Raw genomic sequence first — 230,686 nt, 5'->3', positions numbered from 1 at the left:
TTCTTCTGCATCCTTACGGTCGGTTTCCCTGATCAGAACCACGGACTGATAATCCATCGGGAAAACAATATCATTCTTTTCCACCGGCGCGATCTGGGAAAGCAGCGTATACAGGTCCTTGCCAGAAGTGCCGGATCCACGGAAAACAACAACGCTTCTCTTTTGTTTGTCTTTCACCCGGCATGCCTTGTACAGCTCAGCATCAGGCGTAAATTGCGCGTCCGTCAGCATTCTTTGAAACAATCCGGAAGCGCTGGCAGGTCTGTCCAGTACCTTACTGCCGTTGATCAGGGAAGACAGCAGCGCGTCAGTATCCGGATTGTCCGGAAACACGGCGGTTTTCTCTCCCATGGACAGATAGGTGTAACCATCCAGCCTCACAATGTGATCGGGTGAAAGGGATAATTCATACCGAAGATCACCGGGCAGTTTTTCAGCGGGAATGATTTCGGCTGTCAACTGTTTTTGATTCATCCCGGATCACCTCCTTCACATTATTTTATTATATCACAATCATTGCGGTAAGCAAATCGCTTCAGGGTTTATGCCAGCTTGAAACATGGAAAACTTGTCGATATAATATTCATCATGAAAGATGACGGAAAGGATGGATGTTTTCATGAAAAGAAACCTGAAAACGGTCTTTGCTCTTGTCATCTTTATCGTTTTTCTGCCTGCCGCATCCGGCCTTGCTGACTTTGAGTTTTCAGACGATCGTTTCAGGGATGATTTTTCTACCGCGAATCTGGATCGTATTATTGAGGAATATGAATTATACGATGGCTGGTACTGGACCACGGAGGCTGATATTCCTCAGACTTTTCACGGTCATCCGGAGTGCCCGGGCTGGACAACCGCTGTGGAGGATATTCAGCTCACGGCTTACCGGAAGGGTTGGTACGGCTGCCGCTGGCCTATTGATCATGTTCGCAGCGCCGCGCCCCAGTACGGCGGTTATGCCGAGTGTTTTGCCTTTGCTCAGTTTATAGGCTATCTGCTCTCCGGGGATATCAACCCGCAGCACCATTGGGATTTCTATTACAATTTTGAGGCGTCAGAGGGCCTGCGCGTCGGCGATATTGTCAGTGTAGGATATACGAAAAACAAGCATGAATATCATCACAGCGCGGTAGTGTACGCCATTTACGGCGATGAAATACTTTTCCTGCAGGTTTCCGGTTCTTCCTATAACAAAATATATGTAGGATATGGATTTTCTGACGGAAATGTTTTTAACGCAAGGAGCCTGGAAGAGCTGTCCGGTATACCGGGGATCAAGATATCTAGATATTTACCATCTGAAGAAAAAGAATAATAAAACACCCCGGATCATGATGATCCGGGGTGCTGTTTTCAGGAAACGAAATTATTTGTTCAGGATGGTCTTTTCGGTTTCCTTGTCGAAGAAGTGCAGATGGTTGGTGTCCAGAGCGATCTTGATCTTCTGGCCGGCCTTGCTGGAAGTGCGGGGATCAACGCGGGCGATGATGTTGCCTTCCTTACCGGTAGTGCTCAGGTACAGATAGGTTTCAGAACCCATCAGTTCTGTCACTTCAACGTCAACGTCGATGGTGGCGCTGGCATACTCAGCGAGCTTGGCTTCGTCGTCATGGATGTTTTCAGGACGGATGCCCATGATAACTTCCTTGCCGATGTAGCTTTCATCGATGAACTTGGACACTTTCTTCTCGGGAACAACGATCTTGTTATCGCCGAAGGTGGCAACAACATCCTGTCCTTCACGATCCAGTTTCACGTTGAAGAAGTTCATCTGGGGGCTGCCGATGAAGCCGGCGACGAACTCGTTGGCCGGATAGTCGTACAGGTTCTGGGGGGTATCTACCTGCTGGATGACGCCGTCCTTCATAACAACGATACGGCTGGCCATGGTCATAGCTTCGGTCTGGTCATGGGTAACGTAGATGAAGGTTGTCTGCAGTCTCTGATGCAGCTTGGTGATTTCGGTACGCATGGCAACGCGCAGTTTCGCGTCCAGGTTGGACAGCGGTTCGTCGAACAGGAAGACCTTGGGTTCACGAACGATAGCACGTCCCAGAGCAACACGCTGGCGCTGGCCGCCGGACAGAGCCTTGGGCTTACGGGTAAGCAGGTGGGCGATGTCCAGGATCTTGGCAGCTTCTTCAACGCGGCGCTTAATCTCATCTTTCGGGGTCTTGCGCAGCTTCAGACCGAAAGCCATGTTGTCAAACACGGTCATATGGGGATACAGAGCGTAGTTCTGGAAAACCATGGCGATGTCGCGATCCTTGGGGGCGACGTCGTTTACCAGTTTATCTCCGATATACAGTTCGCCGTCGGAAATTTCCTCAAGACCGGCGACCATACGCAGGGTGGTGGATTTACCGCAGCCGGAAGGTCCGACCAGAACGATGAACTCTTTGTCTTCGATGTCCAGGCAGAAATCGCTGACAGCGGTGACGTTGCCGGTATAAACCTTGTAGATGTGCTGAAGGGATACACTTGCCATTACATTATCCTCCTTAAATTATGGGAACACTTCCCTGTGTTGTCTGTATTATAAAAAAGAATCATCAAAAAAGGAATTGCCTGTTTTCACAAGAATTCCTTTTTGTTTTGTGCAATTATGACAAAAGGGAAAGGTTTACCGGTGATTGCGGATTTCATTCCGCTCGAGCCGGATATTGTTGATCAGCTCGCTGAGCTTCCGGTCTGTTTCCGCAAGCAGGGAATCGATATAATCCAGTGTGTTTTTATGCAGCTCGGAAGCTTCCTGGCGGGCGCTTTCCCGGAGTTCGTCGCATTCAACCCTGGCACGTCTGACGATATTTTCTTCTTCAACCAGCTGTCTTGCCTTGTTTTCAGCGTCTTCAAGCATCCGTTTTGCCTCATTGGAAGCAGCTTCCATTCTGGCAGTTGCTTCCTTCGCGGCCCGGTCCATCAGCGCGTTGGCTTCCCTGTTGGCCTGTTCCATCATCTGCTGCGCGTTCTGCGTGGCTTCATTCACCATGTTCTGGGCCTGCTGTGTGGCATTGTCGAGGATTTCATGCTTTTTCTGCTCTGTTTCGGTTCGGATCGCTTCTTCTTTTTCGACAATGGTAGCGGCTTTCTTGACCGTATCAGGAAGGTTTTCCTGCAGGTATTCCAGCTGAGCCTGCATCAGGTTGCGGTTTACAATGCAGCCTTCACTGCTGATCAGGCTTCTTTTTGCGTTTTTCAGTTCGTCAAGCAGTATGCCGACTGCCTTCAGGCACTCCCCGGAACTTTTAATGTCAGCCATAAAAAACGAGTCTCCTTTTCAATAAGTCTCCATTAATGATTGTTTTTCGACAGGCAGGACCGGATTTCCTCCGCAACAACGTTGGGAACAAAGGAACGGATATCCCCTCCGAATGCGGCAATCTCCCGCACTGCGGAAGATGAAATCCCGTTCAGTGCGGGATCGCACGGCAGGAAGATGGTTTCTGCCTGTTTATTCAGCAGCTTATTGGCTGAAAATGACACAAACTCATGGTCAAATTCGGCACTGCTGCGTAACCCGCGGATAATAATCTTCTCGCCTTTCTGCTCCATATAATCGGCCAGTAGGCCTTCCCATCTGTCCACACATACATTGGGATACGGTTCGCAGACTTTCTTCAGCATGGAAACTCTTTGATCCGGAGGGATACTTCCCTTTTTGCTGATGTTTATCATCACTGTAACGGTAACCCGGTCAAAAAGGGATGCAGCTCTTGTGATCAGATCCAGGTGCCCTTTTGTCACAGGATCAAACGAACCGGGAAAAACACAGGAAACCATCTGTCATTCTCCTTCCGCATTCAGCCTGTAAACAGTTACCGCGCAAAATCCCCAGGAACGGTCTTTGATAATCTCAAACTCAGATGGAACAGAAACGCTCTTCCCCGCCTCATGCTCCAGCACAATCATGGATTCTTTTTCCATCAGCGGAATCAGGGCAGTGAAAACAGTTCGTAAATCGGTCATGGCATAGGGTGGATCCAGAAAAATGATGTCAAATTTCTGCCCTGCCTCCTGCAGTGAACGAACCGCCCTGGTCCAGTCACAGCAATACATCCGGGTCCGGTTATCAAAGCGGAGGGATTCGGCATTCTGTTTCTGGATCATGCTGGCCTTCCGGTCGGAATCCACCAGCACTGCTGAGGCGGCGCCCCGGCTGATGGCTTCCAGGCTCAGTGCGCCGCTTCCGGCGAACAGGTCAAGTATACGGCTTTCCGGAATATCCGCCTGCAGGATATTAAACATGTTTTCACGGATCCGGTCAAGGGTGGGCCTTGTATTCCTCCCTGCCGGCGCTTCTATTCTTCTTCCCCGTGCTTCACCGGCTATGATTCTCATAAATATGTTGTCTCCTGCTGGTTAATTCAGCTGTTCCGGCTCGCGTCTGCGCACGGTACGGTTCTGCTTACTACGTTTGTTGTCCCGGCGGATGCGCTTTTTCTCATTTTCGGAGATGGTGGTGTGGATCCTGGTCCGCACTGATTTGCCGGAAATATATCCGGTACCGTACGCTGCTGCGGGAAGAAGCAGGATCAGCGGGCTGATCCTCTCCAGCGTCAGCATGGCGGCATTATTGCTGTGTCCGATAAGATTCACGTAAGGAATAATGCAGATCCGGACGAACGCGCGGATATAATCAACAAAGCCCATCCCTTCAGGATTGCTGTAGTTCATCAGCGCGCTGCTGATATCCCCTCTGCGCATATAAGCATTCATCCATCCGGGGAGTGTGCCGGAATCTGTGGTCTGTATCTGGGCTTTGAAGGCCAGAATCACTGCGGGAATCAGGATCAGCAGCGATCCGATCAGCCCGATTACATATCCCTTTGCCGGATGGAAACACAGCTTCTTTTCACTTTCACTGAAAGGACGTCCCTTTTCTTTTCGCTGCCACAGGATTTCGCCGTGGGATACTGCTTCAGCGCCGTGATTTGAGCCGAAATTATACATCAGCATCAGGATGACGATAATAACGGCACTGTTCAGTCCGATGCGGAGGATATCGCTTCCAAATGCGGCAGAGGAACAGGCGATAAAAGCGACAAAAATTATCATGATCAGCAGTCCCAGGAATTTCACACTGCTTTTGAATGTGTTTTCATCTGTGATGCTGCCTGTCAGGAAGGGCTTTTTGACTTCCGTGATCTTTTTTTGAGCCGCCTGTTTTTTGATGTCCATGATCATTTGCTCCGTTCTGTAATGCTTTCGGTATAAACGCGTTCAACTCTTCCGGCGGAACTGCACAGGATTTCGTAACTGATTGTCCCCGCCCATCCTGCCAGGTCTTCAGCGGTAATGCATTCATTCCCGCTTTTCCCCATCAGTACTGCTTCCTCTCCCGGCCGGACGTTTTCAATCCCGCTGATATCGGCAACAAGCTGGTCCATGCAGACTCTTCCAAGGATTTTTGCCTTCTGGCCGTGAATCAGCACATATCCTTTTTCCCAGCATGCCCTGTGATATCCATCCGCGTAACCGCAGGTCACAGTGGCCGTCCTGATGGGCTTTTCGCTTCTGTACTTCCGGCCGTAGCTGACGCAGGCGTCGGCGTCCAGTTCCTTGACGTAGCTGACGGCTGCTGTCCATGCCATACAAGGCGTAAGTCCTAAGGTGTCAGGCACCGGAGGATAGCCGTAGAGGCTGATTCCTGCCCGCACCATATCCAGCGCCATCTCCGGAAATCTGTGAATGGCGGCGGAGTTGCAGCAGTGGCGGATAATTCCTTTCGGAAGCGGTTCGATCATCCGGAGAAAACGTTCATACTGTTCATGGGTATATCGGATTCCGTCCTCATCGCCGTCTGCGTCTGAGAAATGGGTGAATACTCCTGTCAGATGAACATGAGGACAGGAACGCAGGGTTTCCAGGATCCGGTCCCTTTCGTATTCATGCCGTACGCCGATTCTGCCCATACCGGTGTCTATTTTTAAATGGACTTCGGTCTGTTTGTTTTGTCCGGCGGCTGCTTTCTCACAGAGTTCCGCCATCTCAGGAGAACATACAGTCTGTGTTAGATTGTATCGGACACCGTCGGCGACGTCATAGGCAGTTACTGCGCCAAGGACGAGGATCGGCAGGATTATGCCGGCTTCCCGAAGTTCGGCGCCCTCGCTCACAGCGGCAACTGCAAGCATATCGGCTCCTCCCGCAATCGCAGCCCGGGCGGTCTGTACGGCACCGTGTCCGTATCCGTCCGCTTTGACCACTGCCAGTACTTTTACAGGCTTCGGAACAGCATTCCTGATCAGCCTCATATTATGTTCAATGGCGGAAAGATCAACAATCCTCCTGTTTCTCGGAATCATGACGCTTTCCCTTTCCCTGCTCCTCCAGATAATGACGGTGGATCTGGTCATTCAGCAGATTGATATCTCCGCAGCCCATGGTGAGTACGAGATCTCCGGGCTTCCAGTGGGCTTTCAGGTAGGTCTCCGTGTCGTCAAAGGAAGGCGTCCATACGGCGTCTATTCCGTTCCGGCGCATGCCGTCCACAAGCATGCCGCTGTTCAGGTCGCCCGGATCCGGTTCCCGCGCCGCGCAGATATCGGTTACAAGCGTATAATCTGCTGTTTTTGTACACGTCAGGTACTGGTCGAACAGCGTGCGTACCCGGCTGAAGGTATGCGGCTGCATCACGGCCCAGAGTCTGCCCCTGCAGTTTTTCCTGGCAATGGACAGGGCGTTTTTCATCTCAGTGGGATTATGGCCGTAATCATGATAGATATCCACATCGTCAATCCTGTCCGTGAGCTCAAACCTTCTGTGTGCGCCGACAAAACGCGTCAGGGTCTCTGCAGCTTTGTCCGCTTCCAGCCCAAGATAAACCGACGTTGCGATCGCGGCCATACCGTTCATGACATTGAAGGCTCCGGGGACACCCATCCTGACAAAAGCGGCATGATTTCCTTTGTAAAACAGTTCAAAAGAAGCGTAACCGTGCTCATCCTCAGTCAAGTTTTCCGGATACCAGTCATTGTTTTTGCCGAATCCGAAGGTGATTGTCCTGCATTTCAGTACGCTGAACAGCCTTCTGATCCTCTCATCATCGCCGTTGCCGATGGCAACGCCGTTTTCGGGCACAAGGGCCAGATATTTCCCGAAAGTTTCTTCAATTTCGTCTATATCGCGGTAACAGTCCAGGTGGTCAGCGTCGATATTCAGCACCACGGCCACCGTAGGTGACAGATGAAGGAAGCTTCTGTTGTATTCGCAGGCTTCAGCAACAAAGATGCCGTTATGGCCGATACGTGTGCTTCCGCCCACAGCGTCCAGCCTGCCGCCGATGGCGATGCTGGGGTCCATATGGTTTTCAAGCAGGATCTGGCTCAGCATGGACGTCACGGTAGTCTTACCGTGTGCCCCGCAGATTCCGACAGAATACGGGTATCCTTCCATCAGCTGTCCCAGCAGTTCAGCGCGCTCAATGCAGGGGATCCCGAGCCTCTCTGCTTCTTTTCTTTCAGGGTTGTCTGCGGGGATGGCGGCGGTGTATACAACGAGATCAGCACCATGCACATTTTCAGCTTTGTGACCGATATGGACTTCCGCGTTTTTTTCCCTGACGTAATGAACCAGATAGGTTTCATCCCTGTCGCTGCCGGTCACCTGATAATGCTGGTCAATAAGCATTTCAGCCAGGCCGCTCATGCTGCTCCCGCCGATTCCGATCATATGGATGCGGCCGCCCGGGTATTCCCTGATATGCGCTGCTTTCATCCTGAACGCTCCCTGTATTATTCGATCGTAATTCTGGGATTTTCCCTGCTCGGACGGTACATCACAAACCTGCGTCCGATAAACTGGATGGGCTCGGCACCTGTTTTTTCACACAGGATCGTCAGGGCTGTCTTTGCGTCCAGGGGCGCACCCTGCTGAACACAACCCTTGATCAGCTCACGGGCTTCCAGCGCGTCATAGGTTTCCTTGACCACGCTGTCTGTAACGCCTTCTTTTCCAATATACAGGATCGTATCAAGCCCGTTGGCCATTTTTCTCAGTGCGGCTCTCTGCTTTCCGGTCATCTTTTTCGCCTCCGTATAGATTCTTATTCAATAAAGTCAAATTCCATATCCGCAATCTGGACGGTTGAGCCTTCTTTTGCTCCGGCTTCTTTCAGCGCGTCGATCACGCCGAGCCGCCGCAGCGTTCTGTGGAACCAGTTCAGGCTTTCCTGGTCCTCAAAATTCACGCTTTGGATCAGGCGGTCCATTCCGGGTCCGGAAACAATATAGATTCCTTTTTCTTCCGTAACCTCGAAGGCGTCCGGATCTTCCTTCTCTTCAGGAATCTCTTCCTCATGATAATGAAGAACCGGCGGCAGGGATTCAAGCTGCCGGGCGGTTTCATCCAGCAGTTCATCAAATCCCTGGTGGGTAGCCGCGCTGACTGCGAAAACCGGTACACCCATTCCTTCAGCCAGTACGCGGATTCGTTTCAGGTTTTCTTCCGCTCCGGGCAGGTCTGTCTTGTTGCACACAATAATCTGGGGTTTTTCGGAAAGATTGCCGTACCGGTCCAGTTCCGAGTTGATCTGATCGAGATCATCCACCGGATCACGTCCTTCGCTGCCGGAAACGTCCACAACGTGGAGAAGCAGCCGTGTTCTTTCCACATGCCGCAGGAAATCATGTCCCAGTCCGGCACCTTCCGCAGCGCCTTCAATCAGTCCGGGAATATCGGCAAGGACAATATCCTTTCCGAAACGGCGCACAATCCCCAGGTTCGGAGTCAGGGTTGTAAAGTGATAGTTGCCGACCTTGGGCCTGGCGCTGGTAACAACGCTCAGAATGGAGCTTTTTCCGACGTTCGGGTATCCGATCAGGCCAACGTCCGCAATGGTTTTCAGCTCCAGCCGAAGTGTACGTACCTCGGTCCTGACGCCCGGTTTGGCAAAATTGGGAGCCTGGCGGGTCGGCGTCGCGAAATGCTGGTTTCCCCATCCGCCTTTGCCGCCCTTGAGCAGGAGCCGTGTTTCACCGGGCTGGTCCATGTCCGCCATGACCCGGTCCGTCGCGTCGTCATAGATCACCGTGCCTACCGGCACTTTGATCAGCAGATCATCTCCGCGTTTTCCTGTACATCTGTTGGCCTTGCCGTCTTCACCGTTTTCAGCGGTATACTTGCTCTTAAACCGGAAATCCAGCAGCGTATGCATATTGACGTCGGCGTAGATCAGGATATCTCCGCCGCTGCCGCCGTCTCCACCGTCCGGCCCGCCGTTGATAACGAACTTTTCCCGGTGGAAGGAGGCAGATCCATTGCCGCCGTTTCCGGCTTTGGCTGTGATTTTTACGCGGTCAACAAAATTGCTCATGGCTTTCCTTTCTGTCAGGTCAGTTTCTCATGGAGTGTAAGGGGGCGGGAATTCTTCCTCCCCTTGCGATAAAGGCTTCATTGCCGAATTCATTAACCCGGATTACCGGTGCGTGTCCAAGCAGTCCGCCGAATTCCACCGTATCGCCGGCCTTTTTACCGACAGCCGGAATGACGCGGACCGCTGTTGTCTTATTGTTGATCATGCCGATAGCTGCTTCATCCGCAATGATACCGCTGATTGTTTCCGCGGAAGTGTCTCCGGGAATGGCGATCATATCAAGACCGACGGAGCAGACGCAGGTCATGGCTTCCAGTTTTTCGAGGGAAAGTGCGCCGGCAGAAACAGCTTCAATCATGCCGATATCTTCGCTGACGGGGATAAAGGCACCGCTCAGGCCGCCCACATGGTTGCTGGCCATGATGCCGCCCTTTTTCACTGCGTCATTCAGCAGCGCCAGTGCGGCCGTCGTACCGGGAGCTCCGGCATATTCAAGTCCCATCTCGGTCAGGATATGTGCTACGGAATCTCCGCGTGCCGGTGTGGGGGCAAGGCTCAGGTCCACAATGCCGAACGGGATATTCAGCCGCCTGCTGGCCTCCTTGGCCACTAGCTGTCCGACGCGGGTGATCTTGAAAGCGGTACGCTTAATAGTCTCAGCCACGACGTCAAAAGGCTCATTCCGTACGCTTTCCAGCGCGACTTTCACAACGCCGGGACCGGATACGCCGACGTTGATGGCACATTCAGGTTCACCTGTTCCGCAGAACGCGCCTGCCATGAACGGGTTGTCTTCCACGGCGTTGGCAAAGACGACCAGCTTGGCGCAGCCAAGTCCGTCTGAATCGGAGGTCAGTTCCGCAGTCTTCTTGATAATGGTTCCCATTTCACGGACAGCGTTCATATTGATGCCCGCCCGTGTGGAAGCGACGTTGACGCTGGAGCAGAGCAGATTGGTTTCGCTCAGTACTTCCGGAATGGAGGCCAGCACTCTTTCATCCGCAGCGGTGGCGCCTTTATGCATCAGGGCAGAATAGCCGCCAAGGAAATTGACGCCCACTTCGCTTGCCGCTTTATCAAGTGCCCTGGCGATTGGTCTCGGGTCTCCCTGGGCAATCATGCTGACGGGAGTTACGCTGATCCGCTTATTGACAATCGGAATTCCCAGTTCAGTCTCGATTTCCTGTCCGGTGTGCACCAGGTCCTTGGCCACCCGGCAGATTTTGTCATACACCCGGTCCGCGCATTTTTTCGGATCGGAATCAGAACAATCCAGGAGATTGATGCCCAGCGTAATCGTGCGGATATCAAAATTCTCCTCCTGGATCATGCGCATTGTCTGAAGAATCTCGCCTGTTTCTATCATGTTATATCAGGCCTCCTCAGATACGGTGCATGGCGTCGAATATGTCCATCCGCTGCATGTGGATGGTCATCTTCAGTTCGTCACGGACAGGCTGGAGTTCACGGTCGATTTCTTCAAAACGTAAATGAGCACCGTCCAGATCAACAACCATCATCATGGTAAAGTAACCGCCGAGAATGGTCTGGGTTATGTCGAGAATATTGATGTTCATCTCGCTGAGTTTGGTGGCAACGCGGGCGATAATACCAGTGGAATCAAGGCCTGTAACGGAAATCAGTGCTTTAGTCATGAAGAACTTTCGCCTCCGGAATAATTTATCACTACATTATATAAACCAGCCTGCGCGTTTGTCAATTTCACTTTTATTTCATTCACGGGTATGATATAATACGATGGTTTAATGTTTATTATGGAAGGAGTACCCATTTGGAAAACCTCGTGCTCGCGTCGCGGTCTCCGCGCCGCTGCGAATTACTGAACCGGATCGGTCTTTCGTTCGAAACTGACGCTCCTGACGTGGATGAAACCTGTCCCCTTCCCGCGGGTGAAGCTGTGAAAATTCTCTCCATCCGGAAGGCGAAGGCCGCGGCGGAATCACACCCCGGATCCTTCATTCTTGCCGCGGATACCCTTGTTTCTTTCCGGGAGGAAGCTCTGGGCAAGCCCGTGGATCCTCCGGACGCTGTCAGAATGCTCCGTATGCTTTCCGGGCGGACCCATCAGGTCTATACCGGTGTTACGGTGATTGCCCCGGACGGCCGTGTTTTTACCGATTCAGACCGGACTGACGTGACCTTTGCTTCCGTTGATGATACGGAAATTGCGGATTATGTCCGCTCCGGGGAACCGATGGACAAAGCCGGTGCCTATGCATTGCAGGGGCGTGCAGGCATGTGGGTTACCCATCTGGATGGTTCTGACACCTCCGTTATCGGACTTCCTCTTTATCTTGTCCGTTCTCTCCTGCTTCAGGCGGGATATCCGCTGCTCGCGGCGGACGGAACCCCATCACATTGATTGAAGGATGATTGATTATGCCTTTTCTGGCACCTGATATCGGTATCGATCTTGGCACGGAGAATATCAACGTCTATGTCCGCGGACGCGGCATAGTCATCTCTGAGCCTACCCTCGTTGTTCTGGACAGGGAAAACAAGCACACCGTGAAAGCAGTCGGCGACGAAGCCCGTTTTCTGTACGGCAGGTCGCCGGATCAGCTGATCGCAGTCCCGCCCATCCGGAACGGACAGGTTGCGGATTTTGATATTGCTGAACTGATGTTCCGCTATTTTATCCGCAAAGCCGTCGGCGTTTCCTATCTGGGAAAACCCAGGATTATTATTTCCATCCCCTGCGGTATGGATGATGTAAACCGCAAGGCCCTGATGGAAGCCATCCGCATGGCCGGAGCCAGGCGCGTTTTCCTCATTGAGAAACCCTTTGCTTCCGCCATCGGTACCGGCCTGCCTGTCTATGATCCGATCGGCAGCCTTGTGGTTGATATCGGCGCCGGTACGACTGACGTCGCGGTTATTTCCCTCGGCGGCCTGGTCGTTTCCCAGAGCATCCAGGTCGGCGGCAATAAGTTTAATGAAGCGATTACCGAGTATCTCCGCAAGGAGTGCAATATTCTCATCGGAAACCAGACCGCGGAAAACATCAAAAAAGATCTCGCGGCCGCCCTTCCCCTGGACGAACCGCGCACGATTCACGTCCGCGGTGTCAATCAGCTGAACACCTCTGCCGGTACGGTCCAGTTTACGTCCGAGCAGGCTTATGAAGCTGTGAAAAATCCCTGCAAAGCCATTGTTAAAGCCATTCGCTGGGTCCTGGAAAGAACGCCTCCCGAGCTGGCTGCTGATATTATGAAGGGCGGTATCCATTTAACCGGGGACGGTGCAAGACTTTTTGGTTTGGATCGTTTTATATCTGAGAGCCTCGGTATGCCTGTGCTGCTCGCGCGTGATCCGGGCGACTGCTGTATTCTCGGCATCGGTTACCTGACCGAAAACATCCAGCTGGTCACACCCCAGGATAAGCGCTCCAGGCCATCCATGAAATAATTCTGTTCTATTGTAAGGAGGTGAGCTCCGGCCTATGGCAGGCAGAAGACGTCTTGAACGTAAAACGGACGATCGTCGTCCTGTTGTTACAGATGATTTTATTTATGATGATCCCCGGCAGTCTTTTGCGGACAGTGAATCCGATCCGGTTTCTTCCGACACGCCGGAAGAAGCCGTCCGTAAGCTGAGAAAGCGGACTGCCCGGAATGATATGGAACCAGAGGATAAAGACTCCCGTTCCGGTTCCGATTCCGAAGAGGAAGCCGCGCCTGAACGCGGAACGGTATATTCCTCCGGCATAAAGCTGGATGAAAACCTGCAGCCCGTCTATGAATCCGGCAAGAAACCCCGCAAACCTCATCCGGTTCTTCGGGGCCTGGTTCTCGGTCTGGTCACCTTTTCCCTGCTTGTAGCTGTCGCCGCGTTTATTTTCCATCGTATCTATGAAAAAACGCCTTATCTGGATATCCCTGAAAACGCCATATCCGCTGTTGTTTCGCCTGTCCAGTCCTTTTTCTCTGGCCTGACCGAAACGGTTTTCGGCTATTTCAGGAGCATGAAGCTGCGGGCGAATATCGAAGAAGAATATAAAAAAGTTCTCGCGGAAAACGAGGAACTTGTCTATAAAGCCATGCAGGTGGACCAGTTAAAGCAGATGCTCAGCGAGTATGAGGATCTGACGGAAGAAGTGGCCGCAAACAGGGATATGATGCCGCTGGTCGCCCGTGTTACCGGCAAATCAGACTCCAATTACTTCTCCACCATGACCATCGACAAGGGATCGGATGACGGCGTGCAGGAATATATGGCTGTCACTTATCAGTATTCCATGATCGGTTATGTGGAAACTGTTGATAAAAACAAATCCACCGTTCGCACGATCATTGATTCCGACGCTCATGTGGCGGCGCTGATTGAGTCCACCCGTGACCAGGGCGTTGTCCGCGGCACACTCGGCATAACCGGCAAGCCGCAGTGTTGGATGAATTATCTGCCGGATGAAACGCTTCCCCGCCCCGGCGACCTGGTGGTTACCTCCGGTATCGGTATGCCCTTTCCCAAGGGAATCCCGATCGGAACCGTTGAAGAAAGTACCCGCGGCATGGATGCCAACAAACAGTATATCGTCCTGAATCCGTCTGCCGATTTCCAGCATCTGGAGCGCGTAATCGTACTTCTGTATCAGCCGAAGGCCGGGCAGGTTGAAGCTCGCGAAGAAAACAGACAAACGGATGTATATACGCCTATGGATACAGCCCGCCCTGTTCCGCCGATCCAGGAAATTGCTTCTGATTTCCTGTCTGACCGGAAAGACGATGAGGAGAATTATGATGAGGATGAGGAAAACGGTGAGGATTCCGAAAATCCTGCTGAAACCGTTGAACCTACGCCTGATCCGACAGAGACGCCTTCGCCCACGCCTGTCCCGACGCCTTCTCCCGATCCGACACCCTATGAAACGCCTCTTGAGTATAACGTGAAGAGCATCCGCGGAGAGCCGACGCCCTCTCCCACACCCACGTTTGCCCCCACGGCCACGCCTTATTTTACTCCCGATCCGGAAGATATGACGTTTGAGGAGGAATAAGGAATGCAGAAGGTATCCACCAGAAGATACCAGACCGGTTTTGTCCGCCGTTATGCTGCTTTTGCATTGATTACGGTCTTCGGTTATCTCTGTGAAGTCTGTATTATGCCCTATATCCGTCCCTTCGGCATCTCCCCGAACCTGCTTTTTGTTGTCATCGGGATTGTGACTGTCGCTTACGGTAAACTGAGGGCATTCTGGGTCGGCGTGATTTACGGCCTGCTGATGGAGATTATGCTGCCCTCCGTAACGTTTGTGAATCTGGCCATGTATCCTGTCTCTACCCTTTTCTGTTCCTTTGCTTTTGCGGATAAACCGCTGAAAACACTGGAATATGAACGGGCAACCAACAAAAAGAAAAAGGAAATGCCCGCCTGGCAGCGTACGGTTCTCTGCACCGCGCTGAACACCCTGGTTTATGAAGTGATCAATCTGACCTACATCTATATCGGCGGTAACGCGCTGACTTTTATGCATATCCTGAAAAGCGTCGGCAATGTGCTGCTGACTTCCCTGCTCTGCCTTATCCTGCTGGTACCTCTCCGCCGCCTGATCCTCGGCAAAAAATCCAGCACTCTCGTTCTGAAAAGCGCACCGGTCGTCTTCAGTAAAAACTGACCGGTAATCTAATTGTGAAAGGAGCGTAATGAATGGAAAAGAAAAAGAAAACTCCTGAATTCTGGCGTTATGCTGCTTTTCTGGTTGTTATTTTCGGTATTTTTACCTGGCTTGTTTCAGGTCTTGTAAGGCTTCAGCTGGATCAGACTGATGAACTGCTTGAAAAAGCCCAGGATACCAGGACAAAAACCATCGCCCTTCGCGGCAAACGCGGCAACATTACCACCTCTGATTCCGTGCTCATGGCTGCGGATGAGAACATATATAATGTGACCTTTCAGAAGGATGCTTCCGCCAATTCCAAGGCGCTGTACCAAAAATATACAGCCTCTATTCTCGAAACAATAAAAATAGTGGAGAAAAACGGCGGAACCATTGACGTTTCCTTTGTCATCCGGCGTAAGCCGGAACTGAAGGAAACCCCGGTAAAAGACGAGAATGGCGCTATTGTCAAAGACAAGGACGGGAATGTGGTCACAGAGATCATTGATCCCAATCCGGAAGTTCCTGTCGGAGAGTGGGAATTCCATTTTGGCAGCGGTGTCTCCGAGTCTGTCCTGGATACTCGTCAGCGCCAGTGGCGTTCCAATAACTACCTGACTAATAAAACCAAGTACGGCACACCGCAGCAGTGTATTGAAGCGCTGAAAAAGCGGTATCAGTTGGATGGCGATGTCAGGGAATTATATAATCTGGAAGAAGACATTTCCGAGGAAACCATGCTCAAGGTCATGGCCATATATTCGGAAATGCAGATGAATATCTTCAACTCCCAGCCCATTGTCATTGCCAAGGACGTTAAATACGAAACCGTTATTGAAATTGAAACCCGTGCCATGATGCTGCCGGGTATGAGTATTGAAATCGGTACCAAGCGTGTTTATCCCCGTCACACGCTGGCCTGCCAGATCATCGGTTATACCGGGGCTATTCCTTCCCGGGCCACCTGGCTGAACCTTCAGGCCAAAGGTTATTCCTATAACGATACCATCGGCCGTGACGGCATCGAATACTCCATGGAGGACTGGCTGACGCAGAATTCCTCTGTGCGCAAGGGCCAGCGCGTCGTGGAGCGGGACCAGATGTCCCGGATCGTCCGTGAATTTGAAGAGCTGAAAGTAGACCCCCAGGACGGCAACAACGTTAAGCTTACCCTCAATGCCGCCTATCAGGCTGAGGCTGAAAGATGTATCAGGAACAACGTCAATAAGGTCCGTGATCTTCAGGAAAAGAAGCTTGAAACCGAAAAATGGAAGGAAGATAACAAAAAAGATATCCATAAGCGGGACTGGAACAAGTATCCCCTGGCCTTGGCTGAACACGGCTGCCTCATCGTGCTGGATATGCAGTGCCGTGTCCTGGCCCTGGCCAATTATCCCACCTATGACCTGAATGCCCTGGTTGCCGGCGGTGATGAGGCCATGGAAATCCTGGGGGATGAACGAAACGTCCTCCTGAATTACGGGATCCATGCCCGCGGAACGCCCGGATCCATTTTCAAGATGGTGACAGCCATGGGCGCTCTGTCCGAAGGAAAATTGGCTGAAGATGAAATGATCACGGATGAAGGTTATTTCACCAAGTACAATAAGGACCTTTCCACCGCGCCGAAATGCTGGATCAGCAAAAACGCCCGGTGGCAGCATGCCAACCAGACGATTCAGGACGGACTGGAGCACTCCTGCAATTATTTCTTCTATGAATTATCTGACCGTATTGGTGAAGAACAGTTGTACCGTTACGCCAACCTGTTCGGCCTCACCAGCCGGACCGGCATCGACCTGCCCGGTGAAGTCCGCTCCGTCGTCGGAAGCCAGAGAACCCTTTATGACCCGGATCGTCCCGTCAATGAGGCAAACCAGGATACGTCCCTGCCCATCATCGTTTTCAACTCCATCAAGAAGCACCTGCGCAACTGCGGCGGTTTCCGGGATATCTATTATGATGATGAGCGTCTGTCAGTATGCGCGAAAAAGCTCATGGACATGGCTGTCAGGACCAATGAAAGCGACTGGCTGGACAGCATGCGTACCATCCTCATGGAAGAACTGAACATGAGCAAGGAAATGGTTTATCTTCAGTCCGTCATCGGTGATACCTACAATTACATGAACGACATCAAGTGGGGCGGCGGCCAGACCATCCTGACCGGTATCGGCCAGTCCGTTACCGTGCTTACCCCCATTGCCGTTGCCCGTTACGTGGCCACTGTAGCCAACGGCGGTAAACTGTACAACGTCTCCCTGATTGACAACATTACCTCCCCGGACGGTGAAATCCTGTCCCAGCGTGAACCTTCCCTGATCAATACCATTCCAAACGCGGACAAATATATGCACCTTATCCATGAAGGCATGCAGGGCGTTGCTGACGAATCCGGTACGGCAGGTAAATATTTCAGGAACTGGCCTTATCAGAAGCAGATTGCCGCGAAAACAGGAACCGCCCAGGTTACCTCCATCGACCTGGAGAACAACTCCTGGTTCGTGTGCTTCGTACCCTATGAAAATCCTGAAATAGCCATCGCCTGCTTTATCCCCAACGGTTATTCCGGTTCAGAATCCTGTCACGCCCCGAAAGAGTTTATCGAATGGTATATGAACCAGAAGGATCTGCGTGAAGTTGAAATCACACTGCCTTACGGCAATATGCTGTCGCCGTAACCGGTAAACGGAGGAAGATATGTCTCATTGTTATGCTGTTGCTTCCGGAAAAGGCGGCGTCGGCAAGTCTACCGTCACCGCAAACCTCGCTGCAGCCCTTGCCCATGCCGGAAACCGGGTTGTAATTGTGGACGCCGATATCGGCCTGCGCTCACAGGACGCGCTGCTCGGCATGGAAAACCGGATTGTTTATGATCTCATCGATCTGGCCAACGGGGACTGCAGTGCAGATCAGGCCGTCCTTGAAAGCGAAGCTGTTCCTTCCCTCTATCTTCTTCCGGCAGCGCAGTTTGCGCGTGCAAAAAACCTGGATCCTAAAAAACTCACAAAGATCATCAGTGCCCTTCGTTCAGCCTATGATTATGTGTTTATAGACTGTCCGGCCGGGATCGAACGCGGACTGCGCAATGTCCTCAATGCCGGCGTGGATGAAGTACTGCTCATTGTCACGCCGGATGATATTTCTGTCAGGAGCGGAGAAAGGGCTGTCCAGGTCATGGAAGCCAAAAAGCTCAGCAGGCCCTGCCTGATTGTCAACCGGCTGGATGCTGATCTGGTTCGTTCCCGTGAAATGATGTCTGCCCGTACGGTCGCTGAAGTAATGGATCTGTCCCTGCTTGGAGAGATTCCGGAAGATCCTGTGGTCAGCCGTGCGATGCTGCGTCATTCCCTTTTTATTGCTTACGACTGTGAAGCCCGGAATGCAATCCTTCGGATCGCATCCCGCCTTCGGGGCGGTGCTCCGTCTTTTCCCATGTACGGCTGCAAAAAACAATCTTTCCTGCAGCGTATTTTCTCCCGTTCTGTCAAGGAGGTGATTCCGCTTGACGATCACTGAAAACCGTCATGCCCGTGCACATGTGGACGGTGTTCTGATCGCGCTTGTTTTTGCCATGGCTCTTTTCGGAATCGTTGCTGTCTGTGTTGCTACCTATTCTCCCAATTCCGCTGAAGACGCATCGTTCCTGAATCATGTTATTGAGTCTTCCTACGCGATGAAGCAGTGCCTTTTCGTCCTGATGGCTCCCCTTGTCATCGGCGTAATTATGGCCTTCCCTTACGATATCCTCAGACGCCGTGCGGAATGGTTCTACTGGGCGGCTTTTATCCTGCTGTCTGTCACTACGATTTTTAACCGGGCCCAGGGCGTTAAAGCCTGGCTTGATACCTTGTGGGGCTACACCATTCAGCCTTCGGAATTCATGAAGCTGGCTATGATCCTGGTGCTTGCCAAAAACTTCTCCAGGCAGGACAGTCCCATGTCCGATTCCAAGTCCTTTATTCATATCTTCATGATCGTCATCATTCCCGGCGTTGTGATCCTGCTTCAGGGTGAAACAGGCTCCCTGCTCGTTATTATCTTCATGTTTGCCGTGATGATGTATTTCGCGAATGTTTCCCTGAAGACGCTTTCGATTCTCGCTGCCCTTGCCATCCTGGGGGTTCTGGCGATCTACGGATATATGACCCTTACCCATTCAACAGACTATCGTCTTGCCCGGATTGCCGGCTGGCTGAATCCTGAAGTGTATTCTTCTTCCGATGCTTACCAGCAAACCATGTCCAAAATGACCATCGGATCCGGCGGGCTGACAGGAAACGGCATGTTCGTTACCGGCGCCATTTCCCAGCTGAACTACGTGCCGGCGGACTGGACGGATTTCATTTATTCCACCATCGGTGAAACCTGGGGCTTTGTAGGCTGTGTGGCGGTTCTTGTCGGATATGTGCTGATCCTGCTCCGTATGCTTTACCTGGCCTGGTTTACCCGGGATAAATTCGGCCGGATGATCATTATCGGTGTTCTGGGCATGCTTCTTTTCCATGTGCTCGAAAATATTGCCATGACCCTGGGTCTCATGCCGATTACCGGTATTCCGCTGCCTTTCCTGTCCTATGGCGGATCCAATATGATGACAAATATGGGCGGTGTAGGCCTGGTGCTGAATGCGACCCGGAATCGTTCCCTGAACGTTTCTGTCAGCACTCCCCAGACATTCTATAATCCTTATCGTATCCACAAACGCTTTAAGACAAAATCCTACTGATGAAATTTCAGTCACAGACAGGAGGCGGTCACATGGCGGGCGATTTCAACGAGGAATATCTTGTTCAGGCCGGTTCATCCTACAGCCGGGTCATAAACGGAACCGTCCTGCCCTGGCTTGAGTCCAGGGGCAGTGTTTCTGTCGTTCCCGGCTTTGAAAACCGGCCCCTGTACTGCGTTTCTTACCAGGCGGAGCATCCTGTCGGCACGGTTTTCATTGTCCATGGTTTTACTGAAAACGCGCTGAAATATTCTGAATTGATCTTTTCCCTGCTGCATCAGGGCTTTTCTGTCGTGGCTTATGACCAGCGCGGTCATGGTCGTTCCTGGAGGGCGGACGGGATTCCGGATATTTCTGTAACCCATGTGGATCATTTTTCGGAATATGTGGAAGATCTGCAGATCATATATGATACATACAGGAAGAGTATGCCTTCTCCCTGTTTCCTGTTTGCGCATTCTATGGGCGGCGCCGTTGCGTCTCTCTTCCTGGAGCGTGGAAATCATGACGTCGCAGGCGCTGTTTTTTCATCTCCGATGATTGCGCCATATATCCGCTCCGTTCCTGTTCCGGTGGCTTCCGCGCTTTCCTCCATAGCTTCTTTTATGGGCCGCGGCAAACACTGTCCTTTCTTCATGAAACCTTATTCCGGGCCGGAGGACTTCAGCACTTCCTGCGCCACTGATCCGGACCGTTTCTCCTGGTATGATGATGTCAAAGCTGCCCGCACTGAATTCAGGAACAGCGTCCCGTCCTATCGCTGGTCCTATGAAGCCATTCATGTTACGGAACAGATCCTGGCTCCGGGGGCGCCTGAACGCATTGCCTGTCCGGTCATCCTTTTCTCTGCGGAAACAGACTTCAGCGTGGAGCGTGAACCTCAGCAGGCCTTTATCGGCAGGGTCAGAAACGGACAGTTTGTATCTGTTCCAGGCTCCCGCCATGAAATCTACCGTTCTGTCAATGACGTCCTGTTCCCCTGGTGGAATCAGGTTATCACATTCCTGAAGGCAAACTGTCATCACTCTTAAATATCGGAGGGTAAGTGCCATGAACCGACGGAAATCTGTTTTCCCTGTTCTCTTTGTACTCGTCATGCTTTTGTGTGTCCTGTTTATTGCCTGGTATCTTCCCACCGTCAGCAGCATGCGTTTCAGACTGCAGGACGCGAATGTCAGCCTGGAAACAAGCCAGGGACGTGAACGAAAACAGCAGCATGAGTATGATGAGACTGTGGAAGCCCTGGCAGCTGCACAGGAGGAACTGTCCCGCGTCCAGCCCCTGGCAGACCAGGCAGCTGAAGAAAAAAAGGCGCTGAAGGAAGAACGCAAGCAGCTCCGCCAGGAGAAAAAGGAACTGGAGGAAAAACTCGGTTCAGGATCGGAGGGTCAGGAACAATGAATAAGCAGCTGAAAATCATCCTGAGTATAGCGCTGATCATGTCCGTTATGCTGATGGTGGTCTGCGGGCTCAATCTTTTCAGCCTTCGGTCTCAGCTGAAGGATGTTGAACTCCGTCTTGAGGAAAGCCGGAATACCTGGGAAGCCATCGACGCTGATAAACGGGCGCTTCAGGACGACCTGAAACTCGTCAACAATAACCTGAAGGAGGCCAGCCAGTCTCTTTCAGAATGGGCCGAACAGTCCGTTTCCATGCAGCAGGAAGTTGAAGAGCTTCGTACTCAGGTTGAATCCCTGAAGAACGGCGCAAAGTAATTCCTTTTCCCGTTCATCTCTCTCTTTTATCAGGCTTTTTTCGCAGGCAGATGATCAAAAAACTATTGACATCGCCTGATACGCGTGATATAGTAATCGACGTTGTCGGAACAAACGGGACGGCAATGTGGATTATCTGGGTGTGGCGCAGTTTGGTAGCGTGCTTGAATGGGGTTCAAGAGGCCGGAGGTTCGAATCCTCTCACCCAGACTTTTACTTCCTGATGAAAATCAGGAAGTTTTTTTATACCTTTATGTCCGTACGGTACCTTCCCTGTTTCTCGCTTGTCATGTCCCTGTGAATGATGTAAAATATCTGTGTTTTTATATTCAGGAAAGGAAGCATCAGAAAATGACGAAACTCGAAGCATCCCTCCTTGATATTCTTAAGGAAGACTGCCGTATTCCCCTTGAAAAGATGGCCATTATGACCGGAGCCTCCCTGGAAGAGGTTGCATCTGCAATAGAAGATCTCGAAAACCGGAAGATTATTCTTCGTTACAGCCCCATGATCAACTGGGACCGTACTGATCGTGAACGTGTGGAAGCTATGATCGAAGTGCGTGTCACGCCCCAGCGAGACATGGGTTTTGACGCGATCGCCCGCCGGATTTATCGCTTTGATGAGGTCAAAAGCGTGTACCTGATGTCCGGTTCCTACGATCTTCTCGTTCTTGTGGAAGCCCGTACACTGAAGGAGCTGGCGGCCTTTGTCGCTTCCAAGCTTTCCCCGCTTGAAACGGTCACCGGCACGGCGACCAGCTTTGTGCTGAAAAGATATAAAGAAGAAGGCGTCGTTTTCGAAACCGATGATGCCGATCACAGGCTGGTGATCTCACCGTGAACTACGACCAGTATCTGAACAGCAGGATTGCTGCTGTACCGCCCAGCGGTATCCGGCGTTTTTTTGATCTCGCCGCTTCCCGGAAGGATGCCATCTCCCTGGGTGTCGGTGAACCCGATTTTAAAACCCCGTATCTGTTCCGTGACGCTGCGATCAACTCCCTGCTTGACGGTGAAACCCAGTACACCGGGAACCGCGGCCTGATTGAGCTTCGCAATGAAATTTCCCTTTATCTGTCCGGCAGGTACAATATTTCCTATCATCCTGAAACTGAAATACTGGTCACCATCGGTGCTTCTGAAGCAATCGATGTGGCTTTGCGCGCCCTGATTACAGAAGGAGACGAAGTCCTGGTTCCCGATCCCAGCTATGTTTCCTATGCGCCCGGCGTTATTTTTGCCGGCGGCGTTCCCGTTCCGGTTGAAACCCGTCAGGAAGATGATTTCCGTCTGAAGGCTGAAGCGCTGGAGAAAAAAATCACCCCAAAGTCCAAGCTGCTGATCCTGCCTTATCCAAACAACCCGACCGGCGCCATCATGGAAAAGGAAGACCTGGAAGCTGTTGCCCGGGTTATCCGTGATCATGATCTGCTGGTCATTTCGGATGAAATCTATTCTGAGCTTGTTTACGACGGGCATACCCATACTGCCTTCGCTTCTGTGCCGGGCATGATGGAGCGGACGATTACAATCAACGGCTTCAGCAAATCCTTTGCCATGACGGGATGGCGGGTCGGCTATGCCTGCGGTCCGGAAGAGATCATCACGGTCATGAACAAGATTCATCAGTATGCCATCATGTGCGCGCCACGTCAGGGCCAGGTGGCTGCCACCGCCGCTCTCCGGATCGGCCGGGAAAACAATTATGAGTCCGTAACTGCCATGAGGGAAAGCTATGACCGCCGCCGCAGGCTGATGGTCACTGCTTTCAGGGAAATGGGGCTGGAATGCTTTGAGCCTTACGGTGCTTTCTATGTCTTCCCCTCTATCCAGCGCACCGGCCTGACCAGTGAGGAATTCTGTTCCGAGCTTCTGAAGGAAAAGAACGTCGCCGCTGTTCCCGGCAACGCTTTCGGTATTTCCGGAGAAGGCCATATTCGCTGCTGTTACGCGACAGCCGTTGATAAGATCAACGTTGCCCTGGAGCGGATTGCGGATTTTGTCGCTTCCCGTTCCTGAATAACCTGGAGGATTATCAAATGTTCAGAAAAATAGCCGCGCTGTTTCTGTCCGTATTGCTGCTTCTGCCTGCCTGTGTCCGGGCTGAGGATGAACTGGATATTGAAGAAGTCATCGATCTTACCGAGGAGGAAAGCTCCACCTATCAGCTGGACAGCAACGGCAATACGATTATCACCGTTACCTGCACCGGGGATTTTACCATCGGCGGGGATAATTATCACAAAAAGGGCAAAAAGTTTTATTCCGAACTGGAGAAAAACGATAACAATATCAACTTCACCATGGCCAATGTCCGGGATATCTTTAAAAACGATACCATGACCCTGGTCAATTTTGAGGGTACCTTTACTGAAACGAAATACGTACCGGATAACAAAAAGGGAAACAGTTTCCTGTTCAACATTGCCCCTTCCTATGTGAATGTGCTGACAGATAATTCCGTTGAGGCGGTCAGCCTGGAAAACAACCATGTCATGGATCATGGCCAGGAAGGATACGAGGACACCAAGGATACACTCCGGAACGCCGGAGTTGTATACTCTAATTCAGAAGAAATCGGTGTCTTCTATGTCAACGGTATCCAGATCGCAATGCTGAGCTACCTTTGCATAGATCGTTACGATAAACCACAGGCTGGCGGATATGACAATCTGTATGACAAGGTGGCTGCAGACATAAAGTCAACCAAGGAAAAGTATCCCATCGTGATCGTATCGTTCCACTGGGGCCGTGAAAAGGACTACAGTCCCACCCAGAACCAGATCAAAATGGGCCGGCTTGCCGTAGACAGCGGCGCTGATCTCGTCATCGGCCATCATTCCCACCGCATCAATCCCATTGAGCTGTATAACGGCGTATATATCTGTTATTCCCTGGGCAATTTCTGTTTCTCCGGCAACGACAAGCCGGATGATATGAACTCTTATATTTTCCAGACCCGCTTCCTTGTGGATAAGAACACCCAGGAAGCCTCCAACCTCGGCTTCCGGATCATTCCGATCCGTATTACGTCCATTAAGGACCGGAACAACTACACGCCCACACCGATTACCGATGATATGAAGAAGGAAGGAATCATCAATACCCTGAAGGATAACGGCAGGAAATACCTGGATTATGCTGTTTCCGACTATCCTCTCGACTGGAAGGATTGAGTGGCTTCTATGCATGTTTCTGTTCTTCTGGATGCCTGTCAGAAAGCCTGTATTGATTTCTTTACCGGCGTGCCGGATTCACTCCTGAAAGCACTTTGCAATGAGCTTTATGCCCGTTACGGCACAGACAGTGACAGTCATGTTGTCGCCCATAATGAGGGCGGAGCAATTGCTTTATGCGCCGGGCATTACCTGGCTTCCGGCCGTCCCGGTCTCTGTTATATGCAGAACAGCGGACTCGGCAATGCGGTTAATCCCCTGGCCTCCCTGATGGATCCTGAGGTTTATGCCCTTCCCTGCCTGCTGGTTGTGGGCTGGCGGGGGGAACCTGGTGTCAAGGATGAACCGCAGCATAAAAAGCAGGGCGTTGTGACCCTGGAACAACTGGACATCCTGGGCATTCCTTACAGGATTCTTTCTACCGATACTTCAGATGAAGCTTTCCTTTGCGGTTTCAATGAACTCCTTGCAGAGATGAGCCGCGGAAAAACCGCCGCCATTGTGGTCAGGAAAGGGGCGCTACAGTCCGACTGCAAACCGGAATACGGCAATCAATACCGGATGTCGCGGGAAACGGCAGCCGGAATCATTCTTTCTGCTTCCGGTCCTGATGACGTGTTTGTGTCCACAACGGGCAAACTTTCCCGTGAAATCTTTGAACTGCGTGAATCAAGGGGAGAAGATCATTCCCGTGATTTCCTGACCGTCGGTTCCATGGGGCATGCCGCGATGATTGCCTTGCGGATTGCTGTGGAAAAACCGGGGAGAAAAGTCTGGTGCCTGGATGGCGACGGTGCCAGCCTCATGCACCTGGGTGCCCTCCCGGTCATCGGAAAACGCCTTCCGTCCAATCTGGTTCACGTTATTATCAATAACGGCGCCCACGAGACCGTGGGAGGCATGCCTGTCTGCGGCAGCAGCATGAATATTCCTGCGCTGGCGTCGGCGGCCGGTTATCCATCAGTTTTTTCTGCGGATTCAGAAGAGGCCCTGCAGTCCATTCTGAAAGAGTCTCTACCCGGTGCGGCCGGACCTGTCCTCATTGAAGTCAGGTGTGCCTGCGGCTCTCGTTCGGATCTGGGACGTCCCACGACGACGCCTGTGGAGAACCGGGATGCTTTCATGAGCTTTCTGCAGAAATAGTCCAAAATATTACAAAAAATTCACAAATTTGACTACAACATGTAGTGGAAACTTATTGACCTGAATCATATATTTAGATATTATAAAGTATAAAGTGATGATTCAGGAGGTGTATGCGGAATGATTGCCGGTTACGGCAGCAAACCTGTCTTTCAGTACAAATTCCGTCCCCTCCTGCAGGATCAGCGCGCCATGGACGGCGGTTTCTGCGTCATCCTTTATGAAAACCGTATTCTCTCCTTCAGCACCTACCGGGTGGACGGTTCTTTTATTGATGAGCTGTGTTTTTCCCTCCCGGTTCGTGTGATCCAGTGCTTTTACGGTCTTCTCCGCAATGCCGGCAGCTGGCTTGGTGATACCCCCTGTGATCTCCGGGGCGCCAGTATTACCCCTTACGCTTCTTCCTTCGCCTTTGACGGCTATGATCCGATCCGCGTCTGGGGCATCAATGACCTGCTGTGTCAGCCCGCCGGTTCCCAGGCCGGTTTCTTCGCCCGTCATCTCTATGTGCTCTTTGAGGATGTGGCCAACCTGCTCGCGGAAAACGGGATCCGTATGACCCTCGACGGTTTTACCTGGGATACGGAAAAGATCCATCCTTTCCGTAAAGGACAGCTCTATTCTTCCGGAAGACAAGGCGTAATCTGATATTCCACGCGTACCGGATGGTACGCTTTTTTATTTTGATTGAAGGGAAGCAACATTATGACACTGATGGAAAAGTATGAATCCTGGATGAACTGTTCCGCGATGACGGAAGAGCTGCTGTCTGAGCTCAGGTCCATGGATCAGGATCAGATCAATGACAGTTTTTACAGGGATCTTGCCTTTGGCACCGGCGGCCTGCGGGGCGTGCTTGGCGCGGGTACAAACCGGATGAATCTCTTTACGGTCATGAAGGCCACACGCGGCCTTGCCCGTTACCTGCTGGATACCTTCAGCAATCCTTCCTGTGCTGTCAGCTGCGACAGCCGGATCCATTCCCGTGATTTTGCGGAGCTGACAGCCGCTGTTCTTGCCGAATGCGGCGTCAAAGTCTGGCTCTATCCCCGGCTTCAGCCAACGCCTATGCTCAGCTTTGCGGTACGCCATCTCTCCGCGTCCGCCGGCGTAATGGTCACTGCCTCTCATAATCCTGCCAAATTCAACGGATATAAGGTTTACGGAGCCGACGGCTGCCAGATTACGCTGGAGGCCGCTGATCTGATCCAGAAGAAGATCAGTGAACAGCCCGATCTTTCTGACAGCCTTCCCTCCTTTGAGAAGCATCTGGCAGCAGGTACAATCCGGTATATTAACGATGAGACCATAGAAGCCTATTATCAGGCTGTTCTCAGCCTGCGGGCCCGTCCGGCCTCCGAACATCTTCACGTGGTTTATTCACCCCTTAACGGCGCCGGAAATGTGCCTGTACGTGAAATATTGAAGCGTCTCGGCAATATCCGTGTCGATATCGTAACCGAGCAGGAACTGCCTGACGGACACTTCCCCACCTGCCCTTATCCGAATCCGGAAATCCGTGAGGCGATGAACCTCGCCATTCAGAAGACCGTTGAAACCGGGGCGGATCTGTGCTTCGCCACAGATCCGGACTGTGACCGTATGGGCGCAGGCGTCCGCGTTGGCAATGATGTCAGGCTGATCAGCGGCAATGATATGGGGATTCTCATGCTGGATTATCTCTGCCGCAACCGTCTTCCCGTTCAGGGCAGCCTTCCCCCTGTTGTGGTCAAAACCATTGTCACCACGGAAATGGCCCGTGCCCTGTGTGATAAATACGGCCTGGAACTGCGGAATGTGCTGACCGGTTTCAAATATATTGGCGAACAGATCGGCCTGCTGGAAGCGGAGGGCCAGGCGGATCGCTTCCTCTTCGGATTTGAGGAAAGCTACGGCTATCTTTCCGGTACGGATGTCCGGGACAAGGATGCCGTTAACGCGGTCCTGCTTCTCTGCGATATGGCCGCCGGGCTCAAGGAGCAGGGACTTACGCTCCTGGATCGTCTGCAAGAGCTGCGCGCGGAATTCGGCCTCTATGTCCAGCGCCTGCTGACCTATGAATATGAAGGCGAAAACGGCTCCAGGAAGATGAACAGCATCATGTCCGCGCTTCGTGCGCCCCTTTCGCACTTTTCAGATGTCCGTCTGAACAGCTGTACACGGATTGATTATCTGAATGATGACACAGGTCTTCCGAAGAGCGATGTCCTCTCCTTCGCGCTTTCGTCTGATGAACAGTTTATTGTCCGTCCCTCCGGTACGGAACCCAAGCTCAAGGCATACCTTTTTACAAGGGCAGCCTCTGAAGCGGAAGCGGAAGCAAACCTGGACCGCCTCCAGGAGCTTGTGGACGGTCTGTGTAAATAAAGTATAAAAAGAAAGGACTGCCTGATGGCAGTCCTTTTTGTTTCTGATGAATCAGAACCGGTTCTGACGCTGTGCTTCGAAGCAGTCACGGCAGTACACGGGACGATCTCCGCGGGGCTGGAAGGGAACCTGGGTTTCGCAGCCGCAGCCGTCGCAGATCACGGTGAACATCTGCCGGGGAGCACCGCCATTGCCGTTCTGGGCCCGACGGGCAGCGCGGCAGGCAGGGCAGCGGGTGGGCTCATTCTGGAAGCCCTTCTGGGCAAAGAATTCCTGCTCACTGGCAGAGAAAACGAATTCGTTGCCGCAGTCACGACAGGTCAGAGTCTTGTCTTCGTACATGGATCATATCCTCCTAAAAATGTTGTTTACCCGCGCCATTGGTGAAGATTCGTGCCCCGTTCCAGACAATGGTTATGAGTAACAACCATAGAGGAAATGAACCGCGTAGTTACTACCAGGGGTTGGGTTTACTGTCAGAGTATATCATGACGCTTTTATTTTGTACAGAGTTTTTTTATATAAATGCAAACGTTAACATGTATACATTTCAAAACATCGGGGGAAAATGAAAATACCGGAGTACAACTCCGGTATTCTGTGAGGTGCCATCCGGATTCGAACCGGAGAATAAAGGTTTTGCAGACCTTCGCCTTACCGCTTGGCTATGGCACCATAAAAATGGAGCGGTAGACGGGACTCGGACCCGCGACATCCACCTTGGCAAGGTGGCACTCTACCAACTGAGCTACTACCGCATAAAATGTGCCTTGGGGCGGAATCGAACCACCGACACTGTGATTTTCAGTCACATGCTCTACCGACTGAGCTACCAAGGCAAATATGGCGACCCGGAAGGGGCTCGAACCCTCGACCTCCAGCGTGACAGGCTGGCGCTCTAACCAACTGAGCTACCGGGCCATATGTTTGGTGGGAACAACAGGGCTCGAACCTGTGACCCTTTGCTTGTAAGGCAAATGCTCTCCCAGCTGAGCTATGCTCCCGTTGCCTTTGACTCTTGCGTTCCTGACCCGGTTTCCGCAAGCGGCTTTTGTATATTATCTTATTCAAATATGTTTGTCAAGCTCTTTTTTTCTGCTTTTGCTTACTAATTTTATTTATGCTTTTGTCATACTTATGAAATGGAATACCACAAGATCTTGTGGTATATTATGTCCGGTGGGTCTTTAAGACGGTACGGGATACCGACAAGATACGGCCGCATATAGTCAGTAAGGATCGTAGCTTGCCAGTTTTCATGCCGGCAGGCTTTTTCTTTACAAGACCCTCCGAAAAATAATAAGGAGGTCTCCCCTATGAATCTGGTCTACAAGGTCAATGACAAACCCAAGTTCGGTCAGCTGATCGTCTTCGCGCTCCAGCAGCTGCTTGCGATCCTGGCTGCGACCATCGCCGTCCCCAGCATTGTTGGCAACGGCATGAGCCAGAGCGCCGCCCTTTTCGGCGCCGGCGTCGGTACGATTGTCTACCTGCTCTTCACCAAGTTCAAGAGCCCTGTGTTCCTTGGTTCCAGTTTTGCATTCCTCGGTTCCATGTTTGCCGCTTTCGGCGGCGCTGCCTCCACCGCGGTTGGCTATGCCGGCCTGGTGATCGGTGCCGTTTTCGCCGGTCTGGTTTATGTGATCATCGCCATCATCGTCAAGTATGCCGGTGTTGCCTGGGTCCGTAAGCTCATGCCCGCTGTCGTTATCGGCCCTACCGTTGCCATCATCGGATTGTCCCTGGCCGGCAACGCCATCGGCGATGCCCTGAAGGGTGCTGTGCTGGATAACGGCACTTATATCATGAATACCCAGGGCTGGGTCAGCCTGATCTGCGCCCTTGTCACCCTGCTGACGGTTGTCTTCTGCTCCGTCAAGGGAAAGAAAATGATGAAGCTGATTCCCTTCATTATCGGTATTGTTGCCGGCTACATTGTTGCCCTCATCTTCACCCTGATCGGCAACGCTTCCGGCAATGACGCACTGAAAGTGCTCGATTTCACCGCTTTCAGCTCCATGAAATGGGTTCCTGAATTCACCTTCATCAAGGCCTTCGAAGGTTTCCAGACCATCACGGCCAAGTATATCCTCTCCATCGCGGTTGCCTATGTTCCCGTAGCCTTCGTGGTTTTCGCCGAGCATATTGCAGACCATAAGAACCTGTCCACCATCATCGATCAGGATCTGCTCGAGGAGCCCGGCCTCCATCGCACCCTGCTGGGCGACGGTATCGGCTCCATGGCCGGTGCCTTCTTCGGCGGCTGCCCCAACACCACTTACGGTGAGTCCGTCGGCTGCGTGGCCATCACCGGCAATGCTTCCGTCATCACGATCCTGTGCACCGCGATCATTGCCATCGCTGCCAGCTTCTTTGCTCCCTTCGTAACCTTCCTGAGCACGATTCCCAGCTGCGTCATGGGCGGCGTCTGCATCACCCTGTACGGCTTCATCGCTGTTTCCGGTCTGAAGATGCTCCAGCCTGTTGACCTGAACGACAACCGCAACCTGTTCACCGCTTCCGTGATCCTGATTGCCGGTATCGGCGGCATGACGCTGAAGATCGGTTCTGTCACGATTACCGAAATCGCCTGCGCTCTGATCCTCGGTATCATCGTGAACCTGCTTTTCAACCGCCCCGCGAAAAACGATCAGTAATTCGTTAAATACGTTGAAAGGTTCGGCGGGGTACTGAACTGTACCCCGCCCTTTTAAACTTTATGGAACTGAAATCTGAAATCATGGATGAAGCTGCTGTGCTTCGAAGCATGAAGCGCATCACCCACGAAATTATTGAAAAAAACAACGGCACAGCCGATATTATCCTGCTGGGGATTCATCGCAGGGGGATGCCGCTTGCCGCCATCCTGCGGGATAATATCCGCAGCTTTGAGGGGACGGATGTTCCCCTGGGCAGCATCGATATTTCACTCTACCGGGACGACTTGACCGAAGTCAGTGATCTTCCCGAAACCGGCGCCACTTCCATTCCCTGCGATATCAACGGCAAAAAGGTTATTCTCGTGGATGACGTGATCTATACGGGACGTACGGTGCGTGCGGCGATTGAAGCCGTCTTCCATTACGGCCGTCCGGATTCCATCCAGCTGGCGGTGCTCATAGACCGCGGCCATCGGGAACTGCCGATCCGTCCTGATTATGTGGGTAAAAATATCCCCACCAGTCACAGTGAAGTTGTATCAGTTATGGTGAATGAATTTGACGGAAAAACCGGCGTTGCCTTGTACCAGTTATAATGTCATGACGCCGGATTTGTTGAAAAAGTTCACTTTTTTCCGCTTTGGCAGTTTACAAATCGTTCTATTTTTGTTATTATATACGTCGTTCGTGTATGAACCGTCTGCTCAGACTATCGAGTCTCCAACGATACTCCGGGTTCACGGCAATTGGCGGACATGAAATACCGGCCCGTCCGGTCATTAAAGGAGGAATTTTCCCATGAACAAATCCGAGATTATTGCCGCTTATGCACAGCATGAAGGCGACACCGGCTCCCCCGAAGTTCAGATCGCTCTCCTCACAGAGAGAATCAATCACCTGAACGAGCACCTGAAGAGCAACAAGAACGACCATCATTCCAATCGTGGTCTGCTGCTGATGGTTGGCCGCCGCCGCAACATGCTCGAGTACCTCAAGAAAACGGATATTGAGCGCTACCGTTCCCTGATTTCCAAGCTGAACCTGCGTAAATAATAACCGTTTCCCGGTACCAAGTCGCTTTTTAAAGCCGCCGGAAGATAAACTCTCCGGCGGCTTTAAAAGATATCCCGGAACGCGGAGTTTCGTATGTTATCCCTTGAAAATCCCCGGTATAAATCCCGGCGGGGTTTTCATATGATAGCATACGGCGCTCCGGAGACAATTTTTTAGAAGGAGTGAAACGTATGGAATCCAAAAAGTACACAATGGATTTTGCCGGCCGTCCCCTGACGCTGGAGTTCGGCAGGTACTGTGAGCAGGCCAACGGTTCTGTCTGGGTCCACCTGGGCGATACCGTCGTTATGGTCAATGCCACCATGGCTCCCGCTCCCCGCGAAGGCGTGGATTTCTTCCCTCTCGCAGTTGATGTGGAAGAGAAGCAGTATTCCGTTGGCAAAATCCCCGGCGGTTTCATCAAGCGTGAAGGCCGTCCCTCTGAAAAGGCTACCCTGACCTGCCGCCTGATCGACCGTCCTCTCCGCCCCCTGTTCGAAAAGGGAATGCGGAACGATGTCCAGGTTGTTGTCACCATCCTCAGCGTGGAACAGGATGTTCCTCCGGAAATCCCGGCCATGATCGGTTCTTCCGTTGCCCTGGCTGTCAGCGATATTCCGTGGAACGGACCGACCGGCGCTGTGCTGGTGGGCCGTGTCAACGGTCAGTTTGTCATCTGCCCCGATGAAGCCCAGCGTGCTGAAAGCGATCTGAGCCTCTATGTGGCCGGTACGGAAGAGGCCATCATGATGGTTGAAGCCGGTGCCAAGGAACTGTCCGAAGAAACCATGCTCGACGCCATCCTCTTTGGTCACGAAGAGATCAAAAAGCTGGTTGCCTTCCAGAAGCAGATCGTTGCCGAAATCGGCAAGGAAAAGCAGGTTGTGCCGCTGATCACCACCGGTGATGACATCAAGGCCGCTGTTCGTGAATTTGCCTATGACAAGTGCGTCTGGACCTTCGATACTTTCGATCGTTCTGAACGCCAGCAGCGTGAAGCGCAGACCAAGCAGGAGACCCTGGCTGCCCTGGCTGAAAAGTTCGAAGGCCGCGAAAGCGAAATTGAGGATGCGCTGTACTACCTCAATAAAGAAGTCATGCGCGCGAAGATCCTGAATGAGGGTATTCGTCCTGACGGCCGCAAGGTTACCGAAATCCGCCCCATCTGGTGCGATGTCGGCGTCCTTCCGCGGACCCACGGCAGCGCTATCTTCACCCGCGGCCAGACCCAGGCCCTGACTGTGACCACCCTGGGCACTGTCAGCGAAGGTCAGACCCTGGACGGCCTGAGCAGTGAAGATTTCAAGCGCTACATCCATCACTACAATATGCCGCCGTATGCCACCGGTGAAGCCGGCCGTCTGAAGAGCCCCGGCCGCCGCGAAATCGGTCACGGCGCTCTGGCTGAACGGGCCCTGCTGCCCGTCATCCCCTCTGAGGAAGAATTCCCCTACGCCCTGCGTCTGGTCAGTGAAATCCTGTCCTCCAACGGTTCTTCTTCCATGGCTTCCGTCTGCGGCTCCACACTGAGCCTGATGGACGCCGGCGTTCCGATTCATGCCCCCGTTGCCGGTGTGGCCATGGGTCTGATCACCGATAAGGAAAGCGGCAAGCTGGCTGTCCTGACTGACATCCAGGGCCTGGAAGACTTCCTTGGCGACATGGACTTCAAAGTTGCCGGTTCCATGAATGGTATCACTGCCCTGCAGATGGACATCAAGATTGCGGGTATCAACCGTGCCATCCTGCAGCAGGCGCTGCGTCAGGCACTGGAAGGCCGCCTGCATATCCTGAAGATCATGCTGGATACCCTCGGACAGCCCAGGGCTGAACTGAGCCCCTACGCTCCGAAGATTATCCGCTTCACCATCAATCCCGAGAAGATCCGCGAAGTCATCGGACCCGGCGGAAAGATGATCAACAAGATCATTGCTGAAACCGGTGTGAAGATTGATATCGAGGATGACGGCAGCGTCTTTATCTCCACGCCTGATCAGCAGGCTGCCGATAAGGCTCGCCACATCATCGAGGGCATTGCCAAGGATATCGAAGTCGGCGATGTGTATACCGGAAAGGTTGTCCGCATCATGAACTTCGGTGCCTTTGTGGAACTGGCTCCCGGCAAGGACGGTATGATCCACATTTCCAAGCTGGACAACAAGCGGGTTGAAAAGGTGGAAGATGTTGTCAATATCGGTGACGAGCTGGAAGTCAAGGTCAACGAGATTGACGCCCAGGGCCGGATTAATCTGATCAGGAACGACATTGAATATGCTTCCGGAACGGATTTCTCCCGTCATGATGGAAACCGTCGTCCTCCCCGCCGCAACAGCAACCACGACTGATAGAACGCTGCCTCCGGAACAGCCTGCTGTATCTCCGGAGGCACGCTTTTTTCCAAGAAGTATGAACGAACGAATTGTCTGCCTGGATATCGGTGACGTCCGGATCGGTGTGGCTGTTTCAGATCCCACCGGAACCATCGCCTCTCCCGTGGAGGTGATCCAGCGGGTTGGCTGGGGGCCGGATACGCGCCGGATTGTTTCCATTTGTGAACGCTATGAGACCAACCGTATTCTTTCCGGCCTGCCGCTGAATATGGACGGTTCCGAGGGCTTTCAGGCGCAGAAGGTCCGCCAGTTCTGCGATCAGCTGGTCAAAGCAGGTCTGCAGGTTGTTTTCCAGGATGAACGCTTGTCCACGGTCTCTGCGGAGGATGCGCTGATTGAGGGCGGAGTTTCCCGCGCCGGGCGGAAGCAGAAGGTGGATATGATTGCCGCTTCGGTAATACTCCGGCAGTGGCTGGAAGAAAATAAAAACAAGGAGGGTTAATATCATGAGCGATGAAATCAAAAACAATGAGGATTCCTTTGAACAGGATGATGTGAACGCCCTGACCGAAGGCGATATCATCGAAATGATCGGTGATGACGGTGAAACCGTATCCTTCATTTTCGTTGATGCGCTGGAATACGAGGGAGATGTTTATCTCGCCCTGGCTGAGCCGGAAGAGGATGACGCTGTTTTCTTCCTGAAGATTGAACAGGATGAAGAAGGCAACGATGTTTACAACGCTCCCGATGAAGAGCTGGAAGACATCCTTTTCAAACGCTTTACCGAAATGCGCGGAAGCGAGGAATAATTCCGGTTTCCGGATTCAAAAAGGCTGAAACACTGAACGGTTTCAGCCTTTTTCATTGTTTATCTTCAGGTCTTCTTTCCTTCGTCCGAATTTACGGCTGTTCTTTTCCTCATACATCCGCCTGTCAGCCATCGTCATATACTGGTCAAGGGTATCCTCTTTCCCCGGAATTTCCGCGTAAATACCGAAACTGGCGCTGATATCACAAATCCAGGGATCCCTTGCATTCAGGTCGCTGATCGCTTCCCTGGCGCAGTCCTTGAGTTTCTCCGCCTCTTCCGTACTGTCGAGGATGCCGTAGGCCAGGAATTCATCTCCGCTGATATGAACGGGAACAAAGGAGAATTCTCCCAGGCTTTCCATTGCCTTTCCCATCCTGCAGATGGCGATGTCGCCGGACTGATGGCCGAATTCATCGTTGATATGCTTCATATGGTTCATATCAGCGCTGAGAATGGCAAACACCTTGTTATCTTTTCTGGCTTTTTCCATCACCGCCGGGGCTTTTTCCAGGAATCCCCTCCGGTTCAGCAATCCGGTCATGATATCCCTGATAGCCATCTGCTCTATAGTGCTCGTGTATCTTTTGATATTGGTCTGGAGGTAGAGGCTCATCAGGGCCCCGTTCAGGAGCATCAGGAAGGGATACAGGGCCGCTCCGCTGGTCAGGCTGCCCGGATTCAGCCCCACGTACCCGAAACTTCTGTTCCGGTAATACAGCGGGCAGAAGATCAGGCACAGCGTTGTTTTCCTTTCCTCATCAAATGCCGGAACCAGGTTATGGATGGAATAAAGGACCGGCTGATAGGTTTTCCCGTCCGTCATGCCGTATAACAGCAGCATTTCGTCCGGATAGGATCTGTTTCCTGTCTCTTCCCTGTCCGTTTCCCTGCAGACCGACGGATCGACGCAAAGGAAAAAGTCGCGGATATCCCAGTACCGTATGAATTCCTGGATTCTGTGATGAGCCTCCTGTTCGTCACCGACCCCGGCCATGCTTCCCGCGTACATACTGATGCAGGTAAGGGTTGTTTCCATGTTCCATTTTTCCGTTCCCAGGTTTCGCAGCATTTCATTCAGGTGCTCCTGGTTCTTCAGGCATCCGCAGCTGTCTCCGTATACCGGGATGGTATTCATATGGATCACTTTTTCCGCCGGTTTTGCTCCGTCAATCCATTTATTCAGGATTTCAATGGCTTTCTGAGCCGTCCTGTCAATCGGCCTGCGGATCGTTGTCACACCCCGCATCACCGCCTCCCGGGAGGCGTCAAATCCGGTGACAGCCACATCCCTGGGTACGCGGATTCCGTGTTCGCTCAGGTATTCTATCACGCCCAGGGCCATATCGTCATTGCCGCACAGAATAGCGTCCGGCAGTGCTTCATGCATGGCGAGCATCTTCTCTGCCGCCTGCCTCCCGCCCGTACGCGTCCATTGTCCGTCAAAAAGAAGTTTTTCGTCCAGTTCAATGCCGTAACGGCGCATCATGTTCCTGCAGGCATCCAGCCGTTCCATGGCAACTTCTGAATGCATCGGACCGCAGACATACATGATGCGTTTTGCGCCATGACGGCTGATCATATGTTCTGTCAGCTCTTCCACGCTGTTTTTATCGTTGAACTGGATGGTCACCGCGTTTTCCTGGATAACGTCTATGGAAATATGCGGCTTTCCTTTCAGGGGCGTAATAACTTCAAATATTTTCCGGAGCGTGGCTTCGCTTCCCATGGTAGCAGGCATGGAGATAATCCCGTCAAATGTCTCCAGGTCCGGCAGGTCATAGATCATGCTTTCTTCAGTCTCACTGGTGGACAGCGAAACATCCATATATCCCATACTGTTGAATATGCAGATATCAATCCCGTATCCGGCGCTGGCTTCAGCCAGGCCGGATGCGAAATGCTGCTGGTATTCTCGCTCAATACTGGCCATCAGTACGGCAATTCTCTTGCGGCGCATGATCGTCTTTTCCTCCCGGGGAGAATGATTGGACGGGATCAATGTTCGGGTGTTTTCTGTTTCACATTCTATCATGTGAAATGTTCGGAAACAAGTAAAATATGTCTGTACCTGCAGTAAAAAAGGACTGATTCTCTCAGTCCTTTTTTATTATTCAAGTCAGTTGTTGAGGATCCTTTTCAGGAAGTCCTTCGTCTTTGGACTCTCGGGATTGGAGAAGATCTTTTCAGGGTCCCCTTCTTCCTCGATCACGCCGTCAGCCATATAAACCACATGGCTGCTGACGTCCCGGGCAAAAGACATCTCATGGGTCACAACCAGCATGGTCATGTTATCCTTCGTTGCCAGGGATTTCATGACGTCCAGCACCTCTCCCACCATTTCAGGGTCCAGTGCGGAGGTAGGTTCGTCAAAAAGCAGGATCTCCGGTTCCATGGCCAGGGCACGGGCAATTGCCACGCGCTGTTTCTGTCCGCCGGAAATCTGGTCCGGCCTGGCATTGATGTATGGCGCCATCCCTACTTTGTTCAGATAATACAGGGCCCGTTTCCGAGCTTCATCATGTCCGGTCTTCAGCACCTTCTGCTGGCCGATCATGCAGTTTGCCAGAACGGTCAGGTTGTTGAACAGGTTAAAGCTCTGGAATACCATACCGACCTTGGCCCGGTATGCGGAGGAATTGACGCCGCGTCCTGTGATATCCTTCCCGTGAAACAGGATTTCACCGGTAGTCAGTGTTTCCAGCAGGTTGATGCATCGCAGCAGCGTTGATTTTCCGCTTCCGCTGGCGCCGATGATGGTGGTCACGTCCCCCTTATCCACCGTAAAGTCAATATCCTTCAGCACGGCGTGCGTTCCGAAGGCTTTGGAGAGGTGGCGGATTTCAAGAATGTGTTCGCTCATTGTCCCTCTCCTTTCACTCTTTGTCGGTATCGCCGAAGGGCGATGCTTCCTGGTGGTCCGGATAGTTGTATGTTCCGGCTGTCATGACAAGCTGGTCTGTGGTCACCAGTTCATAATTGGATTTCCCGGCCAGTTTCTTTTCCAGCTTCCGCAGCAGGAAGGAAGCCAGCAGCGTCATGCACAGGTATCCGCCCATCTCGATAAAAGCGGAAGGAAAATACTTGAATACGGCGCCGGCCACCATCTTATGCGCGGCAAAGAAATCGGAGAACCCGATGATGAACATCACAGACGTATCCTTGACGTTGATGATGTAGTTGTTGCCGATCTGGGGCATGATATTCCGCAGCGTCTGGGGCAGGATGATATAGAGCATCGTCTGCCAGTGGTTCATGCCGATGGCTTTTGCGCCTTCAAACTGACCGGGATCGATACTCATGATTCCGCCGCGTACGGACTCTGCCATGTACGCGCCTGTGTTGATCGATACAACAAGGATACTGACCGTCCATATGCTGGAGAAATTGACATTAAAGAAATACGGAAGACCGTAGAAGATAAAGACGGCCTGCAGGATCATGGGCGTACCGCGGAAAAGCTCTACGTAGGCGCGGATGATAATGCGGACAATACGAAGCAGGACCCGCTTGATCACCGGGTCTTTCTTTCCGCAGGGAATCGTCTGCAGGATACCGCACAGGAATCCGATCACACATCCGATCAGCGTTGCCGTAACGGCAAGGATCAGGGTATTGCCTATCCCCTGCAGGTATGTCGTACCGTATTTGGCCCATAATCCGCTGATATCAGACAGGAGCTTGCCAAACATAAATTATTTTCTTCCTTATCCTGTTTGTCTCTTATTCTTCATCGCCCAGGGGCTGGATCTTGATCGCTTCAGCCATCAATGCGTTGAAATCATCCGCGGTTTTGCCTTCCAGTACGCTGTTGATTTTGTCAACCAGCGCGGTATTGCCTTTTTTGACGGATACGCCGATGTTGATTTCTTCATCGGATACTTCAAAGTCGTCTCCGCTGCCGGCAAAGTCAAGCAGCACCAGTTCCGGATAGGCAATCAGGGCAGCCTGGGCTGTGGGCATATCGGTGCAGACAAAGTCCACCATGCCGGAAGCAACCGCCATAAGCATTGCCGGAGCGGATTCAGCCGCCATCTGGATTTTGGCTTCGGGAATCTGGGGCAGGCATACGTCGTACCAGATGGTTCCGGTCTGGCTGGTGCAGGTACCGCCCTTCAGTTCGGAAATGCCCTTCGCGCCTGCGAAAGCGCTGTCATTCCTGGTCAGGCATACGATGGTGGCATACAGATAGGGTCCGGCAAAATCGACGGCTTCCATACGCTCACTGGTCATGCTCTGGCCTGCGATAACCGCGTCGCATACGCCGGACTGCACGGCGGGTACCAGGGAATCCCAGTCCAGCTGTTTGATTTCAAGATCCCAGCCGTTTGCTTCACAGATGGCTTTGGCAGTCATCACGTCATAGCCGTTGGCGTACAGTGTGGAACCCGCGATCGGCACAGCGCCGTTGGAATCATCCGGCTGGGCCCAGTTGTAGGGAGCATAGGCGCATTCCATGGCCACGGTCAGCACGCCGTCTTCCAGGCCTTCGATGGTGCCTTCAGCAAAGGAAACAGAAACAAATACCATCGTCAGAATTGTGAGAACCAAAAGAAACCTTTTCATCAGGAACCCCTCCATTGTCTGTTCTCATTCAGTTGTCTTTTCCATTCATGAAAAAAGATAACTTTATAGACAGATTTTATCTGGAATCACTGTCCGTTACAAGTTTTTTTTTCGTGTATATGAAAAGAGCCGCCCTCAGGCGGCTTTGGATGCGTTTTTGCGTTTCCGGGCTTCCCTGCGCAGGATAATCTTCTCCAGGATAATGGTGAATACGCCCACGATCAGGTACAGGTAGAAAGTGAAGAACCTCCAGATCAACAGGGCGAGACCGATAGTACCGTCCTTGAAGATATCCCTGAAATAGAGCAGGAATCCGCCTTCCTGTGCGCCGCTGGCGCCGGGAAGGGGCGTATAGCTGGCGCTGACAAACAGCAGGCTGCTGATGGTCAGGATCTGGTACCAGGGCGTTCCGGTAAGGCCGAAAGCATAATAGACGAATACGGTTGTGCCGAACAGCGCCAGCAGCCCCATGGTGGAACAGGCAAACTGCAGCAGAATCTGCCCGGGAGAATGCATCAGGTCAAGCAGCGCGGTATGGTAGGTATCCAGCACCTCTGTCACCTTGGAGATCGCCGCTTCCTTATTGCGGACTATATGCATCTTATCCAGCCTGTTGATCAGCATCTCCGCAAACTTCTGGACCCAGTTCCGCTTGAACGCGGCCAGCAGAACCAGCGGAACCGCGGCAAAATTGATCAGCCAGCCGATCCGTACAATCCAGATGGCGCCGGCCAGCTGCTGATGGACAAAATCGTGATTCAGGATATAAAGCACCAGTGCGATCAGGGACGTCATCGTCTGGTTGGTAATAAACCGGATGGTTACTGCCATGGTACCGTATCCGACCGGGATCCCGGCCTTGCGCATGGAATTGACCTGCATGGGCTGTCCGCCGGCGGAGCTGGGCGTAATATTGCAGTAATAAAATCCGATCAGCGCCACATTTACAGCACGTCCGATACTGAATTTGAATCCCTGTCCCCTGAGATAGAACCAGTAATTGAGGCCGTCGCAGACCGTATAGATCAGCCAGCAGCCCAAAATGCAGGCCAGCCAGGTCAGGTTCATCTGTCTGATCGCGTCAAAAGCGTTCGACAGGTCTTCATTGCTGAACGCAATAAAAAAGACAACTGTGATGGAAAGCGCAATGAACAGAAAACTCAGGAGTTTCTTGAGTCCGGAACTCATGTGCCTCTCCTTTCACAGTAAAATTCCATAATGGTTAACTAATTTATTTTACCTTATTCTTTCAAGTCTGTCCAGCTGCCGGTCTGTAAAACCGGAAACTGTGGAAATCAAATGCGCTTCCGGGCAGGAAAACAAAGGAGACTGTACAGGCTCCTTCCGGCACCCGGACGGAGAAGCATTGTTTTGTTCCGCCTTTCCCGCTGAAGCCTGCCGCCGTATCGTATTCTTTTCCTTCTTTATTCACAATCCGGATGCTGATCGTGTTGAGATCCAGCGGCGTCTCCCCTTCGATCTCCAGTGTCACGTCTTTTTCTCCGCCGAAATCCATATCGTTCCAGGCCAGTGTGACGTTGTTTCCGATATGGGTCACGGTGTTTCCGGTTTGTTCGAAACTGTCGCCGTAAAGCTGATCCGCGCTTCCCGCCGGATGGCGGATATAGGCGTTCATCTGTTTTTCAAAGACAAATCCCTTCATGTGGACCTTGTCCTTCATCCTGAATTTCAGTGTCTGAAGTCCGGTCAGTCTTTCCGGAAGCTTCCATGTTTCCGGCTGGTAAACATTCCAGATGCTTTTCTTTTCATAATGAAGCACGGCTGTCAGGTGTTCTGTGCCGTTTGTCCCGCAGGTCCACAGTTCCATATCATAGGGATCATCGTTCAGCGCGAAAATGTCCGCTGTGACTGTATCAGATCCTGTCTTACCGAAGTCAACGCGGCTGAATCCGATCATGCTTTCCCCGTACCGGTCAAAAGCTATCCCCTTTTCATTTCCCGTACCGATATTTCCTTTGTGAAGGTCGTACAGTCCGGCGGAAACATAGGAGAAAGGATCCAGGGCGGGATTACCGGTACCTTCCGCAATGAATTCCATCTGGCTGATGAATTCACATCCGCCGTCCTGACTTCCGCACAGTCCCCGCAGGTAATATTGCCCGTCCCCTTCTGCGCGTACAGTTATCCTGTGATTTTTCCCGGTGATTTTTACATAAGGGGATGCAATTCCCGCCGCGTTGGTCACTTCCCAGGTAACGGGCATGTCGCCTGCATCCGCAGGCAGGATGCGGTATTCAAAGGAACATTCAGGATTCTGCTCTGTCAGCCTGGTACTGCCGATGGCCCGGATTTCCAGCCTGCGTGCCGGAACACTGCCTGTGAGAGGCTTTTCAGCAGCTTTTTGAATGCATGAAATGCCTTTTTTCATTTCTGCTTTCTCCACAGGTATTGTCATCTCTGCACAGATTCCATTGCTGCTCCGGATGCATACAGATACGTCTTCATGTTTTCCGTTTGATCGGATGATCAGCAGCAGCTTTCCGGAGAACAACCTCCTGCAGTCGCATTGATAGCTGTCCGGATCGGTGGAATCTCCGTTGTCTGTACCGATCAGCTGTCCCCCGCCGCTGACTGCGATTTTGATCCTGTCCTGTGCGTTTCTGACTGGATTTCCTTCCTTGTCTTCCGCGCTCACCGTCACAAAGGCCAGGTCCCACCCGTCATTTTTCAGTTTTTCTTCTTCACGGGTCAGGGAAAACTGAGCTGTTTCTCCCGGTGTCCTGATGCTTTCTTCACAGAGTATTTGCCCCTGTTCATCATATCCTCTGGCAGTCAGCGTACCCGGGCGGAACGGCAGCTGCCAGACCGGCAGGCACTTTCCCATGCTGCTGTAATCCGGTTTCTGCTTTCCGCAGGATTTTCCGTTCAGGAAAAGTTCTGTTTCATAGCAGTTTGTCATTACCGGAATATCAATCAACTGTCCGGGATTCCAGTCCCAGTTCACGCCGATATGGATCATTTTTTCCGGATTCCAGAAGCTTTTGAAAAGATAATAGGAATCCTTGGGAAAACAGGCTGTGTCCGCCTGGCCGAAATAGCAGGACCGTGTATGGTACGGCGTAGGTTCGCCGATATAGTCGATGCCGCTCCAGATGAACTGTCCCAGGCTGAAGGAGTGATGCAGGTCTTCTGTAATAAGCCGCTTCAGGCTGTCCGCGCCCCAGCTGGTATTGCTGTTTCCCAGGGCGGAACACTGCTGATCCGCGTCGCTCATGATGCTCTGGCTCATCGGAAAATGATAGATTCCCCTGCTGGACAGGATGCTGCCGGTTTCGCTTCCGCAGATAATCCATTTCGGGTGGGCAGCATGATGCGCTTCATATAACTTTTCCCCGTAGTTGTATCCAACGATATCCACTCTTTCAGCGCAGCGCTGTCCGCCTTCCCATTGCATATAATTGCAGCCGAAGGTAACATAGGCGTGTTTTTCCGGATCATGCTTCCGTACTTCATCTGCCAGAAGCTGTGTAACGGCTGTTCCTCGCTCATCCGCGTGCATATCATAAATTTCGTTGCCGATGGACCACATGATTACGCAGGCATGGCACCGGTCCCTGCGGATCCAGCTGGCAACGTCCTTCTGATACCATTCGGGGAAAAACCGTGCATAGTCATATGTTGTTTTCGGCCTTTCCCACATATCAAAGGCTTCGTCAACCACCAGCATTCCCATCTCATCGCACAGATCCAGCCATTTTTCCGCAGGGGGATTATGACTCGTCCGGACAGCGTTCACGCCCATGTCCTTCATGAGTTTCAACTGCCTGCGGGCCGCTTTTTCATGAAAAGCTGCGCCCAGCGCACCAAGGTCATGATGCAGGCACACGCCTTTCAGCCTGGTTTTCCTGCCGTTCAGGAAGAGTCCCTGATCCGGATCAGCGAAAACAGACCTTAGTCCGATCTTTTTGACTTCGGTCTGTTTTCCGTATTTGATGGTCAGTGTATAAAGATAGGGATCCTCCGGAGACCAGGGTCTGCCTTCTTTGATGGGAATCAAAGCCCGGATGAATCCTTCTGCCGACGTACCGGCTGTTCTGCCGACGGATTCACCTCTCATATCCTGCAAGACGCATTCAAAAGATTGTGGTTCTCCTGCGGTTTCCGCTTTGATTTGCACGCTCCATCCCAGTTCTTCTGTATAGTTTTCCTTAACAGAAATCCCATCGGGAATCAGATGGTTTTCAGGCAGGGTTACCAGGTATACGTCCCGGTATATGCCGCTTCCTGAATACCACCGGCTGTTGGGACTTTGATGCCGGATATGGACCGTCACTACGTTTTTGCCGCTCTTCAGTTTCCTGCCCAGCGGCACGTCAAACGCTGTATATCCGTAGGGATGGCTGCAGAGGATTTCTCCGTTCAGCAGCACGTCGCAATCCATATATACGCCGTCAAACCGGAGCATTACCACCGGTTCATGATCTTCAGGAAGTTCAATCGTCCGCCTGTACCAGGCGTCTGCCGTTTCGTACAAATCTTTCTCTTCCCGGATCAGCCAGTCGTGCGGCAGATCCACAGGCATAAAAGTTGCTGTCTCCGCGTCTTTCAGCGTGGATCCTGCGGAAAGCTTGGCAAAGGACCATTGATCGTTGATCAGCGTACGCATTATAACTCCCTGCTGTCTTTATTCGGTTTTCAGGCTTCTGTTCATCAGTTCCTTTACCACGTCTGAAGGCCTGGCGTTTTCGTTCACAATCAGTCTGACAGCGTTGATCAGCGGCATATCCATGCCGTATTTTTCGCACAGGGTCACCGCGGCCGGCAGGGCGTTCATTCCCTCCACCACCATGCCGATTTCCCGTACTGCTTCTTCCACGGATTTGCCCTGGCCGATCAGGTATCCGGCCCGGTTGTTCCTGGAATGCTGGCTGGTTGCTGTTACAATCAGGTCGCCGATGCCTGCAAGGCCGAAGAAGGTCTTTTCACGGCATCCCATAGCCAGGCCCAGGCGGCGGATTTCCTCCATGCCCCGGGTGATCATGGCGGCGCAGGTGTTGTCTCCGTATCCGAGTCCCCTGGCAATACCGACAGCCAGTGCCTCAACGTTTTTCAGTGCGCCGCAGATCTGCACCCCTTTTTCGTCCGGATTGATATAGGGTCTGATACAGGTTCCGTCAAATAGCTGCTGCACTCCCGCGGCGCAGTCCATGTCCTCGCAGGCACATACAATCAGGGTGGGCAGATCCTTGGCCACTTCTTCCGCGTGTGTCGGTCCGCTTAAAGCAACTGCCTGGTTCTTTTTCCCTGCCTTTTCCAGTTCATCCCGCAGTACTTCTGTCAGCGTCATCAGCGTATCTTTTTCAATACCCTTTGCCGCGCTGATCAGCACCGTTTTTTCCTCAATATAAGGGGCAAAATCACGAATTGTTTCCCGGGTATATACGGAAGGAACCACCATCAGGAGATAATCTGCCCCGGCTGCGGCTTCTCCGATATCAGAGGTGAAAACAATTTCTTCCGGTATTATGACTCCCGGAAGGTTCGGATGTTTTCTTTCTGTGGAAAGCTTGTCGGTTTCTTCCTGAAAGCGGCTCCAGATACGGATTTCATATCCTTTTTGTGAAAGTGCTCTTCCAAGCGCGGCACCCCAGGTACCTGCTCCGGCTACAGTTATAATCATCCTGTTCTGCCCTCTTATTACTGCTTATTCCTGTTCTGATCTGTATTCAAGGTGAAGTTCGTTGGTTGAGGTATAATTTCCCTGGATATTCAGCTGGTATTTCAGGTGGATGTTTCCTTCGGAGCTGCCGAACCGGCAGGCGGCTTCCTTGGTGAACACAGCCATATCCATTTCGCCGTAGGGCGTATGGTATACGCCTTCAAAACGCTGTCCTTTGGCAAATACCATCGTATTGGAAAAATCCCCTTTCCGCTCCATGGTAATCCGGCCGTTCTTCAGCGTAAGGGAAATATCGGATTTCAGGATGGCGCCCGTTTCTTCATCCTGCTGCGTTTCTTCATACTGCAGCAGGGCTTCCTCCGGATTGGTATAGTTCAGTTTGCCCACAGTCATAAACTGAATGGGATAATCCGGCATATGATCATACCTGGCTATTGTCAGCAGATTGATAAATACAGGTTTACGGCTGTCCACCTTGTCACAGCTCCTTTCTGGTGATACAGTAAGTGTACATCCTAAACCTTCGGTTTGCAAGTCAGGAGAAGGCGCCGGATGTCTGTGTATATGTATTGGTATTTGATAATAGAATGGATGAATTGTATTTGTTCCGGAGGGGCTTATGATCCTGAAAGCCTATGCCAAAATCAACTGGTCGCTGGATATTACGGGTCAGCGTGAAGACGGATATCATATAATGGATATGCTGATGCAGCCCGTTTCCCTGGCGGATGAAATTTCCCTGTCTCCAGCCGCGTCTCTTTCGATCACAACCGGCGGCTGGCCCCGTTCCCGCGCGGATGAAAGCAATCTGGCCTATCGTGCTGCCCTCGCGCTGAAAAATGAAACCGGATATCCCCGGGGCGCCCGGATCCATGTGGATAAACGGATCCCGATCGGTGCCGGTATGGGCGGCGGCAGTTCGGATGCAGCCGCTGTGCTGACCGGTCTCAATCGTCTCTGGAACACTGGCCTCTCCGGCACGGATCTGGAACGGATCGGACTTACCATTGGCGCGGATGTTCCTTTCATGATCCGCGGCGGCCTTACCCGCACCCGCGGCATCGGCGAGGATATGGAAGATCATGATTGCTGTTACAGCTACTGGCTGATTGTCATCCAGCCCTGTCCCGGGCTCAGTACCGCTCAGGTATTCAGCCTCTGGCACGAATCTGCCCCTGCTGATCGTCCTGATACGGACAAGGCGCTGCAGGCGCTGGAAACTGGCGATCTGAATCTCCTTTGTTCTTCTATCGGCAATGTGCTTCAGCCTGTATCGGAAAAGCTTCGTCCCGAGATTGGAGAAGCCTGCAACGTGCTGATCTCAGAAGGTGCTCAGGCAGCCCGGATGACCGGCAGCGGAAGCGCCGTTTTCGGAGTGTTCCGTTCTCCCGCTGTCGCGGAGAAAGCATATAAGCGGATTGCCGCACGCTATAAAACTGTTTTTCTCTGTCATACCCAGCATGACAGCGTACGGATTATGGAGGAGTAGGATTTATTCATGAAGAAAACACTTGGCTGTATTCGCAAGGCGGATCATGATTTTAATCTTATTGAATCCGGTGATCGTGTGGCTGTCGGTATTTCCGGCGGAAAGGATTCCCTCCTGCTTCTGCATGCACTCAGCCTCTACCGTCAGTTCTCCCACAAGGATTTTTCGCTTTATGCCATTACCGTTACCCTGGGGCTGGAACCTTTCGACCTTTCCCGAATCCGTGCCCTTTGTGATCAGCTTGGCATTGAATATATTGTGCAGGAAACTGAAATAGGCAAAATCATTTTTGATTATCGGCAGGAAAAGAATCCCTGTGCGCTCTGCGCCAAAATGCGCCGCGCGGTCCTTGCCAACACCTGTGTGGAATACAATATCAATAAGCTTGCCCTGGGACATCATCGGGAGGACGCCATTGAAACCCTGCTCATGTCTCTTTTTAATGAAGGGCGGTTTAAAACCTTCCACCCGAAAACCCGTATGAGCAGGACCGGCATCACCGTGATCCGTCCCCTGATTTACCTGCCTGAGAGCCATGTAAAACATATGGCAAAAGTGCTGGACCTGCCTGTCGTCAAATCTCCCTGTCCGGCAGACGGCAATACAGACCGGCAGAAAATGAAGGATCTTATGCGGGAACTCCGCAAGGTATTTCCTGACGCGAACGAGCGATTCCTCCATGCCCTCCAGCAGGATCATTATGATCTCTGGCAGAAGGATGATTCCTCTTCCGGCAACGGATGATTTCTAAGCATATTTTAATCGTTTTTTCTTTCATTTATAAAATTGGTGTGATATAATTCTTCTGATATTTAGGCAAGGAGTTATGAACGTGAGCAAGAAGAACCCCAACAGCAATAAAAAGTCCGGCGGAGCCGGTTTTATTATAACTCTGCTTATTCTTTCCTCCCTCAGCGGCTTTTCCTTCGGTGGAATTATTGCCGGTGTGCTTCTGGGGCTTGGTATTGGCAAAATCACCAGTATCATGGGAAGCGGCCTGGATACCACCACCCATAACCGTCGTGACCGGGAGCGCCAGGCCCGTGAAGAGGCCGCCGCCCGCCAGCAGGCTGAAATCCGCAGCCGTCAGCTCGCCGCCGAAGCCGAGGAGAAGAAAAAGGCAGACGCGAACCGTATTCCCCTTACCGGCGACAAAATCGCTGACGCGGTGATTACCACCGGCCAGGATATGCTGAATACAATTAAAAAAGAAAACGCTGCCATTCCCGATCAGGAACTGACCGAGCAGATGAATAACCTTTACGTCAAGTGTGAGCAGATTTTCAGAACCGTATCCGAAACGCCCTCCAAAGCGCCCCAGGTCCGGAAGTTTATGAATTACTACCTGCCCACCACCCTGAAAATGCTGGCCAATTACCGTACCATGCAGCAGCGCGGCGTTTCCTACGGTGAAATGAAAGAAGCCCGTGAGACCACCGTTCACGGCATGAACCTGATCCTTACCGCCTGCCAGAAGCAGATTGACAACCTCCATCGGGAGAACATGCTTGATATTTCCACCGATATTGAGGTACTCGAGCAGATGCTCAAGCGGGACGGCTTCATGGAAAACGAAATCGTTGAATCTGCCCGTACCGCCGCCGAAGCGCAGATGCGTTATTCATCCGCTCCCGTGATGAATTTCCCTTCCGCTTCCGATGATCATGAGATCCCGTCCGGTATTCAGGCCGGTATTCAGCAGGAATAATCCTTTACCTTCACTGACACATTAAGGAGGAACGTAAAAATGTCTGAAACCAATCCTATGCCTCAGCTTTCCCTGGCTCCTTCTGCTCCCGAACCCGAACTGGCCGGAGCCCCTGTTGAAAGCATTCAGCAGACCGCTGCTCCCGCGGTGGAAGAACAGGCTCCCGGCCTTGATGAAAGCCAGCTGACTGAAGCTGAAAAGAAAGCCATCGAAGATTTCATCAGCAAAGTCGATGTGACCAATCCGGATCACGTCCTGCTCTTTGGTGCGGATGCCCAGAAGCGCATCGCAGATTTCTCCCAGACCGCCCTGGACGCCGTCAAAACCCAGGATACCGGCGCCGTCGGCAATATGCTGGTCAATCTTGTGGCAGAGCTGAAAGGCTTCAAAAAGGATACGGAAGAGCCCAAGGGCCTTTCCCGTCTCTTCAGCAAGGCGGAGGACAAGATCGTCCGCATGCAGGCCCGCTACAACAAAGTCTCAGTCAACGTTGAGAACATTGCCTCTTCCCTGGAAGGTTATCAGGCTCAGCTGCTCAAGGACGTTGCCATGTTTGACCGTCTCTATGACCAGAACAGCGATTATTTCCATCAGCTGACCCTTTATATCATTGCCGGTGACAAGAAGCTCCGCCAGATCCGGGAAACCGAACTGAAAGAGCTGATGGACAAGGCTGCCGCCAGCGGCGATGCCATGGACGCCCAGAAGGCCAATGACCTGGCTGCCCAGTGCGACCGTTTCGAAAAGAAACTTTATGACCTGAAGCTGACCCGTCAGGTTGCCATCCAGATGGCGCCCCAGATCCGCCTGCTTCAGAATAACGACAGCCTCCTGGTTGAAAAGATTCAGTCCACCCTCTCCAACACCCTTCCCCTGTGGAAGAGCCAGATGGTGCTTGCCCTCGGTATGCATCATTCCCAGGAGGCCCTGAAAGCCCAGACCGCCGTTACGGATATGACCAATGAACTGCTCAAGCAGAACGCCCAGGCGCTGAAGATCGGCACCATCCAGACCGCAAAGGAAGCTGAGCGCGGCATCATAGACATTGAGACGCTGATCCAGACCAATCAGGATCTTATTGACACCATCAACGATGTGATGGATATTCAGGCCCAGGGTCACGCCAAGCGCATTGAAGCGGAGAAGACCCTCTACTCCATGGAAGCTGAACTCAAGAAAAAGCTTCTCTCCACCAGGATCTGATATTTCTTCCCCAACGGCACGGCATGTGATTGCATGGCCGTGCCTGTTTTAAATCCAGGAAAGGAAAACGAATCGAATGCGTCTGATCGGAATCACCGGAAGTATAGCCTGCGGAAAATCCACTGTCAGCCGTGAATTGTTCCGCCGGGGCTATCCTGTTATCGACGGGGATGTTCTCGCCCGTGAGCTTACAGGTGCCGGTGGTGCTGCCATGGCCGAAATCGGTTCTGTTTTCGGGGATCAGTATATTGCTCCCGACGGTTCCCTGAACCGTCGTTTGATGGGGCAGCTCGTCTTTTCTGATCCCACTGCCAGGGCCCGGCTGGATCAGCTGATGGCTCCGTATCTTCAGAACCTGACCATGGAAAGGATCAGTCAGGCCCGCGCTTCCGGTGCAAGCCTTTGTTTCCTGGATATGCCCCTTCTTTTTGAAAAGGGATATGACCGGTACTGCGACGCCGTCTGGTGTGTCTGGCTTCCGGAAGAGACGCAGCTGGAACGGCTCATTGCCCGTGACAGATTTACCCGCGAGGAAGCCCTCAGCCGGATGCGCGCTGTCATGTCATCCGATCAGAAGGCGGATCTTTCCTCCGTTGTGATTGATAATTCCGGTTCGGTCGAAAATACACTCAGGCAGGTAAATGAACAGCTCCAGGTAGAGCAGCGTCGTTCCGAATCCGCTGCCAGGCGCAGGCGGCAGCCGGAATCCTCTCCATCACTCCCGCAGCAGCAGCGGTATAGAGAAGCACCCTCCCTGCCTCCGGATATGGACATGATCGAACGTCCGGAATCCTCACGCAGGAAGCCGTCTGACCGGAAGGCCGAATGGCCCATGCCCCGCTGGACCAAAATTGCGCTGATCTGCGCTCTGTTTGTTCTTCTTTCCGCTTTCACTGCCCAGATGCTGATGGGCGGATATCTTTCCGGTCGTCAGAAAAAACATGAGTCGGAACAGCAAGCAATTGATGATAATTATCCGTTATATTATACGGAGGCAATCCGGAAAAACGCTGCCGAGTTTCATCTCGCCCCGGCGCTGGTTGCTGCTGTCATCCGGAACGAGAGTTCTTTCCGGCCCACAGTTGAATCCTCAGTCGGAGCCCGCGGCCTCATGCAGCTCATGCCGGATACGGCTGAATGGATCGCCCATAAGCTGAAAGTGGATAATTACTCTTTTGAAATGATGAAAGAACCGGAGTACAATATCCGCTTTGGCTGCTGGTACCTGAGTTACCTCAGCAGCCTCTTCAACAGTGACCCCTGGTGCGTTGTCTGTGCTTATCACGCGGGCCAGGGAGAGGTTTCCTCCTGGCTGTCCAATCCGCTTTACAGCAATGACCGGAAGACGCTGATCCGGAGCAACCTGCCGGAGGGTCCTACAAAACAGTATGCAGGGAGAGTAACAAGAGATTATGGAATTTATCAGGCGAAATACTTTGATCAGGGTGCTTCTGTCAGTCCTTCTGCTGATAACGCTGCTGCCGATTAATCCCGTATCGGCTGATGGTATCGAGAAGCATTTTTCGATCGGTATCCAGAGCACCAAAACCCTTGCCATCCGTCCCTTTGAAGCTGTGGAACGGGATATGCTTTCTGTTTACAATGCCGTCTATGAGAGTCTGATTCTCATTGATGATGTCTATATGCCCCAGGGCTCCCTGGCTGAAAGCTGGGAGGAAAGCAACAACGGCAAAACCTGGACCTTCACCCTTCGGGATGATATCCGTTTTTCCGACGGCACACCCATCACCGCATACGACGTGGTTGCTTCCGCCCAGTATATCCTGGATAAGGCCAATGATGAAAACATTGCGGATCATGGTTTTTACTACAACCTTGCCTATTTTGTGAAATCCATTTCCGCCAAGGACGATAAAATCGTGATCGTCAAGACTAAGCGGCCCTATTTCGGCATTCTTTATGAGATGACTTTTCCCGTCGTTCCCGCGGCCCAGGTTGCTTATGATGCTCCTATCGGCAGCGGTCCCTATGTGATCACCAGTTTTAATCCAGGCGTCAGCCTCATGCTGGAAACGAACAAGAACTGGTGGAAGGCGAAGGAACCCTGGGTGGAGCAGATCATTTTTTCCTTTACCGATACGCCGCGTTCTGTGATCGAAAACTATGAATACAGCCGTACACAGGCGGTTTTCACCCGGTCCATCGCCAGCACGCAGTATAAAACGACCATGCATTCTGTCACCATGAGTTACAGGACCAATCAGCTGGACGTTCTGTTTATGAACAATACCGTATCCGAGCTGACTCCTGAGGTGCGCAAAGCCATCCGGTATGTGGTGGACAAGCAGAAAATCATCGATAACATCTATTCTGGCTTGGCAAAATCCACCAATTTCCCCTTTTATCCCGGCACCTGGATGTACAATGAAAACCTTGATCCCACTTTCTCTTTGAATCTGGATGAAGCCAGGAGGCTCCTTGCTGCGGCCGGCTGGGAGGATTCTGATGAAAACGGAATCCTGGACCGCACGGATGCCGAAGGAAAGGTGACCAACCTGCATCTCCGTTTTTATGTCTATGAAGAGCCGGATAACGACGTGCGGGTGGAAGCCGCCAACATGATTGCGGATATGCTGGCCCAGGTGGGAATCAGCACCAAGGTGGAAGCCATGACCCTGGCCAACGCGAAAGAGAAGCTGAAGGCCGGTTCCTTTGACCTGGTGCTTGGCTCCTTTGCCATGGATGTCTGTCCGGATCCCGGTTTCATCCTGATGCGTGGTAACGCCGGCAATTACTGCCGTTATAAGAGCAGCCGGATGACGGAGCTTTGCGAACAGCTCCGGAAAGAATATTCCTACCAGGGATTCCGCCAACGGCTGATGGAAATCCAGTCCCTCTTTGCGGAAGACTGTCCCTTTATCTGCATGTATTACAGAATGGGCAATGTTCTCTCCCGCGCCATGTACACATCCTGCCGCGATGTCCGGGAATATGAACTCCTGCGCGGCATCGAAAGCTACGAACCCAAGGACAATTGATAAAGGAGTATTTATGGATTACGCTGAGCTGATTGTGCATACGACTACTGCCGGTTCTGATGCTGTTTCCGACGTCCTGATGGAAGCCGGAGCCTCCGGTACCATGATTGAGGACAAGGCGGATATTCCGGATCCCTCCAAACCTCATGGCGTATGGGAAATCATCGATCCGAAACTGCTGGACAGCATGCCGGAGGATGTGCTGGTTCATGCCTGGTTTGAGGAGAATCCTTCCCTTCCGTCCCTGATTGAAAACATCACCGGACGCCTGTCCACGCTGCATGATACGGTGTCTGACGCCGGTTCCCTGCGCGTTGAAACCCGGTCTGTCAATGATAAATCCTGGGCAGACGTATGGAAGAAATACTTCAAACCCTTCTATGCCGGCCGGCACCTGGTCGTAAAGCCCACCTGGGAACCCTTTGATCCGAAGCCTGATGACAAGGTCATTGAGATCGATCCAGGCATGGCTTTCGGCAGCGGCACCCACGAAACCACCGGCATGTGCCTTTCCATTCTTGAGGAGAATATCCATGGCGGCGAGGAAATCATAGATGTGGGTACCGGCAGCGGTATCCTGGCCATCGGTGCGGCCCTGCTTGGCGCCGGTCATGTACTGGCGGTCGATATCGATCCGGATGCTGTCAAAGTTGCCGCTGAAAATGTGGTAAATAATCACGTCAATGAGATCGTCACAGTCCAGCAGGGCAACCTGCTGGAGAAAGTGGACGCTGTCTGCGATATCTGTGTGGCCAATATTATCTCCGATGTCATTATCTCCTTCGCCGCGCCGCTCATGAGCCACATCCGTCCCGGCGGTCTGTTCATCTGCAGCGGTATTGTTTCGATGCGCGGGGATGAAGTAGCGCAAGCGCTCCTGGATGCCGGCTATGAAATCCTGCAGAAATATACCCGCGGTGAATGGACTGCTTTCCTGAGCAGGAGGAATGCCTGATGCACAGGTTCTATGCCGATCCGGAAAACTGCATGGATAATGTCGTTTCCCTGCCGGAAGAGGATGCCCGTCATGCCTGTACGGTTCTTCGCATGAAGTCCGGGCAGCAGGCGGAAATCATTATGAACGGCAGCCGCTGGTGTGCGGAAATGGTCTCCGTTTCACCGAAGAATGTACGCCTGAAGCTGCTCTCCGCGCTTCCCTCCACGGAACCATCTCTTTCTGTCACGCTCTACCAGGGATTGCCCAAATCCGATAAAATGGATCTGATCATGCAGAAAGCAGTGGAGCTTGGCGTCTCCCGCATCGTCCCGGTACTGATGGATCGCTGTGTTTCCAGGCCGGATCCCAAGGATTCTGCCCGTAAGCTGGAACGCTGGAGGAAAATTGTCCGTGAAGCCGGAAAGCAAAGCGGGCGCTGCCTCATTCCCGAGGTTTCGGATATTCTCACCCTGAAACAGGTATTGATTGATCCTGCCCGTCCGGAGATCAACATTGTTCCCTGGGAAAATGCGGAGGGTAACGGCCCGCTTTCTTTCAGTAAATCTCATCCTGCCCTGTCTTCCGTTGGAATTATGATCGGCCCGGAAGGCGGAATCGATGCGGAAGAAATTGAGCTGCTTCAGGCTTCCGGATTTATCCCTGTGACCCTCGGAAAGCGGATTCTTCGTACGGAAACTGCCGGACTGGCCGCTGTATCTGCCATCATGTGTTTATACGGAGAAATGGAATAATCATGAAAACCATCGCTTCCCATACCCTTGGCTGTAAAGTCAATCAGTATGATACCCAGGCCATGCTGGAACTCTTCCAGGCGGATGGCTATGAGATTGTTCCCATGGATCAGCCTGCGGATGTCTACCTTGTCAATACCTGCACCGTTACCGGAACCGGAGACAAGAAATCCCTGCAGCTGATCCGTAAAATCCGCAGGGAGCAGCCTTCCGCCGGCCTGATTGTCTGCGGATGCATGGCGCAGCAGCGTGGAGAGGACCTGTTGTCCCTTGGTGCGGATCTTGTCATCGGCACACAGCGCCGGGGCGATGTGGTCAGTCTGTATCATGAATCCCGGCGGACCGGCCATCCCATCTGCGCCGTCGAACCCCTGCAGTCCGGCCAGCCCTTTGAGTGCCTGTCCATAACCACCCAGAACGAGCATACCCGCGCCGTCCTGAAAATACAGGAAGGCTGCGGAAACCGCTGCTCCTATTGTATTATTCCTGCTGTCCGCGGTCCGATTCGCTCCAGGCCGCTGGAAGATATTCGTGCTGAAGTTGCCCGCCTGTCCGCGGCCGGCTTCCGCGAGATCGTACTGACCGGAATCCATCTCTGTTCCTACGGAAAAGATATGGATCCTTCCCTTTCCCTGCTGGATGCCATTGAAGCAGTTCAGCAGACAGAAGGAATCCAGCGGATCAGGCTTGGTTCCCTGGAACCTACTGTCGCCACCCCTGAATTTGCTTCCAGGCTGCGTCAGGCGGATAAAATCTGTCCTCAGTTCCATCTGGCGCTTCAGTCCGGCAGCGATACGGTTCTGGCCAGGATGCGGCGCCGCTACAATACCGCCCAGTATCTGCGAGGCGTTGAAAACCTGCGGCGTGAATTTCCGCATGCCGCCTTTACAACAGATATCCTGACCGGTTTTCCGGGAGAAACGGAATCCGAGTTTGAAGAAACAAAGGATATGATCAGGAAAGTCGGATTTGCCCGTATTCATGTCTTTCCTTATTCTCCCCGTCCGCAGACGCCTGCTGCGGAGCTTCCCGGTCAGCTTACTTCTGCTGAAAAGGATCGCCGTGCCCGTGAACTGATCGCCCTAGGACGTCAGGTAGCCCGGGAGTATCTCCGCACCTGGACCGGCCTGGAAACCGATCTTGTTCCGGAGGAAATGGTGAACGGCTGCTGGGAGGGATATACGCCCGAGTATATCAGGGTTCGCCTGGATCAGGAAGATGTCTGTCAGTCCGGTGTGCCTGTCCGGATTCGTCTCCTCGGTGAAAATGCCGGCGGCATGCTGGGAAAACTGATAGGATAAATTGATTCTGAAAGAAAAGGATGATGATCAAAGATGGAAAACTGTCTCTTCTGCAAAATTATGAATGGTGAGATCCCTTCTCAGAAAGTGTATGAAAACGAATTTGTCTATGCTTTCCGGGATATCAATCCTCAGGCCCCCGTCCATGTGCTGGTCATCCCGAAAAAGCATATCGCTTCCCTGGATGAGGCGGATGCGGCTTCCGACCGGGAGCTGGCCGAATGTCTCCGCGCCATCCGTGTGATTGCCGCCCGGGAGAATCTGACCGGCGGCTATCGCGTTGTTTCCAACTGCGGCCCCGATGCCTGCCAGTCTGTGCATCACCTTCATTTCCATATTCTCGGCGGTCGTCAGATGGAAGACAAAATGGCCTGACAAAACGTTTTCCGGAAAAAAAGTTGACTACACCGGGTAATGGCTGTATAATAAAACACGGTTTTCGGTTTGTATGATCCGCAGGCCATTGTATTGAGCGAGGGGAGGGATAACAGTGTCCGAGGTTCGTATCCGCGAAAATGAGTCCCTGGAAAGTGCGCTCAAACGGTTTAAGCGGCAGTGCGCCCGCAGCGGCGTTCTCCAGGAAGTGCGTAAGCGCGAGCATTACGAAAAGCCCAGCGTTAAGCGCAAGAAAAAGGCTGAAGCCGCCCGTAAGCGCAAGTGGTGATTTTGGCAAAACGCCCTTCCTTCACAGGAAGGGCTTTTTTTCCGCCATTTTTAATTCTTAAGTTTTCAGTTATTGAGCAGTTGTCCAAATCTCTGATTTGGGCGAAGATACGATGACCGCCAGTGGCGGAAATTTCATCGGATCTGAGGTCAATCGAAAGGGAGTAAGCTCCACTGTGTGGAGTTACGACCATTAAGATTGCGGAATACAACTGCCATGCTACAGCCGTCCATTTCTGCGAGTCTATGACGATGCAGAAATGGAATACGGCGATCGCAAAGTTTTTAATAAAAACAGTTTCCTTAGGAAACTGTTTTATTCATTTCCGTAAGGAAATGTCCCTCTATGCCTTGTCACGCAAGACCTTTTCTGATATACTGATGACAGTATCTGAAGAAAAGAGGATGTAATTGGTCTATTCGTTTGAGCTGATCAAACATGCAAATATACGCTATCGTGACAGTCTTGTTGTGTTATCCCGTTGTGAACTTTTTGCCATGCTTTTCCGCCTGGGGATCTCCGCCGAGATCAGGGAGGAGTCCATGGGCGGCTCACGTTTTCTGACAATTGAGTGCCGTGAACTGAGTGAATCAGAAATTGCTTTTCTTTCCGGTCACAGTTCCTTTGTCTTCATGGCAGAAAAAACAAACGGGTTACTTCGTCCCCTTCCCGTTCCGGAATCCGGGTATCTGCCGGAGGATCTTCCCGAGGTACTCAAGTATAAAGGGAAGACCAGTGCCTCCTTTACCCGCATGATGATCAATACGGCGGCTTCGCTTTCCGCCTTCCGGCACAGTGAAACACCCCTCACCTTCTTTGATCCTGTCTGCGGAAAAGGTACAGGATGCTTCTGCGCCGCTGAGGCCGGGATGAACGCTGTTGGCCTGGACCTGGATAAAAAAGATATCCTCGAGGCGTCTGATTATTTCTCACGTTATCTCAAGCTTCATAAGCTTAAACATGAGCAGCATGACCGGTCTGAAACGGCGCCCCGTCATTCCCTGCCCCTTACTGAGTTTATCTATGCCGACACGAAGGAGCACTTCCGTTCCGGAGACACCCGTTTCCTCCGTTTTGCATGCGGGGATACCAAGGAATCGCCTATTCTTTTCCGGAAAGGAAAAGCCCATATCATCGCCGCCGATCTTCCTTACGGCGTGCAGCACGCTCCCCATGCCGGAAGCCGTCCCGATTCCCTGCAGCATTTCCTTTCCCGGGTGCTTCCCGTATGGAAAAGCGTCCTTGCTCCCGGCGGTGTCATCGCCCTGAGCTTCAATACCTTAACCCTTCCTTCAGCGGATGTCAGGGAAGCGCTTACCCGCGCCGGGTTTAAACTTCCCGTTAATGATATTTTTTCAGGCCTGAAGCATGATGTTGAGCAGGCCGTTGTACGTGATCTGATCTTTTCTTTCAATTCAGAGGAGGAATCTGTTATATGACTCTCAGCGAACTCAATGGGATGACAGTCCTGCAGCTTCGGAAACTGGCTCGTGAAAATTCTGTCGTGCTCGGTGCCGGCATCGATAAGGCAGGCATTATTGAAAAACTGCTGCCCGTCCTTTCAGACGAATCGGAACAGGCCCCTGCGCAGCCGGCCGAAGCGTCCGCTCCTGTCGAAGCCGAACCGAAATACCAGGCCGCCTGGCACAATACAGACACGCCTCGCTATAACGCGCGCCCTGCCTATCAGGCCCCCGGTTCCGCTGCCCGCCCCGCATGGCAGAGCACCTCTCCTTCCGGACAGCACCTTCCCCATGATCAGCAGCATGTACAGCCTATGCGTCCCGGCAGCTTCACTCCCCGCTTCGGGCCCGCTGCGTCTGTTCAGCCTGCGGCGCCTGCGTCCCAGCCTGCTGAACCGGCTGAGCAGCCCCATCCTCCCGTCGTGTCCCCGCTTCCGGAAAAGCGAATCAGCATCGGATCTGAAACAGGCTTCGGACCCCGTTCCTTTGGCCCCAATGCTGTGCCTCATACCCCTGCCCGCACGTCTGAACCTTTTATGCCTCCTTTCCAGGCGCAGGATACCGGTATTCAGGCCCCTTCGCTGGAGGAGCTGCTCGCGTCCGGAGATTATGAAGAAGGCGGCGGCATCCTGGAACTGCATCCCGACGGATACGGCTTCCTGCGCAATACCACTTTCCAGCCCTCCACCAAGGATATCTATGTGTCCATGGCTCAGATCCGCCGTTTCGGTCTCCGTACCGGCGATATGATCAAAGGTAAAATCAGGCCCCAGCGTGAAGGTGATAAGTACGCCGCCCTGCTTTATATATCCAGCGTCAATGACGTTCCTGAAGAAGAAGCCTTCAATCGTCCTGCCTTTGACGAACTGACCCCTGTCTATCCAAGCCGCCGGATTTCCCTGGAGTGTAAAGACGGCAAGTCTTTCCCGGATATGCGGCTGATTGACCTGATTGCCCCCCTCGGTTTTGGCCAGAGGGGTCTGATGCTTTGCCCGCCCCAGACCGGCAAAGCTGAAATCATGCAGCATTTTGCGAAGGTAGTCTGCGAGAATTATCCGGATGTCCAGGTGCTCATGCTTCTGATTGACGTCACTCCGGAAGACGCCACCATGGTACGTGAAACCGTACCCTGTACCGTGCTTGCCTCCACCTTTGACCAGACGCCTGAAGCCCATCTTCGTCTCTCTGAAATCGTCCTGGAACGCGCCATGCGTCTTGTGGAGCAGAAAAAGGACGTTGTTCTGATCGTGGACAGCCTCACCCGCCTGGCAAAGATTTACACCACTGCCGCGGCCCAGCAGGGACGCAGCCTCCCCGGCATGGTGAATCCCTCCAGCCTTTTCCGTGCCAAGCGTCTTTTCGGCGCAGCCCGTTCCTGCAAGGAAGGCGGCAGCCTGACCGTGCTTGCAGCCATGGATATTTCCACCGGCTCCAAGGTGGATGATTCTGTGGTGGAAGAATTCAAAGGCACCGCCAATATGGAGCTGACCCTGGACCAGAGTGTGGCAAGGGCCGGTGTGACCCCCTCCCTGAACCTGCAGCAAAGCTTAACCAAGAACGCTGATATCCTGCTGGACAATAAACAGAAGGAAGGCCTCTCCCTGATCAGGACGCTGCTTGGCAGCACCTCTTCCGCTGTGGCCATTCCCCAGCTGGAATCCATGATGGATAAAACCGATACCAATGAAGCGCTCCTGCTGAAGATGAAAGACTGGTTTGCCCTGATGAACCGCTGACCGGAGGTGTCCTATGGACTCTGTATATGTTGTCGGCCATAAAAACCCGGATACGGATTCCATCGTATCCGCCATGGCTTACGCCGCGCTTCAGAACGCCCTCGGAGGAGAGCAGTATATTCCTGCCCGCTGCGGCCACCTGAATACGGAAACCTCCTTTCTTCTCGAAAGATTCGGCTTCCAGCCGCCCATTTACCTGCGCACGGTTCGTACGCAGGTCGCCGATATTGATTATGACACCCCGCCCATGGTTGGTGCGGGGGTTCCTGTTTCTCATGCCTGGAAAGTGCTGCACAAGGAAGATAACAGTGTTTCCGCCCTTCCCATCATTGAGGAGGACGGGCGTCTCTTCGGCCTGATCACCGCGGGCGGCATGGCGGAAAACGATATGGATTCCGTCAACAATCCTTTTGTTTCTTCCATACCTGTGTTCAATCTCCTCAGTGCTTTGGAAGGCCATATCATCAACGCTGCGGAAGATACCTTTGATGAGATTTCCGGAGAGGTGATCGTAGCCCTGCCCGGTTTTTCTTCCCGCATCGGACCCGGATCCGTTGTCCTCTGCGGTGACCAGAAGGATATGGCGGATCTTGCCATTGAGAAAAAAGCTTCCTGCCTTATTTTCTGCGGCACGTCCCTGGGAGAGCAGTATCGCGGCTTGTCCTCTTCCACCTGTCTGATTGTCTGTCCCTTTGATGCTTACCGGGCTTCCCGGCTCATATTCCAGGCCATTCCGGTGGGCCGGATTGCCTGCTCCACCAATCTCCATTTCTTCCACCTGAATGATTACCTGGATGACGTCCGCGAGATTGTCATTCAGAGCCGTTTCCGTACTTATCCGGTCCTGGATGATGAGGACAAGGTCATTGGTACCCTGTCCCGCTATCATTTGATCAGGCCCCGCCGGAAAAAGATTGTCCTCGTGGACCATAATGAAGTCAGCCAGGCTGTATCCGGCCTGGATCAGGCGGAAATCGTCGGCATCATCGATCACCACCGGCTGGCGGATGTGCAGACCGGCAATCCTGTCTTTATGCGGAATGAGCCCGTAGGTTCCACAACCTCCATCATCGCGACCATGTACCAGGAGCATGGGCTCATGCCATCGCAGAAGATGGCGGGGCTGATGGCTTCCGCTATTATTTCGGACACCGTTATGTTCAAGAGTCCTACCTGTACGCCCCATGACAAAGTCCTCGCGGAGCGTCTGGCCCGTCATGCGGGCATTGACTGCGAGGAGCTTGGCAAGGCGATGTTCTCCCGTGGTGTATCACCTGATATGCCGGCGGAGGAGCTTGTCCGTTACGATATGAAGGATTTCCATCTGGGCGTGCACTCTCTGACCATTTCCCAGATTACGACTGTAGAGTCGGATCCTTTCCTTGCGAAGACAGAGGATTTTGTTCGTTCGCTGGAAAAGATCCGTAAGGATAAACAGTATGATCTGTCTCTTCTGATGATTACCAACGTCCTGAAGGAAGGTACGGAGCTTCTTTACGCCGGAGACGCGGAGGTGATCCGAAGTGCCTTCTCCGTGGATGACCTGAAGGGAAATCATGTTTTCCTCCCGCAGGTTCTTTCCAGGAAGAAACAGATTGTTCCGGCCCTGTCTCAGCTGTGGGGATAAAAATGAGCATAAGAAAGAAGGAGGTCATTCGACCTCCTTCTTATTATTTGTTCAATATGCTTCCAGGTCTGTGACGTCAATCACCGCGCCGGTATTGTAATCCAGTTTGACGGTCTTCCCGCTCTCATAGTTCACCTGGATGTCATAGGGATTCAGCAGGATCTCATAGGGACCGTAGATGTCCGGATCTTCGATTTCAGACTGCCACAGCACATATCCGTCGCAGTTGACTGCGATAGGTGCCGGACCGTCAGTCCCTGCAATATACATGTTTCCCGAATCCGTATCCACTGTATGAATCGCTGCGTCTCCGAAGGAGCATACGTTTTCCATCAGTGTCCACATCTCAATGCCGTCCATCAGGTCCAGCATAATCAGCCCATATTGTGCGTCATAGACGTAAACCTGCGGCTCGTCTTCCGTTCCGCCCATAAAAGCGCGGAGATTCCGGAACTGGCCGGTCTGTTTTACACCTTCAGTATAGCCCCAGATCGGCTGGTCATCGATAAAGCATCCGACCCTGAGGTATTCCCAGCTGTCTTTGCCTTCGGGCATAACCTCGTAGGCCGCCAGTACGGCAACATTGAATTCTTTCCAGTCCAGGGCGATGGATCCGTTGCCGATGATTTCCTCACGGCTCATGATGCTGTTGAAAGCCTTCGTTTCAGCGGGCTCAGCTTCAGGAGCCGGTTTGAGGTATTGCTTCAGGATATAACCTTCCATCCCGTCATATTCACAGCGGATGAACAGCTTTGCCTGTTTTTTGTAATTGCTCGGAGCATATTTTGCCACGTTGTTGTTGCAGTACAGCACAATGGAATCAAGCGGTACTTTGGCAAGTACGGTGGCTGTCTTGTACGGAGCTTCCCGCAGGGAAACATAGTCCTTGCACTTCACAACGCGCATGGCGCCCAGATAATACTTGTCCTTTACCACTGTTTTCCGCTCGGCTGTACCTGTACAGCAGCATAAACAAAGGATCAGGAATAGCAGAATGAAGGAAAGGGATTTCTTCATTGCTGTTCCTCCTTATAATCATAAATTTATTGAACAAAAGCTTTTTTGAATCCTCCGGATGCCCTGCGGATCCTGATTATAATCGGACAAAGTTATCGATAAATCGCTATTGCTTTACCCGGATATATATAGGATTTGCCGGCTGTACAGGGGGATATGGAATAATTACTGTATTATTTTACTCCTAATCCCCTCAATCCACAAGCAAGAACATGAAAAATACTGTATATCCCTTATGTTATGGGTATAATAATATCCAGTATACAGTATGCGGCCGTCAGATTGTCGCAGGAAAGTGGTGTTGTTATGAATACGGAACTGGTTGTCTTCATTGTCTATCTCTGCTTCATGCTCGGGATCGGCGTCTACTTCTTCGTGAAGGGCCGTGGCAGCGGTGAAAAGGAATACTTCCTTGGCGGCCGTAAAATGGGTCCCTGGGTTTCCGCTCTTTCCGCCGGTGCCTCCGATATGAGCGCCTGGGTGCTGATGGGTCTTCCCGCCTCCATTTATGCCGCCGGTATCGGCAAGGCCTGGATCGCGATCGGCCTGGCCATCGGTTATGCACTCAGCTGGATTTTCCAGGCTCCCCGTCTCCGTCGTTTTTCCATCGCGGCAAATGACTCCATCACTCTTCCCCAGTACCTGACCAACCGGTTCAAATCCTCCAGCAAGATTCTGCAGATCCTCTGTGCCGTGATCTTCCTGATTGCCTATACCATCTATGCCGCTTCCAGCGTCAAGGCCTGCGGCACCCTGTTCAACACCGTCATCGGTATTGATGCCACACTGGCCATGTATATCGCCGCAGCGATCATCATCGGCTACACCTTCATGGGCGGTTTCAGCGCTGTCTGCTGGACAGACTTCTTCCAGGGTCTGCTGATGCTCGGCGCCCTGCTGATTGCACCCATCTTTGCACTGGGTCTTATCAGCGGCGGCCAGGGCCAGATGACCATGGAAAGCCTGAGCGCTGCCAATCCTGATTACTGGAACCTCTTCCCTGACTGGAAGACCATTGCTTCCGGCCTCGGCTGGGGTCTCGGATACTTCGGTATGCCCCATATCATCATTCGCTTCATGTCTGTCCGCAGCGACAAGGACCTGCGCAAGAGCGCGAAGATCGGTATCTCCTGGAATGTGCTGATCATCATCTTCTCTGTGGCTGCCGGCTGCATCGGTCATCTGTTCCTGGGAGAAGTCGGAGATTCCTCCACCGTGTTCATCCAGATGGTACGCTCTATTTTCCCCGCGATTATTTCCGGCATCCTGCTCTCCGCAATCCTGGCCGCTTCCATGTCCACCGCGGATTCCCAGCTGCTGTGCGCCTCTTCCGCCTTTGCGTCTGACGTGTACAAGCCCGTTATCCGTAAGAACAAGACCTCCGATAAGGAAATGTTCTGGGCCGGCCGGATCGTCGTGCTGATCATCGCGGTTGTTGCGGTTATCATCGCCTCTGATCCCGGAAGCAAGAGCATCATGGATCTGGTGGAGAATGCCTGGGGTATCTTCGGCGCTGCCTTCGGCCCGGCCATCCTGCTGAGTCTCTTCTGGAAGCGCTTCACCTTTAAGGGCGCTGTTGCCGGTATCGCCGCCGGCGCTGTTGTGGACATTACCTGGCTCGTGATCAACACCCGCCTGTCCGCCGCCACTGCCGGATACAACGGCATCTTTACCCTCTATGAAATCATCCCCGGCTTCATCGTCGGTTTCATCGTCGCGGTGGTTGTCGCCCTGCTCGATAAGGAACCCAAAAAGGAAGTCCTCGATCTCTATGATTATGCGACCTCCGATGCCATCGAGTAAAACATCTGGTTTTATACAGTACCGGTCCGGCAGTCATGCCGGACCGGTTTTTTGTCTGGAGACAAAGGAAAAGAGCACGCTGTTTCAGCGTGCTCCCAGGAAACTCATTCAATATTGAAGCGCTTCTTGAAGCGGTCAACACGTCCGCCCGTGTCTACCAGCTTCTGCTTGCCGGTGTAGAAAGGATGGCACTTGGAACAAATATCCACCTTCATCTCTTTCTTGGTAGATCCGGTTTCAAAAGTTTCACCGCATACGCAGCGAACCACGCACTTACCATACTGGGGATGAATATTTTCCTTCATTGCTGTTTCACCTCTTTCGCGTATGCAATGGCGGTTAAACCGCAAAAAGTATATTAACATAATCGTGTTTCGTTTGCAAGCTTTTTTTGTGAGATTATGCTATAATTCCTCTGTCTTTTACAGGAGGTGATATGTGAATGGCTTTCAGACTTCCCTCTTTTTCTCCGGAGGAAAAAGCCGTATATTCCATGATCTCCGTTAATGACGGCCTGTTGGCCAGGGAAATTGCTTCCGGCCTTTCCATGGAGCGGAAGCAGGTCAATCACCTCCTCTTTTCTTCTCCCCTCATGCATGAGCTCTGTTTCCAGGATGCTTCCTTTCGCTGGCATGCCCTGATCCGCCAGGCTCCGGTTCATGAAGGATTATATGAATTTTCCGGCTGGTATGGCACAGTCAGGGAATTCCTTGATACGCCTGAGGATGAATGGCTTGCCTCCCTGCAGGAAGGCTGTGTGAGAATCGGCCGCAATCTCAATGATCAGCGTGGGTTGATTCATTCCTTCCTGGACTGCCGCAGCGTCATGCATTCCCTTTTTCATGACTTGTCAGGCATGATGGATTCCTCTTACCTGGACTGGGAAATTGTCTTTGAACTGCGGCTGAATCGTGCGCGCATGATCCGTATCTATGCGGATGTGCTTGTGATTACTCCCGGTTATGTATTCAGCCTGGAATTCAAAATGAAGAATAAACCTGATCCGGATGAAGTCCTCCAGGCCGCGAAATACATCCCGTACCTGGAGCTGATTTTCGGCCCTTCCTATGAGGCTGTTCCCGCGCTGGTGCTGACATCAGCCTCCGATCTCTTTGAGTTCGAACCCATCGGAAACACGGACATGGTGCTTCCTGCCGCGTCAGGCGATATGCTCTTTAATGTCTTCAATGAGTATATGGGTTTTCTTTCCTGAAGACGGGATGTCGCCGATGTGAAAATTGCGTGAAGCAAAGGAAATAAAAGGCTTTGCGTCGAACACATACAACGTTGATTTTTTATGAAAGGACTCTTGTTTCTTACTATGAATACAGAACAGGAAAAGAAATTCGATGTTGGCGGACAGGCTGTTATGGAAGGCGTGATGATGCGTTCTCCTACGGCCACTGCCGTGACTGTCCGCCGTCCTGACGGCTCTATGGTTACCAAGCTGACGCCTTTCGTTCCGCTGAAGGATAAGCATCCCTGGATGGGCAAACCCTTCATCCGCGGCATCATTAATATGGGTACCATGCTTTATTACGGTATGAACACCCTGGAAGACTCCACCAAAATGCTCGGTATGCTGGATGAGGAGCCTACAAAGTTCGAAAAGTGGCTCGCCCGTAAGCTTGGCAAGGGCGTCGACAAAATCGTCATGGCCTTTGCCATCATTCTGGCAGTCATTCTTTCCATCGCTCTCTTCATTGCTCTGCCTGCCGGTGTGGAAAGCCTGCTCCGCAGTACCGGAATGCCTACCGTCGGCTACACGCTCATCGGCGGCTTCGTTAAAATTCTCATCCTGATCGGCTATATGATCTTCTGCAGCTTTGTGCCGGAAGTCAGGAGAACCTTCCAGTATCACGGAGCGGAACATAAGTCCGTCCACTGCCATGAATCCGGTCTTTCCCTGACACCTGCGAATGCGCAGACCTTTTCCCGTCTACATCCCCGCTGCGGTACCGCATTCCTGCTGATCGTCTTTGCCATCAGCATCCTGCTTTTCCTGGTGCTGAATGTGCTTGTCCCTATCAGTAATTTCTTTATTCGTTTCCTCTTCCACCTGGCCATGCTTCCCATTGTTGCCGGAGTCAGCTATGAGGTCCTGATGGGCCTTGCCCATTCAAGCAGCAAAGCCGCATGTATCCTGCGGTGGCCCGGCCTGCAGATGCAGCGTCTCACCACCCGTGAGCCGGATGAGTCCATGCTGGAATGCGCCATTGTTTCCGTAAACGTCGTCCTGAACGGCTTCCCGGAACATGTTAAGAAAACGCCTGAAGGCTGGGGGATCTTTTCCAGTTATCTCGAATCTGAACCCGGATACATCCCGCCCGAACCTGAAGAAAGCGAGCCTGAGAACGAAACCGAAACATCCGATGATGCCGAGGTGTAATGTATGACGTGCCGAGATTTGATCCGCCGCACAGCAGAGCAGTTCAGCGCAGCTGGTGTGCCCGACCCGGTGAATGACGCCGCTTTGCTGCTCTCTCACCTTACGGGTTTTTCACCGCTTTCCCTGCGCCTGGATGAAGATACTGTCCTCGATTACAGGGTATCTGAAGCCTATCAGCTTCTGGTTGAGCAGCGAATCTCCCGGATTCCCCTTCAGTATATTCTTGGGGAAGCGCCTTTTTACGGCCGTCTTTTCCGCGTGGATTCCCGAGTGTTGATTCCCCGTCCGGAAACTGAACTGCTGTGTGACTGGGCGCTGGAAATTCTCCGGGATCATCCGCTTTCCCGTGTCCTGGATCTGTGCTGCGGCAGCGGATGTATCGGCATTACCCTTAAGGCTGAAAAACCGGATGCTTTTGTCACCTGCTCGGATCTTTCCCCGGAAGCCCTTGCTCTTGCCGCTGAGAATGCTGAACAGCTCGGTGTGGACGTGGCATTCTGCCGGAATGATCTTCTGGATGGCTTTTCCGCTTCCGGTTTTGACCTGATTATCAGCAATCCGCCCTATATTCCTTCTGAAGTCTGCAATACCCTGCAGGAAGAAGTCCTTCAGGAGCCTCGTCTGGCACTGGACGGCGGTCCGGACGGTCTTTCGGTATACCGCAGGATCATTCCGGACGCATACAGGTCCCTGGTATCCGGCGGAGCCCTGATGATGGAACTCGGTGAAGGCGAAGATGCTGAAGTCGAAAAACTGCTTCTTGATCATTCTTTTGTCTCTGTGGAAATCCGGGAGGATCTGTCCGGAATCCGCAGGATGATTCTTGCAAGAAAACCCTGACGGAGGATTCATGTTTACGAAACTGGAGAGCCTTTCAGACCGCTATCGTGAGCTGTCCGAAGCGATTGCCCAGCCGGAAGTCATACAGGATTTCCCGCGCTATCAGGCCTGTCTGAAGGAACGCTCTTCCCTGGAACCCGTTGTGGACAAATACGAAGCTTTCCGTCGTGTGGAACAGCAGATTCAGGACAACCGGGAACTTCTTTCCGATCCGCTTTTTGTTTCTGAGGCGGAAAAGGAGCTCGCTGACCTGGATATGCAGCGTGAAAAACTTATTGCTGATCTCAAGCTTCTGCTTGTTCCTCCGGATCCTTTGGATGACCGGAATGTGATCATGGAAATACGTGCCGGCGTAGGTGGAGAAGAAGCCGCCCTTTTTGCCGGCGACCTGATGCGGATGTATCTGCGTTATGCCGACCGGAACCAGCTGCAGGCTTCTCTGCTTTCTGTCAGCGATACGGATCTGGGCGGTGTCAATGAAGCCTTGCTGATGTTTTCCGGTCCGGAAGCCTTCGGCCGCCTGAAATTCGAAAGCGGTGTACACTGTGTCAAACGCGTTCCTGTCACTGAAAGCAGCGGCAGGATTCATACTTCCACTGTTACGGTTGCCGTTTTCCCGGAAGCACAGGAAGTGGAGTTAACCCTCGATCCCGCGGATCTTCGGATTGACGTCTTCCATGCTTCCGGCCACGGCGGACAGGGAGTCAATACCACCGACAGTGCCGTCCGTATGACGCACCTGCCAACCGGTCTGGTTGTCACCTGCCAGGATGAACGCAGCCAGCTGGAAAACAAAGCCAAAGCGCTTCGTGTACTCCGTTCTCGCCTGTATGACAGGCTTAAAGAGGAACAGGCTGCGGCTCATGCGGAAGACCGCAGGAACCAGATCGGATGGGGTGAACGCAGTGACCGTATCCGCACTTACTACTTTAATCATGATTATGTTGTCGACCACCGCCTGAATCTGACGGTTAACCGTACGGCCAATGTCATGAACGGCGATCTGGCACCTTTTATTGATGCGCTTCGCCTGGCGGAAAAAACAGAAAAAATGAATCTCCTGAACCGGAAGTGATTGCTTTGAAAACAGATCTCCTTTTACCGTCAGCGGAAACTTATGCCCTGGCGTCTGAAATCCTGAAAAACGGCGGACTGGTAGCCTTCCCGACCGAAACAGTTTACGGCCTGGGCGCCAACGCCCTGGACAGTGACGCGGTTCTCTCCGTTTTTGCTGCCAAGGGCCGTCCTGCGGACAATCCCCTCATTGTCCATATTCATGATCAGGCACAGCTGGAACCGCTCTGCGATCTTCCGGACGGTGCTCAGCTGCTGATGGATCAATTCTGGCCCGGCCCGCTGACCATCCTTTGCCCGAAAAAGCCCGCCATTCCGGATACTGTCACGGCTGGTCTTCCAACGGTTGCGGTTCGTATGCCCTCCCATCCGGTTGCCCGTGCGCTTCTCCAGGCCTGCAACCTTCCTGTTGCCGCCCCTTCAGCCAACAGTTCCGGACGTCCCAGTCCCACAACAGCCGCCCATGTCATGGAGGATATGAACACAAAGATCCCCCTGATCATTGACGGTGGTATGTGTGATGTCGGCGTGGAATCCACCGTGCTGGATCTTTGCCATGGCGAGCCTGTGGTTCTTCGTCCCGGCGGAATTACGCCCGGCATGATCAGCAGTGTTCTTGGCTGCGAGGTACAGGTGGCAGGAAGTGTCCTGCGTCCCCTGCGGGAAAATGAAACAGCCCTGTCTCCGGGAATGCGTTATAAGCATTATGCACCCCATGCTGTTGTTACGCTTGTGGAGGGGCCGGAGGAACGTGTCGTTCCCCTGCTCCGCAGGCTTTATGCGCAGCAGGAGGCGGAAGGGGTAAAATCCTGCGTTTTGTGTTTCTCAGAGCATGTGAAGGATCTGGAAGGCTGTCATCCCCATGATATCGGTTCTTCCTCGGATCCTTCTGAGATTGCCCACAGGCTCTTTGATATCCTGCGTAAACTGGATGAAGAAAATATGGAAGCCGTATTCAGTGAGGTTATTCCTCCCGAAGGCGTTGGCCTGGCGGTGATGAACCGCCTCGGCCGTGCGGCCGCTTTCCGGACCATTCAGGCATAAAGAAACGAGGTTCCTGTTTCAGGAACCTCGTTTTTCTGTGCGTTTGTCAGATGCCCAGCAGTTCGCTGAATGCCTTCAGCGCTCCGTCTGTCTCATGGGCGAGAACGCGCTTGGCCAGGATCTTGCCCAGCTGTACGCCTTCCTGATCAAAGCTGTTCAGGTTCCACAGGAAGCCCTGGAACATGACCTTGTTTTCAAAGTGGGACAGCAGTGCACCCAGTGCTTCAGGGGTCAGCTGCTTACCGATGATAATGCTGGAAGGCCGGTTGCCGGCAAAATGCTTGTTGCGGTTTTCATCCTGTTTGCCGCAGGCAAAGGCCATAATCTGTGCGGCAACGTTGGCGCTCAGCTTCTGCTGGCTGGTGCTGCCCTGGATGGTAACGTCCATGCCGGCCTGGTTTTCATTGAAACCGATAAACTGCAGCGGAATAATATCCGTTCCCTGGTGCAGCAGCTGATAGAAGGAGTGCTGTCCGTTTGTGCCGGGTTCGCCGAAGATGATGGGCCCGGTGGGATAATCCACTGCTTCTCCCCTTCTGTTCACGCTCTTGCCGTTGGATTCCATATCCATCTGCTGCAGGTGTGCCGGGAAGCGGCTCAGTGCCTGGGAATAAGGCAGCACGGCTGTAGCCGGATATCCGAGCACGTTCCGCTCGTAAACGCCGATCAGCGCGTCCAGCATCGCGGCGTTGGTCATCGGATCTTTGCCGGCGGCCAGCTTGTCTTCTTCAGCAGCGCCCTGCAGGAAACGGTCAAATACTTCCGGTCCGAAGGCCAGGGAAAGCACCGCTCCGCCCACGGAAGAAGTGGAGGAGAAACGTCCGCCGATAAAGTCATCCATGAAGAAGGCGTCCAGGTAATCGCTGTTGCCCGCCAGCGGAGAAGTCTCGCTCGTTACGGCAATCATATGCTTTGAAGCGTCCAGTCCGGCGTTTTTCAGTGCTTCCTTCACAAAGGATTCGTTGGTCAGGGTTTCCAGCGTTGTACCGGATTTGGAAACCAGGATAAAGATCGTCCTGGAAGGATCGATTGTGCCCAGTACGCCTGCGGCGTCGTCCGGATCCACATTGCTGATGAACTTCGCTTCCATTTTGAAGCAGCCGTTCTTCTTGGCCCAGTTTTCCAGGGCCAGGTACATTGCGCGGGGGCCGAGGTCGCTGCCGCCGATACCGATCTGCACCACGGTGGTAAAGGCTTCGCCCTTTTCGTTCACAATCTCGCCGTCATGGACCTTTTTGGCAAAAGCGGCAATTTTGCGCTGCTGTTCCGTATAGAAAGCGCGCTTGTCTGTACCGTCGGCATTCACTGCGCCGCCCAGCTGGCCGCGGGTCAGGTGATGAAGCACCAGGCGCTTTTCTCCGGTGTTGATGACAGCGCCGTTATACAGCTCCTCAAACTTGGAAGCCAGCTGCGCTTCTTCCGCCAGTGCGCACAAATCCTTCAGGATAGCGTCGTCCACCTGCTTTGCCGCATAGTAATAGGTCATGCCGGCTGCCATTGGGGCATTATACTTCTTGACTCTTGCTGTTCCTTCTTCACCGGCCATGGCGCGGGTAAGGTCTACCCTTCCGTTCTGGCCCAGGTGCTGATAGGATGTCAGTTCATTCAGATTCTTCCACTGATTCATTCCGGAACCTCCGTAACAATTTGTATTGCATGCATATTATAACTTTCAAGGCGGATGCTTTCAAGCTTTCGCCATCAAAAAATCCCCGTACCATCCGGTACAGGGATTTTGTAAAGCAGTCGTATAATCAGCGCTTGCTGAACTGCGGAGCACGACGGGCTGCCTTCAGACCGTACTTCTTGCGCTCCTTCATACGAGGATCGCGGGTCAGCAGGCCGGCCTTCTTCAGGGCACCGCGCAGTTCCGGATCAGCCTTGCAAAGGGCACGGCTGATACCGTGACGGATTGCACCGGCCTGACCGGTCAGACCGCCGCCGTTGACGTTCACCAGCACATCGAAGCTGCCGGTGTTTGTCAGGGTCAGGGGCTGACGAACAGTCATCTTCAGGGTTTCCAGACCGAAATACTGATCAATATCACGCTTGTTGATCGTGATCTTTCCATCGCCGGCAACCAGACGGACGCGGGCAACGGCTTTCTTACGGCGACCAACCGCATTGAATTCTACCTTAGCCATTCTCTTTTACTCCTTTCCGCGTCACTTCAGATCCAGCACTTCAGGCTTCTGAGCAGCCTGCTCATGCTCGGCTCCGGCATAAACCTTAAGCTTCCGGGCCATCTGGCGTCCCAGGGGTCCCTTGGGCAGCATGCCCACGACAGCGCGGCGAACGGCAAACTCGGGCTTTTCGGCCATCAGCTTGCGATACTTGGTCTCTTTCAGACCGCCGGCATAACCGCTGTGATGATAGTAGATCTTCTGATCCAGCTTCTTGCCGGTCAGGATAGCCTTGGAAGCGTTGATGATGATAACATAATCACCGGTATCCATATTGGGGGTATAAATCGGCTTGTTCTTGCCGCGAAGGATGTTGGCAACCTGGCTGGCCAGCCGGCCCAGAACCATCCCGTCCGCGTCGACAACGTACCATTTGCGGTCGATGTCAGCAGCCTTAGGAATAAATGTCTTCAAAGTACTTCCTCCTTGGGTTGATGGTTGAAGTGTTTCCTCACATGATGGTCGCATGTTCGGATTGAGTCAATGGCTACCGGGGCTAGCGGAGCTATTGATTGCCAAACGCTATTTTACGTCAAACAGCAAATGAAGTCAAGCATTTTCTTTGCCTGACTTCATTTATTTTCGGGGTTTTCAGGGATATTGTCAGATCCGGATGCCGGACTCCCTCATTTTCTGCTCCAGTTCATCCGCTTCCCCGTGGAAAACGATCCCTTTCCAGCCGCATGCAATGGCTGCGGCCACGTTGGCTGAAGAGTCGTCCGTAAACAGGCATTCTTCCGGCTTCAGAGAAAACTTTTCTGTGAAAAGCCTGTATATTTCCGGATTGGGCTTGACCGTTTTCACATCCCAGGAGATCATTTTCCCGTCAAAATATCCGCTCACCGGATACTTCGGCCAGTATTCATGCTGTGCGGAACTCGCGTTGCTCAGGAGGTAGATCCGGTATCCGGCCTCTTTCAGTCGTTTGATAAGGTCTTCCATACCGGGAATCATATCCCTCGGATAGGACCAGTTATAAAGAAGGTTCCTTACTTTTCCCCTCAGCCTCTCTGGAAATCTGGGAAGGATCAGCGGTTCAGCGGTTTCTTCCGTCAGCGTTCCCGCGTCCATCTGCGCCCATTCCACAGAGAGGAAAAGTTCATTCATAACAATTTTTCTGTCTTCAGGATCCAGGATGCCTTCCCTGTCTATAAAACTTTTCGGGTCAAACTGGATCACTACGTTTCCCATGTCAAAAACGATATTACGGATCATGCTGCAGTTTCTTGTTCCTCTTTCGGCATTCCTTCTGCTGCCGCGTGTGCGATGCCGAGCTTTCCTTTTATTTTCTCTATGCGCTTCCTGCGCTTTTCCCGGATGGCAAGGCGTTCGCCCAGGTCCCGTGCCCCGACGCCGTACACCAGGTATAGGATCAGACCGGAAATAATCATGATGAATACGGTGGATGCGCACCGCCGTCCGGACGCGTTCATGTTGACGTTGTTCCTGCCTTCATCCTCACACATGCTCTGGATGACCATGGCGTAGGTCGTACCTTCTGCTTTCTTGAAGGTTGCTCCCATGTCATATTCGGAGAACAGTGCGTTAAAATTCAACGCGAATACAGCCAGGACGCTTGGCAGCACAATCGGCAGCTTAACCCTCAGGAATGTGACCACCTGGCTTGCGCCCAGGTTCCTGGCTGCGTCCTCCAGTTCGTCGTCTATCGCGTAGAAAGCCGCCTTGATCATTCTCACGGCAAATGGCAGCTTAACCACCATATAGGCCAGAACAATCAGGATCCTGACATTCTCTTTCATATACAGGTTCTGGCCGAACACATAGAACACGTTTCCGTTGAAAAAAGTCCGGAAGGAGTAGCAGATCAGGATAGTCGGAAGGAGCCACGGGAAAAGCAGGCAGGCCTCAACCAGCTTGCCCCGTTTTTTCTTCTTATGCTTGAAGATATAGTTTACAGCAATCACAACGATGACGCAGGCCAGTGCCGCCGCGATGGCGGACATGATGAAGCTCAGCCGGATACCGCCCAGGGTCTTTTCGTTGCCGAACACGCCGGAAATGGCGCCTTTGCTCACCATTTCCTTTCCTTTCCAGTTCTGGTAAATGTAATCCTGGTTGCCGAAGTAGTTGGACAAAGTCCAGGAGGAAGCGTCCAGCACCTTGTTTCGGACGTTGCCCCAGTTCTGGAAGGAGAATACGATGATCATGACCACAGGGGTCATGTAGATCACAAACAGGACATAGGCATAGATATGCGCCAGAATGTTAGCTACAGGATTCTGGATTTTCTGCTTCACAAGCTTGGCCTTGGTTTTGCTGACGGAAAGGTAGTGACCTTTGCTTTCATAATGATTCAGGGTCAGCAGCAGCGTAATCGTGCACATTGCCAGAATCACGGACAGGAGAGCCGCCCGTGCCTGTGGGAAGGATTCATCCGCCGCCGATGATCCGGCAAGCCGGACAATTTCCGGGTTGATGGAGTTGTATCCCAGCAGCGTAGGCGCTGACATGGCGCACAGGCCGGTGATGAACGTCATAACCGTCAGGGAAAACAGCGTAGGCAGCAGCGTGGGCATAACCACTTTCAGCAATACCTTGAAAGGCTTTGCGCCCAGATTTCGTGCGGCTTCCACGGTGTTGTAGTCAATTCCCCGTATGGCATTACGCAGGAACAGCGCATGGTTGGAGGTACAGGCAAACGTCATAGTAAACAGTACCGCGTTGAAACCTGTAAACCATTGCTTGTTCATCCCCGGGAAAAAGTCTGCAAGCCACTTGGTCATCAGTCCGTTCGGATCATACAGGAACTGATAACCGGTAACCAGCGCGACGCCTGAATAAATCAGGGTCGTCATATAGCCGAGACGCAGGATTTTCGCGCCTTTGATATCAAAATATTCAGTCAGCAGCACAATGGAGATGCCGACCACGTTGACCGTCACAACCAGGCACATGGCCAGCCGGATGGAATTCCACAGGAACAGCGGCATGTTCCCCGCGAAGAAGAACCGGATAACGGCAAACGGATCCGGATTGCCTGCCGCGTCTGTCTCCCTGAATACTGATGTCAGGGTATTGAAGCATGGAATAACCATGAAGCCGAGGAAGAGATAGACGAACAGGACGCCGCCGAAGATGCCCCATAGCTTTCCCAGGCCGTATTTTTGCTTTCCGGCAATGGAAGCCTGCATGATCTCACCTCCCTCAATAACTCATGATATCCTTCGGATCGATCCGCAGGATCACGTGATCGCCGGGTTCATAGATGTTGATACCGTCGTTCTTTTCCACAACCTTCAGGGTCTGTCCGGCGGTCTGTATTGTATATTTGATAAACAGTCCGTAGTATTCCTGGCTTTCAATCACACCTTTAACGGAAACAGCCTGTCCGTCTGTGGCTGGCTCGTCACCGCTGTCGGCCCTGACGCCGATCCTTTCAAGACGGATATAATGCACCTTGTCCTGCGGCAGGTTCATGAGGGAAGTGATTTCAGCCTGAAGCTTGTTGATATCGCCGATAAAGTTGGCCACAAACTCAGTGGCGGAATGATTATAGACTTCATTGGGCGTGCCAATCTGCTCAATGTATCCCTTGTTGAATACGGCAATCCGGTCAGACAGCGTCAGTGCCTCTTCCTGGTCGTGTGTGACGTAGATTGTTGTGATGCCGAATTCGCGCTGCATTTTCTTCAGCTCGTTCCTAAGGTTTACCCGCAGTTTTGCGTCCAGGTTGGACAGCGGTTCATCCATGCAGATGATAGCCGGTTCCGTCACCAGTGCACGGGCAATGGCGACGCGCTGCTGCTGTCCGCCGGAAAGCTGTGAAACAGCTTTGGCCAGCTGTTCATCGGTCAGGTCAACTTTCCGGGCAATATCCTTTACCTTCTGCTCGATCTCATCTTTCTTCATTTTCTTGATCTTCAGGCCGAAGGCTATATTATCCCGTACTGTCATGGTCGGAAACAGCGCGTAGGACTGAAACACGATCCCGATATTTCTTTTTTCAATAGGCACGTGGGTGATATCCCTGCCCTGCATGGAAACTGTCCCTTCAACCGGCTCAATAAACCCGGTGATGGTACGCAGGGTTGTGGTTTTGCCGCATCCGGACGGTCCGAGGAATGTAAAGAACTCCCCTTCCTTTACGTCCACATTGATGTGGTGCAGCGCTTCAAAGTCGCCGAACCGCACGACGATATTTTTCAGATCGATCATTTCGTTTCAGTCCTTCTTTCTCCGTTTTATGGAAAAGGGGCTGCCGACACGCGGCAGCCCCGGATATCAGGGCATGTCAGGTTATTCCTGCTTCTGGGTCAGGGTAGCCCAGTCCAGGTTGTCCCAGTCGGGTTCTGCCGGGGCATTGGCGTTGTCGGCCCAATAGAATCCCAGGTTGGTCATAATGTTGGTCCATTCGGAGGAATGGGCTCCGACGTACTCGGCGTAGGTCATTTCAGTGCCGGGAACGGTGGTAAGGGAGCAGTTCTTGATCGCGTAGATCGGGGGAACCTCGTCATACAGCGCGTCAACAGCTTCCGCATTGCAGGGATAGGAATCGAACGCGTCGGACCAGGCGATCTGGGTTTCGGCGGAACCGAACCACTCAGCAAACGCTTTCACAGTCTCGGTCTCTGCTTCACTGCGGCCTTCACGGTCCAGTACGCCGATGTATTCAGCAATATAGTAGGTGCCGTCGGCGATGTCCACCAGGCCCCAGTTCTCGCCAACCGGTACGCCTTTCAGCGGATGCTCGTAAGCAGGGTTTTCGGAAGTGGCGGTGATTTCGCCATACAGGGAGGAGGAGTAGAAGGTGGAAACCTGCACGTCGCCGCGGATCAGGGGCTCCAGGCCGTACTTGTCGCCGGTGTTCTGGCCGTTCGCGCAGTATGCCCACAGCCGTTTCCAGCCGTCGATGGAGATGCCGCCGGCTGGAGATTCGGGATCAGTAAAGGAGTACAGCATGGCGTTGTTGATGTTCATGTTCGTCGTGCCGCCAACCTTACCCTGACGGTACCAGGTGTATCCGCAGTCCACCAGGTCTGCCCAGTGATCAAACTTCAGGGCTTCGCCGTTGGTGCCGAATTCATCGTTCCGGTACAGCATCAGGATGTTTTGGATCACCAGGCCGTAGGCCTTGCCGTCGAATTTGTATTCGCCGACTTTATCAGCCCAGGTGGGAGCCCAGTCCATCACCTTCAGGTTTTCATACTGGCCGTTGACCAGCTGGGACCAGCGGACTTCGTTCAGGCCGAAGATCAGGTCGCCGTCTTTATTTTCATTGGCAGCCTGTACCGCAGCGGTATCGCCGGAAATAACGGAGTTGTCGTCGATGGAGATGGTAAAGCCGGCTTCCTTTGCCTTTTCAATCAGCCAGGTTGTCCGCTCAGTGGAATTGGAGTTGCTGTAGATACGGATGGTGTATCCGTCGTCAGCCTGTGCAAAGCTGAGCAGGGAGAACGTCATCACAGCAACTAAAAGAACAGCAAACAGTTTTTTCATGGGTGCCTCCTGTTGTATTCACCTGTCGGTGTTTTTTGTTGGGTGTATTATACCGCATTTCGGTATCGTTTTCAATGGATTTGTTCAAAAATTGTTTTTTTCATCCCGTTATGGCAGGTAGTGAAGGCCTCTGAGGCCTTTGGGATAATGGTTTTTGATCATGCCGCCGCTGCCCTTTCCCCATCCGGCGGAAAGGCCGTTATACCGCATCAGCGTCCAGCCTTCCAGGCTGCTTTCAATGGTTTCCCCCGCCAGGAATTTCACTGCTTCATCAGGCGTCATATCACAGGTTTGCATATCCGGCGTACGGAAGCACAGCGCCGCGGCGTGATCCGGAAATGCGTTTTTACCCCGGACTTCGCCCAGGTGCAGGCCGATTCGCAGCGTACGGATCCCCTTCAGGTCCGGAAGCTCCGGAATGGAGACCAGGGTATTTCCGAACAGGTGTGTTGCCTTCGGTAGTTCCGGGAAAGTTCCGGCAAATACGGTGCTGTCGTTTTTTGAGGGAGTTGGCAGGGATCTGTCTTCCGGCAGAATCGCTTCTCCTTCACCCGCTTTCCGGAAAAGCGCGGCAAACTGTCCCTCGCCCTTCAGCCGGTGCGGATAGCATGTGAACATACCTTCCGGTGCGTCAATGCCCGGCAGTGAGAATGCTTCCATCCGGAATTCCGGAAACTGTGCCGTGAACCACCGGGCATTCTCTTCATTTTCCCTGGGATTATAGGTACATGTGGAATAAACAAGTCTTCCTCCCGGCCTGACAAGCCGGGCTGCGGCACTCAGGATTTCCCGCTGCCGTTCAGCGCATCCTTCCGCTTTGTCCTGCGTCCACTCGTTTCTGGTTTCCGGATCCCGCCGGAACATCCCTTCCCCGGAACAGGGAGCGTCCACCATCACCGCGTCAAATCCTTCCGGCCACTGCTTCGCCAGCTGTTCCGGCTTTGCGCAGGTAACAATGGTATTGGGCAGTCCCATTCTTTCAATATTGCTGCTCAGGATGGCAGCCCGCTTCGGCACAGGTTCATTGCATACCAGCAGCCCTTCCCCCTGCATTCCGCAGCCGATCTGGGTGGATTTCCCGCCTGGCGCGGCGCACAGGTCCAGGATTTTTTCGCCCGGCCGGGCGTCCAGCACAGCCGCCGGCAGCATGGCTCCCGGTTCCTGGATATAATATGCGCCGGTTTCGTGCAGGATCATGGATCCTGCGGCGGAATCCGGGGCAAGGTAATATCCGTCTTTTGCCCATGGCACACGGCCGCCCTCGGTCAGTGCTTTTGCAGCCTCTGTCACTTTCAGGGGATTCATCCGGATTCCCCTGACCGGGGGTTCTTCCAGCGCATGCAAAAATGCGGTCAGCTCATCACCGAGCTGCTGCCGCATTCTGCTGATAAAGTCTTCAGGAAGCTTTATATTCATATTTGTTCCATCCATTCGGGAGCCATATAGCGTTTCACGGCCAGCGTCGGCGTTGTCAGCCGGCACCGGTCGAGTACGTCCTGCTTTCCGGCTGTGATAACTTGCCGGATGCCCATCCTTTCGGCGCATTCCAGCACCGTTTTCTCCCCGGCTTCAATCATGTCCGGTTTTGTCTGATCCGCCAGGTTGGTATTGTTGATCAGCGCGTCAATTCTCAGCCGTCCCCGGTTTGAGATCCGCTGCGCCAGGTCAATGATATCGTCCGCGTCTTTTGTCAGCGGCCTCATGCAGTTGATCACAAACAGCATCGCTGTCTGTTCCCTTCTTGCAATAAAGGAGGGATAAAACCGCCCCAGCGCCGCTGCACCGGTGTCGTCTCCGCCCACGTCAAAAATCACTTTGTCTGAAGGAACTTCAAATACGCTCTGGATTTCTGCCGGCAGGGCCGGAATGTCCACAGTGGTCATGGCAAATGTCGGCATCAGCATGCGTACGCCGGCCTTTTCCATTTCTTCCGCTTTTTCACCGCTTCGGAAATAAGGATTCACGATATCCAGGTCAACCAGCGTCGTCCGGCATTCCCGGGAAAAATGCATGGCCAGGTTCAGGGCCAGCTCCGTCTTTCCGCTGCCGTAATTTCCGGTCAGTACCAGGTATTGTTTACCTGTGAGGATTTCATTCATTCCTTTTCTTCCTCGCTTTTCTTCCATCCTCTCGGATAAACCGGTTCGTGATAGGCCTTCTGGCTGTTGATCACGTTTTGCGGGGCTTCAAACGGATGCAGCTCTTCTTCCGGATCGGAGAACAGCTCGCTGACGTTGATTCTCCTGCGGCGGCGGTAAAGCACAGGCTGCTCTTTTTCCGCTTCCTGTTTTCCAGCCGGAGCGGTTTCGGTTCTCAGTTCAGCCGCAGGTGCGGGTACAGGCTGCTGCGGCCTTCTGTAAGGGCTGTCGGCGGGCACATGATATCCGGCCGGCGTAACCGTAACCGGCACGGATTCACGCGGTGCCGTGTATACTTTTTCTTCTTTGGGTGCCTCGGGTTCCCAGCGTGAGAAATCCGTCGGTTTATAAGTCTCTTCAGGTTCCGGTTCAACGGTTTTCTGCATGATTTGTATGCTTTCAGCCTGCTCCGTAACCGCCGGCACCCTGCGCCGGACCGGTCTTTCATTCATCAGGGGACGCCTTTCAGGGATCGGTTCCTCTTCCTCCTCTTTTTTATGGAAAAAGAAGCTTTTCCATACCTTGTAAGGTTTCCACCTGACAATATAGACGCCCAGGTCGGATACCAGTCCGATGATGCAGAGGACTGCGGCAATGGGAATCCAGTATTTGCCGATCCACGTCAAAAGGGAGCCGCCTTTTTCACTCGTAAAAGCCGACCACACAGCAGATATGATTCCCTGCAGCCATCCAAGCATGACCCGGAACAGTGTATTTGCAAAACTGCCCATTCAATATGCTCCTTATGGCTCTTCCGTTTCAGCGATTTCTACTGTAACTGTGATTGTATCATTTGAAATGATAGAATTTTCAGAGGGTTTGAGTACTTTCAGGGGGAAGCTCTTCGTTGCCTTCAGGCCGTTGACGTTAATCCCTGTATCTTCCACCAGGATGCTGTCAACCGTGTCCAGCACCTCGCTGCTGTCTGCCACAGAAATGGATTCAGGGCTGTAGGTGACTTTGGTAATCTCATACCCCTTGGCCACTTTTCCTGTCAGGTTGGCGCAGTCTTCTGTCGTAAATGTTTTCTTGGCCAGCACGTTATAGGAGACCATTAACGTATCAATCGGTATGTTGGCGCTTGTAATGCTCAGGTTGGATGTATCAAGGATTTCCTGGTCTTTGTTATAGAATTCAAACGAAACCGGTACGCTTTTCCCGGAACCTGAAGACCATTCAACATCGTCGTTTGTCACCAGGGCTTTGGCCTTGAAAATGGCATTTAATATACTCTCGGGACCACTGACGATAACGTATTGGGGATCACATTCGCCGGGTATGTAAACCCATCCTTCCGGCTCTTCGTCGATATACTCAGCCTGGACTGCAATTCTCCTTGTAATTAATTTCTCTACGTTAACCACAACACTGCTGGGCATAAGGCTGTTATTGTTTACGCCGCCGTACAGATTTGTCTTGTTGCTCTGCAGTTTAAGTTCCTGTTCACCGGTTTTATTGATCCTGGACAGGTCGATCCGGATATTGTAAAAGGAAGCGTCAGCGTTTTCATACTGTTTCTGGGGCACAGCCGCCACAAAGTCAGCATAGATGTTGTCCAGGTCGGAGGTAACGATAAACCCGTTGCCTTTCATGGCTTCCTGTCCGGTAACGGAAACTTTGACTTCCTGGAAGGCCTTGTCCCGTGTGATGCTTTCATCCTGGGAAATCAGTCCCGCCCACAGGAACAGGGAGATCACAATCGCGATAAGCTTCAGCCATCCGTTATGGAGAAACAGATGCCTCAATCCCCTGCCGATCAGGGCCAGCGTTTTTTTGAAATCTCTTTTGTTTGTTCTTTCGCTCATGGTCATCCCTCCGTATGCCTTCTGAATATTCCCCGGAGGAAGGAGAAAACACTGGATTCCCTGGAACTGTAGAAGCCGTGCAGGAAGGATCTCATGGCGTCAATGGAATAAGGCCGCTGGAGGGTTCCGTCCATAGCAAGGCTGATAATACCGGTTTGTTCAGATACAACAATGACCGCCGCGTCCGTGTTTTCACTGATGCCGACAGCGGCGCGGTGGCGGGTGCCGAGTCCGCGGATCACACCGCTGGCTTCCGCCAGCGGCAGGATGCATGCTGCAGCCATGATCCGGTCTTCCCGGATCACAACGGCGCCGTCATGCAGGGGCGTGTTCGGTTCAAATATGTTTTCAAGCAGCGGGGCGGAAATCTCAGCGTTCAGCGTCGTACCGGTTTCAATAACATCCTGGAGTCCTGTTTTCCGTTCAAAAACAATCAGCGCGCCGACCCTGCGACGGCTCAGGTCGACAACTGTCTGGATAATCTCATCGATGATGATTTCTGTGTCTTCATCTTCATTGCGATGGTTGCCTTTGGTAATCAGGCGGCTTCGTCCCATGCGTTCCAGGGCTTTGCGCAGTTCCGGCTGGAACAGGATCACCAGCACCAGTGCGCCGTTCTGCAGCACAGCCAGCAGCAGCCAGTTCAGGCTGGTCAGGCCCAGGATATTGCTCAGGATAACAATCACAAACAGCAGGAAAAGGCCTTTCAGCAGGGCGCTTCCCCTTGTGTGCCGGGTCAGCAGCAGCAGTTCGTAAATAATCACTGCCACAATCAGGATATCGATGATATCAATGACGCCGAGACGATGGGTCAGGCTCCACCCCATGCTCCGGATTGTCGTCCAGATATCGCCCATCATCTCACCTCCATACAGATCATCTTTATCTGATTTATTATACACGACATTCCGGTGATTGAAAAGGGAAACAGACCGGGATAATGCTTTCTTTCAGAAAAAAAGCTGCCCGCAGGCAGCTTTTTCAAAGATTGTTTGTTATCTGGATCCCTTGTCATAGGGAATGCCTTCCGCCTTGGGTGCGTGGGATGCCTTGGAAGTAAAGGCCAGCACGATCAGGCAGACGATATAGGGCATCATATTGTACACGTTGCCCGGAAGGTTCAGGGAAAGCAGGAACGGGAATCCGGTATAGGTGTTGGACAGCGCGCGGAATAAACCGAAGAGCAGGGCCGCCACCGCGATGCGGGAAGGTTTCCACTGGCCGAAAATCATAACCGCCAGTGCCAGGAAGCCGAAGCCCGCCACACCGTTTTCAAACTTCCACAGGGATACGCCGGCCAGGATGTAGCACAGGCCGCCCAGTCCTCCCAGCAGGCCGGAAATCAGCACGCCGCTCCAGCGCATTTTGTACACGTTGATACCCACGGAATCCGCTGCCTGCGGATGTTCGCCGCAGGCCATCAGGCGCAGGCCGAACCGGTTCTTATATAGCAGGAAATACACAGCAGCAACCGCGATAACGGCCACAATCATAAACCAGTTGAATTCAAATCCGTTGATGTTCACGATGAACATCTTCCGTGCAGCCACATATTCAATTTCAGAGGAGTGGTTGTCAGGATTCGCTGCGGTGTTCATGGCCTTCACAAGCACCGTGGCCGCGGCAGTCGCCAGCAGGTTCATTGCCGTGCCGACCAGCGTCTGGTCCGCTTTGAAATGAATCGCCGCAACGCCCAGCAGGCACGAATACAACATGCCCGCAAGTCCTGCCGCAATCATGGCAGCAAGTACCATTACCACGGCAGAGGTGGTCCCCAGCGTCCGCATTACAAGCGCGCCGCCCAGGGCGCCCACGACCATGATGCCTTCCAGGCCCAGGTTAATGATTCCGGAGTGCTCGGATATACATCCGCCAAGGGCAACCAGCATAAGAACGGAAGCGAAGATTAATGTATATTGAATCAGAAGCAGCATTATTGTTTCGCTCCTTTCTTATCTTCCCTGCGGGTAATCACGCGGTTCATCGTCAGTTTGATAAACAGCACGAAGCCGCACAGGTAAATGATCACCGAAGAAATCACGTCAGAAATCTGGGAGGAATAGAAGTTGGTGTTCACATACTGGCCGCCGTCTGTAATATGCTGGATAAAGAAGGAGGAGAATACTGCGCCGATGGGATGAAGTCCTCCCAGGAAGGCAGCCGCGATTCCGTTGAAGCCCATGGCCGGAACGGAAGACTGCGTGCATTCCCAGCGCATGTATCCGGTCTGGTACAGCAGTGATGCGCCGAGGCCAGCCAGTGCGCCGGAAATCATCAGCGTCAGGATGATGTTCCGGTTCTGCGCCATGCCGGCGTACTTGGCCGCGTTCTTGTTGTTTCCGGTTGCTTTCAGTTCATAGCCGAACCTGGTTTTGCTCAGGATCACCCACACAAGAATGGCCGCAACAATCGCCACCGGAACAGCCAGGGTAACATTGGTGTTCCCGTTGAACAGCTTGTCCAGTCCCAGGGTCGGCAGCATGGAGGCCGGATTTTCCTTGTTCAGGTACAGCGTATATGGACTGGCTGTCTCTTTCACGTTGGACAGGATCGTATTGGCTGTATAGAGGGAAATCCAGTTCAGCATGATACCGGAGATAACCTCATTCACATTGCAGTATGCCTTCAGGATGCCGGTAATCGCTCCCAGCAGGGAGGCGGCAATCATAGCCAGCAGCATGCAGGGCAGCCATCCCCAGTGCCATGCCAGCGCGGCGTACAGGCTGGCGCAGGCGCCTGCCACATACTGTCCCGCGGTGCCGATATTGAACAGGCCTACTTTATAGGCAAACAGAATGCTCAGGGAGCACATGATCAGGGGCATGGTCTTGGCCAGCGTATTGCCGAACTGTTTCAGCTGGCTTTGCGGCCGGCTCCAGGTGAAGAAGTTCTTGATGATATTCAGGATGGATTCGCTTGCGCCCTGCGGGTTGATAAACAGCAGCACGATATAGCCGATCAGCAGACCTGCCAGGATACAGAGGATGGAGGCTGCGAAAGTCTGTACGGCCTGGTTTTTCAAAACTTTTCTCATGCCTTTTTCACCTCGTCTCTCTTTGCGCCTGCCATATACAGTCCCAGCTCTTCCTGCGTCGTCTTCTTCGGATCGAGTTCGCCCACGATCTCGCCTTCATACATGACCAGGATCCGGTCCGGAACGTCCATCACTTCGTCCAGCTCCAGGGAGATCAGCAGCACTGCCTTTCCCGCGTCCCGCTGGGCGACCAGCTGCTTATGGATGTATTCAATGGCGCCCACGTCCAGTCCGCGTGTGGGCTGTACCGCAACCAGCATTTCAGGCTGCTTGTCAATTTCCCGGGCGATTATGGCTTTCTGCTGGTTGCCGCCGGACATGGAGCGCGCCGGTGTTACCGAGCCCTGTCCGGAGCGGACGTCATACTGCTCAATCAGTTTGTCTGAGTATTCACGGATATTCTTCCTTCTCAGGAAGCCGATCCGGTCTGTAAACCTGGATTCAAAATAGGTCTGGAGGATCATGTTGTATTCCAGCGAATAATCCAGCACCAGTCCGTGCTTGTGCCGGTCTTCGGGAATATGGCTCATGCCGGCCACGGATCTTTTCCGGATGGAGGCGTGGGTAATGTCCTTGCCGTCCATCATGATCTTCCCGCCCACCAGGGGCTCCAGGCCGGTCAGTCCGTAAACCAGTTCGGTCTGTCCGTTGCCGTCGATACCTGCGATACAGACGATTTCCCCGCGGCGGACCTGGAAGGATACGTCCTTCACGGCATTGTTGTTATGTACTTTGGAAGCGACGGTCATATGCTGCACGTCCAGCACAACGTCTCCCGGATGGGCCGGCTGCTTATCCACATGGAAGTTGACGTTTCGTCCCACCATCATGGCGGAAAGCTCTTCCATTGTGGTGTTCTTTGTTTCCACCGTTCCGATATATTTACCCTTGCGCAGCACGGTGCAGCGGTCTGCAACCGCCATGATTTCAGCCAGCTTGTGGCTGATGAACAGGATGGACTTCCCTTCTGCCGCCAGGTTGCGCATAATCTGCATCAGTTCTTCAATTTCCTGGGGCGTCAGCACGGCGGTGGGTTCGTCAAAAATCAGGATTTCATTATCCCGGTACAGCATCTTCAGGATTTCGGTTCTCTGCTGCATGCCGACTGTGATATCCGATATCACCGCGTCCGGATCGACCTGCAGGCCGTACTTCTCGGACAGGGCAAGGATCTTTTTCCTTGCTTCGGCCTTCTTCAGGATGCCGGCTTTCCCTACGGGTTCATCGCCCAGGATGATATTGTCAAGCACGGTAAAGCATTCCACAAGTTTGAAGTGCTGGTGCACCATACCGATTCCCAGCGCGTTGGCGTCGTTGGGATCGTTGATCTGGACTTCTTTACCGTCCTTTTTGATCGTTCCCTCTTCCGCCTGGTAAAGGCCGAACAGGACGCTCATCAGGGTTGATTTTCCTGCGCCGTTTTCACCCAGCAGTGCGTGGATTTCTCCGTGTTTCAGCTGCAGAGTGATATCGTCGTTTGCGATAATGCCGGGAAAGCGCTTGGTAATATGAAGCATCTCAATGGCATACTCAGACTGCCGTTCCTTGTTCAAAGTACGTCCCTCCAATTTGTAAATTGTTCATGGCGAACAAGGGCTTCTTCGCCTTTCTGACACAAGCCCCTGTTCGATATTGCGGAACAGGGGCTTATGTCAAAAACCGGGGATGCGGCGCATCCCCGGCAATCATGAACTGATTACTTGATGTTGCCCAGGTATTCAACTTTGATCGTGGTGGTGGGTTCGGCTTCGATGGAGTTGGACACGGTGATCTCTCCGGCGTTCATCTTCGCGACCAGGGCGGCGTAGTCTTCAGCAGTGAAGCCATCCGCAAACTGGGTGGAAGGAGCGATCTGCACGAAGTTATCTTCGGGAGTGTCGGAAACCAGGCCCAGGTTCTCGATCTTGCCGCCGGCGAATTCGCCGTTCAGGATGGAAGCCAGCTCGGTGTAAACGGTGGCAGCCAGGCCCTTCATGGCGGAAGTCACGGTGATGCCGTCGCCGTACATGCTGTCGATGGTGCCCTTCTGGTCAACGTCAACGCCGATGACCTTGCCGCCAACCTTCTGGGCAGCTTCACCGGCAGAGGTGAAGATACCGCCGCCGCAGGCGAACACGATTTCAGTGCCGTTGGCATACCAGGTATCCATGTAAGCGGTGATGTCGGCGTCGCCATAGAACTGGTTGCCATACACATACTTGATTTCAACGTCTTCAGCGCCCAGTTCAACAGCAGCGGCGTCAGCGCCCTGCACGAAACCGTAGCCGTAACGGACAACAGCGGGAACCGCCATGCCGCCCAGGAAGCCCAGCTTCTTGTAGCCCAGCTTCACAGCAGCGTAACCGGCCATGTAGCCGCACAGCTCTTCCTGGTACACAGCGCAGTACAGGTTGGCAGGAACGTCAGCGGCCAGATCGCCGATGTCGCCTTCACCAACGTCCAGGGCGATAAAGGTGATGTCGCTGTATTCGGGAGCCACTTTCTGGATGGCGGGTCCGAAAGCGTAACCGGGCATCACGATCACGGTGAAGCCGTCGTCGATCGCCTTCTCAATGGAGGAGATACGGTCTTCATCGGAGTCGGAAGCGGGCTTGTAATACTGGAAGTCGAGGCCGGCAGTTTCGCAGAACTGCTTGCAGGCTTCATAGGTGGTCTGGTTGAAGGACTGGTCGGTAATGTCACCGTAGTCGGTAATCATGGCGACACGCATGCTGCTTTCGCTTTCAGCGGAAGCAAAGGACACCATGCTCATCATCATTACTGCGGCAAGCAGCAGAGCAAAAAGCTTTTTCATAGGAAAATTACCCCTTTCTGATTGTCGGCATATGCCGTTCATTTGTACCAATTATAACAAAAACCGGTACACTTGGAAAGAGTGTACCGGTAATTTTGTTTTCATTTTGTTTTCGTAAAAACTGTGAAAAGGTTTTGTAATATGTCACAGGATCCCGCCGTAAGGATACAGGTCGGTCATTGTAGCCGGTGTATAGCCGTCGTAGATGAACTGCTTCATCATGTATCCGTAGTTGCCGTCAATCAGCACGAAGCACCAGTCCACGCCCCGGGTAATGATCGTCAGCGGAGTGCCGGGCTTATAGGAGCGGATGATCGTGCTCTGTGTGGACGGAGCGGACCGCAGGTTCACGTTCCTGCCGTTCGCGCTCACCACATACGCTCCTGTATAGGAAGGCACGGGAGTCACGTTCTGGCTTTCCGTCAGGAATTCGGTCATCATATAGCCGTACCGGTTGCCCACGCGGATATAGCTCCAGGTACTGCCCTTGGTAATCATGGTCGCCTGGGTACCCACGCTGTAGAATCCGATACTGGTATAGGACTTGGACGGACCGGACCGCAGGTTCACGCCGTTGCCGTTCCGGCTGGTCACGTAAACCGTGTACTCACTTCCGGAGGGTACGGGATTGACCGGAACCGGGGTGATGGCAGGGGTGACGGCTGTGCCGGTCAGGAACTGGGTCATCATATAGCCGGTCAGCGTGCCCACCTGGATTCTGCACCAGTTGTTGCCGGGGGAAATAATGGTGCACTTGGTGCCGGGTACATAGGAAGCGATCACGGAATATCCCTTTCCGGGGCCGCTTCTCATCCGGACGTTCAGTCCGTTTGCGCTGGTCACGTATGCAGTGGAATCAATAAAGGTTCCGGTTGCGGGGCTGCTGGTGCCGCCAACCTGGAGGTAATCTCCGAGCATATATCCGCTCAGTCCGTCCGGTGCGGTAACCGCGTACCAGGATCCGACCTGTCCGGTAATGGTCACCACGGTGCCGCTGGGATAGCTGGCCCTGATCGCGCCCGTAAAGGACGGTTCAGCGCGGAGGATCAGCCATCCGCCCTTGACCGTACCGGTATCCGCCATTGCGCCGCTCACCGGCAGTACGGAAACGGCTGCCAGGATCAGCACCATCAGGATAATTGCGCTGTGTTTACGTTTCATCATATCTTTCGTTCCTTCCGTATAGAAAATGGTCTTAACCAAGTTCCGAATCATTCGTTTCCATCGTATTGATCATATAATCAATGTAGGAAGAATAGGTTTCTTCCTGGTCCGACGGATAACGGAGGATGATATGGTGTAAACTCTTTTCAGTCAGGTAATACAGGTCTGTCTGTATCATTGTATCCTGGTTTTCTTTTCTTGTCACGCGCAGGCAGTTGTTGACCTCAGCGCCGTTGGCGTCAAAGTTCGGTACTTCCAGCTTGATGGCCTCCATCAGGATTTCCTTGGTCAGGCTTCCTTCGTGTGCCATGTTTTCAATGGAAAGCGTTGCTTTTCCGTCAGCTGATACCGCGGTGAGTCCTCCCTGGCCTTCGCCGAACTGGAAGACTGCCGGGTACTGCATGCTGAAGCCTGTCACGCTGTCCATGTATTCGCACATGGAGGTGTCTGCAAAGGCGTCGGTCATCTCTTCAAGGCTCATGCCCTCCGTGTCTTTCACATCGGACATCTCAATCAGGGCCTGGATCTCATCGAGTCCCTGCTCTTCGGTTCCTTCGGAAGCTGTTTCCGCTTTCACGCTGACAGAACATACGGCCAGCATTGCAATCAAGGTAATAAGGAATAAGAATCTTACTCTGCTCAAGTCCTCACACTTCCTCTCTCATAAGGGATTCAACTATAAAGACGAAACACATTTCGATTTTCTTCCCGAATACGGAAAAACCCCTTCCATACTTTGGAAGGGAGTTTATCACACGCGATTCTGCTTAGTTGGCGGCCTTGGTCAACTGCTTGGCCAGACGGGCCTTTTTCCGATTGGCGGCATTCTTATGAATAACGCCCTTGGACGCGGCCTTATCGATCACTGCGGAAGTCGCGGACAGCTGCTCATTGGCGTTCTGCGCGTCAGCGGCAACAGCGGCGTCAAACTTCCGGATGGAAGTACGCATCTCGCTCTTTACGATGCGGTTGCGAAGATTCTTCTTCTCGCTGACCTTAACGCGCTTCTTTGCGGACTGGATATTCGGCAACTCGGTTCACCTCCCCTTAGGATCCTTAAAAAACCATCGCATGCAATAATATCACGACGGCCGTGAAAAAGCAAGCTTTTCAAAAAAGAAATTTGAAAGTGTCTTCCCTATATGTTTCTTTTCGTTTATAATATCACTAACAGAAATCAGGAGGTTCTTTGCTTTGGCAAAAAAAGAGCGTATCGGCATTCTGGGCGGCAGTTTTGATCCGGTTCACCGTGGTCATATTGCGGCAGCGCTCAGTGTGCTTGATGCTGCATATGTGGATCGCCTGCTGGTTGTTCCCTGTGGCACTCCCGGCCATAAATCCTGTATTGCCCCGGCGGAAGACCGGTGGAAAATGCTGGTCGCCGCCTGTTCAAAGGATAAGCGCCTGGTTCCTTCCCGTCTGGAGATGGACCGTCCCGGCACTACTTATGCCGTTGACACCCTGAAGACTGTGCGGAAGGAGTATCCCGACGCGGATCTGTTCTATGTCATTGGTTCTGATACGCTGATGACCCTTCATCATTGGGTTAATATAGAGGAAGTTTTCAGGCTTTGTTCTTTTCTGGTCATTCCCAGGGAAAAAGATGTGAAAGCTTCCTGCCGGGAGGAAATCGACCGGCTGAAAGCCATGGGCGGACGCGTTCGCTTTCTTCCTTTCAGTCCTGTGGAGGTTTCTTCTTCCTGTATCCGTTCGGCACTCTCTACCGGTATGGATTCAGCGGATCTGAACCCAGCTGTGCAGGAGTATTGTCAGTGTAAGGGGCTCTATGGCTGTCCCGGAAGGCTTGACAAGATCGATTTCTGGATGGACAATCTTTTCTCAGCGCTGAAGCCGAAGCGTTTTGCCCATTCCCTGAGCGTAGCCCGGACTTCCGCCCGTCTTGCCGCCCGATATGGTGAAAACCCGCTGAAGGCTGAGCAGGCCGGTCTGCTGCACGACTGCGCCAAATGTCTTCCTTTAAAGGATATGCAGCGTATCGCCAAAGAGAATCATCTCACAGATGATCCCGGAGTCCTTTCCAGTGATGCGCTGCTCCATTCCCTGGCTGGTGCCTGCCTGGCAGAACAGCTCTATGGCATGACCGATCCGGAAGTGCTCGAGGCCATCCGCTTCCATAATACCGGTTATCCCGGTATGTCCCGCCTCGCCATGTGCGTCTGTCTGGCTGACTTCATGGAACCGCTTCGCGATCCTTTCCCTCTGCTGGATGAGGTTCGTACCCTCTCAGAGACTTCGCTGGAAAAAGCGCTTTTGCTCTCTCTTGAGGGCACCGTGGAGCATGTCCTTTCCCGTGGCTGGTACCTTTATCCGCGTACTGTCGATACCATAAGCTGGCTTCGTACGCTTCCGGCTGTAAAGGATTGATGCCGCTCCTGCGGTAACGAATATTTTATATTGGAGGATACACAATGCAGGATCAGGAAACCGTACTCCGTATTGCCCGTCTGCTCTATGACCGTAAGTCCCAGGATATTGTCGCCCTGAATGTTTCCCGCCTCACCGTGCTTTGCGATCATATGGTGATCGCTTCCGGTCGTACCGCCAGCCAGGTTTCTGCCCTTGCGGATTCCGTGGATGAACTCATGGCAAAGGAAGGCATTGATCTCAGGCGTTCTGAGGGCCGTCGTGAGGGCCGCTGGATCATCCTGGATTATGGTCATATTATCGTACATCTCTTCCACCGCGATGACCGCGCTTTCTATGGTCTTGATCGTCTCTGGAATGACGGCACCAACTCCCTTGAATTGCCCTTCGACCAAACAGTCAAGGATTAACAAATCATATCAAACAGCTTCCTTTGGAAGCTGTTTTTCGTTTGCAAAGCAAACAGTAACTTTCACATTCGTCGGAGACGAATATTTCACATCGGCCGTTGGCCGATATTTCATGTGCGAAGCACATTTCACATTTGCCAGAGGCAAATATTTCATTATCGCAGCGCTAATCTTTCATTATCAATTAAATACATAGGAGATAAACACTATAATCACTTTTTGCGCAGCAAAAAATATCATATAAATCGGATACACGTTAGTGTCCCCGATTTATCTATCATATCGGCATGAAGCCGATATATCATGTTGCGAAGCAACATATCATTCATTAGCGAAGGCGTGCCTTCGTTAATGATAATTTAAATACTAAAAAACTCTTCCAGATTTCTGGAAGAGTTTTATCTACCATTTTTAAGTTTTAAGTATTAAGTTTTCAGTTTTCGTTTATTTCCTCACCTCAATTATTTTATCCAGGATCTTATCAGCTAGTTCCCTTTTACTCTGCAACGGTAAATCTTCAATGCCATCTTTCGTTATGATCGCCGCAATATTCGTGTCCACATTAAATCCTGCTCCAGGTTTCGTCACGTCATTTGCCACGATCATGTCCAGGTTCTTTTTCTTCAGTTTATCCACCGCGTTCTTCTTCACATTGTCTGTTTCCGCGGCGAACCCGACCAGTGTCTGGCCTTTCTTTTTGATCGCGCCGACAGCCTTTGCCACGTCGGGATTCTCAGTCAGCGTCAGCGTTAGTGCCTCGCCCTCAGCCTTCTTGATCTTGCTCGTCGCGGTTTTTTCAAACCGGTAGTCGCATACCGCAGCCGCCTGGATAATGATATCCTGTTCCGGTGCTTCGCGCATCATCACGTCATACAGTTCCTGGGCGGATTCAATCTGAATACGGCGGATGCCTGCCGGCACCTGGGCGGTGACGTTTCCGTATACCGCGGTCACTTCTGCTCCCCGTACCCTGGCGGCTTCCGCGATGGCGAAGCCCATTTTTCCGCTGGAATCATTGGTCATGTAGCGCACCGGATCCAGTCTTTCCCGGGTGGCGCCCGCGGTTACCAGGACTTTCTTCCCGGCCAGGTCGCTGCGCGCATTCAGCCTGTCGCAGATCGCTGCAACGATCGTTTCCGGCTCACTCATTCGTCCTGCGCCTTCGTCACCGCAGGCCAGGATGCCGCTGTCAGGACCGACAAACTGTATTCCCCGTTCCTGCAGTGTTTTCAGGTTCGCCTGTGTGGCGGCAGCTGTCCACATACCTGTGTTCATTGCGGGTGCAACAAGCACCGGTGCCTTAGTGGCAAGCACCGTGGTGGAAAGCATATCGTCCGCTATTCCGCAGGCCATCTTGGCCATGATGTTTGCCGTTGCTGGGGCGATCACAAAGATCTCTGCCCGTTTGGCCAGGGCCACATGTTCAACATTCCAGTATTCAGGTGCCTGGAAGGTATCTGTGACAACCTGGTTGGCAGAAAGCGTCTGAAAAGTAAGCGGCGAAACAAATTCCGTCGCGTTCTTTGTCATGATTACATGTACATTCGCACCCATATGACGCAAACGGGAGACAACCTCTGCGCTTTTATACGCGGCGATGCCTCCCGTCACTCCCAGCACGATCTCCCTGCCGGTCAGATCCATATCAGTTCTGCTCCTCCTGCTCCGTCGGGTTGTCGTAGGTCAGCAGTCCGCGGTTAATCTCTTCAACAGCGATTTTCAGCGGTTTCATGCCTTCCGCATCGATCATCGGCAGTGCGCCGTTCACGATCTCGCGGCCGCGCTTGCTGGCTTCAACAACCAGGGTGTAACGGCTTTCTGCGTGGTTCAGCAGTTCAAGTACGCTCGGATCAACAATAGACATTTCATTTCCTCCTCAGGTTTACAGGTTATTCCTCAATCTCTGGGAAATACCGCACTGTGTTCTGTTTCTCAGCCCGGACAATAGCTGCCAGCTGTTCAAAAGCCAGCTCCAGGTTGTCGTTCACAATGAGGTAACGGTAGCGGTCTGCCTGGCGGATTTCTCCTCTGGCGTTGTTCAGTCTCCGCTGGATCTCCTCTTCATTCTCTGTGTTGCGGGTATGGAGCCGCACCCTCAGGTCATGATAGCTCGGCGGAAGAATGAACACGCTGACGCAGTCCTTTTCCTTGCTCATGACTTCCCGTGCGCCTTGCGGATCAATATCCAGCAGCACGTTCTGTCCTTTTTCCATCCGGTCATAGACCTCGCTTTTCAGCGTGCCGTACCGGTGACCATGGACGCTTGCGTGTTCGATAAACGCGTCCTCGGCAAGCAGTTTATCATATTCCTCGTCAGAAATAAAGTGGTAATGAACATCTTCAATCTCATTTTCCCGTCGTCCCCTTGTGGTGACGCTCACGGAAAAACAGAATGAGGGATCTTTTTCGAGCAGTTTGGCCACCAGTGTCCCTTTACCGGCTCCGGAAGGACCGGAAATCACCAGCAGCATGCCTTTCCTTGTTTCTTTCATGCGTCTTCCTCCATCCCTTTGCGTTCATCAATGCGGGCTGCTACCGTTTCCGGCATCAGCGGTGAAAGAACAACATGTTCTGAATCTGTAACAATAACAGCTCTGGTCTTGTGTCCGCATGTGGCGTCTATAACCCTGCCGCTGTCCCTTGCGTCCTGGATCATCCGGCGGATCGGTGCCGCCTCCGGGGACACTACAGCTACCAGGCGTTCTGTCGCCAGCATGTTTCCATATCCGATGTTCACCAGTTTCATTTTGCCCGTCACTCCACGTTCTGTATCTGTTCCCTCAGCTTCTCAATCTCGCTCTTCAGGTCAACCACATGCTGAGCGATGACCGTGTCGGAGGCTTTGGAGCCGATGGTATTGGTTTCGCGGTTCATTTCCTGGATCAGGAAATCCATTTTCTTTCCTGTTTCACCGCTGCTTTCCAGATATTTCCGCATCTGACGGATATGGCTGTCCAGCCTGGCAAGCTCTTCGTCGATCGCGCACCGGTCAGCCATAATGGCAACTTCCTGGGCGATTCGCTGTGGCTCAATGGCCTCGGTCAGCAGGCTTTTCAGCCGGTTTTCAAGTTTCTCCCGGTATTCGGTAACAACCATCGGAGCGCGCTCCAGGATGGCATTCCGGAGTTTTTCGGCGGCGTCCAGGTGAGCCTTCAGGTCTTCCTTCAGGTGCTCACCTTCCCGCGCCCGCATCTGTACCAGCTGTTCGGCTGCAATATCGGCGGCTTCCGCGCAGATCCGGCTCACCGTATCTTCATCCATTTCCTGCTCATTCAGTGTCAGTACGCCTTCCATTTTCATGAGCCGGCTGATGGTCATGTCGTTCTCAATGCCTGTCTGCCCGGCCAGCAGCTTCGCTGCTTCCAGGTAACGTCCTGCCAGTTCCGGATCACACTCAACCGTTGTTGCGGAGGAATCTGTCCGTTTCACCGTCAGAAATACGTCCACATGTCCGCGCAGGATGCGTTTCCCGATGCAGTCCCGGATCGTCTGTTCCAGGAAGTTCAGGTTCCGCGGCAGTCTCATACCGATATCCAGGAAACGGTGGTTTACGGTTTTGAGGTCAATGGTTACTTCCCATCCGTCCTGCTGAACCTTTCCGCTCCCGCATCCGGTCATACTGTGCATGTCTTCGTCACCTCTCCTTACATGGTAGGAATTATATCATTCACCTGTCAGCTTGGCAACTTTCCGCCGTATCGGTAATAACGCTCTTCATTTCCCATTTCCTGGACCACCTGGTCAGGATGGCGGGGCTTCCGGGCACCATATGTCCTGCGACGCTTTCCCCGATGGACTGTGCCGGTGTGGAAGTGCACATTTTGCAGGCGGAAACGGGATCCGCTCCGTAACGGTGGATCAGGTTGTGCAGCGCTTCATTCATCGTCAGCACGGAGCCTGCCAGCGTTCCGTTCTCCAGCCGTGCTGCGCCGTCTTTCACAAATACGGGCTGTCCGCCCAGGCTGTATTCGCCGTCCGGCATTCCGGCCGCTTCCATGGCGTCCGTAATGGCCACAGCCTTGTCGGCGCCCTTGCAGACGATGATCAGCCGGACGATATCGTCATGCAGGTGCTTGCCGTCGCAGATCATTTCGCAGTATAATCGGTCGTCTGTCATGGATGCGCCGGGAACACCCGGTTCGCGGTGATGCAGCGGTGTCTGGGCGTTAAATGTATGGGTAATATGATCAGCACCCCAGTCTGCGGCCTGGTGAACCTGTTCCGCGGTTGCGTGCGTATGGCCGATGGAAACATGAATGCCCGCGGCTGTCGCCCTGCGGATAAATGCTTCGCTGCCCTCGCGCTCCGGCGCCATTGTGATCAGCCGTACCAGGGAGGGGTCTTCAGCCATATTCAGCAGTTTCTCCCAGTCCGGGTCGCAGAAGTATTCCTGCTTCTGTGCGCCGGCGTGCTTTTCGCTCAGGAAGGGTGCTTCCATGTGAACGCCAAGCACCCTGGCCCCGTTTCTTTCCGGCTGTTCAGTAACCTTTCGGGCGTCCGCGATCGCCTTCGCGGTATCTTCAATGGAAGCACTCATGGTTGTCGGGCAGAACGCGCCTGTGCCGGCTCCGGCCAGTTCCCGGCTCATCCGCCGGATGTCTGTCTCGCCCCGCATGGTATCGCTGCCCCGGAAGGCGTGAATATGGACGTCCACAAATCCGGGCAGCAGGTAATCCCCTTCCAGGTCAATCACTTTCTCCCCGGCTTCCGCCCGCAGTCCCTCTCCGACTTCCTGCACAATGCCGTTCATCAGCCGGATGCTGAGTCCTTCTTCAAAGTCTTTTCCTGTAAAGACAATGCCGTTTTCAATAAGCATGGTTCCTTGTTTTCCTTTCCCTTCTCCTGAAGGTCATTTTATTAATCCACACCCCGCAGTTCAACTGTGGGAATGCAGGGTCTTACAATATCAGCCCAGTGTTCCATCTGTTCCTTTGTCGGTGCGTGCAGTCCTTCAAAGGGCACGGTGTCCCGGTCGGTGAACTTCTGGAGATAATAGCGTTTCGCGCCTTTAATCCATTGTCCGATGCCTTTGAAGCTGTCGTCGTCATGCAGTTCAGCAACCACTGTGGTCCGGAATTCATATTCTTTTCCGCTGTTCATCAGCAGGGAGATACTTTCCTTTATGGGAGTAAGATCCAGCTCTGCCAGTCCGGCGGTCATGGCGTAGCGTTCCGGATCGTTCTTGATGTCCATCGCCACGTATTGTACTGCGCCTTCCTGCAGCATCTTTTCAAGCCGGTCAGGATGCATGCCGTTGGTGTCCAGCTTCACGTCATATCCAAGATCCCGGATCCTCCTGGCCAGGTCCGGCAGGTCTTTCTGCAGCAGCGGTTCACCTCCGGTAAAGGCAACGCCGTCCAGCAGCCCCTTCCGCTTTTCCAGGAAGGCAATCAGCTCCTCGTCCGTCATCACGGACGGAGCGCTGCCGTCCAGAAGTTCCGCATTATGGCAAAAAGGGCAGCGCATTTCGCAGCCCCCGAAAAATACAGTACATGCAACCCTGCCGGGATAATCCAGCAGCGTCATTTTCTGAAGTCCATGAATCTTCATTGTCGGTTCTCCTTATTCCCATTGTGCCCAGATATCCGGCTGGTATCCGATCGTCATCTTGTTGCCGTTCCGTACAATGGGTACCCGGATCAGCCAGGGATTCTCCTGGATTGCGGGGATAAGCAGGTCCTCCCGGTCATAGTAGCAGGCGGGATGTTCTTTTACCTTTTTGTCGTCCCTGTCTATCAGCTTTTCAATGCCGATGGCGGAGATCATCATACGGATTTCCCGCTCACCCAGCTTGTGCTTTTTCAGGTCCAGCGCCTGGAACGGAATCCGTCTTTCCTTGAAATACCGTTCCGCTTTCTGGGCGTCAAAGTTCTTCTTTCCGCAGTAAATCTGGATGTTCATGCTTTCAGGTTCCCTCCGGTACGGATGTCCTTACCCAGTAGGCTGATCACTTTGCAGCTGCGGCTGTCCCGCAGTCTGGAAGCAATGCGCTCTGTATACCTTTCGCGGAATTTGGCCATTTCCAGGTTGGTGGAAATAACGGTGGACAGGTTCCTGTTCTGCCGCTCGTTCAGCAGGTTGAACAGCTGTTCCACGGTCACGTTCTGCATCAGCGGTTCACTGCCCAGGTCATCAATCATCAGCACCTGCGCGTCCAGCAGTTCGTCCGCGCTGTCGTCGTTCTCGAAATAGTGCTTGCGGAGAATCTCCAGCATTTTATAGGCGCTGATAATCAGTACATTGATATCCCGTTCAATCAGCCGCTCTGCCATAGCCCGCAGAAGGAAGGTTTTCCCCAGTCCCGTGCTGCCGGTCAGCAGCAGGTCACGGTATTCTGCTTCAGGATATTCATTCGCCCATTTTTCGCAGACTGTCTTGTACAACTGCATCATTTCCCGCTGGGTGAAGTCCAGTCCCGGGATCTTTTCATCCGGGAAAACGGAGGCGTCAAAGGTTTCGAATGTCTCGGCGTGCGTGCCGCTCAGGCCGATCTTTTTCCGCAGCTTCTGCTGGTATGCTTTCTTCAGGCATTCACAGGGTTCTTTGATTGTATCGCCGGTCCTGCCGGTATCTTTACAGATCGGGCAGTGGTATACCGGCGCAAGGTAATCGGCAGGATATCCGTTTTCAGTCAGCAGCGTCCGGATCTGCTCATTCAGCTTCTCCATCCGTTCCGGAAGATCGTCTGCTTTAGGAGCAGTTCCGTTTACAATATTCCGAAGCGTGCCGAAAACAATGTTTTCCCGCTCTTTGGTCAGTTCATATATGCGCGGCTGTTCCATGCGGATCTTTTCTTTCCGCATTTCTTCTGTCCGCTCGTTGTCTGCACGCAGCTGGGCATATTCATTTTCCAGTTCGGTCAGCAGATCTTCACGCATCGGATTTTCCTCCGTTTTCGTGCTTAAAGGCTTCCATTTCCTTGGCCAGGGACTTCATCATTTCATCCTGTACGCAGGAATAGTCCCGTTGGGCAAAATCCTGGGCCGGAAGCACTTTTCCGCTTCGGGAAGCATTGGTTCCCTTTCTGCCTTGATGATCCTGTTTCGCCTCTTCCGGCGTCCGGATTCCCTTATCCTTGTAATCGGTAAGGATCTTATCAAGGTACGCCATCGGCTGTTTTGCTTCAGCGGCATATACCGCCGCAGCCAGGATCATCTCCCGGCCGAATCCCATCTCGTTCTCCCATTTGGAGAGCAGACTGCGGTCTGTTTTGCCGATACGGTTTTCATCTGTGCCCCAGATTTTCCGCAGTTCCCGGATCAGCGCTGTCTGGTCATGGAAGGATTGAACATAGGCCTTCACTTCTTTCGGTGTGCTGAGTCCTTTTTCCTTCCAGGCCTGCAGGAGTTTGAGTACTTCGCCTGTATCCTTCCCGTTGTGTCCGCATTCCCTGGCAGCAGTCAGGATGACTTCCTGCGGATACAGTTCCGCCATCTCCCCGTACAGCTGCAGGTTTCGGGCATTGACGTCACCCTTGCCCAGTTCTTTCAGCACTTCCCGCAGTCCTTCTGTGCGTTTTGCGGAGTCTCGTACGTTATCGGCGGTCATTTCTCCCGCGTCGGGATTCTCCTGCCGTAAACTGTTCAGGATTCCGTCCAGGTATCCCAGGCTCGGATCTCCCTTGGCCGTCAGCTCCAGCGCGGCTTCGATGGCTTCGGGACTGAATCCCCAGTCCTTTGTCCATTTGCGGTACAGGCTTACCTGCGCTTCGGAGGGCAGGTACCGTTTCCCCATCTTCTTCAGGATCTTGCGGATACCGGTATAGGCCTGTCCGTCCCGGGAGAAAAACTCCTCTGCCGCTTCTACGGACTGGATATTCTCTCCCGCCATCTGCACAGCTACTTTTTCAGCTTCGCTGATGCGGAAGTTTTTCCCTTTGAGTTCCACCATATGGTTAAGCAGCATGATGATCACTTCCGTGGGAAGCTTCAGTCCTTCATGCCACTCAAAACAGGCGCTCAGCTCACTTCCGTGCAGGCGCCTGACTTTATCAAAGGCTTCATAGACAGCGTTGCTGAAATCTTCGTATTCAGGATCGCTGTCATCGTCTGAAACCAGGTTTTTCTGTTTGATATTGATATACTGCCATTGCGGCGGATTGTCGCTGATACGGCGGACGAGGCGGCGTCTTTCCCAGTACCGGAAAGCCGCCGTCACGTCCTCTTCCGTCATGTTCAGCTCATGGCACATCCGTGCCAGGCTCATATCGTCTTCGGGATGATAGCAGCGCATAAGACCGTACAGGTAGACCTTGACGTAGTCTCCCTTGGCTTCCGGCAGGTATTCCAGGATAAACTGGTTTTCCACCGGGGTAATGTCAAACATGGCGTACCGTTCATCAAACCCGAACATGAATGTTTTCCTTCCTGTCTTTTCAGCAGGGGTGATCCTCCAAGATGGCCGCGGCTGCCTTCTTGCCGGCACCCATGGCCAGAATCACTGTTGCTGCACCGGTCACGGCGTCGCCGCCGGCATATACGTTCTTCTTGCCGGTCCTGCCGTTTTCATCGGTCTGGATGCCTCCCCACCGTTCAGTCGGCAGGTCAGGCGTGGTTTTCTTAATCAGGGGGTTGGGGCTGTTGCCGATTGCGATAATCACTGTCTCCATGGGCAGTTCATATTCGCTTCCTTCCACCGGCACCGGACGGCGGCGTCCGCGGTCATCCGGCTCGCCCAGCTGCATTTCAATGCAGCGGATCGCCTTCACAAAGCCGTTCTCATCGCCTTCAATGGAAGTAGGCGCGGTCAGCATATGGAAGTTGATGCCCTCTTCCTTGGCATGATGTACTTCTTCAGCACGGGCAGGCATTTCAGCTTCGCTGCGGCGGTAAAGAATCGTAACTTCAGCGCCCAGCCGTTTTGCGCAGCGGGCCGCGTCCATGGCCACGTTTCCGCCGCCGACAACCGCCACATGTTTGCCGATCTTCACGGGAGTGTCGTGCTCCGGGAAGGTGTAGGCCTTCATCAGGTTCAGCCGGGTCAGGAATTCGTTGGCGGAGTATACGCCGCACAGACTTTCTCCGGGGATCTTCTGGAAGTTCGGCAGTCCCGCGCCGCTGCCGATAAACACAGCGTCGTTGCCTTCTTCCAGCAGTTCGTCTACGGTAAAGGCCTTGCCGGCCACAGCGTTCGTAATAATCTTGACGCCCAGTTCCTTAAGGGTGCTGATCTCCCGTTCAACCAGTGCCTTGGGAAGACGGAACTCGGGGATGCCGTACATCAGCACGCCGCCGGCGGTATGAAGCGCTTCATACACCGTCACGTCCCAGCCGGCCTTGGCCAGTTCACCCGCGCAGGTCAGGCCTGCGGGGCCGCTGCCGATGATCGCGGCGCGTTTTCCGCAGGGAGCTGCTTTCGTTGTCATAGCCTTGCCCTGGGCCATGGCGGTATCCGCGGCGAATCTCTCCAGCCGGCCGATGCCGACAGGCTCGCCCTTGATGCCGCGCACACACTTGCTTTCGCACTGGGATTCCTGCGGGCATACACGGCCGCAGATTGCCGGCAGCGCGTTCTGGGAACGGATCACCTGGTAGGCGCCGTTGAAGTCGCCTTCCTTGATTTTCTCAATGAAATCAGGAATCGGAACATTCACCGGGCATCCGGAAACGCAGGGCGCGTTCTTGCAGTGCAGGCAGCGCTGTGCTTCCTCCACGGCGATATCAGCGGTATATCCGAGGGCTACCTCTTTAAAATTCCCGGCGCGGACCTGAGGATCCTGCTCGGGCATGGGATGTTTTTGAAGACTCATGTTAGCCATTTTACCGTTCCTCCCCTGTCAGCCTGCAAATGTGTTTTTCCCTGGCCTTTGCCTCTTCGGGGCGGAACATGCGTCCCCGGGCCATCGCTTCGTCAAAGTCCACCAGATGGCCGTCAAAGTCGGGGCCGTCCACGCACGCGAACTTTGTTTCCCCGCCGACAGTCAGCCGGCATCCGCCGCACATACCCGTTCCGTCGATCATGATCGGGTTCATGCTCACGATAGTCTTGATCCGGGGTTCTCTTGTCATGTCGCAAACAGCCTTCATCATCGGCAGCGGTCCGATGGCAATGACGGTGTCATAATTCCTGCCCGCATCCAGCTGTTTCTGCAGTGCCTGTGTCACAAAGCCTTTGTTGCCGTTGCTGCCGTCGTCTGTCATGATGATCAGGTTCGTGCAGGCGGCTTCCAGTTCATCCTTCAGGATGATCAGGTGTTCGTTCCGGAATCCGACAATCAGATCCACTTCCGCTCCGGCGTCATGCAGCGCTTTGGCCTGCGGATATGCGATAGCCACGCCCAGGCCGCCGCCGATTACGGCGCAGCGGTGAATGCCTTCGGTCTTTGTAGGCTCGCCCAGCGGTCCCACAAAATCCAGCAGGCTGTCGCCTTCGTTGAGGCTGTCCAGCTTTTCAGTCGTATAGCCGACTTTCTGGAATATAATCGTTACAGTTCCCTTTTCCCGGTCATATCCGGCAATGGTCAGCGGGACCCGTTCCCCTTCCTCATCAATACGGAAGATGATGAATTGTCCGGGCATCGCTTTACGGGCAACCAGGGGAGCTTCGATCTCCATCAGGGTTACCGTTTCGTTCAGAACGCGCTTTTTGACAATAGGATACATGACTGTCCCTCCGATATATATGGATGCAGTCTATTTTACTCTTTTCATTTTTCTTTATCAACTTGTTTTCGGCTTTCCTTCGTATTCTTTCCGTATTCCCCATCCACACAAAATACATGCTGCTTTTAACATACTTTTGCTCCAAAAATATAGGTTTAAACCATTAATTCTGAATTCTGAATTCTGAATTCTGAATTTTTTATACATTCCAGGATGTACTTTTTCTTCTCTATCGCTTTATTTTCAAGTGGCTCTGTGCTATAATCTCCTGTGAAATAAGACGAAGGAGGGTTCCTGTCTATGCCACTCGTAACCACTACAGAAATGTTTAAGAAGGCCTATGACGGCGGCTACGCTGTCGGCGCTTTCAACGTCAACAACATGGAAATCATCCAGGGCATCACTGAAGCCGCCGGCGAGCTGAAGGCTCCCGTCATCCTGCAGGTTTCTAAGGGCGCCCGCGCCTATGCCAACCACACCTACCTGGTGAAGCTGGTTGAGGCTGCTGTGATTGAAAACCCCGAAATCCCGATCGCTCTGCATCTGGACCACGGCGACAGCTTCGAGCTCTGTAAGAGCTGCATCGACGGCGGTTTCACTTCCGTCATGATCGACGCCTCTTCCAAGCCCTATGAAGAGAACATCGCCCTGACCCGCAAGGTTGTCGAATATGCTCATGACCACGGCGTGGTTGTTGAAGCTGAACTCGGCACCCTGGCCGGCGTTGAGGATGAAGTTTCCGTCGATGCCGATAAGGCTATGTACACCCATCCTGAAGAAGTGGTCGACTTCGCGACCCGCACCGGCTGCGACTCCCTGGCCATCGCCATCGGTACCAGCCACGGCGCTTACAAGTTCAAGCCCGGCACCAAGCCCCAGCTCCGGTTCGACGTGCTTGAAGAGTGCGCCAAGCAGCTGCCCGGCTTCCCGATCGTGCTCCACGGTTCTTCTTCCGTGCCGCAGGAATTCGTTGCCGAGATCAACAAGTACGGCGGAAACATGCCCGGTGCTATCGGCATTCCGGAAGAGCAGCTCCGTCAGGCCGCCCGCAGCGCTGTCTGCAAGATCAACATTGACTCCGACATCCGTCTGGCAATGACTGCTGTCATCCGTAAGTACTTTGCGGAGCATCCGGATCACTTCGATCCCCGTCAGTACCTCAAGCCTGCCCGTCAGGCCGTCAAGGACATGGTCGCTCATAAGATCGTTGACGTGCTCGGCTGCAACGGCAAAGCCTGATGCATTGATTCGCACAAACAAAAGCACGCTGGATAATCCAGCGTGCTTCTTTTTATGCTTCCTTTATTTCTTGGCGCTCGGGTCATAATACCTTTCCGCCCTGGGTTCGTATCTGTCACGGTACATCTTTTTCCGGCTGGTTTCCACACCGTTCGTGTATTCCACCAGGTAGCAGTCTACATTGCATCCGTCTTTCGCTTTGGCGACAAGGTCTCTGTCTCCTACAGGAACGGGATTCAGCGTGCAGGGGATCACTTCTTCCACTGTGACCATGTCATAACTGATGCTGCCCATATCCTTGCCGTAGATGGTAACCTCGCAGATCAGCTTTTTCTTTTCCTTCTTTGTGGCCGGGATGGTTTTCACATGGGCCACAATATAGATCGGAGCGTCAGAGGTATTCCTGAACGAGAAATCGATCTTCTTTCCGCCCCTGAACTCGGACCAGTAAACCGTTGCGTCCTTGCCATACTCCGTGTAGGTTACAGAATCGGAATGGGGCCTGCGCTCCAGGATCTGCATTCCGGCCCTGACGGCCGCCTGGTAAAGCGTTGTGCTGGCCTGGCATACGCCGCCGCCGTATCCTTCTTCGTGTTCCCCGTACACATATTCGGTTGCGGGATAGAAGCCGCGTTCCGGCGTCCGTTTACCAACCACCTTGTTGAAACTGAAGGTGCCGTTTGGCTCGATCATGGATCCGTAACTGTTGATGTAGTCAAACGCGAGCCGGATATTGTTGTTCCGGTTTTCTTCAGAATGCCTGCTGATTTCCGTGGTCGCGTATCCCCGGACCTTGTAGTTCATGATCAGGTCAGACCGGAAGACTGTCGGCGCAATCACGTCCGGGATCAGCTCAACCGATCCGCTTTCCATGGTGGAAACCATCTGGTAAAGCTTCTGCCGGATGGGCTCAATATCCAGGTTCCGTCCGTATTCTTCATCCGTGAATACAAAAGGATATTCCTGGTTCGGATCAAACTGTGTCATCGCCGCGTTCACCGCGGGTTTATCGATGGCTTCCTTGATCTGCATCAGCTTTTCGTCAATCACGTGCGTATTGCCGTCCGGCTGTGCTGTATAGTCGTTATAAGGGGTCTCCTCCAGCTGCAGCATTTCCGCATACCGCTGTTCGTTGTCTCCCGTATGTCCCTTGGCCCAGGCCTGGTACAGCACGCTCTGCGTATCAACGTTGAAGCCCATCATGTCCGCGTTGATTTCCAGCACCTGCTGATCGTTATAGGTCAGCTGGACCTTCCATGCGTCATGCCGCTGCTGGATCTGGCTGTTGACCGAGTTCAGGGCCTGCTCCGGCGTCATGCCGCCCAGGTGTATACCGTCAACGTAAACACCGGGACAGAACAGGTTGTTGTAGGCTTCCACCTTGTCGTTGATTTTTCTCGTCCTGAGCTGACTCGTGATCGAGAAATAAGCGCCTGTTCCGATGCCTCCGGCTAATAGAATCAGGAAGATCGCCAGCAGGACCGGATGTTTTTTCCGGGGCTTTTTCTGTTTGCCCTGGCTTCCGGCAGGAACAATATATCCGCGCTGGCCGCCGTTAAGGGGCTGCTGCTGCCCTGTATAGTAGGCGCTGTTCTGCTGCGGCGGCATCTGTCCGGGATAATATCCCGGCGGAACCTGCTGCCAGCCATCCCGCGGCTGTGGGTTCCGCTGCGGAACATATCCTCTGCTGGGGCCGGCAGAATGGTTCATCATGTTCCGTGCCGCGTCTTCCACTCTCTGCGGAATGCCGCTGTTTGCTGTGGAATTGTCTGCGTTCCGTTTCCTCGCCATCTGCCCGCCCCCTTTCTGTATTTATTTGCTTATCAAATGCGGATCAGGCTTCGCCCTGGGTCCGTGCTTCGCTCTGCGCGGGTTCCTGTTCTTCAGCAGGATCCTTTGCAAATGCTTCCATTTCCTTTTCGGTTTCCGCTTCAAAGGCTTCCTTGCTTTCGCGGATGATTTCCTCAGCTGTCCTCGGCTTGTCTTCCTTGGTAGCCTCAGGCATCTCACCCGTTTCCATCAGGGAAACAAACTCGGCGCGGTTCAGGGTCTCCTGCTCCAGCAGGGCCTGGGTCAGCAGTTCAAGCTTGTCCAGGTTGTCCGTCAGGATCTTCTTGGCCTTTTCATAGCACCTGGCCAGGATGGAAGCCACCTCACGGTCAATCTTCGCGGCGATCTCTTCGCTGTACTCACGGCTCTGGCCGAATTCCATACCGACGAACACTTCCTGGTCGCTTCCCAGGTAGATGGTGCCGATATTATCGCTCATGCCGAACTGCGTTACCATCTTCCGGCAGATCTCCGTCGCCCGCTTCAGGTCGCTGGAGGATCCGGTATATATTTCACCGAGTCCGACTTCTTCCGCGGCGTGTCCGCCCAGCATCATGGTGATCTGGTCAAACAGCTGGCTGCGGCTCATATTGTCATGTTCTTCAGCAGGCAGCGCCAGGGTATGTCCTGCCGCCTGTCCCCGGGGAACAATCGTGATCAGGTGCACTTCATCGCAGCCCTCCAGCAGATGGCCGATGATGGCGTGTCCGCCTTCGTGAATAGCCACCATGCGGCGGTCTTTCTCATTCACCTTGTGGCTCTTCTTTTCAGGACCCATCTGCACCCGGGCGATGGCGTCGATCAGCAGCTGCTGGTCAATCTTTTTCTTCCTGGCCCGGGCCGCGAGGATGGCGGCTTCGTTCATCACGTTCTCCAGGTCAGCGCCGGTAGCATACGGCATCCGCTTCGCGATGTTGTCCAGGTCTACGCTGTCATCCAGCTTCTTGCCCTTGCTGTGAACTTTCAGGATGGCTACGCGGCCGTTCTGGTCAGGATAATTGACCGTCACCTGCCGGTCGAAACGGCCGGGACGCATCAGGGCGGGGTCAAGGATGTCGCGGCGGTTGGTCGCAGCCATCACGATGATGCCTTCGTTCACGGCAAAACCGTCCATCTCAACCAGCAGCTGGTTCAGCGTCTGTTCACGTTCATCATGGCCGCCGCCGAGTCCGGCGCCGCGGTGACGTCCGACCGCGTCAATTTCATCAATAAATACGATGGCGGGCGCTACCTTCTTGGCCTGGTCAAACAGGTCGCGGACGCGGCTTGCGCCGACGCCTACAAACATCTCCACAAAGTCACTGCCGCTGATGGAGAAGAAAGGCACGCCTGCTTCACCGGCAACAGCCTTTGCCAGCAGGGTTTTACCGGTTCCGGGAGGTCCGACGAGCAGTACGCCCTTGGGAATCCTGGCGCCCAGTTCTGTGTAGTTCCGGGGATTCTTCAGGAAGTCAACCATTTCCTGGAGTTCTTCCTTCTCTTCATCCGCGCCGGCTACGTCAGCAAAGGTAATCTTGTTCTTCGTGGGATCCTGCATCCGGGCACGGCTCTTGCCAAAGGACATCACCTTTCCGCCGCCGCCTGCCTGGGAGCGGATCATCACAAACCAGATCACCGCCATAATGCCCAGCATGATCAGGTATGGCAGGAAATCATACCACCACGGAATCACAACAGGCGCACGGTATTCCAGGTCAAAGGACAGCTGGTCCACGGTAACTTGGTCCAGCGGCACATTCTTTTTATTGGCTTCGATCTGGCGTACGGTTTCCAGGAAATCATTGCCGATCGTGGTTTCAAAATCATAGTTCCGTTCCGGGAAATCATCCGCGGCCACGTTGGTGGATTTGGTCACGCCAACCAGGGCGTTGTTTCGGATGGCAACCCTGGATACTTTACCTTCCTTGATCATTTCCAGCAGCTGCGGATATTCAATCCTGCGGCTTACAGTCTGGCTCAGTCCGCCGTTCAGCAGGATCGCAATCAGCAGCAGTGTGGAAAGAAGCACAACATACCCGACGATACCTCTTGAAGGTTTTCTATTCAAAAGAGATTCCCCCTTTTACTTTCTTATTTGTCTCCGTAAATTTTCGGAGAAAGAACGCCGATATCCGGCAGGTTACGGTATGTCTGGTCGTAATCCAGCCCGTAGCCTACCACAAAGGCGTCCGGGATGTCAAAGCACACATAGTCCACCTTCAGGTCAGGTACGGTACGCCGGGCTGTTTTGTCTAGCAGGGCGGCAATCCGGATGGATGCGGCTCCACGATGCGCCAGCATGCTCTTCAGGTAGTTCAGCGTAACGCCTGTGTCGACGATATCCTCAACAATGATGACGTCCTTGCCGACGATATCCTTGTCCAGGTCCTTCAGCACGCGTACGACGCCGCTGGTCTTTGTAGCGCTGCCGTAACTGGAAATGGCCATGAAGTCCGCCGTCACCGGCAGGTCGATTTCCCGCATCAGGTCGGAGAAAAACAGCACTGCGCCTTTCAGGATGCAGACCAGCACAGGCTCCTTTCCGGCATAATCCTTGGTAATCTTCTGACCGAGTTCCCTGACTTTTTCCGCGATTTCTTCTTTGGTTACAAGGATCCTGTCCAGGTCCTCATAAATCTTCGCGTTCTGTTCCATGTGTGTGGTTCCTCTCTTGTTTATTCTGTCCAGGGCGTCTCACCGTGCCAGGTAATGCGCACGGGATGATCCTCCCCGTTCCATCTGGGTATATTGCCTGCCCCTACGCCGCAGACCAGCAGGACTTCGTTTCCCCTGCAGATCAGCGGGATCCGGTCCCGGAAAGGCTCACCGATTCGTCTGTCTGTCAGGTAATCCTGCAGTTTCCGGCTGCCTGCGCTTCCGAATGGCCTGATTCTGTCACCAGGTCGGCGTGTACGGATTTCGCATCCATCGAAGAATCCCTCCGGAACCTCCTGGGTATTCTTACCGTCCCCGGGGTTCCCTTCTGAAGGGCCGACCGTGATCCGGTATTCTCCGAACACAGTCTCTTCACCGGAAAAAGCAACCGGTTCAGGAGCTTCTTCCTTTTCGCTTCCCTGCAGGATCAGGTGCTTTCCGGTCCTTACCGCATAGACTCCGCCGGGAAGATTGATCTTTCCCTTGGTCACATCCAGCAGTGCGGTCAGCGCTTCGGTTTGCGCGGCACTCAGTGCATGTTCCTCCAGCACCGGACCTTCCGTTTTCCACCATTTCCGGAGTACCCGCCGTCGCACAGCCTCTGGCTCTCCGGCGATCGCAGCTGCGTTCAGGATACAGCCCGTTGAGTTCTCCCGGAGCAGCCTTTCTGCCGTCGTGTCCAGTACGTCGTTATCCGCCGCGATCATCCCGGCTGTCCGGCAGATTTTGTCAACGGCAGAATCGGAAATGGCTTCCAGGGCGGGAATCAGTTCCTGCCGGATCCTGTTCCGAAGGTAAGCTGTATCGGTATTTGTTGAATCTTCCCGCCATCCGGTTCCGTCTTCTGTCAGGGCCTTCCGGATCTCTTCCCGCCTGATTCGAAGCATCGGGCGAAGAATGCGGATTCCGTCCACCGTTTCATCTTCCCTCATGCATTCCAGTCCTTCCGGACCGGCACCCCTTGTCAGGCGCATCAGGAAGGTTTCTGCCTGGTCATCCGCATGGTGGGCAAGGATCAGGCCGTCTGCCTTGAAAGCCTCGTATCTTTCCCGGAAAAAACCGTATCGGGCTTTCCTTGCGGAATCCTCATCGGTTTTCCCCTGAAGATCAGCCCGGTAAACGGTCAGCGGAATGCCTTCCCGCTCACACAATTCGCGGCAGAACTTCTCGTCACCGTCAGACTCAGTCCCGCGCAGCCCGTGATTCACGTGTACGGCTTCCGCGGCAATCCGGCCCTCCCTGATATCGGGAAGCAGCGTCATCAGCAGCGCAACGCTGTCCGCTCCTCCGGATAATCCGATCAGGTAACGTCCTGTTTCTATAGGATATAACCGCTCCCTGAGTCTGTCTGTTGCTTTCATAATCGTCAGTTATTTCGGTCTCTCCGGCGCAAGGCAGATGTGGCACGGCTTCAGTTCGGAGTGCGCGCCTTGCAGCAGTTCGCCGTAGGTAAACTGTCCCTGCATGGGCAGGTACTTGCTGTTGGTCGTCTTGCAGTTGGGATCCCTGTGATACTTGGACCCGCCCTCGGGATTGTAATACAGGATTGTATTACTGGTGGTTTCCATCGTGGGGGTGGCTTCAGGTACCGGTGTGACCGTAACCACTTCCTCCTCATTTGTTACCATGCTGGAAGGATCAATGTACCATTGATCGTCTTCACCCTTTTTCACGCTGATTTCCATTAGATATTTTTTCGGATCTTTACCGTCGTTTTTATCCATGTTAACTTCAGCGTTAACGGTACGCATCGTATCATATGCGGTTCCGGAAAGTGAAAGAAATTTAAAATCTTTCGGTATTCTGTTTTTTGTAACAGAAAACAGTGCCTGCTGAACGTTTTCCTGTTTGTTCTGCCAGTCAATGTGACAGTATTTCAACATTCCGGGGATATCATTTCCGGACCACAGTGTCATAAACTCAACTACACGTCTTTTGATTTCTTCTTCTCCGCCTTCAGGTATCGGTGTTTCTATTTCAGCCGGAGCGGGAGTAACCGCTGTGTTATTAGCCACAGCGCCGTAAGGATTATTTTCAACGGCCCCGGCGTTTCCGGTATAATCCTGCTGTACTGTCTGCTGTTGCTGCTGTTGCTGCTGCTGCGGATTCGTCTTCTTTGTACCCTGTCCGCCTGTCACAAGTCCGATGATCGTAACCAGTGCAAGTACGCCGAATACGATGGAGAAGCACAGCCGCTTGTTATTGTCTGTCAGGTTCTTCAACCACAGCGCTGCTGCCGTGCCGGCCGTCAGGAGAAGGAATACCCATTTCATCGCGCCCATGCCGTTAATAAACATGCCCAGCACAAAGAATACCAGCAGTGTGGCACATATAATCAGAAGATATGCGTCCGTCAGCACAAAGGGTTGTTTCCTGACAGGAACCGGCTGGGGTACATATCCGCCGCCGTTCAGCGGAACCTGTCCGCCTTGTTCCTGCAGCGGATTCATGGGTGCCTGCTGGCGTCCCATCTGCGTATAGGCAGCGTTGTATCCCTGGGCGTATCCGGTGGGAGCCTGGTATCCCGGCGTCGTATATCCCGGGCTGTAGGGAGTCTGCGGAATGTAGCTTCCGGCGGGCTGCTGGCTGGCAGTGGGATAGGTATATCCTGTCATACCGGCAGGATTCGCCTGCGGGTATCCGTTCTGCTGCGTATAAGCGTTTCCGGCAGGATACCCGGCATTCTGGGGCTGGGTATATCCTGTCTGGGCATACCCGTTCTGCGCAAAGGATCCCTGACCGACATATCCGGTATTATCATTCGCTCCGGCCGGCGTCTGTCCGCCGGGAACCTGGGGCGTCTGGTAAGTCCTGGGTGCCTGGTATCCCTGCATCTGGGTATATCCTGTCGCCTGGGGATAGCCCTGGGGATTCTGGTATCCCTGGGGTGCCTGATATTCCTGCTGATTCTGATATCCCTGCTGTGTGGGATATCCGGGATAAGCGGCTCCGCCGGGATAGCTTCCCTGCGGGTAACCGTTCTGCTGCGGATATCCACCCTGATAGGGGTTCTGATCTTTCTTTCTCATATCTTTTCCTTTCCGCTTCAGGCGGTGATTGTCGCACTTTGAGGGCATGAGAAACCGGCTTTGTGCACAGCAACTCAATATAAAATTTTAACATTCATACGCTTTATTGTAAAGGATAAACTGATCAATTGAGTACGTCAGATGCTGAATTGTTTTTATGTCAGAATCGTTCACATTTTTGTCTTTCCTTCCTCCTTTGGCGACATTGACACCTCTTTTAACACTATGATAAAATAATGTAGTTTTTGAGAAATGGAGGGGTCTGTTTGCCATTCCGGGGTCGCTCATCTCATCAGACAAAAACAGCTGTCCTGATTGGCCTCCTTTCATTGGTTCTTTATGTCTTATTGGGCCTTGCGTTTTTCGCGTGCCTTTCTATAACAAACGTCTTCCTGGTTCATGTAAACCGTACCCTGGCCACAACCCTGCTGACCTATACCGCCATGAGCATCGCCATGCATGCGGTGTACGGCGGCTATGAAGTCGGCCGCAAAAAGAACAAGCCCGTGATTTCCGCCATGATTTCCGGTATCGCCATTACGGATATTGTCACCTATCTCCAGCTGGAAATCATGAACGTTAACAAAGATTATAACGATCGTCTGGTCATTTTTGGTCCCGATCTGCTTTGCCTTCTTCTCTGCTTTATCATCCAGATCATCATCATTATCCTGTTTGTCCGCGTCGGCAATCAGCTTTATTTCTATTTCACTCCGCCCAGGAGCTGCCTGCTGATCCTCGGTTCTCCCTCTCAGGAAGCTGCACTCCGTTCCAAGATTGAGCGCTATAAGCTTCAGTGGCGTATAGATGATGTTGTCCTTTACAATGTGCCAGATCTGACCCGTCGTATTGAAAAGGCCGATGTCATTTTCCTCGGTCATCTTCCTTCCGGCGCCAAGATTGAGCTGATGAAGATCTGCTATGATGACCGCAAGGACGTCATGTGCAAGGCTGAGCTGGAAGACATCATGTTCTGTAATGCCCGTCCTGCCATTGTGGACGATGCGGCATTCCTCTCTATGGATTACAACAAGATCACCCCATTCCAGTTTGTTGCCAAGCGCTGCGGGGACATCATACTTTCTTCCCTTGCCCTGATTTTCTTTACGCCTTTAATCATTCTGTTTTCTATCCTGATTAAACTGGAAGACGGCGGCCCGGTGATCTTCAAGCAATCCCGTCTCACCGTCGCCGGCAGGCCTTTCACCATCCGTAAATTCCGTACCATGACTCCCCACAGTGAGCTGGATGAGGTTCAGGTTTCCGTCGCCGTGGATGATCCCCGGATCACGAAGGTCGGTGCCTTCCTGCGCCGGTTCCGCCTGGATGAGATTCCCCAGTTCTTTAATATCCTTATCGGCGATATGTCCATCGTTGGCCCCCGACCCGAGATGATGGCCAACGTGGCCCGCTATAAAATGAATCTGCCCAGCTTCGTTTACCGTGAAAAAATGAAAGCAGGCCTCACAGGTTATGCCCAGATTGAAGGACGGTACAACACTTCAGCGGAAGATAAGCTCATGCTGGATATGATGTATATCGAAAGCTTCTCCATCTGGCTGGATGTGAAGCTGATGCTCAGAACCTTTACTATCCTGTTCAAAAAAGATTCAACCCAGGGCTTTCAGAAGAGTCCCGGTTCGAATATCTTAGAAAAAAACAAGGAGATATTGAAAAATGAACACAACACTTCTGATCATGGCAGCCGGTCTCGGATCCCGGTACGGCGGAAACAAACAGATTGACAGAATCGGACCTAACGGTGAAATCCTGATGGAGTATTCCATCCATGATGCGGTGGAAGCCGGTTTCGATAAGGTGGTTTTTGTCATCCGCAAGAGCATGGATGAACTCTTCCGTTCCATGATCGGTGACAAGATCGCGAAGAAGGTTCATGTGGAATATGCTTATCAGGAATATGATTCCCTGCCCGGCGGTTTCGTTCCCCCGGCCGATCGTACCAAGCCCTATGGTACGGTTCATGCGGTAATGTGCGCAAAGGACGTAATCAATGAGCCCTTTGCCGTCATCAATGCGGATGACTATTATGGCCGCGACGCCTTCAAGGCCATGGCGGATGCCCTGCATCGCCTGCAGGCTGAAGAAAACAAAGCCTACATGGTCGCCTATTATCTGAAGAACACCGTTTCCAAGCACGGCCATGTGACCCGCGGCGTCTGCACCACGGAAGACGGCCACCTGGTCAAGGTGACGGAAACCTTCAATATCCTGCCCTTCCCGGATGGCACCATCCGTGATATCCACGACAATCCTGAAGGAATCATCCTGGATCCGGATGCCCTCGTTTCCATGAATCTCTGGGGTTTTGCTCCTGACTTCTTCGAGGATGGTGTAAAATACCTGGACGCTTTCCTGAAGGATGATTCCGGCGATCCCCTGAAGAAGGAGTGCCTCCTGCCCTCCCTGGTGGATTCGCTCATGCAGACCAAGGGCCTGCGGGTTGAGGTGCTTTCCACGGATGCCGTTTGGTTCGGCGTTACCTATAAGGAAGATAAGGAATACGTCAGCGCGGAGCTGAAAAAACTGCATGACGCCGGCGTTTATCCCGCCGCCCTGTAAGAACAGGATTAATTCGGATCGTTTCTTCGGAAACGATCCGTTATCAAAAAGAAAAGGAATTAACTGACATGAAGATTCTTTTAACCGGCGGTGCCGGTTTTATCGGGTCCCATACCTGTGTTGAACTGTGCAATGCCGGACATGAACCCGTCATTGTGGACAATTATATCAACAGCTGCCCGGAGTCCATCCGCCGCATTGAAAAGATTGTCGGCCGTCCGATTCCCCATTATGAGGCGGATGTGGCTGATAAGGCAGCCATGGATCGTATCTTCAGCGAGAACGACTTCGACTGCGTCATTCATTTTGCCGGCCTGAAGGCAGTCGGTGAAAGCGTTTCCCAGCCTCTCCGTTATTACCGCAATAACCTGGATACGACCCTGACCCTGTGTGAAACCATGCAGGCTCACGGCGTCAAGCGCCTTGTCTTCTCCTCTTCCGCCACTGTCTATGGCAATCAGACAGAAGTGCCCTACCGTGAGGATATGGTTTCCCTGGGCTGCACCAATCCCTATGGCTGGACCAAATACATGATTGAAAAGATCTTGGAGGGCCAGGTTGTGGCTGATCCGGAGTGGAGCGTCGTCCTGCTTCGCTACTTCAATCCCATCGGTGCTCATGAGTCCGGTTTGATCGGTGAGGATCCTGCCGGCCTGCCCAATAACCTTGTTCCCTTCATCGCCAAGGTGGCTGTCGGCCAGCTGGAAAAGCTCTCCGTTTTCGGCAATGATTATCCTACGCCCGATGGTACCGGCGTCCGGGATTATATCCATGTCGTTGACCTGGCCAAGGGCCATGTCAAGGCCTGTGATTATGCCGCTGCCCATACCGGCTCCGAGATCATCAATCTCGGCACCGGCCATGGCTATTCCGTCCTGGAGCTGGTCAATACTTATTCCCGCGTGAATGATGTTGCCGTTCCTTATGTCATTGCTCCTCGTCGTCCCGGCGACATCGCGGAAAACTATGCCGATCCTTCCAAGGCCAAGGCTCTCCTCGGCTGGGAAGCCGAAAAGACCCTCGAGGACATGTGCCGCGACTCTTATCGTTTCCAGAAGAATAATCCTAAAGGGTATCATGAATAATCTCCTTCCGGAGATTATTTATAACTCTACACTCTTCACTCTTCACTGATCACTCATAACTTATAAACTTAAAAACTGCTTCCTTTCGGAAGCAGTTTTATCCATCATTATTCATTTTTAAGTTTTAAGTTTTCAGTATTCATTAAAAGAATGACGAGAATCATTTATTCTCGTCATTCTTTCTTTTTACCCACACAACTCCATTTATCGCCAGCCCTACCAAAAACACAATGCTTCCCAGCGTCATCATCGGCTCCCTAACATTACTGTTCAGGTTCATCCCCACAATAAACACTATCAGCCCCGCAATCCAAAATATGCATCCTGCAACCGTCAGTTTCTTCATTTTGTTTTTCCTCCATGCCGTTCCCAATTCCTTACATTGCGGAGTATATCATATTCCCTTGCGCTTCGTAAACCTTCCGTGCAGGTTTTCATGCATTCCGTGTCGAAATGTTTATTGTTATATATTTTGTAAAGAGGGGACGCTCTTTTGAAGTCGTTTTTGCTTCCGGTCGGTCATTATGCCGGCGCTTCCCTGCCTTCGCTCCTTTCGGCTTTCTCCTGCGGGGCTGCGGTTCCGGTAAATGGACTGGATATCTTTCACATAACGGATCGGCCTGTTGATCCGGTTCTGGTTCCGATGATCCGGGACCTGAATCAGGCCCATGTCCTTTTTGAGCGTGCGGATAACAATTCGTTTTTTCCGTCTTCCTTTGCTTATGCTTCTTTCCGTCCGGAGCTGCCATCCATTGGCATGCTGTCCTCGGATCCTTCTTCTGCTTCCCTGCTGACCGCGCTGCGCGGCAAGGGCGTTCCGCTATCCTATAAAACAGACAGGGAAGCTGTGGAGTGGGCCTTTTCTGCCCTGCTTGCCGATGATAATGATGATCTTCAGCCCCTGCATAAGCTGTTTGATAAGCTGAGCAATTGCCTGTCTTCCGGAGAGGAATTCCGCATTTCTGTCCTCTGTGATATTTGCGATCCTTTTTCTTCCGGTGTGGCTTTTGCCCTGCTCCGCTTCCTGCATGAAAACCTCAAGATCGATTCTTCTGTCCTTTCCCTCTTCTGCCTCGCTGTCAGTTCTTCTGCCACCGCGGATGAGGCAAAGGATTTGCTTTCTTCTTCCCTGCGTGCTCTTGCCTCCCAGAATCTCGTAGGCAAACCGGATCGCAGCGTTCCTGCCTGCGCGGATTCCGTCTGGCTGCTTTCGCTGCCTTCTTCCATGGTACGTACGGATGATTCTCTCCGCGTGCTTTACACTGTGCTGGCCAGGCGTCTTGCCGGTGTTTTCACGTCTCCTGACGTACCGACCGCCGGTCTGCATACCGTCTCTGTTCCAGGTGTGATCACTTTCCAGTCCCTTGGAGATCAGGCGGTGCCTTTCGCGGCGTTCCTGCATGCGGGCACCTGGCTGTTGGCGGATCTGATTCCCGCCTTCCAGTCCTATTGCGATCATCCCGGTTCCCTGCGTTCCCTGGCGCCCAACACGCGTAACGGCCTCTTCCGCCGCCTGATGCAGGGGGACGCTGTCACGCCGGAGCAGCGGGAAGTCATCACCGTCATTCGCCGTGCATTCAGCGCGGTTCTTGCCGAAATCGTATCCATGATTCATTTCATGCCGGATCAGCTCCGCCTTGCCGAGGTATCTGATCCCCTCTGGCGCCGCGCGGTGGAAGCCTGCGGTAAAACAGTTACCGTTGCTTCTGAATATGACGTTTCGAAAGAAGAAGCGGAAGAATCCGGCATCATGGATGTGAAGCCCGTCCATCGTGTTTCCATGGCCGATACAGAAGAAGAAAAAGCCCGGAGACGTCTTGAGGATATCGAAATCCAGCTGAAAGCTGAAACCGAAGCCAGGGATAAAATCTTTGCTTCTGTAGGCGGCAGCTGGGCGCTTCCTGCCCTGCTGGACTGCCGCCGCCGCTGCCAGGAGGCGTTGGATCGCGCTTCTGCCCAGTTGGAGACCGTATCTCCGGATCAGGATCACCTCACCATTGCTTCCCTTGCCCGCCGCGTGCGTCTGCTCCAGGCTGCCGTCAAACGCTGTGATGATGATCTGGCCGCCTGCACCTTTACCGGTCCGGACGCCGCCTCTGCTCCGGAAGGGCTGACCCCCTTCTCCGGTCAGTTGCTGAATGCACCTGCTGCCGAAAAGCTTTCTGCCCTGCTCATCGCTTCAGAAAGCAGCGCGGACAGTATCCGCAAGGATCTGCAGGCCCATATGCCGACTCTGCTCTTTGGCTATACGCTTTCCGATGTCAAAGTCCTCTTCCGTCAGCTGCTGTCCTGCTGCAAGGAAGAATCCGGATCCGATCCTTTTACTTCGCTTTGTCTTTGCACGTTGGATGTCAGTCTGCGGGAGATTACGCCCCTTCGGTTCCTCTCCGCCGGCGATGTGCCTTCGATTCCGCTTTTACCGGATATGTATCCGACCGCTCCGTTGCTGAAGGTTTCTTCCCTTCTGCCCCTTCTTGATGAATCCCAGGATGCCGCTCAGGAAGCCGAAGCCGGTAAACGCGGTCTGTTTGCCATGCTGTTCCTTCGTCAGTACCGTCGCCGCACGGCCGATGAGGCTGCCCTGGTCTCTGAAACGCTGAAGATTGATGATTCTCCCGTTCTGAAGGCCTGGCTCTCTGCCCGCTCTTCCGATGCGGTGCAGGTCTTCTCCCTGGAAAAAGAGGATGTAAAGGTTCCCTTTGCCCTTGTTTTGCCGGGCAAGGAATTCATTCCCGCGCGTCTTTCCGCGTCGCACATTCCGTTTATTCCTTCTTTTGCGATGCCCTGGTTTGACGAGGATACCATTTCCTTCCGGGATCCCTGTTCCCTGCTTTGCGAAGGAGATCGTGCCGTCCTCCTGGAGCAGATAAACGCCATGACTGATCCTCGCCCTGAGAACCTTTCCAAACGCCTGTTCAACTTCCTGTCGGATTTCCGGAAGGAACTGCTTCGTTATCAGGATCCCACCGGCCTTCCGGAGCGCCTCACGCTTCGCCTGAAGGCTGCCTTCGGCCTGCGTCTGCTGCCGGCTTTCAGTGATACCCTTGTTCGTACAGTCTGTTATTATGAACGTTTCCTCACGGATGATATCCTGGCCGCTTCCTTGCTGAATCGTAAGTCCTTTACGCCTTCAGCCTGTTCTGTGCCGGATGATATTATCTATCTTTACAGGGATGTGCCCTTTGCCCGGGAGAATTCCCGCACCCTGCTGGATGCGATTCCGCTTCCGGCGGAAAACTGGATCCTGACGCTTCTGGATCAGGAGTGCCGCACCCTTTCCCGTGCTTCAGACGAGTATCATGATCATCTTGTCCGGGAGCTCAGTCTCCTGCTGGAGCGTTATCCGGATGCCCTGTCTGACGCCCGCCAGGTCGCCTTTGACCTGCTGGAAAAGGCCGGTCTGCCGGTAGCCGATTCGGATACGGAACTATCCTGGCCCTGGGATACTTCTTCTCCTTCTGTAAATACAATCCTGACTGAGTCCCTGGGACCGGAGCTTGCCTCTGCTGCCCTGCAGCCCTTCAGTGATTACCTGACGCTTTTCCCGGCCCGCGGAACCGGCATTATCGGTGACTCCCTCATGGCCTCCATGTGTGTTCTTGCGCCTTCTGTTGTCCCGGTTCAGGAGGAGGGTGAGGAAAACGTCCCTGCCGTAGCGCCCGATGCGGTACTTCCGCCCCTTTCTGACGGTCTTTGCGCCGCTCTTTGCCGCCTGCCGGAAGGTAAAACGCTGGTTCGTCCCGGCCTGCTGGCCTTTGAACGGAAAGAGAATAATGCCGTCCGTGTCTCCCTGACGCTGGAAGGCAGCTTTACCGTCCGTTTAACGCGTGTATATGCTGAGGAAGAAATCCTCAATCTCTATTCCCATGATATTCCTACCCTGGCAGTCTGGCCGAATCTGCCCTTCGCCCCGGAAGACTGGCATGCCTACTTTGTCTATGCCTCCCTGCCGGACGGATTCACCATCTCCGTCAATTCGGCTGACGGTTCTTCTGTCAATCCGGAAGCTTCTTCCCGCACAGTGTGCCGTACTGCCTCTTTCCCGACCTCTTTCTCCCTTCTGAAGGATGGCCGTTCCGCAGGTTCGGTGCCGAACCTGCTGCCCCAGCCGGACGTCGTCAAGCAGGATGTTGTCACCACCTGTGTGGATTTCGGTTCTGTCGGTACTTCGGTCATTTTCTCTACCGGCCGTCAGCGTCGCCCGCTTCAGGGACCCACGCTGGTCCGTACATTGATCAATAATCCTTCTGTGTCCAGGGATCTTCTCCGTCGGGAATTCCTGCCTGCTGTCCCCGTATCCGCGCTGCTGCCTACGGCTTCCAGGATTTTCCGCAATGTGCCCGGTGAATCGCCCCTGCCTTTCGAAGATGGCATCGTCCTCATGTCCGCGGATCTTCAGGATGTGCTTTCCATCCCTTCAGAGGCTCTGTATACCTGCCTTAAATGGGAAGAGGAAAAGGGACGGTCTGTTTCCCTCTGTCTGCATCAGATCATGCTTATGGCGGCCCTGCAGGCCCGTTCCGATGGTGCCCATACCCTGCTCTGGCGTTTCTCTGTTCCGGATGAAATGGCTAAAACAGGCCGGGAAAACCTCACTGCCCTCTTTGCTTCCCTGGCGGATCAGGTCTGTAAGGAAGCCGGTTTCCCGACACCCGATAAAGTCCCGCCGGTCACCTTCGCGGCGGAAAGTTCCGCCCTGGGCGCCTATTTCCGTTTCTGCGCTTCCGAGGATACCCGCGGCGGCTTTATGGTCATGGATATCGGTGCCTGCACCGCGGATATTTCCCTCTTCCTGCGCGGCCGTGAGCAGGCCGTCCGTACCTGCCAGATCCCGCTGGGCGTCCATTATATGCTGCTGCCTTCCCTGCTGCGCAATCCCACTTTATTGCGGGAAGAACTCAGCTTTATCCAGGATCCTTCCATCCAGCAGGATCTTCTCATGCTGGAAAAGACGCTCATCAACGCCAAGGCAGATCCTTCTGCCCTGCGTCATTCCCGCCTGGCGCTGGATAACTTTATTGCCGATCATTATCGCTATGTCCTGCCGGGGCTCCTGCAGAATCCCATGAACGGCATGCCGACTTATCTGGGTTCTGTCCTGCTTCTGCATTTCAGTTTCCTGATGATGCTTTCCGGCCTGGTCCTGCTGCAAATCGCTGCGGATCCCGGCAAAAACGATTTCCTGCCGGAGCAGATGACCCTTTGCCTTTCCGGCCGGGGTTCCCTGCTGCCTGAAAGCCTGCCTGATCCTTATAAGGCAGCCCTCTGGCATTTCCTCACCATGTTCCGTAATCGCCGGGTCGCGTCTCTTTCCTTCCTCTTCTCTTCGGAAAAGAAGATGGAGATTCCCGTTGGCCTTTCTATGCTGGAGGACGTAACACCCGGCATTCCGGCAGCTTCCACTGTCCCTGCCGCCATCTCTGTCCGTCCGGAAGAGCTCCTGCCACAGTTCATTCTCCGCTTTGCCAAGGAATTCCCGGCCTCAGCAGAAGTATTGTTCCATGGCTTCTTCACCGGCGATTTCTATCATCCCTTCACTCCTTGGGGTGAGTCCGTAATCTCGGAAGCGATTGCCTCCTGCTTCACTGCCCAGACCGAGCATCGCCCTTATGATGCGCTTTCTGCCTGGATCTCCACGCTAATTGATTTAGTTCAGACCCATACGTCTTAAGATTGGTAGACACTATAATCACTTTCGGCGAAGCCGAAAATATCACATCCTGCGCAGCAGGATATATCATATTCGTCGCAGGCGAATATATCATATTGGCCAATGGCCAATATATCATTTGCGAAGCATCAAATACCCCTTTCACTCATCAATGTCTGGCGATCTGATCCTGAAGTCAACATTAAGATCACAAAATCATTTTTAAGTTTTAAGTTTTAAGTTATTGAGGAGTTATCCGTGCTTTAGACAGATCTGTCAGCACTTTAGTGCTGGTAACAGATCGTCCATGCAGGCGTCAGCGCTTTAGCGCTGGTAACGCCGAGCCATCCACGGCTAATGACTCCCATGTTACAGCCGTCCATCGTTGCGAACGAAGTGATGCAAGGATGGCATACGGCGATCACAAAGTATTCATTAGAACCTCGAAAGGATACCTTCTATGGAACTTATTTCTTCACTTAAGAATTCCAAGGTGCTTTCTTGGCGTTCCCTGAAAGACAAGAAGGGCCGTATGGAACAGAATGCGTTCCTCGTAGAGGGAGTACGCATGGTCCAGGAGGCCCTCACCTCTTCTTTCGAGGTTCAGGCCATCCTTCTCCGCGAAGACTTTGTCCCCGACTTCACCCTCCCGGACTCAGTCCCGATATATGTCCTCCCTTCCCACGTCTTCCAGTCTGTCTGTGACACCAAGACTCCCCAGGGTATCGCTGCTGTCTTGACGCTCCAGGCTCGTGAGGCTTCCGGTCCTCGTCTGCTTGCTCTGGACGGTGTCCAGGATCCCGGCAATGTGGGCACCATTATCCGTACCGCCGATGCCGCTGGCTTCTCCGGTGTTCTGCTCAGTCCGGAATGTGCCGATCTCTTTTCTCCCAAGGTTCTCCGCGCCACAATGGGCAGCATTTTCCGTCTTGGCTTTTCTTTCCCATCTTCCCTTCCGGAAGCACTGGAACAATATAAAAAGGACGGATATTCCGTCCTTTCATCCCAGCTGGATGGTTCACCCTTTTATGAACGTCAGGATGTGGCTTCTTCCTTTATCCTGATTATTGGAAACGAGGGAAACGGCGTTTCCGATGCGGTAAAGGCCGTCGCTACTCATCATCTCTGTCTGCCCATGCGGGGCGGCGCTGAATCGCTGAACGCCGCAGTCGCTGCGGGCATCATGATGTATGACCTGATCCGTTGATCATGTTTTAACGTTCGCCAACAGGCGAACATTTCACTTTCGACGAAGTCGAAAATTTCATATTGAATCGTTTTAGGTTCAATATTTCATGTTGCCTGTGGCAACATTTCATTGTGGGTCAGCACACTGACCCACCTGTGCTCCCGTTCCTGTATGATCTGATTCGTAGGTAATGTCGCCGGTTTTCCGTACTGTGGAACCGGCGATTTTATTTTCCAGCAATTCATGGAATTTATCTTCCGGCACAGGAACGGATACCATTTCTCCGGTCCATCCGGAATAATGGATCGCGTTGGACAGCTGCAGTGCCCGCAGCCCGTCTTCAGCGTCCGCTGTCAGGGGTGTGCCATGCAGCAGGTGTGCCGCAAAGGCGTTCAGGACGCCGATATGCTGCGGGTTTTCACCGTCTGTCTGGATTTCTTCTTCTTTCGCTTCGCACTGATACCAGGGATTGTCGCTGTTGAAGCAGGTTTCCCGCTCATTCTGGTTCAGGCGGAAGCATCTGATCTTTCCGTCTTCACAGATCAGTTTGCCCCGTTCGCAGTCAATCTCCAGCCGGTTGGTTCCCGGCAGGTCGCCAGTGGATGCGGTGAACACACCTGTGGCGCCGTTTTCGAATTCCAGGTAAGCCGTTACGTCATCTTCAACCTCAATATGATGCCATTTCCCTTCATGGCATTGTGCCTGCACCTTGACCGGCATACCGCACAGCCAGATCAGCAGGTCCAGCTGGTGCGGGCACTGATTCAGCAGAACGCCGCCGCCTTCTCCTGCCCATGTGGCCCGCCAGGATCCGGAATCATAATACTTCTGGGTTCTGTACCAGTCTGTCACGATCCAGCTCATGCGCTTGATTTCGCCAAGTTCCTTATTCTGCATGATATTATGGATCGCCCGGTACACGCCGTTCGTCCGCTGGTTGAACATCAGGGCCAGGGTCATTCCGGAGGTTGCCGCGCATCGGATCATCCGTCTGCCCGCTGCTGCTTCCACAGAGATGGGCTTTTCGCACAGCACCTGCAGCCCGTGGCTCATTGCCTGGATCGCCAGTTGTTCGTGCATGTAATGCGGCACTGCGATCAGCACAGCGTCGCATTCTCCACTCCGGATCAGGTCTCTTCCGGAAGGAAATACTTTTACGCTTTCCGGCAGCTCCCGCCGTGCCCATTCCATGCGGTCTTCCCGCACGTCCGCCACAGCAGCCAGCTCAATCTCCGGGCATTTCCCCGCACTCAGATTCCTGCAGTGCTCCGACCCCATATTCCCGATTCCGATAACACCCAATCGGATCTTCTTACCAACATCCATACTTTTTCCTGACACCTTTACAATAAGGTTTCGAATTCATAATTCACAATTCATAATTCATAATTATATATACTCAATTCCATCTTCATGATTATTTTGCAATTCAATCAACACCTGGCTTGAGTATTAATTCTGAATTCTTAATTCTGAATTCTGAATTGGTGAAAAATTCCTCTAGAATTTTTCTTCCACCATTTTTAAGTCTTAAGTTTTAAGTTTTAAGTTTTAATTACTTAATGCGCTGCGCTTGCGCTTGCGCATTAAGACTAAGCTCCGCCGCCTTAAACGCGTGTTCCTGCGTCATCGCCTTCTCCGTCCTGTTCAGGCAATCCAGGATCAATTCCCCAAAGAACGGATAGCCGGTCACGCCAACCGCGTTCACATACTTTTCTCCCTTGTCGTTCACGACGTAGATGTGTCCGCCGCCGTTCTGCTCCGAGGCCAGGTTCACGTACTTCCGGATTTCAATGAATCCCTTTGTTCCCTGAATGAACATCCGTCCGTCTCCCCAGGTGCGCAAGCCGTCCGGTGTAAACCAGTCCAGCTTGAAGTATCCCGCCGCGCCGTTCTTGCCGGTCAGCTGTGCGTCGCCGAAATCTTCCAGCTCCGGATATTCCGGATGGTCGAAGTTCGCGATCCGGCTGGAGGTTACGACAGCGTCCTCTTCCTTGGCATAATACAGGAACTGCTCAAACTGATGGCTGCCGATATCGCACAGGATACCGCCGTACTTTTCCCGTTCAAAGAACCATGCGGGCCGTCCGGGAGCACCAAGCCGATGCGGTCCGAATCCGGTCACGGAAACAACCTTGCCGATTTCTCCGCTCTCCGCGATATATCCGGCCAGGATGGATCCTTCATCATGCAGACGTTCTGCATAATACACCATGTATTTCTTCCCTGTTTCCGCCACTGCTTTCTTTGCGGATTCCAGCTGTTCAAGGGTGGTGAACGGCGCCTTGTCGGTAAAGTAATCCTTTCCCGCGTTCATGGCCCGTAGTCCCAGGGCACAGCGTTCGCTGGTGATGGCTGCACCGGCAATCATATGGGTCTCCGGGTCTCCCAGGGCTTCTTCCTCGCTCCGGGCTGCTTTCGCCTGCGGAAACGCCTTCAGGAAGGCTTCTACCTTTTTCTCATCCGGGTCATAAACATACTTCAGCGTACCGCCGGCCTCGGTCAGTCCGTTGCACATGCCGTAGATATGTCCGTGATCCAGCCGTACGGCAGAAAACACGAACTCTCCCGGCTTCACCACCGGCTGGGGTTTTCCCTTCGGTGCGTAGTTCATTCCGTCTGAAACATTCATTTATTTTTCCCCTTTCCGGAAATTACCGAAGGACAGTTCACCGTCCAGGTTTTCCACGGAAGCTGTTTTTTCGTAAAAATGAGGTACATTGGCCCTGATCCCTTCCACGGTGTAGAAAGGATCATCTTTTGTCAGGGGCAGCGTGACTGCGGTTTTCATACTGCCTGCTTTATAGATCGCGCAGATCATTTCAATCGTCCTGCGGCCGTCTTCGCCCGTGATAAAGGGTTCCCTGTCTTCTTCCAGGGCTCTCAGCACGTCGTCCAGCTGTCCGTCATGCATTTCATAGGGTACCGGCGGCAGGGAGGCCAGGTATTCATCCGCTTTCTTTGCAAATTCCTCATCCGGTTCAGGGAGCGGGAATCCGTTCGGCTGCGGCTGTGAAGCGTATACGCTGTATGGCCAGGCAATCTTGGCCTTCTCGCACTGGAAAATGAGCGCCTGTTCTTCTCCGTGGGAAACAACCGAAGCGGTCAGTGTCGCCAGCGCTCCGGGATATTCCATCACAGATACAGACAAATCTTCCACCTCTGCGTTATCATGCCCTGTATTCGCCAGAATACTGGTGACCCTGTCCGGTGTTCCCATCATCCAGCCCAGCATGTCGATATGATGGACAGCATGGTTCAGGGTGCATCCGCCGCCTTCGGTTTTCCATGTGCCGCGCCACCACAGATCATAATAGCTGTGTCCGCGGAACCACAGGGAATCAACCGTCACATGCCTTACCTTGCCAGCCATCCCGCTGTCCAGCAGCGCCTTCAGGTTGCGTACAGGCAGGCGGAAGCGGTTCTGGGCGATAATGGAAAGCTTTTTTCCGCTCTCGTCCCTTGCCCGCAGCATAGCGTCGCATTCTTCCAGGGATGCAGCCATGGGCTTTTCGCATACTACGTTTTTTCCGCTTTTCAACGCGTTGATGGAAATTTCAGCATGCACAAAGGGTGGTGTGCATACGTCCACCAGGTCGATATCCTTGTCCAGGATTTCGTGATGATCCAGGTAAACGTCAGCGTCCAGGTTGTATTGTTCCTTGACACGCTGAGCCTTTCCGGGGATAATATCTACAAGGGCTGCGATCCTGCATCGCTCCGGAAATCTCAGGTAGGCTTTGATATGTGCATGGGAGATTCCGCCTGTACCGATGATCGCTACGTTAATCATTATCATCACCTCATTTTGATGGTTTTTGTCCTTTTCTGTTGGTTTCAGTATAGGTAAATGCGGGTGTATTCTCCATACGAATCCGGTTTCTTTGTATGCAAATACTGCACATTCCATTCAGGAGGTGGTCTTGTGGAATCCTATGATGTCCAGACTCCCTTTGAACCGATGCAGCAGGGTGGTCAGGGTTATGAAGGCCGATACAGATTCAGTGAATCGATCGAAGTTACCCAGTATCATTGTCACGATTATTATGAACTATATATTCATCTTCATGGCGGCCAGTATATGGGCGTTGATAACAAAATCTATACGCTGAAGCCCAATCAGGTTTTCATTCTGCCGCCGTTCTGTATGCATGGGCTTTCCTGCACCAGTGAGCTCCGCAATTACGAACGTGCCTTCCTCAATTGCTCTCCGGAAGTTATGAGCAATCTTGGCTGTGGTCAGCTGGATCTAAACCAGTTCTTCCACGCCTGCGCTTCAGGCGGCCATTATACCTACCAGCTTTCCGATGCTGATGCGGAGCGCTTCGTGCACTGCGTTCGTCAGATCGAGGCTTCTGACTCACGTGAAATGGATGCCGTGGAAAGGCTTCAGGCCTATTCCTATATGATCATTCTGGTCAATCTTCTTTGTCAGATAATCCGCCGTACCGTACCTGTTCAGGATGAAACCGGGACAAACAGCGTCATTCAGGAAGTGCTGACCTATATCAACAACCACTATACCCAGCAGCTGCGGATCAGTGATCTGGCTCACCGTTTCGGTGTCAGTGAGTCCTATCTTTCCCATGAGTTTTCCCGTTTTACCAACCGCAGTATCTATGATTACATTCTCTACCGCCGCGTCACGCTTGCGCGCCGCCAGATGCTCGGTGAGGATTCATTGAACGCGATTGCCTATCAGTGCGGCTTTAATGATTATTCCAATTTTCTTCGTTCTTTTACTCGTATCGCCGGGATTTCCCCCAGCAAATACCGCAAACAACTCCTTCAGTACAGTCACCGCGAACTGAACTGACATAAATTGTTATTCATTTTTCTGTATCTATAGTTTTTCCCAGATATAAAGTCTCTAAATTATTTTTCAGTTTTAAGTTTTAAGTCTTAAGTCTTAATTTAAGAAGAAAAGAGTGCCGGTTTACCCGGCACTCTTTTCTTCGATATTATCAAAGGTCTCCCGGGAATACGCCGCGGTAGTTGCCCGCATTGTAAGCCGCGCGGAATTCGTCGATCATCTGCTGAGCACCGGAGTTCAGGATATCCTGGATGCCGGCATCATAGACAGCGTCGAATTCGGCAGGATCGCAGCTGACCACGTCAGCCAGGAACTTGCCCTGAGCGCTCTTAACGGTGGCGCCGTAGTCGGTGTCAGCCTGGATGCTGACGGTGAAGCTGATCTGGGTCCACGCGTCGGTCAGAGCGTCAGCGTAGGAAGCCACGACGTCATCTTCATATCCCTTGAAGGGCAGGGCCAGAGCGGCAGCGTTCTTGGCGTCGTCGCCGTAGCACAGACCGTTGGAGATGAAGCAGATGTCGCCGGCGTGCATCTTGTTCTCGTCCGGAACAGCGTCAGCGCTCTTCACGCCGAACGGGATGCCGTCGTCGGTCAGGCCTTCATAGTTGATGCCTTCGATACCGTTCTGCATAGCGAACATGTTCTCCGGAATGGCCATCCAGTCGAGGTACTTCATCGCGGCCACAGCGGTCTTCTCGTCGGTGGTCAGCGGGATGATGATGCTCAGGCCGGCAGGAGCGTACATGTCATGCAGGGTCTTTCCGCCCAGGCTCTCGTTCTTGAAGGGGTTGACGGTGACCCAGTGGCCGCCTTCAACGTTCTTCTCGAGTTCGATCTGGTAGTTCTTGTCAGTCCGCCAGGGCTGGTCGGGCTGCTGGGAGAAGAATCCGTTGTAACCCATGATCAGGGCGGTATCATTCGCCTGGTCATTGTCGGTCAGGGCGAAGGTTTCGGGGATGATGCCCTCATGATACAGGGTGTTCATCCAGCGGAAGCCTTCCTTGCTGCCGGGCAGCATTTCGGGGTTCTTGCAGTATGCGAACCAGTCTTCCTTGGTAACCTTGGTGAAATCGATGAAAGCATCGGTGAACCGGCGTACATTGTACAGCGGATCGGGAGCATAGATGCCGAAGGAGAAGGGAGAGGTATTCTCGCCAGCCAGCTTGGCTTCCTTGGCAGCACGCAGGTAAGCGGTGAACTCTTCGATGTTGGTGGGCTTTTCCATGTTCAGGGCCTTCAGCCAGTCTTCACGGATGAAGTTACCAACGTTAGCGCGGCTGATACGACGGGCCGGGATGTACCACTGTTCGGGGGTGCCATCGCCGTCATGATCGCTCTGGCCGTAGGTCAGGAGCTCGTCGCCCAGGAACGCCTTCAGGTTTTCGCCGTAGGTGTTCAGCAGGTCATCCAGCTGCCAGATACCTTCGTCGTCGATGCACTGCTGCACCAGGCCGCCGTTGTAGGTCAGGCACAGGTCAGGAGCGGTGCCGCCGGCCAGCGCGGTGGTCAGCAGGTCGCCTTCGGTCCAACGGGCGTAGGACACGAACTCGAGCTTGATCTTGTTGGGATCGCCGAAGTGTTCCTGAGCGTACTTCAGCTGCCAGCAGTCAGTCACGTTCAGACCGGCGATTTCGCGGTCATAGGTCTCAACCCGCAGCGTAATCCATTCGTCTTCCGCCAGGGAGGGTCCTGCGATGCCCAGCAGCAGAGCCAGGGTCAGCAGAATAGCCAGGGTCTTTTTCATGTTTGGGTTCCTCCTTTTTTTTTATTTCAAGGGCTTCTGCCCTGAAATTCAAACCCCTTTTCATTTCCTGAAAAATCCTTTGGATTTTCTTCCGCAATTTTTAAGTTTTAAGTCTTAAGTTTTAAGTTTTAATTTGGCGTCGTAAAAGGCGTCAGCCTTTTACCGCGCCGATTGTAACGCCCGCCACAAAGTACCGCTGCACGAACGGATAGACTACCAGGATCGGCAGTGTGGCAAAAATGATGGATGCCGGCTCAATGGATTCGGAAACGCTTGTAGCCACCGTAGAGGCTCCGCCTTCCAGGGCTGCCACGTCAACCGCCTGTGAACCCTTTATGATGTGGTACAGTTTCAGCTGCAGAGGCTGGTAAGCTTTTGTCTGTATGTAGTACAGGGCGTCCTGGAAGCTGTTCCACTTGCCTACCGCATAGAACAGCGTCAGTGTGGCCAGGGATGCCATGGACAGCGGCAGGTAAACCTTCAGCAGTACCTGGAAGTCATTCGCGCCGTCAATGATGGCTGCTTCTTCCAGTTCGTTGGGCAGTGTCTGGAAAAAGCTCTTCAGGATGATCATGTTATAGGTGCTCAGCATGCCTGGGAGAATCAGTGCCCAGGGGCTGTCCATCAGGCCCAGTTCTTTGATGTTCAGGTAATGCGGAATAATACCGCCGGAGAAATACATCGTGAACAATGCCAGGAAGCTGAAGAAGTTACGCCCGCGCAGGCGTTTCTTTGTCAGCGGATAAGCCATCAGGATCGTCATGATCATGGAGAACAGGGTATATACAACCGTAATAATGATCGTGAACACGAGGCTGCGCGTCATGCTCTTATCGGAGAAGATCGCCTGGTATGCTGTGGTTTCAAAATCCACAGGCCAGAAGCTCACGTCGCCGCGCAGGATAGCCGACTTGGAACTGAAGGATACTGCCGCCACGTTTACGAACGGAAGCAGGCACGTCAGGCTGAAGAGAATAATGACAATCGTCAGGATAATCTGTGCAGGTGTCCAGATCTTTGCTTTCTTGACTACGATCTCATGCTGATCAGGAGTAATGATTTTCTCTGCCATCTCATCCACCTCCTTACCAGATGCCTTCTTCGCCGAGGCGTCTGGCAATGATATTAGCCCCGGTGATCAGGATCAGTCCAACCACAGACTGGAACAGACCCACGGCTGTGGCTCTCGCAAACTGAGAGTTCGTAATACCGGCACGGTATACGAAGGTGGAAAGTACGTCACAGTAATTCTGAACCATCGGGTTGCCCAGCACGTACGGCCGGTCAAAACTGATATTCATCATCTGGCCGACGTTCAGGATCAGCAGGATCACGATGGTGCTGCGGATACCCGGCAGGGTCACATGCCAGATCTGCTGGAGCTTGTTCGCGCCGTCGATCTTGGCTGCTTCGAACAGTTCCATGTTGATTCCGGTAATGGCGGACAGGTACAGGATTGTTCCCCATCCCATGCTCTGCCACACGCCGATCAGCGTGTAGGTTGCCTGCCAGTGCGGGCCGTCAGTCAGGAACGGAATGCTCTTATCGATCCAGCCCAGTCTCAGCAGCGTCGCGTTGATGATACCGGTCTTCGGGCTGAAGATCTGCAGCACCATACCGCCGATAATGATCCAGCTCAGGAAGTGCGGCAGGTACAGCAGTGTCTGGGATACTTTCTTAACCTTGATGCTTTTCATCTCATTCAGCAGGATTGCCAGGATGATCGGCACCGGGAAACCGGCTACCAGGCCGAGGAAGTTCAGCCACAGGGTATTTTGGAGGGCTACCGGGAAGTCAGGCATATTCATCACGAACCTGAAGTTCTCCAATCCGATCCATTTGCTTCCCCACATGCCCTTGAACATGTTGAATTTCTGGAAACCGATGATAACACCCACCATCGGCTTATAGCAGAAGATCAGGTAAAAAATCACAGGCAGGATCAGCATGACGTATAGTCTCCAGTCCCTGTGAAGCCACCCTGCGTTGTTTCTGGGCTTCCTGATGGAACGCGTGGTCATATGCTTCCCCCTTGCATGCATTTCTTTTGCGTAATATGGTCAATTATTGTCCGTTTCACCTGTATTATATGTGCACAATTTATATACTTTCCATGCAAATCATGTCATAAACTATGCACATCCTGCTTTATCTGTACTGTCTATTGCATACAATCTGAGTTTTTAACCAGTATCATGTTGTATTTTTATATAAATACTTTTTTATGAATTCATACACGAGTTGTTCATGTTTTGTATACAATCTTGTACTTTTTGTATACATAGCCTTATAATTATTGCAATTCAGATACTCCTCCGGAGGGAAATGTTATGAGTAATTCCGGTCAGGTATCCTTATCCAACTTCGGTTATTGTTCTATGGGACACGGTCGCAGTGATTATGAAGGCTATTATGGCATATCACTGAACAAGCCGCGTTACGGTTATCATTGCCACGACTTCTATGAATTCTTTCTCCATATCAGTGGTGCCCGGGACTTTGGCGTGGATAATGAAATTTATCTTCTTCAGCCAAATCAGCTGGTCATTGTTCCTCCATTCCATATGCATGGCCTCATGTGGGATCAGGTTCTTCCGCGTTATGAGCGGGCTTTCCTTTACTGTTCAGCTGATTACCTGTCCACGATTGGCAGCGGACAGATTGACCTGCCCCAGCTTTTTTCGGAAAAGCTGAAAGGTCAGGGCTGTCTGATTTATAATCTTTCTGAGGAAACAGCATCTGAATGTACTGAATACCTGAAAACGCTCATGGCAAACTGCGAAAAGTTTTCTCCCCTGGATCATTTCAGGGATCTTTCTTATCTTCTTCCTTTCTTCCGGATCATTCTTGATACGATGGAGGATATTTCACCCCAGCAGCCAAACACCTCATTGAATCCTTTAATGCATCAGGTGCTGGTATATATCAATGAGCATTTTATTGAGCATCTGACCCTCGATTCTCTTTCAGAGCAATTCGGCATCAGCGTCTCTACCCTTTCACATGAGTTCATGCATTATGTTCACCACAGCGTCTATAACTACATCATTTACCGCCGTGTTATGCTCGCCAGGGAAAAACTCTTCGAAGAGATTTCCTTAGGCGAGATTTCTGATTTATGCGGCTTTGGAGACTATTCCAATTTCCTTCGTTCTTTCAAAAAACTCACCGGTGTTTCTCCCAGTGAGTATCGCGCCCAGCTCCAGGCCCACCAGTCCAAAGCAAAAGCGCTGGATCTGTAATGTGAAAACTAAAAATAAGAAAGAATAATTGTAAATGAAATATTCGGCTGCGCCGAATATGAAATGTTTGCCTGCGGCAAACGTGAAATATAAAGCTGCATCATATGTGTGATGCAGCTTTATGTGAAATATCCTGCTATGCAGGATGTGAAATTTACTTTTCGCCTTTTTTATAACTGATCTTTGTTCCTTTTTGCTGTGTTTAGTGATGCAACAAGTAGACGCCTTATCGTGCCGCATTGATCACGAAGGTTCTGAAGAGATTCTTGCTCACCAAGAGAACCTCTGCAGAAGAGCTCAAGCCAGTATTTGGTCTCATAACATTCCTTCAGTGCAATCTGCATTTTTGAAATGAAATCCGCTTTACTGTGCGCATAGCAGGCTTCATGTATATTAGCGCCAATGGATGTAGCTGACCTTTCAAGCTGATTTACTAATGAATAATGTCCTTTTATCTTACCGGTAATATCTAAAACTGAAACTGCAAAGTCCATGGAAATATCTACGAGTTTATTTTCCTCCATATGATCACCTCAGGTAAGATTAATTATATGAAAAGTATATAAAATCACGAGAATTGTGGCAAGAATAAAGAGACATATGATAAACAAAAAATTACCTTGACAAAGTGGTATGTTTTTTCATATAATGCCACTGTTGCGAATGCAATAGGGGCATGGTGTAATGGTAACACGTGGGTCTCCAAAACCTTTGTTGAGGGTTCGAATCCTTCTGCCCCTGCCAAGAGAAAACCTCCATCGTCAGATGGAGGTTTTTTCGTATACTATCTGCTTCAACTATTCATAATTCCCAAGCGTCTGGAACTTGGCGGCAAAGTATCTATCACATCCGTCGTAAGACGGATATTTCATATAGAGCTGCAATGCATCAGCATTGCAGCTCTATATTTCACATTGGCCGGCACGGCCAATATTTCACATTTGGCGAAGCCAAATATTTCATTTGCCAGATATGGTAACGCCATCGAAGGCAATAAACGGCAAAGAATTGTTTCCGTCATTCGCGATATCTTTACTGATATCGCGAATGTTTACCAGCATCTCCGGTACACAGCCACTAATCATTGTCTCCGAGATAGCTTTACTGATCTTCCCGTTTTCAATAAGGAAACTATTCTTTGCAACTCCGGAATATTCCCCGCTCGCCGCCGGCTGTCCACCCGAGAATCTCATTACCAGCAGTCCTTTGTCGATTCCGCTGATGATTTCTTCCAGCGTTTTTTCTCCGGCCGCAACATGTATGTTCCTTCCGGTGTTTCCGGACCGTTTGTTTCCGGTCTTGTTTGCAGCGTATTGGCTCAGGCAGAAGCTGTTCAGCTTTCCGTCCTTGATCAGGTCAAAGTTCTCTGTCTCGTATCCTTCCGCGGTGTGCCGGTTCGGAACCACAACGTCGTCGTTGTAGGGTTCAGAGCTCATGTTGAACCGCGGATCTGCCACCTGTTCACCCAGCTTGTCTTTCCATATGCTGGTGCCGTCAATCATGCAGGCGTCGCCGACAAAGTTGCCCATAATCGTACTCAGTACGATCTCGTATAGTGCCATGGGAGCCAGGATCACCGGTCCATTAAATTTACCTTCCAGGGAGATCGGATCCAGCTGCTTTTCAACCATGCTGATTTCCCAGTCGATCTTGCCGCATTCCAGCACCGGCTTATCCAGCGTCTTCAGCGTGATATCGCTGCCATAGAAGGATGTGCTCTTCTCTCCTTCATGTGCGGAATACATCAGGCTGAAAGTGTATGCGCCGTATTTCGTCACATAGTTCACGCCGTTTGTGTTCATAAACACTTCTGTGCCGCTGTTATGTTCGGTGATCATCTGCTCCATCAGGATCGTCGGGTGCTTCTCCTTGATGCTCTCCAGCAGTTCCTTCGTCCGCATGAACAGCTTGTCGGTATCGCATTCCGGGGCGCCGTCCGTATATTCCTTTTCAACGGGCTCTTTTGCGTATTCCCATGCTTCGTCCGGCTGACCGCTTTCTGCAGCCGCTATCGCGTCAGAAACGGCATTCTTCACCGTTTCGATATCAAACTTGTTGATCGCTACTGTGCCCTTCTTTTGATCCTTCAGCAGCGTAATGGTGACGTTGCGGTTAAATAGCGATCTCATCAGGGAGAATCTGCCGCCGTCCACATTGAATTCCTTTTTCTCGCCCTCGCTGACGCTGCACTGGGCATATTCTGCGCCCTTTGCTTTTGCTTCCGCCAGGATCTCTCTGGCCAGTTCTTTCATTCTATCCATCTTATCGGCCTCCGATCTTAACCTTGCAGCGCAACGCGGGGCCGCCCATGCCTACCGGCATCGGCTGTTTCTTTCCGCACATACCGGAACTCACCCACACAACCTTATCGCTGACCATGTCAACCGTCTTCAGCATCTCGAAAGCCACGCCGGAAATCGTTGTATCCAGCAGGGCCTTGCCGAGCTTGCCGTTCTTGATTTCGTATCCCATTGTCACGCCGAACATGAATTCGCCCGTCGTGTCCGCCTGTCCGTTGTTGGACTGGATCAGGTAGTATCCGTCGTCTACGGATGCAATCATGTCCTCCAGTTTGTCTTTGCCGGGGTGGATGGAGGTATTGCGCATCCGGATCAGCGGTTCATCCTGGAACAGCCATGCACGAGCGTTGCCCTGGGGAGTCATGCCGAAGTGCTGTGCGCTTTCCCGGCTGTTCATATATCCGGTCAGTATACCGTTCACAATCAGCGGAGAATCCACCGCTTCGGTGCCTTCGTCGTCGATGTACACCGGCAGCGGGCACTTCTCGCCAAATGCAGTATGTGCAAAGTCTGTCAGGGTCACCAGGTCGCTGGCTACCCGCTTGTTCAGGCACGGGCCTGCTACGCTGCCGCCCAGCACCAGGTCCGCTTCCACGGTATGTCCCACAGCTTCATGGCTCAGCATGCCGCTCATCATACCGTCCAAAATCACGGTCTTTTCGCCGGCATCTGCGTATACGCCTTCCCGCTTCTGCATCAGCTTTTCATACAGGTCGTCAATCTCTGCGTGCAGCTTGGTCGGGTCGGCAAAATTGTCGCTGAACACGCCGCTGCCGCCGAACGCCTGGAACAGTTCCACCGGCGTGCCTGCGTCCGTCTGCGCTGTCAGCACAACGTACATATAGGATCTGGGCGCCAGGATGTGTCCGCTTGCTCCGTCAGAGGTCACAATCAGCTTCTCCATGGAGTCTTCCATGGCAACGATTGTGCGGCTGACCAGGTTCGGATACTTCTTGGTGATGTATGCGTCTGCCTCACGGGCAAAATCCACATACAGCTTTTGTTCCGCATCCTTGATATCTTCCTGTGTGGGCATCTGCTTCAGTGCCATTTTCGGCAGGGCGGGCTTTCCAATTCCTGCATGCTTGTTCATAAAAGCAGCGTTCTCTGTCGCGGCCTTCAGCACCATTTCTGCCGCCTCGCCGGTATATTCGGCCATGGAGGAGAAACCGTATACGCCGCCCTCGTATACCCGGGCGGAAACGCCGGATACGTCGGAGCGTACGTTCCCCATCAGGGCGCCGTTCAGCAGAACGGCCCTGCGGGTCCTGTTGTTCTGTCCGCGGAGCTCGGTATGAGCGCCGTCTGCAAACAGGGCTTTTTTATCTGTCAGTATATCCTGCAGCATTTTGTTCTTCCTTTCATTCATTGATCTCGTTCAGATCATACGGTGTGGTCTGGTAAACCATGTAGTTCAGCCAGTTGGCGTACAGCAGGTTCGCGTGGCTGCGCCAGGTTACCAGCGGTTCCTGGGTATCATCGTCATTCGGATAATAGTTTTTCGGAACCTCAATCGGCAGTCCCGCGTTCTTGTCCCGCAGGTACTCCTTTTCCAGTGTTCTCGGATCGTACTCGCTGTGTCCCATGATGAAAACCTGCCGGCCGTTTTCCGTGATCATCGCGTAAACGCCTGCTTCTTCAGATGATGCCAGGATTTTGAGCTTTCCGCACTTTTCCAGGTCTTCGCGCCTGACGGTCGTGTGCCGGCTGTGGGGAGCCATAAACACGTCGTCAAAGCCGCGGAGCAGGATGTAGTTCTTCCGCTCTGCCTTGTGCTGGAATACGCCGAACAGCTTCTTTTCCAGCGGAATCTTCGGAATGCCGAAGTGGTAGTACAGCGCAGCCTGCGCACCCCAGCAGATATGGAAGGTGCTGTGTACGTGCTTCTTGCTCCATTCCATGATCTCGCACAGTTCGTCCCAGTATTCCACTTCTTCAAAAGGCATCTGTTCCACCGGTGCGCCGGTGATAATCATGCCGTCAAAGTTCTGGTTGCGGATATCATCAAATTCCTTATAGAAGGCGGTCAGGTGCTCAGCCGATGTATTCTTTGATACATGGCTCTTCATCTTTACAAGTTCTGTTTCTACCTGCAGCGACGTATTGCCCAGCAAGCGCAGCAGCTGAGTTTCAGTATCAATCTTCGTGGGCATCAGATTCACGATGGCGATTCGCAGCGGACGGATATCCTGGGTCGTTGCCCGGTTTTCCGTCATCACGAAGATATTCTCATCCGTCAGCGTTTTATACGCCGGCAGTTCATTCGAAATCTTTATCGGCATAGTGCATCTTCCTTCCTGGCGTTTACTGTGCAATATTGTATTCTTTCCCGCCCTTTTAATCAAGTTCCTTTCCCTGAAAACCACATGAACAACACGTGAACGCGTCCTTATATACCCTTAAAAACACAACGAATACAAACCTTCAATACCACTTCTTCACTTAACCGTTATATATTTAGTTTAAACACTATAATCACATCCCGCGTTTACGCGGGATATATCATATAAGGCGGTGTTTTCACCGCCTTATCTATCATATCGGCATGAAGCCGATATATCATGTTGCGAAGCAACATATCATTCAAAAAGGCACCTGCAAAACAGGTGCCTTTTTGACTATTCGATAAATAAATGTGTTTATTTATCGAATTATTGAATTCCTTTAAGGTTTAATCCTTATAAGGAATTAATACATGCCTCCCATTCCTGCTCCTGCCGGTGCTGCCGGTTCGGGTTCAGGAATATCTGCCACCAGGCTTTCGGTGGTCAGGATCATCGCCGCGATAGACGCCGCGTTCTGCAGCGCGCTGCGGGTAACCTTGGTAGGATCGATGATGCCGCGTTCCACCATGTCCACATATTCACCCTTCAGGGCGTCGTAGCCGTAGCCGGGCTTCCGGGCGGACTTGATGTGGTCAACGATCACGCTGCCGTCGATACCGGCGTTCAGGGTGATCTGACGGATCGGCTCTTCCAGGGCGCGCAGTACGATGGACACACCGGTCTTCTCGTCGCCGGCGCAGTTGTCCAGCAGGGCGGCAACCTTCGGGATCACGTTCAGCAGGGCAATGCCGCCGCCGGGCACGATACCTTCTTCAGCTGCGGCACGGGTGGCGCTCAGGGCGTCTTCGATCCGCATCTTGCGTTCCTTCATTTCGACTTCCGTCGCGGCACCAACCTGGATCACTGCCACGCCGCCGGCCAGCTTGGCCAGCCGCTCCTGCAGCTTTTCACGGTCATAGTCGCTGGTGGTCTCAGCGATCTGGGCACGGATCTGGGCAACGCGGTTCTTGATGGCTTCCTTGTCGCCGGCGCCGTCCACGATCGTGGTGGTTTCCTTGTTAACCTTGACCTGGCGGGCCTTGCCCAGCATGTCAACGGTAGCTTCCTTCAGTTCCATACCGGTCTCAGAGGAGATCACGGTACCGCCGGTCAGGATAGCGATATCCTGCAGCATTTCCTTGCGGCGATCGCCGAAGCCGGGGGCCTTGACGGACACGCAGGTGAAAGTGCCGCGCAGCTTGTTCACAACCAGAGTGCTCAGGGCTTCGCCCTCAACGTCCTCAGCAATGATCAGCAGCTTCTTGCCGGTCTGCACAACCTGTTCCAGTACTGGCAGGACTTCCTGAATGGCGCTGATCTTCTTGTCGGTGATCAGGATCAGCGGATCATCCAGAACAGCTTCCATCTTTTCGGTATCGGTGACCATGTAAGCGGAAGAGTAGCCGCGGTCGAACTGCATGCCTTCCACGGTGGTCATGCCGGTGGTCATGGTCTTGCTTTCTTCAACGGTGATAACGCCGTCGGCGCCCACAGTTTCCATTGCGTCGGAGATCAGCTTGCCGATGTCCTCGTCAGCGGCGGAGTTGGCGGCAACCTGGGCAATCGCCTGCTTGCCGTTGATGGGCTGGCTCAGTTCCTTCAGGCCTTCCACAGCCGCTTCAGTCGCGTTCTGGATGCCCTTGCGCAGGATCATGGGGTTAGCGCCGGCTGCCAGGTTCCGCAGGCCTTCACGGATGATGGCCTGGGCCAGCAGGGTGGCGGTGGTGGTGCCGTCGCCGGCAACATCATTGGTCTTGGTGGAAACTTCCTTCACCAGCTGGGCGCCCATGTTTTCAAAGGGGTCTTCCAGCTCGATTTCCTTCGCGATGGTCACACCGTCGTTGGTGATCAGGGGAGCGCCGTACTTCTTGTCCAGCACAACGTTGCGGCCCTTCGGTCCAAGGGTGATCTTTACGGTATCAGCCAGCGCGTTAACACCCTTTTCCAGGCTCCGGCGCGCTTCTTCACCAAACTGAATCTTCTTAGCCATATTCTCAAGTCTCCTTTATTCATCTAACATTCGCGAAGCGAATATTTCACATTGGCCTTTGGCCAATATTTCACATCCGGCGGAGCCGGATATTTCATATTGAATCGCATTGCGATTCAATATTTCATTTTCAAATCAACTTTTTCCTATTATTCGACAACAGCCAAAATATCGCTCTGCCTTACAATGATCAGTTCTTCCCCATCAACCTTCACTTCAGTTCCGGCGTACTTGGAATAGATAACCTTCTCGCCGGCCTTCACGTTCATGGTGATTTCCTTGCCGTCCACATTTCCTCCGGGACCTACGGCAATAACAATAGCCATCTGGGGCTTTTCCTTAGCGGCGCTGGTCAGGATCAGGCCGGATTTGGTGGTTTCTTCTGCTTCGCAATTCTTGATGACAACGCGGTCACCCAACGGCTTCACAGTCATGGATTTATTTCCTCCTGTTCGTTCGTTTGCTTGATTTTAGCACTCGAACATATGGAGTGCTAACAACCAGAAAGTAATATAATGCTTTTACCCTTTTAGCGCAAGTGATTACGGGCCCGTTATTATGTATTTTTCTTGTTTTTACTCTTTTATACTTTTGTATACTCCGGTTTTCGTCGTATTTCTTCGTTTCTTCTGCCGGAATCCTTGTGTTACAATCCTTCTGACCATTTTTCACAGGAGTTTGTTGTATGGAAAAGCTGACGGCCGCCCTTCTGGACTGGTATGACCGCTGTGCCCGGGATCTGCCCTGGCGCGGCTTTCATGATGCCTATCGTACCTGGGTCAGCGAGGCCATGCTCCAGCAGACCCGTGTGGAAACCGTTCTTTCCTATTATGATCGTTTTCTTACCCGTTTTCCTTCCCTTGCCGCCCTGGCTGAAGCGCAGGAGGAAGATGTCCTGAAGGCCTGGGAAGGGCTGGGCTATTATTCCCGTGCCCGCAATCTCTGGAAGGGTGCCCGCCAGGTCATGGCTGAATATGACGGTGTCCTGCCCCGGGATCCGGAAAAGATGAAAAAGATCCAGGGCATCGGCCCCTATACCGCCGGTGCTATCGCTTCCATTGCCTATGATGTTCCGATCCCCGCGGTGGACGGCAATGTCATCCGCGTTCTTTCACGCATCTATGGCATCCGTACAGACGCCCTGGAACCTGATACCCGCAAACGCATCGAGTCCCTGGCCGCTTCTCTCGTTCCGCAGGAACGTCCCGGGGATCACAACCAGGCTGTCATGGATCTGGGTGCCACTGTCTGTGTGCCCGGCACGCCGTACTGTGCCCGCTGTCCTCTTTCTTCTTTCTGTGAAGCTTTCAAAACCGGAGATGCGGCGGATCTGCCCGTCCTGCCCAAGGCCAAACCTCAGAAGGTTATTCCTTATGCTCTCCTGATTATCCGTTCCGGTGACCGCGTCCTCATGCGCCAGCGTACTGAGCGTCTGCTCCAGGGCCTCTGGTGCTTCCCGCTGCTGGAAGGTGAATCTTCTGCGGAAGAGCTTCTTCCCATTGCCAATAAGAAGCTTCACCTGTCCTTGTCTCCCCTCCGGGATGCAGGTACCGCCCGTCATGTCTTCACCCACCAGATCTGGCTTATGCATATATATGAAACAGACGCGGAAGCGTCTGCTTCCGCGCCTGCGGGTTATGAGTTTGTTCCGGTTTCCCGGCTGAAGGATCTCACCCTTCCGGCAGCCATGAATGCCGCCGCGGCTCTCCTTACGCGTTGATCATAAAGGCCTTGTAAGCCTTCACGGATTCGTACAGGTCAGCCTTGCTGATCACTTCCATCGGGGAATGCATGTTCAGCACGGCCACGCCGCTGTCGATAACTTCCATGCCGTACAGGGCACAGATGTAGGCGATCGTTCCGCCGCCGCCCTGGTCAACCTTGCCCAGTTCAGCCGTCTGCCAGCATACTTTGTTGTCATCCATGATCTTCCGCAGCTTGGCGATGAACTCCGCGTTCGCGTCGTTGGAGCCGCCCTTGCCGCCGGATCCGGTATATTTGTTGAAGCACACGCCTCTGCCAAGCATGGCGGAGTTTTTCTTTTCAAAAGCAGATGCATACAGGGGATCGAAACCCGCGCTCACGTCGCAGCTCAGCATGCGGCTATTCTGCAGTGCACGGCGGACGTTCAGCTCGCTGTATACGCCCATCAGCTCCAGCAGTTCGGCCACAGAGTTCTCCAGGTAGTTGGCCCTCATGCCCGTTGCGCCCACGCTGCCGATTTCTTCTTTGTCAACCAGCATACCGCAGCAGGTATACTCCGGCACGGCGGGCAGATCGAGAACGGCCTTCAGTTCCGCGAAAGCGCAGACACGGTCGTCATGACCGTAGCCCATGATCATGCTCCGGTCAAGACCGAAGTCTCTTGCCTTTCCGGCAGGAACAGCTTCGATTTCGGCGGAATAGAAATCCTCTTCCTCGATCCCGTAAGTCTCTTTCAGAATCTGGAGAATCTGGGCCTTCACAGGCTCTTTTTCTTCGTCCTTCAGCGGCTTGCCGCCCAGCATGATGTCCAGGTTCTCGCCGGTAATGGCTTCACGCAGCTTCTTGTCCAGCTGGTCATGGCTCAGGTGAATCAGCAAGTCGGTGATACCGACAACCGGGTCGTCATCCTTCTCACCGATGCAGATCTGTACGGTGGTTCCGTCCTTCTTAGCCACCACGCCGTGCAGTGCCAGTTCCCGTGTGGTCCACTGGTACTTTTTGATTCCGCCGTAGTAGTGGGTGTCAGCCAGTACGAAATCGTTGTCTTCATACAGGGGATTTTGCTTCAGGTCCAGCCGCGGGCTGTCGATGTGTGCGCCCACGATGTTCATGCCTTCAGCCAGCGGCTTCTTGCCGATGTGGAAGGTCAATACGGCTTTGCCCATCCGGTTCACGTATACCTTGTCGCCGGCCTTCAGTTTCTTCTTGCCGCCAATCAGGCTTTCCATGTTCACGTATCCGGCCTTTTCCAGTGCGTCGATCGCCAGCACGGCGCATTCCCGCTCCGTCTTTCCGGCGTCAATAAAAGCCTTGTATTCCTTTGCGATCGTCTCAAGCTTCTTGAGATCGGTCTTTGTGTAGTTTTTCCATGCGTTTGGTCTTTCCATAAGTTTCACGCTCCTTACGGCTTATCTTACCACCGCTTCTAGATAAATACAATTTGTATACAATAACCAGTCAACTTTACGATCACCGCTGCCTGTAATCTCCTTCGTATAACCTTTCTTTTAGCTTACCATATCCATATTTTCAACTCATTAGTCAGTATCTATCACTTTTGACGTAGTCAAAAATATCATATTCGACGAAGTCGAATCTATCATATCGGCATTAAGCCGATATATCATGTTGCGCAGCAACATATCATTCGCCGCAGGCGACATTTCCGCCTTAGCGGAACGTTTTTTTCACATACCATTCACATTACATTCTCTTATCCTTGAAAAACCTTCTATATTATATTCTAGGAAAAATCCCACCCGGGATTTTTCTTCCGCCATTATGAATTATGAATTGTGAATTAATAATATATCCGGAGGATTTTCTAATATGTCCCGTACAATCGGTATTGACCTTGGTACCACCAACTCCTGCGTTTCTTTCATGGAGAATGGCCGTGCGGTCGTCATCCCTAATGCTGAGGGTGGCCGTACCACGCCTTCTGTTGTCGCTTTTACCAAGTCTGGTGAGCGTCTTGTCGGTATGACCGCCAAGCGCCAGGCTGTTACGAATGCTTCCCGTACCTTCTCTTCTGTGAAGCGGGATATGGGTTCAGATAAGCGTTTCCAGGTGGACGGTAAAAGCTATACGCCCCAGGAGATCTCAGCTATGATCCTGCAGAAGCTCAAAGCGGATGCTGAAAGCTATATCGGTGAGCCTGTCACCGATGCGGTCATCACTGTCCCTGCCTATTTCTCAGATGCCCAGCGCCAGGCCACTAAGGATGCCGGTCTCATCGCTGGCCTCAACGTCCTGCGTATTATCAATGAGCCCACTTCCGCCGCTCTGGCTTACGGTTTTGATAAGGGTATGCCCTGCCGCGTCATGGTTTATGACCTGGGCGGCGGTACCTTCGACGTCAGTATCCTGGAAATCAACAGCGATACCATTGAAGTGCTTGCCACTGCCGGTAATAACCACCTGGGTGGCGATGACTTTGACCAGTGCATCGTCGGCTGGCTCCTGGAGGAGTTCCGCAAGGAACACCATGTGGATATCTCCAAGGATCCCATGGCTATGCAGCGCCTGGCCGAGGCCGCGGAAAAAGCCAAGATTGAGCTTTCCGCTTCCACCTCTACTGTAATCAATCTGCCCTTCCTGGCGCAGAATGCTTCCGGTCCCATGCATCTGGAGTGCACCCTGACCCGTGCCCGTTTCGATGACCTGACGGCTCACCTGGTTGCCGCTACCCGCGGTCCGGTACAGCAGGCCATGTCGGATGCCGACATCAAGGCTTCTGACCTCAGCCGTGTGCTCCTCGTCGGCGGTTCCACCCGTATTCCTGCCGTGCAGGAAGAGGTTCGCCGCCTCACCGGTAAGGAGCCTGCCCGGGATATCAACCCGGATGAGTGTGTGGCCATGGGTGCCTGTCTCCAGGGCGGCGTGCTGACCGGCACAGTCAACTCCATCGTCCTGATCGACGTCACGCCCCTTTCCCTGGGTATTGAAACCCTGGGCGACGTCTTCGCCAAGATCATTGACCGCAATTCTCCTCTGCCCTGCCAGCATTCCCAGGTTTTCACCACGGCCGCCAATTTCCAGACCAGCGTGGAAATCAATGTGCTTCAGGGTGAACGCGAAATTGCTTCCGCCAATAAGTCCCTGGGTAAGTTCCGCCTCACCGGTATCCGCCGTGCCCTTCGCGGAATACCGCAGATTGAGGTCACCTTCTCTATCGACACCAACGGTATCGTCCATGTCACTGCCCGTGACCTGGGCACCAACCGCAGCCAGGATATCACCATCTCCGGTTCCGGCAACATGAGCTGGGAAGAAATCGACCGCGCCATCCGGGATGCCCAGCGCTACGCCGCTGAGGATAAACAGCGTAAGCAGTCCCAGCAGACCAAGGATGCCGCTGAGAACCTGCTGAATCAGGCCCGCCGCGCCCGCAAGAAGCTGAAGGACGAGGATAAGACCCGCCTGGATGCTTCCATCTCCGCTCTGGAGGAAGCGCTCCGCAGTTCTGATGAATACCGGATCAAGACTGCATCCGAGGATCTGGACACCATTCTCCGGTCTGTCGGCACCTATGCCTCTTCTCCTGAAGGAGAGAATGACGATGGTGCCTATGATGCCTGAGGAGGCGCATCATGTTCGGATATATAGCCCCTGTATTATCAGTCCTCACGGATGAGCAGAAGCAGCGTTACCGCTCCGTTTACTGCGGCGTCTGTCATGCACTGAAGAGCCGTCACGGTCAGTCCGGCCGGCTTTCCCTCAGTAATGACATGACTTTCCTCGCACTTCTCCTCTCCTCGCTCTATGAGCCGGAAACTGCCCAGGCCACTGCCCGCTGTGGCATTCATCCTGTGAAGAAGCATCCTTTCTGTTCTTCTTCCATGATTGATTACTCGGCTGATATGAATGCCCTCCTCTTCTATTGGAAGTGTGAGGATCAGCGCATGGACGATCATTCCCTCGTCGGGAAAACCGGTGAGACCCTCTTCCGCAAGGCTGCGAAGAAAGTTCGCACCCTGTGGCCGGCACAGTCCGTTGCTGTGGAGCAGGCTCTTTCAGAACTCTGGAAGGAAGAAAAGAAAACCGTCCCGGATCCGGACCGCCTCTGCAATCTTTCCGGCGAAATGCTCGGTGCGGTGTTCGTACCAAAGCTGGACGACATGTGGGCGCCGGTACTCCGTTCAGTTGGCAACAGTCTCGGTCGCTTCATCTACTGGATGGATGCCTGGGAGGATTACGACGCGGATCACAGAAAACGCCGTTTCAATCCCCTGGACGTTTACCATGACCGGCCGGATTATGAAGACTTCTGCAAGGAAACCCTGGAGCTGCTGATCGCTGAGGCAGCTAACAGCTTCGAGATTCTCCCCCTGGAGCAGGATCTCGATCTCCTGCGGAATGTCATATACAGCGGTGTGTGGCAGCGTTATACGCTGATCACCGAAAAGAAACAGAAACAAAGAAAGGAGGATGCCCATGCCGAATGATCCATTTGCGGTACTGGGTCTGAATTCCTCCGCAACCGAGGACGAGATCAAATCCGCCTACCGGAAGCTGGCCAAGAAGTATCACCCGGACCTGAATCCCGGCGACAAAGCCGCGGAAGAGAAGATGCGGGAGGTTAATGAGGCCTATACCCGCGCCCTGCAGATCAAGAAGACCGGCAAGGATCCTTATCAGAATCCCTATAGTTCTTCCGGCTCTTCCGGTGCGTCTGGTTATTACAATCCCTTCGGCGGCAGTTATGGCGGCTATGGCGGCTCCCAGGGCAGTTATGGCCAGGGCAGCTACGGTGGTAATGGCGGCCAGGGCGGTGATCCCTTTGGGGATTTCGGTTTCGGCTTTGATCCCTTCTCCGCTTTCTTCGGCGGCCAGCAGGGCGGCTATCAGCAGCAGACCCGCTACCGTACGCGGAACTATTCCAATCCCGAGCTGAAGACCGCTGAGAATCACGTTCTCGCCAACCGTTATCACGACGCGATCACCCAGCTCAACCGGGTTCCTACCCATGACGCCGATTGGCATGCACTCTATGCTCGTGCGGATATGGGGCTTGGCAACCGGATTTCCGCTCTCGATCATGCCCGTGCCGCAGTCCGTATGGCACCCAACGATCCGGATTTCCAGGCTCTGCTGAACACCATTGAGTCAGGCCGCCAGGCTTATCGCCAGGCACGCAGCAGCGGTTACGATTTCCGTTCCGCCATCTGCTCCAATCCCTGCCTCACCTGCATCGTCGCCAACATGTTCTGCAACTGCTGTTTGGGTGGTTGTGGACGTTATGGAATGTTCTGCTAACCATCGTCGAAGACGATCAGTAACTTTCACATTCGTCGGTAGACGAATATTTCACATTGGCCAAAGGCCAATATTTCACGTTGCCGTAGGCAACATTTCACATCGATCGAAGATCGATATTTCATTCATGAAAGGATGATCTTTCCCATGAACTTTCTCCAGCGCCTCAAAGAATCTCTTGCTCGCTTTATGGTCGGTCGTCATGGCCCCGACAATCTCGGCATGTTCACCCTTCTTTCCGGTCTTGTGGCTTCCCTTCTGGGCAGCTTCACCGGCATCGGTCTGTTCTCTCTTGCTGGTTTTGCTCTCTATGTCACAACCGTCTTCCGTATGCTTTCTCGTAACAACACTAAGCGTATTGAAGAAAACCGGAAGTACATCGACCTGACCTCCAACTGGAAGCTGAAGTCCAGCCAGTTCATCAAACGTATGAAGAACAGCAAGGACTATAAGTACTTCAAGTGCCCCAACTGCAAAGTTCTTCTCCGCATGAAGCGCGGCTCCGGCGAACGCGACATCACCTGTGTCCGCTGCGGCCACCAGTTCAAGCAGAAGTCTTGATAATTATGCATGTTAAAACAGATACACCTTATCGTGTATCTGTTTTGGGGATCAATTCAATTGATTCCTTGTTGTAATGTGTCCACTGCGCAAAAGCGGTAAGAGTGTGACTTTGGGGGGAGTGAGGAAAACGGTAGCCCAGTGGGCTATCCTGTGAAACAGGAAGTGATCCGAACGAGTCATCCGAAACAAGCAGTGCGATTGCTCCAAAAGAGCAATGCGACGATTGAGGATGCGGGTCCATTTTCTGTCACTGTTTTCGAAGAAAATGTGACTGAGTGTCTGTCCCTCTGTCACTGCTCTTGCCGCCTATTTTCTTCTATTTCGGCCAGTTAAACGCATTCCATAATGTGCAAACATAGGCTGTCATTCCGGGGTTCGAAACGCCCGGAGAAAGAGCCAGTGGCTCTTTCTCAGTGGAGAACGGGCGGCAGCCCTGGGGAAAACGAAGTGAATCGAGGGCGAACCTCTGAGGGCAGCCAGTGGCAGAAATACCTAAGAGGGTTTGGAGCGCCTGGAGAAAGAGCCAGTGGCTCTTTCTCAGCGGAAAACGGGCGATAGCCCCGAGAGGTCAACCGAAAGGGAGTGAACTCTCCAGTGGGGAGCGAAGGAAGCGGTGACCCAGTGGGTCATTTGCCGAAAGCAAAAGCGCCCTGAACGAGTCAATCAAAGCAAGCAGCAGGTTGAAGCGCTAGCGATACCTGCTGCGTCGACTGAGATTGCGGAACAGTCACGACCTTTGAGGTTGCGGATATCCCTTACTAAGGGCGAAGCCCTAACAACAATCAGAAAAATCGCACCTTTAGGATGCGATTTTCTCCACCATTCTTAAGTTTTAAGTCTTAAGTCTTAAGTTTTAAGTAAGAAAAGCAAGCTCTCAGCTTGCTTTTCCTCTCAGCAGCTCTGCTGCTTCCCCCGTCACAAAATAGCTCCTCTTCGCCTTTTCGCTTTTCGCCAGCAGTCCCTCATTCACCATTCTCCTCAGGTATCCTGCCGTAGTGGAAGTCGACTGCAGTCCCGCCGCGATTCCGATCTCCCGAACCGACGGCTGCCGTCCCTGCTCTGTCGCGAAGTTCAGCATATATTCCATTATCTGTATTCTCTTCTCATGATTTCTCGGCGGATGCTTCTGCATGGTCATCTTCCTTTCTGCTCATATTCTTCCCAGGCACGGATGCTCTCATCGTCCGCCCAGGCGTCTGCTTTCACTTTTCCGATTACCCGGCCCACGCAGTGTACCGGTTCATTTTCACTGAAGGTAAGCGGTGCATATGCCGGATTGTGGCTGTGCAGCCCGTCTTTCTGGTATTCCTTAATATAACCGGTATCTCCGCAGATGAAGACGCCGATCTCGCCTTCCCGGACGCTTCCGGTATGCTTTACCAGCACCATGTCCCCGTTTGCGAAGGTGGGCTCCATACTGTTACCGTTGACCCGGATGATTTCGTCTGCCAGCTCTGTCATGCTGTCAGCAAACAGGAACACTTCTTCACCCCGGGTAGCTTCCAGAGTTTCACCGGGACCGGCTGATGCGGCCAGCTCGTTCCGGAACAACCGGATAACTTTACGCGGCTCCCTGGTATCTTCCTGCATGTCCCGCAGCACGTCCATCTGCCGCAGGATCACCTGTCGGTTGTATTGATTCAGGGAGGAATACTTCCGCAGCAGTCCTGCCCGTTCTTCAGGCTTGATACCATGGAGCTCAACGATGTTTTCTCCGCTCTTGTCCGGATAGCCGAAGAACTCTTCCAGGGAGATATCCAGCGCTTCACAGATTACAGGAACGCTTCCCACATCCGGACGGCTTCTCCCGGCTTCCCAGGCGCCAACGGCGTTCTTTCCGACCTTCACCAGTGCGCCCAGCTCTTCCTGGTTCATCTTCTTGGCCTTCCGCTGACGGCGGATCAGCTCACCGTATGCGATCCCGGCGTTATTGGTCATTCCGTTTGAATCGCTCCTGGCCATACATTTCTCCCCTTTTCTTTTTGCTGTTAGCATTATAGCACAATTATTTTGTGCTTGTAAAGAACTAATTTTGTGCTTGCATCTTTAAATAACAATATTATTGTTCAATATATACACTTACAACTCTCAGTATGTCATCCTGAGCAAGCCAAAGGCGCGTCGAAGGATCTCCCCGGCCGCAGCCGTAAAAGCAACTTACACATTCGTCTGAGGACGAATATTTCACGTTTGACGAAGTCAAACATTTCACATTGGGCGAACCTCTGAGGACCGCCAGTGGCGGAAATCTCGTCAGAGGTGAGGTCATCCGAAAGGGAGTAAGCTCCCCAGTGGGGAGTTACGACCATTGAGGATGCGGAAAACGGCCAATATTTCACATCGATCGAAGATCGATATTTCATTTTCAACTCTGTCTTTGTTTTAATTCTGAATTCTTAATTCTGAATTCTGAATTTCACTTGTTTCCCTCAACTAATTCCCTTATACTAGTTCTATCTTTTTCTTGAGGTGATATTTGTGAATCCTTTCAAAGGTAATAGCTTCCTGAAGCTTCTTGATTTTACTCCCGATCAGATCTCTTCTCTCCTGGATCTTGCTGCTGACCTCAAGGCCAAAAAGAAAGCAGGCATTCCGCATGCCTGCTGTGCCGGGAAAAACGTTGCCCTGATCTTTGAAAAGACCAGCACCCGTACCCGTTGCTCTTTTGAGGTTGCCGCCTATGATCTGGGAATGAACTGCACCTATCTGGATCCTTCCGGAAGCCAGATCGGCAAAAAAGAAAGTATTGCCGATACCGCCCGTGTTCTGGGCCGCATGTATGACGGCATTGAATACCGTGGTTACGGTCAGAATATCGTGGAAGACCTGGCGAAGTATTCCGGCGTTCCGGTCTGGAATGGCCTCACCAATGAGTTCCATCCCACCCAGATCCTGGCCGACTTCCTGACGGTCAAGGAGCACTTCGGAGATCTGAAGAGCATCAAGCTCGTCTATATGGGCGATGCACGCTACAACATGGGCAATTCCCTTATGGTGGGCTGTGCCAAGATGGGCATGCACTTCGTCGCCTGCGCGCCGGAAAAGTACTGGCCCAATTCCGCCCTCATTGATACCTGCAGGAAGATCGCCGCTGAAACCGGCGCTGTCCTGGAGTTTGAGGACGACGTCGATAAGGCTGTCGCCGGTGCCCACGTCATCTATACTGACGTCTGGGTCTCCATGGGTGAGCCGGACAGCGTCTGGGAAGAACGTATCCGCGATCTGCTTCCCTACCGCGTCACGTCCGCTGTCATGGGCAAAGCCGGTTCACAGTGTGTGTTCATGCACTGCTTACCGTCCTTCCACGATCTTAAAACCTCTATCGGCCGTTCCATCTTCGAGAAGTTCGGCATTGACTGCATGGAAGTCACCGACGAAGTCTTTGAGTCTCCCGCTTCCATCGTATTCGATGAAGCCGAGAACCGTATGCACACCATCAAAGCAGTCATGGCCTCCTCTCTCGCAGAAGATCTTTAATCTGTTTCTTCCAAAAACCACCGGCTTCATTCTGAACCCGGTGGTTTTATTATGCTCTGAAGCATCTGTCACATCCCGCTTTCGCGGGATATTTCACGTCTGCCTTTGGCAGACATTTCACATTGGCCGTATCGGCCAATATTTCACATCGATCGAAGATCGATATTTCATTGGAAGTCGAAGACTTCTCAGTCTTCTACTTCATTGGCCTCGGGCATAATCAGTGCAGCAGCGATGTAAGCCAGCAGGCCGGTTCCGGCAGCCATGGAAATCACGACGAACGCCAGGCGGATCAGGGTAGGATCAGCATTCAGGTATTCAGCGATACCGCCGCACACGCCGCAGATTTTTCTATTCTTGTTGCTCTTGCACAGTTTCTTCATTGTTTTCATCCTCCAATAATTTATCTCTTTCGCATTTCGTAAACTCAGCGTTTACATGTATCATTATATCCACGCTTCCTTTGAAAATAAGGGACAAACAATTAGAGAAACATTAAAATCATCCTTAACCTTTCACAGAAAAGAAAAAAGTATATATCACATTCGTCCTCTGGACGAATATTTCACAAAGCCGCTTAGCGGCTTTATTTCACATTGGCCGGCACGGCCAATATTTCACATTTGAAAGCAACGTAGTCGCTTTCAAATATTTCATTCTCATAAGCATGCTCGTATAAACTGCAAGCAACAAACAAGCGGCGAACGTTTTTCAACGTTCGTCGCTTGTTGCTTATGCAGTTTATTAACCGAACATGCTGATGAGGAATCCCGCCGCAATAGCGGATCCGATAACACCTGCCACGTTCGGGCCCATTGCGTGCATCAGCAGGAAGTTGGAAGGATTGGCCTTCTGACCTTCACGCTGGGAAACACGAGCCGCCATAGGCACAGCGGAAACGCCGGCAGAACCGATCAGCGGGTTGATCTTTCCGCCGCTCAGCTTGTACATCAGCTTGCCTACCAGCAGGCCGCCGATGGTGCTGAAGGAGAAGGCGATCAGGCCCAGTACAACGATCTTGATGGTGTCCAGCGTCAGGAAGCGGGAACCAACCATGGTGGCACCCACGCTGATGCCCAGGAACAGGGTAACAATGTTCATCAGGGCGTTCTGGGCCACATCGCTCAGACGCTCGGTGACGCCGGTTTCCTTCAGCAGGTTACCAAACATCAGGCAGCCGATCAGCGGAGCGGTGGAGGGCAGCAGCAGAACGATGAAGATCGTCACGATGATCGGGAACAGGATCTTCTCGGTCTTGCTGACTTCACGCAGCTGGGTCATCTTCACGGAGCGCTCTTTCTCAGTGGTCAGGGCGCGCATGATGGGCGGCTGAATCATCGGGATCAGGGCCATGTAGCTGTAAGCAGCCACGGCGATCGGTCCCAGCAGTTCAGGAGCCAGCTTGGTGGTGGTCAGGATGGCGGTGGGGCCATCAGCGCCGCCGATGATACCGATGGAAGCGGACTGCTGCGCATCGAATCCCAGCAGGTTCGCGCCGAAGAAGGCGAAGAACACGCCGAACTGAGCGGCAGCACCCAGCAGCAGGCTCTTCGGGTTGGAGATCAGCGGACCGAAGTCGGTCATGGCGCCGATACCAATGAAGATCATGCAGGGGTAAATACCAGCCTTAACGCCGATATACAGGATATCGATCAGACCGCCGTGGGCCATGATATGGCCGTAGCTGTGATAGTAAGGGCTGGTGTGATCCAGGAAAGCGTCCCACAGACTCTGATGATACAGGGCGTCCGGCAGGGATCCGTCAGCGGTCATGAACACGGAGCTCACGTTCGCCAGCAGGCAGCCGACAGCGATACCGACCATCAGCAGGGGCTCATACTGCTTTTTGATACCCAGGTACAGCAGCACGCACGCGATGGCGATCATCACCAGGTTGCGCCATCCGTCCGGGTTGCTGAAGAAACCGGCAAAGCCGGATTCAGTAACCAGTTTTCCGAGGGATTCTAACATCTTTCAGTTTCCTCCCTTATCCCAGAACGATGATCGGAGTACCGGTATCGACCTTCGTTCCGACGTCAGTCAGCACCTGCACAACAGTCGCGTCATGGGGCGCCATGATCTCGTTCTCCATCTTCATGGCTTCCAGCACAGCCAGGACTTCACCGCTCTTCACGGCCTGGCCGGCCTTCACGTTCATCTTCACGATGGTGCCGGGCATGGGAGAGTTGACCTGCTCACCGGCAACAGCGGCAACGGCGGGAGCTGCAGGAGCAGCAGCCGGAGCGGCAGCGGGGGCAGCAACAGGAGCGGGAGCGGCGGCGGGAGCCGGCGCATACGCTTCATATTCGTCCAGGATCATGGCCTCGCCCTGATCCACTTCTACTTCATAGGTCTTGCCCTTCAGGGTTACTTTATACTTCATCTTACTTAACCTCCTTGATGGATCTGAACCGGAGCTCATTCAGGGGTTTGTCCAGCTTGTTCGCCACGATAGCCATGATCATCGCCGCGTCACGCGGATCGGTGTCATACAGCTTCACATCGCCGGCGCTGCCGGGAGCCAGCTTCTTGGGAGCGGCAGGAGCCGCAGCCGCGGGAGCGGCTTTTTCTTCGGCAGGGGCAGCCTTCTTGGCGGTAAAGATCTTGCCGACGATCACGATAACGGTCATCAGCAGGGTCAGTCCGATGAAGACCACGGCATAACCGAGGATGGCATCAAGAAGATTGCTGCCAATGCCAAGTGTCAAACGACTTGTCATTTTCTACTTCCTCCTTACGCCTCTTCGATGGTGTACTGAACTTTCTTTTCGCGGTTTTCCTTCCGGAACTTGAGGTAATCCTCAGCCTGCTTCGGGAAGCAGATCCAGCTCATGAGGTCTTCTTCGCTCTCGGCCAGGTCGCCCAGGGCCTTCTTGGCATTCTCGAAGTCCTCACCGGTGCGCTTGCTGTCCTCGATCCGGCAGTCGATGGGCTGTCCGCCCTCGCCCAGGATCTTGGCCTGCAGCTCTTCGTTCACGGGAGCCGGCGCGATGCCGTATTCACCCTTGAAGTAGTTCTTCACTTCATTGGAGATGTTCTTGTAGCGCTCGCCCACCAGCACGTTGGTCACGGCCTGGTTGCCGACCATCTGGCTCAGGGGGGTTACCAGCGGAGGATAGCCCAGGTCCTTGCGGACGGCCGGGATCTCCAGCAGCGCTTCGTCGAACTTATCCATGGCGTTCATATCCTTGAGGTTAGCGATCATGTTGCTCAGCATGCCGCCGGGTACCTTGTACACCAGCGCCTGGCTGTCGGTCGCCATGCTCTTGGGATTGATGGTGCCGTTGTCAACATACTTCTGCTTCACGGGCTTGAAGAAGTCGTTGACTTTGTTGATGACCTTCTCATCCAGTCCGGTTTCGATGCCGTACTGCTGCGCGGCGTAGAACATGGTCTCAGTCGCGGCCTGGCTCGTACCGTTTGAGAAGCAGCTCGTAGCGGTGTCGATAACGTCAACGCCGCTCTCGATGGCCTTGGTCAGGGTCATGTAAGCCATACCGGTGGTGCAGTGGGTGTGCAGGATAACCGGCACATCGCCAACGGCATCCTTGATGCCCTTGATCAGGTGTTCAGCTTCGTAGGGGCTCATGGTACCGGCCATGTCCTTCAGGCACAGGGTATCGAAGCCCATCTTGACCAGATCCTTGCACATTTCAACGTACTTTTCGACGGTGTGCACGGGGCTCTGGGTGTAGCTGATGCAGCCGGAGGCTACGGTCCGGGGCGTGGCGTACTTCTTCACAGCGTCCAGGGCGGTGCCCAGGTTGCGGAAGTCGTTCAGGGCGTCGAAGATACGGATCACATCGATACCGTTCTTGATGCTCAGCTCAACGAACTTCTCCACCACGTCATCATGGTAGTGTTTGTAGCCCAGCAGGTTCTGGCCGCGCAACAGCATCTGCAGGCGGGTGTTGGGCATGTTCTTGCGGATGTTGCGCAGCCGCTCAAAGGGATCTTCGTTCAGATACCGCAGGCAGCTGTCGAACGTGGCGCCGCCCCAGCACTCAACAGAGTAGTATCCGGCCTTGTCCATGACGGGCAGGATTTCCTCAAAGTCGGCATAGGGCAGCCGGGTGGCCATCAGGGACTGGTTTGCGTCCCGCAGGACGGTTTCGGTGAATTGTACTTTCTTCATGAACCATACGCTCCGATCCGATTAAGATTAGTAAGACCTTTATGCAGTATTTCGGAACGGCGGTTCCCCGCCGTTCCGAAAAAACCTACAATCACGTATCAGTCATAAGCAGATGTACTGTTACCCGTTTGGCTGTAGGCCTGAAGAGTAACTGTCACATTCGGCGTCAGCCGAATATTTCACATCAGTCGAAGACTGATATTTCACATTGAACGGCTAAGCCGTTCAATATTTCACATCCGATGAAATCGGATATTTCATCGCGTCATCCGAAGGATGTCGCTTACAGCTGAGGACCAGCTGCCACGAGCGCCTTACCGGCTTCGTTGCTCTCGTACTTGGCGAAGTTCTTGATGAACCGGCCAGCCAGATCCTGGGCCTTCTTCTCCCACTCGGAAGCATCCGCGTAAGTGTCGCGGGGATCCAGAATGCCGGTGTCAACACCGTTCAGTTCGGTGGGCACTTCGAAGTTGAAGTAAGGAATCTTCTTGGTGGGCGCGTTCAGGATATCGCCGTTCAGGATCGCGTCGATGATGCCGCGGGTATCCTTGATGGAGATACGCTTGCCGGTGCCGTTCCAGCCGGTGTTGACCAGGTAGGCCTTGGCGCCGCTCTTTTCCATCTTCTTAACCAGTTCCTCAGCATACTTGGTGGGATGCAGTTCGAGGAAGGCCTGGCCGAAGCAGGCGGAGAAGGTGGGGGTGGGCTCGGTGATGCCGCGCTCGGTACCAGCCAGCTTGGCGGTGAAGCCGCTCAGGAAGTAGTACTTGGTCTGTTCGGGGGTCAGGATGCTCACGGGCGGCAGCACGCCGAAGGCGTCAGCGCTCAGGAAGATAACGTTCTTGGCATCGGGGCCGGCGGACACGGGGTTCACGTTCTTAACGATCTTCTCGATGTGCTCGATCGGATAGCTCACGCGGGTGTTCTCGGTCACGCTCTTGTCAGCGAAGTCGATCTTGCCGTTTTCGTCAACAGTGACGTTCTCCAGCAGGGCGTCGCGACGGATGGCGTTGTAGATGTCGGGCTCGCTGTCCTTGTCCAGGTTGATGACCTTGGCGTAGCAGCCGCCTTCGAAGTTGAACACGCCGTTGTCGTCCCAGCCGTGTTCGTCATCGCCGATCAGCAGACGCTTGGGGTCGGTGGACAGGGTGGTCTTGCCGGTGCCGCTCAGACCGAAGAAGATGGCAGTGTTCTTGCCTTCCATGTCGGTGTTGGCGGAGCAGTGCATAGCGGCAATGCCCTTCAGCGGCAGGTAGTAGTTCATCATGGAGAACATACCCTTCTTCATTTCGCCGCCGTACCAGGTGTTCAGGATAACCTGCTCACGGCTGGTGATATTGAAGGCAACAGCGGTTTCGCTGTTCAGGCCCATGGCCTTGTAGTCATCCACCTTGGCCTTGGAAGCAGCGTACACGACAAAGTCGGGCTCAAAGCTGGCCAGTTCTTCTTCGGTGGGCTGGATGAACATGTTCTTCACGAAGTGAGCCTGCCAGGCCACTTCCATGATGAAGCGGATAGCCATGCGGGTGTCCTTGTTGGCGCCGCAGAAGGCGTCCATGACGAACAGGCGCTTGCCGCTCAGCTGCTTCTGGGCCAGCTTCTTCAGAATCGCCCAGTTTTCCTCGCTCAGAGGATGGTTATCGTTCTTATAGCCATCGGTGGTCCACCAAACAGTATCCTTGCTGTTTTCGTCCATCACGATGTACTTGTCCTTGGGGCTCCGTCCGGTGTAGATACCGGTCATGACGTTCATCGCGCCCAGCTCGGTCTTCTGGCCCTTGTCATAGCCAGTCAGTTCCGGCTTGTTTTCTTCTTCGAACAGGAAGTCGTAAGAAGGGTTATGAATGATCTCCGTTGCACCGGTGATCCCGTATTTGGTAAGATCCACAGCTGCCATAAGGCACCTCCTTAATGCATTTGCGGGTTGTTGGAATATTTATCCCAATGTAACCCAATTTCACATATTCTATTCTTCTCCCCTATTTCCTGCCTTGTAACAAAATTTTTATAAATTTACCAAAAAAGCAATATTTTCAACGTTTTGGCCCTTGTTTTTTCCGGTATATTTTCATATATTTTTGAACAAACAGTACATACACAAAACAAAACCCGATAAATTCGTCCTCATTTTTGCTGAATATTGCCCTTTTATCTTCCTCTTACTCTAAAGATTTTTCTTTCTCCTCCTGAATCTTTTCCCATTCGCTCAACTGTCATTTTTAGCAAGCGAACTTGTGAGCGCGTCGAAGAATCTCTCTCAACTTCAACAGTCAGTAAGCATGATCTACCCATTACATTCTACTGTCATCCTGAGCGGAGCCATAGGCGTAGTCGAAGGATCTCCTCTCCCTTCCAGAACACAGTAACAATACTTACTCATCGCTCAAAACACCGCGCATTGGCCAAAACACTATAATCACATTCTGCGACAGCAGAATATATCATATAAGGCGGTGACACATCAGTGACACCGCCTTATCTATCATATCGGCATTAAGCCGATATATCATGTTTGACGAAGTCAAACATATCATTTGCGAAGCAATTTATCTTTTCCCCAGTTCGTCCTGCACGTACCCCGCCAGTATGTCTGAGCACAGCCATAGGCGTAGTCGAAGGATCTCCTCTCCCTTCCAGAATACAGTAACAATACTTACTCATCGCTCAAAACACCGCACATTGGCCAAAACACTATAATCACATTCTGCGACAGCAGAATATATCATATAAGGCGGTGACACATCAGTGTCACCGCCTTATCTATCATATCGGCATTAAGCCGATATATCATGTTTGACGAAGTCAAACATATCATTTGCGAAGCAATTTATCTTTTCCCCAGTTCATCCTGCACATATCCCGCCAGTATGTCCACTATCCTCGCGTTCTTTCCTCCGTGTGCCACAATCACGTCCGCGTCATGGACATAATTCCGGATATGCTTATCAAACATCGGCTTTACGCTGTTCAGGTACTGCTCTCCGATGCCCTGGATGTCTCTTCCTCTTTCAATGATATCCCGCTCAATTCTCCGCAGCAGGCAGATATCCGCTTCAACCTGCATGTACAGCTTCAGGAACATCATCTCTGTCAGTCGCTTATCGTAGAAGCAGTGGATACCTTCCAGGATCAGTACGTCCTTGGGCAGGATAATCTCGTCCGGCTTATCGTCCCGGCGATGCTCTGCGAAGTTGTATCCCTTCCGGGTGATTCCGCCGCCGTTCAGCAGCTGCTGAATATCCTCCAGCAGCAGATCATGGTCAAAGATCCCGGGCTCGTCGTAGTTCAGCTTCACACGCTGCTCAAACGTCAGGTAGGAGTGATCCCGGTAATACGCATCCTGCTGAAGCACCTGGCACCTGTCTTCACCAAGCTTTTCCCTCAGCGCATCCGCCAGCGTACTCTTTCCGCTTCCGCTCGCTCCGCAAATACCTATGAATAACATAAAAATCCAGCCCCCTACAAAATCATCCACGTTCGCTTTCGCGAACGTCCCGTTGCGAAGCAACAGTAACTTTCACATTCGACGGATGCCGAATATTTCACGTTGCCGAAGGCAACATTTCACAAATCAGCATAGCTGATTTATTTCATATTTCAAAGCAACAACGTTGTTTTGAAATATTTCATTTAACTTTCAGATGTAAAGTACACTGTGTACGCTTCGTTGGTCACCTCATACAACGGCACCAGCCTGAAGTTCTCCTTCTGTTTTCTGGTCAGATACACATTCTGCGTCCAAACGAACGCTCCATATGTATGGCTCTGCTCCGGTAATAATATTTCTTCCGGCTTGCCTTTAATTCCTTTATCTGTATCTGTAAGTCCAGCAAGCACTACCGGGCCGTCAACGAAGCACACCAGTTCTTCTGCTCCATCCAGCTTCTCAAACCGGACTTCACTCGGGAAGAACACATCCACGACCTCTTCTTCTCCCCAATTACGTGCCAGCACGATATACCCTTCTTCAATCTCTGCCTTGATCTCTTTTCCGTTCACACTGACCACCGGTTCCCCGGCAATCCATGCCGGTACCCGCAGCCGCAGAGCCCATTCACCTTTGCCTTCGCTCTTCACCGTGAACCGGATGCTCCACCGGGACACCCGTCCGCCGCTGTGCTCATCAAACAGCACCTGGTTGTCATAATTCTTCATATGTACAGCCTGGCGCACCTGAACCTTCCCGTACTCCAGATCCATCTCTGCTTCACTCGGGAAGTACTGGCTCACGGTCACGTCCTTGCCGTCAGTGTACCATACCAGTTCCGGATAAATTGTCTGGGCCTGCACCATCGTGCCGAAGCAGCACCAGAAGTCCCTGGTCTTGCTTCCCCATCTCTTCTTGCTGCCCGGCAGCATCGGCAGGAAGTAGGTCGGCATGCCGGTATCCTTGTTCTGCTGTGCCAGGAAACCGTTATAGATTGCCCGCTCAATATAGTCGGCGTATTCCTTTTTCAGTGTCCTTCGATACAGGTATTCCGCAGCCCGCACCATGTTATACACCGTGCAGAATTCCTGATCCTCATTTCCCATATACCGTCCATGGCTGTGGGGCGGAATCCAGAATTCACCGGCGTTGCTTCCGGTCGTGGCAAACATACCACGTTCTGTTACTGCTGTCTTCCAGAAGGCTTCCAGCCGCTTGATCCACTTTTCATCTCCGGTGATCTCGGCCATCCGTGCCGCACCGTGTGCCAGCGGAATGGAGGCGTTGGCGTGATCATCGCTCAGCGCGTCTCCGCCTTTGTCCAGACGCTCAAACAGTGCGTTTCCTTCATAAGCCTTGATCAGGTAAAGATACTTTTCTTTCTGCGTCAGCGCGTACAGGTCCGCCCATACTTCCAGCATGCCGGCCTGTTCTCCGCGGAAAACAACTTCCGGATCCTCTTCCTCATTTTCCTTCACCCAGCGTACATACCAGTCCGCCAGCTTGTCCAGGATCTGGATCGCTTTCTCGTTGCCCAGCCGCTCGTATACGTCCTTCAGGCCCATGATGGTCTTGTGCATCGTGTACTGCGGAGACCAGATATAATTACCGGGTTTCATAAACGCGAAGTACTTCTCCGGAATGCTGCCGACCCATTCACCGCCGTTCAGCTTCTGGCACTTCGCCAGTTCATCCACGATGAAGTCAATCCGGGTTTTCAGTTCCGGCTTGTTTCCCCCATCGCACAGCGTCGCGGCCGCACTCAGCCAGTGCCCGAGGAAGTGTCCCCGCAGCTGGCAGCTCGGCGCCTCCCATCCCCAGTGCATCCTGGCATTGGCCGGATCAGGGATAATCTGTCCTCCCGGCGGAATGATTCCTGCTTCAATATAGAAATTCTGGAGCAGGCATCCCGGATCCAGCTCCATCAGGTAGTCCTCATTCAGCTTCATCCTGCGCTGAAATAATCCAGGCAGTATCTTTACATTTCTGCCCTTCACAGCCTGTATCATAATGCTTTTTCTCCCCTAAATTTTTCTGCTTGTAATATACCACAACCAACCAAAATGTGAAACGTATCTTTATCTATTTATATGAGAAAAATTCATCACTCTGAAGTGTTACTTTTCCATATTGCTTATTGATTTGGCGGCAAAGTATCTAAACACTTTTGGCGAAGCCAAAAATATCATGTTCGACACAGTCGAACCTATCATATTCGCATGAAGCGAATATATCATGTTGCGAAGCAACATATCATTCTTTTGCGAAGAATACGGCCTTCGCAAAAGACAATTACTTCCTACTTCTATACACCCTCTTGTCTTTTTCCTTCTTATATGTATAATACAACCCGTTAAAAGAATAAGTAGTAGTAAGTAAGAAGTAGGAAGGAATGAAAGTCCCTCATGCAGCAAGATCGCTCCAAATTGCTTGGCACCATGCCGATGACCAAGCTGGTCCCCAAAGTATCAATTCCGATCATGTTCTCCATGCTGATCCAGGCACTGTACAACATCGTCGACAGCATCTTCGTTTCCCGTTTTGACCCCAATGGCCTGACTGCTGTTTCCCTGGCCATGCCTTTCCAGATGCTGATGATTGCCCTGTCCACCGGTATGGGCACTGGTATCAACAGCCTGCTTTCCCGCCGTCTGGGTGAGCGTAATCCGGAGGGTGCCCGTCGCGGCGCCTGGAACGGTCTGCTCATCGAGGTGCTGGGCAGTGTGCTCTTCATCCTCTTCGGTCTCTTCCTGGCCGGCCAGACCATGGGGCTTGTCGTTTCCGACAACCTGGCCAACAAGGAAAGCATCTTCTCCATGGGTACCTCTTACCTGACCATCGTTACTGCGGCCAGCACCGGCCTGTTCGTGGCCATCTACTTTGAACGTATGCTCCAGGCCACCGGTAACTCCGTGCTTTCCATGGTCACCCAGCTCTGCGGTGCCGTGACCAACATCATCCTGGATCCCATCATGATCTTCGGTCTGCTCGGCTGCCCCCGCATGGGCGTTTCCGGCGCAGCTGTTGCCACGGTTATCGGTCAGTTCGTTTCCGCCATCATCGGCTTTACTCTGAATCAGAAGAAGAATCCGGAACTGCGCCTCATGCGTAAGGATGCCATCATCAACCGTCACGACCTGTCCGGCATTGTTTCCGTCGGTTTGCCCAGCACGGTTATGGCTTCCATCGGTTCCGTCATGAATATCGGCATGAACGCCATTCTCTCCGGCTTTGCCCAGAGCAACGCCGCCCTGAACGTCATGTCCGTCTACTTCAAGCTCCAGTCCTTCATCTTCATGCCTGTCTTCGGCCTGTCCAATGGTATCATCGCCATCATCGCTTACAACTACGGTGCGAAGATCAAAGAACGGGTTTACAGCTGCATCAAGGTTGCCCTGATCTGGGCCTGCGTCATCATGCTCGTCGGCACCTTCGTCTTCATGGTTTTCCCCGGCCAGCTCATGTCTATCTTTGAGTCCGAAGCCGAGGCGGAGATCACTGCCCAGATGACCGACATCGGTATGGTCGCCATGCGGATCATCTCCTCCAGCTTCCTGCTGGCCGCTGTGGGCATCATCCTCTCCACCGTATTCCAGGCCGTTGGCCGCGGCAGCTACAGCATGATCATCTCGATCTGCCGTCAGCTGCTCATCCTCCTGCCTGTCGCCTGGCTCATTGCCCGCCTCACTGGCGACGTCAAGGCCGTCTGGTGGTGTTTCCCGATCGCTGAACTCTTTGCCCTTGTTCTCTGCCTCTTCTTCTACAACAGGTGCAACCGGCACATGCTCTCTAAGCTCTAATTGTTTATAATCATTCAGCACATAAAAGCTTCCAGATAACATCATCTGGAAGCTTTTCCTTTACTCTCAACAACTGGCGGTTAACACTATAATCACTTTTGCGAAGCAAAAATATCATATTCGACGTCAGTCGAATCTATCATATTTGCATTAAGCAAATATATCATGTTGCGAAGCAACATATCATTCTTTTGCGAAGCAAAAGATAATTACTTCCTACTTCCTACTTCCTACTTCCTACCTCATTTATTCTCTCCTGTAAGTTTTCCTCCCCACATCAATCTCTCCATATTCAACACTTATCGTTGCGTGATCATTGTTTTCTGCTTCTTTCCATCTTTTCAGCAGTCTTCCGATAACCCTTTCAATGTCCTGCTCCTTGATACCCGGCAGCAGCAGGAACACCTGGTTGTCCGTGCACCCCATCATCACGTCACTGCCCCGCAGTGCACCGCGAATCCTCTGCCGGAATTCTTCCCGCAGCTTTCTTCTTTCCGTATCGCTTGTATCTGTTGCAGGTTGCAGTGTCAGCAGCACCCTGAACGCGCTGTTCCGGTACCGGTTCATATAGCGCATCATATATTGGTAAATACTGCCGAAGATATCTTTGCCTGTCCACAGGGCACCCGGAATCGCTGCTCTTTCCTGCAGCATCCTTGTCACGCCCTCCAGGTTCATCTCTTCCTTCGCTTTTGCCCGGTTCTTTGCCGGTGCCACATACAGCCGTGCGCCGTGCTTGCCGTTCTGCTTTACTTCATACAGCGCCTGGTCAGCCATCCGGAACAGCTCTGAGTAATCCCTTCCGCACTGCGGCACTGTCACCGCACCCACGCTGACGCCGATGGTGATCTTCATCTTGTCGCCCAGGATCGGCTTTGCGCCCAGCTCATATCCTTTATTAATCCGCCCGGTAAACCGATCCAGGTCGGCAGTGTCCTGCATATTCTTCAGGAACACAACAAACTCGTCCCCGCCGATTCGCCCGCATTCGTCGTCCCGCCGCAGGCTCACCTTCAGGATCCGCGCAAACATCATCAGCACCTGGTCGCCCACGTCGTGGCCGTAGGTGTCATTCACTGCTTTGAAGTTGTCCAGATCCAGCACGCACAGCAGGCCTTCCTCTTCATCGCACAGCCGTTCCATCCGTGATTCTGTTGCGCTCTTGTTCAGCAGGTCTGTCATCTGGTCTATTTCAGCCGTCCGGGCAAACCGCTTCATCCGTCTGCTGATATCCAGCGCTTTACAGACCCGGCTTATGACCACGTCGCCTTCCAGGGGCTTCCGGATGATATCCATTGCCCCCTCTTCCAGCCCGCGGACTTCCTGCTCTTCTTCGCCGGTCATCAGCACAACAGGAATCTCGTTCTCCGGATCCATCTGTTCCCGCAGCAGTCGCAGCGTTTCAAAACCGTCCGTCCCCGGCATATTCACATCCAGCAGGATCAGGTCCGGCATTCCGCCTTTGCGGATATAGTCCAGGGCAGCCGCGCCGGATCTCATCGCTGATGTCTGGATTCCGGCCCTGCGCAGCATTTCGCATGCCAATCTCTGGTCATTTCTGTCGTCATCAACAACGATGACCCAATCCGCCGCCATATAAATCTCCTTTATCCCTCTTCGTTTTTAAATACGTCTTTTCTCTATTCCATCAATAATCTTCTATATGTGATCTGTCCTTACCTTCCAGATACTGGCTTAAGTAACTAAATCATTTTTAAGTTTTTGAGGAAGCATCCACGCTTCAGCGTGACTAATGCTTCCCATGCTACAGCCGTCCATATATACGAGCCGTAGGTGATGTATAGATGGTTTACGGCGATCGCAGAGTCATCAGTATTCATTGACTTGTAGTCTTAGCTCCCATTTGCTTGTATTCTATCATATGTACAATTTTCCCGAAAGTATTTCTTATATTATTTCTTCTTTGTTGCTGTTAGCAACATTATGAAATTATTAGTTGACATTTGTCAACCTATAAAGTATTTTCTTGTTGTTCATTAATACATTATGGAGGTGCACGGATGAAATCCTTCTCACTCGAAAAGCTTGCTGAAACCGTTCTGGCTCAACGCAAAGCCCTGCATATTACCCAGCAGGATCTCGCAGCACAGACCGGTATCAATCGTTCCCTGCTTTCCCGTCTTGAGAAGCAGGACTATATTCCTGCTCCGGATCAGATGGTCCGTCTGGCCAATGCTCTGTCCTTCGATCCTTCCGTCGCCTTCATTGACGTTATGGATCCCGTTACTGCGCCTGCCACCAGGCTGAATGTCACTGTCTATGGTGCCGGTTATGTCGGCCTGTCCATGGCTGTCCTCCTTTCCCGCTTCCATCACGTTACCCTGGTGGACGTCATCCCGGAGAAGGTGGAAATGGTTAACAAACGGATCAGCCCGATCCAGGATGAATACATTGAGAAATTCATGAAGGAAGAAACCCTGGATCTGACCGCCACCCTGGACGGTGCTGCTGCCTGTAAGGGGGCTGACTTCGTGGTCATCGCTGCTCCCACCAACTACGATCCTAAGAAGAACTTCTTCGATACATCTGCTGTGGAATCTGTTATCGAAACCGTCCTGAAGAACGCTCCCGATGCCATGATGGTGATCAAGAGTACCATCCCCGTCGGCTACGTAGCTTCCGTCCGGAAGAAGTTCGGAGTTTCCAATATCCTCTTCTCTCCGGAATTCCTTCGGGAATCCAGGGCCCTCTATGACAACCTCTATCCCAGCCGTATTATCGTCGGCTGCGATGATGCTACCCGGGAAAAGGCCCAGCTCTTTGCAAACACACTTCTCAGTGCTTCCTTTAAGCCTGAAACCGAGGTTCTCCTGATGGGTCTTACCGAAGCTGAAGCCGTTAAGCTCTTTGCCAACACTTACCTGGCACTCCGTGTTTCCTACTTCAACGAGCTGGATACCTACGCCGAGACCAAGGGCCTGAACACCCGGGATATTATCCGCGGCGTCTGCCTGGATCCGCGTATCGGTACCCACTACAATAACCCGTCTTTCGGCTACGGCGGCTATTGCCTGCCCAAGGATACCAAGCAGCTTCTGGCCAACTTCAACGACGTTCCCCAGAACATGATGTCCGCCATCGTGGAAAGCAACCGTACCCGCAAGGACTATATTGCGGACCGCGTCCTGGAAATCGCCGGTGCTTATGAAGCCAATGATTCCTGGTCCGCTGCCAAGGAACATAAGGTGGTTGTCGGCGTCTTCCGTCTCACCATGAAGGCCAATTCCGATAACTTCCGCCAGTCCTCCATCCAGGGTATTATGAAACGCATTAAAGCGAAGGGTGCTACCGTAATTATATACGAGCCCACCCTCGAGGATGGCACCACCTTCTTCGGCAGTAAGGTCGTCAATGATCTCAGGCACTTCAAGCGTAAGTCCCAGGCCATCATCGCCAACAGATATGATCATTGCCTCGATGATGTAAAAGATAAGGTTTACACTCGCGACCTCTTCGGTCGTGATTAATCAAAAACCATATAAAACAGCTTCCAGAATCCATCTGGAAGCTGTTTTCGTTTGTAAAGCAAACAGTAATTTACACATTCGCCGTCGGCGAATATTTCATATTTGACGAAGTCAAATATTTCACATCGATCGAAGATCGATATTTCACAAATCAGCGAAGCTGATTTATTTCATTTAACTTATAGCCTTTTCCTTATCCTCAACACGTTCTCGTCGCCTTCACGCGCATAGGTAACTTCGTCCATCGTCTTTTTGACAATATAGATCCCCAGTCCACCAATCTGCCTGTCTTCCGCAGATTGTGTGACGTCAGGATCTTCCTTCGCCAGCGGGTCAAACGCCACTCCCTTGTCCCTGAACGTAATCACCGCTTCTTTCGGGTTTTCCCCGATGTCGATGGTGATGTCTGCCTTGCCGGTTTCCGGAGCATAGGCATACAGGGCGATATTCACGAAGATCTCTTCCACTGCCACGCCGATCTGCGTCTGCGCCTTTACCGGACAGTCCGCCTTTGACAGCTGCTCTTCCGTGAAGGCCAGCACCTGCTCCAGGTTCTCTGTCTTCGCGTCAATGGTCAGCCTTGCGGTTTCGTTCTTCTTTTCCGGTCCCGTATACTTCAGGCCCATCATCGTGATGTCGTCAAACTGCGGTGCGCTGCCTACAAATTCATCAATGTCCTCACGCACATTCTGCAGCAGGAACTTCGGGATCGCGTTCGGATCCTTGTTCAGCGCGTCCAGCATCCGCTGGGTGCCAAACAGTTCGTCGTTCAGGTTCGTTGCTTCCGTCACGCCGTCCGTGTACACAAACAGGCTGTCTCCGGGATGCAGCTGGAACTCGTGTTCCTTGAAGCGGATACCTTCCATCGTGGCCACTGCCGGCGCGTGCCGGTACAGTACTAACTCGAAGCTTCCGTCCTTCCGGCGGATCGCGGGATGCTCGTGGCCGGCATTTGCCGCCACGCCCTTGCCGGTGCTCAGCTCGATAATCGCCAGCCAGACCGTCACAAACAGTTCCGCGTCGTTTCCGTCGCACAGCTGGTTGTTCACGTTGTACAGGATCTCAGCCGGCTTCTCGCCCAGCTGTGCCCGGTTCTTGATCAGCGTCTTGGCAATCGTCATGAACAGCGACGCGGGTACGCCCTTGCCGCTCACGTCCGCCATCACCATGCACAGGTGATCGTCGTCCAGCATATAGAAGTCGTAGAAGTCTCCGCCGACTTCCTTCGCCGGGTCCATCGTGGCATAGATATCAAAGTCAGTTCTCTCCGGGAACGGCGGGAAAATCCGGGGCAGCATGTCCGCCTGGATCTGCGCGGCAATGTTCAGTTCCGCACCGATACGTTCCTTCTCCGCCGTCACTGTGGTCAGGTTGTCCAGGTATTCCACAATCCTGCCCTGCATTCCGCGGATTTCTTCATACAGGTCGCCGATCTCGTCCTTGGAGTTGATCGGCAGGTTGATGATTTTCTCCTTCAGGTAGCCTGTCTGGTCATCCACAAATCCTGTGGTTGCCTTCGCCAGCATGCTCAGCGGCTTCGTCGCGATCCTGCGCATCAGCAGCACGGTGATCATGGAGCTCACGATCATCAGCGCCGCGGCAAACACCATCATCGTCGTCAGGAAGCGCTGCCGCTCATCCATAACGTCGTTCATGTTGATGTCCACGCCGACGATGGCCACGTTCTGTCCTTTGCTGTTCACTACAGGCTCATAGGCGGAACACAGCCATCCATATTCAGAATGGCTTACCACGGAGTCAATATGCTCGTTGGTTGTGTGTTCCTCATATCCTTCAGGCGTATCCTCATAGCTGCCGGTATACAGCACTGCCTCGTCCGGATCCACGATGTTGATGCTCTGCGTGCCTTCCAGGCTCTGGAGGTAAACATATTCAGCACCCAGCTTTTCCTTGTAGGTCTTCAGCATTGCCCGGATGCTGGTATAGGTATCGTACAGTCCCCTTTCCTGCAGCCATTCGATGAGCGCCTGGTCGCCGTCGGCTTCCATGGCTTCCTCCCGGATCTTCACAAACTCATCCGTTTTGATGGCGTTCAGCAGATCCTCTGTCTTGTCGCCGTCCACAAACGCAGCAATCGCGCGTGCCGCGTTACTCGTGGTCTGCGTGTAGTACTTGTCCACGCGTTCGCTGTTTACCCGGTATGCAAAAGCCGCCAGGCCCAGTGACAGCACCAGCACGATAATAATAATCAGCGTGTTCAGCTTCACCGTCAGCGAAGTCCAGCCTTTTTTCTTCATGCGCGAACATCCTCTTTTCTTCAGGTTAAGGGTTGTATCAGATGACCACGGTCATCATGTTGAATCCTTCATAGTTGCGGTAATGCAGGCTCTTGACCTTCTGCCTTACCATCATCACGCCGACGCTGTCCATCAGGTCTTCGGTTTCATCCTTCTGCACCTTGCCCATCCGCAGGTCCAGGGGATTGAAGTACGGAGCGCTGTTCCGGATGTGGATCACGTGGTCTCCGTTTTCCTCCCGGGCCAGCGTCAGCTGGATATATTCGTCCGGCTTTCCGCTGAACGCCTTCTCCATTGTCACCACGCTCAGCTCTTCCACCGCCAGCTGGATCAGGATCGCCTGCTTCATGGGGATCTCCTGCTCCTCGCAGAAGGCTACCACTTCATCCAGCACCCGGCTCAGCTCATGGTTCTGGTTGTCCATCGTCGCGGTGAATACAGGAACCTGTACGTCTTCCTTCTTCAGGATCCGGCCCCGGACCACTGTCGCCAGCACGAGCATCGTCACGCCTTCAGCAATCACAAACAGCCACCAGAAGTCCTTCGGCAGCCACAGGCCAAGGATAATCGTTATCGGCAGCAGGAAGAGCGCCTTGCGCATCAGGGTGATCAGGCCTGCCAGCTTTTCTCGTCCGCAGCTCTGGAAGAACCCGGTCAGGATGATCAGCAGTCCGCCCAGAGGCGTAGCCAGCAGGTACAGCCGGATGGCGGGGATGGAAACTTTCAGGCTTTCCGCGTCTCCCAGGCCGAAGAAGCTGCTTACGCCACCCGCCGGTATCGCCGCGATCAGCGCTGCCGGGATGCCTACCATCAGTGCCGTGGCCATAGCCAGCCGCACCAGGTACTTCAGGTCATCCCGTCCGTGCTCCGCCGCGAAGGTGCTCGCCAGCGGCTGCATCGTGTCAGCGAACGCATGATAGATTCCAATAAAGATGTAGCTGATGTTCATCACTACGTCGAACACGGCCACATACAGGTCGCCCTTGATCAGTCCCAGGTCACCTGCCCGCAGCAGCATCCTGTTGCCGATCAGCAGGAACAGGAACTGGAACACATACTGCATTGACGCGCTGAAGCCGATCCTCAGGCTGTCGGCAATCGGCCTGCCGACGGCGATCTTTGCCTTCGCCAGGCTCTGGATGCTCATCAGGCCGCGGCCGTTGACCACATGCGTCAGCAGGATAATCACGCTGACCGTCTGGGCGATCACCGTTGCATAGATGGAGCCCTTCACGCCCCATCCCAGTCCCAGCACGAACCAGATGTTCAGTCCCAGGTCTGTCAGGCATCCCACGGAGAATCCCAGCGTCGCCCGGGGCGCGTCATTGTCGCACCGCACAAAGTCGTACAGCAGGAAGTTCAGGAAGAACACCGGCACAGCCGTTACCAGCGGCCGGGCATACTGCTCGCACAGGTTGTACAGTTCCGGGCTGCCGTCGTTTGCGCCCAGCAGTCCCAGCAGCGGCCGCATCAGCAAGTTGCCTGCTACTGCCAATACAACGCCTAAACCGAACAGGATCGTCCCGATGCTCTTGAAATGGCTCAGCGCGTCCTCGTCCTTGCCTTCTGCCGCCAGGCGGCTGAAGGCCACGCACCCGCCGGTGGAAAACCCGTATCCCAGCAGGTTCAGGATCATGTAAAGCGGCGTCACGATGCCGATGGCGGCCAGGCCGCTCTCGCCCATCTTGTTACCGATGACCAAAGCGTCCGCCACGTCCGCGATTGCCAGCGCAACCGAGGAGATGAGGCTCGGCCAGAGGATCCGCATGAACATCTTGCGGCATATATAGTGCTTCTGATTCATTTTCTGACCGCCTCGTAAACTTCCAGCTGTTTGATCGGGCTGAATAGCTGCTTTGCTCTCCGCAGCCCTTCCAGTCCAAGGTCTTCTTCAAGATTGATGTAGGGATACTTTTCCACCAGCGCGCAGGCCAGTTCATGCACGCACACCGGGGTCATCAACAGCGGCAGATCCAGGTCGTGCTTCACCATTGTCATCGTGAACATCTCCGGGGTGTTCTCATATCCCATGATGAAGGCATGTCCGCCGTTTTCCGTAGTGACGATCACGCCGTTGAGTGTAATCTCACTGTAAAAACAGATTTCCTCTTCCAGCGCCTGCAGGTCGCCCCCGCCCTCCGGATCCGCCTCTTCCCAGTCCCTGGCAATCCGGATAATCAGCGGCAGGTCATCAATGGTCATCTTCCTCACTTCGTAAGGATGCCGCTTCTTGTACTGCCGGCATTTGTCCTTGAAGCTGTGGCTCATGTGGAAGCCTTCCTTCAGGGCCAGCGCCGGCGTGGCGCAGACGTATTCGCTCAGGTCGTCCCTCTTCCGGATTTCCCATCCGTCTCCGAGGGCCTCAGCCTGTTCTTTTGTGAGGTACAGGATGCTTTCGCCGGTCTTCACGTTTTCCTCGATGAATGTCCGGCATTTTTCTTTATCACCGCATGGAGAAAAATACGCATTGTCGTGGCGGCTCCGGATTACAAAATAATCTTCGTCCCCCGCGATTTCAAGTCCGTATTCCTTTCTCCATGTGAACAGCGATGTAAAAGTCAGGGCAGTAAACGGATTCAGCTGGTAATTCCGGCATTTCTCAACCCGGTCACGGTCCTCCATAGTCAGTGGCCGATAGTCCATGCTGGCGTCAACTTCCCTCAGTTTTCAATGTTCAGGATATCCACAAACCCGGTCACGTCGAAAATGTCCATGATTTCCGGGCAAACATTCTTAATGGTCATCTTTCCCTGCTTGTTCATGATCTTCTGAGCGCTCAGCAGCACCCGCAGTCCGGCAGAGGAGATGTATGCGAGTTTTTCCAGATCAAAGGTCACTTCCGTCGCGCTGTCGATATCGGGATGCATTTCTCCCTCCAGCTGCGGAGAAGTCGTGGTGTCCAGTCTTCCTTCCAGGGCAAAGGTCAGGTTCGTTCCGTCCAGAGTCTTGGTAATTGTCATGCTTTCTGTTCTCCTTTTTCCGCTTGCCGCTTTCCGGCATACCGCGGATCTTCTTGTGTAACCTTCCGAAAATGCTCCTGGGGGAAGACAAAATCCGTATTGTTACACGCTCAATCTTGTCCATTATAATGTATCTATTTATGTTTTTCAATAGTTTTCAAGCGTTTCCGGCATTTTCTCCCCATCGATTTTTCATATTAGTCCATTTTTATTTTCTCAATCAGCAATCGTTTACAATTTCCGCATCATATAGCGGTTTCTCTTCATCTATGCTATAATCAATTGATAAATAACCTTCCTATATGTATGCATTTTGTAAATCAACTCCAATTTTCGATTCACTATTGCTATATACGGAGGAAACATCACCGCTGTCACCCAAACCCATAATCTCACAACCAATAAGCTGTTATTTCGACCAAGTGCTTTTATGCACCGATAGGCTGTCATTCCGACTAAGGACACGTAGTGTCCGCATGGAGGAATCCCTTACTAAGGCGAAGCCTCAATAGGCACAGTAACCCCATGGTTTTTAGGAACAGCGATCATTCAGGGATGTCATTCTGAGCGACTGAAAGGAGTCGAAGAATCCCTTACTACGTCCGAAAGACGAATCATTATTCATTGTTCATTGCTAATTGTTCATTTGGGCTTCGCCCACTGTCTCCCAGCCCGTTTATATTCGGGAACCCAACCGGAACACCATCATCTTAATAATGTCACTCACTTAATTCTGAATTCTGAATTCTGAATTGTGAATTACCTAGGAGGTGCCCTATGGCCCGTAAGCTGTCCTCATTCATAATCATCTTCTTATTGATTATCTCTCTTGTCGCAGTCGGCACCTCCGAAGGTATACCCTCCGAAGGAGTCCCCACCACCGACTCCTACGAGGCTTCCACCATCCGGCTGCTACGTCATGAGGGTACGGTGGATATCCTGGACGTTCTCGGTGCCCCCCGCTTCCTGCTGGACAATGTGCGCTTTGCCAGCGGCGAGACCCTGATTACCGGTGCAGACGGGCAGGCCTCTGTCGGGCTGGATGACACCAAGATCGTGACGCTGGACACTGACACCAACGTTCAGTTTGTCCAGGAAGCGGATCATATGCGTCTGAACCTCCGGCAGGGTTCCGTTTTCCTGGACGTCCAGGAAAAGCTGGATGAAAACGCTGCCCTGGATATCCAGACTTCCAACCTTACCGTCGGTATCCGCGGCACCCTCGTTTTCCTGAAGTCGTCCATCGGCGATGGCGAAAATCCGATGACCACAACCACCCTCGGTGTTCTGGAAGGTACTGCCGAGATTACCTATACGGATTCTGAAGGCGCCAAGCGTCAGCTTCCGGTTCCCGCCGGTAAAAAGGTCGTTGCCCCTCAGCTTGATAATGATCCTACGGGCGTTGCTCCCGTCCTTTCAACCGTGACTTCCGAGGACATCGCCGGCTTCGTGGCTGAAACCGTCAACGCGGATCCCGTCCTGACGGATCGTGTCACCAACGGCAGTGAGAACGGTGCTCCCCTGCTGGAAGGCACCCTCACGGATGATACCGCGGAGGAGCCCTTCCCCGCGGATGGAGACTGGGAATTCTCCGGCCTTGTGAGTATCGTCGCCCAGTCCGCCAGTAAGCTTTACGACGGCCGTCCCCTGGCCCGTCCTGACAGCGCCCTGGTCTCCGGTCTTCCGGCCGATTTCAACATTTCTGTCTCCTGCACCGGTTCCCTGACCGACGCGGGTTCCACCGAGAACACGGTTTCCTCTTACAGCATCACAAACGCTTCCGGTGAGAACGTTACATCACACTTCACCAATATCCAGACCGTTCCGGGTTCCCTGGTCGTGGACCCTGCTCCGCTCACCGTCTGGACCGGTTCCGCCGAAAAGGAATATGATGGCGAGCCGCTTACCTGTGAAGACGCCGGCGTCCGCACCGCTGCCGGATACAATAAGGAGCAGCCCTCCTGGGCGAATACTTCCATCGTGATCGAGTCCGCCCTGGGCAGCGAGCAGATGATCGCCGTTTCCGGCCGCACCTACGTCCACGGTACCAACCCCATCACCGGGGAGACAAAGGATATTGAGCTTCCTGCCGGCAGCCGCCTCTCTGTTTCCCTCAAAAATGAAGGGAATAAGAAAGACTCCCTTGAGTTCGTGATCGAACCCCTGAAGGAGGAGAACCTCCCCGTGGAAGTCCTGCGCCTCTACGCGGAGAACCCGGATCTGATGGCCGTCGCCTGTCAGGAAACCGGCTGGGATCCGGAAAAGCTGAATGCTCTCATCGCTGAGCTGCCTGAGCAGGCTGAAAGCACCGTTACCTATAACGGCCTGAAGATTGCCAATTCCGATCAGTCCAGCCTCATGAATGATTCTGCCAATGTCCGAATCACTGTGGATACAAAAATCACCAACTACCAGACCCGGGTCCTGGGCAGTGAGGAAGCTTCCTTCACCCCCATCATTCTGGATCCCTCTATTGTGATTACTGCCACCGGCTCCCAGACCGAGATCGGTGAAAGCGCAAACACCTACACCATCGACTGGAATAACGCCAATGAGAATAACTACATCCTGAAGGAAGACCTGGGCACCCTGACGGTTCTTCCCCTCTCTGATAACATCACCATCACCGCGCCTGAAGCCAAAAAGGTGTACGACGGCACTCCCCTGGAAGCAAGTGCGGATGACGTCACGGTCACCGGTCTTCCCAAGGGATATAAGTACAAGGTGGCTGTCGCCGGCACCCAGACCCAGGCCGGCGAGAGCGAATCCAGGATCACCAGCTATAAGATCCTGGATAAGAACAATGTTGACGTCACCGATCAGTTTGAAAACATCAAAGTAAAAAAGGGCACCCTCACGGTTGAGCCCCTTTCTGTCAGCATCTCCTGCGGCACCGGTTCCGCCGGGTATACCGGCAGCATGATCGTTCCCGAGCCCGTCCTCACATACGTGAACGGCGCTCATGCCGGTGAGACGGTCAAAGCCTCCATGCTGTCCGCTTCGAGGATCCGGAACCTGGTCGCCAGCGCTGTTCCCATGGCCCGCGCTCCGGAGCAGAAATACCGGTTTGTCCTCTTCACCGGAGATACGATTGAGATGTCCATTACCGGTATGGGTACCGGTGCGGGTACCTATACCATGAAAGCGGAGATCACGCTCGCCTCGGAGAACATCAGCTGTCCGTCCTCTTCCATCACCGGAACAACGATCACCATCAATCCTGTTCTCATTACCATCCGGACCGGTTCTGCTTCCAAGTTCTATGACGGTGAACCCCTCACCTGCGAGGACGTCACCATTGAGGGTCTTCTGCCCGGGGATCAGATCACTGTTACAGCCACGGGCACGATCACGGAAGTCGGCAAGACGGACAACACTTATGAAATAGACTGGGGCAGCGTAGATCCGAACAACTATGCCGTCTCTTCTGTCCTGGGCATTCTCACCGTCACTGCCCCTGCAGAAACGCCCACTCCGACGCCGACTCCTACACCGACGCCCACGCCTACTCCTACCCCTACACCCACACCGACTCCGACCCCGACGCCTTCTCCGACTCCTACTGAAACTCCGGAGCCCGTCGAGATTTACCTCTACGCGCCTTCCTATAGCAAAGTCTATGACGGTGAACCGATCATTCCTTCTGCAGAAGACGTCGATTCTGAGCTTTTACCTGAAGGTTATACCTTTACCGTCACCCTTTCCGGCACACAGACCGATGTCGGTGAGACCGAATGTACCATCGGCAGTTATGTGATTATGGACGAAAACGGCAACGACGTCACTTCTGCCTGCAAAGTTTATCCTGAAGCCGGCAGCCTGACGGTCCTTCCTTATCCGGTTTCCTTCACCACTTCCGGCGGAACCTATGACTATGGCGCCGATATCCCCTTCTCCGTCTCCTGCACCGGTAACGGCACCTCGCTCTCCGGAACCACCACGGAATCCGGTTACGATTATTTCGCTACCTATAACCTCATCGGGGACGATTCCATTGAGTTTGCCATCGGGCCGGTTCCGCAGCGCGGCGATGACGCGGATACCTATTATCTGGATATTGCCTATTCGCTGCATGGAAACGCCGGTAATTACGATGTCGTCGTGAACAACGGAACCGATGGATCCATCACCATCAAGCCGTATGCAATCACCCTTACCGCAAGCGACTACACCAAGACCTATGACGGTTATCCCTGCCCCATGACAACCGACTGGAGTTATACGACTCACGACGAACTCTCGATCGGTTATCGTGAACTCGGCTCCGATGAATGGGCGGCCGGCACATATACAAACACCCTCGAGATTGACTATGGATCCCATAAGGAAGAAAACTTCAATATTACAATCATTCCCGGTACGCTGACTATCAACAAGCGCAACGTAACCATCACCAGCGCGTCTGTCGAGTCGAAATACGACGGTACTGAGCAGAAATGTGAAGAATTCACGATCACCGAAGGCAGCTTCCTTGATGTAGATGGGTTCTCTGTCGCTTTCACCGGATCCCGGAAGGATGCCGGCAGCAGTGAGAACGCCTTCACAGTTAATGCCGTTGGCTATACAGACCTCAATAATTACAACATCAAAACCGTCTTCGGCACGTTGAAGGTGAACCCGCGTGACGTCACCCTCACAAGCGCGTCAGACAGCAAGGTTTACGATGGATCTCCGCTCAAAAACAGCGAGGTGACTGTCGGCGGCGATGGTTTTGTGTCCGGAGAAGGTGCGACCTATTCCGTTACCGGTGAGCAGACGGAAGTCGGTTCCAGCGCCAACGCTTTCACCTACACTCTGAATGAAGGAACGAATGCCTCCAACTATAACATTACAAAGACGGAAGGCACCCTGGAGGTTACAAAACAAGCAGTCACCATCAACACCGGTGACAGATCCAAAACATATGACGGTTCTCCCTTCACCTTTGATGGCACAGAGTATACTGTGGAAAGCGCGCCCGGCCTGAAGTATACGCTGAAGGGTGCCTCCATTACAGACGCCGGGCAGACGGCTTCCAACGATATCAATATCACCGCCGGCGCTGATCTCTATGATATCACCGTCAACCCCGGCACACTTTCCATCGAAAAGCGGAATGTCACCATCACAAGTGACAACGGTTCCAAAACCTATAACGCAAGTCCCTTAACCAAGCACAGTGTTACGGTTTCCGGCGACGGGTTTGCTCCCGGTGAAGGGGCGACCTATGAGTTTTCCGGTACCATCACAGATCCGGGAAGCACGCCTAACACTTTCACCTATACGCTGAACAGCAATACAAAAGCCGACAATTACAACATCACCACAGCAGAAGGGACCCTGAGTATCAGTAAGGTTCTGATCAACATGTATGTAGGCAATCATACACAGGATGCTGCTTCTTTCTCCGGATACGCTATTTTCAGTTCTATCACCGCTAAAGTCGCAGGTGGTGAGCATGACGGAGATTCTGCGAATATTACCATCGGTGATAACGATTATGACTCTGCGAAACTCAATTGCCAGGTGGATTTGACTCCGTCCGGTGCCTCTAGTACATTATTTGCTAATTTCACCATTGATGTTTCGATCTACCACGATAGTGATTTCCCTGCACCCGGTACTTACAATATTGTCGCTGAGCCCTCAGGAGGCGGAGGATATCTGCAGTTCCAGCAAATCAATGGTGTCCTGACTCTGAACTAATCTATCTCTTTGCGGGAACGTAACTGAGATTTAGGGAACGAAAGGGACAGTCCCTATCGTTTCATCACCTCCTACCTCCTACATCCTACCTCCTACCTGATTTATGAGGGGTTTCCGGCATGAAAAGATCTTTAGTCCGTTTTATTCTCATTCCCCTGGCGGTATCGCTGGTGGTTCTTTCCGTGATCTATGCCGGTGCCCTTCATTACCTGGATCGTCAGGCCCAGGACTCCCTTTACCAGGCCAATGGAATTCCTTCCAAAGACATTGTTATCATCGGGATCGACAACAGTACACTGAACGAATTGGGCCCGTACGGGCCCAATTATCGTGCCATAATGGCCATGGCGTTGAAGGAACTGGCAGCGGATCCGGAAAACAAGCCTGCCGTCACCGCTATCGATATCCTCTATGAAGGGGAAATCGACAGTGCTATGGATAATCAGCTTGCCCGGGCAGCGGAAAAGCTGGGCAATGTGGTCACCGCATGCATGGCGGAATTCGGTACGGATATCACCTGGGAAAACGGTCATGCCCTGTCCCTGAACGCGGCAGCCGTTCTCGGTTTTGTGGATCCCTATCCTGCCCTGAAAGACGTAACCACCCAGGGGCATATCAACGCCATGCTGGACAAGGTGGATGGTATCCTGCGCCATGCACTGCTGTATGTGAGCCGTCCGGAAGGCGGACAGGTACTGTCCATGGCTGCCCAGACTGCTAAGATCTATTTGGAAAAGAAGGGTAAAACCTTTAAGCTACCCAACGTTGATGCTGGCAATCATTATTATGTGCCCTTCACCGGCAAACCCGGTGCTTTTGATGAAAAGCTGAACCTCGTTAACCTGATCTACGGAAAAATCCCTTCCGAAGTGTGGAAGGACAAGATTGTCCTGATAGGCCCTTATGCCCCGGCCCTGCGGGACGCGTATGTCACCACGGCTGACCGCAGCCAGCCCATGAACGGCGTGGAGTACCAGGCCAACGTAATCCAGAGTCTCATGAAAGGCAACCTGAAAGCCGAGGCCCCGGACCTTCCCCAGTTCATTGTCATGGCGCTGTTCTGTATCGGGGTTGCGTTCCTTTTCTTCCGGGTGAACAACCGCATCGGCGGTATCCTGTGCGTCACGATCATTATCATGTCCCTCATCGGTTCCTGGGCCTTCTGGCTCGGCGGATGGGTGGTGCATGTGCTGTGGCTGCCGGTCGCGATTGTCGCGCTGTATTTGGCGTCGGTAATTGCCCACTATATCCGTACCGCCATGGAGCGTCATGCCCTGGAACTGGAAAAGGAGCGGGTTACCACGGAGCTTTCTCTGGCCACACGGATTCAGTCCAACTTCCTGCCCAAGATCTTCCCGCCTTTCCCGGATCGCCATGAGTTCGACCTCTATGCTTCCATGACTCCTGCCCGGGAGGTCGGCGGTGACCTGTATGACTTCTTCCTGATTGACGAGGATCATCTGTGCCTGGTCATCGGCGATGTATCCGGCAAGGGTGTCCCCGCTTCCCTGTTTATGATGTTGTCCTCGGCATTGATCCACCACGTGGCCATGCACGAGCTGTCACCGGCGAAGATCCTGACTGAGGTGAATAACGAGATCTGCAATCGGAACCCTGAGCAGATGTTCGTCACGGTCTGGCTGGGCGTGCTGGAGATTTCCACCGGCATCCTGACCGCGGCCAGCGCGGGCCATGAGTATCCGGCGCTCCGGAAAGCCGGCGGTTCCTTTGAGATTCTGAAGGACAAGCACGGGTTTGTTCTCGGCGGTATGCCCGGCGTCCGGTACCGGGAGTATACCCTGCAGCTGGAACCCGGAACGAAGCTGTTTGTCTATACCGACGGTGTGCCCGAAGCCACTGACGCCAATCAGCAGATGTTCGGCACCGATCGGATGATTGCAGCCCTCAACACCGCCACTGATAAGGATCCCGGCGCCATTCTCGAATCCGTAAAGAATGCCGTTTCTTCCTTCGTCGGCAGCGCCGAACAATTCGACGACCTCACCATGCTCTGCCTTGAATATAAGGGTGCGATAAATAAATAAGTTAAAACCACCTTCTACCCAACGCGGAAATGTGACTGGGGGACTGACGTGCTGTCATCGTTCTTTTAAAGAATGTGACTGCAGGTCTGTCCCTTCTGTCATATTTCCGCTCCTGCCAGCAGACATCCCCATGTCATCCTGAGCAAGGGCGCTTGCGCCCGCGTCGAAGAATCTCCCCCGCCGCCGCAGCGGCCAGTCATTCTCACATGCGCCGCTGGCGCATATTTCACATTTGACGGAGTCAAATATTTCATATCGTGCGCAGCACGATATTTCACAAAAAGAGACGATACATTATCGTATCGTCTCTTTTTATTTCATTTAACTGCCGACATTTCCCATTATCGCATCATAAGCTTTAGCTGCGCCAGCGCCTTCTGATGCCGTAGCTTAACCGCTCCGTAGCTCAGCCCCATCATCATGGCGACTTCAGTCATCGGCTTTCCGTCATAGTACATCAGCACGATGATGTCCTGCAGTTCTTCCGGCAGCTTATTCAGTGCTCCTGCCAGTTCGCTCAGCGTTTCCTGGCTCAGCAGATGTTCATCCACCTCTTCATCACTTGCCAGGTTCTCATCCGGTTCTTCCGTCGGCCGCGTTTTCCGGAAATAGTCTATTACCGTATTCCGCGTGATTGTGAAGATCCAGGTGCTGATGCTTGCCTTGCTTTCATCAAAGGCGTCCCTCTTCCGGAATGCCTTCTCAAACACGTCTGCGCAAAGGTCTTCAGCGTCCGCCCGGCGCTGCACCCGGGCTGCAATATACCCCATCACTTTTCCGCAGTACAGATCATATATTTTCTCCCATTCAGGAGTGTTCATCTTTATCTTTATCGAACAGACTCTTTTTCTTCATGGCTGTGTCTGGCACGCCCGCCGCTGCCACCATGTCAGCCTCATCATCGTCCAGCATCCGTGCATGGGTGCTTCTGTAGCGTGCGTGCACTCTGTCGATCACGTTCTGAAGATCTGCGTTCTGTTCGAACTTTTGGTAGTCAAACAATGCTCTCAGTTTCTTCTCCAAATAGCTGCTCCTCCTTTCTGTTACATACGTCACTCGTATGTTATTCTGAACTTCACAATGTAACTACTGTGTCGTTCATGTATTTATACGAATGGTTTTGAAAGATGGCAGCTCTTTTCCGGGAATAAGTACTGTATGCCAAATACTTTTCCCTGCGGGTCTGGAAAAATCCATTCGGATCCTTCCCAGCGGAACATCTTTCAAATCTTATTTTATCTCAAATGTTTTTCTAATACAATCATATTTGTATTATTCTATTCTGTTCAATATATTTATATAATAAAAAACGTCTACAAACAATCATTTGTGACGTCTATTTTTCTACATATTTTTTTTGATATAGACTGTAAGATAATCTCAGCTGATTTATAGATAGATCATGAAAAACTATACAATAGCGATTATCTATACTTTCATTGGTTCTCTATTGTTAACATTTAGTTTTCTTTGATTTTCTGTCTCTTGTTCAATGAACTTCTCAGGATAATTATACTTCTGTACTAATTGATAAAAGCTTTCTTCTTCTTTAGGAGTTTGAAAAAGAACACAAACGGATATATGTATACCTTTTTCTTTCTTTTCGCTCATTCTCATTCACTCCTTTACGATGCAATTTCCTGTAATGCTATAAATAATAAATCTGCATAAAAAGCAACAAGATGATAACCAAAGGACCTCCGATCCCATTCAGGAATTGGATCCTTACAATCAACGCATATCATCCCCCCTATCTTTATTCTGTTTTCATGTGGAATAGACCATCTTATAGGTATAACGATTGTTGCCAAAAAGAATTCTTGCCAATTATCACGTTCACATTGGAATTTCGTATTACGAAGATCTCCACATACAAATGAATCACATTCTTCATTGTAAATATGATTATATGCCGTATTCCTTGATATCTCCTTGGGATCTTCTCGTCTTGGAACACCATTTATCTTTCTATTTGTTATATTCTTTTCACCACGAGTATATGTTCTTATAGTAGTCTCAGAACATGCTAGTTTAAAACTAGCACATATTTCCTTCTCGTAATAATGGCTCAATTGGTTTTCCAAACTATCAGCACACTTTTTCAAAAACTCTGCCAACTTGTCTAAGCGATCCATTCTATCCGACATTCTTTTCATGTCGGTTACGCATACTTTGATATTGTGCGCAGCCAAATGTTCTATTCTTGCCAACTCTGTTTTTTCTCTAATAAGTTCATTATACCTATGTTCTTCTTGTTTTTTAGCTTCATCTGTTATTGTTTTTATAGAATCGTCTCGTTCTTTTTCTATTTGTTTTATCTTTTTTTCATGATTCTCATTATTCTCTTTGATCAATCGATCTGATCTATTTCTTTCTGAGCCAAGCTGGAACGCCATGAATAGAGCATATAGAAGACAAACAGCAACTGTAATCCAACCTGCAGACAATCCTGATACAAAGCCAATCACGGCTACAACAGCTTCAAAAACAAAACCTGTAGTTTTTGCTACAAAATCATATACTTTGGGATTTTTTTGTCTGACTTTTTTTAGTTTTCCGCGAACTATATCAAATATATGGCATAAAAATAACCAGATTTTCTTAATAATTCCAGTCTCAATACGTATATTATAATTATATCCAAGTGGCTCCAATTCCTTCTGAAATGTTAGATCCTTTACTTCATATTTCTTTCTCCAATGAGTAAATCTTTGTTTTCTTTGAATTGGTTTAATTGATTTGTTTTCATTTTTCTCTATATCCTGAGGCATCAGAAAAGGAATAGTATATTTTTCTGATCCTACGGAAAAGCCTGCCACTATAACTTTTCGATTTTCTTGATCTTTACAATAAAAAAGTGGATCGAGTTGAATCTCTTCTCCATTTTCGCCATTGCTTGCGTATATTTTGGTCTTCTTAACTCTAGGCATATGTTAACACTTCCAACGCTTTTTTTATACAATACAACAATCACGCAAGCCTTGTCAATTATGTATTTACAATATTTGTATACTTTTATTTTTTCAATATAGTTGAAATAATGAAACAATAATATCATAAGTTGTGAGTAATATATCTTTTTGTTAGAAGGTATTCCGAATCATGTCTCTACTATACTTTCAATGCTTCTTTTTCTTATATTATGATATGAAGAATATTATTCTATGCAAAAAAACGTGGCGGAGGATTTCCCCCACCGCGCGTATCATTGTTCAGTTACACTTTTAAGTAATTTCATCTCCGATGAACTCCACGCACAGCATGGTCACATCATCAAATTGTGCCGCGTTTCCGACAAACCCATGCAGGTCTTCGTCCACCTTATGAATTACTTCTGTCGGGTCTTCTTCCGGATGTTTATTCAGCGTCTCCAGCAGCCTTTCTGTTCCGTAGAACTCCCCTGCTTCATTCGTCGCTTCCGGGATGCCGTCCGTATAGACAAACACCTTCATTCCCCGTTTAAGCTGCAGAGTGTAGTCTTTATACTTTACCCCTTCCAGGCCGCCGACGACAAACCCGTGCTTGTCCTTAATCACTTCATACCGTCCGTCTTCTCCCTGCAGGATCGGATACTCGTGTCCGGCATTGGCCGCGGTCAGCAGTCCTGTCTTCAGGTCCAGAATGCCCAGCCATACCGTCACGAACATCTGTTCCTTGTTCTTCTGGCAGATCTGGTTATTCACCTTCTGCAGCACTTCCGCCGGGCTTCCGCCGTTCATAGTGTGGTTCTGTACTAGGATCTTGGCGGCCATCATAAACAGGGCCGCGGGCACGCCCTTGCCGCTCACGTCCGCCATGACCAGTCCCAGGTGACTGTCATCGATCAGGAAGAAGTCATAGAAGTCTCCGCCAACCTCTTTCGCCGGCCGCATGCTGGCGAAGATGTTCATGTCCGTCCGTTCCGGGAACGGCGGGAAGATATTGGGCAGCATTTCCGCCTGGATCCGCCGGGCCAGGTTCAGCTCCGTTCCGATGCGCTCGTTTTCCGCGGTCACCCGGCGCACTTCGCTCACGTACTGGACCGTTTCATGGCTCAGCTTCGCGAAGGATTCCGCCAGCACCTCAATCTCGTCTCCGGTGCGGAAGGTCTCCTCCATCTTGAATTCCGGATTCTCTTCTCCAAGTTCTGTAATCCGCTTTGTAATCTTATTCAGCGGCCGTACAATCCGTTTGCCGACGATCACCGTATTCACCAGCAGCAGTGCTGCCAGTCCAGCGATACAGATGAATGCGATGGTTTTGCTGTTATTCGCCTTCTGACGGTAGGTAGAGGTGGCCTTTGACTGGATCTCTGTATATTTCTCCTGCAGCATATCCACGGGCGTTTCTGCCCGTTCTTCGCTGAATGCGGTGAGCAGTGTCCAACTTACCGTTTTCAGTGGAACACCCATCATGTAATAGTTCCCGCTGCCCAGTTTCACAATCCGGATATCGGTCTGGTCTTCCAGTGCATCTGTCACCAGCTGCCCCAGTTCAGCATTTTCCCCTGTCCGCAGGTCTGCCGCTTCTGCGCTGATGCGTGCCTGGAATTCCGGTTCCGCGGAGGTGGTAAACAGCACATGGCCGTCATGGTTCACCGCCGCCCGGAATCCGCCTTCCACATCGGAATTCCCCAGGCTCTTCAGGATATCGTCCAGGTATACGTCCGCCCCGGCCACAGCCGCCAGCTTTCCGTCCGGATAATACACCGGCATGGCGCAGACAATGTTCATTGCCCCCGTGGTGGCGTCCACCTCCACGTCAGAGAAGCACATCTTCCCCTCTTCCACGGCCTGCAGGTACCAGTGCCGCGTCCGGGGATCATAGGGCTTCATGCTGCCGTCTTCCAGGAACCACTGTCCGGAATTCCGGCTCACGGAGAAGAAGGTCCCGTCCGGCATGCCCAGGTAGATATTCGCGATATCTGTCACCGAGCACAGGGAGAGCATCGTCTCGGACATACTGGCCACCAGGCCCAGGTTTTCCCTGATCTGCGGATCATTCGGATCCACGTCATCGGCCATCAGTACCTGGGTTGCCAGCTTGCCTTCGTTCTCAGGCTTGGGCGGAGCATACGTATGGGACGTATAGTTTTCCGGATGGGCAAATACTTCCGTTGCATAGTCGGCCAGGAACATGACGCGGGTTTTCGCGCTGCGGAACATATCGTCCGTGATCTGGGCTTCCAGCACAGAGGAGCGTTCCATGTTTTCCCGTACCACCTGGTCCATAATTCCTACGGTGGTATCGGTGATGGTTCCCTGCTGCTTCTGGCTGGTTTCCGCCGCCAGCTGCGAGAGCATGCCGCTCTGGTACATCGTCAGCCCGCCGTATGCCAGCAGACTCAGCAAGATAGTCACCAAAACAAGGGCAAGCACCTTTCTCTCGATGCCGCCTTTGATCTTATGCCTGTCCTTTATCACGTAAGTTCCGCCCCTTCCGATATACTGCGAAGGTTTTTGATTATTATACTATATCCCTCCATCCCTTTCCAGCCATTTATCCGCTTTTCGCAGTACAAATCTTGCATAATCCCACCAGGCGGACACCGGGGACGGTTCTGTCACTGTCCACTTCCATGGATAGTCAGAACTGTCCCCGGTGTCGCACCAATATCGCTCTATTGGTGAGTTTCCATACCCCGTAAAGCCTTACTACACAATCGTTTCATCAAAACCATTGGGGAGCAATTCCGTCCTATTCACCATCAGATTAACTTTATCCTTAGGTCGAAACATCTCCCTGCCGGGCGGATACCGGGGACGGTTCTGTCACTGTCCACTTACGTGGATAGTCAGAACTGTCCCCTGGTGTCGCACAAAAAAGAAGGCTGCTTTCGCAGCCATCTTTACATCCTCAATGTTATCATCTCACAAAATCCGCTTTATGCTTTTGCCACCCACAGCCCATGCAAATTGCAGTATTCATACGCGGCCACAACCGGTTCCGTCACAGCGAAGTGTGCTTCCGGTTTATCGCCCGGCTTCAGGACATGTTTCTGATAGCCTGTTGCTGTCTCCAGGACAATCCATTCGATATAATGCACATCCAGCATAGGATGCTCAACTGATCCAACCTTCACTGTAACATGATCCCCAAGCTGTTCGATCACCGGCACATGCTTTTCATAGGCTCCGTCCGTCGTGTTGGGCGTAATAGGTTCACCAACAGGTACTTCCGATATAACGATCTTTCCATCAACCTTATAGAAATACATATTTCGGCCTCCCTCTTTTTCTATTTTTCTTTATATGTTTTTATTCTATCTCTTACCTCCTACTTCCTACCTCCTACCTGTTTCCGCCTCCTACTTCCTACCTCATACCTCCTATCTTTGGCCCTATGGCCACTTCGTTTTCAATATTCATTAGCCGCCACCGGCGGCTGCATTCTCCTCCAATCATCTCTCGCCGCCTCCAGATTTAAGTCATATATCTTATCTATCCATTCATCCCAGTCTTTTGATTCTCTTGTTATCCTGACCACGTTTTCCCTCAATTCCTGATTGATCTTTTCCTTATTCCAGCACTTATAAAGCGACAATGTATCAATATAACCCTCCAGCATCCGTTTCGCTGTCTCCTTATTCCAGTCCCGATACTTTCTCTGTCCTATAGCCTGAATATAATTGATAGACTGATGTACAGGCGTCGTAGTCCTTTTATGTAATATACCGCCAATCTTGTGCAGGAACTCATTCACTGATTCCTGAGTCGGCAAACCATTTGCGTCATACCGGAAATAGGTTTTAACTCCTGCATCTATACATTCCTTAATGAAATCCATAGAATACTTGTAGTAATAGAATCCAAATTGTTTTCTGTTCTTCAGGCTCAAAGAAAACGGAAAGGTCACCTTGCTCTCGATAAAGTTGATGAAATCATAGTAAGTCATACTGTTTCCCTCCTGTTGTGTTGTTTTTGATTGTGTTTAGGCATGAAAAAAGGAAGCTCTTTCGAACTTCCATTCTTTCTTACCTTAATACTATCACGGGATTGTACTCTTGTTCAAGTCTCAAGAAACTGTCATTTTACTATCCAACACTTGCTTCATATTTGGTGATTTATTCATGTATTTCCTACATTTCTAATTTTCATGATTGCTTATACTCATCAATTTTTCTATTTCTTTCTTGTTGTTCAATAGCAACAAATAATCCTAATGCCTGCTCGTACAATAGATCATACCACGCTTCTTGTTCAGAAGGTTTCATTGTCGCAAATTTGTCATTATACTTCCTTTTATCAGTTGGGTCTAAATTGTTGTGTCGAACATTCATTGTATTAATTAATTCAAAAAAATCGTCTGTATTTCGTTTGCATATTCCATTAAGTATTCCTCTTTTGGGTTCTAGTGCATCTGATATGTATTTTAGAAGTATCCTTTTTCTCTCTAAATTTCCCTTTAGCATATAATGATTATACTCAATAATAGTATCAGCCAACTCAGGTATAAAATCAGCTATTTCTGTTGCAACAGCATTTTTTTCAACGATTCTTATTTCTCTATCAAATTGTCTAAACTCAAAACCTACTTTTTCTATTGTTGCTATCATAGTCTCTATCATAGCGTTCCTCACAACTTTTAATGCAGGATCTATACGATTTTCAAATGCTGCCATAAGTGTAACTATCATTTCGCAAAAAGAAAAATACATATTCATATCAATAGCTGTCGCAGTCAAATGTCTAGCCTTATTTCCTATATCTATAGCAAAACCCATTTCTTCCCTAAGCTCTGAAAAAGAAATATAGTTTTTTCTATCTTTCCATTCCCAAAAATTCATCTCAATAAATTCATTTATTGTATCATAGTTTGACTCCCATGACGTGTTACACTTTGTTTCGCACAATGCCTCTAATTTAATATATTCCTTAAGATAATCATTTTCACGTTCCATTCTTTCAAAAAAGTGTTTTCTTGTCATATATAAACCACCTTGCTATTTTTTCGCATTAGTTAAAATGTGTTTTAATATGTGATATTACAAACGTTATCATTTAGCGACATAAAAGTAAATATAGAAAACTAAAAAGTTCAGTTTAGAAAACTGAACTTTTTTATATTTGATAAGAATTTTATAACAAATATCACGCACTATGCGTCGTGAATCTTTTCTTCGCCCCTTCACACGTTTCCTTTACCTTCTCCAGATACCCTTCCTTCCACACATTCTCCATATCATCTGTAATACGCTTCCAGGATACAATCTGGCCATCCGGCCCTATATACCAGCCTAAATATCCTTTTTTGCCTTCATTCTTATAATCTATAACCCTGTATTCCCCTGTTCCTTTATACAGATCCACTACGCCTTCAAAGCGCACATCAACACGCATTCCATCGGCATAATACTCCGGAATATACTGAAGTACTGTTTCAACGTATTCCTTTGTGCTCATCTCGTTCCCGGCTGCGTAGCGCTTCCACATGTCATTGTTCCTGACTTCATGGCAAATGATCTTCCTGACGCCGAAGTCCGCCAGCGTATCTACCGTTTCCCGCAGAACATCCGTATTCCCGCGGTGAATGTTCATTTCAACGCTGGTCGAGAATCCCCGGAGACAGCATCGGATCAGCGCGTTCCTTGCCGCATGCTCCGCGCCTTTGATGCCCCGCATCCATTCATGCCGTTCCACGCCGTCAAAACCCACGCAGAATTCCGGTTTCATACCGCGCTGTTCAAACTGGTCCAGCACGCTGTCCGTCAGCAGCCAGCCGTTGGTATAGATCTTATCGATCTTCATGCCTTTTTCCAGTGCGTAATCCACCAGGCTCCAGAAGTCCTCCCGCACAAACGGTTCCCCGCCGGAAATCTTCAGGCTCCGCACACCGCATTTCGCCATCCGGTCGATGATCCGGATGGCTTCCTCATGCGTTTGTTCGTCCATAGCGGCATCAGGCGTATTGACGCAGCAGAACCTGCACCGGAAGTTGCATCTGCCGGTGATTGTCCATAATACCGGTTCAGTATATTGCTTTACAAACGGATCACAGTAATCTTCCATGCTGTTCTCCTTCGTCCAGTCGAGCACGGCCTGAAAACCCTTCTACTCATACGAGCGAAGGGTTTTTATCTGCCATCTTCTTCCTTTTCAAAGACGATTACGGATTTTTTACCAGTGGAACCAGCCCCAGAAGCCTCCCCAGAAACTCGTGTACCTTGGTTTGGTCTTGGTGGAGCCGAATCCCGTATAACTGGTATGATTCCAGTTATAATTGCATCCCGTGTACTGCTCCCCGGAACAGGTCAGGATGTCTTCATTCCCCAGGTTGATGATGCTTACGGTTGCCTTTTGGTACTTCATTGTTTTTTTCCCCTTCCTCTTTTTATTGAATGGTTTCTATTGCGGGAGAGATACTCTCCAGAAATTCGCCAATGTCCTGCCTGGCGGTAGGCTCATCCAGGTCCACGTAGCGTTCCATGGAAGCTGCAATCAGCTTCTCAAAGGTCGTTCCTTTCTCAATCATTCCCCAGTAGAATGCCCCTGTTTCATTGGTCTGGATAATCTTCCTGAAATGATCCGCGTTTTCCCCGGTGGCGATAATCATGTATTCGTCCAGCATCTTCTGCATGACGAACCCTTCCCTGGCCCTGATCATCCGCATTCCTCCTTTTTCCTTTCTTCTGTCAAACAACGTATTGTACTTTCTTTTCCTTTTGAATCTGTTCCCAGAGCTTGTCCGGCTCTTCCTTGTACATATTGCAGGTATACAGGTAAAACGGCACTTCCCGGATAAAGCGTTCCATCAGGTTCATGAAGACGCCCATGAGCTTGGGATTGCTGGGCACCAGCACCTGTTTGAAGAGCCGCTGTGAGATCTCCTTCGCCTCCATGCGCCGGAGGGATACTTCCTCGCCCCGCTCCAGGAAACACACCGCTTTCATCGGAACGCTGGTGTTCTCGCCCAGGTGCTCCTTGCCCCGCCAGGGCGTTCCGCAGGCAAACAATCCGTCATTCACAAACCGGAGAATGGGTTTATCCCCGTTTACCACCTGCATCCGCTTGCCGAAGGCTTTCTTCCAGAGCAGGACCCGGGTGGTTTTGCCCGTACCGCTCTCCGCCGTAAACACCACGCCCTGGCCGTCGATATTGATGACCGCGGCGTGCATCAGGAAAGCGTTATAGTCCATCATCAGGAGGGCGATCTTCCGGTAGAGGCAGAGCTGCTCATTTTCCTCCGGAGTCGGCTGCCCTTCCGCGGCCATTTCCACTTCCGAAGCGGAAACCGTTACCCAGGGTTTCTTACAGCTCAGGTAATCCTTGTAGATCATCCTGGTGGATCCGAAACGGCTTCTAATCCCGACCGGAATCCCTGCAATTTCGATGGTAAACATCGGTCACCTTCCTCTGTTTCATCTCTTCGCAAATCATTTTCAAGAGTTGCAAACGCAATCTGTTTCGTTACTTTGCATTTTACCGGCCATGTATCTCAAATTCAATCCCCTATGTAACTATCGCTTATTTACGATTACATAACTGTGTAATTATTTAGACCTTAAAAACCATGTAACCCTTATAAATCAACGATTCCAGCAAAATCCAGTGTTTACCACACTTGTACGGTTTTGGGGATACATCCGTGTCCAAAATATGTAAAACGTTTCGTGCTTTTTTCAGCTTCATTTTGGGTTACATAACCAATATGTACATTTATCATGTAATCAACCATCAGCATAATAAAAGGATCTGGCCAAATATTGACCAGATCCGCATGGTTCCTATTGATTCGTCCGTACAATTGTCTATAAAACCCCGTACAACAGCAGGTTTACCTTGTATGTTTGGTTACATACATATCAAATTGTATTTGTTTTGTATTTTCACTAATGCCGTTAATTTTCCGCCTTTTCCGCAGCCTGTATCAATGCAGATGGTGCCTTTTTCCGGCAATTCTCTCCATTCTCCATAGGGCAGGATTTCGACGGTCTTCTCGTCCCCTGCAAACCACGTCGGATTTTCCAGGGCGATATGCCCCACGATCGTCAGCGGTCCTTTATAGCAGTTCCTCATCGCGATCCCGTGATCATGGATCATGGTCTCTGTATCATTCGCTTCAATAGGATCAATCAGCAGGCCGGCATGCACGCACTGGAAGCCTTCTCCCTTGTAATACATCCTGCAGTGTTCCCGGATCCAGGGGGCCGCCTCTTCCATCTTCTCCCCGTGGGACTTGAAGGAAGCGACCGTCGCGCCTTTCCCCACCTTATCCCAGATCATTCGCTCCTTCAGCGTCAGCTTCTCTTTCAGCAGGTAATCCTCGTGGTTTCCCCGCAGGAGCACAAACTGATCTCCATAGGTCCGCTGCAGGCTCTTTACGGTATGGAATACTTCCCAGCTTTCCGGCCCACGGTCAAACAGGTCGCCCAGAAGGATGACCTGGTCTTCCAGGTCGGGTTTGATCTTGTCCAGGAGCGCGCAGAATTCCTTATTGCACCCATGGATATCGCCGATGATGATGCTTCTCATAGTGGTGGTGTCCTTTGTGTACGGAATAGATGATATGTATGGATTATACAATAGGATGAGGATGTTTGTCATGGGATTTTGGATAAAAGAAAAGCAGGAATACCGGAGGGTGTTCCTGCTGAAGGGGGTTCCGGATAGGTTGAAGGTTTAGGTCCCCGGAGGAGATCCCTCGACTACGCTCGGGATGACAAGTGGAGGCTGCGGAGCGTGGAAACGGGATGTGACAGCAGGGACAGACCAACTGTCATCATTCCAAAGGAACGTGACAGTTGGTCTGTCCCTCTGTCACATGCGTCCTCCGGACGTAGTAAGGGATTCCTCGACTCCACTACGTTCCGCTCGGAATGACAGCCTTATTTTGCCAATCCATACGCAATGGTGTTCCGTTTTACTGCAGGGTACCGAAGGCGGCCACCGCTTCATCCACGGTCATGGTGCCGTTGCTCACCTGCCAGCCGGCTTTGCGCACCTGGGCGTCCGGCGTATCCGCCAATCCCAGCTCCGACATGTTGATGACCCGGCTCGCGTCCATCCCGCCGAAGGCGGCATACACGCCATCCAGGGACATATCCGTGCAGGGCGTTACCATCCGCTTGGCCTGTGCCATACGGTTCATTTCCCCGGGTGTGACCAGGAAGCGCATAAACTCATTGGCCATCTCCAGGTTCTGGCTGTTCTTGTTCACCGCAAACCCGATGGACACCAGGTTCAGGAAGTATCCCCCTTCCTTCGTGGAGGGCACCGGATGATAGCTGTACTTGAAGGGATGGGCTGTAAATGCTTCCGACTTCTTTTCCCGCTTCTCCGTGCCGGATACCGTATTGCCGGTGGCCATCATCATGGGCACGTCCCCTTCAAAGAACCGCAGGATCAATGCCTCATAGTTGTTGGCGATCTGGCTGCAGCTTTCCAGGTCTATATATCCCCGGCTCATGAAGTCCGCCGCCAGTTCCAGCGCGCTGCGCATATATTCGCCCGCGCCTTCCTCCATGTTGTTCATCTTCCGGATAACGTCCTCTTTCCCCTGGATCTGCGCGCAGAAGTAGGGATAGAACATGGGGAAAAGCATCTCGCTGCCGTTGTTGTAGGCCATGATGGGGCTGGCGTATCCGGCGGCCTTCAGGGCCTCGCAGGCGGCGATCAGTTCATCATAGGTCTTCGGGATCGCGATCTTGTTCTTCTCAAAGATCTCTTCATTCACCAGCATACCGTAGGTGGTGGTATAGACCGGCACCGTCGGCACGTTCCCTGCCGCGTCTTTATAAAGCAGGCTTTCCCGGATGCAGCTCAGGTCGATTCCCGTTGCCGGGTCCGCCAGGTTTTCCGCCTGGGTATATTCCGCGTCTCCCCAGGAGGAATAGGTAAAGAAGATATCCGGCGCCTCGCTGCTCTCCAGCGCGGTCGCGATGTTGTTCTTATAGTCGTCCATGTAGACGTACTTCATATTCACATTGGGATAGTACTCCGCAAACCGGTTGAATTCCGTCTCCAGCGCCTCAAAGTTTTCATAGTGCCCGGATACGGTAATCGTGCAGTCGGCCTTGGTGTCCAGCTTCGGCGCAAAGCCTTCCTGCTTCTTCGCTTCCTTTCCCGCGCACCCTGTCAGGCACAGTGCGAGCACCAGAACCAATACCAGCGTAAGCTTCTTCATTCCCAGCTTTTTCATGCCCTGTTCTCCTCCTTGATTCTTCTGATTTCCTTCAGCACGATCTTCATGTCAATTGGTTTGGCGATATGGCCGTTCATCCCGGCCTCAAAGCATTCCGCTACGTTCTCGGAGAAGGCATCCGCCGTCATGGCGATGATGGGGATCTGCCTGGCCCAGGGATCTTCCAGGGCCCGGATCTGCTTCGTGGCCTCAATGCCGTTCATCACCGGCATCTGGATATCCATGAAGATCAGGTCGAATTCACCCTTCCGGGCATTCTTCATCCGCTCCACCGCTTCCAGGCCGTTCACTGCCCGCTCGGTCTCCACGCCCTGCATCTGCAGGAGCATGGAGATAATTTCCCAGTTGATGTCGTTATCCTCTGTCACCAGGATATGCATGCCGGCAATATCCGCGTTTTCATCCTCTGTACCGTTGTGCTCCCGCTCATTGCCCAATACCTCGTTCAGCTTGTTGTACAGGGTGGAGCGGAACAGCGGCTTGCTGATAAACCCGTTCACTCCGGCTTCCTTCGCCGCTTCCTCCATATCACTCCAGTCATAGGCGGAAATCAGCACGATCGGCACCTTGTCGCCCATCTTTTCCCGGATCTTCCGGGCCGTCTCAATACCGTCCATATCCGGCATCTTCAGATCCAGCAGCACCACCTGGTACTGGGCTCCATCCTGGACCTTCTGTACCGCTTCCATGCCGCCTGCCGCGGTATCCGCTTCCACCCCGATGGACCGCAGGGTATCCGCGGCCGTCTGCCGGAGCACGTCGTCGTCATCCGCGATCAGCACATTCACCGGCGGAAGCTTCATTTCTTCCTCTGTCTTGTCCGCCACCGCGATCTCCAGTTTCACCGTGAAGGTTGTTCCCTTACCGACCTCACTCTCACAGTCAATGGTGCCGTTCATCAGGTCAATCATCTTCTTGGTGATGGACAGCCCCAGTCCGGTTCCCTGGATGGTGTTCACCCGGCTGTCCGTCTGGCGGGTGAAGGGATCATACATATGCTGCATGTATTCCGGCGTCATCCCGATGCCGGTATCCGCCACCACATAGGTAATCTTTACGGTCTTGTCTGTTTCTCCCTTCTCTTCCCGGATATCCACGTCCACTGTTCCGCCCGGCTCCGTATACTTCACCGCGTTGGACAGGATGTTAATGAAGATCTGGTTGATTCGCAGCTGGTCCGCGTACAGGTATTCATGCTCAAAGTGGCTGACCCGGAAGTTGAAGTCGATGTTCTTTTCCTTCACCATCGGCTGGGAAATGTTCACCAGGTTCTCCGCGCATTCCACAATGGAGAAGGTCACCGGGCTCAGGTTCAGTTTGCCGCTCTCCACCTTGGAGATGTCCAGGATGTCGTTGATCAGCGTCAGCAGGTGGTTGCTGGCCAGGTTGATCTTCCGCAGGCTTTCCTTCACTGTCACCTGGTCTTCCGTGTTCTTCCCCGCGATCGTCGTAAGCCCGATGATCGCGTTCATGGGCGTCCGGATATCATGGGACATGGTGGACAGGAAGTCTGTCTTGGCCCGGTTCGCCTGGTCCGCGGCCACAGCCGCCGCCTTCAGCTGGCGGTTCAGGTTCATCACGCTGTGCAGGTTGAATATGAGGAGCAGCAGCAGGCCCGCCACGATAATCCCGATCAGCGTCCAGTTGCTTTCATGCTCTTTCAGTTCCCGCATCGGGATCATCGTCACGATAATCCAGTTGTCTGTGTAGTTCACCCGCGTGTGGCCAATCAGGCATTCCTGGTCCTGGGAGTTTATCATCTCCACACTTCCGGGGTCTCCCCCGACGACCGCCCGCAGCTCGTTCACGCTGGCGGCAGTAAAAGTGTTATAGGACTGGTAAAACTCATAGAAGTTTGAGTTCTTGAAGGATTTTCCCCGGATAATATAATCCCCGTCGGCGTCGATCAGGGAGATCACCGCATCCTGGTAATCCTCTGTCGGGAAGACCCACCGCTGTTCAAAGGCGGAGATTGGGATAATCCGGAGGATCACGGCGTCCTTGTTTTCCCCGGTCTCTTCGTCCCGGATCTTCACGTTGCAGCAGAAGGCGATGGACTGGATCGCGTTCACCGGGTTGGTATAGGCTCTCGTCACCTTTACCACGCTGTCCTCATTCATCAGCATCCCGTTTTCATCTTCCAGGATGTCGATGTTCTTATACGATACGGTATAATCCCCGGGATCCTTTTTATGCGCTTCCGTGGAAAGACCCACCAGTTCCCCGTTTTCCTCATACAGGATGTGGGCCATCACCTGCGGTCTGTTCACGCTCTTCCCCAGGAAGGCGATAGCTTCCTCCGCTGTGAGGTCTGAGGCGTTAATGTACCGTGCCCAGGCGTTACACACCTGCTGTTCTCCCAGCAGGTAGTTTGCCGTCACGCTTTCCATGGCGGCCGTCATATTCTCAAAGTCTTCCCGCTTGGTTTCCATCCGCCACTGCTGCTCGCTGCTCACGTCCAGGAACACAGCCGCCAGCACCGCCAGGATAATCAGGATATTCCCCAGGATGATCAAGCTTTTCTTCATTTCGTCACACCTTTATAAACCCAGCCGTTCCCGGCCAAAGCATCATTCCCCGCAGATTCCCAATAACTTCTCCCGTTCTTCCCGGATCACCTGAACCAGTGCGGAATAGTCCGTCTCCTTCTTTTCCCGCAGCATTTCCGTGATCTCGCACACCGGGGTCAGAATCGGCGACAGGGCCAGGTTGCTCGTAGTTCCCTTCAGGGCATGCGCCGCGGCAAAGGCCCCCTCCAGGTCCCCTCTCTCAACGCTGGAAAACAGCTTCTCAAAGTTAGCATCCTGAGCCGCCATCTTCACCAGCCGGAAATAGAACCCTTCATTGTTCATGCACCGTGTCAGGCCCTGTTCGGTATCCATGCCCAATGCCTTCAGTTCCTCAATCGTCACAGTGTTCACCCTTCCTTCGGCCGGAAGCAGTCCCCGCCTGCCGGCCTGTTTTCCAGCATAAAGGTTTCAAAATCAGCCCCCGGCAGCGGCCTGGAGAAATAATAGCCCTGGATGATATCGCAGCCCATTTCCTTCAGGGCCGCCACCTGTTCTGCTGTCTCCACGCCTTCCGCGATGACCGGCACCCGGAAGGTTTCCGCCAGGCGGATCATCATCTCCAGCAGCCTTGTATCCTTCTTCTCCTTAAAGGCATTCCGGATAAACTGCATATCCAGTTTCAGAGCGTCAATGGGCAGTGTGGACAGCATATTCAGCGAGGAGTATCCGGATCCGAAGTCATCCATCTCAATCCGGAAACCGATCTCCCGCAGCTGCCTGACCTTCTCCACAATCTGTTCTGAATTTCCCGTATACGCGGACTCGGTCACTTCCAGCAGCAGCTCCCCGTCATGCAAACCGTTCTGCTCACAGAGTTCCCGAAGCAGATCCACCAGTCCCGGTTCATACATATCAACCCGGGACACGTTCACCGATACCGGCAGCGTGATCCCCAGCCGTTCCTTCCAGTCCCGGATCCTGCCTGCCGCTTCTGTCCAGACATAGCAGTCCAGCTGGAAAATGAGGCCGTTATTCTCAAACAGCGGAATAAAGATCCCCGGGGAGATCATTCCCAGCCTGGGATGCTTCCACCGCACCAGTGCTTCCGCGCTGCACATCACCGGCTTCTCCGGCCGTACGTCAAACTTCGGCTGGAAGTATACGTCAAACTGCTTTTCCCGCAGCGCCGCCGGGAAATCCTCGATCAGCTGCTGCTCCAGCATCTCCCGCTCATGCAGGGAATCGTCATATACCGCGATGTTCTTCGTAAAGTTTCCCTTCACGGTATCCGCCGCGCTCTTGGCCCGGTCAAACCGCCGCTCCACGTCCAGTTCCTTGTCCACCCCGGCATAGACGCCCATCCGGATCCAGACGCGACTCTCTTCCTCACCGTTTCCGCTCCCGGGCATCCGCACAGATACCTTTTCAAGCAGAGGAGCATAATCCTCCCGGCTCGGGCAGTACAGCAGGAAGTTATCCGCTTCACTCCGGCAGGCGATGCCGCCTGCCTCCTCCACAAATTCCAGGGCTTTCTGCCCGATCTCCCGCAGCAGTTCATCCCCGTATTTCTTTCCATACCGTTCGTTGATCGTATGGAAGTGATTCACATTCAGCAATATCGCGTCTGTCGGATAATCCTTATGACGCGCGTCCAGCTGCACCGCGTACCGGCAGAAGAAGTCTTTGTTATACAGACCCGTCAGCCGGTCCCGCTCCGTCCAGTGCAGGATATCCCGGTCTTCACTCAATTCAATGGTCCGGCGAACACGGGCCAGCACTACTTCCTGCCGGGGATAGGGCTTGGGAATAAAATCAATGGCACCCAAAGTCAGGCATTCCACTTCCGCGTCACTGTCCGCGGTCATCACGATGACCGGAATCCGGGCATACCGGCTGTCGTTCTTCATCTCCCACAGCACTTCCAGCCCATGGATATCCGGAAGATTCAGGTCCAGCAGCACCAGGTTCAGGATCTCATACTGCTCATGCAGAATATCCAGAGCCTCTTTCCCTGTCAGTGCCGGCACAACCTCATAGGTATCCCGCAGCATCATCTGCAGGATCTCCTGGTTGATCACCTCATCGTCCACCAGCAGGATTCTTCTCTTTTCTTCAGAAGGACGAAAACTCGTCTGGTTCTCCGCCATACTTCTGGCCTCCCGACGTTATCAAATGATATGCAAATCACCCTTCTCCTTCGAAAGGTGAAAGGGCCACTCTTTTCTCGTTTCTCATTCGGTTTCTGTACTTATTATTTTACCCGTTTTCCCCTTTATTTTCAATCCATCTGACCAATCAACTTTTCCCATTTATTGTGTAACTCATTGTCCAATAACAAAGCGTTTTGAATACACCCTTACGCCCCAACTGTCAGCCTGAGCGAAGCCGTCAGGCGAAGTCGAAGGATCTCTCCGCCGCAGCGAAAATTGTGCATTGTGCATTATGCATTGTGCATTTGGCGAAGCCACCGTCTCCCCGCCGCATCGATAATTATGCATTATGAATTATGCATTGTGCATTTGGCGAAGCCACTGTCCCCCTGTCACTGCTCTTGCCGCACAACCCCTACTCACACTCTCTTCTTCATCTAATGAAAGACAAGCCGAACATAGTTCGGCTTGTTTCCTTATCTCCATTATGCATTATGCATTGTGCATTGTGCATTTTTCTTGATTTCTTCCCACAGCATTTCCGGCTTTTCCTTCTCCAGGTTGCCGATATACACATAGAACGGCACCGTCTGTACAAACTTTTCCAGCAGGGAAATCAGCATGCTCATTTCCCTGTTTCCCCTGGGAATAATCACCTGCTGCATCAGTCTCAGTGCGGCTTCGTCTTGCGTCATCCTTTCCAGGGAAACCTCTTCTCCGCGCTCAATAAAGCACATGGCTTTCATCGGGACGCTTTCTTTGACGCCCAGTTTTTCCAGGCCCCTCCAGGGGGTTCCGCAGGCATATACGCCGTCTTCTTTAAGCCGGATGACAGGCTTGGCTCCGTTGATGACCTTTACCCTGTCGCCCATTGCTTTCTTCCACAGCAGCGCCCGGGTGGTCTTTCCAACGCCGTTTGCGGTTGCAAAGCCCACACCCTGCCCATCCACGCTGATCACTGCTGTCCTCGTCAGGAAAGCGTTATAATTTACCAGTGCGGTAGCAATCTTGCTGTTGATTACCATCTGCTCGGTGCGTTCGGAAATCTCTTCGTCTTCCATCATCATTTCCTCATCTGAAACCGATACAATCGTCATGGGCAACTGATCCGACAGATAATCCAGGAAAAACTCTTTGGTGGATTCAAACCGGCTGATAATCCCAATCGGCACTCCGGCGATTTCGATCACGAACATCTGCTTCTGCAGAACATTCTGCCGGTATGCCGTCATCAGGAAACTGAGATCTTTTTCAACAACTGCCTGAGTAATGATAATCCCTCCGCATCTGTCCTTATAGGACGGTCCCGATCATAAAATCGGGTATGCTTAATTATATTTTCACCTCTCCCCTCAATCAATCCATCTGTGTAACTTTTTTCTCCATAAACCGCGTAACTATGTAACACTTCATCCGAATGCACCGCAAAACAGCTGCTTTCAAACGTTTGCAGCCTCTTTTCGTTCATTTTCAACCGTTTCAGCCTGTTCTATTCAGTACTGACAAGTTTGTGACGAAGTACCTTTTGGCCATTTGAGCAACAATCCGGTTACGTAATCGATATGTCACCGTTCTTCCAAAACATTGTTGTCCGGTTTACAGGGCACCTAATGCACAACCACACAACTTCACAGCATTTTCTATATACGCGTATACATATAATCACTCATGTATTTTACATACCCTGATTTTTACTAAATAATTTAATAGATAAAACTTGTGTTTGTGTCTTCACTTGTGAACTCCTCTATACAATCCGATCCCTTTTCCCTTGAACAATCGGAACAACCTGAACACTTTTCCCTATATACGCGTTTGCGTACACACCCTGTGTTTTATACATCATCGTATTTTTCGCGCTTCAAATAATAGGAAAAGCTTGTTCAGTTCGTTCAACTTTTCCTGATCTATTACCAAGTCAGAAAAGCCGTCTGATTTTTTCATTGTTAATACTTCATTGTTTACCGCCGAGTCATCCCTCAGAGATGACTCGGTTTGTACCACAGTCTTCCGAACTTATAACTGTTCATCACACAGATATAGTTCTTCAGCAGCACCGCCATATCCGCGTAAGTCATCCGGCTCCCATTTTCCTCATTCTCTTCCTCTGCCATCTGCAGATACTCACTGAACTCGAACGGATGCATGATCTGCCGGATATCCTGCAGCAGCTCGTTAATCCTCCTGATCTGGTTCCTACTCATGGCCAGATCCGGTCTTTTCCCCATCTGTTCTTCAACCAGGCAATCGTATTTCATCAGCAGGTTATAGAGAAACTCCACCCGATCCTTCATATGCTCTTTCCGATCCATCTCTTCCTGGATCTCCCGGTCATTCTCCTCCGCCCCGGTTCCCATCTTTCTTTCCCCTGCTTCAGTCTCTTCCGGCTCATCACAGCCAGACGTTTCTATCGTCAATCCTTCCTGCTCCTGCATCATTGCAGCCTCCTCTTTTATTCCGTTATGCTTCTTAGGGTCTGTTTTCTTCCCATTATCCGTTTTCTTTTCAATCTCCGCACTCTTCTCCCTTTTCTCAATCAGCGGAGTAAACACCAATTGTCCTTCACTGTTAAAGTACTCATGATATTTCTCATTGATGATCATCATTCCCCGATAAATATGACTGATATCCGTCCCGATGCACACCCGCCGGTTTCGTGTCTGGTGCTTTTCCCGGTCATACCGGCGTTCCGTAATCAGTTCAATATAGGTTGTGCTGCCGCCGTATTCGTTTCTTCTCGTTTTACGGCTTATCAGCCCAGGCACCTGCGGAATCTTTGCCAGGATCATCTCTCCGCACCGGATCTCGTTCCCCTGCAGCTTGTCCGCCGAAAACCCTTCCCATCTTTTCACCGGATCCGCCTGTTCCGGAATGCAGTTATACCAGTTATTCCGGTCCCGCTTATCGATAATGGGCATCCCCCTTTCCTCCTTTCTTCGAGTCACACGAGTCACACAAAAACGGACCCCGAATTCAGAGCCCGTTCCCAAGGAAGCCCAACAAAAAAGCCTGTGAACTGTTTCAGCTCACAAGCTTTTCTTCTTTTGCTATTTTACTATATCACATTTTCACCTTACATAAAAGGCGCAGAATAGCGCAGAAAAGCGAAGTCTTTTCAGAAAACTTTTTTGAGTTAATTAAAAGAAAAACTCTGGCAACCGACAATGGTTACCAGAGTTCCTTACTTCAGTCTTATTCATCTTTCACTGTACTTGCGTCAATTTCCCATCCTCCAGATGGAACACCCGGTCACAGATCCCCAGCGCTGCCCGACGATGCGTCACAATAATCACCGTCTTATTCCGCATGGCGTCGATATTCCGCAGCACCTGTGCCTCTGTTTCCTCATCCAGCGCGCTTGTTGCCTCATCCAGCAGCAGGATTGGTGCGTTGCTCAGCAAAGCCCTGGCAATCGCCACACGCTGGGCCTGGCCTTCCGACAACCCGATTCCGCGTTCACCCAGCCGCGCTTCCATCCCGATCTTCTCCACCAGGTCATCCAAACAGGCCGCATGAACCGCCGCATGGATTGCTTCCTCATCCGCGGAATCCGTAAACATGGTCAGGTTTTCCATCAGGGTACCGCTCATCAGCATATTCCCCTGGGGCACATACGCAAACAGGCTTCTGGTACCCTTACAGGCCGGAACTTTCTTATCACCTGATACAAACAGCACATTACCGGCAGTCGGTTTATAGATCCCCAGCAGCAGCTGGAAGAGGCTTGTCTTACCACCACCGGATATACCCGTCAGCGCAACAAAGTCGCCCTTCTTGATCACACCGTCCACATCCACCAGCACATCTTCCTTATTCTCCGCATACTGGAAATGGACGCCTTCCAGCCGGATCTCATCAAATTTCTCCAGTTTCTCTCCTACCACTTCATCCGGCAAACCAATGACTTCCTGCAGCCGTTCCGCGGAAGCCACCACACCGTACATCTGGCTGATCAGACTTACAGCACTGGATATAGGGCCCTGGATCCGCCCAACCAGTTGAATCAATGCCGCCAGACCACCATAGGTGAATGTGCCCTGGTAGATCTTCACACAGCCCCACAGGTTACATACCAGCCAGCTGAGATCAAACAAACTGCCAAGTCCATTGTTCATGGCAATGGACAGTTTCCCGTTCCGGATCTGCTCCTTCGCCAGGTGCTCCCGATGTTCATCCATCGTATCCAGCGCCCGTTCTTCCGAAACAGACGCCTTAATCAAGCGCACATTCTCCAGCGTCTCCTGCGTAGAGGCATGCAGTTTTGCCTGCGCGTCCTGCATCCGTTTATGCCGGCGTTTCATCGGGTTCTTGAAAAGCGCAGTAACAACCACACCCAGTATTCCCACAATGATAATGACAGGTACAAACCGCCAGTCCATGGTAATGAGAATACCAGCCGCACCAAAGAAAGAAACAACCACTCTCAAAACAGATGGTAACAGATTCAGCACACCATCTTTAACAACACCCACATCTGAGAACACACGACTTACCAATTCCCCACTGTGGAAGGGTTTCAGGGCCGGATACTCCTTGCTCATGAGACTTGCAGTCACCTGGCGCTGCATCTCCAATTGCAAGCGTGCAGATGTCCTCGTCCGAATCCAGGATCCAAACACTGAAATTAACCGTTCAGTCACAATAATGACTACCAACAAAACACCATATTTCCACAGCAAACTGCTGTCATGGCTCGTTGCTCCATCGATCAGGCTCTTGGTTACCAACGTCATCCACAATGACAATACAGTTCCGAAAATCCCAAGTAAAGATATAAACAGAATAGCCCCATGGAACGGCTTTGTCCATCGGTTAATCGCTTTGTAAGCAGGGCTGCTAAATACAGCCTTAACTCTCTGCAGATTGTTTTCCATATTACTCCTATATTAGAAATATAGTTACAACTCAAGATTTTTTGTATTATATCATATATACACTTTCTATGCCAATACAAGGCTGTTTTTTCATCCGCCCTGTTCCTTATTGCCACGCTCTTTATTCTTACTGTTTCAGCTCTTCGATCCGTTTCAGACCCTCTCCCTGATATATTGCCTCCATCAATCCGGGCACAATCTCTTCTTTCAGGAAAAGGTATTTATCTCCGATCACTATTGCCGGCACATACCGCCGTTCACCCGACACATCATGCGCATCATAGTAATTGGTAATGATCTTCAGCATATCATCTTCCACTTTATTCAGGCACAGAAGCTTTACCTTGCTCACTGTACCGTCAGCAAGCGTGATCTCTTTCGGCAATCCTGCCATCAAGGGTTCCAGATCCCTGCAAAAAGGACAGTAATCCTTATAGAAATAATAAATCACGCTGTCCGTTTCCTCTATCGGATCCCCGAACGCTGCATCACTCTTCGGATGATAAGGTTCCGGCGTTGGCGATGGTGTCGGTTGCAATTGTGGCAACACAGGATATACCACCGTTTCCTTGATACCCGGCCATACTTTCGGCATCACCCGCCATCCAAGCACAAATACTACTGCCAGCACAAGCAAGCAACAGATTACTTTCAATCCTTTGTTCATAAACAATGCCTCCGTGAAAACTACCTGGCAGATTCTCTGCCAGGCGCTTTCAGTAAGGAATGAGAAATTACTTTATAGGGATTTCCAGGAACATAGTTCACGTGCTGGGACCATCCAGGAACTATCTGATGCGTTATTTCTCCTCTATACGAAGAATCCTTTTAATTCTCCGCTTACCCCATCCAATTATGCACTGTACAAAAAACTTCGTACGCAGAATCATCATCCTGACCGGATAAATATCACACCAGAGATGTACATAAAGCTTGTACCACATATTATCTTGTGTAATGTATTTTCCGTTTCTGAGCACACGGGTCATAACACCGATAATATTGGCATCTCTTATATCCCTTTCAACAAATGTACAGTGATCTCCCGCAATCAGGTATCCTTCCGGCAGCACCCGAAGGATTCTGTGCAGAATATACCGGTCTCCGCGCTTATAAAGAACCACATCGTACTTCTTGCAGCGGTCAGGTCCTTTTTTATGTATTTCAATAATATCCTTCTTCTGTCGTAGAAGGGGCATCATACTGAAACCCACATTTGTATACACGAAATACCCCTGTTCATTCAGTACATCTTCAAAAGATATGCGCTGTGTATCCGCTTCTGTGATCTTATCCATTCTGTTATATTCTTTCTAATGTAATTCGTTCGTAGCAGACTGTAACTGGTAATTCATATATTCTGGCTTTTATTGTTTTCTGTTGCTTTATTCTTTTTTCCCATTTACAAGAGCATTGTACGAGACAGCAAAACAGTCATCCTTGAAGTTATTGAAATGGAACCGCCAAAAAGACACGTTTTTACTTAATCGTTGTATCAGGTTTAGTGTTTGCCGCATTTTATCTCGGTCTTCGGGTTGGTATACCTGCTGAAGCATTTCAGGTAATATCTGAGCTAAGCCAACCCGCTCAATATGGTTTTCGTCTGCTCTTTCCATCAGAACAATTGCTTTCAGCGGCACAATTGTATTGGTTTGCATCTTTTCCTTGCCTGCCCAAGGTGTACCACAGGCCATCGGAAATTCGTCAGTTTCAGGGACAATAATATATGGCTTATCTCCATTTACCACATAAGCGCTGTCGTTATTAGTCAGCCAGCTTTGAATATGTGTGGTTTTACCAGTTCCGCTTTTAGCGGTAAACATATAGGCCTTATTATCAACAGCAATAACAGCGCCGTGCATCAGCATGGTATCGTAAGCGAGCAGAGCTTCTGAAATCATTCTGTGCAGCAACATCCATTCTGTGTTTCTGATGTCAGTCACTTTTACGCTCGTTGATATAATCCGTTCTGCCTCTTCGTTGATCAGGTCATCAGTAATTCGGATCTCGATATCCGGAATAACATTTCCTTCTGCCAGGTATGGCTTACATAGCTCATATACACGTGAGTATACGCTATGTATCAGGATATACCGGTTAGCGACACGAATGATAAAATCCATCTTCAACATTTCCCCTGTATATGAAATAAAGCGGAAAGGATCGAAAACTCAATTCTTCCCGCCTGGCAGTCATTCTTCCAGTAATCCTTCCTGGGAAAGCTGTCTGATATACTCGCTGACAAGAGGAGCAATATCTTCCTTTTTGCCTTCATACTCCTTCAATAGTTGAGCAACAATGTCTTCTTCAGTGGTTTCCTCCTGCAGCAGTTCCAGGATACGCATGGCCTCCTCATTCAAATTAAGCACAGCATGCAATTCTGCCGCGCCTTCTCCGACGGGAACCGCTACGATTTCGCCATCCAATTCCATTTTCTCAAATGAATATTTACTTTTCATTGTTTTCTCTCCTATACTGAAATAATCGGGCAGATAAAACTATCCACCCGATTGTTGAAATACTTACCAATTGTCTTACAGCTTCACAATGTAGCCCAACGCTACCATTTTTCTCATCATTTCTGATTCTTTGAGGTCCTTGTAGTTGTCCGCAATAAACTTGATGCATGCATCGTAATTAAGCACTTTGCACTGATTATTGCAGTTAAGCCCACAAGTGGTATGATCCGGACTGAAAACGATGGAACCACCAACTACCTGTTCAACGCTCATATCATCGATCTTTTCCCGTGCCATTGTTTTGCTCTCCTCATTTCTTCTTTTTTTACAGTCTTGTAATGTAGCCCAATGAACACATCTGCCTCATCATTTCTGCTTCCTTCATGGTTGTGTAATTTTCAGAAATGAACTGGATACATGCATCATAATCATTTACTTTGCACTGATTGTTGCAGTTAAGTCCGCAGGTAGTATGATCCATACTGAAAACAATAGAACCGCCTACTACCTTTTCCGCGATCGGATCTTCAATAATCTTCCGATCCATAGTTTTCCTCCTTTCTGTCGTCTTTCAGGCCTTGTTTGAAAAGACAACCTTTCATTTACGAGCGCCTAGCCAAATTCTGTTACCCGTTCGGCTAATTGTTTTCGTGCCCTTTCACCTGTTTATACGTACTTTCTGGAAGGATGGTAGTTGTTTTCGGAAAATTATATGAGATTTTCGTAAACTCAAATAACTCGCTCCCAAAAACTTTCAACAAACAGATCTGATTCTGTTATTATTCTCAATTACCAATGAGTAGGACAATTAGGATCTTCCGGGGGGTTCTCGGGGATATACGCTTCGTTACATTCAACCGCCACACAGTAGCAGCTTACACATCCCAACGCCTCAACCGTGCACTGAGAGTCGGTAAAAACATTTTCTGAAGCGAGTTTCATGACGTTCATCTGGGGAATTTCAAATTTTTTCATTTTTCTATTCTCCTTTTGATTTAATATTCCCGGCACAGGTAATGTCCGCAATTATATCCTGAACATGGCGTCTGTACTCCGCAGTGTTCATGATCCTGACACTGAGGGCATGTGAACCCATCACAATAATTGGCACCGCAATCAGTACTGCTGCAAATAATGTCATCATTTACCAGGTGAACCAAAGCCATGTGGGGAGTGTCGAATCTTTTCATTTTACATTTCTCCTTTTCTCTATTATGATTCGCATTCGGGTTGACTGGTTTCTTCAGAATAGTTCTCTGAAATATTGAGTAAATATTTCTGATACTGGTTTTTCATCATGGGAATATACTGATCAAATTTCCATTTCAGCTTAATCTTACTGCATTTTCCGGTTTCCGGACAAATCTCCAGATTAACACAACTTGGAAACAAGGGACAGTCATTGCATCCTGGTATATCTACCGTTGCTTTATATTGCGCTTCGTTAGTTTTATCACTAATGTCCCGGTAGATATCGCCGATGCCATCGCGCGAGGATTTGTTTTCGCACTTCCCTATTGTTCCGTCCGGATAAATCACTCGGGTTGAGTCATTGTCCGACATGCAGTGAACTGTACTCAGTTTGGGCATTTTCACATTACTGCTCAGCATCTTCTTTTCACGAAGTTTGGCTTCCAATACGCTGATTTGTGCATCGACCCATTCCCGCATATCATTGTCATAGGAAAGAGGATCAAATCCAACATCTTCGTATACTGCGTGAGCGTAACCGGAAAAACCTTTCTTTCCACTGAATCGGGCATCCAGTTCATCGATCAGTTTGCTTAAATCCTCTGCATTCTTTGGGGTTACGTTTAATCGGATATTCACCGCAATCCCATGATCCAGCAATTTTTCGATGTTCTGCAATACATGCTGATAAGGATTATCCTTGGGCTGAACGTAAGCTTTGGTTTCATTGTACACCTTTTCAGTACCATCCAGGGTGATTTGCACCAACTGCACACGCCAATCATCCTTCGCTGCCTGAATAAGCTTTTCATCAAACAAATACGCGTTGCTTACAATCGAAGATTTGAACTGGATTTCCCTCTTGCGCAGGCCTTCACATATTTGTGCAATACGTTTCGCACCTACGAGCGGTTCTCCGCCAAACCAGGTAATATCGATTGGTTCTCCCTTGCATATATCTGCAATGTAAGCCACCGTATCCGCAGCTACTTGTTCCGTCATTGTGCAACGCGGATGGTCACTTTCAAAACAGTAGAAGCAACGTGCGTTACATTCAGTGGTGGGCAGGATGGTGAAACCATGCACGCGTTTTGACGGTTTAAGCTTCTTAAGCAGCGCTCGAAGTTGATGCACGGACTTGCTTTCATCGAAGCCCTCCGGCACTAGATAATGCCGAGCAATCAGCTCATCCATGTCCTGCCTGTACTTGACTGCGGAACCTTTAAAGAAATCCATCTCCACCTCGTCAGCTAACACCATTTCTGACGTAACCACGTTGTAGAGAAGCAGCCCTTCATTAACTGGAGTTTGAAGCAGAAATTTCATCGGACGATAGGTGCCTTCTGCCAAAGGTATTGGAGAGTGCCAAAGTAATGCGATGTTTTTTCTTGCCTCTTTAATCGTTTTCACTTTCCGGCGTCATCTCCTCTTCATTCTCGTCCATTACATAATGCATATTATATGTCTATTATGTAACATACTAATAATATAGCAGGTAACTATTGTTGTCAAGCCTTATTTATCAACGGTTACAAGGTTTTTTTGTTGTTTTCAGCAACATTGTAACAACCGATGTTTCGCCAACAGTTACATCTCCGCTGCAATTTCTGTCCCTCAAAAATAAGGTTACACCTTATTCCATCAGTTTATACGTACAAATTTTGGCAGCGGCACTTTCAAAACAGTTACATTCATGCCCCATTCTGTGCTCATTTCCTTACCTTGGGCTTTACAGCATATAGTATTCTTTATACCACTCTGCAAACTTTCTTAACCCTTCCCGGATCCCGATCTTCGGCGTAAACCCATAATCCTTCTCTAACCCCGTTGAATCCGCATATGTCACCGGCACATCGCCCGGCTGCATTGCCACCAGCTTCTTATGTGCGTCAAAGTCATAATCTTCAGGCAGCACTCCCGCCCGTACCAGTTCCTCCTGCAGCGTCTGGATATAGTCCAGCAGGTTTTCCGGCTGTCCTCCGCCGATGTTATACAGCGCATAAGGCGGTACCGGCAGTCCATCCTCCCCGACCTTTTTCTCCGGAGCGCCCTGCATCACCCGCAGGATTCCTTCAACGATATCATCCACATACGTGAAGTCCCGTTTACAATTCCCGTAATTGAAGATCTGGATATCCTGTCCCTTGATCAGCCTGTTGGTTGCCGAGAAATAGAACATATCCGGCCGTCCGGCAGGACCATACACCGTAAAGAACCGAAGTCCCGTGCTGGGGATGTTATACAGTTTTGAATAGCTGTGTGCCAGCAGCTCATTACTCTTCTTGGTTGCCGCATACAGACTCACCGGATGATCCACCGGATCATCCGTGCTGAAAGGCACTTTCTTATTGCCCCCATACACAGAGGAAGAAGAAGCATAAACCAGGTGCTGTACTCCTGAATTCCCATTATCATAGCTATGACGGCATGCTTCCAGGATATTATAGAATCCTATGATATTGCTCTCGATATACACATCCGGATGATCAATACTGTACCGTACCCCTGCCTGGGCCGCCAGGTTTACTACAACATCAAAATCATATTTGCGGAACAGATCATCCACCAATCCCTTATCCGCAATACTGCCTCGAACAAACTTATATTCGCAGTTTCCATCCATCTGCGCCGTCTTGTTCTGCAGACAGCGGTATTCCTTCAAGGCCGGATCATAGTAATCATTCATGTTATCCAGGCCAACCACAGTACACCCACGGTATTCCCGCAGAATCCGCTGCGTTAAAGCTGCACCGATAAAACCGGCTGCGCCGGTAATCAGGATGGTTTGGTTGTTCAGATCAATCTTCGTTTTCACTTCTTTAATTCCTTATAAAGTTATTAATTTACAGTCTGTCTATCAATAGATTTACCAGTCATTCTTATTATGTATTTATTTAATTCATCAAAAAATAAACTACTATTAATTACTACACCAAGATCCAAGTAATCTTTACTGTCATGTTCGTTACGCTGTAACGTTCTTGTTAATACACCAACAAACAGTATTCTGTTCCCTACAGCTATACCATTTTTTGTCGGATATGCTCCTCTATTATAGATAAAAACAGGACTTCCACTTGATCCAGGAAAAACTCCCGCATCAATCAAAAATGTTTTTTCACCTTTAAAATCATTCCAGATGGGAGTTGCTGTGATACCTTGTCTTATAATTGGTATTTTATTTGTTGTGTCATATATTGCGCTAGGATATCCTATAAATGTAATCTCTTCTATAGATGACAATTCATCAATTATATCTTTATTGGGAATTATGTCATATGAAATGCTTTTAAAGTATATACTTTTACCTTTATTATTTAAATCTTCAATAGCACCAGCCAGAGGTAATGCAACTAAATCTGTATCTCCGAGTTTACTCGGAAGAAGAATAGATTTGTCAAATCTTATCTGAGCTGTTTCTTTTGATGGATTTCCATTATGTGCAATATGCATTTCAACATATCCATGTTCTGCACCCTCTACTACATGATAGTTTGTTATCAACAATGGAATTGAAACATTCTCTGATACGCTTACAGAAAAGAAAAAACTTGTTCCAGCTGAAATAGCGCCATTAGGAAGAAAGGCATATAGAGGTGCAGTCGTATACATTAATTGTGTACCAATATCATCAAGATTCATTAATCTGTACCTCCTCTATTCTCAACATACCCATCATCAGGTAAATACTCAAGAATATGCGTTGCCAATGTGCTTGCTAATGTATATTCTTTTCTGCGCGTGAAAAAAAACGCAACAATACATCCAATTGTTATCCCTGGAGATATAGAATAAAAAAGCACACTCTTAAGTCCCGAATCCATTGGTATACCAGATACAATAGCGCTTAAACATGCTCCTGCAAATAAGCCTGCGGCACTCAAGCATACTTCCGCAACTGGAAAACATGTTTTTTGAACACTATGGCAAATTGTCTTTATCTTATTTATATCTCTCAAATCAATAGCAACACTCTCGAGCTTTTTGTTAACTATAACCATGTTCTTCTGGTAAACTTCCATCATTTCGCTTTTTATTTGTCCTGTCGTTGTGACGTTAGCCATACCAGATTCTATATCCTGTTCAAGTATAGATTGTGGATCGCTCGTCAATTTCACTGCTTCTCTATTCCTCCTAATTTTATTTCATAGTCCATTTTTTGTTTATAGGATGGTTGTTAATTCTTTTACACTATATTATCAAGACCTTTTATTATGAAAAATATACTATACAACTCAAAAGTCTTCAAGCAAGAAACCAATGTCTGTTTTATCTATGCTTACTATTTTATTCAATCCCCTTATACGTTTCCTGTACCCTCTTATAACTATCCAAATTCCCGATATCATACCGTTTCCCTGGCATCTCATATGCATGCACCACCGTCTGCGTTGCCAGCCAGGCAATAAAGCTTCCCGGTGCATCCACACCACAACCACTTTCAATGCCCTTCTTTACCAGCGGTACATCCTCTGCCTTATAGATATAAAACGGCGGTGTACACCAGTTGCTCTTCGGTTCTGCCGGCTTTTCTTCCATAGAGAGAATCCGGTCCTCTTCATCCACAACCGCTACGCCTGCTTTCCGCAGCTTATTCACATCCGGTTCATAATAACGCATAATGCAGGTTGTATTCTTCTTTTTCTGATACGCCAGATAATCTACCAGGGAGAAATCCAGCAGGTTATCTCCTGCGATCACCAGCAGATCATCTGCCAGGCTAAGCTTCTCAATAGCGAACTGAATATCCCGTACTGCTCCCAGCCGGGTTTCATTGCTTTCGGTTCCATCATCCAGCACTGTAATCGGCAGCCTGTGTCCATTCGCCCATTTTTCAAAATGCTCGGCAAACTTGTGGTTGCTGATGACAATATACTGATCCACACATCCTGCGCTGTCGATATCTTCCAGCAGCCAGTCCAGGATTGTTTTCCCCTGCACTTCCAGCAAAGGCTTCGGAAAGTTCTCGGTTAACGGATATAACCTTGTTGCATATCCTGCCGCCAGGATCACACACTTCATAAACTGACTCCAATCCCATCCGCACTCTTACACAGATGAAAACTGTATTTCCCCTTCATTTCCGGAAAAGAAATCAGATACTTCCGTTCCACTTCTTCCCGGATATTATCGACCTTATCCGGATTCACCAGTGCCATACAGCAGCCCTTGAATCCCGCTCCGGAGAAACGGCCGCCGTAGATGCCGTCCGTTTCCCGCATAATCTCATATAACCGTATCTGCTCCGGAGCTCCGGATTCCCAGTTATGAATCGAAGACCAGCCGCTCTCAAAGCTCAGCCGGCCATATTCTTCCAAATCTCCCCTCCGCCAGGCTTCTCCTCCGGCTTCCACTCTCTGGAATTCAGTATACCAGTGTTCGCAGCGTTTTGCCCACTGTACAGGCAGTTTATCTTTATATGCCTGATATACAGAGAAAGAAACATCCCTTGCATTTGCCTGGTTGAACTTACCGTAGTCATATCCGGAGAATGCCTGTAAGGCATATACTCCAGCCCTCAGTTCATCCACCCGCATATTATACTTCGAACCAGCCAGAGAATGCTCCAGGCCAGAAAAGAAGATTGCAATGCTATACGGCTTCATTGTCGGCGCTTCCGGGATCAGTTCATAACGGTTATCCTTACAATCCAGATACAGCAAATGATTTGCCTTGGATAATACTTCGCAGCTCTGATCCAAAGTACCGACATTAACCCCTACATAATTCTTTTCCGCGTCAAAGGCAATATCAATTAGTTCCTGAGGAGAAAGTCGGATCATATTCACTTTTGCCAGGGCATTCAGAAAAGCCAGAATCACAGCCGCCGAAGAAGACAACCCGCCAATGGGAAGACTGCCTTCAATCACACCGCAAAGCCCGACAGAAAGCATATGCTCCTTCGCCAACGCCCAGGTAGCCCCCCGCAGATAATCCGCCCAGTCTCCTGTCTTCTCTCCGATTTCCCGGATATGCCACTGAGCCCGTTTAGGAAACTGAAGCGAGGTCATTTCAATGACCCCGTTCTGTTTCGGCCGAAAGGCAATATGAATTCCTTTATCAATAGCCAGACCGGTAATCTTCCCCAGATTATGATCACTGTGCGCACCGATCGGACAGATGCGGTATGGAGAAAAAGAGAGTCCTTCTGCGTCCCGGCCATAGATCTCATGGAATTTTAGTTCGCAGTGCATATGATTTGTCTCTCCACTATCATTCTTGTTTAGTATTAATTATATTATTAGACACCAAACATTCGACAATGTGACTCATTTACTTCTTCTGGTGTATGGTATGTCGGAACAACCTTCATTAGTGCTTCTTTGACTGTTGTATTATGTCCTGTTGCCAGTGCCTCCTTCAGGATATCTAATTTTTTCTGGATTTGTTCCTGACTAAGGGGTTTATCCCGCTCTATGAAGATAAGATCATTCTCAGTCTTATCCATCTCTTCTGTTTTAATCAGAAGCTCTTCATATAGCTTCTCTCCAGGCCGTAATCCAGTTTCAACTATTTCAATATCTTTATGCGGTTCCAGCCCAGATAGCCTGATCATCTCCTCCGCCAAGTCATAGATTTTGACCGGTTTACCCATATCCAGCACATAGAGTTCCCCGTTCTTAGCCATAGCTCCTGATGTCATAACCAACTGGCTGGCTTCCGGAATAGTCATAAAGAACCGTGTGATCCGTTTATCAGTTACAGTAACCGGACCGCCATTGGCAATCTGACGCCGGAACAGCGGAATAACAGATCCGTTGCTTCCAAGCACATTGCCAAACCGTGTGGCGGAGAAAGATGTCTTGTCCCCTTTCCGGCTCTGTACGATCATTTCGCACATACGTTTGGTTGCACCCATGACATTAGTCGGATTCACAGCTTTATCCGTGCTGATCATGATAAAACGCTTAACACCATATTTCTCGCATACTTCAACCACATTTAATGTGCCAAATACATTATTCTTAACTGCTTCCATGACATTACGTTCCATAAGTGGAACATGCTTATGAGCTGCTGCATGCAAAACAATGTCCGGCGTATTGACGCTCAAAACACGTTCGACGCCGTCTCGGTCACATATATTAACAATTTCCACTCGGAGATTGAGTTCTGGATATCTTGTTTTAAGTTCCTGCTGAATGTCATATACTCCGTTCTCATAGTTATCTAACAGTGTCAATCGGCTCGGACCGATTTTGGCAATTTGTCTTGCTAACTCAGATCCGATTGATCCTCCACCACCTGTGATCAAAACATTCTTGCCACGGTACCAGGAGGCTGTTTTTTCATCGATCACATCAACAGTGCTACGATAAAGAAGATCTTCTATAGCAAAGTCACGCATCTGGCGACGGCCATCTGTATTCTCAAGAGAAGGATAATCGTATACTTTGATCTTATATCCTTTTCCTTTATAGATATCGAATAGTTCTTTCCGTCTTTCATTGGATATATTTGGAAGCGCAAATACCACTTCCTGAACATTATAGCTATTGAGATCAGTTTCATTGTTAACAACTGGAATTCGAGATATTGTCCTACCAACTTTTTCCTTATTTGCATCCACAAAACACACAGGCTTATATACAGCTTTAGGATTATTAAGCAACTCGTCTGCCAACATCGCACCAACACTACCTGCGCCAATAATGGCAATTCGAATCTTACGGTTCTCCGGTAGCGCTTCATCCTGTGCAAATTTAACTCCTGTGATAAACTGTAGAAAACGAAGAATAGTACGCTGAGCTTTTGATGTTTGATTACGATTCTGGTAAGCAAACTGATAGGTAAGGCGCATACAGATTGCTCCAAGAAGATTAAGACAAATCAAAGAAACTGCTCGAACAAAAGTTAACTTACGCGGTGAAACAAATTCACGGAGTAATACATATATTATTCCTGCAGCAAAATCTGCAATAACTATCCATAGATAATCTGAAGATCCTGCATATCTCCATATTCGTTTGTAAACACCAAACACAAAACGCAAGGCAAAAACGCACACAGCACCTAACATTATATAGATGATTTGATCAGATACTGTCAGTTCTTCTATTGTACTTGGATAAATAATGAAAATGAAAATACCTGTTAACAGATAAAATCCAAGATCAAACAGGAACAATTTCCATCGAGGTTGTTGCTGCTTCAAAGTCATACCATTACCTTCTTTTCACTTTAGAAATATGTCTCCAGAATTTGATACGAATTAATAAATCTGTTGTCAGTTTGACAAAACAAAAACCCAAATATCCGCCAATTGTGTTGCTGATAACATCGTCAAATTCACAAAAACCCAGTCCCGTAAAACACTGGATTCCTTCAATAACTATAGAAAGAATTATAGGAATTATCAGTATTCCTTTTCTTTTAGTTATCTGATATAAAATCGCACCTAACGGAATAAAAAGCCATATGTTTTTTATTATCTGTGCTCTAACTTCGCTATCTATGATAATTCTCCGGTAAGACCAAAGAAAACCTGCCACTTCATATGTGTTATCGCCTTCCCTGTTCAACAATGTAAGATATAAAATGATGCATAAATATAAAATAAAAAAAAGACTATTCATTTTCTTTTCTGAAATGCTTGATAGAAAAGTGACCATAATAGCAGCTATAATAACAGTCCTTGGATGATTATATAGGAATCTTTTAAGATTGAAAACTTTTTCTCCATTCTTATTTAGATATACAGTGTAACCATCATCTTTTTTTATCCCATACTGTCCTTCAGATAAAGAAATTGGCTTTCCTTCCAAATTATAGTATTGTTCAGTCGCTATAGAGTTATTCGCATGGTATGTTCGGATAATGGTTGTATATCCTTTGGTTGTTACAATCGGCTCCCCTCTTTCATCCAAATACGTAAAGTTTGATTCGCGCCCATATTCATCATATTGTTTATAAACTCCATATTGCCCTAATGAAAGCTTAACTGGATTTCCATTTTCATCAAAATAAAACTCTGTTTTTACTTTACCATTTTTTTCTTCATCTGATTCATAATAGTATCGTTTTACAACAGCATATCCTTGTCCCGTTAACATTGGCTCACCGAATTCATCTATATATATAATTTTGTTTATTCTACCCTTTTCATCATACTCATTAACCTTACCATATCCATATTGCTTTGTTAGGATTGGCTTACCTTCCGTATCATAATACGAACACTTTTTTTCTTGCTTGTTTTCATAATACTCTTTTTTTTCTATAGCATATCCATTATGTGTGATAACAAGCTTTCCTGCATCATCAAGATATGTTTTTTTGTAAATATTTCCGTTTTCATCAAATTCCGACAAAACAGCATAACAACCCAAATACGTTTGTGTTGGATTACCATGATCATCATAGTACTTTTCTAGTATGCCATTTTCAACTTCAGTCGTAACACATGATGCATATCCCAAATTGGCTGCTATTGTTATAATACCTTCACTATTAACATAATCTATTCTCTGGATTTTGCTATCCTTAGTAGAAACTGTCCTTAATTCATATGAATGGGGCAGTGATTCCACACTTTTATCCATCGGATGAATATATAAAAAGGATAGAATAATAAATATTATCAAGCAAATAAAAAAAAGCTTTGTTTTGTGTATCATTATCTTTTTATTTTTCATATTATCATTTCGAATTCAGTATTATCTATTTACAGAAATCATAAACATCCTAATATATAATACATACAACAATTGATAATTATACACCTGATCCATTGCCTAAAAAGCACCTAAAAATCGCATATTGTGTTAAACTCATTTTGTCTATATATTCCATTTTTTCATTAAATTCCTATGATTATCCATAATTTCTTTTGATTCAATTGAAACTTTGTTTTTTCCCGAGCATCCTTTTCTTTTTAATTTATAATAAACACGATAAATCCAGCCATAAGGTAGCAACCATTTTTTTCCTGCAATAAACGAACAATATGGTAATGTAATCATTTTTGAATATGGAATAAACGTATTCCTCATAATATAAATAAAGTGAGTAAAAAAGCCCGTTCTTCTATCTGAATTCAAATATGCTTCTGCTACATACAGTGATTGATTTTTGTTTTCAAATCCAAACACTCCGCTACTGAAAACGTAATCTGTTGTTTCTTCATAAAAATTCTGCTCAAGCTTTTCAATTGAAAAAGGCGACTCCATCCCCCACCATATATAAATATACGTATGTGCTAAGACTGCAAACTTCCAAAGATCTATTTTTTGCAATTGTATCTTAATCCATTCCCAATCCAACTCCGAATGCTTTTGTGCGAAAACAGCAAGATCAATAAATTGTCTAAACCCAATTCCCCTTGTTCTAAAATGTTTCTTTATGTGTTCTACTAAATATACATAATGGAAATTAATATCCAAATGATATTTACCGTCTGAATCGACAATTAAGTATTTCCAACACGTATCAAAATAACGGCGTCGTTTATTATTTTCCAGCGTCTCTTTATGTAATAAATGAGTATCCAATTCCAAATTGATACTCTGTTTTCTAAATTGCAATCCAAAGTTTTTTTCAAGTAACGTATAACCCAATTTTTCAAGCGTTTTTGATGCTTTCACCTTTTCTTTTGGAAAAACCACAATATCCAAATCGCCCATTGTTCGATACATTGGGATAGGATAACACGATGCAATCTCTAATCCTTTAACCGGGAAAAAACGAATGTTATATACTTGAAAAGTATTCTGTATTTCATCTATAGCATGAGAATTTAAAGCATAATAATATATACATGCCGCTTTTGATTTTTCCAATTGGCTGGCAATGCTTATATATTCCTTCTTGCCAGCAAAAAAAGCTTGCAATTGATGAAAAAGAATCCCCTCTAATTGGTGGATTTGAGCGTATCTATAGATTTGTGCCCAATCTAACTCCGCTGCCATGCTATCTGAAAGATTAGTTTTTCGACCTTGAAGATGGTCAGAAATAATCCTCAAAAACATCCTCTGTTCTTTATTCATTATTCAGTTTCACCACACATATAAGAAATATTTTACACAAACTCATATATTACTTTACCCCATATTGGTAGTCTTTTTCTTCACGATATCCTATATTCTTTGCAGGTACACCTGCAACAATCGCATAATCTGGAACATCTTTGGTCACAACGGCATTAGATGCTACCACAGCACATTTACCAATTTTAACGCCTGGCATGATAATCGCCCTACTACAAATCCAAGCATATTCACCTATAGTAACCGGAGCACCCTTCCCACAAAAATACAAATCATTATAATCGTGATTTAAAGTCCAAATAATCGCTTCATAAGCAATAACTGCATTCTTTTTTATATATAATTCTTTACGGCCATCTAGCAGCACCTTGGGGCCTATATTTACACCATTTTCTAAAACAATGCCTTTAGGATTTCGAATATGAGCTCCCTCATATACATATACTCCTTTTCCAATTTTCATTCCAAAAAGTCTATAAAAGAATTTTCTTACACAATTCCCTGGTATATAACAAATTATCACATTTATTACCCACCACTTAATTGAATTTAATATTTTGAAGACTCTATTACCAATTCCCATTTTCTTATTCTCCCATATTCACATGTATCAATCATTTGTTACAATTCACTAGCCAGTTATAGTAGCATTACTTCTAAATATCGATTAAACTCTATTTCGATAGTAATATGATTTGGCGACAACACTTGCTAATCCATTCATTATTTTGATTGAAAAATACAAAAGTATGCTTTTACCATATACTCTATAAAACCTTTTCGGTTTCTTTTCTTTTTCTATATATATTCATTATGCCCTGGAAAATGCCTTTTATGGTATCTCTCTGGAAATAGCAAACTATGATATATGCTAATATAATCGTTATCCAAGCATATGGAAAATCAAGCATAGTTAATATCGATATTATAAAAAGTAGACTGTAGCAAATTCCTGTAGATACAATCGGTATTTGTACTTTTACAATTTTCTGTATTGAGATGATTCTTACTAACCATACAATAAAGAAGCTTACGGCTGTTGCAATTGCAGCACCTATAACACCTATTGTTTTTAATAATACATAGTTTAATACTATATTAAGAATTGAACCGGCTAAAACTGATACAAACAAACTTTTTGTCTTCTTTTCTGCGCGAAATGCTGCTGCTAGTATGCCCGCATGAGATGAAAACATTGCAGATATTAGCAACATAGGAACGTATTGCCATGCAATAAAATAATTATTAGCAAATAATAAACTTGCTAGCAATTTACATGTTAGAATAATAAAAAAGCAACCACTTAAGCTTATGAAATCTAGTCCCTTATATACATTTGAATAATACTGACTTTCATCTTTCGAACCATGATTAGTTATAACGGAAATTTGCCATGCCTGAGAAAAAATAGAAAGAATTGTTGTTAAAATTGTTGGAATCTTATGAGCTACACTATATATACCACTATCACCCAATCCATACATCCAGATAATCATGTATCTATCAATGCTCGTATTTATAGCCCAAGCAAGAATTGTCGGAATCATTGGAATGCTGTATTTAAGCATATCAAGCAATAAATTCTTTTCTATTTTAAAGGGCACAATATACTTATATATTTTTGCCGCGAAAAACATAACAAGTATTGGTGTACAATAACCTATTATAATGCTCCATAAATACCCATACAAACCCATTCTAAAACCCACAAGGAATAATACATTACATATAATTATCGTTACAGTATGAAGTATTCCTTGAATAGCAAATAGTGTTGTTTTCCCCAATCCTTTGACAAAATTTGAAAGAAGGTTATGAATATTAAATAGTGCGTAATTCAACACAAAAATCATCCAGAATTTATCAAGTGAACTATCTATTAGGCAGATAAATGGTTTGAATACCAACAAAACAAATACTGATATAATAGTAAACAGACTCGAAACACCAAAAACTGTATTTTTATCCTCATTTTTATCCAACGCATATCGTAAAGTTGCGTCTGCAATTGCGAGTGTCAGAATTGGATATATAAAAGAAATAGTAGTCGTAATTAAATCTGCTATTCCGTATTCTGTTGTTGCCAATACTCTTGTATATAAGGGAGTAAATAAAAAAGCAAGTATCTTTGATCCGAAATTGCTAATAGTAAATAGACCTGTGTCTTTTGCGAGACTTTTGTATTTTGAACTTTTATTTATTTCCATAGCTCCTCCGATGTTTTACGATTGACTAGTCTAGACACAAGTTTTATATCACAGACTTTAGCATTTATTTGAAATATTTCGAGATCAAGTTACTCTTTGGCTGATTAGAAATGTTGTCAACACCAGCGTTGTAATACTTGTTTATAATTTTTATCATGGAGATTTGCATAATCATAAAAAGCATAATAACATCATGCCAAATAAATGGATGGGCTACAAATGCAGCTAATAGTATAAGGCCTTGAAAAAGCATAGAAAAAAGCAGTTGCTCTTTATCAACATCAGATAAAGAATCAAGACATAATACTTTTTTTAGTTTTGAAAAACCCCTGATAAATGGTCTGACAAACCCATACAATGAAATACCTCCTCCCAACCATCCAAGTTCAAGAATAAACTGCATGTAAGAGTTATGGAGGCCTGAAACATCTATTCCAATTCCAAGTGGATTTGCCGGAATACTCGCTATTGCATCTGTATAAGTACTAAAACGACCATCAGATATATCTCCTTCTTCTAAAAACTCTAGTGACCGCACTATTGAAGTATTCAAAGCAGGTAATTGTTGTGACAGAAAAACGACTCCCACTCCCAACCCAGCAAATATTAAAAAGATTTTTATGAGTTTTCTTCCAACATCTTCTCCTATGCGCATCAAAAACACACCCCAGAGTATGAGGACAATTGCAATCAAAGAATAACTTCTCTTGCCTGTACAAAAAATCATTACTAAGTATAGTAATAACATTATTTTGTTTATTGTTTTCCTATTACCCGATATGATTTTAGAATAATATAGCGCAAACCCTATAGACATCCATAAACCATTCTTACTTATACCTATTGTGAATCCTTGTATACATAGTCCAAACGTTCCAGACCGTAAATAATATCCTTGTTGACCATCAAGTAATGGAAGAAAAACCTTTTGATAAATGTCTTTAAATAATAGCTCAACAAACGAAACCCCCAATAAGAAAAGCAGAAAAATCTCTATAATTCTTCGTTGTCTACAATAGTTGTCATCACAAGCAGAAACACCTATTGCGAAGAGAAATGCTAAAACCAATCTTTCTGTAAAAACAATTGATCTATTATTATTGGCACTTATAGCAATAGAAAATGCACAACAGAATAGATACAATCCATACATTATTATCTGGTTTTTAATACTTGTGCTTTTTAAGCTATTACTGATATTCGGTAATAACACCACTGTGAATAAAGCAACGAATGCCGGCCAAAGGATAACATAATAAGGGCGCAGTGCTGATGAACCACTCAAAAAAACACACCACATGCCCCCAAAGTAGTAAATGGTGTTTATTAGATCATCCTTTTGTATCCTTAAGCGCATATTCATTCCCTGTAAGTGACTGTTGTAAAAACAATCTACTTGTCTTTCTATATTCTGTCAGTATTTCCGAAACCTTATCAAATTTGCATGGGTAGAAATGCTTATCCTTTTCCCCAACATGCACTAATCTTGACTCAAGATTAAAACTCTTAAGTAAACTATACATTCTTGTATTCCACAAATCATTTTCATTCCCCTTGATTACCGTATAGAAATCTTTATGCATTATCATTGAAAGGGCAGATGCATGAAATGAATTTGTACAAACTATTCTCGCTCCGTATAACAATTTCAAGAATCCAGAAGGATCAATGCTCGATTTGTTTCTTGAGTGAAAACCATATTTAAGCATCGTTAATAGATTGTCTGCAACATAGATTATCTTTAAATTCATCTCATCTGCCATTTTTCTAACAAATTGCGGAAGATAATCTCCCGTACCCAGTTGATAAACAAAAATGTAATCTTTTAATAACCTTGTACTTTTGCCTGACATATTTGAGATCCAAAAAACCTTATCCATTAATAACACCGGATCAAGAACATGTTCAGCCTTTTTTCCAGTCAACTCTTTGACAAGCGTAATCCCACTTTCTTCTCTCACAGAAATACAAGGGATCCCATATAAATACCTTGCAATAAAATCTCTTTCTTTATCCTCTAATTTACTTGCTCCAAAGCTTGCAGCATAACTGATCCTTTTATCTTCTTCAACAAAATCAAGAAAATAAGCACTATCAAAATTATTTGCTTTTAGCTTCCAGACTTGATCACTTCCAACAATTATTTTATCCAAATTATGCGCTATTTCTCTTAAATTGTTTTTATCTGTAACAGATAGCAGTTTAAATCGTTTTTCCCATATACGGAAATTCTTTTTCTTTGCAGGTAAATATACCAAGTTCTGAATATCCCATTTTAGATTTGTAATAAAATCCTTATTTATCCGTAAAGGCTTTAATTTATACTGCTCTTCAATTGAGGAATTCCTGTAATTAATTATATATGCATCGAATCCCATGTCTAGTAGATACTGTTGTAGAGCAAAGGCTTGAAATACTGCACCATAATTAATTGCATTATGATAAGTAACTATCCCTATTTTTTTCATTTTCCTTCTCCAAATATCAGCAACAACTTCCTTAGATTCTGTTTCCAATCTAATTGCGTTTTATAATAATGTAATGTATTTTCTCGCAAATCATAATTATCATTGCTAGATAATATGTTAAGTGCGTCTGTCATTTCTTTTATATTTTTACATACAAACCCTGTCTTCTCATTCTCAACATATTGGGTTAAACCAGGTAAATCAGAAACAATAACCGGGACACCATAGCTATAAGCAATTGGTAAAACTCCACTTTGTGATGCTTCAATATACGGTAATACAATGGATTTAGCATGCGGAATTAACCATTTCATCTCACCGTTAGTAATATATCTATTTAGAATAATAACATTTGTAGATTTTCCTATTTTTTCTTTTTCTTTATCTGTAAACTTCCCTTTCCCTGCTATAACTAATGGAATTCTTTGTTGTGAATTATTATATGAATCAAGTAAATTTTCTATACCTTTATATTTGTCAATAACACCAAAGAACAAATGGAAATCCTGACCATCTTGAATTTCAACAGGTTTTTGTGGATCGTCTTTCGGAATATGTGCTCCAAGAGGAAGCAAAACGCTCTTATCACAATATTGAGGAAACATAGTTTTATACTGAGAAAGGCTTTCAGCAGACATTAATACTATGTTCTGTGCAACATTATACGCTTTCTTTTTATTCAGCTCAGCATATTTGTTATATAGTGATAAAAGTATACTCGACTTATTTGATGGATGAGACTTCGGATCATGAATCGTTATAATCGTCTTACATTTTTTATATATTTTCCTCAATACAAGGGATGACATCAAGGGAGTATCAGTAAACCATACTGCATCACTCTTTTCTTTTACTATTTTATCAGCTACCTCTGTTACATTTCTTGAAAAGACGCATTCATATGGAGAGATCGAATAGTATCTACAATTCAACTCTTTTCTACTAACATCTGTCCCTTCAGGAAAAAAGCAAACACATTCAATTCCGTCTTTATTGAGAATCTCCGCTATTTCTTCTGTCATTTGCTCGATACCGCTCGATTTATTAGCTGTAAATAGCACAATTTTTCTTATCATTCTTGTTCACCCTCATCAATTACAAATGTAAAAAATATGATTCCAGCAATCATTATCCTGAATAACAATCCTTATGCATGCCATACTTTTGATAGCAGTTTTTTTAGAATCATATATCTCGGCATTTTTTGATAAGCTCCCAAGCTTAATTTCGCAACCCATTTATCAAAAAAAGCTTCAGGTAAAAAACCGGGATGAATAAGTGAAAATGCAGTCCTATTAAAACCATCGAACTGGCCTTTCCTAATATTCTCTAAATGCTGGAAGTTGTTCCCTTCTCTTAATCTACTAGCAATCATATAGCATTTATATCCGCATTTTTTTGAAATATCAAGAGCTGCTTCTGTATAGCCGCCGCCTGGAAAACAGAGTGTGGATATTTCCTTGTTAAGCTTTTCTTCCAGCACTCTTTTACACTCAACTATTTCCCACACTATATATTTTTCATAGTCTGATATATTTTCGTATTCTCCATGCTTTCCAGCATATTGATCAGTTACATATCCATTTTGTTGAAATCCTTTAATAAGATGTTTGACATAATCTGGATCTGGATTAAATTTTTTTTGCGCAATACGTCTGCCGTACTTAAATATTGGATATCCTATCGGTATCATATCTTTATATTTATAAGCTTCGCTATTCCACTTTGAGGGTGACTCTGGAAATAACATCCACGCTAACCAATAAAACTTATTAAATTTATTTGGTGTATAAAAATCTATGATTTCATCTGAAATAAAAGCAAATTCATGAGTCATTGTATGCGCTTGGATATCAAAAACACCGCTTTCTTCAGCCTCTAGTATTTCCTCCCATGTCATGAATCCCCAATCACTTTTCTCATCAGTTTTTTCACTAGTATAATTGGGATTAACAAATATAGTCGCTCTTGCCTCATATCGTTTAAGTATTGGTAGCGCAACAGTTAAATTATCTTTGAAACCATCGTCAAATGTTAATACAACGAAATTTCTATCATCAGAATAATTATGATTAATAAGATCAGACATGCTAATCATTTGATAATTCCATTTTTTGAACAGTTTTAAGTACTGCTCAAATCCAGCTGCAGAAACAGATAATTCTCCCATTGGACTTAATTGGGGAGTATCATTTACTGAGTGAAACATTAAGATTGGTATATCAAACATTTTGTATTGTCACCTCCATAGTATTAATCAACCCAACACTTGATTGTATAAAGATTCAAACTCTTTCACGACATTTTTATCCAAAAAAGTTTTCGTAAACATCTCTTTAGATTTTTCTCCTAATTGTTTTCTATTATCATCTGGAATATCAATTATCTTATTCATTGCATTAACCAGAGAATCTAAATCATTGTTTTTAACAATAAATCCATTGTTGCCATTGTCAATCATTTCTGATAAATCTGTACAATTCGTAGAAATTATCGGTTTTGATGCACGCATTGCTTCTGCAATAGTATTTGGAGATCCTTCTGTGATACTGGTTTGAACATATACATCTGCTCGAGATAATGCAACATCAATATCCGAGCGATATCCCCATAGTTTCACTTTTCCTGCTATTCCCAGTTCATCAATCTGTTTTTGTAAATGATAGTATTCTTCACCATTACCAATTACCCAGAATCTGACATTATTATGTGTTTTAAAAATCTTACTTGCCGCATTAATCAAAAGCTGGATATTTTTAACTGGTTGTAATCTTCCTACTGTACAAAAAACAAAGTTATCCCCTTTATCTTTATCATAATCCGTCACTTCATTAATATGGTAGTTTATTTCTGTATCTGAAACAAAACCATTATGAAGCATCCTAATGCGCTCAGGAGTAGTAAATTTCAAATCTTTTCGTAATATAGGAATCAATTCAACATTATTTACTGTCCACCAGTTGCCTTTTAAATTTAAAAGTGAATTCATTATTCTACTCGCCAAACTTGAAAAGTGTTTTTTCCCTAACATTGCTCCAATCGGAATAGTTTTCTTCGACAACATAGCACCTGCGCGACCATATATATTAGCCGAACAGCCGCCAAAGGCATGCATTATCGAAATATCGTTCTTTTTTATATAATCTGCAATAGTTAGAATTGTTTTTAGCCGTCCAACTTTTTGTTTGTCAATAAATACTGTTTTCATGTCTCCTAAAGGTAACTCATCTTTAACGTGGGCATAATATAATATACGAATATCATAGTCACAGTAACGACTAAGGATATCGTACATATATATCATTTGTCTTTCTGCTCCGCCACATCCAAATGCATTCGTGACCCATAAGATTCTTATTTTTTGTTTCATTCTTTCAATCCCTCGATATAATTCTGTTTGGTAATGTAATCATATCGCCAAAAATTTTATCGTATTCGGCCGGTATAAACTTTCCATAACCTGACGCCGGGAAAAACGTGATCTCACCAACATATATCCTTTCATTAACCGAATAAAAATCTATCCGTACGTATGGTTCGCCTTTAGATAGAGTGCAAGCTATTCTAATCATTTCATCAAGATTATTGGGTTTTTGAATATGAATTTCCGGATGTGATGGATAATTAAAAGAAAAATCTAATAATTCCCATTTCGTATTGTATATGTTTTTTTTATGATCCGTGAAACGATCGAAATCCACCTGTATGCAATATGGATTGCCATTGAAACAAAAAACCTTATAATCTTTCAATTGATTCCCTGATTCATCCAATATATACTCTTCTGCCAAAATTCTAGGTTTCACATTTTTGTATGGCCATTCTCTATATTGTATATAGTAATCTGTATGTAAGGAGCGAGTCAGTTTTTGTTTAGTAGCTTCTATATCAAGATCTTCTTTATTTGTGCATATAATTATGCCCCCGCAATCATGCGTGGTCTTTAAAACAAATTGTTCTGGCAAAGCATCAAAATCTATTTCATCAGCTGAATCCCATACTCCTAATACAGGCACAACATAACCAGGACCTATTGTTTCTGTTACATACTTTTTCATCTCATATTTATCTACAATTCTAGTATGGTCTGGTCTCTGATAATACAACTTTAGCCATTGGAGTTTTTCATTAAATGTTTTAGGATTATCTAAATCTAATTTTCTATGAAAATGTGTAAAATACTTGAACTGAATCCATTTTTTATCTGATATTAGTTTACTACATTTCAAAACAATAAAATCTCTTAAGTTCATTTGTACACCTCATTCTCTTGTTATTGTCTTGTACCATCGTTCCAGAATCACATCTTTTTCAAAAGATTTTGAAGTGTTGTGTGCTTGTTTTCCCATACGAGCAGCATCTTCAGGGTTGTTTAGGATCCTTTTCATTTCATTCAATAAACCCTGTTCATCTCCCACCTTAATTAGAATCCCATTTTCATTATTATTTATATACTCATCTGCTCCGGCACAATCGGTCGAGATACATGGCAATCCCATCATCATTGCTTCTAATAGTGCATTTGAAAGTCCTTCATAATTCGATGATAAAACGAAAACATTGGCATCAGCAATCATTTCATGTATGTTTTCTATATTTCCTGGAAATAAGACTTTTCCATCCATATTGAGCTCTTTTACTAATTTTTTTAATTCCTCTTCAAGATATCCTCTTCCATATATCGTTAATGTCGCTTGGGGAAAACTATCAACAATATGACTAAATGCTTTTATTAACATTTCGTGGTTTTTTTGTGGTTCAAGACGTCCAACAGCAACTATCTTCCCACTTTTCATTTGTGTCGCATATGTTGTAACCGATATAGGATTTGGAATTACAATACTGTTTTTTAGACTTATCCTTTGGAAATAACTTGCTGCACGTTGCGTCTGAAAGACTACATTTTTTGCCTTTGGATAAAGAAAAAAAGTCAAAAAATCTAATATTTTATTCCTTCCATCCATATATGGATCATTTCGTTCTGACACAGTAATACTACTATTTAGTCCTATACATGCAATTTGAGTTAATACATTCATTCTCGCAGCAAAAGACAATATCTCATCCGGTCTAATCTTTTTTGTTAGTTGTCTAATATCTTTTAACCAAGCTGGACCTTTTTTTACACGACTTCCTTTTCCACCAGTTAGATCAATAATATGAATTTCTTCATGTAGTTTATATTCAACAGAATTATAAATAAGTAACCCTATCCAAACTTCCCAGCCACGTGAAACAAAATCATTGGCAATCAATGAAATTACGCGTTCCGCACCGCCGCGGTTCAAACTTCCCATTATGATAAGTAATCTTTTCTTCATATGAGTTTCTCCAATGTCATCTTAATCACATTCTTTTTATCAAACTTCTCTTCCATATATTGCCTTCCACATATACCCATTTGTTTTCTTTGATTAATACTCATACCTATTATTTTTTTCATAGCTTGATATAAAGAATTGATATCTTTAGGCTCACAAATTATACCTGATTGTTCAGTGACTGCTTCTCTACATCCTGGAATGTTACTTGTTATAATAGGACGTCCTGAACTAGCGCATTCTAGATTTGTGTTCGCCATCCCTTCATGATAACTTGGAAGGACAAAGCAATCACAATCTTTTATGAATGGTCGAACATCCTCCTTGTAACCATGGTATTTTAACCAACCTTCTATTTCATACTTATCAATCTTTTCCTTGTAATTTTCTTCAAAAGGACCAACCACATCTAGGAAACACTTCTCTCCTTCTTCTATAAGTCTTCTTGTAGCCTGAAACAGTTCTTCTATACCTTTCTCTTTCATCACACGCCCAATGAAAAGAAATCTTATAATGTCATTATTAGGATACGATTGATAGTTGTATATTTCTGTATTAACTCCAGCTCCATTAAGGACCACCGTTTTTTCTTTTTCACAACAGCCAAATGATACCAATTCATTTCGATTACTATTATTTTCAAAAAACACTATTCTCGCTTGCTGCAGAGCCAATTTGTAAAGCATTTTAACAACCATTCTAACAATACCAGGTTTTTCAAATGCGGTTCCAAGCCCAGTAATATTTATAGCATATTTTTTTCCTGTTTGCCGAGCAGCAATCCCGCCATATATATTCGGTTTTATTGTGTAAGTAATAACAAGTTCAGGGTTTACCTCTTTCATTATTTTCTTGTATCTTATAAGGAGTTTTATATCTGTTATTGGATTAATTCCACGGCGATCTACTGGGGTGTTTATAAAAATACATCCCATTTTTTTTAATGCATTTATCAAATCACCCTCTGGAAGTGATATGAAAACTTCATGTCCTTTGTTAAGAAGTTCCTCTATTAATTCTTTTCGAAACTTATACAAGCCTAAATCAAGATTCGCTAAAATAAGTATTCTCATTTTCTTCTCCTTGCCGGCACGCCTACATAAGTTCCAGATTCATCTATATTCCTTATAACTACTGCGCCTGCACCTATCATACTATCACTACATATATTTATATTGTTGCTAACAATACTTCCAATTCCAATCCACGTTTCTTCGCCGATCACAACGTTCCCTGCCAGATGTGCTCCAACAGATATATGTGAATAATTACCAATCACGCAATCATGATCTATGGAACTACATGTGTTAACTATACATCCACGGCCTATTCTTGTTCCTGGATTTACAACAGCTCCAGCCATGATTACTGAGCCTTCGCCGATTTGAACATCTTCTGCAATGATTGCCTTTGGATGAATCAAAGTTATACACATACCCAGTTGATTCATGATCCGTTTACGGATTGTTGTATTTCCAATAGCAACAAATAAATCACCTTCATCAGGAGAATAATCTTTCGGTTTCCCTATGACAGGATATCTGCCACATTCTTTGCGTGTCATATCATCATCCAGAAAAACAATATCCGTATATCCTGTTTGTCTGGCAATATCTGCAACAACACGACCATGACCAGAAGCCCCCACAATCATTAGTTTATTCATTACTGTCCGTCCTCTGTCCCCATGAATTCTTCCATCGTTGCAGATGTATTGGAAGTAATCCCTTCCCGCTTTATTACTGTCTTTAGTGTTGTAAAAATGATTTTCCAGTCACCAAGAAACGTTATATGATCAACATAGTAGACATCTAAATCAAATTTCTCTTCCCACGAAATAGAATTCCTTCCATGAGTCTGTGCTAATCCGGTAAATCCCGGCCTGACTTCCTGTCTTCTCGCTTGATGTTCATTATATCTTTGAAGATATTGTACAAGAAGTGGTCTAGGACCAACAACTGCCATGTCACCTTTTATTATGTTAAACATTTCTGGCAACTCATCCAGACTTGTTGAACGAAGTAAACGGCCGAATTGGGGTAATCTTTCAGAATCAGGTAACAACCTTCCATCATCATCTCTTTTATCTGTCATAGTTCTAAATTTATAAAGCTTAAAAACCTTATTATCTTTTCCAGGTCTATCTTGCTTAAATAGCACAGGTGATCCAAGTTTTATTCTCACCAAAAAAGCAACAATAAGAAACACCGGAGAAAAAGCAATAATGGCAATAAGGGAACACAAGAAATCCTGAGGTCTTTTTATAAACCGTTCGTATATGCCGTATGGTTCATGTCCCATTTCGTTTCTCCCTTACTCAAAACATCTGCGGATTATCTCTATCACTATATCCTGCTGATGTGTCGTCATCTTGTTATCACTCGGCAGACACAGTCCTCGTTTGAACAGATCTGCTCCCACATCGGGCGCTTCACCTTCAATATAAGCATTGCTCCTGGCCCGACCGTTGCCTTCCACGGTGATAAACTTATTCATCTGGTAAATCGGCTGCATATGCATCGGTTTCCAGATCGGCCGGCCTTCTGCCCGGAACGTTGCCAGCGCTGCCAGAATTTCTCCCGGGCTGCTCATGCCGCTCACCGAATGCCAGAGTTCATCCTTATCACTTCTCACGTGCGGTGCCATAGCATCTTCATTGATCAGCATGCAGGACAACCAGAAGTTCGGTTCAGACTTTTCCTCATCCCAGGGATTCATCGTCACGGGAAGATCTTTAAATCCTTCCTTGTAGCGTTCCCATATCTTTTTCTTCTGGGCGATGTGCTCATCCAGATGCGGGATCTGTCCGCGGATGACACCGGCAACAATGTTGCTCATGCGGTAGTTATACCCAATCTCTTCATGCTGATACCAGGATGCGTTTTCCCGGCTTTGGGTAGACCATTTCTTTACCTTATTGGCGTCTTCCAATGAATCAGTCAGGAACATACCGCCGGAAGAACCGGTAATGATCTTGTTTCCGTTGAAGCTGATGCAACCGTAATCCGCCAGCATACCGGTTTCAACCCACTGGCCGTTGAGCTTGTATTTTGCTCCCAGAGATTCCGCTGCATCTTCAACAATCAACGCTCCATGAGCGTCAGCGATCTTCCGGATCTCATCCATCTTGCCAGGTGTTCCGTACAGATGAGCCAGAACGATCAGCTTTACCTCCGGATACATCTCAAAGGCTTTTTCGAGAGCTGCCGGATCCATATTCCAGGTATCCCGCTCTGTATCAATAAAGATGGCCTCACCATCTTCATACGCAACAGGATTGATCGAGGCATCAAAAGTGACATCAGAACAGAAAACTTTTTTTCCGGCTAATGTACCCTGATCAGGTCTTGCCTGACCATACAGCCTTTCTCCGGCAAGCTTTGTAGCCAGATGTAGCGCAGCGGTACCAGAGCTGAGAGCAACAGCATACTTACAGCCAACATACTCCGCGAGTTCTTTTTCGATCTCGTTGATGTTGGCACCGACGGTACTCACCCAATTGGTACGGATTGCTTCGTCCACATAGCGCTGCTCATCTCCATGCATTGTTGGAGATGAGAGCCAGATTCTGCCATCAAAAGGCGTAATTCCATTAAACCGGGGATCATTCAGGAAATCCATGTATCAACAGCCTTCCCTTCGTAGTTCCGGATTGTTTGCTTGTTCGATTGTTTAGAGATAGGAATTGCTTAGCTTTTTTACACTATCAGAAGTAGCTTACTTCGCGGCCTGTCTGTTCCTGATAGACTCTCATCCAACTGGTATCTTCTTCCCGCTTCTTCAGCACCAATTTGGTTGCCTGAACTTTGACAACATCATATTCACCTGGTAATGTGGAAAGACATTCTTCAGCAGAAGCAAAGGATTGTTCTTTTCCGTCCACATCCACCACAATGGGCATATCCATGACATCCAGAAGATTAGTTAGGGGCAGGAATCCGGACTGGTTGCTCATATAGCCAGTAAAATCATCAAGTTCCAGGCCCTCGGATATCTGTTTGATATGATCCCGCTGTTCCTTGTTGAGATCTTTATCCGCGATGAAAACGGCCTTGATATCTTTATCCTTGATCTGGCTTTCAATTTCTTCCATAGAAACAACCGGAACGCCATCCATCATCCAGCCGCTATCCTTACCGGCAATGGCCACAGGCTTATAAAGCGTATTATTTTCGAGATGGTGCAGGACTTTCTGTCCCAGATCTCCGGATCCAATAATAACAGCCGGAACAGTACTCATTTTTTTACTGTCGATCTTGGCTTTCTCAATCATAAAGATTTTACGCCAAAACCGAATGAAGGTAATATAGATAAACTGCAGAACCGCGCCGATCACATAATAGGAAAACGGCATACGGTAAATGTTGTGTTCTTTTTTGATCACCGCCAGGACGATAATTGAGATAACAACATGGAGGATCGAGGTCACAATATGGGCCTTGATGATCCTGTTCAAGTCATTAAGTCCGGCATATTGCGTCAATCCACCGTAAAGGCGGAAAACAAAAAATACTGCAATTGCGACCACTGTATAGAAAGGAGCGATCTTCCAGAAATAATCCAGGTATGAAACGCTGACCTTGAACTCCCCGTGTACAAAGAAGCGCAGAAGTAGCGCAACAATATAGGCCAGGTTCACCGCAATAATATCCAGCAAGAGGATAAATCCCTTTGTTCTCAGGAATCTGAATACGCGGTTTTCTTTTTTCATATGCTCCATGATACTCATCCTCCGCCTGGTACTATAATTGTAAAAAGCAACAGACTTAACTGTTGATGGATGACATTATATATCTTTCTTTTCTTCTTTGACAAGAAAGCAATTAAACAATTATATTATTTCACAGTCCAATAATCAGTCTACTTAATGGAATACACCTATTAGAATAGCCAATGTCATCACTACACCAATTATCGAAAGATAAAACCAACCTTCAACCTGAGCAAACATACACCGAAGAAAACCTATATTTTTATCATCGTTAGTATTTATGTCATGTATGTCCATGTCAAAAGTTGTGATTTTATCATCCAAGACCTGTTTATATAGGACTCTATATTTTCTCTCTATTTGCAGATAAAAAGCGTCAAGCATCCAGAATGCTAGTAATGGAATAAAAGCCAACAAAAAAAACTTCTTTTCAGACCCCTGCGCAGATAATGCGCCAATTATAGAAACAAGAGTAACTGACCAACCTTTAAGTTGAAAACTGTTATTCCCTATCCTTTCAATTACAGTTTCTATCATCTCAAGATGTTTTATCTTTTTATCTTCTTTATCCATTCTTTCTCCTCACTGCATCTTCAATCCAATGATGTAAGTTTGTATATCCTTCATTTATATGATAATCGTATATTGCATCAGCTACTTGATCAAAATATGCTGGTGTTCCGTCTTTGTAATATCCGATAATTGTATGTTTAGGACAAGGCATTGAAACTTGACCTTGTAAGTTTCTTATATTATTTATGTAGACGCCAATAATAGCATTTCCTCTTTCTATGCTTTTACATATCTCATATTGTACGTATGGTCTTTGTAAGGTTTCTGATCCAATCAATACAATTGTTGCAGTAGTTCCATCCATCTGTTTATCTATCCAACGTTCTATTGCAACTTGACCTTGTCGTTTTACTTGTTCAAAATCGGCGTTATCAATGACCTGTGATGCAAGTTGTCCACCATAGGTTACCCATCTATTCCTAACAACCATTACTCTAGATATATCATTTTCATAATGAAAACTAAAGAAAACCTTCCTAGCCATAAGTTCATGCCTTCCTTCTATACTTGCTCATTCATCGGTCTTATTAATTCATATCCCAACCAGACGGTCCGTTTGACCTGATCGAAGGTAAATTCCACGCAACAGCGTTTCCTGCCGCGATCGATCTTGATGACTTTTCCCTCCATCTTCTGCCAGAGGGGGTCAGACACCGTGCAATGCTGACCGACTTCTGCCAGATGTATGGTACCCATGACGCCGTTGTGCTCATAGAGCATATTAGCAAAGGCCAGGTCTTCGTCTTTGAGTTCCCCGTCTCCCAGGCGGCGGATGATCCCGGACATGTGGATCGCATGATCCAGTGGTTCTTCTGTATAGTGGAAAATATATCCGGGAAGCCATGGGTGACGAACTTCTTCACAGACACCCTTGGTCCATTTGCGCTGAATGATTTCTGGAGAAAAGCAGGTTTCATTTAAGGTACGACGGATGAGAGCAGCGATGGTGGAACATTTCTGGGTTTCGCAGAAGTAACAGTAAGCGTACAGTGCCCTCATCTCCCTTCATAAGCAATTCATAATTCACGATTCATAATTCATAATTATCATTAGTTTGCCTTATCAATGCGGCTAGGAAACAGTGGACAAAGCCAAAATTGTAAGACTTTTTGCGGAGATCAACCATAAAAATGGGTAGGCTCCGCCGTCCCGGTTTTTGCCGGGATATAGTGCTGCCCGCGGGTATTATTCCCGCGGGCAGGCTTCGGTATGTTCCAGGGGTTCGTCAGCCTGCCAGTCCGGTCAGTACTTGGTTGCCCTTTCTTGCTTAGTCTTCGGTATACAGGAACTCCTTTACCGCAGCGATATTGGCTTCCTTATCAATGAGATGTCCCTGTGCACCAGCCACTATGTCATAGGGCTGGGTTGCTTCCAGAGGAAGAATAGTGGATTTGATGAGATCAAAGATACTTGCCCCTTCCCGTTCGGCCTGGTAAGCAATCTTGGCAAGAGCAAGTGTAATGCTCCGTATTTCATCCTCAGTCATATTGTTCACGGACATCTGGAAGATGGGTGCAATTTGATCACGAAGGAACTGATAATCTTCTTCGGTTATTTCATCCAGATTGATGAGTCTTCTGGCATAGTCGTCTGCAGGTACACCGGTTTCATTGGTATACAGAGCTACTTTATCTGCAATGAAGCTTCCGGCGCTGTGGAAAAGACCCGCGACAACATTTGCGTCCCTTTGGCAGCAGTTATACACGCTGTCATACTGCAGCCAGCCGTAGCCCACGGCCTGCAAGCCGTTCAGGTGGGTGTTGGGTCCAAAGTCATTCAGGTAATATTCCTGAGCCAGCATATCAATCACAGTCTGTCCCAGTTCACCCGCCGCCACCTGCTCCTGCAGGCGGATCTTCTTGGACGCCACCATACCGTTCAAGGCATTACGCTCCGCACGGGTGATATCCACATTGATTCCGCCATATTCATCGATCAGGGAAGCCAGATTCAGGTAGTTCAGACTCAGGTAATGATTAATGTTCAAACCGAAGTTTTCATTGAAGACTTTGACCGCTTCTTCAGGCCCATTATTCCGATAAGGCATATCCAGCTTCTGGGGAACATCGTAGCCTTCATAGTTAATGAAGGTATCCCAGGTGAACATCATCAGGTGGATTCTGCCCTGATCAGGCTCCATGGCTGCAACCATCAGGGTGTTGCCGGCATTGCCCTTATCGTTGTTCATGCCTTCATTGCAGATGAGCAGGAATGATTCCCAGTTGCCTTCCTTCTTCTCTTCCGCTGTTGCTGCCAGAGGAAGCAGGCACAGGAGAAGAAGCAGCGCAGTCAGTTTGATAAGAAGGTTCATTGTCTTTTTCATTTTGCTTCCCTCCTTTAAGGATTCTGAGTCGGAAGTGCTTCCTTATCCTGATTGTACTTGCTGGTAATGATCAGGTTGCCTTCCGCGTCATAGTAGCCGTTCCAGCCTGCAACGCCTTCCGCGTTGTTTGTCAATTTATTGTAGCGATCCTGGTAGCGTTCCCCGATCAGGCGTCCGGCGCTGTCATAATCGCATTCTTTGCTG

General features: G+C 50.4%; 206 protein-coding genes and 7 tRNA genes (2 of these 213 only partly in view). 65 read left to right on the top strand and 148 right to left on the bottom strand.

Annotated elements, in window-relative coordinates:
* On the bottom strand, positions 1 to 474 hold the start of the coding sequence (locus JRC49_15790; GenBank protein QTE71214.1) for a helix-turn-helix domain-containing protein. Its footprint begins 480 nt before the window's first position; the window shows 474 of its 954 coding nt (coding positions 1-474); its start codon is at positions 472 to 474; the stop codon falls past the left edge of the window.
* A gap of 145 nt (positions 475 to 619) precedes the next feature.
* On the opposite strand from JRC49_15790, the gene JRC49_15785 reads away from it, so the two are divergent.
* Positions 620 to 1,315: a hypothetical protein gene (locus JRC49_15785; GenBank protein QTE71213.1), complete on the top strand. Its 696-nt coding sequence runs from the start codon at positions 620 to 622 to the stop codon at positions 1,313 to 1,315.
* 51 nt (positions 1,316 to 1,366) lie between these two features.
* Here the strand turns inward: JRC49_15785 and ugpC are convergent, their stop codons facing one another.
* From ugpC to JRC49_15730, 11 genes are all read right to left on the bottom strand, one after another.
* Complete coding sequence (ugpC, locus tag JRC49_15780) at positions 1,367 to 2,488, bottom strand: sn-glycerol-3-phosphate ABC transporter ATP-binding protein UgpC (GenBank protein ID QTE71212.1); 1,122 nt, start codon at positions 2,486 to 2,488, stop codon at positions 1,367 to 1,369.
* A 135-nt stretch (positions 2,489 to 2,623) separates the two neighbouring features.
* Positions 2,624 to 3,259 (bottom strand): hypothetical protein, encoded by a 636-nt coding sequence (locus tag JRC49_15775; protein ID QTE71211.1) that lies wholly within the window; start codon positions 3,257 to 3,259, stop codon positions 2,624 to 2,626.
* Between the two features lie 32 nt (positions 3,260 to 3,291).
* Entirely contained in the window at positions 3,292 to 3,780 is a 489-nt protein-coding gene (coaD, locus tag JRC49_15770) for a pantetheine-phosphate adenylyltransferase (GenBank protein QTE71210.1), read from the bottom strand.
* Between the two features lie 3 nt (positions 3,781 to 3,783).
* Entirely contained in the window at positions 3,784 to 4,338 is a 555-nt protein-coding gene (rsmD, locus tag JRC49_15765) for a 16S rRNA (guanine(966)-N(2))-methyltransferase RsmD (protein ID QTE71209.1), read from the bottom strand.
* A 21-nt stretch (positions 4,339 to 4,359) separates the two neighbouring features.
* Positions 4,360 to 5,178, bottom strand: coding sequence for a hypothetical protein (locus tag JRC49_15760; protein QTE71208.1), 819 nt, complete (start codon positions 5,176 to 5,178; stop codon positions 4,360 to 4,362).
* Positions 5,179 to 5,180: 2 nt separating this feature from the next.
* Positions 5,181 to 6,254 (bottom strand): alanine racemase, encoded by a 1,074-nt coding sequence (gene alr / locus JRC49_15755; protein QTE71207.1) that lies wholly within the window; start codon positions 6,252 to 6,254, stop codon positions 5,181 to 5,183.
* A 22-nt stretch (positions 6,255 to 6,276) separates the two neighbouring features.
* Positions 6,277 to 7,716: a UDP-N-acetylmuramate--L-alanine ligase gene (murC, locus tag JRC49_15750; protein QTE71206.1), complete on the bottom strand. Its 1,440-nt coding sequence runs from the start codon at positions 7,714 to 7,716 to the stop codon at positions 6,277 to 6,279.
* A 17-nt stretch (positions 7,717 to 7,733) separates the two neighbouring features.
* Positions 7,734 to 8,021: a YhbY family RNA-binding protein gene (locus tag JRC49_15745; protein QTE71205.1), complete on the bottom strand. Its 288-nt coding sequence runs from the start codon at positions 8,019 to 8,021 to the stop codon at positions 7,734 to 7,736.
* Positions 8,022 to 8,044: 23 nt separating this feature from the next.
* Positions 8,045 to 9,313, bottom strand: coding sequence for a GTPase ObgE (gene obgE / locus JRC49_15740; protein ID QTE71204.1), 1,269 nt, complete (start codon positions 9,311 to 9,313; stop codon positions 8,045 to 8,047).
* Positions 9,314 to 9,332: 19 nt separating this feature from the next.
* A complete protein-coding gene (locus JRC49_15735; protein ID QTE71203.1) occupies positions 9,333 to 10,679 on the bottom strand; it encodes a PFL family protein in 1,347 nt (448 codons plus the stop codon).
* Positions 10,680 to 10,695: 16 nt separating this feature from the next.
* On the bottom strand, positions 10,696 to 10,968 hold the full coding sequence (locus JRC49_15730) for an ACT domain-containing protein (protein QTE71202.1): 273 nt from the start codon (positions 10,966 to 10,968) through the stop codon (positions 10,696 to 10,698).
* A gap of 137 nt (positions 10,969 to 11,105) precedes the next feature.
* Between JRC49_15730 and maf the strand changes: the two genes are divergently transcribed.
* The 17 genes from maf (at position 11,106) to JRC49_15645 (ending at position 28,062) form a co-directional block, all read left to right on the top strand.
* Complete coding sequence (maf, locus tag JRC49_15725) at positions 11,106 to 11,696, top strand: septum formation protein Maf (GenBank protein QTE71201.1); 591 nt, start codon at positions 11,106 to 11,108, stop codon at positions 11,694 to 11,696.
* Positions 11,697 to 11,713: 17 nt separating this feature from the next.
* Complete coding sequence (locus tag JRC49_15720; GenBank protein QTE71200.1) at positions 11,714 to 12,742, top strand: rod shape-determining protein; 1,029 nt, start codon at positions 11,714 to 11,716, stop codon at positions 12,740 to 12,742.
* Positions 12,743 to 12,776: 34 nt separating this feature from the next.
* Positions 12,777 to 14,330: a rod shape-determining protein MreC gene (gene mreC, locus JRC49_15715; GenBank protein ID QTE71199.1), complete on the top strand. Its 1,554-nt coding sequence runs from the start codon at positions 12,777 to 12,779 to the stop codon at positions 14,328 to 14,330.
* 3 nt (positions 14,331 to 14,333) lie between these two features.
* Positions 14,334 to 14,948 (top strand): hypothetical protein, encoded by a 615-nt coding sequence (locus JRC49_15710; GenBank protein QTE71198.1) that lies wholly within the window; start codon positions 14,334 to 14,336, stop codon positions 14,946 to 14,948.
* 32 nt (positions 14,949 to 14,980) lie between these two features.
* Complete coding sequence (locus JRC49_15705; GenBank protein ID QTE71197.1) at positions 14,981 to 17,611, top strand: hypothetical protein; 2,631 nt, start codon at positions 14,981 to 14,983, stop codon at positions 17,609 to 17,611.
* Between the two features lie 19 nt (positions 17,612 to 17,630).
* Positions 17,631 to 18,449, top strand: coding sequence for a septum site-determining protein MinD (gene minD, locus JRC49_15700; protein ID QTE71196.1), 819 nt, complete (start codon positions 17,631 to 17,633; stop codon positions 18,447 to 18,449).
* A complete protein-coding gene (locus tag JRC49_15695; protein ID QTE71195.1) occupies positions 18,436 to 19,659 on the top strand; it encodes a rod shape-determining protein RodA in 1,224 nt (407 codons plus the stop codon). The genes minD and JRC49_15695 overlap by 14 nt, the downstream gene beginning before the upstream one ends.
* Positions 19,660 to 19,691: 32 nt before the next feature.
* Positions 19,692 to 20,690 (top strand): alpha/beta hydrolase, encoded by a 999-nt coding sequence (locus JRC49_15690; protein QTE71194.1) that lies wholly within the window; start codon positions 19,692 to 19,694, stop codon positions 20,688 to 20,690.
* A gap of 19 nt (positions 20,691 to 20,709) precedes the next feature.
* Positions 20,710 to 21,060: a hypothetical protein gene (locus tag JRC49_15685; GenBank protein QTE71193.1), complete on the top strand. Its 351-nt coding sequence runs from the start codon at positions 20,710 to 20,712 to the stop codon at positions 21,058 to 21,060.
* Positions 21,057 to 21,374 (top strand): hypothetical protein, encoded by a 318-nt coding sequence (locus JRC49_15680; protein ID QTE71192.1) that lies wholly within the window; start codon positions 21,057 to 21,059, stop codon positions 21,372 to 21,374. The genes JRC49_15685 and JRC49_15680 overlap by 4 nt, the downstream gene beginning before the upstream one ends.
* Before the next feature lie 136 nt (positions 21,375 to 21,510).
* A tRNA-Pro gene (locus JRC49_15675) sits at positions 21,511 to 21,584 on the top strand.
* A 141-nt stretch (positions 21,585 to 21,725) separates the two neighbouring features.
* Positions 21,726 to 22,217, top strand: a complete 492-nt coding sequence (locus tag JRC49_15670; protein ID QTE71191.1) for an Lrp/AsnC family transcriptional regulator — start codon at positions 21,726 to 21,728, stop codon at positions 22,215 to 22,217.
* A complete protein-coding gene (locus JRC49_15665) occupies positions 22,214 to 23,395 on the top strand; it encodes an aminotransferase class I/II-fold pyridoxal phosphate-dependent enzyme (protein ID QTE71190.1) in 1,182 nt (393 codons plus the stop codon). Before JRC49_15670 ends, JRC49_15665 begins: the two co-directional genes overlap by 4 nt.
* 20 nt (positions 23,396 to 23,415) lie before the next feature.
* Positions 23,416 to 24,552 carry a CapA family protein gene (locus tag JRC49_15660; GenBank protein ID QTE71189.1) on the top strand — a complete coding sequence of 379 codons (1,137 nt, stop codon included), beginning with the start codon at positions 23,416 to 23,418 and terminating at the stop codon, positions 24,550 to 24,552.
* Positions 24,553 to 24,561: 9 nt separating this feature from the next.
* Entirely contained in the window at positions 24,562 to 25,695 is a 1,134-nt protein-coding gene (gene aepY, locus JRC49_15655; protein ID QTE72904.1) for a phosphonopyruvate decarboxylase, read from the top strand.
* A gap of 120 nt (positions 25,696 to 25,815) precedes the next feature.
* Positions 25,816 to 26,343: a hypothetical protein gene (locus JRC49_15650; protein ID QTE71188.1), complete on the top strand. Its 528-nt coding sequence runs from the start codon at positions 25,816 to 25,818 to the stop codon at positions 26,341 to 26,343.
* A gap of 57 nt (positions 26,344 to 26,400) precedes the next feature.
* The gene (locus JRC49_15645) at positions 26,401 to 28,062 is read left to right on the top strand and encodes a phospho-sugar mutase (GenBank protein QTE71187.1); all 1,662 of its coding nucleotides are present in this window, start codon (positions 26,401 to 26,403) and stop codon (positions 28,060 to 28,062) included.
* Between the two features lie 51 nt (positions 28,063 to 28,113).
* Here JRC49_15645 and JRC49_15640 read toward each other — a convergent pair whose 3' ends face one another.
* From JRC49_15640 to JRC49_15615, 6 genes are all read right to left on the bottom strand, one after another.
* Complete coding sequence (locus tag JRC49_15640; GenBank protein ID QTE71186.1) at positions 28,114 to 28,404, bottom strand: zinc-ribbon domain containing protein; 291 nt, start codon at positions 28,402 to 28,404, stop codon at positions 28,114 to 28,116.
* A 261-nt stretch (positions 28,405 to 28,665) separates the two neighbouring features.
* Positions 28,666 to 28,737 (bottom strand) — tRNA-Cys (locus JRC49_15635).
* 7 nt (positions 28,738 to 28,744) lie between these two features.
* Positions 28,745 to 28,820 (bottom strand) — tRNA-Gly (locus JRC49_15630).
* An 8-nt stretch (positions 28,821 to 28,828) separates the two neighbouring features.
* A tRNA-Phe gene (locus JRC49_15625) sits at positions 28,829 to 28,901 on the bottom strand.
* Between the two features lie 5 nt (positions 28,902 to 28,906).
* Positions 28,907 to 28,983, bottom strand: a tRNA-Asp gene (locus JRC49_15620).
* Between the two features lie 7 nt (positions 28,984 to 28,990).
* Positions 28,991 to 29,066: transfer RNA gene (locus JRC49_15615), tRNA-Val, on the bottom strand.
* 312 nt (positions 29,067 to 29,378) lie between these two features.
* On the opposite strand from JRC49_15615, the gene JRC49_15610 reads away from it, so the two are divergent.
* The 6 genes from JRC49_15610 (at position 29,379) to JRC49_15585 (ending at position 34,917) form a co-directional block, all read left to right on the top strand.
* Positions 29,379 to 30,719: a uracil-xanthine permease gene (locus tag JRC49_15610; GenBank protein QTE71185.1), complete on the top strand. Its 1,341-nt coding sequence runs from the start codon at positions 29,379 to 29,381 to the stop codon at positions 30,717 to 30,719.
* A 62-nt stretch (positions 30,720 to 30,781) separates the two neighbouring features.
* Positions 30,782 to 31,318, top strand: coding sequence for a bifunctional pyr operon transcriptional regulator/uracil phosphoribosyltransferase PyrR (gene pyrR, locus JRC49_15605; protein ID QTE71184.1), 537 nt, complete (start codon positions 30,782 to 30,784; stop codon positions 31,316 to 31,318).
* A gap of 202 nt (positions 31,319 to 31,520) precedes the next feature.
* A complete protein-coding gene (gene rpsO / locus JRC49_15600; GenBank protein QTE71183.1) occupies positions 31,521 to 31,775 on the top strand; it encodes a 30S ribosomal protein S15 in 255 nt (84 codons plus the stop codon).
* A 191-nt stretch (positions 31,776 to 31,966) separates the two neighbouring features.
* Positions 31,967 to 34,120 (top strand): polyribonucleotide nucleotidyltransferase, encoded by a 2,154-nt coding sequence (locus JRC49_15595; protein QTE71182.1) that lies wholly within the window; start codon positions 31,967 to 31,969, stop codon positions 34,118 to 34,120.
* Between the two features lie 61 nt (positions 34,121 to 34,181).
* Positions 34,182 to 34,607 carry a Holliday junction resolvase RuvX gene (ruvX, locus tag JRC49_15590; GenBank protein QTE71181.1) on the top strand — a complete coding sequence of 142 codons (426 nt, stop codon included), beginning with the start codon at positions 34,182 to 34,184 and terminating at the stop codon, positions 34,605 to 34,607.
* A 4-nt stretch (positions 34,608 to 34,611) separates the two neighbouring features.
* Positions 34,612 to 34,917 (top strand): DUF1292 domain-containing protein, encoded by a 306-nt coding sequence (locus JRC49_15585; GenBank protein ID QTE71180.1) that lies wholly within the window; start codon positions 34,612 to 34,614, stop codon positions 34,915 to 34,917.
* Between the two features lie 42 nt (positions 34,918 to 34,959).
* Here the strand turns inward: JRC49_15585 and JRC49_15580 are convergent, their stop codons facing one another.
* The 8 genes from JRC49_15580 to JRC49_15545 form a co-directional block, all read right to left on the bottom strand.
* Positions 34,960 to 36,876 carry a GGDEF domain-containing protein gene (locus JRC49_15580; GenBank protein ID QTE71179.1) on the bottom strand — a complete coding sequence of 639 codons (1,917 nt, stop codon included), beginning with the start codon at positions 36,874 to 36,876 and terminating at the stop codon, positions 34,960 to 34,962.
* A 159-nt stretch (positions 36,877 to 37,035) separates the two neighbouring features.
* Positions 37,036 to 37,767, bottom strand: a complete 732-nt coding sequence (locus JRC49_15575) for an amino acid ABC transporter ATP-binding protein (GenBank protein ID QTE72903.1) — start codon at positions 37,765 to 37,767, stop codon at positions 37,036 to 37,038.
* A gap of 25 nt (positions 37,768 to 37,792) precedes the next feature.
* Complete coding sequence (locus tag JRC49_15570; protein ID QTE71178.1) at positions 37,793 to 38,608, bottom strand: amino acid ABC transporter permease; 816 nt, start codon at positions 38,606 to 38,608, stop codon at positions 37,793 to 37,795.
* Positions 38,609 to 38,639: 31 nt separating this feature from the next.
* Entirely contained in the window at positions 38,640 to 39,497 is an 858-nt protein-coding gene (locus tag JRC49_15565) for a transporter substrate-binding domain-containing protein (GenBank protein ID QTE71177.1), read from the bottom strand.
* A gap of 120 nt (positions 39,498 to 39,617) precedes the next feature.
* The gene (locus JRC49_15560) at positions 39,618 to 40,670 is read right to left on the bottom strand and encodes a flippase-like domain-containing protein (GenBank protein ID QTE71176.1); all 1,053 of its coding nucleotides are present in this window, start codon (positions 40,668 to 40,670) and stop codon (positions 39,618 to 39,620) included.
* A 61-nt stretch (positions 40,671 to 40,731) separates the two neighbouring features.
* Entirely contained in the window at positions 40,732 to 44,109 is a 3,378-nt protein-coding gene (locus JRC49_15555; protein ID QTE71175.1) for a DUF4982 domain-containing protein, read from the bottom strand.
* A gap of 18 nt (positions 44,110 to 44,127) precedes the next feature.
* Complete coding sequence (locus JRC49_15550; GenBank protein ID QTE71174.1) at positions 44,128 to 45,123, bottom strand: NAD(P)-dependent glycerol-3-phosphate dehydrogenase; 996 nt, start codon at positions 45,121 to 45,123, stop codon at positions 44,128 to 44,130.
* 24 nt (positions 45,124 to 45,147) lie between these two features.
* A complete protein-coding gene (locus JRC49_15545) occupies positions 45,148 to 45,597 on the bottom strand; it encodes a DUF1934 domain-containing protein (protein QTE71173.1) in 450 nt (149 codons plus the stop codon).
* Positions 45,598 to 45,742: 145 nt separating this feature from the next.
* Between JRC49_15545 and ispE the strand changes: the two genes are divergently transcribed.
* The 14 genes from ispE (at position 45,743) to JRC49_15475 (ending at position 61,002) form a co-directional block, all read left to right on the top strand.
* Positions 45,743 to 46,612, top strand: coding sequence for a 4-(cytidine 5'-diphospho)-2-C-methyl-D-erythritol kinase (ispE, locus tag JRC49_15540; GenBank protein QTE71172.1), 870 nt, complete (start codon positions 45,743 to 45,745; stop codon positions 46,610 to 46,612).
* A 9-nt stretch (positions 46,613 to 46,621) separates the two neighbouring features.
* Positions 46,622 to 47,356, top strand: a complete 735-nt coding sequence (locus tag JRC49_15535) for a tRNA 2-thiocytidine biosynthesis protein TtcA (protein QTE71171.1) — start codon at positions 46,622 to 46,624, stop codon at positions 47,354 to 47,356.
* Between the two features lie 88 nt (positions 47,357 to 47,444).
* Positions 47,445 to 48,320: a 5-bromo-4-chloroindolyl phosphate hydrolysis family protein gene (locus JRC49_15530; GenBank protein QTE71170.1), complete on the top strand. Its 876-nt coding sequence runs from the start codon at positions 47,445 to 47,447 to the stop codon at positions 48,318 to 48,320.
* Between the two features lie 39 nt (positions 48,321 to 48,359).
* Positions 48,360 to 49,523, top strand: a complete 1,164-nt coding sequence (locus JRC49_15525; protein QTE71169.1) for a toxic anion resistance protein — start codon at positions 48,360 to 48,362, stop codon at positions 49,521 to 49,523.
* Positions 49,524 to 49,599: 76 nt separating this feature from the next.
* A complete protein-coding gene (locus tag JRC49_15520; protein ID QTE71168.1) occupies positions 49,600 to 51,012 on the top strand; it encodes a dephospho-CoA kinase in 1,413 nt (470 codons plus the stop codon).
* Complete coding sequence (locus JRC49_15515; GenBank protein ID QTE71167.1) at positions 50,960 to 52,522, top strand: ABC transporter substrate-binding protein; 1,563 nt, start codon at positions 50,960 to 50,962, stop codon at positions 52,520 to 52,522. Before JRC49_15520 ends, JRC49_15515 begins: the two co-directional genes overlap by 53 nt.
* Positions 52,523 to 52,535: 13 nt before the next feature.
* Positions 52,536 to 53,477, top strand: a complete 942-nt coding sequence (gene prmA / locus JRC49_15510; protein QTE71166.1) for a 50S ribosomal protein L11 methyltransferase — start codon at positions 52,536 to 52,538, stop codon at positions 53,475 to 53,477.
* Positions 53,477 to 54,211 carry a 16S rRNA (uracil(1498)-N(3))-methyltransferase gene (locus tag JRC49_15505; protein QTE71165.1) on the top strand — a complete coding sequence of 245 codons (735 nt, stop codon included), beginning with the start codon at positions 53,477 to 53,479 and terminating at the stop codon, positions 54,209 to 54,211. The genes prmA and JRC49_15505 overlap by 1 nt, the downstream gene beginning before the upstream one ends.
* A gap of 2 nt (positions 54,212 to 54,213) precedes the next feature.
* On the top strand, positions 54,214 to 55,512 hold the full coding sequence (mtaB, locus tag JRC49_15500; protein QTE71164.1) for a tRNA (N(6)-L-threonylcarbamoyladenosine(37)-C(2))-methylthiotransferase MtaB: 1,299 nt from the start codon (positions 54,214 to 54,216) through the stop codon (positions 55,510 to 55,512).
* A 33-nt stretch (positions 55,513 to 55,545) separates the two neighbouring features.
* A complete protein-coding gene (locus JRC49_15495) occupies positions 55,546 to 55,887 on the top strand; it encodes a histidine triad nucleotide-binding protein (GenBank protein QTE71163.1) in 342 nt (113 codons plus the stop codon).
* Positions 55,888 to 56,002: 115 nt separating this feature from the next.
* The gene (locus JRC49_15490) at positions 56,003 to 56,176 is read left to right on the top strand and encodes a 30S ribosomal protein S21 (GenBank protein ID QTE71162.1); all 174 of its coding nucleotides are present in this window, start codon (positions 56,003 to 56,005) and stop codon (positions 56,174 to 56,176) included.
* Between the two features lie 470 nt (positions 56,177 to 56,646).
* Positions 56,647 to 57,615 carry a hypothetical protein gene (locus tag JRC49_15485; GenBank protein QTE71161.1) on the top strand — a complete coding sequence of 323 codons (969 nt, stop codon included), beginning with the start codon at positions 56,647 to 56,649 and terminating at the stop codon, positions 57,613 to 57,615.
* Positions 57,612 to 59,375 carry a transcription termination factor Rho gene (gene rho, locus JRC49_15480; protein ID QTE71160.1) on the top strand — a complete coding sequence of 588 codons (1,764 nt, stop codon included), beginning with the start codon at positions 57,612 to 57,614 and terminating at the stop codon, positions 59,373 to 59,375. The genes JRC49_15485 and rho overlap by 4 nt, the downstream gene beginning before the upstream one ends.
* 13 nt (positions 59,376 to 59,388) lie before the next feature.
* Entirely contained in the window at positions 59,389 to 61,002 is a 1,614-nt protein-coding gene (locus JRC49_15475) for a putative manganese-dependent inorganic diphosphatase (GenBank protein ID QTE71159.1), read from the top strand.
* 51 nt (positions 61,003 to 61,053) lie between these two features.
* Here the strand turns inward: JRC49_15475 and JRC49_15470 are convergent, their stop codons facing one another.
* Complete coding sequence (locus JRC49_15470; protein ID QTE71158.1) at positions 61,054 to 62,019, bottom strand: hypothetical protein; 966 nt, start codon at positions 62,017 to 62,019, stop codon at positions 61,054 to 61,056.
* A gap of 306 nt (positions 62,020 to 62,325) precedes the next feature.
* On the opposite strand from JRC49_15470, the gene putP reads away from it, so the two are divergent.
* Entirely contained in the window at positions 62,326 to 63,822 is a 1,497-nt protein-coding gene (gene putP, locus JRC49_15465) for a sodium/proline symporter PutP (GenBank protein ID QTE71157.1), read from the top strand.
* Between the two features lie 104 nt (positions 63,823 to 63,926).
* On the opposite strand, the gene rpmE is transcribed toward putP, so the two are convergent.
* Positions 63,927 to 64,127, bottom strand: coding sequence for a 50S ribosomal protein L31 (gene rpmE / locus JRC49_15460; GenBank protein QTE71156.1), 201 nt, complete (start codon positions 64,125 to 64,127; stop codon positions 63,927 to 63,929).
* A 137-nt stretch (positions 64,128 to 64,264) separates the two neighbouring features.
* Between rpmE and JRC49_15455 the strand changes: the two genes are divergently transcribed.
* From JRC49_15455 to JRC49_15435, 5 genes are all read left to right on the top strand, one after another.
* A complete protein-coding gene (locus JRC49_15455) occupies positions 64,265 to 65,035 on the top strand; it encodes a helix-turn-helix domain containing protein (GenBank protein QTE71155.1) in 771 nt (256 codons plus the stop codon).
* Between the two features lie 84 nt (positions 65,036 to 65,119).
* Complete coding sequence (locus JRC49_15450; GenBank protein QTE71154.1) at positions 65,120 to 66,211, top strand: DUF1385 domain-containing protein; 1,092 nt, start codon at positions 65,120 to 65,122, stop codon at positions 66,209 to 66,211.
* A gap of 3 nt (positions 66,212 to 66,214) precedes the next feature.
* Positions 66,215 to 67,051, top strand: coding sequence for a peptide chain release factor N(5)-glutamine methyltransferase (gene prmC, locus JRC49_15445; GenBank protein QTE71153.1), 837 nt, complete (start codon positions 66,215 to 66,217; stop codon positions 67,049 to 67,051).
* A gap of 10 nt (positions 67,052 to 67,061) precedes the next feature.
* Positions 67,062 to 68,126 carry a peptide chain release factor 1 gene (prfA, locus tag JRC49_15440; protein ID QTE71152.1) on the top strand — a complete coding sequence of 355 codons (1,065 nt, stop codon included), beginning with the start codon at positions 67,062 to 67,064 and terminating at the stop codon, positions 68,124 to 68,126.
* 5 nt (positions 68,127 to 68,131) lie between these two features.
* On the top strand, positions 68,132 to 69,169 hold the full coding sequence (locus JRC49_15435) for a threonylcarbamoyl-AMP synthase (GenBank protein ID QTE72902.1): 1,038 nt from the start codon (positions 68,132 to 68,134) through the stop codon (positions 69,167 to 69,169).
* A 46-nt stretch (positions 69,170 to 69,215) separates the two neighbouring features.
* Here JRC49_15435 and JRC49_15430 read toward each other — a convergent pair whose 3' ends face one another.
* From JRC49_15430 to rpsT, 19 genes are all read right to left on the bottom strand, one after another.
* Positions 69,216 to 70,796, bottom strand: a complete 1,581-nt coding sequence (locus JRC49_15430; GenBank protein QTE71151.1) for a glucose-6-phosphate isomerase — start codon at positions 70,794 to 70,796, stop codon at positions 69,216 to 69,218.
* A gap of 127 nt (positions 70,797 to 70,923) precedes the next feature.
* Positions 70,924 to 71,313 carry a 30S ribosomal protein S9 gene (gene rpsI / locus JRC49_15425; GenBank protein ID QTE71150.1) on the bottom strand — a complete coding sequence of 130 codons (390 nt, stop codon included), beginning with the start codon at positions 71,311 to 71,313 and terminating at the stop codon, positions 70,924 to 70,926.
* Positions 71,314 to 71,334: 21 nt separating this feature from the next.
* On the bottom strand, positions 71,335 to 71,820 hold the full coding sequence (gene rplM, locus JRC49_15420) for a 50S ribosomal protein L13 (protein ID QTE71149.1): 486 nt from the start codon (positions 71,818 to 71,820) through the stop codon (positions 71,335 to 71,337).
* A 135-nt stretch (positions 71,821 to 71,955) separates the two neighbouring features.
* Entirely contained in the window at positions 71,956 to 72,567 is a 612-nt protein-coding gene (locus JRC49_15415; GenBank protein ID QTE71148.1) for an HAD family phosphatase, read from the bottom strand.
* Complete coding sequence (locus JRC49_15410; GenBank protein QTE71147.1) at positions 72,564 to 74,504, bottom strand: iron ABC transporter permease; 1,941 nt, start codon at positions 74,502 to 74,504, stop codon at positions 72,564 to 72,566. The genes JRC49_15415 and JRC49_15410 overlap by 4 nt, the downstream gene beginning before the upstream one ends.
* A gap of 13 nt (positions 74,505 to 74,517) precedes the next feature.
* The gene (locus tag JRC49_15405; GenBank protein ID QTE71146.1) at positions 74,518 to 75,528 is read right to left on the bottom strand and encodes an ABC transporter ATP-binding protein; all 1,011 of its coding nucleotides are present in this window, start codon (positions 75,526 to 75,528) and stop codon (positions 74,518 to 74,520) included.
* 81 nt (positions 75,529 to 75,609) lie between these two features.
* A complete protein-coding gene (locus JRC49_15400; GenBank protein ID QTE71145.1) occupies positions 75,610 to 76,809 on the bottom strand; it encodes an extracellular solute-binding protein in 1,200 nt (399 codons plus the stop codon).
* 108 nt (positions 76,810 to 76,917) lie between these two features.
* Positions 76,918 to 78,225, bottom strand: coding sequence for an RsmB/NOP family class I SAM-dependent RNA methyltransferase (locus tag JRC49_15395; protein QTE71144.1), 1,308 nt, complete (start codon positions 78,223 to 78,225; stop codon positions 76,918 to 76,920).
* Positions 78,222 to 78,908, bottom strand: a complete 687-nt coding sequence (locus JRC49_15390; protein QTE71143.1) for a hypothetical protein — start codon at positions 78,906 to 78,908, stop codon at positions 78,222 to 78,224. The genes JRC49_15395 and JRC49_15390 overlap by 4 nt, the downstream gene beginning before the upstream one ends.
* On the bottom strand, positions 78,905 to 79,678 hold the full coding sequence (locus JRC49_15385; protein ID QTE71142.1) for a hypothetical protein: 774 nt from the start codon (positions 79,676 to 79,678) through the stop codon (positions 78,905 to 78,907). Before JRC49_15385 ends, JRC49_15390 begins: the two co-directional genes overlap by 4 nt.
* 12 nt (positions 79,679 to 79,690) lie before the next feature.
* On the bottom strand, positions 79,691 to 80,752 hold the full coding sequence (locus JRC49_15380; protein QTE71141.1) for a hypothetical protein: 1,062 nt from the start codon (positions 80,750 to 80,752) through the stop codon (positions 79,691 to 79,693).
* 2 nt (positions 80,753 to 80,754) lie between these two features.
* Positions 80,755 to 81,609 (bottom strand): TIGR00159 family protein, encoded by an 855-nt coding sequence (locus tag JRC49_15375; protein ID QTE71140.1) that lies wholly within the window; start codon positions 81,607 to 81,609, stop codon positions 80,755 to 80,757.
* A 138-nt stretch (positions 81,610 to 81,747) separates the two neighbouring features.
* The gene (locus JRC49_15370; protein QTE71139.1) at positions 81,748 to 82,686 is read right to left on the bottom strand and encodes an ABC transporter permease; all 939 of its coding nucleotides are present in this window, start codon (positions 82,684 to 82,686) and stop codon (positions 81,748 to 81,750) included.
* On the bottom strand, positions 82,686 to 83,786 hold the full coding sequence (locus JRC49_15365) for an ABC transporter permease (protein QTE71138.1): 1,101 nt from the start codon (positions 83,784 to 83,786) through the stop codon (positions 82,686 to 82,688). Before JRC49_15365 ends, JRC49_15370 begins: the two co-directional genes overlap by 1 nt.
* Entirely contained in the window at positions 83,783 to 85,303 is a 1,521-nt protein-coding gene (locus JRC49_15360) for an ABC transporter ATP-binding protein (protein QTE72901.1), read from the bottom strand. The genes JRC49_15365 and JRC49_15360 overlap by 4 nt, the downstream gene beginning before the upstream one ends.
* A gap of 179 nt (positions 85,304 to 85,482) precedes the next feature.
* Entirely contained in the window at positions 85,483 to 86,580 is a 1,098-nt protein-coding gene (locus tag JRC49_15355) for a BMP family ABC transporter substrate-binding protein (protein ID QTE71137.1), read from the bottom strand.
* 144 nt (positions 86,581 to 86,724) lie between these two features.
* Positions 86,725 to 87,744 carry an SH3 domain-containing protein gene (locus tag JRC49_15350; protein ID QTE71136.1) on the bottom strand — a complete coding sequence of 340 codons (1,020 nt, stop codon included), beginning with the start codon at positions 87,742 to 87,744 and terminating at the stop codon, positions 86,725 to 86,727.
* 31 nt (positions 87,745 to 87,775) lie between these two features.
* Positions 87,776 to 88,345 (bottom strand): hypothetical protein, encoded by a 570-nt coding sequence (locus tag JRC49_15345; protein QTE71135.1) that lies wholly within the window; start codon positions 88,343 to 88,345, stop codon positions 87,776 to 87,778.
* Between the two features lie 166 nt (positions 88,346 to 88,511).
* A complete protein-coding gene (rpsT, locus tag JRC49_15340) occupies positions 88,512 to 88,775 on the bottom strand; it encodes a 30S ribosomal protein S20 (protein QTE71134.1) in 264 nt (87 codons plus the stop codon).
* Between the two features lie 163 nt (positions 88,776 to 88,938).
* On the opposite strand from rpsT, the gene yqeK reads away from it, so the two are divergent.
* A complete protein-coding gene (gene yqeK / locus JRC49_15335) occupies positions 88,939 to 90,129 on the top strand; it encodes a bis(5'-nucleosyl)-tetraphosphatase (symmetrical) YqeK (GenBank protein QTE71133.1) in 1,191 nt (396 codons plus the stop codon).
* Between the two features lie 44 nt (positions 90,130 to 90,173).
* A complete protein-coding gene (gene rsfS, locus JRC49_15330) occupies positions 90,174 to 90,539 on the top strand; it encodes a ribosome silencing factor (protein ID QTE71132.1) in 366 nt (121 codons plus the stop codon).
* A 444-nt stretch (positions 90,540 to 90,983) separates the two neighbouring features.
* Here the strand turns inward: rsfS and coaBC are convergent, their stop codons facing one another.
* Genes coaBC through JRC49_15270 form a run of 12 tightly spaced genes read right to left on the bottom strand, consistent with a single transcriptional unit; the run spans position 90,984 to position 101,140 of the window.
* Positions 90,984 to 92,183 (bottom strand): bifunctional phosphopantothenoylcysteine decarboxylase/phosphopantothenate--cysteine ligase CoaBC, encoded by a 1,200-nt coding sequence (gene coaBC, locus JRC49_15325; GenBank protein ID QTE71131.1) that lies wholly within the window; start codon positions 92,181 to 92,183, stop codon positions 90,984 to 90,986.
* 1 nt (position 92,184) lies between these two features.
* A complete protein-coding gene (gene rpoZ / locus JRC49_15320) occupies positions 92,185 to 92,403 on the bottom strand; it encodes a DNA-directed RNA polymerase subunit omega (protein ID QTE71130.1) in 219 nt (72 codons plus the stop codon).
* Between the two features lie 25 nt (positions 92,404 to 92,428).
* The gene (gene gmk, locus JRC49_15315) at positions 92,429 to 93,031 is read right to left on the bottom strand and encodes a guanylate kinase (protein QTE71129.1); all 603 of its coding nucleotides are present in this window, start codon (positions 93,029 to 93,031) and stop codon (positions 92,429 to 92,431) included.
* Positions 93,028 to 93,285: a DUF370 domain-containing protein gene (locus JRC49_15310; protein ID QTE71128.1), complete on the bottom strand. Its 258-nt coding sequence runs from the start codon at positions 93,283 to 93,285 to the stop codon at positions 93,028 to 93,030. The genes gmk and JRC49_15310 overlap by 4 nt, the downstream gene beginning before the upstream one ends.
* 8 nt (positions 93,286 to 93,293) lie before the next feature.
* Positions 93,294 to 94,166 carry a YicC family protein gene (locus JRC49_15305; protein QTE71127.1) on the bottom strand — a complete coding sequence of 291 codons (873 nt, stop codon included), beginning with the start codon at positions 94,164 to 94,166 and terminating at the stop codon, positions 93,294 to 93,296.
* 40 nt (positions 94,167 to 94,206) lie between these two features.
* A complete protein-coding gene (gene nagA, locus JRC49_15300; protein ID QTE71126.1) occupies positions 94,207 to 95,355 on the bottom strand; it encodes an N-acetylglucosamine-6-phosphate deacetylase in 1,149 nt (382 codons plus the stop codon).
* Positions 95,356 to 95,396: 41 nt separating this feature from the next.
* Complete coding sequence (locus JRC49_15295) at positions 95,397 to 96,089, bottom strand: anaerobic ribonucleoside-triphosphate reductase activating protein (GenBank protein QTE71125.1); 693 nt, start codon at positions 96,087 to 96,089, stop codon at positions 95,397 to 95,399.
* 12 nt (positions 96,090 to 96,101) lie between these two features.
* Positions 96,102 to 96,440 carry an ArsC family transcriptional regulator gene (locus tag JRC49_15290; protein ID QTE71124.1) on the bottom strand — a complete coding sequence of 113 codons (339 nt, stop codon included), beginning with the start codon at positions 96,438 to 96,440 and terminating at the stop codon, positions 96,102 to 96,104.
* A complete protein-coding gene (locus JRC49_15285) occupies positions 96,437 to 97,417 on the bottom strand; it encodes an ATP-binding protein (GenBank protein QTE71123.1) in 981 nt (326 codons plus the stop codon). Before JRC49_15285 ends, JRC49_15290 begins: the two co-directional genes overlap by 4 nt.
* Positions 97,410 to 98,891 carry a DnaD domain protein gene (locus tag JRC49_15280; protein QTE71122.1) on the bottom strand — a complete coding sequence of 494 codons (1,482 nt, stop codon included), beginning with the start codon at positions 98,889 to 98,891 and terminating at the stop codon, positions 97,410 to 97,412. The genes JRC49_15285 and JRC49_15280 overlap by 8 nt, the downstream gene beginning before the upstream one ends.
* 22 nt (positions 98,892 to 98,913) lie before the next feature.
* The gene (gene gltA / locus JRC49_15275) at positions 98,914 to 100,296 is read right to left on the bottom strand and encodes an NADPH-dependent glutamate synthase (protein ID QTE71121.1); all 1,383 of its coding nucleotides are present in this window, start codon (positions 100,294 to 100,296) and stop codon (positions 98,914 to 98,916) included.
* 1 nt (position 100,297) lies between these two features.
* Positions 100,298 to 101,140: a sulfide/dihydroorotate dehydrogenase-like FAD/NAD-binding protein gene (locus JRC49_15270; protein QTE71120.1), complete on the bottom strand. Its 843-nt coding sequence runs from the start codon at positions 101,138 to 101,140 to the stop codon at positions 100,298 to 100,300.
* Positions 101,141 to 101,440: 300 nt separating this feature from the next.
* Between JRC49_15270 and fba the strand changes: the two genes are divergently transcribed.
* Complete coding sequence (gene fba, locus JRC49_15265) at positions 101,441 to 102,379, top strand: class II fructose-1,6-bisphosphate aldolase (protein ID QTE71119.1); 939 nt, start codon at positions 101,441 to 101,443, stop codon at positions 102,377 to 102,379.
* A gap of 63 nt (positions 102,380 to 102,442) precedes the next feature.
* On the opposite strand, the gene JRC49_15260 is transcribed toward fba, so the two are convergent.
* The 5 genes from JRC49_15260 to JRC49_15240 form a co-directional block, all read right to left on the bottom strand.
* Complete coding sequence (locus tag JRC49_15260) at positions 102,443 to 104,170, bottom strand: VanW family protein (protein QTE71118.1); 1,728 nt, start codon at positions 104,168 to 104,170, stop codon at positions 102,443 to 102,445.
* A gap of 43 nt (positions 104,171 to 104,213) precedes the next feature.
* Positions 104,214 to 106,217, bottom strand: a complete 2,004-nt coding sequence (gene ftsH / locus JRC49_15255; GenBank protein ID QTE72900.1) for an ATP-dependent zinc metalloprotease FtsH — start codon at positions 106,215 to 106,217, stop codon at positions 104,214 to 104,216.
* 62 nt (positions 106,218 to 106,279) lie between these two features.
* Complete coding sequence (gene hpt, locus JRC49_15250; GenBank protein QTE71117.1) at positions 106,280 to 106,843, bottom strand: hypoxanthine phosphoribosyltransferase; 564 nt, start codon at positions 106,841 to 106,843, stop codon at positions 106,280 to 106,282.
* 20 nt (positions 106,844 to 106,863) lie between these two features.
* The gene (gene tilS, locus JRC49_15245; GenBank protein QTE71116.1) at positions 106,864 to 108,204 is read right to left on the bottom strand and encodes a tRNA lysidine(34) synthetase TilS; all 1,341 of its coding nucleotides are present in this window, start codon (positions 108,202 to 108,204) and stop codon (positions 106,864 to 106,866) included.
* A gap of 9 nt (positions 108,205 to 108,213) precedes the next feature.
* Complete coding sequence (locus JRC49_15240) at positions 108,214 to 109,872, bottom strand: hypothetical protein (GenBank protein ID QTE71115.1); 1,659 nt, start codon at positions 109,870 to 109,872, stop codon at positions 108,214 to 108,216.
* A 347-nt stretch (positions 109,873 to 110,219) separates the two neighbouring features.
* Here JRC49_15240 and JRC49_15235 point away from each other — a divergent pair, with 347 nt between their 5' ends.
* The 3 genes from JRC49_15235 (at position 110,220) to galE (ending at position 113,537) form a co-directional block, all read left to right on the top strand.
* Positions 110,220 to 111,617 carry an exopolysaccharide biosynthesis polyprenyl glycosylphosphotransferase gene (locus JRC49_15235; protein ID QTE71114.1) on the top strand — a complete coding sequence of 466 codons (1,398 nt, stop codon included), beginning with the start codon at positions 110,220 to 110,222 and terminating at the stop codon, positions 111,615 to 111,617.
* A complete protein-coding gene (locus JRC49_15230; GenBank protein QTE71113.1) occupies positions 111,550 to 112,452 on the top strand; it encodes an NTP transferase domain-containing protein in 903 nt (300 codons plus the stop codon). The genes JRC49_15235 and JRC49_15230 overlap by 68 nt, the downstream gene beginning before the upstream one ends.
* 68 nt (positions 112,453 to 112,520) lie before the next feature.
* Positions 112,521 to 113,537: a UDP-glucose 4-epimerase GalE gene (gene galE / locus JRC49_15225; protein ID QTE71112.1), complete on the top strand. Its 1,017-nt coding sequence runs from the start codon at positions 112,521 to 112,523 to the stop codon at positions 113,535 to 113,537.
* A gap of 160 nt (positions 113,538 to 113,697) precedes the next feature.
* Here the strand turns inward: galE and JRC49_15220 are convergent, their stop codons facing one another.
* Entirely contained in the window at positions 113,698 to 113,883 is a 186-nt protein-coding gene (locus tag JRC49_15220) for a hypothetical protein (GenBank protein ID QTE71111.1), read from the bottom strand.
* A 147-nt stretch (positions 113,884 to 114,030) separates the two neighbouring features.
* On the opposite strand from JRC49_15220, the gene JRC49_15215 reads away from it, so the two are divergent.
* The gene (locus JRC49_15215) at positions 114,031 to 119,208 is read left to right on the top strand and encodes a hypothetical protein (GenBank protein ID QTE71110.1); all 5,178 of its coding nucleotides are present in this window, start codon (positions 114,031 to 114,033) and stop codon (positions 119,206 to 119,208) included.
* A 511-nt stretch (positions 119,209 to 119,719) separates the two neighbouring features.
* Positions 119,720 to 120,394, top strand: a complete 675-nt coding sequence (locus JRC49_15210) for an RNA methyltransferase (GenBank protein QTE71109.1) — start codon at positions 119,720 to 119,722, stop codon at positions 120,392 to 120,394.
* Positions 120,395 to 120,502: 108 nt separating this feature from the next.
* Here JRC49_15210 and JRC49_15205 read toward each other — a convergent pair whose 3' ends face one another.
* The 3 genes from JRC49_15205 to JRC49_15195 form a co-directional block, all read right to left on the bottom strand.
* Positions 120,503 to 121,702, bottom strand: coding sequence for a Gfo/Idh/MocA family oxidoreductase (locus tag JRC49_15205; GenBank protein ID QTE71108.1), 1,200 nt, complete (start codon positions 121,700 to 121,702; stop codon positions 120,503 to 120,505).
* A 229-nt stretch (positions 121,703 to 121,931) separates the two neighbouring features.
* On the bottom strand, positions 121,932 to 123,008 hold the full coding sequence (locus JRC49_15200; protein ID QTE71107.1) for a Gfo/Idh/MocA family oxidoreductase: 1,077 nt from the start codon (positions 123,006 to 123,008) through the stop codon (positions 121,932 to 121,934).
* Positions 123,009 to 124,169, bottom strand: a complete 1,161-nt coding sequence (locus JRC49_15195; protein ID QTE71106.1) for a Gfo/Idh/MocA family oxidoreductase — start codon at positions 124,167 to 124,169, stop codon at positions 123,009 to 123,011. It lies immediately after the preceding gene.
* Between the two features lie 132 nt (positions 124,170 to 124,301).
* Here JRC49_15195 and JRC49_15190 point away from each other — a divergent pair, with 132 nt between their 5' ends.
* Positions 124,302 to 125,192 carry a helix-turn-helix domain-containing protein gene (locus JRC49_15190; GenBank protein QTE71105.1) on the top strand — a complete coding sequence of 297 codons (891 nt, stop codon included), beginning with the start codon at positions 124,302 to 124,304 and terminating at the stop codon, positions 125,190 to 125,192.
* Positions 125,193 to 125,340: 148 nt separating this feature from the next.
* On the opposite strand, the gene JRC49_15185 is transcribed toward JRC49_15190, so the two are convergent.
* The 3 genes from JRC49_15185 to JRC49_15175 form a co-directional block, all read right to left on the bottom strand.
* Complete coding sequence (locus tag JRC49_15185; protein ID QTE71104.1) at positions 125,341 to 126,933, bottom strand: extracellular solute-binding protein; 1,593 nt, start codon at positions 126,931 to 126,933, stop codon at positions 125,341 to 125,343.
* A gap of 151 nt (positions 126,934 to 127,084) precedes the next feature.
* Complete coding sequence (locus JRC49_15180) at positions 127,085 to 127,969, bottom strand: carbohydrate ABC transporter permease (protein ID QTE72899.1); 885 nt, start codon at positions 127,967 to 127,969, stop codon at positions 127,085 to 127,087.
* Positions 127,970 to 128,018: 49 nt separating this feature from the next.
* Positions 128,019 to 128,954, bottom strand: coding sequence for a sugar ABC transporter permease (locus tag JRC49_15175; protein QTE71103.1), 936 nt, complete (start codon positions 128,952 to 128,954; stop codon positions 128,019 to 128,021).
* A gap of 309 nt (positions 128,955 to 129,263) precedes the next feature.
* On the opposite strand from JRC49_15175, the gene JRC49_15170 reads away from it, so the two are divergent.
* A complete protein-coding gene (locus JRC49_15170) occupies positions 129,264 to 130,175 on the top strand; it encodes a helix-turn-helix transcriptional regulator (GenBank protein QTE71102.1) in 912 nt (303 codons plus the stop codon).
* Positions 130,176 to 130,345: 170 nt separating this feature from the next.
* Here JRC49_15170 and JRC49_15165 read toward each other — a convergent pair whose 3' ends face one another.
* A complete protein-coding gene (locus tag JRC49_15165; GenBank protein ID QTE71101.1) occupies positions 130,346 to 130,699 on the bottom strand; it encodes a four helix bundle protein in 354 nt (117 codons plus the stop codon).
* A 146-nt stretch (positions 130,700 to 130,845) separates the two neighbouring features.
* On the opposite strand from JRC49_15165, the gene JRC49_15160 reads away from it, so the two are divergent.
* A tRNA-Trp gene (locus tag JRC49_15160) sits at positions 130,846 to 130,919 on the top strand.
* Between the two features lie 215 nt (positions 130,920 to 131,134).
* Here the strand turns inward: JRC49_15160 and JRC49_15155 are convergent.
* From JRC49_15155 to JRC49_15135, 5 genes are all read right to left on the bottom strand, one after another.
* Positions 131,135 to 132,436 (bottom strand): TldD/PmbA family protein, encoded by a 1,302-nt coding sequence (locus JRC49_15155; protein ID QTE71100.1) that lies wholly within the window; start codon positions 132,434 to 132,436, stop codon positions 131,135 to 131,137.
* A 1-nt stretch (position 132,437) separates the two neighbouring features.
* A complete protein-coding gene (locus JRC49_15150; protein QTE71099.1) occupies positions 132,438 to 133,823 on the bottom strand; it encodes a TldD/PmbA family protein in 1,386 nt (461 codons plus the stop codon).
* 13 nt (positions 133,824 to 133,836) lie between these two features.
* On the bottom strand, positions 133,837 to 134,757 hold the full coding sequence (metA, locus tag JRC49_15145; protein ID QTE71098.1) for a homoserine O-succinyltransferase: 921 nt from the start codon (positions 134,755 to 134,757) through the stop codon (positions 133,837 to 133,839).
* 406 nt (positions 134,758 to 135,163) lie between these two features.
* Positions 135,164 to 136,789, bottom strand: coding sequence for a chaperonin GroEL (groL, locus tag JRC49_15140; GenBank protein ID QTE71097.1), 1,626 nt, complete (start codon positions 136,787 to 136,789; stop codon positions 135,164 to 135,166).
* 149 nt (positions 136,790 to 136,938) lie between these two features.
* A complete protein-coding gene (locus JRC49_15135; GenBank protein ID QTE71096.1) occupies positions 136,939 to 137,223 on the bottom strand; it encodes a co-chaperone GroES in 285 nt (94 codons plus the stop codon).
* A gap of 251 nt (positions 137,224 to 137,474) precedes the next feature.
* On the opposite strand from JRC49_15135, the gene mutY reads away from it, so the two are divergent.
* Positions 137,475 to 138,509: an A/G-specific adenine glycosylase gene (gene mutY, locus JRC49_15130; GenBank protein ID QTE71095.1), complete on the top strand. Its 1,035-nt coding sequence runs from the start codon at positions 137,475 to 137,477 to the stop codon at positions 138,507 to 138,509.
* Here mutY and JRC49_15125 read toward each other — a convergent pair.
* Positions 138,499 to 139,881 (bottom strand): aminopeptidase, encoded by a 1,383-nt coding sequence (locus tag JRC49_15125; protein ID QTE71094.1) that lies wholly within the window; start codon positions 139,879 to 139,881, stop codon positions 138,499 to 138,501. The genes mutY and JRC49_15125 overlap by 11 nt on opposite strands.
* Positions 139,882 to 140,323: 442 nt before the next feature.
* Between JRC49_15125 and dnaK the strand changes: the two genes are divergently transcribed.
* The 4 genes from dnaK (at position 140,324) to JRC49_15105 (ending at position 144,313) form a co-directional block, all read left to right on the top strand.
* The gene (gene dnaK, locus JRC49_15120) at positions 140,324 to 142,075 is read left to right on the top strand and encodes a molecular chaperone DnaK (GenBank protein ID QTE71093.1); all 1,752 of its coding nucleotides are present in this window, start codon (positions 140,324 to 140,326) and stop codon (positions 142,073 to 142,075) included.
* Positions 142,076 to 142,086: 11 nt separating this feature from the next.
* Positions 142,087 to 142,941 (top strand): hypothetical protein, encoded by an 855-nt coding sequence (locus JRC49_15115; protein QTE71092.1) that lies wholly within the window; start codon positions 142,087 to 142,089, stop codon positions 142,939 to 142,941.
* Complete coding sequence (locus tag JRC49_15110) at positions 142,931 to 143,752, top strand: DnaJ domain-containing protein (protein QTE71091.1); 822 nt, start codon at positions 142,931 to 142,933, stop codon at positions 143,750 to 143,752. The genes JRC49_15115 and JRC49_15110 overlap by 11 nt, the downstream gene beginning before the upstream one ends.
* Before the next feature lie 147 nt (positions 143,753 to 143,899).
* Positions 143,900 to 144,313 (top strand): hypothetical protein, encoded by a 414-nt coding sequence (locus tag JRC49_15105; GenBank protein ID QTE71090.1) that lies wholly within the window; start codon positions 143,900 to 143,902, stop codon positions 144,311 to 144,313.
* Between the two features lie 877 nt (positions 144,314 to 145,190).
* Here JRC49_15105 and JRC49_15100 read toward each other — a convergent pair.
* Both JRC49_15100 and JRC49_15095 read right to left on the bottom strand, forming a co-directional pair.
* Entirely contained in the window at positions 145,191 to 145,454 is a 264-nt protein-coding gene (locus tag JRC49_15100; GenBank protein QTE71089.1) for a hypothetical protein, read from the bottom strand.
* On the bottom strand, positions 145,451 to 146,278 hold the full coding sequence (locus JRC49_15095; protein ID QTE71088.1) for a helix-turn-helix domain-containing protein: 828 nt from the start codon (positions 146,276 to 146,278) through the stop codon (positions 145,451 to 145,453). The genes JRC49_15100 and JRC49_15095 overlap by 4 nt, the downstream gene beginning before the upstream one ends.
* A gap of 516 nt (positions 146,279 to 146,794) precedes the next feature.
* Between JRC49_15095 and argF the strand changes: the two genes are divergently transcribed.
* Positions 146,795 to 147,793: an ornithine carbamoyltransferase gene (argF, locus tag JRC49_15090; GenBank protein QTE71087.1), complete on the top strand. Its 999-nt coding sequence runs from the start codon at positions 146,795 to 146,797 to the stop codon at positions 147,791 to 147,793.
* A 188-nt stretch (positions 147,794 to 147,981) separates the two neighbouring features.
* On the opposite strand, the gene JRC49_15085 is transcribed toward argF, so the two are convergent.
* From JRC49_15085 to JRC49_15050, 8 genes are all read right to left on the bottom strand, one after another.
* Positions 147,982 to 148,176, bottom strand: coding sequence for a PspC domain-containing protein (locus tag JRC49_15085; protein QTE71086.1), 195 nt, complete (start codon positions 148,174 to 148,176; stop codon positions 147,982 to 147,984).
* Between the two features lie 361 nt (positions 148,177 to 148,537).
* Positions 148,538 to 149,764, bottom strand: coding sequence for a sodium ion-translocating decarboxylase subunit beta (locus tag JRC49_15080; GenBank protein ID QTE71085.1), 1,227 nt, complete (start codon positions 149,762 to 149,764; stop codon positions 148,538 to 148,540).
* 16 nt (positions 149,765 to 149,780) lie between these two features.
* The gene (locus JRC49_15075; protein ID QTE71084.1) at positions 149,781 to 150,176 is read right to left on the bottom strand and encodes a biotin/lipoyl-binding protein; all 396 of its coding nucleotides are present in this window, start codon (positions 150,174 to 150,176) and stop codon (positions 149,781 to 149,783) included.
* 1 nt (position 150,177) lies between these two features.
* Positions 150,178 to 150,513 carry an OadG family protein gene (locus JRC49_15070; protein QTE71083.1) on the bottom strand — a complete coding sequence of 112 codons (336 nt, stop codon included), beginning with the start codon at positions 150,511 to 150,513 and terminating at the stop codon, positions 150,178 to 150,180.
* A gap of 14 nt (positions 150,514 to 150,527) precedes the next feature.
* Positions 150,528 to 151,928, bottom strand: coding sequence for a pyruvate carboxylase subunit B (locus JRC49_15065; GenBank protein QTE71082.1), 1,401 nt, complete (start codon positions 151,926 to 151,928; stop codon positions 150,528 to 150,530).
* Positions 151,929 to 152,211: 283 nt separating this feature from the next.
* Positions 152,212 to 153,825, bottom strand: a complete 1,614-nt coding sequence (gene pckA / locus JRC49_15060) for a phosphoenolpyruvate carboxykinase (ATP) (protein QTE71081.1) — start codon at positions 153,823 to 153,825, stop codon at positions 152,212 to 152,214.
* A gap of 930 nt (positions 153,826 to 154,755) precedes the next feature.
* Positions 154,756 to 155,373 carry a uridine kinase gene (gene udk, locus JRC49_15055; GenBank protein QTE71080.1) on the bottom strand — a complete coding sequence of 206 codons (618 nt, stop codon included), beginning with the start codon at positions 155,371 to 155,373 and terminating at the stop codon, positions 154,756 to 154,758.
* Between the two features lie 185 nt (positions 155,374 to 155,558).
* Positions 155,559 to 157,364 (bottom strand): glycoside hydrolase family 127 protein, encoded by a 1,806-nt coding sequence (locus JRC49_15050; GenBank protein QTE71079.1) that lies wholly within the window; start codon positions 157,362 to 157,364, stop codon positions 155,559 to 155,561.
* A gap of 396 nt (positions 157,365 to 157,760) precedes the next feature.
* On the opposite strand from JRC49_15050, the gene JRC49_15045 reads away from it, so the two are divergent.
* Positions 157,761 to 159,155, top strand: a complete 1,395-nt coding sequence (locus tag JRC49_15045) for an MATE family efflux transporter (GenBank protein ID QTE71078.1) — start codon at positions 157,761 to 157,763, stop codon at positions 159,153 to 159,155.
* A 246-nt stretch (positions 159,156 to 159,401) separates the two neighbouring features.
* On the opposite strand, the gene JRC49_15040 is transcribed toward JRC49_15045, so the two are convergent.
* The gene (locus JRC49_15040) at positions 159,402 to 160,751 is read right to left on the bottom strand and encodes a diguanylate cyclase (GenBank protein QTE71077.1); all 1,350 of its coding nucleotides are present in this window, start codon (positions 160,749 to 160,751) and stop codon (positions 159,402 to 159,404) included.
* Positions 160,752 to 161,176: 425 nt separating this feature from the next.
* On the opposite strand from JRC49_15040, the gene JRC49_15035 reads away from it, so the two are divergent.
* On the top strand, positions 161,177 to 162,643 hold the full coding sequence (locus JRC49_15035) for a nucleotide sugar dehydrogenase (protein ID QTE71076.1): 1,467 nt from the start codon (positions 161,177 to 161,179) through the stop codon (positions 162,641 to 162,643).
* 179 nt (positions 162,644 to 162,822) lie between these two features.
* Here the strand turns inward: JRC49_15035 and JRC49_15030 are convergent, their stop codons facing one another.
* The 4 genes from JRC49_15030 to JRC49_15015 are packed head-to-tail and all read right to left on the bottom strand — an operon-like array spanning position 162,823 to position 167,861.
* Positions 162,823 to 164,901, bottom strand: coding sequence for a SpoIIE family protein phosphatase (locus tag JRC49_15030; GenBank protein QTE71075.1), 2,079 nt, complete (start codon positions 164,899 to 164,901; stop codon positions 162,823 to 162,825).
* Positions 164,902 to 164,938: 37 nt separating this feature from the next.
* Positions 164,939 to 166,705: an ATP-binding protein gene (locus JRC49_15025; protein ID QTE71074.1), complete on the bottom strand. Its 1,767-nt coding sequence runs from the start codon at positions 166,703 to 166,705 to the stop codon at positions 164,939 to 164,941.
* A complete protein-coding gene (locus JRC49_15020; protein ID QTE71073.1) occupies positions 166,702 to 167,544 on the bottom strand; it encodes a DUF2156 domain-containing protein in 843 nt (280 codons plus the stop codon). Before JRC49_15020 ends, JRC49_15025 begins: the two co-directional genes overlap by 4 nt.
* A gap of 17 nt (positions 167,545 to 167,561) precedes the next feature.
* The gene (locus JRC49_15015; protein QTE71072.1) at positions 167,562 to 167,861 is read right to left on the bottom strand and encodes an STAS domain-containing protein; all 300 of its coding nucleotides are present in this window, start codon (positions 167,859 to 167,861) and stop codon (positions 167,562 to 167,564) included.
* A gap of 777 nt (positions 167,862 to 168,638) precedes the next feature.
* Between JRC49_15015 and JRC49_15010 the strand changes: the two genes are divergently transcribed.
* Together JRC49_15010 and JRC49_15005 are read left to right on the top strand one after the other, a co-directional pair.
* Positions 168,639 to 173,546 (top strand): FecR domain-containing protein, encoded by a 4,908-nt coding sequence (locus tag JRC49_15010; GenBank protein QTE71071.1) that lies wholly within the window; start codon positions 168,639 to 168,641, stop codon positions 173,544 to 173,546.
* Between the two features lie 119 nt (positions 173,547 to 173,665).
* Positions 173,666 to 175,591 (top strand): SpoIIE family protein phosphatase, encoded by a 1,926-nt coding sequence (locus JRC49_15005; GenBank protein ID QTE71070.1) that lies wholly within the window; start codon positions 173,666 to 173,668, stop codon positions 175,589 to 175,591.
* Positions 175,592 to 175,932: 341 nt separating this feature from the next.
* On the opposite strand, the gene JRC49_15000 is transcribed toward JRC49_15005, so the two are convergent.
* The 55 genes from JRC49_15000 to JRC49_14730 form a co-directional block, all read right to left on the bottom strand.
* Positions 175,933 to 176,412 (bottom strand): sigma-70 family RNA polymerase sigma factor, encoded by a 480-nt coding sequence (locus JRC49_15000; protein QTE71069.1) that lies wholly within the window; start codon positions 176,410 to 176,412, stop codon positions 175,933 to 175,935.
* A complete protein-coding gene (locus tag JRC49_14995) occupies positions 176,399 to 176,614 on the bottom strand; it encodes a hypothetical protein (protein QTE71068.1) in 216 nt (71 codons plus the stop codon). The genes JRC49_15000 and JRC49_14995 overlap by 14 nt, the downstream gene beginning before the upstream one ends.
* A 405-nt stretch (positions 176,615 to 177,019) precedes the next feature.
* Positions 177,020 to 177,202, bottom strand: a complete 183-nt coding sequence (locus JRC49_14990) for a hypothetical protein (GenBank protein ID QTE71067.1) — start codon at positions 177,200 to 177,202, stop codon at positions 177,020 to 177,022.
* Between the two features lie 14 nt (positions 177,203 to 177,216).
* Positions 177,217 to 178,521 carry a hypothetical protein gene (locus JRC49_14985; protein ID QTE71066.1) on the bottom strand — a complete coding sequence of 435 codons (1,305 nt, stop codon included), beginning with the start codon at positions 178,519 to 178,521 and terminating at the stop codon, positions 177,217 to 177,219.
* Between the two features lie 294 nt (positions 178,522 to 178,815).
* Positions 178,816 to 180,930 carry a SpoIIE family protein phosphatase gene (locus tag JRC49_14980; GenBank protein QTE71065.1) on the bottom strand — a complete coding sequence of 705 codons (2,115 nt, stop codon included), beginning with the start codon at positions 180,928 to 180,930 and terminating at the stop codon, positions 178,816 to 178,818.
* A 524-nt stretch (positions 180,931 to 181,454) separates the two neighbouring features.
* On the bottom strand, positions 181,455 to 181,787 hold the full coding sequence (locus JRC49_14975) for a desulfoferrodoxin (GenBank protein ID QTE71064.1): 333 nt from the start codon (positions 181,785 to 181,787) through the stop codon (positions 181,455 to 181,457).
* Between the two features lie 140 nt (positions 181,788 to 181,927).
* On the bottom strand, positions 181,928 to 182,464 hold the full coding sequence (locus JRC49_14970; GenBank protein ID QTE71063.1) for a hypothetical protein: 537 nt from the start codon (positions 182,462 to 182,464) through the stop codon (positions 181,928 to 181,930).
* Positions 182,465 to 182,663: 199 nt separating this feature from the next.
* A complete protein-coding gene (locus tag JRC49_14965) occupies positions 182,664 to 183,497 on the bottom strand; it encodes a hypothetical protein (GenBank protein ID QTE71062.1) in 834 nt (277 codons plus the stop codon).
* 163 nt (positions 183,498 to 183,660) lie between these two features.
* Positions 183,661 to 184,578: a radical SAM protein gene (locus tag JRC49_14960; protein QTE71061.1), complete on the bottom strand. Its 918-nt coding sequence runs from the start codon at positions 184,576 to 184,578 to the stop codon at positions 183,661 to 183,663.
* Positions 184,579 to 184,686: 108 nt separating this feature from the next.
* Entirely contained in the window at positions 184,687 to 184,878 is a 192-nt protein-coding gene (locus JRC49_14955; GenBank protein QTE71060.1) for a hypothetical protein, read from the bottom strand.
* Positions 184,879 to 184,900: 22 nt separating this feature from the next.
* The gene (locus JRC49_14950) at positions 184,901 to 185,173 is read right to left on the bottom strand and encodes a PqqD family protein (protein QTE71059.1); all 273 of its coding nucleotides are present in this window, start codon (positions 185,171 to 185,173) and stop codon (positions 184,901 to 184,903) included.
* Positions 185,174 to 185,201: 28 nt separating this feature from the next.
* Positions 185,202 to 185,909, bottom strand: coding sequence for a hypothetical protein (locus JRC49_14945; protein ID QTE71058.1), 708 nt, complete (start codon positions 185,907 to 185,909; stop codon positions 185,202 to 185,204).
* 451 nt (positions 185,910 to 186,360) lie between these two features.
* Positions 186,361 to 187,041, bottom strand: coding sequence for a serine/threonine protein phosphatase (locus JRC49_14940; GenBank protein ID QTE71057.1), 681 nt, complete (start codon positions 187,039 to 187,041; stop codon positions 186,361 to 186,363).
* Between the two features lie 388 nt (positions 187,042 to 187,429).
* Positions 187,430 to 188,707 carry a carbohydrate ABC transporter substrate-binding protein gene (locus JRC49_14935; GenBank protein ID QTE71056.1) on the bottom strand — a complete coding sequence of 426 codons (1,278 nt, stop codon included), beginning with the start codon at positions 188,705 to 188,707 and terminating at the stop codon, positions 187,430 to 187,432.
* Positions 188,704 to 191,238, bottom strand: coding sequence for a response regulator (locus JRC49_14930; GenBank protein QTE71055.1), 2,535 nt, complete (start codon positions 191,236 to 191,238; stop codon positions 188,704 to 188,706). Before JRC49_14930 ends, JRC49_14935 begins: the two co-directional genes overlap by 4 nt.
* 42 nt (positions 191,239 to 191,280) lie before the next feature.
* A complete protein-coding gene (locus JRC49_14925) occupies positions 191,281 to 191,622 on the bottom strand; it encodes an Hpt domain-containing protein (protein ID QTE71054.1) in 342 nt (113 codons plus the stop codon).
* 5 nt (positions 191,623 to 191,627) lie between these two features.
* Entirely contained in the window at positions 191,628 to 193,367 is a 1,740-nt protein-coding gene (locus JRC49_14920; GenBank protein QTE71053.1) for an EAL domain-containing protein, read from the bottom strand.
* A 488-nt stretch (positions 193,368 to 193,855) separates the two neighbouring features.
* On the bottom strand, positions 193,856 to 194,566 hold the full coding sequence (locus tag JRC49_14915) for a hypothetical protein (GenBank protein QTE71052.1): 711 nt from the start codon (positions 194,564 to 194,566) through the stop codon (positions 193,856 to 193,858).
* Positions 194,567 to 195,349: 783 nt separating this feature from the next.
* The gene (locus JRC49_14910; GenBank protein ID QTE71051.1) at positions 195,350 to 196,288 is read right to left on the bottom strand and encodes a hypothetical protein; all 939 of its coding nucleotides are present in this window, start codon (positions 196,286 to 196,288) and stop codon (positions 195,350 to 195,352) included.
* A gap of 285 nt (positions 196,289 to 196,573) precedes the next feature.
* The gene (locus JRC49_14905; protein ID QTE71050.1) at positions 196,574 to 198,109 is read right to left on the bottom strand and encodes an ABC transporter ATP-binding protein; all 1,536 of its coding nucleotides are present in this window, start codon (positions 198,107 to 198,109) and stop codon (positions 196,574 to 196,576) included.
* 262 nt (positions 198,110 to 198,371) lie between these two features.
* The gene (locus tag JRC49_14900) at positions 198,372 to 198,911 is read right to left on the bottom strand and encodes a hypothetical protein (GenBank protein ID QTE71049.1); all 540 of its coding nucleotides are present in this window, start codon (positions 198,909 to 198,911) and stop codon (positions 198,372 to 198,374) included.
* A 133-nt stretch (positions 198,912 to 199,044) separates the two neighbouring features.
* Complete coding sequence (locus JRC49_14895) at positions 199,045 to 199,542, bottom strand: hypothetical protein (protein ID QTE71048.1); 498 nt, start codon at positions 199,540 to 199,542, stop codon at positions 199,045 to 199,047.
* 87 nt (positions 199,543 to 199,629) lie between these two features.
* A complete protein-coding gene (locus JRC49_14890) occupies positions 199,630 to 200,367 on the bottom strand; it encodes a hypothetical protein (protein QTE71047.1) in 738 nt (245 codons plus the stop codon).
* Positions 200,368 to 200,436: 69 nt separating this feature from the next.
* Positions 200,437 to 200,703 (bottom strand): PqqD family peptide modification chaperone, encoded by a 267-nt coding sequence (locus tag JRC49_14885; GenBank protein QTE71046.1) that lies wholly within the window; start codon positions 200,701 to 200,703, stop codon positions 200,437 to 200,439.
* Positions 200,704 to 200,778: 75 nt separating this feature from the next.
* Positions 200,779 to 201,000, bottom strand: coding sequence for a hypothetical protein (locus tag JRC49_14880; GenBank protein QTE71045.1), 222 nt, complete (start codon positions 200,998 to 201,000; stop codon positions 200,779 to 200,781).
* A 28-nt stretch (positions 201,001 to 201,028) separates the two neighbouring features.
* Positions 201,029 to 201,250, bottom strand: coding sequence for a hypothetical protein (locus tag JRC49_14875; GenBank protein ID QTE71044.1), 222 nt, complete (start codon positions 201,248 to 201,250; stop codon positions 201,029 to 201,031).
* Positions 201,251 to 201,492: 242 nt separating this feature from the next.
* A complete protein-coding gene (locus tag JRC49_14870; protein ID QTE71043.1) occupies positions 201,493 to 201,678 on the bottom strand; it encodes a hypothetical protein in 186 nt (61 codons plus the stop codon).
* Positions 201,679 to 201,915: 237 nt separating this feature from the next.
* Entirely contained in the window at positions 201,916 to 203,304 is a 1,389-nt protein-coding gene (locus JRC49_14865) for a 4Fe-4S cluster-binding domain-containing protein (GenBank protein QTE71042.1), read from the bottom strand.
* Between the two features lie 319 nt (positions 203,305 to 203,623).
* Entirely contained in the window at positions 203,624 to 204,691 is a 1,068-nt protein-coding gene (locus JRC49_14860; GenBank protein QTE72898.1) for a GDP-mannose 4,6-dehydratase, read from the bottom strand.
* 41 nt (positions 204,692 to 204,732) lie between these two features.
* The gene (locus JRC49_14855) at positions 204,733 to 205,536 is read right to left on the bottom strand and encodes a trypsin-like peptidase domain-containing protein (protein ID QTE71041.1); all 804 of its coding nucleotides are present in this window, start codon (positions 205,534 to 205,536) and stop codon (positions 204,733 to 204,735) included.
* Positions 205,536 to 206,012 (bottom strand): hypothetical protein, encoded by a 477-nt coding sequence (locus tag JRC49_14850; protein ID QTE71040.1) that lies wholly within the window; start codon positions 206,010 to 206,012, stop codon positions 205,536 to 205,538. Before JRC49_14850 ends, JRC49_14855 begins: the two co-directional genes overlap by 1 nt.
* Before the next feature lie 169 nt (positions 206,013 to 206,181).
* A complete protein-coding gene (locus JRC49_14845; protein ID QTE71039.1) occupies positions 206,182 to 206,916 on the bottom strand; it encodes a nucleotidyltransferase family protein in 735 nt (244 codons plus the stop codon).
* Complete coding sequence (locus tag JRC49_14840) at positions 206,913 to 208,088, bottom strand: GHMP kinase (GenBank protein QTE71038.1); 1,176 nt, start codon at positions 208,086 to 208,088, stop codon at positions 206,913 to 206,915. The genes JRC49_14845 and JRC49_14840 overlap by 4 nt, the downstream gene beginning before the upstream one ends.
* Before the next feature lie 47 nt (positions 208,089 to 208,135).
* Positions 208,136 to 210,055, bottom strand: a complete 1,920-nt coding sequence (locus tag JRC49_14835) for a polysaccharide biosynthesis protein (GenBank protein QTE71037.1) — start codon at positions 210,053 to 210,055, stop codon at positions 208,136 to 208,138.
* A gap of 4 nt (positions 210,056 to 210,059) precedes the next feature.
* Positions 210,060 to 211,529 carry a VanZ family protein gene (locus JRC49_14830; GenBank protein ID QTE71036.1) on the bottom strand — a complete coding sequence of 490 codons (1,470 nt, stop codon included), beginning with the start codon at positions 211,527 to 211,529 and terminating at the stop codon, positions 210,060 to 210,062.
* A 144-nt stretch (positions 211,530 to 211,673) separates the two neighbouring features.
* Positions 211,674 to 212,879 (bottom strand): nucleotidyltransferase family protein, encoded by a 1,206-nt coding sequence (locus JRC49_14825; protein QTE71035.1) that lies wholly within the window; start codon positions 212,877 to 212,879, stop codon positions 211,674 to 211,676.
* Between the two features lie 49 nt (positions 212,880 to 212,928).
* Positions 212,929 to 213,462 carry an acyltransferase gene (locus JRC49_14820; GenBank protein ID QTE71034.1) on the bottom strand — a complete coding sequence of 178 codons (534 nt, stop codon included), beginning with the start codon at positions 213,460 to 213,462 and terminating at the stop codon, positions 212,929 to 212,931.
* Between the two features lie 184 nt (positions 213,463 to 213,646).
* Complete coding sequence (locus JRC49_14815) at positions 213,647 to 215,086, bottom strand: oligosaccharide flippase family protein (protein ID QTE71033.1); 1,440 nt, start codon at positions 215,084 to 215,086, stop codon at positions 213,647 to 213,649.
* A 64-nt stretch (positions 215,087 to 215,150) separates the two neighbouring features.
* Complete coding sequence (locus tag JRC49_14810; GenBank protein QTE71032.1) at positions 215,151 to 216,386, bottom strand: hypothetical protein; 1,236 nt, start codon at positions 216,384 to 216,386, stop codon at positions 215,151 to 215,153.
* Between the two features lie 31 nt (positions 216,387 to 216,417).
* A complete protein-coding gene (locus tag JRC49_14805) occupies positions 216,418 to 217,602 on the bottom strand; it encodes a polysaccharide pyruvyl transferase family protein (GenBank protein ID QTE71031.1) in 1,185 nt (394 codons plus the stop codon).
* On the bottom strand, positions 217,551 to 218,630 hold the full coding sequence (locus JRC49_14800) for a glycosyltransferase (protein QTE71030.1): 1,080 nt from the start codon (positions 218,628 to 218,630) through the stop codon (positions 217,551 to 217,553). Before JRC49_14800 ends, JRC49_14805 begins: the two co-directional genes overlap by 52 nt.
* Positions 218,631 to 218,701: 71 nt before the next feature.
* On the bottom strand, positions 218,702 to 219,784 hold the full coding sequence (locus JRC49_14795; GenBank protein QTE71029.1) for a polysaccharide deacetylase family protein: 1,083 nt from the start codon (positions 219,782 to 219,784) through the stop codon (positions 218,702 to 218,704).
* 27 nt (positions 219,785 to 219,811) lie between these two features.
* Complete coding sequence (locus JRC49_14790) at positions 219,812 to 220,924, bottom strand: glycosyltransferase (GenBank protein ID QTE71028.1); 1,113 nt, start codon at positions 220,922 to 220,924, stop codon at positions 219,812 to 219,814.
* Positions 220,925 to 220,928: 4 nt separating this feature from the next.
* The gene (locus tag JRC49_14785; protein QTE71027.1) at positions 220,929 to 221,807 is read right to left on the bottom strand and encodes a glycosyl transferase; all 879 of its coding nucleotides are present in this window, start codon (positions 221,805 to 221,807) and stop codon (positions 220,929 to 220,931) included.
* Positions 221,808 to 221,816: 9 nt separating this feature from the next.
* Complete coding sequence (locus JRC49_14780; GenBank protein QTE71026.1) at positions 221,817 to 222,875, bottom strand: glycosyltransferase family 4 protein; 1,059 nt, start codon at positions 222,873 to 222,875, stop codon at positions 221,817 to 221,819.
* Positions 222,872 to 223,948 (bottom strand): glycosyltransferase family 4 protein, encoded by a 1,077-nt coding sequence (locus JRC49_14775; protein QTE71025.1) that lies wholly within the window; start codon positions 223,946 to 223,948, stop codon positions 222,872 to 222,874. The genes JRC49_14780 and JRC49_14775 overlap by 4 nt, the downstream gene beginning before the upstream one ends.
* Entirely contained in the window at positions 223,945 to 224,541 is a 597-nt protein-coding gene (locus JRC49_14770; GenBank protein ID QTE71024.1) for an acetyltransferase, read from the bottom strand. Before JRC49_14770 ends, JRC49_14775 begins: the two co-directional genes overlap by 4 nt.
* A complete protein-coding gene (locus tag JRC49_14765; GenBank protein QTE72897.1) occupies positions 224,541 to 225,155 on the bottom strand; it encodes a sugar transferase in 615 nt (204 codons plus the stop codon). Before JRC49_14765 ends, JRC49_14770 begins: the two co-directional genes overlap by 1 nt.
* 33 nt (positions 225,156 to 225,188) lie before the next feature.
* Positions 225,189 to 226,496 carry a DegT/DnrJ/EryC1/StrS family aminotransferase gene (locus tag JRC49_14760; GenBank protein ID QTE71023.1) on the bottom strand — a complete coding sequence of 436 codons (1,308 nt, stop codon included), beginning with the start codon at positions 226,494 to 226,496 and terminating at the stop codon, positions 225,189 to 225,191.
* An 85-nt stretch (positions 226,497 to 226,581) separates the two neighbouring features.
* On the bottom strand, positions 226,582 to 227,595 hold the full coding sequence (locus tag JRC49_14755; GenBank protein QTE71022.1) for a hypothetical protein: 1,014 nt from the start codon (positions 227,593 to 227,595) through the stop codon (positions 226,582 to 226,584).
* A 144-nt stretch (positions 227,596 to 227,739) separates the two neighbouring features.
* On the bottom strand, positions 227,740 to 228,159 hold the full coding sequence (locus tag JRC49_14750; GenBank protein QTE71021.1) for a hypothetical protein: 420 nt from the start codon (positions 228,157 to 228,159) through the stop codon (positions 227,740 to 227,742).
* Positions 228,152 to 228,643 (bottom strand): TIR domain-containing protein, encoded by a 492-nt coding sequence (locus JRC49_14745; GenBank protein ID QTE71020.1) that lies wholly within the window; start codon positions 228,641 to 228,643, stop codon positions 228,152 to 228,154. Before JRC49_14745 ends, JRC49_14750 begins: the two co-directional genes overlap by 8 nt.
* A gap of 17 nt (positions 228,644 to 228,660) precedes the next feature.
* Positions 228,661 to 229,158, bottom strand: coding sequence for a hypothetical protein (locus JRC49_14740; GenBank protein ID QTE71019.1), 498 nt, complete (start codon positions 229,156 to 229,158; stop codon positions 228,661 to 228,663).
* 268 nt (positions 229,159 to 229,426) lie between these two features.
* Complete coding sequence (locus JRC49_14735) at positions 229,427 to 230,482, bottom strand: LCP family protein (GenBank protein ID QTE71018.1); 1,056 nt, start codon at positions 230,480 to 230,482, stop codon at positions 229,427 to 229,429.
* Positions 230,483 to 230,496: 14 nt separating this feature from the next.
* Positions 230,497 to 230,686 carry the final stretch of an RHS repeat protein gene (locus tag JRC49_14730; GenBank protein ID QTE71017.1) on the bottom strand. The gene runs 5,741 nt beyond the window's last position, so only the last 190 of its 5,931 coding nucleotides appear in the window; its start codon lies off the right edge, out of view — the gene reads right to left on this strand; it ends in the stop codon at positions 230,497 to 230,499.

It is taken from the genome of Clostridiales bacterium FE2011, from assembly GCA_017569305.1.
Taxonomy (GTDB): domain Bacteria; phylum Bacillota; class Clostridia; order Christensenellales; family Aristaeellaceae; genus Aristaeella.
This window is presented reverse-complemented; position numbering and strand designations above follow the sequence as displayed.

Excerpts from the sequence above, each read along its gene's own strand:
- JRC49_14950 (QTE71059.1), bottom strand. The coding sequence starts at position 185,173 with ATGATCAGGGCCAGGGAAGGGTTCGTCATGCAGAAGATGCTGGACGAA.
- JRC49_15175 (QTE71103.1), bottom strand. The coding sequence starts at position 128,954 with ATGACCACGCGTTCCATCAGGAAGCCCAGAAACAACGCAGGGTGGCTT.
- JRC49_15195 (QTE71106.1), bottom strand. The coding sequence starts at position 124,169 with ATGATTAACGTAGCGATCATCGGTACAGGCGGAATCTCCCATGCACAT.
- rpsO (QTE71183.1), top strand. The coding sequence starts at position 31,521 with ATGAACAAATCCGAGATTATTGCCGCTTATGCACAGCATGAAGGCGAC.
- JRC49_15045 (QTE71078.1), top strand. The coding sequence starts at position 157,761 with ATGCAGCAAGATCGCTCCAAATTGCTTGGCACCATGCCGATGACCAAG.
- JRC49_15565 (QTE71177.1), bottom strand. The coding sequence starts at position 39,497 with ATGGAGGGGTTCCTGATGAAAAGGTTTCTTTTGGTTCTCACAATTCTG.
- JRC49_15710 (QTE71198.1), top strand. The coding sequence starts at position 14,334 with ATGCAGAAGGTATCCACCAGAAGATACCAGACCGGTTTTGTCCGCCGT.
- mutY (QTE71095.1), top strand. The coding sequence starts at position 137,475 with ATGGAAAAGCTGACGGCCGCCCTTCTGGACTGGTATGACCGCTGTGCC.
- JRC49_14880 (QTE71045.1), bottom strand. The coding sequence starts at position 201,000 with ATGGCACGGGAAAAGATCGATGATATGAGCGTTGAACAGGTAGTTGGT.
- JRC49_15475 (QTE71159.1), top strand. The coding sequence starts at position 59,389 with ATGGACTCTGTATATGTTGTCGGCCATAAAAACCCGGATACGGATTCC.
- JRC49_14935 (QTE71056.1), bottom strand. The coding sequence starts at position 188,707 with ATGAAAAAGCTGGGAATGAAGAAGCTTACGCTGGTATTGGTTCTGGTG.
- JRC49_15455 (QTE71155.1), top strand. The coding sequence starts at position 64,265 with ATGGCTTTCAGACTTCCCTCTTTTTCTCCGGAGGAAAAAGCCGTATAT.
- dnaK (QTE71093.1), top strand. The coding sequence starts at position 140,324 with ATGTCCCGTACAATCGGTATTGACCTTGGTACCACCAACTCCTGCGTT.
- JRC49_14835 (QTE71037.1), bottom strand. The coding sequence starts at position 210,055 with ATGACTTTGAAGCAGCAACAACCTCGATGGAAATTGTTCCTGTTTGAT.
- ugpC (QTE71212.1), bottom strand. The coding sequence starts at position 2,488 with ATGGCAAGTGTATCCCTTCAGCACATCTACAAGGTTTATACCGGCAAC.
- JRC49_15595 (QTE71182.1), top strand. The coding sequence starts at position 31,967 with ATGGAATCCAAAAAGTACACAATGGATTTTGCCGGCCGTCCCCTGACG.
- JRC49_15360 (QTE72901.1), bottom strand. The coding sequence starts at position 85,303 with ATGCTTCATATTACCAAGCGCTTTCCCGGCATTATCGCAAACGACGAT.
- JRC49_14820 (QTE71034.1), bottom strand. The coding sequence starts at position 213,462 with ATGGGAATTGGTAATAGAGTCTTCAAAATATTAAATTCAATTAAGTGG.
- galE (QTE71112.1), top strand. The coding sequence starts at position 112,521 with ATGAAGATTCTTTTAACCGGCGGTGCCGGTTTTATCGGGTCCCATACC.
- JRC49_15640 (QTE71186.1), bottom strand. The coding sequence starts at position 28,404 with ATGTACGAAGACAAGACTCTGACCTGTCGTGACTGCGGCAACGAATTC.
- JRC49_14815 (QTE71033.1), bottom strand. The coding sequence starts at position 215,086 with ATGGAAATAAATAAAAGTTCAAAATACAAAAGTCTCGCAAAAGACACA.
- JRC49_14840 (QTE71038.1), bottom strand. The coding sequence starts at position 208,088 with ATGCACTGCGAACTAAAATTCCATGAGATCTATGGCCGGGACGCAGAA.
- mreC (QTE71199.1), top strand. The coding sequence starts at position 12,777 with ATGGCAGGCAGAAGACGTCTTGAACGTAAAACGGACGATCGTCGTCCT.
- JRC49_14795 (QTE71029.1), bottom strand. The coding sequence starts at position 219,784 with ATGTTTGATATACCAATCTTAATGTTTCACTCAGTAAATGATACTCCC.
- JRC49_15205 (QTE71108.1), bottom strand. The coding sequence starts at position 121,702 with ATGGATGTTGGTAAGAAGATCCGATTGGGTGTTATCGGAATCGGGAAT.
- JRC49_15410 (QTE71147.1), bottom strand. The coding sequence starts at position 74,504 with ATGCAGGCTTCCATTGCCGGAAAGCAAAAATACGGCCTGGGAAAGCTA.
- JRC49_15610 (QTE71185.1), top strand. The coding sequence starts at position 29,379 with ATGAATCTGGTCTACAAGGTCAATGACAAACCCAAGTTCGGTCAGCTG.
- mtaB (QTE71164.1), top strand. The coding sequence starts at position 54,214 with ATGAAAACCATCGCTTCCCATACCCTTGGCTGTAAAGTCAATCAGTAT.
- JRC49_15150 (QTE71099.1), bottom strand. The coding sequence starts at position 133,823 with ATGCTGCAGGATATACTGACAGATAAAAAAGCCCTGTTTGCAGACGGC.
- JRC49_15115 (QTE71092.1), top strand. The coding sequence starts at position 142,087 with ATGTTCGGATATATAGCCCCTGTATTATCAGTCCTCACGGATGAGCAG.
- rsfS (QTE71132.1), top strand. The coding sequence starts at position 90,174 with ATGCAGGATCAGGAAACCGTACTCCGTATTGCCCGTCTGCTCTATGAC.
- JRC49_15345 (QTE71135.1), bottom strand. The coding sequence starts at position 88,345 with ATGCTGGCCGTATGTTCTGTCAGCGTGAAAGCGGAAACAGCTTCCGAA.
- JRC49_15495 (QTE71163.1), top strand. The coding sequence starts at position 55,546 with ATGGAAAACTGTCTCTTCTGCAAAATTATGAATGGTGAGATCCCTTCT.
- JRC49_15505 (QTE71165.1), top strand. The coding sequence starts at position 53,477 with ATGCACAGGTTCTATGCCGATCCGGAAAACTGCATGGATAATGTCGTT.
- rpoZ (QTE71130.1), bottom strand. The coding sequence starts at position 92,403 with ATGTCTATTGTTGATCCGAGCGTACTTGAACTGCTGAACCACGCAGAA.
- JRC49_14875 (QTE71044.1), bottom strand. The coding sequence starts at position 201,250 with ATGGATCGGAAGATTATTGAAGATCCGATCGCGGAAAAGGTAGTAGGC.
- JRC49_15450 (QTE71154.1), top strand. The coding sequence starts at position 65,120 with ATGAAAGGACTCTTGTTTCTTACTATGAATACAGAACAGGAAAAGAAA.
- JRC49_15065 (QTE71082.1), bottom strand. The coding sequence starts at position 151,928 with ATGAAGAAAGTACAATTCACCGAAACCGTCCTGCGGGACGCAAACCAG.
- JRC49_14785 (QTE71027.1), bottom strand. The coding sequence starts at position 221,807 with ATGAACTTAAGAGATTTTATTGTTTTGAAATGTAGTAAACTAATATCA.
- JRC49_15535 (QTE71171.1), top strand. The coding sequence starts at position 46,622 with ATGAAGAAAACACTTGGCTGTATTCGCAAGGCGGATCATGATTTTAAT.
- JRC49_14985 (QTE71066.1), bottom strand. The coding sequence starts at position 178,521 with ATGCCTAGAGTTAAGAAGACCAAAATATACGCAAGCAATGGCGAAAAT.
- JRC49_14955 (QTE71060.1), bottom strand. The coding sequence starts at position 184,878 with ATGAAGTACCAAAAGGCAACCGTAAGCATCATCAACCTGGGGAATGAA.
- JRC49_15645 (QTE71187.1), top strand. The coding sequence starts at position 26,401 with ATGACACTGATGGAAAAGTATGAATCCTGGATGAACTGTTCCGCGATG.
- JRC49_14825 (QTE71035.1), bottom strand. The coding sequence starts at position 212,879 with ATGAATAAAGAACAGAGGATGTTTTTGAGGATTATTTCTGACCATCTT.
- groL (QTE71097.1), bottom strand. The coding sequence starts at position 136,789 with ATGGCTAAGAAGATTCAGTTTGGTGAAGAAGCGCGCCGGAGCCTGGAA.
- gltA (QTE71121.1), bottom strand. The coding sequence starts at position 100,296 with ATGGCTAACATGAGTCTTCAAAAACATCCCATGCCCGAGCAGGATCCT.
- JRC49_15650 (QTE71188.1), top strand. The coding sequence starts at position 25,816 with ATGATTGCCGGTTACGGCAGCAAACCTGTCTTTCAGTACAAATTCCGT.
- JRC49_15690 (QTE71194.1), top strand. The coding sequence starts at position 19,692 with ATGGCGGGCGATTTCAACGAGGAATATCTTGTTCAGGCCGGTTCATCC.
- JRC49_14775 (QTE71025.1), bottom strand. The coding sequence starts at position 223,948 with ATGAGAATACTTATTTTAGCGAATCTTGATTTAGGCTTGTATAAGTTT.
- JRC49_15390 (QTE71143.1), bottom strand. The coding sequence starts at position 78,908 with ATGAATGAAATCCTCACAGGTAAACAATACCTGGTACTGACCGGAAAT.
- JRC49_15380 (QTE71141.1), bottom strand. The coding sequence starts at position 80,752 with ATGAGCGAAAGAACAAACAAAAGAGATTTCAAAAAAACGCTGGCCCTG.
- JRC49_15220 (QTE71111.1), bottom strand. The coding sequence starts at position 113,883 with ATGAAGAAACTGACGGTTGCAGGATGCATATTTTGGATTGCGGGGCTG.
- pyrR (QTE71184.1), top strand. The coding sequence starts at position 30,782 with ATGGAACTGAAATCTGAAATCATGGATGAAGCTGCTGTGCTTCGAAGC.
- JRC49_15050 (QTE71079.1), bottom strand. The coding sequence starts at position 157,364 with ATGATACAGGCTGTGAAGGGCAGAAATGTAAAGATACTGCCTGGATTA.
- JRC49_15185 (QTE71104.1), bottom strand. The coding sequence starts at position 126,933 with ATGAAAAAGACCCTGGCTATTCTGCTGACCCTGGCTCTGCTGCTGGGC.
- JRC49_15125 (QTE71094.1), bottom strand. The coding sequence starts at position 139,881 with ATGGAAAGACCAAACGCATGGAAAAACTACACAAAGACCGATCTCAAG.
- prfA (QTE71152.1), top strand. The coding sequence starts at position 67,062 with ATGTTTACGAAACTGGAGAGCCTTTCAGACCGCTATCGTGAGCTGTCC.
- JRC49_15285 (QTE71123.1), bottom strand. The coding sequence starts at position 97,417 with ATGCGTGAAGATCTGCTGACCGAACTGGAAAATGAATATGCCCAGCTG.
- JRC49_15720 (QTE71200.1), top strand. The coding sequence starts at position 11,714 with ATGCCTTTTCTGGCACCTGATATCGGTATCGATCTTGGCACGGAGAAT.
- JRC49_14940 (QTE71057.1), bottom strand. The coding sequence starts at position 187,041 with ATGAGAAGCATCATCATCGGCGATATCCATGGGTGCAATAAGGAATTC.
- JRC49_15560 (QTE71176.1), bottom strand. The coding sequence starts at position 40,670 with ATGAGTTCCGGACTCAAGAAACTCCTGAGTTTTCTGTTCATTGCGCTT.
- JRC49_14965 (QTE71062.1), bottom strand. The coding sequence starts at position 183,497 with ATGACAAGAAAACACTTTTTTGAAAGAATGGAACGTGAAAATGATTAT.
- JRC49_14845 (QTE71039.1), bottom strand. The coding sequence starts at position 206,916 with ATGAAGTGTGTGATCCTGGCGGCAGGATATGCAACAAGGTTATATCCG.
- JRC49_15395 (QTE71144.1), bottom strand. The coding sequence starts at position 78,225 with ATGAATATAAAGCTTCCTGAAGACTTTATCAGCAGAATGCGGCAGCAG.
- JRC49_15705 (QTE71197.1), top strand. The coding sequence starts at position 14,981 with ATGGAAAAGAAAAAGAAAACTCCTGAATTCTGGCGTTATGCTGCTTTT.
- JRC49_15585 (QTE71180.1), top strand. The coding sequence starts at position 34,612 with ATGAGCGATGAAATCAAAAACAATGAGGATTCCTTTGAACAGGATGAT.
- coaD (QTE71210.1), bottom strand. The coding sequence starts at position 3,780 with ATGGTTTCCTGTGTTTTTCCCGGTTCGTTTGATCCTGTGACAAAAGGG.
- JRC49_15525 (QTE71169.1), top strand. The coding sequence starts at position 48,360 with ATGTCTGAAACCAATCCTATGCCTCAGCTTTCCCTGGCTCCTTCTGCT.
- JRC49_14755 (QTE71022.1), bottom strand. The coding sequence starts at position 227,595 with ATGGAGCATATGAAAAAAGAAAACCGCGTATTCAGATTCCTGAGAACA.
- rpsI (QTE71150.1), bottom strand. The coding sequence starts at position 71,313 with ATGGCTAAGGTAGAATTCAATGCGGTTGGTCGCCGTAAGAAAGCCGTT.
- JRC49_15785 (QTE71213.1), top strand. The coding sequence starts at position 620 with ATGAAAAGAAACCTGAAAACGGTCTTTGCTCTTGTCATCTTTATCGTT.
- alr (QTE71207.1), bottom strand. The coding sequence starts at position 6,254 with ATGAGGCTGATCAGGAATGCTGTTCCGAAGCCTGTAAAAGTACTGGCA.
- JRC49_15200 (QTE71107.1), bottom strand. The coding sequence starts at position 123,008 with ATGAATGTTTCAGACGGAATGAACTACGCACCGAAGGGAAAACCCCAG.
- rplM (QTE71149.1), bottom strand. The coding sequence starts at position 71,820 with ATGCGACCATCATGTGAGGAAACACTTCAACCATCAACCCAAGGAGGA.
- JRC49_15555 (QTE71175.1), bottom strand. The coding sequence starts at position 44,109 with ATGCGTACGCTGATCAACGATCAATGGTCCTTTGCCAAGCTTTCCGCA.
- JRC49_15550 (QTE71174.1), bottom strand. The coding sequence starts at position 45,123 with ATGATTATAACTGTAGCCGGAGCAGGTACCTGGGGTGCCGCGCTTGGA.
- JRC49_15470 (QTE71158.1), bottom strand. The coding sequence starts at position 62,019 with ATGAAGAAATCCCTTTCCTTCATTCTGCTATTCCTGATCCTTTGTTTA.
- murC (QTE71206.1), bottom strand. The coding sequence starts at position 7,716 with ATGAAAGCAGCGCATATCAGGGAATACCCGGGCGGCCGCATCCATATG.
- JRC49_14855 (QTE71041.1), bottom strand. The coding sequence starts at position 205,536 with ATGAATCTTGATGATATTGGTACACAATTAATGTATACGACTGCACCT.
- JRC49_15005 (QTE71070.1), top strand. The coding sequence starts at position 173,666 with ATGAAAAGATCTTTAGTCCGTTTTATTCTCATTCCCCTGGCGGTATCG.
- JRC49_15040 (QTE71077.1), bottom strand. The coding sequence starts at position 160,751 with ATGGCGGCGGATTGGGTCATCGTTGTTGATGACGACAGAAATGACCAG.
- JRC49_15580 (QTE71179.1), bottom strand. The coding sequence starts at position 36,876 with ATGCGCCGCAAGAGAATTGCCGTACTGATGGCCAGTATTGAGCGAGAA.
- coaBC (QTE71131.1), bottom strand. The coding sequence starts at position 92,183 with ATGGATCTGACCGGCAGGGAGATCGTGCTGGGAGTGACGGGAGGCATC.
- JRC49_15735 (QTE71203.1), bottom strand. The coding sequence starts at position 10,679 with ATGATAGAAACAGGCGAGATTCTTCAGACAATGCGCATGATCCAGGAG.
- JRC49_15365 (QTE71138.1), bottom strand. The coding sequence starts at position 83,786 with ATGAGAAAAGTTTTGAAAAACCAGGCCGTACAGACTTTCGCAGCCTCC.
- JRC49_15370 (QTE71139.1), bottom strand. The coding sequence starts at position 82,686 with ATGCTGCTTCTGATTCAATATACATTAATCTTCGCTTCCGTTCTTATG.
- rho (QTE71160.1), top strand. The coding sequence starts at position 57,612 with ATGACTCTCAGCGAACTCAATGGGATGACAGTCCTGCAGCTTCGGAAA.
- metA (QTE71098.1), bottom strand. The coding sequence starts at position 134,757 with ATGCCGATAAAGATTTCGAATGAACTGCCGGCGTATAAAACGCTGACG.
- JRC49_15240 (QTE71115.1), bottom strand. The coding sequence starts at position 109,872 with ATGAGAAAGAAAGATCAGAACCCCTATCAGGGTGGATATCCGCAGCAG.
- JRC49_14770 (QTE71024.1), bottom strand. The coding sequence starts at position 224,541 with ATGAATAAACTAATGATTGTGGGGGCTTCTGGTCATGGTCGTGTTGTT.
- JRC49_15270 (QTE71120.1), bottom strand. The coding sequence starts at position 101,140 with ATGTATCCTATTGTCAAAAAGCGCGTTCTGAACGAAACGGTAACCCTG.
- hpt (QTE71117.1), bottom strand. The coding sequence starts at position 106,843 with ATGGAACAGAACGCGAAGATTTATGAGGACCTGGACAGGATCCTTGTA.
- JRC49_14970 (QTE71063.1), bottom strand. The coding sequence starts at position 182,464 with ATGACTTACTATGATTTCATCAACTTTATCGAGAGCAAGGTGACCTTT.
- JRC49_15080 (QTE71085.1), bottom strand. The coding sequence starts at position 149,764 with ATGTTAGAATCCCTCGGAAAACTGGTTACTGAATCCGGCTTTGCCGGT.
- JRC49_15680 (QTE71192.1), top strand. The coding sequence starts at position 21,057 with ATGAATAAGCAGCTGAAAATCATCCTGAGTATAGCGCTGATCATGTCC.
- JRC49_15310 (QTE71128.1), bottom strand. The coding sequence starts at position 93,285 with ATGAAACTGGTGAACATCGGATATGGAAACATGCTGGCGACAGAACGC.
- JRC49_15520 (QTE71168.1), top strand. The coding sequence starts at position 49,600 with ATGCGTCTGATCGGAATCACCGGAAGTATAGCCTGCGGAAAATCCACT.
- JRC49_14870 (QTE71043.1), bottom strand. The coding sequence starts at position 201,678 with ATGAAAAAATTTGAAATTCCCCAGATGAACGTCATGAAACTCGCTTCA.
- ispE (QTE71172.1), top strand. The coding sequence starts at position 45,743 with ATGATCCTGAAAGCCTATGCCAAAATCAACTGGTCGCTGGATATTACG.
- JRC49_15075 (QTE71084.1), bottom strand. The coding sequence starts at position 150,176 with ATGAAGTATAAAGTAACCCTGAAGGGCAAGACCTATGAAGTAGAAGTG.
- JRC49_14830 (QTE71036.1), bottom strand. The coding sequence starts at position 211,529 with ATGAAAAATAAAAAGATAATGATACACAAAACAAAGCTTTTTTTTATT.
- JRC49_14975 (QTE71064.1), bottom strand. The coding sequence starts at position 181,787 with ATGTATTTCTATAAGGTTGATGGAAAGATCGTTATATCGGAAGTACCT.
- JRC49_14920 (QTE71053.1), bottom strand. The coding sequence starts at position 193,367 with ATGGCGGAGAACCAGACGAGTTTTCGTCCTTCTGAAGAAAAGAGAAGA.
- JRC49_15760 (QTE71208.1), bottom strand. The coding sequence starts at position 5,178 with ATGGACATCAAAAAACAGGCGGCTCAAAAAAAGATCACGGAAGTCAAA.
- prmC (QTE71153.1), top strand. The coding sequence starts at position 66,215 with ATGACGTGCCGAGATTTGATCCGCCGCACAGCAGAGCAGTTCAGCGCA.
- JRC49_15430 (QTE71151.1), bottom strand. The coding sequence starts at position 70,796 with ATGAATCAGTGGAAGAATCTGAATGAACTGACATCCTATCAGCACCTG.
- JRC49_15295 (QTE71125.1), bottom strand. The coding sequence starts at position 96,089 with ATGAAGATTCATGGACTTCAGAAAATGACGCTGCTGGATTATCCCGGC.
- nagA (QTE71126.1), bottom strand. The coding sequence starts at position 95,355 with ATGCTTATTGAAAACGGCATTGTCTTTACAGGAAAAGACTTTGAAGAA.
- JRC49_15290 (QTE71124.1), bottom strand. The coding sequence starts at position 96,440 with ATGAACATCCAGATTTACTGCGGAAAGAAGAACTTTGACGCCCAGAAA.
- JRC49_15110 (QTE71091.1), top strand. The coding sequence starts at position 142,931 with ATGCCGAATGATCCATTTGCGGTACTGGGTCTGAATTCCTCCGCAACC.
- prmA (QTE71166.1), top strand. The coding sequence starts at position 52,536 with ATGGATTACGCTGAGCTGATTGTGCATACGACTACTGCCGGTTCTGAT.
- JRC49_15660 (QTE71189.1), top strand. The coding sequence starts at position 23,416 with ATGTTCAGAAAAATAGCCGCGCTGTTTCTGTCCGTATTGCTGCTTCTG.
- JRC49_15260 (QTE71118.1), bottom strand. The coding sequence starts at position 104,170 with ATGGCGAGGAAACGGAACGCAGACAATTCCACAGCAAACAGCGGCATT.
- rpmE (QTE71156.1), bottom strand. The coding sequence starts at position 64,127 with ATGAAGGAAAATATTCATCCCCAGTATGGTAAGTGCGTGGTTCGCTGC.
- JRC49_14915 (QTE71052.1), bottom strand. The coding sequence starts at position 194,566 with ATGTTCGTGATCGAAATCGCCGGAGTGCCGATTGGGATTATCAGCCGG.
- JRC49_15030 (QTE71075.1), bottom strand. The coding sequence starts at position 164,901 with ATGAAGAAAAAAGGCTGGACTTCGCTGACGGTGAAGCTGAACACGCTG.
- JRC49_14990 (QTE71067.1), bottom strand. The coding sequence starts at position 177,202 with ATGAGCGAAAAGAAAGAAAAAGGTATACATATATCCGTTTGTGTTCTT.
- JRC49_15035 (QTE71076.1), top strand. The coding sequence starts at position 161,177 with ATGAAATCCTTCTCACTCGAAAAGCTTGCTGAAACCGTTCTGGCTCAA.
- JRC49_15015 (QTE71072.1), bottom strand. The coding sequence starts at position 167,861 with ATGACAATTACCAAGACTCTGGACGGAACGAACCTGACCTTTGCCCTG.
- JRC49_14780 (QTE71026.1), bottom strand. The coding sequence starts at position 222,875 with ATGAAGAAAAGATTACTTATCATAATGGGAAGTTTGAACCGCGGCGGT.
- JRC49_14910 (QTE71051.1), bottom strand. The coding sequence starts at position 196,288 with ATGCCCATTATCGATAAGCGGGACCGGAATAACTGGTATAACTGCATT.
- pckA (QTE71081.1), bottom strand. The coding sequence starts at position 153,825 with ATGGCAGCTGTGGATCTTACCAAATACGGGATCACCGGTGCAACGGAG.
- JRC49_15375 (QTE71140.1), bottom strand. The coding sequence starts at position 81,609 with ATGGGCGATATCTGGACGACAATCCGGAGCATGGGGTGGAGCCTGACC.
- JRC49_15570 (QTE71178.1), bottom strand. The coding sequence starts at position 38,608 with ATGTTTGGCAAGCTCCTGTCTGATATCAGCGGATTATGGGCCAAATAC.
- JRC49_15105 (QTE71090.1), top strand. The coding sequence starts at position 143,900 with ATGAACTTTCTCCAGCGCCTCAAAGAATCTCTTGCTCGCTTTATGGTC.
- tilS (QTE71116.1), bottom strand. The coding sequence starts at position 108,204 with ATGAAAGCAACAGACAGACTCAGGGAGCGGTTATATCCTATAGAAACA.
- JRC49_15745 (QTE71205.1), bottom strand. The coding sequence starts at position 8,021 with ATGACCGGAAAGCAGAGAGCCGCACTGAGAAAAATGGCCAACGGGCTT.
- JRC49_15170 (QTE71102.1), top strand. The coding sequence starts at position 129,264 with ATGAGTAATTCCGGTCAGGTATCCTTATCCAACTTCGGTTATTGTTCT.
- JRC49_14895 (QTE71048.1), bottom strand. The coding sequence starts at position 199,542 with ATGGATAAGATCACAGAAGCGGATACACAGCGCATATCTTTTGAAGAT.
- JRC49_15350 (QTE71136.1), bottom strand. The coding sequence starts at position 87,744 with ATGATGAAACGTAAACACAGCGCAATTATCCTGATGGTGCTGATCCTG.
- fba (QTE71119.1), top strand. The coding sequence starts at position 101,441 with ATGCCACTCGTAACCACTACAGAAATGTTTAAGAAGGCCTATGACGGC.
- JRC49_15685 (QTE71193.1), top strand. The coding sequence starts at position 20,710 with ATGAACCGACGGAAATCTGTTTTCCCTGTTCTCTTTGTACTCGTCATG.
- ruvX (QTE71181.1), top strand. The coding sequence starts at position 34,182 with ATGAACGAACGAATTGTCTGCCTGGATATCGGTGACGTCCGGATCGGT.
- JRC49_15405 (QTE71146.1), bottom strand. The coding sequence starts at position 75,528 with ATGATCGATCTGAAAAATATCGTCGTGCGGTTCGGCGACTTTGAAGCG.
- JRC49_15415 (QTE71148.1), bottom strand. The coding sequence starts at position 72,567 with ATGATCCGTAATATCGTTTTTGACATGGGAAACGTAGTGATCCAGTTT.
- JRC49_15000 (QTE71069.1), bottom strand. The coding sequence starts at position 176,412 with ATGAACACTCCTGAATGGGAGAAAATATATGATCTGTACTGCGGAAAA.
- JRC49_15085 (QTE71086.1), bottom strand. The coding sequence starts at position 148,176 with ATGAAGAAACTGTGCAAGAGCAACAAGAATAGAAAAATCTGCGGCGTG.
- JRC49_15730 (QTE71202.1), bottom strand. The coding sequence starts at position 10,968 with ATGACTAAAGCACTGATTTCCGTTACAGGCCTTGATTCCACTGGTATT.
- JRC49_15280 (QTE71122.1), bottom strand. The coding sequence starts at position 98,891 with ATGTTCGGGTTTGATGAACGGTACGCCATGTTTGACATTACCCCGGTG.
- JRC49_14790 (QTE71028.1), bottom strand. The coding sequence starts at position 220,924 with ATGAAACAAAAAATAAGAATCTTATGGGTCACGAATGCATTTGGATGT.
- JRC49_15020 (QTE71073.1), bottom strand. The coding sequence starts at position 167,544 with ATGGACTATCGGCCACTGACTATGGAGGACCGTGACCGGGTTGAGAAA.
- JRC49_15010 (QTE71071.1), top strand. The coding sequence starts at position 168,639 with ATGGCCCGTAAGCTGTCCTCATTCATAATCATCTTCTTATTGATTATC.
- JRC49_14760 (QTE71023.1), bottom strand. The coding sequence starts at position 226,496 with ATGGATTTCCTGAATGATCCCCGGTTTAATGGAATTACGCCTTTTGAT.
- JRC49_15385 (QTE71142.1), bottom strand. The coding sequence starts at position 79,678 with ATGGGCAGTTTTGCAAATACACTGTTCCGGGTCATGCTTGGATGGCTG.
- JRC49_15095 (QTE71088.1), bottom strand. The coding sequence starts at position 146,278 with ATGGCCAGGAGCGATTCAAACGGAATGACCAATAACGCCGGGATCGCA.
- JRC49_14810 (QTE71032.1), bottom strand. The coding sequence starts at position 216,386 with ATGTGGTGTGTTTTTTTGAGTGGTTCATCAGCACTGCGCCCTTATTAT.
- obgE (QTE71204.1), bottom strand. The coding sequence starts at position 9,313 with ATGAGCAATTTTGTTGACCGCGTAAAAATCACAGCCAAAGCCGGAAAC.
- JRC49_15230 (QTE71113.1), top strand. The coding sequence starts at position 111,550 with ATGAACACAACACTTCTGATCATGGCAGCCGGTCTCGGATCCCGGTAC.
- gmk (QTE71129.1), bottom strand. The coding sequence starts at position 93,031 with ATGAAAGAAACAAGGAAAGGCATGCTGCTGGTGATTTCCGGTCCTTCC.
- JRC49_14890 (QTE71047.1), bottom strand. The coding sequence starts at position 200,367 with ATGGATTTTATCATTCGTGTCGCTAACCGGTATATCCTGATACATAGC.
- JRC49_14740 (QTE71019.1), bottom strand. The coding sequence starts at position 229,158 with ATGAGGGCACTGTACGCTTACTGTTACTTCTGCGAAACCCAGAAATGT.
- JRC49_14750 (QTE71021.1), bottom strand. The coding sequence starts at position 228,159 with ATGGATAAAGAAGATAAAAAGATAAAACATCTTGAGATGATAGAAACT.
- rsmD (QTE71209.1), bottom strand. The coding sequence starts at position 4,338 with ATGAGAATCATAGCCGGTGAAGCACGGGGAAGAAGAATAGAAGCGCCG.
- JRC49_15070 (QTE71083.1), bottom strand. The coding sequence starts at position 150,513 with ATGACAAGTCGTTTGACACTTGGCATTGGCAGCAATCTTCTTGATGCC.
- JRC49_15670 (QTE71191.1), top strand. The coding sequence starts at position 21,726 with ATGACGAAACTCGAAGCATCCCTCCTTGATATTCTTAAGGAAGACTGC.
- aepY (QTE72904.1), top strand. The coding sequence starts at position 24,562 with ATGCATGTTTCTGTTCTTCTGGATGCCTGTCAGAAAGCCTGTATTGAT.
- JRC49_14745 (QTE71020.1), bottom strand. The coding sequence starts at position 228,643 with ATGGCTAGGAAGGTTTTCTTTAGTTTTCATTATGAAAATGATATATCT.
- JRC49_15400 (QTE71145.1), bottom strand. The coding sequence starts at position 76,809 with ATGAAAAAACTGTTTGCTGTTCTTTTAGTTGCTGTGATGACGTTCTCC.
- JRC49_14800 (QTE71030.1), bottom strand. The coding sequence starts at position 218,630 with ATGATAAGAAAAATTGTGCTATTTACAGCTAATAAATCGAGCGGTATC.
- JRC49_14885 (QTE71046.1), bottom strand. The coding sequence starts at position 200,703 with ATGAAAAGTAAATATTCATTTGAGAAAATGGAATTGGATGGCGAAATC.
- JRC49_14945 (QTE71058.1), bottom strand. The coding sequence starts at position 185,909 with ATGTTTACCATCGAAATTGCAGGGATTCCGGTCGGGATTAGAAGCCGT.
- JRC49_15305 (QTE71127.1), bottom strand. The coding sequence starts at position 94,166 with ATGCACAGTATGACCGGATGCGGGAGCGGAAAGGTTCAGCAGGACGGA.
- JRC49_15025 (QTE71074.1), bottom strand. The coding sequence starts at position 166,705 with ATGAATCAGAAGCACTATATATGCCGCAAGATGTTCATGCGGATCCTC.
- JRC49_14930 (QTE71055.1), bottom strand. The coding sequence starts at position 191,238 with ATGAAGAAAAGCTTGATCATCCTGGGGAATATCCTGATTATCCTGGCG.
- JRC49_15100 (QTE71089.1), bottom strand. The coding sequence starts at position 145,454 with ATGACCATGCAGAAGCATCCGCCGAGAAATCATGAGAAGAGAATACAG.
- JRC49_15135 (QTE71096.1), bottom strand. The coding sequence starts at position 137,223 with ATGACTGTGAAGCCGTTGGGTGACCGCGTTGTCATCAAGAATTGCGAA.
- JRC49_14960 (QTE71061.1), bottom strand. The coding sequence starts at position 184,578 with ATGGAAGATTACTGTGATCCGTTTGTAAAGCAATATACTGAACCGGTA.
- putP (QTE71157.1), top strand. The coding sequence starts at position 62,326 with ATGAATACGGAACTGGTTGTCTTCATTGTCTATCTCTGCTTCATGCTC.
- JRC49_15355 (QTE71137.1), bottom strand. The coding sequence starts at position 86,580 with ATGAAAAAGCTTTTTGCTCTGCTGCTTGCCGCAGTAATGATGATGAGC.
- udk (QTE71080.1), bottom strand. The coding sequence starts at position 155,373 with ATGTTATTCATAGGTATTTGCGGAGCGAGCGGAAGCGGAAAGAGTACG.
- JRC49_15210 (QTE71109.1), top strand. The coding sequence starts at position 119,720 with ATGGAACAGAATGCGTTCCTCGTAGAGGGAGTACGCATGGTCCAGGAG.
- JRC49_15775 (QTE71211.1), bottom strand. The coding sequence starts at position 3,259 with ATGGCTGACATTAAAAGTTCCGGGGAGTGCCTGAAGGCAGTCGGCATA.
- JRC49_15165 (QTE71101.1), bottom strand. The coding sequence starts at position 130,699 with ATGGAGGAAAATAAACTCGTAGATATTTCCATGGACTTTGCAGTTTCA.
- minD (QTE71196.1), top strand. The coding sequence starts at position 17,631 with ATGTCTCATTGTTATGCTGTTGCTTCCGGAAAAGGCGGCGTCGGCAAG.
- JRC49_14900 (QTE71049.1), bottom strand. The coding sequence starts at position 198,911 with ATGAACAAAGGATTGAAAGTAATCTGTTGCTTGCTTGTGCTGGCAGTA.
- JRC49_15155 (QTE71100.1), bottom strand. The coding sequence starts at position 132,436 with ATGGATAGAATGAAAGAACTGGCCAGAGAGATCCTGGCGGAAGCAAAA.
- JRC49_14735 (QTE71018.1), bottom strand. The coding sequence starts at position 230,482 with ATGAAAAAGACAATGAACCTTCTTATCAAACTGACTGCGCTGCTTCTT.